The organism is Clostridium muellerianum (genome assembly GCF_012926525.1).
Classification (GTDB): Bacteria; Bacillota; Clostridia; order Clostridiales; family Clostridiaceae; genus Clostridium_AM; species Clostridium_AM muellerianum.
In genome coordinates, this window is the sequence record NZ_JABBNI010000047.1 from 57,672 (window position 1) to 288,357 (window position 230,686).

203 protein-coding genes, 4 tRNA genes, 1 pseudogene, 3 riboswitches and 1 other annotated feature (2 of these 212 only partly in view) are annotated in these 230,686 nt (G+C 29.4%); of the genes and pseudogenes, 158 read left to right on the forward strand and 50 right to left on the reverse strand.

Annotated features, from left to right (window positions below):
• Both HBE96_RS18365 and HBE96_RS18370 read left to right on the forward strand, forming a co-directional pair.
• Positions 1-592: the 3' portion of an MATE family efflux transporter gene (locus HBE96_RS18365; RefSeq protein ID WP_169299169.1), read on the forward strand. It extends 794 nt beyond the left edge of the window; the window shows 592 of its 1,386 coding nt (coding positions 795-1,386); its start codon lies beyond the left edge, outside the window; it ends in the stop codon at positions 590-592.
• Between the two features lie 149 nt (positions 593-741).
• Positions 742-1,695, forward strand: coding sequence for a S8/S53 family peptidase (locus HBE96_RS18370; RefSeq protein ID WP_169299170.1), 954 nt, complete (start codon positions 742-744; stop codon positions 1,693-1,695).
• Between the two features lie 100 nt (positions 1,696-1,795).
• Here the strand turns inward: HBE96_RS18370 and HBE96_RS18375 are convergent, their stop codons facing one another.
• Both HBE96_RS18375 and HBE96_RS18380 read right to left on the reverse strand, forming a co-directional pair.
• Positions 1,796-3,478, reverse strand: coding sequence for an MFS transporter (locus tag HBE96_RS18375; protein WP_169299171.1), 1,683 nt, complete (start codon positions 3,476-3,478; stop codon positions 1,796-1,798).
• 120 nt (positions 3,479-3,598) lie between these two features.
• On the reverse strand, positions 3,599-4,126 hold the full coding sequence (locus tag HBE96_RS18380; protein WP_169299172.1) for a PadR family transcriptional regulator: 528 nt from the start codon (positions 4,124-4,126) through the stop codon (positions 3,599-3,601).
• A 175-nt stretch (positions 4,127-4,301) separates the two neighbouring features.
• Here HBE96_RS18380 and HBE96_RS18385 point away from each other — a divergent pair, with 175 nt between their 5' ends.
• Both HBE96_RS18385 and HBE96_RS18390 read left to right on the forward strand, forming a co-directional pair.
• Entirely contained in the window at positions 4,302-4,769 is a 468-nt protein-coding gene (locus HBE96_RS18385) for a GNAT family N-acetyltransferase (protein ID WP_206154996.1), read from the forward strand.
• 177 nt (positions 4,770-4,946) lie between these two features.
• The gene (locus HBE96_RS18390) at positions 4,947-6,530 is read left to right on the forward strand and encodes an AAA-like domain-containing protein (RefSeq protein WP_169299173.1); all 1,584 of its coding nucleotides are present in this window, start codon (positions 4,947-4,949) and stop codon (positions 6,528-6,530) included.
• A 20-nt stretch (positions 6,531-6,550) separates the two neighbouring features.
• Here HBE96_RS18390 and HBE96_RS18395 read toward each other — a convergent pair whose 3' ends face one another.
• Positions 6,551-7,477, reverse strand: a complete 927-nt coding sequence (locus tag HBE96_RS18395; RefSeq protein ID WP_169299174.1) for a TraB/GumN family protein — start codon at positions 7,475-7,477, stop codon at positions 6,551-6,553.
• A gap of 404 nt (positions 7,478-7,881) precedes the next feature.
• On the opposite strand from HBE96_RS18395, the gene HBE96_RS18400 reads away from it, so the two are divergent.
• Entirely contained in the window at positions 7,882-8,097 is a 216-nt protein-coding gene (locus HBE96_RS18400; protein ID WP_169299175.1) for a hypothetical protein, read from the forward strand.
• Between the two features lie 142 nt (positions 8,098-8,239).
• On the opposite strand, the gene HBE96_RS18405 is transcribed toward HBE96_RS18400, so the two are convergent.
• Positions 8,240-8,575 carry a cupin domain-containing protein gene (locus tag HBE96_RS18405; protein ID WP_169299176.1) on the reverse strand — a complete coding sequence of 112 codons (336 nt, stop codon included), beginning with the start codon at positions 8,573-8,575 and terminating at the stop codon, positions 8,240-8,242.
• Between the two features lie 129 nt (positions 8,576-8,704).
• Complete coding sequence (gene cooS / locus HBE96_RS18410; protein ID WP_169299177.1) at positions 8,705-10,624, reverse strand: anaerobic carbon-monoxide dehydrogenase catalytic subunit; 1,920 nt, start codon at positions 10,622-10,624, stop codon at positions 8,705-8,707.
• Positions 10,625-10,942: 318 nt separating this feature from the next.
• Here cooS and HBE96_RS18415 point away from each other — a divergent pair, with 318 nt between their 5' ends.
• The 3 genes and pseudogenes from HBE96_RS18415 to HBE96_RS18420 all read left to right on the forward strand — a co-directional run.
• Entirely contained in the window at positions 10,943-13,597 is a 2,655-nt protein-coding gene (locus tag HBE96_RS18415) for a winged helix-turn-helix domain-containing protein (RefSeq protein WP_169299178.1), read from the forward strand.
• 99 nt (positions 13,598-13,696) lie between these two features.
• Positions 13,697-13,792 carry an NAD(P)H-dependent oxidoreductase gene (locus HBE96_RS26475; RefSeq protein ID WP_243186993.1) on the forward strand — a complete coding sequence of 32 codons (96 nt, stop codon included), beginning with the start codon at positions 13,697-13,699 and terminating at the stop codon, positions 13,790-13,792.
• A gap of 15 nt (positions 13,793-13,807) precedes the next feature.
• A pseudogene (locus HBE96_RS18420) lies at positions 13,808-14,482 on the forward strand (flavodoxin family protein); the annotation flags it as partial.
• A 171-nt stretch (positions 14,483-14,653) separates the two neighbouring features.
• On the opposite strand, the gene HBE96_RS18425 reads toward HBE96_RS18420, so the two are convergent.
• The gene (locus HBE96_RS18425; protein ID WP_169299179.1) at positions 14,654-15,826 is read right to left on the reverse strand and encodes an SH3 domain-containing protein; all 1,173 of its coding nucleotides are present in this window, start codon (positions 15,824-15,826) and stop codon (positions 14,654-14,656) included.
• Between the two features lie 1,003 nt (positions 15,827-16,829).
• Between HBE96_RS18425 and HBE96_RS18430 the strand changes: the two genes are divergently transcribed.
• Positions 16,830-18,170, forward strand: a complete 1,341-nt coding sequence (locus HBE96_RS18430; protein WP_169299180.1) for an MFS transporter — start codon at positions 16,830-16,832, stop codon at positions 18,168-18,170.
• Between the two features lie 716 nt (positions 18,171-18,886).
• Here HBE96_RS18430 and metA read toward each other — a convergent pair.
• Positions 18,887-19,804, reverse strand: coding sequence for a homoserine O-acetyltransferase MetA (gene metA, locus HBE96_RS18435; protein WP_169299181.1), 918 nt, complete (start codon positions 19,802-19,804; stop codon positions 18,887-18,889).
• A gap of 721 nt (positions 19,805-20,525) precedes the next feature.
• On the opposite strand from metA, the gene HBE96_RS18440 reads away from it, so the two are divergent.
• Positions 20,526-22,148 (forward strand): right-handed parallel beta-helix repeat-containing protein, encoded by a 1,623-nt coding sequence (locus HBE96_RS18440; RefSeq protein WP_169299182.1) that lies wholly within the window; start codon positions 20,526-20,528, stop codon positions 22,146-22,148.
• A gap of 152 nt (positions 22,149-22,300) precedes the next feature.
• The gene (locus HBE96_RS18445; RefSeq protein WP_169299183.1) at positions 22,301-25,567 is read left to right on the forward strand and encodes a hypothetical protein; all 3,267 of its coding nucleotides are present in this window, start codon (positions 22,301-22,303) and stop codon (positions 25,565-25,567) included.
• A gap of 197 nt (positions 25,568-25,764) precedes the next feature.
• Here the strand turns inward: HBE96_RS18445 and HBE96_RS18450 are convergent, their stop codons facing one another.
• Entirely contained in the window at positions 25,765-26,847 is a 1,083-nt protein-coding gene (locus tag HBE96_RS18450) for an acyltransferase family protein (protein WP_169299370.1), read from the reverse strand.
• A gap of 370 nt (positions 26,848-27,217) precedes the next feature.
• Between HBE96_RS18450 and HBE96_RS18455 the strand changes: the two genes are divergently transcribed.
• The gene (locus HBE96_RS18455; RefSeq protein WP_169299184.1) at positions 27,218-28,024 is read left to right on the forward strand and encodes an amino acid ABC transporter substrate-binding protein; all 807 of its coding nucleotides are present in this window, start codon (positions 27,218-27,220) and stop codon (positions 28,022-28,024) included.
• Between the two features lie 17 nt (positions 28,025-28,041).
• Positions 28,042-28,680, forward strand: coding sequence for an amino acid ABC transporter permease (locus tag HBE96_RS18460; RefSeq protein ID WP_169299185.1), 639 nt, complete (start codon positions 28,042-28,044; stop codon positions 28,678-28,680).
• A gap of 35 nt (positions 28,681-28,715) precedes the next feature.
• On the opposite strand, the gene HBE96_RS26780 is transcribed toward HBE96_RS18460, so the two are convergent.
• A complete protein-coding gene (locus HBE96_RS26780; protein WP_281064365.1) occupies positions 28,716-28,838 on the reverse strand; it encodes a hypothetical protein in 123 nt (40 codons plus the stop codon).
• 396 nt (positions 28,839-29,234) lie between these two features.
• Here HBE96_RS26780 and HBE96_RS18465 point away from each other — a divergent pair, with 396 nt between their 5' ends.
• The 25 genes from HBE96_RS18465 to hutG all read left to right on the forward strand — a co-directional run bounded on the left by HBE96_RS18465 (position 29,235) and on the right by hutG (position 55,963).
• Positions 29,235-30,143 (forward strand): D-alanine--D-alanine ligase, encoded by a 909-nt coding sequence (locus HBE96_RS18465; RefSeq protein WP_169299186.1) that lies wholly within the window; start codon positions 29,235-29,237, stop codon positions 30,141-30,143.
• Between the two features lie 217 nt (positions 30,144-30,360).
• Entirely contained in the window at positions 30,361-31,179 is an 819-nt protein-coding gene (locus tag HBE96_RS18470; protein ID WP_169299187.1) for a methyl-accepting chemotaxis protein, read from the forward strand.
• Positions 31,180-31,258: 79 nt separating this feature from the next.
• Complete coding sequence (locus tag HBE96_RS18475; RefSeq protein WP_169299188.1) at positions 31,259-31,906, forward strand: GntR family transcriptional regulator; 648 nt, start codon at positions 31,259-31,261, stop codon at positions 31,904-31,906.
• A 97-nt stretch (positions 31,907-32,003) separates the two neighbouring features.
• Complete coding sequence (locus HBE96_RS18480; protein WP_169299189.1) at positions 32,004-32,885, forward strand: LysR family transcriptional regulator; 882 nt, start codon at positions 32,004-32,006, stop codon at positions 32,883-32,885.
• A 165-nt stretch (positions 32,886-33,050) separates the two neighbouring features.
• Positions 33,051-34,400, forward strand: coding sequence for an LVIVD repeat-containing protein (locus HBE96_RS18485; RefSeq protein WP_169299190.1), 1,350 nt, complete (start codon positions 33,051-33,053; stop codon positions 34,398-34,400).
• Between the two features lie 201 nt (positions 34,401-34,601).
• Positions 34,602-35,462, forward strand: a complete 861-nt coding sequence (locus HBE96_RS18490) for an acetyl-CoA hydrolase (protein ID WP_169299191.1) — start codon at positions 34,602-34,604, stop codon at positions 35,460-35,462.
• A 131-nt stretch (positions 35,463-35,593) separates the two neighbouring features.
• The gene (locus tag HBE96_RS18495) at positions 35,594-36,163 is read left to right on the forward strand and encodes a DUF1097 domain-containing protein (RefSeq protein ID WP_169299192.1); all 570 of its coding nucleotides are present in this window, start codon (positions 35,594-35,596) and stop codon (positions 36,161-36,163) included.
• Positions 36,164-36,256: 93 nt separating this feature from the next.
• A complete protein-coding gene (locus HBE96_RS18500) occupies positions 36,257-37,192 on the forward strand; it encodes an NAD(P)H-dependent oxidoreductase (RefSeq protein ID WP_169299193.1) in 936 nt (311 codons plus the stop codon).
• Positions 37,193-37,316: 124 nt separating this feature from the next.
• Positions 37,317-37,820, forward strand: coding sequence for a DUF1097 domain-containing protein (locus tag HBE96_RS18505; RefSeq protein WP_169299194.1), 504 nt, complete (start codon positions 37,317-37,319; stop codon positions 37,818-37,820).
• A gap of 110 nt (positions 37,821-37,930) precedes the next feature.
• Positions 37,931-39,799, forward strand: coding sequence for a sigma 54-interacting transcriptional regulator (locus HBE96_RS18510; protein ID WP_169299195.1), 1,869 nt, complete (start codon positions 37,931-37,933; stop codon positions 39,797-39,799).
• Positions 39,800-40,175: 376 nt separating this feature from the next.
• Positions 40,176-41,081 carry a bifunctional enoyl-CoA hydratase/phosphate acetyltransferase gene (locus HBE96_RS18515; protein WP_169299196.1) on the forward strand — a complete coding sequence of 302 codons (906 nt, stop codon included), beginning with the start codon at positions 40,176-40,178 and terminating at the stop codon, positions 41,079-41,081.
• A 60-nt stretch (positions 41,082-41,141) separates the two neighbouring features.
• A complete protein-coding gene (locus HBE96_RS18520) occupies positions 41,142-41,834 on the forward strand; it encodes an ATP-binding protein (RefSeq protein ID WP_169299197.1) in 693 nt (230 codons plus the stop codon).
• 102 nt (positions 41,835-41,936) lie between these two features.
• Positions 41,937-42,140 (forward strand): 4Fe-4S binding protein, encoded by a 204-nt coding sequence (locus tag HBE96_RS18525; RefSeq protein WP_206154997.1) that lies wholly within the window; start codon positions 41,937-41,939, stop codon positions 42,138-42,140.
• A 270-nt stretch (positions 42,141-42,410) separates the two neighbouring features.
• Positions 42,411-43,490, forward strand: a complete 1,080-nt coding sequence (vorB, locus tag HBE96_RS18530; RefSeq protein WP_169299198.1) for a 3-methyl-2-oxobutanoate dehydrogenase subunit VorB — start codon at positions 42,411-42,413, stop codon at positions 43,488-43,490.
• 13 nt (positions 43,491-43,503) lie between these two features.
• Positions 43,504-44,241 carry a thiamine pyrophosphate-dependent enzyme gene (locus HBE96_RS18535; RefSeq protein WP_169299199.1) on the forward strand — a complete coding sequence of 246 codons (738 nt, stop codon included), beginning with the start codon at positions 43,504-43,506 and terminating at the stop codon, positions 44,239-44,241.
• Positions 44,242-44,348: 107 nt separating this feature from the next.
• Positions 44,349-44,894 carry a 2-oxoacid:ferredoxin oxidoreductase subunit gamma family protein gene (locus HBE96_RS18540; RefSeq protein WP_169299200.1) on the forward strand — a complete coding sequence of 182 codons (546 nt, stop codon included), beginning with the start codon at positions 44,349-44,351 and terminating at the stop codon, positions 44,892-44,894.
• A gap of 400 nt (positions 44,895-45,294) precedes the next feature.
• A complete protein-coding gene (gene buk / locus HBE96_RS18545; protein WP_169299201.1) occupies positions 45,295-46,362 on the forward strand; it encodes a butyrate kinase in 1,068 nt (355 codons plus the stop codon).
• Positions 46,363-46,480: 118 nt separating this feature from the next.
• Positions 46,481-49,174: a 4-hydroxyphenylacetate decarboxylase large subunit gene (gene hpdB, locus HBE96_RS18550; protein WP_169299202.1), complete on the forward strand. Its 2,694-nt coding sequence runs from the start codon at positions 46,481-46,483 to the stop codon at positions 49,172-49,174.
• 33 nt (positions 49,175-49,207) lie between these two features.
• Positions 49,208-49,468, forward strand: coding sequence for a 4-hydroxyphenylacetate decarboxylase small subunit (gene hpdC, locus HBE96_RS18555; RefSeq protein WP_169299203.1), 261 nt, complete (start codon positions 49,208-49,210; stop codon positions 49,466-49,468).
• Positions 49,469-49,476: 8 nt separating this feature from the next.
• Positions 49,477-50,415, forward strand: coding sequence for a 4-hydroxyphenylacetate decarboxylase activase (gene hpdA / locus HBE96_RS18560; RefSeq protein WP_169299204.1), 939 nt, complete (start codon positions 49,477-49,479; stop codon positions 50,413-50,415).
• Between the two features lie 183 nt (positions 50,416-50,598).
• Positions 50,599-50,707: riboswitch (SAM riboswitch) on the forward strand.
• Between the two features lie 207 nt (positions 50,708-50,914).
• Positions 50,915-51,883, forward strand: a complete 969-nt coding sequence (locus HBE96_RS18565) for a methionine ABC transporter ATP-binding protein (protein ID WP_169299205.1) — start codon at positions 50,915-50,917, stop codon at positions 51,881-51,883.
• A complete protein-coding gene (locus HBE96_RS18570; protein WP_169299372.1) occupies positions 51,876-52,517 on the forward strand; it encodes a methionine ABC transporter permease in 642 nt (213 codons plus the stop codon). The genes HBE96_RS18565 and HBE96_RS18570 overlap by 8 nt, the downstream gene beginning before the upstream one ends.
• A 49-nt stretch (positions 52,518-52,566) precedes the next feature.
• Positions 52,567-53,394, forward strand: a complete 828-nt coding sequence (locus HBE96_RS18575) for a MetQ/NlpA family ABC transporter substrate-binding protein (RefSeq protein WP_169299206.1) — start codon at positions 52,567-52,569, stop codon at positions 53,392-53,394.
• 92 nt (positions 53,395-53,486) lie between these two features.
• Positions 53,487-54,935 carry a MocR-like pyridoxine biosynthesis transcription factor PdxR gene (pdxR, locus tag HBE96_RS18580; protein WP_169299207.1) on the forward strand — a complete coding sequence of 483 codons (1,449 nt, stop codon included), beginning with the start codon at positions 53,487-53,489 and terminating at the stop codon, positions 54,933-54,935.
• Positions 54,936-54,946: 11 nt separating this feature from the next.
• Entirely contained in the window at positions 54,947-55,963 is a 1,017-nt protein-coding gene (gene hutG / locus HBE96_RS18585) for a formimidoylglutamase (protein WP_169299208.1), read from the forward strand.
• Positions 55,964-56,842: 879 nt separating this feature from the next.
• On the opposite strand, the gene HBE96_RS18590 is transcribed toward hutG, so the two are convergent.
• From HBE96_RS18590 to HBE96_RS18620, 7 genes are all read right to left on the reverse strand, one after another.
• Positions 56,843-57,496: a YidC/Oxa1 family membrane protein insertase gene (locus HBE96_RS18590; RefSeq protein ID WP_169299209.1), complete on the reverse strand. Its 654-nt coding sequence runs from the start codon at positions 57,494-57,496 to the stop codon at positions 56,843-56,845.
• A gap of 53 nt (positions 57,497-57,549) precedes the next feature.
• Positions 57,550-57,777, reverse strand: coding sequence for a hypothetical protein (locus HBE96_RS18595; protein WP_169299210.1), 228 nt, complete (start codon positions 57,775-57,777; stop codon positions 57,550-57,552).
• A 97-nt stretch (positions 57,778-57,874) separates the two neighbouring features.
• Complete coding sequence (locus HBE96_RS18600) at positions 57,875-58,783, reverse strand: uroporphyrinogen decarboxylase family protein (protein ID WP_169299211.1); 909 nt, start codon at positions 58,781-58,783, stop codon at positions 57,875-57,877.
• A gap of 108 nt (positions 58,784-58,891) precedes the next feature.
• Positions 58,892-60,715, reverse strand: coding sequence for an ASKHA domain-containing protein (locus tag HBE96_RS18605; RefSeq protein ID WP_169299212.1), 1,824 nt, complete (start codon positions 60,713-60,715; stop codon positions 58,892-58,894).
• A 249-nt stretch (positions 60,716-60,964) separates the two neighbouring features.
• Positions 60,965-61,942, reverse strand: a complete 978-nt coding sequence (locus HBE96_RS18610; RefSeq protein ID WP_169299213.1) for a uroporphyrinogen decarboxylase family protein — start codon at positions 61,940-61,942, stop codon at positions 60,965-60,967.
• 36 nt (positions 61,943-61,978) lie between these two features.
• Complete coding sequence (locus tag HBE96_RS18615; protein ID WP_169299214.1) at positions 61,979-62,611, reverse strand: corrinoid protein; 633 nt, start codon at positions 62,609-62,611, stop codon at positions 61,979-61,981.
• A 29-nt stretch (positions 62,612-62,640) separates the two neighbouring features.
• Positions 62,641-63,444, reverse strand: a complete 804-nt coding sequence (locus HBE96_RS18620; RefSeq protein WP_169299215.1) for a methyltetrahydrofolate cobalamin methyltransferase — start codon at positions 63,442-63,444, stop codon at positions 62,641-62,643.
• A gap of 640 nt (positions 63,445-64,084) precedes the next feature.
• Between HBE96_RS18620 and HBE96_RS18625 the strand changes: the two genes are divergently transcribed.
• Positions 64,085-65,650, forward strand: coding sequence for a PucR family transcriptional regulator (locus HBE96_RS18625; RefSeq protein WP_169299216.1), 1,566 nt, complete (start codon positions 64,085-64,087; stop codon positions 65,648-65,650).
• A gap of 314 nt (positions 65,651-65,964) precedes the next feature.
• Here HBE96_RS18625 and HBE96_RS18630 read toward each other — a convergent pair whose 3' ends face one another.
• Positions 65,965-67,053 (reverse strand): GntR family transcriptional regulator, encoded by a 1,089-nt coding sequence (locus HBE96_RS18630; protein ID WP_169299217.1) that lies wholly within the window; start codon positions 67,051-67,053, stop codon positions 65,965-65,967.
• 505 nt (positions 67,054-67,558) lie between these two features.
• On the opposite strand from HBE96_RS18630, the gene HBE96_RS18635 reads away from it, so the two are divergent.
• The 13 genes from HBE96_RS18635 to HBE96_RS18695 all read left to right on the forward strand — a co-directional run bounded on the left by HBE96_RS18635 (position 67,559) and on the right by HBE96_RS18695 (position 84,691).
• The gene (locus HBE96_RS18635) at positions 67,559-69,163 is read left to right on the forward strand and encodes an FGGY-family carbohydrate kinase (RefSeq protein ID WP_169299218.1); all 1,605 of its coding nucleotides are present in this window, start codon (positions 67,559-67,561) and stop codon (positions 69,161-69,163) included.
• 88 nt (positions 69,164-69,251) lie between these two features.
• A complete protein-coding gene (locus HBE96_RS18640; protein ID WP_169299219.1) occupies positions 69,252-70,607 on the forward strand; it encodes a sugar porter family MFS transporter in 1,356 nt (451 codons plus the stop codon).
• A 166-nt stretch (positions 70,608-70,773) separates the two neighbouring features.
• Positions 70,774-71,472, forward strand: a complete 699-nt coding sequence (locus HBE96_RS18645; protein WP_169299220.1) for an L-ribulose-5-phosphate 4-epimerase — start codon at positions 70,774-70,776, stop codon at positions 71,470-71,472.
• A 19-nt stretch (positions 71,473-71,491) separates the two neighbouring features.
• Positions 71,492-72,958, forward strand: coding sequence for an L-arabinose isomerase (araA, locus tag HBE96_RS18650; protein WP_169299221.1), 1,467 nt, complete (start codon positions 71,492-71,494; stop codon positions 72,956-72,958).
• A gap of 246 nt (positions 72,959-73,204) precedes the next feature.
• Positions 73,205-75,598, forward strand: a complete 2,394-nt coding sequence (locus HBE96_RS18655) for a phosphoketolase family protein (protein ID WP_169299222.1) — start codon at positions 73,205-73,207, stop codon at positions 75,596-75,598.
• 118 nt (positions 75,599-75,716) lie between these two features.
• Entirely contained in the window at positions 75,717-76,754 is a 1,038-nt protein-coding gene (locus HBE96_RS18660; RefSeq protein ID WP_169299223.1) for an aldose epimerase family protein, read from the forward strand.
• 1,326 nt (positions 76,755-78,080) lie between these two features.
• Complete coding sequence (locus tag HBE96_RS18665) at positions 78,081-79,937, forward strand: P-loop ATPase, Sll1717 family (RefSeq protein WP_169299224.1); 1,857 nt, start codon at positions 78,081-78,083, stop codon at positions 79,935-79,937.
• A 256-nt stretch (positions 79,938-80,193) separates the two neighbouring features.
• On the forward strand, positions 80,194-80,460 hold the full coding sequence (locus HBE96_RS18670; RefSeq protein WP_243186994.1) for a DUF3781 domain-containing protein: 267 nt from the start codon (positions 80,194-80,196) through the stop codon (positions 80,458-80,460).
• 182 nt (positions 80,461-80,642) lie between these two features.
• Positions 80,643-81,455, forward strand: coding sequence for an Rpn family recombination-promoting nuclease/putative transposase (locus HBE96_RS18675; RefSeq protein ID WP_169299374.1), 813 nt, complete (start codon positions 80,643-80,645; stop codon positions 81,453-81,455).
• A 610-nt stretch (positions 81,456-82,065) separates the two neighbouring features.
• Positions 82,066-82,470 (forward strand): helix-turn-helix domain-containing protein, encoded by a 405-nt coding sequence (locus HBE96_RS18680; protein WP_169299225.1) that lies wholly within the window; start codon positions 82,066-82,068, stop codon positions 82,468-82,470.
• Positions 82,448-82,588 carry a hypothetical protein gene (locus HBE96_RS18685; RefSeq protein WP_169299226.1) on the forward strand — a complete coding sequence of 47 codons (141 nt, stop codon included), beginning with the start codon at positions 82,448-82,450 and terminating at the stop codon, positions 82,586-82,588. Before HBE96_RS18680 ends, HBE96_RS18685 begins: the two co-directional genes overlap by 23 nt.
• 99 nt (positions 82,589-82,687) lie before the next feature.
• Complete coding sequence (locus HBE96_RS18690; protein WP_169299227.1) at positions 82,688-83,827, forward strand: AAA family ATPase; 1,140 nt, start codon at positions 82,688-82,690, stop codon at positions 83,825-83,827.
• A 312-nt stretch (positions 83,828-84,139) separates the two neighbouring features.
• On the forward strand, positions 84,140-84,691 hold the full coding sequence (locus HBE96_RS18695; protein WP_169299228.1) for an NUDIX domain-containing protein: 552 nt from the start codon (positions 84,140-84,142) through the stop codon (positions 84,689-84,691).
• Between the two features lie 144 nt (positions 84,692-84,835).
• Here the strand turns inward: HBE96_RS18695 and HBE96_RS18700 are convergent, their stop codons facing one another.
• Together HBE96_RS18700 and HBE96_RS18705 are read right to left on the reverse strand one after the other, a co-directional pair.
• The gene (locus HBE96_RS18700) at positions 84,836-85,633 is read right to left on the reverse strand and encodes a sensor histidine kinase (protein WP_169299229.1); all 798 of its coding nucleotides are present in this window, start codon (positions 85,631-85,633) and stop codon (positions 84,836-84,838) included.
• Positions 85,634-85,688: 55 nt separating this feature from the next.
• Positions 85,689-86,177, reverse strand: coding sequence for a PAS domain-containing protein (locus HBE96_RS18705; protein WP_169299230.1), 489 nt, complete (start codon positions 86,175-86,177; stop codon positions 85,689-85,691).
• A 240-nt stretch (positions 86,178-86,417) separates the two neighbouring features.
• Between HBE96_RS18705 and HBE96_RS18710 the strand changes: the two genes are divergently transcribed.
• The 28 genes from HBE96_RS18710 to HBE96_RS18845 all read left to right on the forward strand — a co-directional run bounded on the left by HBE96_RS18710 (position 86,418) and on the right by HBE96_RS18845 (position 115,061).
• Positions 86,418-87,215, forward strand: coding sequence for an energy-coupling factor transporter transmembrane component T family protein (locus tag HBE96_RS18710; protein WP_169299231.1), 798 nt, complete (start codon positions 86,418-86,420; stop codon positions 87,213-87,215).
• A 5-nt stretch (positions 87,216-87,220) separates the two neighbouring features.
• Positions 87,221-87,946: an energy-coupling factor ABC transporter ATP-binding protein gene (locus tag HBE96_RS18715; RefSeq protein ID WP_169299232.1), complete on the forward strand. Its 726-nt coding sequence runs from the start codon at positions 87,221-87,223 to the stop codon at positions 87,944-87,946.
• A 138-nt stretch (positions 87,947-88,084) separates the two neighbouring features.
• Positions 88,085-88,269: riboswitch (cobalamin riboswitch) on the forward strand.
• 181 nt (positions 88,270-88,450) lie between these two features.
• Entirely contained in the window at positions 88,451-89,968 is a 1,518-nt protein-coding gene (locus HBE96_RS18720) for a cobyric acid synthase (protein WP_169299233.1), read from the forward strand.
• Between the two features lie 29 nt (positions 89,969-89,997).
• A complete protein-coding gene (cbiB, locus tag HBE96_RS18725) occupies positions 89,998-90,957 on the forward strand; it encodes an adenosylcobinamide-phosphate synthase CbiB (protein ID WP_169299375.1) in 960 nt (319 codons plus the stop codon).
• A 38-nt stretch (positions 90,958-90,995) separates the two neighbouring features.
• Entirely contained in the window at positions 90,996-92,093 is a 1,098-nt protein-coding gene (locus HBE96_RS18730) for a pyridoxal phosphate-dependent aminotransferase (RefSeq protein ID WP_169299234.1), read from the forward strand.
• A gap of 36 nt (positions 92,094-92,129) precedes the next feature.
• Complete coding sequence (gene hemA, locus HBE96_RS18735; RefSeq protein WP_169299235.1) at positions 92,130-93,326, forward strand: glutamyl-tRNA reductase; 1,197 nt, start codon at positions 92,130-92,132, stop codon at positions 93,324-93,326.
• Entirely contained in the window at positions 93,284-93,934 is a 651-nt protein-coding gene (locus HBE96_RS18740; RefSeq protein WP_169299236.1) for an NAD(P)-dependent oxidoreductase, read from the forward strand. The genes hemA and HBE96_RS18740 overlap by 43 nt, the downstream gene beginning before the upstream one ends.
• 118 nt (positions 93,935-94,052) lie before the next feature.
• Positions 94,053-94,925 (forward strand): hydroxymethylbilane synthase, encoded by an 873-nt coding sequence (gene hemC, locus HBE96_RS18745; RefSeq protein WP_169299237.1) that lies wholly within the window; start codon positions 94,053-94,055, stop codon positions 94,923-94,925.
• A gap of 21 nt (positions 94,926-94,946) precedes the next feature.
• On the forward strand, positions 94,947-96,407 hold the full coding sequence (gene cobA / locus HBE96_RS18750; RefSeq protein WP_169299238.1) for a uroporphyrinogen-III C-methyltransferase: 1,461 nt from the start codon (positions 94,947-94,949) through the stop codon (positions 96,405-96,407).
• Positions 96,408-96,787: 380 nt separating this feature from the next.
• On the forward strand, positions 96,788-97,759 hold the full coding sequence (gene hemB, locus HBE96_RS18755) for a porphobilinogen synthase (protein WP_169299239.1): 972 nt from the start codon (positions 96,788-96,790) through the stop codon (positions 97,757-97,759).
• A 96-nt stretch (positions 97,760-97,855) separates the two neighbouring features.
• A complete protein-coding gene (locus HBE96_RS18760; RefSeq protein ID WP_169299240.1) occupies positions 97,856-98,668 on the forward strand; it encodes an endonuclease/exonuclease/phosphatase family protein in 813 nt (270 codons plus the stop codon).
• A gap of 14 nt (positions 98,669-98,682) precedes the next feature.
• Complete coding sequence (locus HBE96_RS18765; protein ID WP_169299241.1) at positions 98,683-99,105, forward strand: hypothetical protein; 423 nt, start codon at positions 98,683-98,685, stop codon at positions 99,103-99,105.
• Between the two features lie 69 nt (positions 99,106-99,174).
• A complete protein-coding gene (gene hemL / locus HBE96_RS18770; RefSeq protein WP_169299242.1) occupies positions 99,175-100,443 on the forward strand; it encodes a glutamate-1-semialdehyde 2,1-aminomutase in 1,269 nt (422 codons plus the stop codon).
• Positions 100,444-100,932: 489 nt separating this feature from the next.
• Complete coding sequence (locus tag HBE96_RS18775) at positions 100,933-102,255, forward strand: cobyrinic acid a,c-diamide synthase CobB (RefSeq protein WP_169299243.1); 1,323 nt, start codon at positions 100,933-100,935, stop codon at positions 102,253-102,255.
• 55 nt (positions 102,256-102,310) lie between these two features.
• On the forward strand, positions 102,311-103,384 hold the full coding sequence (gene cobT, locus HBE96_RS18780; RefSeq protein ID WP_169299244.1) for a nicotinate-nucleotide--dimethylbenzimidazole phosphoribosyltransferase: 1,074 nt from the start codon (positions 102,311-102,313) through the stop codon (positions 103,382-103,384).
• Positions 103,385-103,413: 29 nt separating this feature from the next.
• On the forward strand, positions 103,414-104,037 hold the full coding sequence (locus HBE96_RS18785) for a precorrin-8X methylmutase (RefSeq protein ID WP_342590202.1): 624 nt from the start codon (positions 103,414-103,416) through the stop codon (positions 104,035-104,037).
• A 402-nt stretch (positions 104,038-104,439) separates the two neighbouring features.
• Entirely contained in the window at positions 104,440-105,528 is a 1,089-nt protein-coding gene (gene cbiD / locus HBE96_RS18790; RefSeq protein ID WP_169299246.1) for a cobalt-precorrin-5B (C(1))-methyltransferase CbiD, read from the forward strand.
• A gap of 270 nt (positions 105,529-105,798) precedes the next feature.
• Complete coding sequence (gene cbiE / locus HBE96_RS18795; RefSeq protein WP_169299247.1) at positions 105,799-106,437, forward strand: precorrin-6y C5,15-methyltransferase (decarboxylating) subunit CbiE; 639 nt, start codon at positions 105,799-105,801, stop codon at positions 106,435-106,437.
• Complete coding sequence (cbiT, locus tag HBE96_RS18800; RefSeq protein ID WP_169299248.1) at positions 106,434-107,000, forward strand: precorrin-6Y C5,15-methyltransferase (decarboxylating) subunit CbiT; 567 nt, start codon at positions 106,434-106,436, stop codon at positions 106,998-107,000. The genes cbiE and cbiT overlap by 4 nt, the downstream gene beginning before the upstream one ends.
• 43 nt (positions 107,001-107,043) lie before the next feature.
• Entirely contained in the window at positions 107,044-107,730 is a 687-nt protein-coding gene (locus tag HBE96_RS18805) for a cobalt-factor II C(20)-methyltransferase (protein ID WP_169299249.1), read from the forward strand.
• A gap of 18 nt (positions 107,731-107,748) precedes the next feature.
• Positions 107,749-108,525 (forward strand): precorrin-4 C(11)-methyltransferase, encoded by a 777-nt coding sequence (gene cobM, locus HBE96_RS18810; RefSeq protein ID WP_169299250.1) that lies wholly within the window; start codon positions 107,749-107,751, stop codon positions 108,523-108,525.
• Positions 108,467-109,489 carry a cobalt-precorrin 5A hydrolase gene (gene cbiG, locus HBE96_RS18815; protein ID WP_243186995.1) on the forward strand — a complete coding sequence of 341 codons (1,023 nt, stop codon included), beginning with the start codon at positions 108,467-108,469 and terminating at the stop codon, positions 109,487-109,489. Before cobM ends, cbiG begins: the two co-directional genes overlap by 59 nt.
• 23 nt (positions 109,490-109,512) lie before the next feature.
• Positions 109,513-110,229: a precorrin-3B C(17)-methyltransferase gene (gene cobJ, locus HBE96_RS18820; RefSeq protein ID WP_169299251.1), complete on the forward strand. Its 717-nt coding sequence runs from the start codon at positions 109,513-109,515 to the stop codon at positions 110,227-110,229.
• 34 nt (positions 110,230-110,263) lie between these two features.
• Positions 110,264-111,058, forward strand: a complete 795-nt coding sequence (locus HBE96_RS18825) for a sirohydrochlorin cobaltochelatase (RefSeq protein WP_169299252.1) — start codon at positions 110,264-110,266, stop codon at positions 111,056-111,058.
• 359 nt (positions 111,059-111,417) lie between these two features.
• Positions 111,418-112,194, forward strand: a complete 777-nt coding sequence (locus tag HBE96_RS18830) for a cobalt-precorrin-6A reductase (RefSeq protein WP_169299253.1) — start codon at positions 111,418-111,420, stop codon at positions 112,192-112,194.
• Between the two features lie 77 nt (positions 112,195-112,271).
• Positions 112,272-113,108: a GHMP family kinase ATP-binding protein gene (locus HBE96_RS18835; protein ID WP_169299254.1), complete on the forward strand. Its 837-nt coding sequence runs from the start codon at positions 112,272-112,274 to the stop codon at positions 113,106-113,108.
• A 115-nt stretch (positions 113,109-113,223) separates the two neighbouring features.
• Positions 113,224-113,739: a cob(I)yrinic acid a,c-diamide adenosyltransferase gene (gene cobO / locus HBE96_RS18840; protein WP_169299255.1), complete on the forward strand. Its 516-nt coding sequence runs from the start codon at positions 113,224-113,226 to the stop codon at positions 113,737-113,739.
• A 473-nt stretch (positions 113,740-114,212) separates the two neighbouring features.
• Entirely contained in the window at positions 114,213-115,061 is an 849-nt protein-coding gene (locus HBE96_RS18845; protein WP_169299256.1) for a YitT family protein, read from the forward strand.
• Between the two features lie 824 nt (positions 115,062-115,885).
• Here the strand turns inward: HBE96_RS18845 and HBE96_RS18850 are convergent.
• Genes HBE96_RS18850 through HBE96_RS18865 form a run of 4 tightly spaced genes read right to left on the reverse strand, consistent with a single transcriptional unit; the run spans position 115,886 to position 118,807 of the window.
• Positions 115,886-116,659 (reverse strand): ABC transporter permease, encoded by a 774-nt coding sequence (locus HBE96_RS18850; protein ID WP_169299257.1) that lies wholly within the window; start codon positions 116,657-116,659, stop codon positions 115,886-115,888.
• Positions 116,656-117,312, reverse strand: a complete 657-nt coding sequence (locus tag HBE96_RS18855) for an ABC transporter ATP-binding protein (protein ID WP_169299258.1) — start codon at positions 117,310-117,312, stop codon at positions 116,656-116,658. The genes HBE96_RS18850 and HBE96_RS18855 overlap by 4 nt, the downstream gene beginning before the upstream one ends.
• A gap of 30 nt (positions 117,313-117,342) precedes the next feature.
• The gene (locus HBE96_RS18860; protein ID WP_169299259.1) at positions 117,343-118,152 is read right to left on the reverse strand and encodes a metal ABC transporter permease; all 810 of its coding nucleotides are present in this window, start codon (positions 118,150-118,152) and stop codon (positions 117,343-117,345) included.
• On the reverse strand, positions 118,139-118,807 hold the full coding sequence (locus HBE96_RS18865; protein ID WP_169299260.1) for a metal ABC transporter ATP-binding protein: 669 nt from the start codon (positions 118,805-118,807) through the stop codon (positions 118,139-118,141). Before HBE96_RS18865 ends, HBE96_RS18860 begins: the two co-directional genes overlap by 14 nt.
• A gap of 685 nt (positions 118,808-119,492) precedes the next feature.
• On the opposite strand from HBE96_RS18865, the gene HBE96_RS18870 reads away from it, so the two are divergent.
• From HBE96_RS18870 to trmB, 15 genes are all read left to right on the forward strand, one after another.
• Entirely contained in the window at positions 119,493-119,810 is a 318-nt protein-coding gene (locus HBE96_RS18870; RefSeq protein ID WP_169299261.1) for a DUF2325 domain-containing protein, read from the forward strand.
• Positions 119,782-120,402, forward strand: coding sequence for an HD-GYP domain-containing protein (locus HBE96_RS18875; protein ID WP_169299262.1), 621 nt, complete (start codon positions 119,782-119,784; stop codon positions 120,400-120,402). Before HBE96_RS18870 ends, HBE96_RS18875 begins: the two co-directional genes overlap by 29 nt.
• Positions 120,403-120,529: 127 nt before the next feature.
• Positions 120,530-120,604: transfer RNA gene (locus tag HBE96_RS18880), tRNA-Glu, on the forward strand.
• Between the two features lie 635 nt (positions 120,605-121,239).
• Positions 121,240-122,160, forward strand: a complete 921-nt coding sequence (locus HBE96_RS18885) for a hypothetical protein (protein ID WP_169299263.1) — start codon at positions 121,240-121,242, stop codon at positions 122,158-122,160.
• Between the two features lie 238 nt (positions 122,161-122,398).
• Entirely contained in the window at positions 122,399-122,728 is a 330-nt protein-coding gene (locus tag HBE96_RS18890; protein WP_169299264.1) for a hypothetical protein, read from the forward strand.
• Between the two features lie 297 nt (positions 122,729-123,025).
• Positions 123,026-123,733 (forward strand): purine-nucleoside phosphorylase, encoded by a 708-nt coding sequence (gene deoD / locus HBE96_RS18895; RefSeq protein ID WP_169299377.1) that lies wholly within the window; start codon positions 123,026-123,028, stop codon positions 123,731-123,733.
• A 258-nt stretch (positions 123,734-123,991) separates the two neighbouring features.
• On the forward strand, positions 123,992-124,165 hold the full coding sequence (locus HBE96_RS18900; RefSeq protein ID WP_169299265.1) for a hypothetical protein: 174 nt from the start codon (positions 123,992-123,994) through the stop codon (positions 124,163-124,165).
• Positions 124,166-125,049: 884 nt separating this feature from the next.
• On the forward strand, positions 125,050-125,523 hold the full coding sequence (locus tag HBE96_RS18905) for a putative ABC transporter permease (protein ID WP_169299266.1): 474 nt from the start codon (positions 125,050-125,052) through the stop codon (positions 125,521-125,523).
• 289 nt (positions 125,524-125,812) lie between these two features.
• Positions 125,813-126,616 (forward strand): lipid II flippase Amj family protein, encoded by an 804-nt coding sequence (locus tag HBE96_RS18910; RefSeq protein ID WP_169299267.1) that lies wholly within the window; start codon positions 125,813-125,815, stop codon positions 126,614-126,616.
• 659 nt (positions 126,617-127,275) lie between these two features.
• Complete coding sequence (locus HBE96_RS18915; RefSeq protein WP_169299268.1) at positions 127,276-127,938, forward strand: Type 1 glutamine amidotransferase-like domain-containing protein; 663 nt, start codon at positions 127,276-127,278, stop codon at positions 127,936-127,938.
• A gap of 419 nt (positions 127,939-128,357) precedes the next feature.
• Complete coding sequence (locus HBE96_RS18920) at positions 128,358-129,734, forward strand: PhoH family protein (protein WP_169299269.1); 1,377 nt, start codon at positions 128,358-128,360, stop codon at positions 129,732-129,734.
• 277 nt (positions 129,735-130,011) lie between these two features.
• Positions 130,012-131,019 (forward strand): phosphodiester glycosidase family protein, encoded by a 1,008-nt coding sequence (locus HBE96_RS18925; protein WP_169299270.1) that lies wholly within the window; start codon positions 130,012-130,014, stop codon positions 131,017-131,019.
• Between the two features lie 34 nt (positions 131,020-131,053).
• Positions 131,054-132,079 carry an NHL repeat-containing protein gene (locus HBE96_RS18930; protein WP_169299271.1) on the forward strand — a complete coding sequence of 342 codons (1,026 nt, stop codon included), beginning with the start codon at positions 131,054-131,056 and terminating at the stop codon, positions 132,077-132,079.
• Positions 132,080-132,144: 65 nt separating this feature from the next.
• Positions 132,145-132,759 (forward strand): site-2 protease family protein, encoded by a 615-nt coding sequence (locus tag HBE96_RS18935; protein WP_169299378.1) that lies wholly within the window; start codon positions 132,145-132,147, stop codon positions 132,757-132,759.
• 250 nt (positions 132,760-133,009) lie between these two features.
• The gene (gene trmB / locus HBE96_RS18940; protein ID WP_169299272.1) at positions 133,010-133,645 is read left to right on the forward strand and encodes a tRNA (guanosine(46)-N7)-methyltransferase TrmB; all 636 of its coding nucleotides are present in this window, start codon (positions 133,010-133,012) and stop codon (positions 133,643-133,645) included.
• A gap of 204 nt (positions 133,646-133,849) precedes the next feature.
• Here trmB and HBE96_RS18945 read toward each other — a convergent pair whose 3' ends face one another.
• The gene (locus tag HBE96_RS18945; protein WP_169299273.1) at positions 133,850-134,026 is read right to left on the reverse strand and encodes a hypothetical protein; all 177 of its coding nucleotides are present in this window, start codon (positions 134,024-134,026) and stop codon (positions 133,850-133,852) included.
• Positions 134,027-134,281: 255 nt separating this feature from the next.
• Here HBE96_RS18945 and HBE96_RS18950 point away from each other — a divergent pair, with 255 nt between their 5' ends.
• Both HBE96_RS18950 and HBE96_RS18955 read left to right on the forward strand, forming a co-directional pair.
• Positions 134,282-135,082, forward strand: a complete 801-nt coding sequence (locus HBE96_RS18950) for a M50 family metallopeptidase (protein WP_169299274.1) — start codon at positions 134,282-134,284, stop codon at positions 135,080-135,082.
• Positions 135,083-135,189: 107 nt separating this feature from the next.
• The gene (locus HBE96_RS18955) at positions 135,190-135,561 is read left to right on the forward strand and encodes a DUF3232 domain-containing protein (protein ID WP_169299275.1); all 372 of its coding nucleotides are present in this window, start codon (positions 135,190-135,192) and stop codon (positions 135,559-135,561) included.
• Between the two features lie 196 nt (positions 135,562-135,757).
• Here HBE96_RS18955 and HBE96_RS18960 read toward each other — a convergent pair whose 3' ends face one another.
• On the reverse strand, positions 135,758-136,642 hold the full coding sequence (locus HBE96_RS18960) for a DUF2156 domain-containing protein (protein WP_169299276.1): 885 nt from the start codon (positions 136,640-136,642) through the stop codon (positions 135,758-135,760).
• Between the two features lie 275 nt (positions 136,643-136,917).
• Here HBE96_RS18960 and HBE96_RS18965 point away from each other — a divergent pair, with 275 nt between their 5' ends.
• The 6 genes from HBE96_RS18965 (at position 136,918) to HBE96_RS18990 (ending at position 143,662) form a co-directional block, all read left to right on the forward strand.
• On the forward strand, positions 136,918-138,993 hold the full coding sequence (locus HBE96_RS18965) for a methyl-accepting chemotaxis protein (RefSeq protein WP_169299277.1): 2,076 nt from the start codon (positions 136,918-136,920) through the stop codon (positions 138,991-138,993).
• A 216-nt stretch (positions 138,994-139,209) separates the two neighbouring features.
• Entirely contained in the window at positions 139,210-139,953 is a 744-nt protein-coding gene (gene ymfI / locus HBE96_RS18970) for an elongation factor P 5-aminopentanone reductase (RefSeq protein WP_169299278.1), read from the forward strand.
• Between the two features lie 257 nt (positions 139,954-140,210).
• On the forward strand, positions 140,211-141,065 hold the full coding sequence (locus tag HBE96_RS18975; protein ID WP_169299279.1) for a response regulator: 855 nt from the start codon (positions 140,211-140,213) through the stop codon (positions 141,063-141,065).
• A 423-nt stretch (positions 141,066-141,488) separates the two neighbouring features.
• Complete coding sequence (locus HBE96_RS18980) at positions 141,489-141,857, forward strand: SdpI family protein (protein WP_169299280.1); 369 nt, start codon at positions 141,489-141,491, stop codon at positions 141,855-141,857.
• A 224-nt stretch (positions 141,858-142,081) separates the two neighbouring features.
• Complete coding sequence (locus HBE96_RS18985) at positions 142,082-142,456, forward strand: GntR family transcriptional regulator (protein WP_169299281.1); 375 nt, start codon at positions 142,082-142,084, stop codon at positions 142,454-142,456.
• 78 nt (positions 142,457-142,534) lie between these two features.
• Positions 142,535-143,662: a DUF1648 domain-containing protein gene (locus HBE96_RS18990; RefSeq protein ID WP_169299282.1), complete on the forward strand. Its 1,128-nt coding sequence runs from the start codon at positions 142,535-142,537 to the stop codon at positions 143,660-143,662.
• Between the two features lie 42 nt (positions 143,663-143,704).
• Here the strand turns inward: HBE96_RS18990 and HBE96_RS18995 are convergent, their stop codons facing one another.
• Positions 143,705-144,997 (reverse strand): SH3 domain-containing protein, encoded by a 1,293-nt coding sequence (locus HBE96_RS18995; protein WP_169299283.1) that lies wholly within the window; start codon positions 144,995-144,997, stop codon positions 143,705-143,707.
• A 402-nt stretch (positions 144,998-145,399) separates the two neighbouring features.
• Here HBE96_RS18995 and HBE96_RS19000 point away from each other — a divergent pair, with 402 nt between their 5' ends.
• The 5 genes from HBE96_RS19000 (at position 145,400) to HBE96_RS19020 (ending at position 152,179) form a co-directional block, all read left to right on the forward strand.
• Positions 145,400-147,766: an ATP-dependent DNA helicase gene (locus HBE96_RS19000; RefSeq protein ID WP_169299284.1), complete on the forward strand. Its 2,367-nt coding sequence runs from the start codon at positions 145,400-145,402 to the stop codon at positions 147,764-147,766.
• 34 nt (positions 147,767-147,800) lie between these two features.
• Entirely contained in the window at positions 147,801-148,445 is a 645-nt protein-coding gene (locus HBE96_RS19005; protein ID WP_169299285.1) for an HDIG domain-containing metalloprotein, read from the forward strand.
• Positions 148,446-148,710: 265 nt separating this feature from the next.
• Entirely contained in the window at positions 148,711-149,139 is a 429-nt protein-coding gene (locus HBE96_RS19010; RefSeq protein WP_169299286.1) for a hypothetical protein, read from the forward strand.
• 149 nt (positions 149,140-149,288) lie between these two features.
• Positions 149,289-149,951: a L,D-transpeptidase family protein gene (locus HBE96_RS19015; protein ID WP_169299287.1), complete on the forward strand. Its 663-nt coding sequence runs from the start codon at positions 149,289-149,291 to the stop codon at positions 149,949-149,951.
• Between the two features lie 200 nt (positions 149,952-150,151).
• Positions 150,152-152,179 (forward strand): methyl-accepting chemotaxis protein, encoded by a 2,028-nt coding sequence (locus HBE96_RS19020; protein ID WP_169299288.1) that lies wholly within the window; start codon positions 150,152-150,154, stop codon positions 152,177-152,179.
• Between the two features lie 416 nt (positions 152,180-152,595).
• Here the strand turns inward: HBE96_RS19020 and HBE96_RS19025 are convergent, their stop codons facing one another.
• Positions 152,596-152,841: an AbrB/MazE/SpoVT family DNA-binding domain-containing protein gene (locus HBE96_RS19025; protein WP_169299289.1), complete on the reverse strand. Its 246-nt coding sequence runs from the start codon at positions 152,839-152,841 to the stop codon at positions 152,596-152,598.
• A 397-nt stretch (positions 152,842-153,238) separates the two neighbouring features.
• On the opposite strand from HBE96_RS19025, the gene HBE96_RS19030 reads away from it, so the two are divergent.
• Entirely contained in the window at positions 153,239-155,239 is a 2,001-nt protein-coding gene (locus HBE96_RS19030) for a fructose-1,6-bisphosphatase (protein ID WP_169299290.1), read from the forward strand.
• A gap of 90 nt (positions 155,240-155,329) precedes the next feature.
• Here HBE96_RS19030 and cls read toward each other — a convergent pair whose 3' ends face one another.
• Positions 155,330-156,754, reverse strand: a complete 1,425-nt coding sequence (cls, locus tag HBE96_RS19035; RefSeq protein ID WP_169299291.1) for a cardiolipin synthase — start codon at positions 156,752-156,754, stop codon at positions 155,330-155,332.
• 710 nt (positions 156,755-157,464) lie between these two features.
• On the opposite strand from cls, the gene HBE96_RS19040 reads away from it, so the two are divergent.
• The 5 genes from HBE96_RS19040 (at position 157,465) to pflA (ending at position 162,342) form a co-directional block, all read left to right on the forward strand.
• Entirely contained in the window at positions 157,465-157,860 is a 396-nt protein-coding gene (locus HBE96_RS19040) for an HNH endonuclease (protein WP_169299292.1), read from the forward strand.
• Between the two features lie 338 nt (positions 157,861-158,198).
• Entirely contained in the window at positions 158,199-158,387 is a 189-nt protein-coding gene (locus HBE96_RS19045; RefSeq protein WP_169299293.1) for a hypothetical protein, read from the forward strand.
• Between the two features lie 135 nt (positions 158,388-158,522).
• Entirely contained in the window at positions 158,523-158,726 is a 204-nt protein-coding gene (locus HBE96_RS19050; protein WP_169299294.1) for a hypothetical protein, read from the forward strand.
• Positions 158,727-159,103: 377 nt separating this feature from the next.
• Entirely contained in the window at positions 159,104-161,350 is a 2,247-nt protein-coding gene (pflB, locus tag HBE96_RS19055; protein ID WP_169299295.1) for a formate C-acetyltransferase, read from the forward strand.
• A 272-nt stretch (positions 161,351-161,622) separates the two neighbouring features.
• Complete coding sequence (gene pflA, locus HBE96_RS19060) at positions 161,623-162,342, forward strand: pyruvate formate-lyase-activating protein (protein WP_169299296.1); 720 nt, start codon at positions 161,623-161,625, stop codon at positions 162,340-162,342.
• Between the two features lie 280 nt (positions 162,343-162,622).
• On the opposite strand, the gene HBE96_RS19065 is transcribed toward pflA, so the two are convergent.
• Together HBE96_RS19065 and HBE96_RS19070 are read right to left on the reverse strand one after the other, a co-directional pair.
• Positions 162,623-162,793 carry a hypothetical protein gene (locus tag HBE96_RS19065; RefSeq protein WP_169299297.1) on the reverse strand — a complete coding sequence of 57 codons (171 nt, stop codon included), beginning with the start codon at positions 162,791-162,793 and terminating at the stop codon, positions 162,623-162,625.
• Positions 162,794-162,804: 11 nt separating this feature from the next.
• A complete protein-coding gene (locus HBE96_RS19070) occupies positions 162,805-162,948 on the reverse strand; it encodes a hypothetical protein (protein ID WP_007064254.1) in 144 nt (47 codons plus the stop codon).
• A 277-nt stretch (positions 162,949-163,225) separates the two neighbouring features.
• On the opposite strand from HBE96_RS19070, the gene HBE96_RS19075 reads away from it, so the two are divergent.
• The 3 genes from HBE96_RS19075 (at position 163,226) to HBE96_RS19085 (ending at position 166,752) form a co-directional block, all read left to right on the forward strand.
• On the forward strand, positions 163,226-163,903 hold the full coding sequence (locus HBE96_RS19075) for a hypothetical protein (protein ID WP_169299298.1): 678 nt from the start codon (positions 163,226-163,228) through the stop codon (positions 163,901-163,903).
• 83 nt (positions 163,904-163,986) lie between these two features.
• Positions 163,987-164,229, forward strand: a binding site (T-box leader).
• Between the two features lie 219 nt (positions 164,230-164,448).
• Positions 164,449-164,958, forward strand: a complete 510-nt coding sequence (locus HBE96_RS19080; RefSeq protein WP_169299299.1) for a tryptophan transporter — start codon at positions 164,449-164,451, stop codon at positions 164,956-164,958.
• A gap of 420 nt (positions 164,959-165,378) precedes the next feature.
• Positions 165,379-166,752, forward strand: coding sequence for a hypothetical protein (locus HBE96_RS19085; protein ID WP_169299300.1), 1,374 nt, complete (start codon positions 165,379-165,381; stop codon positions 166,750-166,752).
• A 172-nt stretch (positions 166,753-166,924) separates the two neighbouring features.
• Here the strand turns inward: HBE96_RS19085 and HBE96_RS19090 are convergent, their stop codons facing one another.
• The 4 genes from HBE96_RS19090 to nadA form a co-directional block, all read right to left on the reverse strand.
• The gene (locus HBE96_RS19090; protein WP_169299301.1) at positions 166,925-167,311 is read right to left on the reverse strand and encodes a hypothetical protein; all 387 of its coding nucleotides are present in this window, start codon (positions 167,309-167,311) and stop codon (positions 166,925-166,927) included.
• Between the two features lie 72 nt (positions 167,312-167,383).
• Positions 167,384-168,217 carry a carboxylating nicotinate-nucleotide diphosphorylase gene (gene nadC, locus HBE96_RS19095; RefSeq protein ID WP_169299302.1) on the reverse strand — a complete coding sequence of 278 codons (834 nt, stop codon included), beginning with the start codon at positions 168,215-168,217 and terminating at the stop codon, positions 167,384-167,386.
• Positions 168,198-169,499 (reverse strand): L-aspartate oxidase, encoded by a 1,302-nt coding sequence (locus HBE96_RS19100; RefSeq protein WP_169299303.1) that lies wholly within the window; start codon positions 169,497-169,499, stop codon positions 168,198-168,200. The genes nadC and HBE96_RS19100 overlap by 20 nt, the downstream gene beginning before the upstream one ends.
• A 1-nt stretch (position 169,500) precedes the next feature.
• Complete coding sequence (nadA, locus tag HBE96_RS19105; RefSeq protein ID WP_169299304.1) at positions 169,501-170,415, reverse strand: quinolinate synthase NadA; 915 nt, start codon at positions 170,413-170,415, stop codon at positions 169,501-169,503.
• A 467-nt stretch (positions 170,416-170,882) separates the two neighbouring features.
• Here nadA and HBE96_RS19110 point away from each other — a divergent pair, with 467 nt between their 5' ends.
• The 3 genes from HBE96_RS19110 to HBE96_RS19120 all read left to right on the forward strand — a co-directional run bounded on the left by HBE96_RS19110 (position 170,883) and on the right by HBE96_RS19120 (position 173,535).
• Positions 170,883-171,665, forward strand: coding sequence for an ABC transporter permease (locus tag HBE96_RS19110; protein ID WP_169299305.1), 783 nt, complete (start codon positions 170,883-170,885; stop codon positions 171,663-171,665).
• On the forward strand, positions 171,634-172,380 hold the full coding sequence (locus tag HBE96_RS19115) for an ABC transporter ATP-binding protein (RefSeq protein WP_169299306.1): 747 nt from the start codon (positions 171,634-171,636) through the stop codon (positions 172,378-172,380). Before HBE96_RS19110 ends, HBE96_RS19115 begins: the two co-directional genes overlap by 32 nt.
• Before the next feature lie 156 nt (positions 172,381-172,536).
• Entirely contained in the window at positions 172,537-173,535 is a 999-nt protein-coding gene (locus HBE96_RS19120; protein WP_169299307.1) for an ABC transporter substrate-binding protein, read from the forward strand.
• Positions 173,536-174,070: 535 nt separating this feature from the next.
• Here the strand turns inward: HBE96_RS19120 and HBE96_RS19125 are convergent.
• Complete coding sequence (locus HBE96_RS19125) at positions 174,071-174,472, reverse strand: hypothetical protein (RefSeq protein ID WP_169299308.1); 402 nt, start codon at positions 174,470-174,472, stop codon at positions 174,071-174,073.
• A gap of 21 nt (positions 174,473-174,493) precedes the next feature.
• A complete protein-coding gene (locus tag HBE96_RS19130; protein WP_169299309.1) occupies positions 174,494-176,398 on the reverse strand; it encodes an LXG domain-containing protein in 1,905 nt (634 codons plus the stop codon).
• A gap of 274 nt (positions 176,399-176,672) precedes the next feature.
• On the opposite strand from HBE96_RS19130, the gene HBE96_RS19135 reads away from it, so the two are divergent.
• From HBE96_RS19135 to HBE96_RS19165, 7 genes are all read left to right on the forward strand, one after another.
• Complete coding sequence (locus tag HBE96_RS19135) at positions 176,673-177,434, forward strand: ABC transporter ATP-binding protein (RefSeq protein WP_169299310.1); 762 nt, start codon at positions 176,673-176,675, stop codon at positions 177,432-177,434.
• Entirely contained in the window at positions 177,431-178,228 is a 798-nt protein-coding gene (locus HBE96_RS19140) for an ABC transporter permease (RefSeq protein WP_169299311.1), read from the forward strand. The genes HBE96_RS19135 and HBE96_RS19140 overlap by 4 nt, the downstream gene beginning before the upstream one ends.
• A gap of 436 nt (positions 178,229-178,664) precedes the next feature.
• Positions 178,665-179,243: an anthranilate synthase component II gene (locus HBE96_RS19145; protein WP_169299312.1), complete on the forward strand. Its 579-nt coding sequence runs from the start codon at positions 178,665-178,667 to the stop codon at positions 179,241-179,243.
• A gap of 38 nt (positions 179,244-179,281) precedes the next feature.
• On the forward strand, positions 179,282-180,634 hold the full coding sequence (gene pabB / locus HBE96_RS19150) for an aminodeoxychorismate synthase component I (RefSeq protein WP_169299313.1): 1,353 nt from the start codon (positions 179,282-179,284) through the stop codon (positions 180,632-180,634).
• Between the two features lie 16 nt (positions 180,635-180,650).
• Positions 180,651-181,409 carry an aminotransferase class IV gene (locus HBE96_RS19155; RefSeq protein ID WP_243186996.1) on the forward strand — a complete coding sequence of 253 codons (759 nt, stop codon included), beginning with the start codon at positions 180,651-180,653 and terminating at the stop codon, positions 181,407-181,409.
• A gap of 62 nt (positions 181,410-181,471) precedes the next feature.
• Positions 181,472-182,281 carry a dihydropteroate synthase gene (folP, locus tag HBE96_RS19160; RefSeq protein WP_169299380.1) on the forward strand — a complete coding sequence of 270 codons (810 nt, stop codon included), beginning with the start codon at positions 181,472-181,474 and terminating at the stop codon, positions 182,279-182,281.
• A 93-nt stretch (positions 182,282-182,374) separates the two neighbouring features.
• Complete coding sequence (locus tag HBE96_RS19165; RefSeq protein ID WP_342590203.1) at positions 182,375-183,310, forward strand: patatin-like phospholipase family protein; 936 nt, start codon at positions 182,375-182,377, stop codon at positions 183,308-183,310.
• Positions 183,311-184,162: 852 nt separating this feature from the next.
• Here the strand turns inward: HBE96_RS19165 and HBE96_RS19170 are convergent.
• Complete coding sequence (locus tag HBE96_RS19170) at positions 184,163-184,666, reverse strand: amidase domain-containing protein (protein ID WP_169299315.1); 504 nt, start codon at positions 184,664-184,666, stop codon at positions 184,163-184,165.
• A 179-nt stretch (positions 184,667-184,845) separates the two neighbouring features.
• Positions 184,846-185,019: riboswitch (cobalamin riboswitch) on the forward strand.
• A 235-nt stretch (positions 185,020-185,254) separates the two neighbouring features.
• Positions 185,255-185,806 carry a serine/threonine-protein kinase gene (locus HBE96_RS19175; protein WP_169299316.1) on the reverse strand — a complete coding sequence of 184 codons (552 nt, stop codon included), beginning with the start codon at positions 185,804-185,806 and terminating at the stop codon, positions 185,255-185,257.
• Positions 185,807-185,966: 160 nt separating this feature from the next.
• On the opposite strand from HBE96_RS19175, the gene HBE96_RS19180 reads away from it, so the two are divergent.
• Positions 185,967-187,463, forward strand: coding sequence for a YjjI family glycine radical enzyme (locus tag HBE96_RS19180; protein ID WP_169299317.1), 1,497 nt, complete (start codon positions 185,967-185,969; stop codon positions 187,461-187,463).
• Positions 187,457-188,293, forward strand: coding sequence for a YjjW family glycine radical enzyme activase (locus HBE96_RS19185; protein ID WP_169299318.1), 837 nt, complete (start codon positions 187,457-187,459; stop codon positions 188,291-188,293). Before HBE96_RS19180 ends, HBE96_RS19185 begins: the two co-directional genes overlap by 7 nt.
• Positions 188,294-188,664: 371 nt before the next feature.
• Here the strand turns inward: HBE96_RS19185 and HBE96_RS19190 are convergent, their stop codons facing one another.
• Complete coding sequence (locus tag HBE96_RS19190) at positions 188,665-188,868, reverse strand: heavy-metal-associated domain-containing protein (protein WP_169299319.1); 204 nt, start codon at positions 188,866-188,868, stop codon at positions 188,665-188,667.
• 147 nt (positions 188,869-189,015) lie between these two features.
• Here HBE96_RS19190 and HBE96_RS19195 point away from each other — a divergent pair, with 147 nt between their 5' ends.
• The 17 genes from HBE96_RS19195 (at position 189,016) to HBE96_RS19275 (ending at position 207,486) form a co-directional block, all read left to right on the forward strand.
• Positions 189,016-190,536, forward strand: coding sequence for a hypothetical protein (locus tag HBE96_RS19195; protein ID WP_169299320.1), 1,521 nt, complete (start codon positions 189,016-189,018; stop codon positions 190,534-190,536).
• Between the two features lie 109 nt (positions 190,537-190,645).
• On the forward strand, positions 190,646-191,104 hold the full coding sequence (locus HBE96_RS19200; protein ID WP_169299321.1) for a YbaK/EbsC family protein: 459 nt from the start codon (positions 190,646-190,648) through the stop codon (positions 191,102-191,104).
• A gap of 203 nt (positions 191,105-191,307) precedes the next feature.
• Complete coding sequence (locus HBE96_RS19205) at positions 191,308-192,402, forward strand: PfkB family carbohydrate kinase (protein WP_169299322.1); 1,095 nt, start codon at positions 191,308-191,310, stop codon at positions 192,400-192,402.
• Positions 192,396-193,307: a pseudouridine-5'-phosphate glycosidase gene (locus tag HBE96_RS19210; protein ID WP_169299323.1), complete on the forward strand. Its 912-nt coding sequence runs from the start codon at positions 192,396-192,398 to the stop codon at positions 193,305-193,307. The genes HBE96_RS19205 and HBE96_RS19210 overlap by 7 nt, the downstream gene beginning before the upstream one ends.
• Before the next feature lie 256 nt (positions 193,308-193,563).
• Positions 193,564-194,154: an ECF transporter S component gene (locus tag HBE96_RS19215; RefSeq protein ID WP_169299324.1), complete on the forward strand. Its 591-nt coding sequence runs from the start codon at positions 193,564-193,566 to the stop codon at positions 194,152-194,154.
• A gap of 243 nt (positions 194,155-194,397) precedes the next feature.
• Complete coding sequence (locus HBE96_RS19220) at positions 194,398-196,407, forward strand: DUF5050 domain-containing protein (protein WP_169299325.1); 2,010 nt, start codon at positions 194,398-194,400, stop codon at positions 196,405-196,407.
• A gap of 193 nt (positions 196,408-196,600) precedes the next feature.
• Complete coding sequence (locus HBE96_RS19225) at positions 196,601-197,257, forward strand: TetR/AcrR family transcriptional regulator (protein ID WP_169299326.1); 657 nt, start codon at positions 196,601-196,603, stop codon at positions 197,255-197,257.
• 2 nt (positions 197,258-197,259) lie between these two features.
• A complete protein-coding gene (locus HBE96_RS19230) occupies positions 197,260-198,012 on the forward strand; it encodes a T9SS type B sorting domain-containing protein (protein WP_169299327.1) in 753 nt (250 codons plus the stop codon).
• A 46-nt stretch (positions 198,013-198,058) separates the two neighbouring features.
• The gene (locus HBE96_RS19235; RefSeq protein WP_169299328.1) at positions 198,059-198,640 is read left to right on the forward strand and encodes a flavodoxin family protein; all 582 of its coding nucleotides are present in this window, start codon (positions 198,059-198,061) and stop codon (positions 198,638-198,640) included.
• A gap of 138 nt (positions 198,641-198,778) precedes the next feature.
• A complete protein-coding gene (locus HBE96_RS19240) occupies positions 198,779-199,747 on the forward strand; it encodes a P1 family peptidase (RefSeq protein WP_169299329.1) in 969 nt (322 codons plus the stop codon).
• A 662-nt stretch (positions 199,748-200,409) separates the two neighbouring features.
• The gene (locus HBE96_RS19245; protein ID WP_169299330.1) at positions 200,410-200,859 is read left to right on the forward strand and encodes a hypothetical protein; all 450 of its coding nucleotides are present in this window, start codon (positions 200,410-200,412) and stop codon (positions 200,857-200,859) included.
• Between the two features lie 260 nt (positions 200,860-201,119).
• The gene (locus tag HBE96_RS19250) at positions 201,120-201,530 is read left to right on the forward strand and encodes a YjdF family protein (protein ID WP_169299331.1); all 411 of its coding nucleotides are present in this window, start codon (positions 201,120-201,122) and stop codon (positions 201,528-201,530) included.
• Positions 201,531-201,782: 252 nt separating this feature from the next.
• The gene (gene rpsA, locus HBE96_RS19255) at positions 201,783-202,949 is read left to right on the forward strand and encodes a 30S ribosomal protein S1 (RefSeq protein ID WP_169299332.1); all 1,167 of its coding nucleotides are present in this window, start codon (positions 201,783-201,785) and stop codon (positions 202,947-202,949) included.
• 316 nt (positions 202,950-203,265) lie between these two features.
• A complete protein-coding gene (locus tag HBE96_RS19260) occupies positions 203,266-204,762 on the forward strand; it encodes a SpoIIE family protein phosphatase (RefSeq protein ID WP_169299333.1) in 1,497 nt (498 codons plus the stop codon).
• A 16-nt stretch (positions 204,763-204,778) separates the two neighbouring features.
• On the forward strand, positions 204,779-205,162 hold the full coding sequence (locus HBE96_RS19265) for an ATP-binding protein (RefSeq protein ID WP_169299334.1): 384 nt from the start codon (positions 204,779-204,781) through the stop codon (positions 205,160-205,162).
• A gap of 37 nt (positions 205,163-205,199) precedes the next feature.
• Positions 205,200-207,194, forward strand: a complete 1,995-nt coding sequence (locus HBE96_RS19270) for a methyl-accepting chemotaxis protein (RefSeq protein ID WP_169299335.1) — start codon at positions 205,200-205,202, stop codon at positions 207,192-207,194.
• Between the two features lie 10 nt (positions 207,195-207,204).
• The gene (locus HBE96_RS19275) at positions 207,205-207,486 is read left to right on the forward strand and encodes an STAS domain-containing protein (RefSeq protein ID WP_169299336.1); all 282 of its coding nucleotides are present in this window, start codon (positions 207,205-207,207) and stop codon (positions 207,484-207,486) included.
• Between the two features lie 46 nt (positions 207,487-207,532).
• Here HBE96_RS19275 and HBE96_RS19280 read toward each other — a convergent pair whose 3' ends face one another.
• Together HBE96_RS19280 and HBE96_RS19285 are read right to left on the reverse strand one after the other, a co-directional pair.
• On the reverse strand, positions 207,533-208,006 hold the full coding sequence (locus HBE96_RS19280) for a QueT transporter family protein (protein WP_425350773.1): 474 nt from the start codon (positions 208,004-208,006) through the stop codon (positions 207,533-207,535).
• Positions 207,990-208,694, reverse strand: a complete 705-nt coding sequence (locus HBE96_RS19285; protein WP_169299338.1) for a radical SAM protein — start codon at positions 208,692-208,694, stop codon at positions 207,990-207,992. The genes HBE96_RS19280 and HBE96_RS19285 overlap by 17 nt, the downstream gene beginning before the upstream one ends.
• 545 nt (positions 208,695-209,239) lie before the next feature.
• Here HBE96_RS19285 and HBE96_RS19290 point away from each other — a divergent pair.
• The 4 genes from HBE96_RS19290 to HBE96_RS19305 all read left to right on the forward strand — a co-directional run bounded on the left by HBE96_RS19290 (position 209,240) and on the right by HBE96_RS19305 (position 210,959).
• Positions 209,240-209,314, forward strand: a tRNA-Gln gene (locus HBE96_RS19290).
• 2 nt (positions 209,315-209,316) lie between these two features.
• Positions 209,317-209,392: transfer RNA gene (locus HBE96_RS19295), tRNA-Lys, on the forward strand.
• Between the two features lie 65 nt (positions 209,393-209,457).
• Positions 209,458-209,541 (forward strand) — tRNA-Leu (locus HBE96_RS19300).
• A gap of 761 nt (positions 209,542-210,302) precedes the next feature.
• Positions 210,303-210,959, forward strand: a complete 657-nt coding sequence (locus tag HBE96_RS19305; RefSeq protein ID WP_169299339.1) for a hypothetical protein — start codon at positions 210,303-210,305, stop codon at positions 210,957-210,959.
• Positions 210,960-211,005: 46 nt separating this feature from the next.
• Here the strand turns inward: HBE96_RS19305 and HBE96_RS19310 are convergent, their stop codons facing one another.
• Together HBE96_RS19310 and lepB are read right to left on the reverse strand one after the other, a co-directional pair.
• Positions 211,006-211,746: a polysaccharide deacetylase family protein gene (locus tag HBE96_RS19310; RefSeq protein ID WP_169299340.1), complete on the reverse strand. Its 741-nt coding sequence runs from the start codon at positions 211,744-211,746 to the stop codon at positions 211,006-211,008.
• Between the two features lie 198 nt (positions 211,747-211,944).
• The gene (gene lepB / locus HBE96_RS19315; RefSeq protein WP_169299341.1) at positions 211,945-212,478 is read right to left on the reverse strand and encodes a signal peptidase I; all 534 of its coding nucleotides are present in this window, start codon (positions 212,476-212,478) and stop codon (positions 211,945-211,947) included.
• A gap of 300 nt (positions 212,479-212,778) precedes the next feature.
• Here lepB and HBE96_RS19320 point away from each other — a divergent pair, with 300 nt between their 5' ends.
• Positions 212,779-214,842: a sensor domain-containing protein gene (locus HBE96_RS19320; RefSeq protein WP_169299342.1), complete on the forward strand. Its 2,064-nt coding sequence runs from the start codon at positions 212,779-212,781 to the stop codon at positions 214,840-214,842.
• A 474-nt stretch (positions 214,843-215,316) separates the two neighbouring features.
• Here HBE96_RS19320 and HBE96_RS19325 read toward each other — a convergent pair whose 3' ends face one another.
• Positions 215,317-215,907, reverse strand: coding sequence for a 3'-5' exonuclease (locus tag HBE96_RS19325; RefSeq protein WP_169299343.1), 591 nt, complete (start codon positions 215,905-215,907; stop codon positions 215,317-215,319).
• 265 nt (positions 215,908-216,172) lie between these two features.
• Between HBE96_RS19325 and HBE96_RS19330 the strand changes: the two genes are divergently transcribed.
• The 3 genes from HBE96_RS19330 to HBE96_RS19340 all read left to right on the forward strand — a co-directional run bounded on the left by HBE96_RS19330 (position 216,173) and on the right by HBE96_RS19340 (position 219,595).
• Positions 216,173-217,696 (forward strand): N-acetylmuramoyl-L-alanine amidase, encoded by a 1,524-nt coding sequence (locus HBE96_RS19330; protein WP_169299344.1) that lies wholly within the window; start codon positions 216,173-216,175, stop codon positions 217,694-217,696.
• A 1,033-nt stretch (positions 217,697-218,729) separates the two neighbouring features.
• The gene (locus HBE96_RS19335; protein WP_169299345.1) at positions 218,730-219,245 is read left to right on the forward strand and encodes a hypothetical protein; all 516 of its coding nucleotides are present in this window, start codon (positions 218,730-218,732) and stop codon (positions 219,243-219,245) included.
• Positions 219,227-219,595, forward strand: coding sequence for a LiaI-LiaF-like domain-containing protein (locus tag HBE96_RS19340; protein WP_169299346.1), 369 nt, complete (start codon positions 219,227-219,229; stop codon positions 219,593-219,595). The genes HBE96_RS19335 and HBE96_RS19340 overlap by 19 nt, the downstream gene beginning before the upstream one ends.
• Positions 219,596-220,218: 623 nt before the next feature.
• On the opposite strand, the gene HBE96_RS19345 is transcribed toward HBE96_RS19340, so the two are convergent.
• From HBE96_RS19345 to pepV, 5 genes are all read right to left on the reverse strand, one after another.
• The gene (locus HBE96_RS19345) at positions 220,219-220,863 is read right to left on the reverse strand and encodes an ABC-2 transporter permease (RefSeq protein WP_169299347.1); all 645 of its coding nucleotides are present in this window, start codon (positions 220,861-220,863) and stop codon (positions 220,219-220,221) included.
• A 139-nt stretch (positions 220,864-221,002) separates the two neighbouring features.
• The gene (locus HBE96_RS19350) at positions 221,003-221,647 is read right to left on the reverse strand and encodes an ABC-2 transporter permease (RefSeq protein ID WP_169299348.1); all 645 of its coding nucleotides are present in this window, start codon (positions 221,645-221,647) and stop codon (positions 221,003-221,005) included.
• A gap of 2 nt (positions 221,648-221,649) precedes the next feature.
• The gene (locus HBE96_RS19355; protein ID WP_169299349.1) at positions 221,650-222,507 is read right to left on the reverse strand and encodes an ABC transporter ATP-binding protein; all 858 of its coding nucleotides are present in this window, start codon (positions 222,505-222,507) and stop codon (positions 221,650-221,652) included.
• A 35-nt stretch (positions 222,508-222,542) separates the two neighbouring features.
• Positions 222,543-222,923: a GntR family transcriptional regulator gene (locus HBE96_RS19360; protein ID WP_169299350.1), complete on the reverse strand. Its 381-nt coding sequence runs from the start codon at positions 222,921-222,923 to the stop codon at positions 222,543-222,545.
• A gap of 181 nt (positions 222,924-223,104) precedes the next feature.
• Entirely contained in the window at positions 223,105-224,496 is a 1,392-nt protein-coding gene (pepV, locus tag HBE96_RS19365) for a dipeptidase PepV (protein WP_169299351.1), read from the reverse strand.
• Positions 224,497-225,050: 554 nt separating this feature from the next.
• On the opposite strand from pepV, the gene HBE96_RS19370 reads away from it, so the two are divergent.
• The 4 genes from HBE96_RS19370 to HBE96_RS19385 all read left to right on the forward strand — a co-directional run bounded on the left by HBE96_RS19370 (position 225,051) and on the right by HBE96_RS19385 (position 229,619).
• Positions 225,051-225,206 (forward strand): hypothetical protein, encoded by a 156-nt coding sequence (locus HBE96_RS19370; RefSeq protein ID WP_007064043.1) that lies wholly within the window; start codon positions 225,051-225,053, stop codon positions 225,204-225,206.
• Positions 225,207-225,219: 13 nt separating this feature from the next.
• The gene (locus tag HBE96_RS19375) at positions 225,220-226,227 is read left to right on the forward strand and encodes a WG repeat-containing protein (RefSeq protein ID WP_206155001.1); all 1,008 of its coding nucleotides are present in this window, start codon (positions 225,220-225,222) and stop codon (positions 226,225-226,227) included.
• Between the two features lie 553 nt (positions 226,228-226,780).
• Positions 226,781-227,473 carry a response regulator transcription factor gene (locus HBE96_RS19380; RefSeq protein ID WP_169299352.1) on the forward strand — a complete coding sequence of 231 codons (693 nt, stop codon included), beginning with the start codon at positions 226,781-226,783 and terminating at the stop codon, positions 227,471-227,473.
• Positions 227,451-229,619, forward strand: a complete 2,169-nt coding sequence (locus tag HBE96_RS19385) for a HAMP domain-containing sensor histidine kinase (RefSeq protein ID WP_169299353.1) — start codon at positions 227,451-227,453, stop codon at positions 229,617-229,619. Before HBE96_RS19380 ends, HBE96_RS19385 begins: the two co-directional genes overlap by 23 nt.
• An 806-nt stretch (positions 229,620-230,425) precedes the next feature.
• Here HBE96_RS19385 and HBE96_RS19390 read toward each other — a convergent pair.
• A protein-coding gene (locus HBE96_RS19390; protein ID WP_169299354.1) for a DUF6483 family protein crosses the window boundary here: on the reverse strand, positions 230,426-230,686 show its 3' portion. Its footprint extends 96 nt past the window's final position; only the last 261 of its 357 coding nucleotides appear in the window; its start codon lies off the right edge, out of view — the gene reads right to left on this strand; its stop codon occupies positions 230,426-230,428.

The following is a 230,686-nucleotide window of genomic DNA, read 5'->3' on the forward strand; positions in this document are numbered from 1 at the left end:
TAATATGCTTAAAACTTATGGAGCACAATCAATTTATGGTAGTGACATTCCTATATCAGCAATAGGTATTGTAATGAAAGTTAATGAACTTTTATTAGGAGTGGTAATAGGTATAGCAATAGGAGGCCAGCCAATACTTGGATACAATTACGGTGCTAAAAACTTTAAACGTGTTAAAGATACCTATTTTATGCTTATAAAAATAGCAACTGTTGTATCAATAATAGGATTCATTATATTTCAGTTTTTTACACAGGGTATAATAAATTTATTTGGCCAAAATAATGCATTGTATAATGAATTTGCATTAAAATCCTTTAAAATATTTTTGATGCTCTGTATGTTTATAGGTTTTGAACTTACAAGTTGTGTTTTCTTTCAGTCTATAGGTAAACCTGGAAAAGCAATGCTTCTTACACTATGTAAGCAGACTTTCTTCATAGTTCCTCTTATGATAATTTTACCTAAATTTCTTGGAGTTTTAGGAGTATTGTATGCAGGACCTTGTGCAGAAATATTATCAGTTATAGTGACTGGTATTCTTATTACTTCGGAACTTAAGAAATATTCAAAGGTTGAGGAAGTTAGCTGACAATTTATGTTGTCACTTAATTTCTAATTAGAATGTAATAAAATAATTAAGAAACAATTAAGATTTTCATCGGCTTTTTTTTAAGAAATTAAGTCCAAAATTGTAAATGTTAGTTATAAGAAAAATATTTATAATGGGGGACTTAAAGTATGAAAAGTAAATTAAAAAAAGTTTTAATAGGTATAAGTATATTTGTTATGATAGTTTCTGTAACGTATAATGTACTTTTAATATTAAAAGTTAACAATCAGCCATGGAATATTGCTTTTGCAAATGCAAATTCAAGAGATACTTATTTTACAATACACAATGTAAAACAAGCTCAAAGTATAAGTAAAGGAAAAGGGATTAAGGTAGGAATTTTAGATCATTGTTTTGGGTATGAATCTCACAAAGATTTGTACAGTGGTGCTGTTGATTTTATAAATAGTCCTTATGCCTTAAACAAATCTAATGAACATGGATACTGGATGGCTAATACTTTAAAAGAAATTGCTCCAGAATGTGAAGTATATGCGTTAAATACTGCAGCTAGCATGGATGAAGATAAAAGAGTTACTGCTATGATAAATGCAATAGATTGGTCAATAAAAAATCACATTGATATTTTAACCTATTCTCAAAGGCCTATATCAGATAAAAATCGTAAAAGGTTTGATGAAGCTGTAAATAAGGCAGTAAAAAATAATATTATAACTACTTTTATTCATTATGATAATCCTAATAATATCTGGCCTGGACAAATGGTTGATCCTAAGTATATGGAAAAAGGAAAGAGAGAACCGGATTTTAGTATTTTACAGTATGACTATAATACTTTGAGAACAGAAACATATGAAAAGTACAAAAAATTAAAAAGCAATATTTCTGACGGTAATGATACTCCATATTACTCAGTCTCTTCCACTTCACCAGTTACAGCAGGATTTATAGCTATATTAAAAAGCATAAATAATAAACTTACACCAGATGAGTATAGACAAATTTTGAAGAAGACAGCTTATAAAACTACATTTACAGATCCATTTACATTAAAAAAAGTGGAATGTTCAAATGTTGTAGATATAGGAAAAGCTGCTGTATATATTAAAGCAAATTATTAAGGTTTTAGGCTATGTTGAAAAACGTACCAATTTTTGCAAGGGAATAGATCCCTTACAAAGGTTGGTACATTTTAGCTTATAATCTTTGTTGCTACTCAATTTAGATTGCTGAAGCATTATCTGTGCTTTCAACAAACTGTTTATCGTTTAATTCAATTTTTCTCTTCTTATCACTGAATAACGCAAAAAGTATACCTGGTAAAAGAATTATAGCGCTCACTTTAAATGTAAAACTAAAAGCTTTAACAGTATAGGTCAAAAATGTATCTTGGATATTAGGTACTATTTTTTTTATTTCTTTCTTTTGAGCCTCAAAACTTTTTTTGATTTTATTTTTATCCTTAGCTGGGGAAGAAGCTAGCACAGCAGTTTCTTTTTTATCAATTATGTTTAATATTTCTGAAAGACTAGCTTTTTTAGTGCTGCCTGCTTTAATAGAAGAAATCATGTTCAGCTTGGTTTTATTATCAAATACAGTATCATTCTGTATTGTTTGTACAGCGGAGTCTTTAGCATAAGACATCTGGGTAGCCATATTTGATGTAAATATAGTTAAAAATAAGGCAACTCCAAGTACAGTTCCAAGCGTTCTTGTCATGTTATTTATTCCAGAAGCTATTCCTATTTTATTTACAGGAACATTAGCCACTATAGAACCTATTAGTGTTGCCATACTTAAACCCGTACCAGAACCAGCAACAATTAATCTTAAAATAATATCTATGTTTGAAGAATTTTGAGTAAGAGAACTATTTAAGTAGCAGGAGGTACAAAGTAAAAGAATACCTAATGCACTAGTAACTTTACTGCCTAATTTTTTTGTCAGAATAGTAGCTAATAATGAAAATAGCATTGAAGTTAAGGACATAGTTGAAATGATAAGTCCTGCTGACAGTTGATTTAATCCTTTAACCTGAATTAGGAAAAAAGATAGCAAATAGGTACCAGACATCATACCAAGTCCCAGTAAGAATAGAGTAATGGAACCATTTGTAAATGGTGCAGATTTAAATAAGCTAAGTGGAACCATGGGTTCCTTAACTTTTAGTTCAATAATAATAAATAGTATAAGGGCTATGACAGAAACTGCAAACAATGAAAGGATAAAGCTTGAAGTCCAGCCTTTTTCATTAGCCTTCATCAATGCGAAAGTTAAACAAAGCATAGAAATTGAGATTGTTATAATTCCACCAAAGTCTATACTTTTACTTGCAGTTGGGTCATAAGATTCCTTTATGAATTTCATAGTTAATAGTATACAAATGCAACCTATAGGTACATTAATAAAGAAAATATATCTCCAATTAAAAAATTGAGTTACTATACCCCCAATGGATGGTCCACTTGCAGCAGCAAGACCAGAAAAAGCTCCCCAAAGTGCCATAATAGTTCTTCTCTTTTTTGGTGGGAATATTTCAAGAGAAAGAGGCGCTGAAATAGTCACAACAAAAGCTGCTGCTAGCCCTTGAATTGTTCTAAATAATATAAGTTCTTGAAGAGAATTTGAAATACCACATAAAAGTGAAGATATAGTAAATAAAAACACTCCTGCAATAAACAGTTTTTTTCTGCCAAATTGATCTGCTAATCTCGAAACAGTTACTAGAATAACTGCAGTAGCTAGATTATAGGCATTTACTACCCAAGAAATATGATCCATAGTAGTATTAAAGTATTCAGCCATTTTAGGCAAAGTGATATTTACTACAGTTGTATCCAACAATGCCATAAAAAAACCTAAAATAATAGATATAAAAGAAATGATTTGATATTTTTTGTTCATAAGACAAACCTCCTAAAAATAATGTAACATATATTGGTGTATAATAAACTACTATAAAATATAGTAGATGGGCGAAAAAAATGTCTCTCAATATAAGGACTTATTAGAGACATTAAATCATTAATTATAATAATCAAAAACTTTTTCAGACCATTTTTCTAAAATTTTATAGAATTCGTTATATAGATCTAATATAAGAAATTCAGAACCAGATTTTTCATTGTGTTGTTTTGTGTAATTATAAATTGGTTCCACAAATGCTCTACGTTCTGCTGCCTTTTCTTTGAAGTTTTTAAGGTATTCTTTTCTTTTTCCTTCTGGTAAATTTTCTATATTCACTAAAAATGCATTAAAATCCAAATAAAGATTTCCTATATGCTTTGAACTTTCTTCCATTAGCTCATTGAAATATGCATTTCCTTTTTCATTCAGTGAATATAATGTTTTTTCAGGCATTTCACCTTCTTTAACAGTTCTTGAATTTAAATATCCATTATCGCATAATTTAATTATGTTTTTATAAATTGACGGGTTACTGATTTTTAGCCACTTAGTTAGATTCCAGATATCAAATTCTTTAACCATTTCGTAGGCACTTTTCTCTTTATTTTTCAAATAGCCAAGTATTATTAAATTTATTGAAGACAATTTAATCACCACCATTTCATTATACTACTATAGAGTATAGTAGTATACAATATATTTGTCAATATGGAATTTAAAAGTAATTTATATCTAATTGTGTTAAATATTTGAATAATGATATTGCTATGCTGTATAATTAAATACAGATACAATAGTAAGTTACTACAAAGTAAAGGGGATGGTCATTATTCTTATCATTGAGCATTTAGCAGATCACAAAGAACACATTGATACAGTGACAAATTGGCTTTGGAAGGAATTTGGAAAGGAAAATAACCGAGAATTTTTTGAAAGTATAATAAAAAACAGTTTAATAAAAGATAAACTACCATTAACATTTATTGCACTTGAAGATAATGAATTAGTAGGAACTATAGGACTTTGGAGAAGTGACTTAGTAAGTAGACAAGACCTTTTTCCTTGGTTGTCAGCATTGTTTGTTAAAGAAGATTGCAGAGGAAAAAGGATTGGACAAAAATTGCAGAACTTTTTAGTTGAGTATTGCAGAGAAGCAGGGTATAAAGAACTATTTCTTTATACTGATCTTTGTAACTATTATGAAAAAACTGGATGGGAATACCTTGATGATGGTGTGGAATATTCAGGGCAGTATTTAAAAATATATAAGAAGGAATTGAACAAGTAATACATAGTATTTTTTTAATATTAATTAAGGGAAGCCATTTTTGGTTTCCCTTAAAAATTGTCATATTATCAATATTGTTTTCCAAATATGATAAAAACACAAAAAAGCTACAAAAACATTTTGGTTTAAACAAAGCTGCATTATGATAAAATAAGGATATAGGATGGTGAGAGGATTGTGAAAAAGAAATTTAATGTAACAGGAACTTGTATTTCAAGTAGGCACTACATGGTGGATACGTCAAATAAGATAGATAAAATAATAGACTTAGTTAAAAATGAAGAGTATTTCATAATAAACAGACCAAGGCAATATGGAAAAACTACTACTTTATTTTTATTAAATAATAGATTGAAAAAGAATGAAGAATACCTACCTATAAAAATAAGTTTTGAGGGCATAGGAGACTTAATCTTTGAGAAGGAAGATATATTTGTAAAGACATTTATAGAAATAATAAGTGATAGTTTACTTTTAGAATATGAAAAATTAGCTGCTTTTTTAGAAGAAATGGGCAAAGAGGTTACAAATTTTAAGGATTTATCAAAAGTTGTAACAAAATTTATTTTAAAATCAGAGAAAAAAGTAGTTTTGATGATAGATGAAGTGGATAAAAGCAGCAATAATCAAATGTTTTTAAGCTTCTTAGGAATGCTTAGAAATAAATATTTACTTAGAAATGAAGGTTTAGACTATACCTTTCATAGTGTAATTTTAGCAGGAGTACACGATATAAAGACGCTAAAAATTAAAATGAGGCCAGAGGAAGAACAGAAATACAATAGTCCCTGGAATATAGCAGCAGATTTTGATGTGGATATGAGCTTTTCAGCAAAGGAAATAAAGACCATGCTTGATGATTATGTGGAAAACAAAGCTGTAAAGCTAGACAAAGAATATTTTTCAGAAAAGCTGTATTATTATACCTCAGGGTATCCTTTTTTAGTAAGCAAACTATGTAAGATAATAGATGAAAAAATAATGCAGGAAGACAGTTTAATATGGCACAAAGAATATATGGATTTAGCAGTTAAAGGAATATTAAGGGAAAGCAATACCAACTTTGATAGTCTTATTAAAAATATTGAAAATAATGAGGAACTAAAAATTTTAGTAAAAAGGATTATCTTGGATAATGATGATATAGCATATGTAGCTGATAACCCGATAATAAATTTGGGAATAATTTATGGAATATTTAAAAATGAAAACAGTAAAGTAAAAATTAATAATAGGATATATGAGCAAAGAATTTATAACTATATGAGTTCACTTGTAGAAACTACAGTTAGTATAGGTTCTTATAATCAGCAAAGTGCTTATATAAAGGAAGATGGTATATTAGATATAAGAAAGATTCTTATAAAATTCTCAGAATTTATGAAGCATGAGTATTCACAAAAAAGAGAAGCTTTTTTAGAAGCGGATGGAAGGCTTTTATTTTTAGCCTTTATAAGTCCTATAATAAACGGAACAGGCTTTGCATTTAAGGAAGTGCAGGGTGGGGACGAGAAGCGTTTTGATATAGTTATAACCTATAATAAAAAAATGTATATACTAGAGCTTAAAAGATGGAGGGGCGAAGAGTACCATAAAAAAGGTTTGATACAATTAGGAGAATACTTAGATCAATACAGCCTCTCCGAAGGGTATCTTTTAGTATTTGATTTTAGAAAAGCAAATAGAGAATCAGGAAAATTAGAGGAGGTTACTGTAAACATAGGTGATAGAGATAAAAAAATAATGGAAGTTTACTGTTAAAGAGTAGGATAAACCTACTCTTATTTTAATCTAGAAATTTTATATCCCTTATCTTTAAATAATTTCAATAATCCACCTTTGCCAATTACATGAGATGCTCCAACTATTACAAAGTAAATTTCCTGTGATTTTATGAGGCTTTCTATTTTATTTGCCATATTTTCATTTCTTTCAAAAAGTAGTGTATTAAGATTGTTCTTATCTGATTCATTTAATGGTTTATATGTTAATATATCATTTACAAGAGTTAAAGCATCACCTTCAAATATGGCATTATGCATTTTTGATAATAGCTTCATGGAAGTTTCTAAGTCTTTTAAATTCTTTATGCTGGTATCACCCAGACATTCTGGTGATAGATTTGCAGCTGCTATTAGTGCATTAACTTGTGTGCATGAAGTTTCAAGAGAAACTACTTCTTTTTTATCATGTTTTGCTCTGTTAATAAACATAAGGTCTATTCCATAAATAGATTTATATCCATACTTTTTCATAAGTCTTTGATGCAATATAGAATAAAAAGTTTTAGGAGGGTATTTGGAGCATTTTTCAAAATTTAAACCTAATTCTTTACATAAGTTTTTATATTTAATGGTATTTTCACTTTGCAAGAAATCAGGTTCAAAGTTCTCATTGTTTGTAGGTATTTTCACAGTAGGGGTGTTAGCTAAACATTTTAAGTAATCTATTTTATTTTTAAATTTAGTGATGTCCAATTCTACAGCAAGCTTTGTACTATTCATATAAGCTTCTTCAACTGCACTATTAAAACATACCTTTTTATTATTTCCAAGATGTATTGAACCACCAAGATAAAAATACCCCTCGTTATTTTCTACTTTATAAAAAATACCATCATAAACCTTTTTATTCTTTAATTTGTTGATTTTATTTAATAAAGGTCTTAATTTTAGTTTTTTTATATTGATAAATGTGTAACTAGACATAAGAACCTCTTTAAAAATTATTCACATAGTAATATATTGTACTAAATCATATATTATTCGCTATTAATGAATATAGATAGATTTTAAGCATAGAATCTATAAGTAGATCAATTTAGAAAGGTAATTTAATGTATGTCATAAAAATATTTTAATTATTTCTTAAACAGAATTAAGGCATCTGAAAGAAAATAATAAGTCCAGATGCGAAGAATATTTTGTGTCAGGCAAGGAGGCAGGTTCCGCAGATAGTTGGACTATCTAAGGGTTCTGCCGACGCCGAATGACTCAAAATAGACTAGTAGATGGACTTATTATTTTTTTGAAGATGCCTAAGGTGATAGCGATATATATGAAGATTATCATGGAGACTTTTAAGAGTAATTTAGAAATTAGGAGGTATTTTTGTGAAAATTTATGTGATGTGTGAACCGTCCAAATTTAGCAAATTGCAAAGAATACAAGAGCTTCATAGTGAGGTTATCCTAAAAGTAGAAAATCAAAATATGATTTATCATTTCTTTAATGTATTGTTGCCTGTATTTCCAGCTGTTTTAGATAATATACCATGTGCTATTAAACGTTTTAAGGATATAACAACCATAATTATTAAATATCTTTAGTGATTTATGGAAGATATAAAATACAAAAAACAACAATTAAGAATTAATAACCCCAATTGTTGTTAAAAAGTTGCCAGTGACAAAGCTGATAATTACAACGTAAAAATATTTCCACCAAGAGTAGCATAAAATACGAAATTATTTAGTGCTTTACAACAGTGAGGAGCATTTTAAATTTTTCGTGAGCTTCAAGTCCATGAGGAACACCAGAGGGCATTACTATGGTTTCATTTTCTTTAACATTAAAAACATTATCACCTATTGTAATTTCAGCGGTACCATCTAATATTTGCACCACAGCATCTCCAGAAGTAACATGAGAACTGATACCTTCTCCTTTATCCAGTGAAAATAAGGTAATATTAGCTGATGGTGTTTGTGCAATAGTTCTACTTATAACTTGATTTTCTTGATATGATATTAAATCTCTTAAATTAAGTACCTTAGAAAATTCTATATTTTTAACTAAGTTATTCATTTTTTATCTCCTTAAACTTCTTGAGTTTTATAAATTAGCTGTGGCATTAAGAAATTTGCATACAATATATAGTATATTGCAGCATCTATTCTTAATGCTACAGCTTTTTATATTATAAATTTTTTAATACTAACTTAATCCCAAACCTTTTCTTTTTTTGATTATATGAGCTTCTATACCATTTGCTACTTCAACAGGATCATCACCTAATGCAATTTTTCCACCAGTTACATCTTCAGCTTTTTTAGTTAAAAGCTCTACCAGCTGTGGAGCACCTGTCATGAAAGGTACAGGTGATAGGTGAGTATAAGTACCATATGCTAATGCAAAAATTCCATCTATAGTTGCTTTTTGTTCCATCCATTCTGGAGCTGTAACAGCTATTGGAAGATCACATACATCAACATCTAAGTGATCTGCAAGAGCAGTAACAAGCATAGATATTCTTCCTGTATCAGTACAAGTTCCAAAGCTTAGTACTGGTGGTATTTTTAACATATTACATACTTCTTTTAGTCCTTCACCAGCCATATTATTAGCTGCTTCTACAGTACAAAGTCCTGCAACCTCAAGAGCATGGTTTCCACATCCTGCACTGACAACTAATATATCTTTCTTTATAAGTTCTTTTGTAAGATTTATTGTCATGGAGTCTTGAGGACCATTTCTTAGAGTGGAGCAGTTTGCAAGAGCAACAACTCCTTTAATCTTTCCAGCAGATATTACATCTACTAATGGATCAAGTTTATTTCCAAGAGCACCTAAAACGGCTTCAGTGGAGAAACCAGCTACAGCTTTTTGAACTTTTTTAGGAACCATTGGTTGAATATTTCTTTGTTTTCTCTTTTTAAAGTTTTCTATGCCTAGTTCGATTAATCTATCTGCCATGGCATTAACTTTTGAAGGACTATAAGGAATCTTTTCATCAAGTCCTGGTAAATCGATGATAGTACTTACAGATACCAAAGTTACCTGATATTTTTCTGCATACATATCTATAGCTGGTGGTGAGCAGTTTTCTTCCATTGCAAAGACATCTACAGTACCAGTAGCGAGTAGCGGTTCTATAGTAAGCCAGTTTCCCATATGGCCTACAAATACATCATCCATTTCAAATCTTTGTAATAATTCTTGACCTGTTTCTATTGAACCTATTATTCTAAGTCCCTTAGCTCCAGCTGCTTTTGCTTTTTCTTGAACTTCCTGTGTTTTTGCTTTTAACATGGAAGCAACACCAGGCCAAGGTTGATGACCATTAAATACTATATTTACATACTCTGGGTCCATAATTCCTAAATCCATATTAACTTCATGAGGTTTTGGAGTTCCGAATAGTATATCCTGAACCATTTCTAGTCCTATCTGACTGTTATATATGGTAGCTATACCAAGTCTAAGAGCTTTCATTGCTAAAGAAACATAACTTCCATCTACATTTGTAAGACAGCTAGCTACACAATTTTGCTCTTCATGTATTGTTCCACCAGGATATATGTCTAACTTTCTCCATACTTCTTTTCTCTTTTTTGGGGCAAAGGCTTCAATCATAATGTTAGTGTCTTCTACACCAATACTTTGTTGATCTTCAAGTAGTACAGCTAATTCTATAGCCATATCATTGATTTCCTGATTAGTGTTTATACCAACCTTTTCACACATCCATTTAAGTTTATTTGTATCTGTAATTTTAAATGGAGTTTTTCCTTCAGCTGTAGCCTTTAAGGTTCTGAAAGCTTCATAGGCATGATGACTATATGTACCTGCTCCCATTATGTTTTTTAGAAGAAAGTTTCTCATTGCCATAGCATCAGGGCCTATTCCACAAACACCTTTAGTTTGACCTGATTTTTCACTTATTCTGCAGGGACCATTTGAACACAGTTGACAGCTTAAACCCTCAAGACAAAACTTACATCTGATTTTTTCCTGCAAAGCGTATCTATCAAATGCATTAGACATTCCATCTTCCCTAATTCTTTTAAGCATTTCTTCTACAGAATCATGGTAGCTAACTCTACCTGCTGATTTTTCTAGTATAGTTTCACTCATAAGATATTCACTCCTTAAGTTTATTGTTATTACTCAACTTTTGGATATACAAAAGTTTGAAATTAAGCATAATGTGAAGCAAGCTTTTTAGAGGACAGAGGACAATTGTCCTCTAAAAAAATGTTTCACATTTTTTTAAAACTGCGAAAGTTGAGTTATTAGTATCATTAATAAATTTTCCAATGATGCGTTTAATTATGTACTTAACTTTTGCAAAAATAATATAATGTATTATTTTTAAGAGGACAGTTGACAGATATTTTTGTCTAAACAAAGCTGCATTATGATAAAATAAGAAAATAGGATGGTGAGAGGATTATGGAAAATAATATAAATCTTCTAGCGACTAAATTCAGTATAAATCATGTATATAGGCTAAAAGCTGTTGCACGTAACAAGCTATTTGAAATTCTTGATGATTCAGTAAATAGTGATTTGACATTTATAAACGCACCAGCGGGATTTGGAAAGACCACCTTATTAAGTTCATGGATTACAATGCATAAGAAAAAATCAATGCGTGCAGCATGGCTTACTCTAGATGAAGAGGATAATGATGAGACAAGATTTTGGATATATGTTGTTTCAGCGATAAAAGCAGTACTTCCTAATATAGGAGGAAAAGCTGCAAAACTTCTTAGCTCTTCTAAAATAGGTGGTATGGAAACTATAATTACTGTATTAATTAATGAAATACAGGAAACTAAAAAAAGTTTTCTTTTTATAATAGAGGATTTGCACCTTATAAAAAATAAGGAAATATTAAATTGTCTAAAGTTTTTTATGAATAATATACCTCAGAATATTCATTTGGTAATAACTAGCCGCAGGGAAATTTCGTCTGTAATATCAGGAATAAAGGTTTATGGAAGAATAATTGAAATTGGTCAGGAAGAGTTAAGATTTACAAAGGAGGAAACTGCTGCTTTTATAAATGAGGTTATGGAATTAAAAGCTTCTGAGAAGGATTTAGTTAAGCTATATGAATTGACTGAAGGTTGGCCAGCAGGACTTCAGATTGTAGCTTTATTTTGTAAACGGAAGGGTATAGATGCAATAAAGAATAAAAAAAGCATGATGATTCAGACACAGTTTGAAAATTACTTTATTGAAGATGTGGTAAACAGCCAACCTGAAGATGTTTATGAGTTCTTGATAAAGACCTCACTTTTAGATACCTTTTCCTATGAGTTATGTGCTTGTGTTACTGGAATACCAAACTGTAGTAATATTCTAAATAAAGTGCTGGAGATGAATCTTTTTATTTCTTGTTTAGAGGATAAAGAAAATTGGTACAAGTATCACAATCTTTTTACCAGCTTTCTAAAAAAGAGAATAGAAAAAGAGCAGCCTGATTTATCAAAAGAGATATACATGAAGGCTGGGCAATGGTATGAAAGCAGGGGGTATAAGCAGGAGGCGTGCTCTTACTATCTAAAAGGAAAAAGTTTTGAAAAAGCAGTAATTTTAATGGAAGAAGTTAGTACAGACCTCATATATCGTGGGCAATTTACACTTCTTGAAAAATGGATACAAGAAATCCCAGTACACTATTTATATAAAAGTTCTAGACTAATGCTTGATTTTGTATGGATTTATTTATCAAAGCATAAGATAGAAGATGCAAAATATTATATAGAAATCATTGAAAATGAGTTCGAAATAATAAAAAAAGATGATAAGTCAACCTTTAAAGGGGAGTTTCTTATTGCAAAAGCTTTTGTTTCAATGGATAATCTTGAACAAAGTATTAATCTGCTAAAAAGAGCTATGGAGCTTACGGAAAGGTTCAATCCCAATTATCCCGCTGCTCTTATGAGTATAGCAACTTCATATATAATTCATGGTGAATTTTTAGAGGCGGAACAATACTATTTTAAAGCGCTAACAGCAAGTAAAAAGATTGAAAACCTGTACTCTGCTGCATACTCATGGGGAAGTCTTGGTATGATGATGACTTGTCAGGGAAGATTTAGTGAAACTGAGGCTTTATACAAGGAGGCAGAAGAATATCTAAAAGAAAGAGGTGGAAGGTCCATACCTTTATTAGGACTTGTGTTTTCAGGACGCTCTGAGATATATTACTTCAAGAATGAGCTTGAAAAGGCATATGATTTTTCAGTAAAAGCAGAAGAGTTGTTTGAAAAAGGAGGCATATTTGATATTAAGAACAACTGTTATGCTATAAAAGCTCGCACATTGCTGGCAAAGGGAGATAAGTTAAGGGCCATAGAAACTATTAATAGAGCTATGATCTTGTCCCAAAAAGATAAAATATATGGCTTTAAAAGACATATTGATTACTGCAAGGCAAGAATGTTTTTGGATATGGATGAATTAGATCAAGCAGCAGATTTTATTGAGGATTATAACCTTTCTTTTGAGGAGAGTATTAAGAAATATAATCTACATGATTATATTTTACTGGCAGAAATTCTTATTAAAAGAAAGAAATTTGAAAGAGGAATTAGCTGCATTGAAAATATAATGAAATTTGAGAGCATTGGCAAGATGTATGAAGTACAGTTAAGGATATTAAAAACAGATGCACTCTTAAGTACTTCAGAACATGAAACTGCATATGATGAATTACATAAAGCATTAATAGATTGTTCAAAAGAAAACTATGTAAGAATATTTATTAACTATGGAAATAGAATTAAAGATATTTTGAAACTTTTTATTGATACTAAAAGTGACAGATATGAGAGTAGAAGTATTGAGTATGCTAAATATATATTGAAATTTTTTGATAATAAACCTATGAAAATAGCCAGGAATACTATACTTACAAAAAGAGAATTAGAAGTATTAAAACTTATAAGCAAAGGTTTAAGTAATGAAGAAATTGCGAAAAATTTGTTTATTTCCATAAGCACAGTTAAAAGCCACACTTTGAATATATTTGGAAAGCTGGAGGTTAATAGTCGTTCCAAGGCTGTTGTTGAAGCAGAGAGAATGGGAGTTATCTAGGCCTAAAGCATAAATTCATACTTTTTACTGATTTATTGTATCTCATAAGGTTATATTATAAGTTTGATGAAAATTTATTTAACCATATGGAGGTATAAAATGAAAATTACTGCTATTTTGGGCAGCCCAAGAAAAAATGGAGACTGCTTTAAAGTTATAGAAATGATTAAAAAAAGTTTTAATAAAGTTAATTAAACTGAGGTTGATTATGTTTTTCTTAGTGATATAGGATTAGGATTCTGTAAAAGCTGTCTTCTATGTTATTCAAAAGGAGAAGAATATTGTCCCAATAATAAGGTTACATCTGTATTACTTGAAAAAATGCTTAAAAGTGATGTTGTTATTTTTGCTAGTCCTGTTTATGAACATCAAGTAACGGCTTTAATGAAAAATTTCTATGATAACTTTTCTTTCATGTTTCACAGGCCTCGTTTTTTTGAAAAGAAAGCTATTGTGGTTTCTTCCACAGGCGGATCAGGACTTAAGGAAACTGTAGAATATATGAAAATGAATGCTGTAGGATGGGGATTTCAGGTTGCTGGTGTTGTAGGAGTTTGTGGACCAGCATTAAATTTAGATAGCAACTACAAGGAAAATGTTCAGGAGAAAATTGATATATTAGTTCACAGGATATGCAAAAATAATGAAGTAGCTAAACCATCTTTATATCAACTTGCAATGTTTAGGGCTATGCAGATTAAAGCGTCAAGGTCTCGTGAGAAAAAGAATGTGGAATATGAATACTGGCAGGAACGAGGCTGGTTTCAAAAAGATTATTATACAAATGGAAAAATCAATCTGCTTAAAAAGATATATTCTAAGATTATCAGCAAGGTGATAAAAAAATCAATGAGCGGCAGAATTATAATGATAAAAGAAAATTAATATATTGATGAATACAAATTAGATAAAATTATAAAAAAGTTATTAAGCGTTATTTCTGAAATAGCGCTTAATAACTTTTGTTATTCTGAGTTTGTTTCTTTTAAACTTGGAACAAACTCAAAACATGCTGTGATTTTATCTATTATTCCGTCATATAAATCTTTAATTATTTTAGTATATATAGCTTAAATAGTTTCTAGAAGCATAACCTTGAACTCCATTTATGCTTATTTTAATCCAATTTCCATCACTTGAATAATCAAGTACTTCTGCATATTGATTTTGGCTTAATACTCCAACTATTGATGCACTTGTTGAAGGATTACTTCTTATATTTAACTGATAAACATTTTTAACAGCAACATATTTACCACTTGGTATTGAAGTTAATAAATCTCCCCATACCCAACCAGATTGTCCATTATATTTTACTGAATACCAACCATTAGAATAGCTATTTAAATATAGTACAGTTCCTTTTGGTATAGTACCAAGTAAAGTTGCACCATCTAAAGGATTTGCGTTAAAATAAGCTGAATTAGTAACCTTTGTTACTTGAGCAAACATACCAGTAGTAACAGAAGTTTGTGTAGGTGCAGGCGTTGTAGCTGGTGATGTAGTATCCGGAGCAATATTAACGTATCTTCCTGGAATATATCCATTATTTATATCATCTAATGTTACAAAGTATCTTTTAGTTCCTTGAATTCCACCAAAAGCTTGGTCCCATGTTGATTCAAAGGTAAAGGCACCATTAACACCATTTAATGTACCCCATTTGTCAAATATAAGAACGTGATCACCAGGTCTATCTAAAATATCCATATGCTTAATATCACTTAAGTTTATCTTAGTAAAGTATTTATCAAACATAGTTCTAGTTGAAAGTTTTCCATCATGTATATCAAAGACAGCTTGTACAAATCCTGAACAATCAATACCTGCGGTAGTAGGAACATAGCTATTTCCTGCTGTAGTATTAACATTTCCAGCAAAAGCACCTTGATTAATAGCATCTAAAAAGTTGTTCCATGGAGTCCCAAGTGAATTTGAATTTAAACCGTCTTGACCGCCCCAATCGTAGGGGATACCGCTAACCTGTGCTGTAGTAAGATTAGAAAATTGATTAGGTTGAGTAACACTATTTGTATAAGATGAATCTAAATTTCCGTTCTTATCTTTTGAATAGGTCCATGTTAAATTGATCATATTTAAAGCTCTTTGTTCAGCTTGACTTGTTGTAATTGGTGTTTGAACAGTAGCAGCACTTACATTTAAAGCAGGTGTAACAATAGCAGTTATTCCAAATAAGATACCAAATAATGCAGTACTAAATTTTTTCATATTTAATTTCTCCTTTTATATTTAATAATATTTTATATGTGATTATGAGAAAATTACTGAATTTCTGTAGAGTTTGAAAACACTTAGATATTGTTAAAATTAATTTAATAGACATCATCATATTAGCTGTATTTGTAAAACTAAAATTAAGATGACTTCGAGTTGATATAAAGATTAATCGGCGACTCTGTAAGGATTATTATAAGGGGGAAAAGATACTCTAACAACAATCAATTTGTGGTAATACATATAAAAATAGCAAGATGAGCTTTTGGGTTTGCCTACTACCCCTGAATTATTGATACTCAGTGGAGGTGTGAAAAATCCTTAGAGCAATACAGTTTTCTTGAAGGGTATCTTTTAGTATTTGATTTTAGGAAAGCAAATGTAGAATCTAGTATTGAAAATTTATTTATATTTATATGTATATTTATTCCAAAAATGGGTAAGGTAATAATATTGAAGTTGATATATATAACAGCACAAAAGAAACAAAAATAAAAAAACGTATAAAATACATTAGTAGAAACCAATGCAGAAATTAGGATTTTGGGTGTATCTGCAAGTGCAAGAAGCGTAAGTGTGTGCAATGACAAGATATATAGAAATGAAAAACATAAAAGATGTTAAGTTATAAATAGAATAATACTATAGTATCATAGTTTAAATAGATGGTATAAAGTAAGTAAAATCAATAACTTAGGCATATGAAAGAAAATAACAAGTCAAAGATGTTAATATATTTTGCGTCAGACAAGGAAACAGGTTCCGCTGATAGTTGTTCTATCAAAGGGTTCTGTTGACGCAGTATGACGCAAAATATACTAACATACTGACTTGTTATTTTTTTGAATATGCCTTAAGAAATATTAAAAAGGTATTCAGTGAATTGGATACCTTTTTAATGTTTTTAGAGAATGTATTGTACAAGGGCATAAAAAGGTTACTATAAGGGAAAAATTAAAAGAATAAATATATTAGCATATAAGGTGGGATAAATTAAATGGTTACTATTTCACAAAGAATTGAAAGATTACCAGTTACACCAATGCTTTGGAAGGTGCTCTTTTTAACAGGTATTGGTTGGCTTTTTGATGCCATGGATCAGGGAATGGTAGCGGGGGTTATGGCTGCTATTGGAAGGGAGTGGAAGCTTACTCCTGCTGATTTAGGTATGCTTGGCAGTGCTTCTGCAGTAGGAATGGCTATTGGAGCAGCTATTGCAGGTATGGCTGCCGATAGATGGGGCAGAAGAACAGTAATTACATTCACTCTTGTGTTGTATGGATTAGCTAGTGCAGCATCTAGTATTGCAGCTAATTTTAGCATACTTTTATTTATGAGATTTTTAACTGGATTGGGGTTAGGAGGAGAATTACCAGCAGCATCTACTTTAGTTAGTGAATTTTCACCTGCTAAATCCCGTGGGCGTATGGTTGTTTTGCTGGAGAGCTTTTGGGCATGGGGCTGGATTGTAGCTTCATTAATTGCATACCTTCTCATTCCAGTTTACGGCTGGCGCATCGGATTCTTATTAGGAGGAATACCAGCGTTATATGCAGCTTATCTTAGAAAGGGTATTCCAGAGTCCCCTAGATATTTGGAACAAAAAGGACATTTTCAAGAAGCTGATGAAATTGTAAGCAAAATGGAGCAGCAGGCAGGCTTAAATAAGCATAAATCTACTGTAAATAATAAGATAAAAAAGAAGAAAAAAAATATAACTCTTGCAGAGTTATGGTCCAAAGATTATATTAGGAGAACTTTGGTTTTATGGATTCTATGGTTAGGTATTAATTTTGGTTATTATGGATTTGTTTTATGGATTCCTACCCTTCTTGTGGGAAAAGGCTTTGCTTTAGTAAAAGGGTTTGAATTTACATTAATTATGAGTATTGCTCAGTTGCCTGGGTATTATACTGCAGCTTATTTAATAGAAAGAATTGGGCGTAAAGTGGTTTTAACGTCATATTTATTAGGTACTGCTGTGTCAGCATATTTGTTTAGCCAGGCAGCATCTGTTACTAATGTACTTGTTTTTGGGTGCTTACTCTACTTTTTCAGTCTTGGAGCATGGGGAGCGGTATATGCATATACACCAGAAGTTTATCCTACACGAGTTAGAGGTAGTGGGGTAGGCTGGGCAGCTGCAGTTGGACGTATTGGTGCTATTGCTGCTCCTTATATAGTAGGAGTAGTGTATCAGAGTAAAGGTAAGCAGGTTGGCTTTACTTATGTGTTTGTTATGATAACTGTAGTATTTGCAGTAGTAGCAGTGGTAATTGCTTTAGCAGGAATTGAAACCAAAGGAAAGGCTCTTCATGAAATAAATGAATATAAATAGATAATAGAAGGCTAGGGTAACTAACAAATTACTCTAGTCTTCTATTATCTATTTTATTATATACATACAAATTAAAAGCAAATATAAGGAGGCATATAGCAAAAATGTTTAAATTGTTGGTAATTACAGCTTTAAAGACTAAAATACAGTTTAAAATATTATTTAGAGTGTAAAGTAGAGTACGATTTTTGTATATAAAGTTTATATTTATCATAATAGTAATCTCCTTCTATATTTAAGATTCCTAAATAATATAATAGCATATTTTGGGTTGATAAAAATGAATAAAGTTTTAATAAAGTTTTATGGTTATGAAAACAATAGTGGGTGACAAAAAATTAGTTAAAATTACAGTTGCTTTCAACTGTAATTAAACTTTTTAAGGAAAATTTTCAATAAATTTGATAATAAAAAGCAAAATTAAAAAAATATTTATAAAATTCTACAAATAATTTGTTGTATATATTCTGAAATGTGAATAAACATGTTATAATAACCTTGAGGTGATAATATTGGAAGTTCGATTAAGTTTAGAACAGTTCAAATTACTTGCACTTCGATATCAAAAAGCTAAGAAAAAAGGAAAGAAAGATTTAGACGGTTATATTGCGGACAGGTCCTTACGTATAAAAAAACGCTGTGGATACTTCAGGTAAATATTAACCAATTTAAGAGTACTAATTTTCATTAGTACTCTCTTTTTGTATATATGAGTTTTACTTTAATTCATCTAAATTATAAGGTGTTTCCTGATAAACATAGTAATTTAACCAGTTTGTGAACAATAAATTAGCATGTCCCCTCCATTTTACTAAAGGTTTTTTAGAAGGATCATCCTGTGGAAAATAATTTCTAGGGACATCTATGTTAAGACCTTTAGAAATATCTCTATCATATTCAGATTTTAATGTTAAAGGATCATATTCTGAATGACCAGTAACAAAGATTTGTCTTCCTTTTTTAGCTGTAACCATATATATACCAGATTCTTCTGATTCAGCTAATATATTTAAATTTGGAACTTTTTCTATATCTTCTCTTCTAACTTCTGTGTGTCTTGAATGAGGTACAAAAAATTGGTCATCAAAACCTCTTAATATTTCTACATTTTGCTTAAGGGTTTTGTGTTCAAATACCCCAAACATCTTCTTTTCTAATGAATGTTTAGGAATATTGTAATGATAATATAAACCTGCCTGGGCACCCCAGCATATATGTAGGGTAGAACACACATTATGCATACTCCAATCCATTATTTCTTTAAGTTCTTCCCAGTAAGTAACTTCTTCAAAATCAATTTGTTCTACAGGTGCACCTGTGATAATTAAGCCATCAAATTTTTCATTTTTAATGTCATCAAAGGTTTTGTAAAAATTCGTAAGATATTCTTCCGAAATATTTTTGCATGTATGTGTTTTAGGGTGTAATAATTCTATTTCTATTTGTAATGAAGTATTACCAATAAGTCTTAATAATTGAACTTCTGTAGTAATTTTAGTAGGCATAAGATTTAAAATAGCAATTTTCAGAGGTCTAATATCTTGGTGGAAAGCTCTATCTTCAGGCATTACAAATATGTTTTCATTATTTAAAATTTCAAATGCTGGTAAATCATCCGTTATTTTTATTGGCACAGTTATCACCTCTTAATTTTATTCTAAATTTATTAATTTTCTGCGTATTAAGATTTATTATAACATAACATTTTATGAAATTATACTATAAGATTTTTTAGAATAATTGATAGCTTGGAAAACTATGATGGCTTTGGTAGTAAATCATAAGGGTAAAAATACATCCATATAGCAAAAAGTTCACTGTACATAAGGGTATTATTAATGTATAATATTAATTCAGAAAATGAATAATAATATATAACTAGGGAAACAATAAGAATAAGTAAATATATAGAAATACACCCTTGAAAGTCCTATGGCAAAAAGTTAAAACCCTATATATAATTAATACTATAATACAAATGTAAGGGGGTATTTTTTTATGGATGAAAAGCATATGGAAGTTATTGAAAAAATTTTAAGGGAGATTCAGGATATTAAAGTGATTCTTCAAGAAAATATGGGTGAGAATGAAAAGGTAGAGGAATAGAAGTTTACATATCCGAAAATAGGAAAAACTTTATTGAAAATATCAATAGTGAAACTTTAATTAGGTGTTTAAATAATTTAAGAATTAGTTAAACGCCTTTTTGTTATATAAAAATAGCACTTATATTAAGTTAAAATTTTATGTGTGGGAAAGTTGAATTATTAAATTTACTGTTGTAAGTTATAGTGTCATTTTATAATTCATATATATAAATTATGAAGTTGTTTTTAAAGTGGGTGAGGATTTAGGTTGGAGAAGAATTTAAAAGATAATGTGGACAACATAGACAATGAATTAATAATATATGATGAGAAAGTTAATTATGAAAATAATATAAGTTTACAGGTTTTGTTAAAGGGGGAAATTTTAAATTTAGATAAAAACAGCATAAAATTTACTATAAATACAGAAAAAAACCTAAGTTGCACAGAGAATAATGATGAAGAGTATAGTTTTAATATAAAGTTTCGGTACATAACAAAAAAAACCAAGGTAGTAAGTAATGCTGAAGAGCTGCAGAAAGCATTAGATGATAAGGAAGTAAAAAACATTTTCTTGCAAAGTGGGGAATATAAATTACAAAATGAGGTTATTACTATAGCTTTAAAAGATAAAGTAATAGTAGGAAATAAAAGTACTGCATTTACAGGTGGAATAAGTATTAAAGCTGATACCTGTCTAAAAGGAATGACATTTATTAGTCAGTCATCTATTATTAAAAATAACTCACATATATATATTTCTAATGGGGCTGATGTAACATTAGAGGATATAAATATACAAGGAAATAATTTTGAAAATGTAAATGGAATAATTTTAGAAAGAAATAGCGAAAGTAGAATTTCCATTATAAATTCTAGTATTAACGATTTAAATGTTGGCATTAAGGTTAATGAAGATAATATTTTAGGTGAAATAAAAAATAATGATTTTCAAAATGTAAGAGTAGGAATAGGAAATCTAAAAAAAGGGGCAGTTGTAGAAGATATAAATAAAATTGTAAATAACAATTTTATTATTAAGGAACAAGGGGAAGGTATAAGCTTTTCCTCTGGAGTGAATATTGGAAAAGTGGACAATGTAAAAATAGTAACTAATGGTGTAAGATTTGCAAGAACTTTAAGCCTAAATAATAATTACGGCCTTGTAAAAGGCAGTGGAATGTTTAGTGATATAGAGACAAAGTTTTTTAAGGTTAATAATAGTGATGAATTATGTGAGATATTAAGATTAAGCAGTAATGGTTATATAATTAAATTGCTAGATGGAGAGTATTATGGAAACATATGTATTGATAAAGAAATTGCTTTAATAGGCGAGAGCAAAGAACGTACTTTTATAATACCAAATGAAAAATATAGTGATAATGTTTTTCAGCATGGAATTAATATAAGCAGCGGAAATATACTTATAAAGAATTTAACTATTGATGGAAAGAAAAATAGCAAGTTAGATAATACAGTTTCCTATTTTAGAGATGGTATTAGATATGAAGATGATGTTCCAAATGGTAATGAATTAAAAGGAATTTGTATAAGAAATATAAACAGAAGGGGAATATCTATTTGGCCTGAAACAGTTGAAAATACCTATATAGAAAATTGCAGTATAGAAAATATAGATTGTAAGCAGGGCATATATATGAATGGTTCTGGAAAAATAAAAAATTGCATAATTAAAAACTCAAAGGTAGGAATAGAAGTAAATAATAAAGTGGAAAATGGAATTATTAATATTGAAGATAACCTTATTTGTAAAAATGAGAGAGGAATATTAATTTGTACTAAAGATAGAAATTTAGAAGGCGCAAAAATCAATTTGAAAAATAACTTTTTTGAAAATAATTTATTTCAAATTGATTATAAATGGTGAAAATCGCACATCTAACCAATGATGTGTGATTTTTTATTTTAAATAGTAACTAAACTAGTATCAGTTGCATAATATAAAACAAATACACATAAAAGTAATCTAATTGTCATTATAAATTAGTTTGCAATTAATTAATGGTTAGGAGTGAAAAAATGGATTTCCATACAATTTCAAATGGTACGGACATTAATTCAAGGATTCCGTTAAACTGTGAAATTGATAATTTTCAGATAACATATTTAGAAGAACAAAGGGAATTAAAATTTTTAGATAAAGGAACCTATGCAATAGAACTAAAACTTATAATTAGTGATACAAATCAAGCAGATAGTATAGGGGTAAAATTTGGAGATGAATTAATTAAGGAATTTAATATTCCAATAAAAAAGAGTGCGGAGGTAATATTTAATTTTACAGTAAATGTTGACGTTGCCGACAAAACTCTTAGTGTTATTAACACTTCTGATGATAATTTAAATTTGGTAGTAGGAGGGGTAAGTATGGACATCTCCAGTGTATCTATTACGTCATTAAATGACCCAATTAGTATAACTAGCATAGATCAAATAAATAATAAAACTATAACGGTTATTCTTAATAAGGATTTTACAGGTAATGAAATTTTTAAAGTTTACAGAACGGGGGATATTCACCAAACTGTAAAGATAATAGCAGTACAGGATTCTATAAATCCTGCAAGTAACAAGAGAGTAATTGTTGCCTATGATCCACAGGAAAGCAATCCATATAATACTAGGTTTGCAACAGGTGTTAAATATACATTAACAATTTCAAATGATACAGAAGAGGCTAGTGAAGAATTTATAGTAAAAGAAGTTACTCCACCACCTATGACTACTGATATAGAGGTTTTTGGAGATAGAATATTAAATATAAAAACAGATGTTCCAGTTCAAAATCTAGATCATTTAAATATTAGTCCTGGGATTCAGGAATTAAGTAATTTTTACGTTTTATTCTATGACAAGGATACTAACGTATCACAAGATCCTTCTCCACAATGGATTGGAACTCTTAATGCTACTACAGATGAAACGGATACTTTTACTAAAACAGTTATAGCTAGAGTAGCTCCAGATTACAGATCTATGGAGATACAATTTAATCATATATCACTACCAGTTGGGACACAACAATTAATAGTAAATTTTAGTAAGGTTCAAGATAATACTTTTGATAAATTAAAGGATTTTTCTGCTGATCAGAGGATAGTTCCTACAATGTCAAAAGAGTTTGATGTAGTAAAAGGAGCCGAGGTAGCAGTACCAATAAGTGTAACAACCTCCAGCAGAACAGAAATAATCGTTAAATTTGATAAACCAGTAATAAATTTATTTGAAGAAAAGGATGCTGTTTCTGTAGAAAATGTGCCAACAAGTGTTTCAAAAGTGGTAAGGTTAGGTAATAAGTTTGACACTTTAAAATATATACTTAGTAATGCAACACCATTACCAATTGGAAAAGTAAATATTACAGTAGGAAGAATAACAGATGCCAATGGATATAAAACCATGCAGACAGTATTTAAAGATGTACCAGTTGTAGATAATCCGCCAAGAATATTAAAGGTAGAACAAATTGAGATACCAGCAGATCCTAATACTACACAGCTATTGGTAACATTTTCAAAAGATATGAAAGACAGTGATAATGATGGCGGAGTAAGAAATGTTAATTATTATGCAATAACTAAAGCGGATACTTCACCTATTGTTATCAATCCTCCAATAACCTATGATGCTAATAAATTTGCAGCTACAATAACAACTGAAAAGTTAGATCCAGGGCTATATAATTTATTCGCACAGGACATTCAGGATGTTTTAGGCTTACCTATGAAAGCACAGAATGTACCTTTCACTATTGTAGACAATACAGAACCTAAGGTAGAAGGAATTACTTTTAGAAATAACACTTTGGTGATTAAATTCAATGAGATGATGCAAACTTCAGGTGAACATTCAATAACAGAAGTGCAAAATTACCTAATGGAAGATAAAAGAGTATTACCTGCAAAGAAGGAAGTTTTGCCACCTGAAACTGTAATGTTTATTATGAAAAATAGCAAATGGATTAGAATAACTTTGCCAGCTACCTCAACAATATTACCTTTAGTAGTAGATCCAAATTATTTAATTCATTTAGGATATGCAAAAACTAAGGAAATTAGATATATAGAAGATGCAGCAGGAAGTATTTATCCATTATGTAATTTACATCAAATTGATAGTAATCCAGAAGAATTTGATATTTCAAATGGAACAGTTATAGTTGCTTCTGACAGCAGATTACAATATAAATATTTAGGACAGAATGAACTTTATTCTATTAATATATCAGATTTTGAAGTAAGAATAGGAAATGCACCAGGAACTATTATAACTCCTTTAACAGCAGTATTAAAAGATGAAAAAACTATAGAATTTAATTTCTTACCAAATACTTTTGATGGAGGAACAGATAGAGTAGTTGTTTCAACTAAAAATGTCGATATGCAGTCAAGAGATATATACGGTTATGCTATTGCTAAAGCTAAAGCTACAAATGGAGCTGTTATAAATGGATTAAGAGCAGAATTACAGGCAGTTAGCTTAGTAACAGATGAGACTGTGGGAGCTGTAGTAATACGTATGACATTTAATAAGTCTATTGATAAATTTGCAGTAGCAGATTTTGGGTGCTTATTAAATAATTCTGAGAGCATATCAATGAAATATGATAATAAGAATTTCAACAACAAGAAGGTATTTGAAGTAACGCTACAAACAACTCAGCCATTGAGTTATACAGATAAGCTTAAGATAAGCTTAGCTGTTCCTGAAGAGTTAATTAGAACATTAGATATAGATGGAAACAAGATTGCTATATTCTCACCAATTGAAGTAACAAGATTTATTGCTCAATCTATTAAGTGGCAGAGAACTTCAGCATCAACATTATCTAAAAATAATGCTACAATCCAATTTAATTATTTAATTGATACTAAGACTGTTATTCCACATTCAACCTTTGTTGCAGCTAATAATCCATGGAGTGGAGCAAGTCCATTAAATATAACTCCTGGTAATTTAGAGTTTACTCATTCAGCAACTGTAGATACTATAACAGTAAAAAATAATCCTCAATTCGGTAAAATAGAAGTTACAAGCAAAGCAGGAATAGGTTTTGTTCCAGCAGACTGTACAAATAATAAGAATGTAATTCTTAGTCTTGTAGATGGAAACAAGTTAGTATTACAATTTGATCAGGCTGAAGATGCAGCTGTTTATCCACAAGAAATTAATTTTGTAACCTATGTACCAAATAGGGATGATGATAATAATACTATAGAAAGTGTATCAAACACTTTATTCTTATATTCTGATTATGAAGCAACTAGTTCTGCAACTGATGTATAAAACATTATATTAAGTAAAATTTTATTAGATATTAAAAAAGATAGACCGAATATGCGGTGCATATTTGGTCTATTTTTTTAGTATGCAAGTTAAGCATAATAAGATACAAGGTACAAGAATAGTTTTAGTTTTATATGGTACTAATATACCTTAAACACAGTGGTAATGTTTAACTTTCATCGTAATTATTGTATAAATTAAGATGCTGACTTAACACTTTTTTCTTGTGGATCAGAATTACGTGGTTTAGTGATAAATGCTATGAACTTATTTAATATATAACTTAAAGTGATAACTGCAAAGAAATATACTATAAGGAATAAAACTACACTCTGTTTTTGAATATGTCGTATAAAAAGATATTTCCACATAAGTGCTGCTTCCAATAAGTAAAGTTCATAGGATATAGAGCCTATAAAGTTTAATGCTTTAGAAAAATAGCCTAGAGTGTTTATAAATAATATTATTATAGTTACTGTAAATGCAAATGCAGAATTTGATATTGCAAAAATGTGAACACCTAAACTAATATAATTTAATGAAATTATACAGGTAATAAGACTTATTAAAAATGCTCCCAAGTATGCAAAATTAATGTGTTTTGAGTTTAATTTTTGGTTAATAGTATCTAGATATAAACCAGCCATTACACCTATTGGAAAAGTAAAGGCGTTTAATCCCCATTGATAGCATACTTCATGAGTGTATCTGTACACAGGATGATATTTAAATAGATAAGATACAAATAAAAGTAATATCAATTTAAATATGTTTTTAATTGGAAGCTTAAATACAATGTTAAAAAATATATACCATAACAGTATAAAAGAAATATACCACATGGAGGCATCAACACTCCTATTAAAATCAAAGCCTATAATTGATAAAAGTATTGTGCTTTTAGAATAAACTTTATGATATACAAAGGTATCAATAATTATCCACAAAGCTGTTATCATGGAATAAGGAATCAAAATTTTTGAAAATCGATTAAATAGAACTTTTTTTGTTATTCCTTTCTTTAAATATGACTTAGCAAGTCCGTATCCAGAAAGAAACAAGAATAAAGTTACTCCCTGTGATCCAGAATGAGCCAAAAATGGTGTTTGAATTATTTTATCCGCAGAAAGATGCCCAAAAATAACTAAAAATATAGCAATAGCTTTTAACTCTTCAGTACAATTTTTATCTAGTTTATATAAAAATGTTTTTTTATATGTTTTTTTAAAAGATAGAATAATAATTAAAATAGCAAGTAAAGATATAAATGTGTAAATTATTTAAAACACCCCCGTAAAGACATTATTAAATGCCTAAATTACTATGCAGTTTTTGTAATAAAAAATTAAAACATGCATGTTATGAAAATTAAGATTTTAAAATTGTACATCTATAGCTAATAAAAAACAAATTATTCACATTATTAATTTTACACGATTATGAAAGGATATTAAATAGGTATTTTAAATTAAATACACATTAGGCATGTTTAAAAAAATACACTAACATCTTTGACTTGCTATTTTTTTCATATGCTTTATTGCTTTTTACAAAATGGGAAAATATTTTACAATTTCCTACTTTACAAATTTAGCACGGTAAAGTATAATAATTATCATATTAAAAAGTATTGTATTAGGAGGGGACAAAATGAAGAAGAAAGTCATATTTTTAGTAATTGCTATATTTGCATTAGGGTTATTAATTTCTGGATGTGGAAAAAAGGAACAAGCTGCTGATAATTCCTGGAAGGATATACAGCAAAAAGGAAAATTCGTATTAGGTTTAGATGACAGTTTTCCACCAATGGGGTTTAAAGATGACAAAGGTCAAATTGTTGGATTTGATATAGACATGGCTCAAGAAGCAGCAAAAAGAATGGGTGTTAAAGTAGAATTAAAACCAGTTCAGTGGGATGGTGTATTACTTAGTCTTAATAACAAGGATATAGATGTTATATGGAATGGACTTACTATTACAGATAAAAGAAAACAGCAGATAGCTTTTTCAAAGGTATATCTTCAAAATAAACAAATTATAGTTACAAAAAATGATTCGAATATTAAAACTAAAAAAGATTTATCAGGAAAAAAGGTAGGACTTCAGTTAGGAAGTAGTAGTGAAACAGCGGTAAATGCAGATACTACCACTTCAAAAGCTATAAAAGAAATAAAGAAATATTCTAATAACACAGAAGCATTAATGGATCTTAAAGAAGGACGTGTAGACGCTGTAGTTGTAGATGAAGTAGTGGGAAGATACTACATATCAAAAAAACCTGGGGAATATAAAGTAGCAGATGAGGATTTTGGTAAGGAAGATTATGGTGTTGGTATAAGAAAATCAGATGTAACTTTTAAAAATGAACTTGATAAAACTTTAGATGCTATGAAAGCAGATGGAACAGCAGATAAAATATCTCAAAAATGGTTCGGCAAAAATATAATTGCAAAATAAAGAGGGAAGTGGTTTAAATGGCTAATCTTATTGATATTACAGGATTTATTTTAAAAGGGAGTTTAATATCCTTAGAATTATTTTTCATAGTTGCAGTTTTTTCTATACCTTTAGGTGGTTTAGTTGCAGTAGGAAAAATATCAGGTGTAAAACTTTTAAGAATTTTATTAAGTTTATATACATGGATTTTTAGAGGAACTCCTTTATTGCTTCAATTATTTTTCACATATTTTGGACTCCCTGTAATTGGTATAAGATTAGAACCATTAACAGCTGCTAGCATAGCATTTACAGTAAACTATGCTGCATATTTAGCAGAAATATTTAGAGCTGGAATAGAGTCTATTGATAGGGGACAATTTGAGGCGGCTAAAGCTTTGGGAATGAGTTATAGTCAAACTATGATTAGAATAATAATTCCACAGGCTGTAAAAAACGTTATTCCTGCAGTTTGTAATGAAAGTATAAATCTTATAAAAGATACAGCATTAGTTGCAGCTATTGGTATTGGTGATTTACTCAGGGCTGCAAAAGAAATTGTAACAAGAGATTTCACCATTACCCCATTTATGATAGCTGCAGTAATGTATTTATTCATTACTTCAATACTTGTGTTAGTATTTAGAAGTATAGAGAAAAAGTATTCTGTGTATTAAATTTAATCTTTTGCTATTATCAAAAAAGATTTTGGTTATCTACTGCTAACCGAAGTCTTTTTTTCTTTATCTTTTTTTGAATTGCGGTCTTCAAAACACTCTTCTAAGCATTCATCAATTACATCAGTAGTTAATTTAAAATTTTTTACTTCTTTCATAATTCAATCTTCTCCTCTTAAAAAGTTTATCCGATCGCTACCAGTGCTAACCCCCATCTTTTTCAAAGTTGTGGATAAGCACTGGTACGCGCCTGGATAAGTTCTTCTAAAACTAAGGTGGGTAAAATGCCTAAATGGCACTTTACGAGCTTTGCTCAGGTAAGCGGTATTCGTCACAGGCAAACTCCACCTGAGTCTAAGAATCACTTGATTATCAAAAATAAGGACATGTAAATTATTATACCATATTTTTCCAAAAAGTAAATATATAACATAACAATTTTTAGTATGAAAACCACAGTAAGGGTAAAATAGCTTATACGTGGTACTTTATTTATTTTGGTGTATGTATAGAATATAAGTAAGAAAGCAAATAAGATTTTTGGAGGAGTAAGAATGAGAGTTGGAGTTATAATGGGAGGAATATCCTCAGAGAGAGAAGTTTCTTTAAATTCAGGAAAAGAAATAGTAAAATATTTTAATAAAGAAAAATATGAGGTAGTTCCTATAGTAATAGATAAAAAAGATGATGTTATTGAGAAAGCAAAGGACATAGATTTCGCATTCATAGCACTTCATGGTAAGTTTGGAGAAGATGGAACAATACAGGCAGTATTTGAAACTATGGACATTCCTTACTCAGGTTGCGGTCCATTAGCTAGTGGAATGTGCATGGATAAAGACATAACTAAAAAGATATTAAGATCAGCTGGAATAAATACAGCAGATTGGTTATCTGTAAAAAGTGTAGAAGATATAGATTATGATTATATAGAAAAAATGGGATATCCAGTTGTAGTAAAGCCTAACTGTGGAGGTTCAAGTGTAGCTACAAATATAATTAAGAAAAAAGAAGATATAGAAAGTGCAGTTACTTTAGCATTAGATTATGACACTGAAGTTATGATAGAAGAATATGTTAAAGGTGATGAAATAACTTGCTGCATGTTAAATGGAAAGGTTCTTCCAACAATAGCTATAAAGCCTAAAGAAGGATTTGAATTCTTTGATTACACAGCAAAATATGCAGATGGTGGATCAGATGAAATTATAGTAAAATTTGAAGAAGGTCTTCAAAATAAAATAGAAGAAATGGCATTAAACTGTTGGAAAGTTTTAAAATGCAGTGTATATGTAAGAGTAGATATGATAATAAAGGACGGAGTACCATATGTGCTTGAATTAAACACACTTCCAGGTATGACTAAAAATAGTTTATTCCCTAAGAGTGCAAAAGCTGTAGATATGTCATACACAGAATTATTAGAAGCAGTAACTAACTATTCATTACTCGAGGTAAGATAAAGCTAGGAAATGACACAATATTATTTTTTAATAAGATTATAAATGTGTGAATAAAATGAAATTCTTCTTTCTATTGATAGAAGAATTTCATTTTTTTATACATAGAAAATATAATAAATGAACTTTTGATTTTAATATTAAGTATATTATATCTTATATGATATAATATACAAGATGACTATTATTATATACATACAGGTTTAAGGGGGAAAAAATAATGGACAAGAAGCTTGGACATCTAATTGAATTTATTCCTATTATTAAAAGTATAATTCATGACGATGTTGCAATTAATATTACTAGTAAAAATGAGTGCATATATGTACTTAATGGTGAAAAAGTAAAATCACCTTTAGAAAAAGGAATTATAAGTAATGATAAAATGGGTGGATTAAGTCAAGTTTTAAAGGAAAAGAAGATAATAAATAAGGTTCTTAATAAAGAAAATGACGGCATGGATGTTTTAATTACTGTTATTCCAATAATAGAAAATAGTAAAGTTATAGGGTCTCTAGGAGTAGTTAAAAATATAGAAAATAAAGTTGAGATTGAAAAAACATCTGAAGAATTAATGCATTCATTAGAAGAAACAAGCAAATTAATTAATGAGCTTTCTAATAATGCAATAGAACTTTCTAATAAGCTAAATATAATTGCAAGTAAAACAGAAGAAACTGAAAAAAATATAGAGGAAAGCAGTGATATTATAAAACTTATAGAAGATATTTCAAGAAAATCTAATATTTTAGGATTAAATGCATCTATAGAATCTGCAAGAGCAGGAGAATATGGCAAAGGATTTTCTGTTGTAGCAAATGAAATGAGAAAGCTAGCGTTAGTTAGTGGACAATCTTCTAAAAAGGTATCAGATTCTCTTAAGCAAATGAATAACGGTATGAATGTTATTGTGGAAGCTATAAATGAATTAGAAAAAGTATCAACTGATCAAGCTAAATCTACAGAAGAAATACTAGATGCTATGAAAAAGATAACTTCAAACTCCAAGGTTTTACTAAATAACGTTAAGAATAATTAATATATCTATAAGTAAATTTAATAGGGAACACAAAATCTATTATAATATAACTTAAGAAAAGAAAAAGGTGGAGAATAAAATGGGAACTTTGGTAAAACAGTCTCTTGTAGATCAAATATATATTCAAATTAGAGAGGATATTATTGAACAGGTAATTCCTTGGGGGAAGAGATTAAATGTTAATGAACTTCAGGAGAGATTTGGAATAAGCAGTACACCAATAAGAGAAGCTCTAAATAGATTGCAAAAAGAAGGTTTGATTGAATATAAGAATAATATAGGAGCTAGTGTAATTAGTATTGGAGAAAAGGATATTATTGAAATTCAAGAAGTTGCTTTAACATTGGATTGTGCTGCTATAAAGTATTCTATGGAAAATGGCAAAATTAATGAGATAGCAGAGGAATTATTACATAATATTGAGTGCTTTCAAGAAACAAATGATGAAATAAAGCGTGCTGAAAGTATAGAAGAATTTGCGAGAGTTTTTTATAAATACGCAGAAAATTCTAGACTTATTGATATGTCAAAATTAATAAAGGGACAGCAAAGTATGCTTAGAAGTGCATACCGTAAAGAGAAAAAGGGTTCAACTAGCATTGAAAATCATATCAACATATATAACGCTATGATTGAAAAAAATCTTGACAGTGCTGTAGCGTTTATGGAAGAAGAATATAAGCAAGCTACTAAAATTTTGTTGAATTGTCTTGTAGATAAAAAATAAAATTACTCGATAGAACTTCAAACAAGTTTTTAGTGCAATTTAAATATACATTTGAATTAAATATAAGAAGATAACTTGGTTAATATGGGGGGATATAATGAATGAAATTCAAATTAAATGTTTTTTGGAAATTGCATATGAAAAAAGTTTTACAAAAGCAGCTAATAAGTTATACATTACACAGCCTGCTATAAGTCGCTATATGGCAGCTTTTGAAAAAGAACTAAAGATATCTTTGTTTGATAGAGCAAATAAACATATTAAATTAACTGAAGAGGGGGAAATATATTACGATTTTTTTCGCAGATTTCAAGTAGAATTTGAAAATGCAACGGAGAAAGCTCACTCTTTAAATGTTAAGAAGCAAGGAGAAATAAGATTAGGTTACATTGTAGGATGGAGTATTTCATCATTTTTACCTAGTGTTTTGAAAATATTTTCAAAGGAATTTCCTGATATTTCAGTTTCAGTAGAATGTTTGGAAATAGATGAGTTGATTCAAGCACTAATTAATAACAAGTTAGATGTGATATTAACAATAGGTAGTTCTTTAGATGGTATTAAGGGGATTAATAGAGAAAAGATTACTGAAATTCAAAAGTTGATTTTGTATTCTAAGTTTCAACAATTGAACAAAGAACAAGATATAACACCATATGATTTTAAAGATGAAACTTTTTATGTTATTGACAATGATGAAACACATAATGCGGAGTTAGAAATTCGTAATTATTGCAAGTCCTATGGTTTTGTGCCGCATTTGAAATTAGCACCTAATATGGAATCTATATTTGCATCTGTAGAAAATGGTTTAGGTGTAACATTTTTTGATACATGGGGTCAGAATATAATAAATACACCTTCTTTCAAATACATTTTATTAGATTCAAATCATGAAGTAAGTATGGCGTGGAATAAAAACAATAAAAGTGAAACTTTGCATGTACTAGTTAATGAATTTATCATGCATTTAAAATAATACATATTAATTAGTGTGATCCATATCAAAATTGATATGGATTTTTTTATATTTTCGGCATTGTACTTAATGGTTTATATTTGATAATATTTTAATAAGGATAAAGTATCTTATAAGATATATTTTATAAGATATTTTAAATTTATATGAAAGTGGTGGCGTTTTATGAGTTTAAGAAGTGAGATGTTATGTAAAAACATTGAATTTATAGGTTATGATGATATGAATGGAAAGCCAGGATTTCAAATGGCTATGCAAAAATCAGGTGATAAATACTATATTTATACAGCATCATTCAGACACAATGGATGGAATATAATTGATGTTACTGATCCAGCACAGCCAAGAAATGTTAAGTGGCTTGAAGGTCCATGGTTATCTGAAGATTTACATGATGGACAGGGTACACCAAAGATTCAGATTGCTGATGGAATTATGGTTACAGCCCATGGTGGAACAATGAAAGAATTACATGGTACAGAAATTGGTTTACCGTTCTGGGGAGGAATAATGATCTGGGATGTAAAAACAGATCCAGAAAATCCAACTTTATTATCCAAGTTTGAATGTAAAGGTGGCGCTGGAGTACATAGATTTTTTTATAATGGAGGAAGATATGTATACGTAACCGGAAATGCAGAAGGATTCAATGGATTCATCTTAAGAATAGTAGATATTGAAAATCCTAAAAATCCTGTAGAAGTTGGAAGATGGTGGGCTGACGAACAATGTATCAATAATAAAGTATCATTAGGTAGTGCACGTTATGGATCAGCAGAAGCATTATCATCACCATTCCTTCATGCATGTGTTGTGAAAGATGATATTGTATATATGGCATATGCAAATAAAGGATTTATTATGTTAGATGTAAAGGATAAAACAAATCCTAAAATGTTAAATTGTCTTCCGCTAAATCCACCATTTGGAGGAGGAGCTGCAGGAGCACCAATTCATTCTGTTTTACCATTAGGGGACAGACCTTATGTAGTGGTTACAACAGAAGGAGAAAGACCAAGATATTTCAGTAATGAAACAACAGAAGGATTATTTAAGAAAATTGTAACTCAGCCTATGAATATGCTTGGTATAGTAGAAGTTACAGATGTAAGTAACCCAAGTCTTATTTCAATATTCCCATATCCTGAAGTACCTGAAGGATACACTCATGGTACAAACTTTAATGTTGTTGATGGTGTACGTGTTCCATTCGGACCTCACAATATATTTGATGCATTTGGTCAAGATGTTTATGAAAAACGTGATGATAGAGTTTACTGCTGTCATTTTGGTGCTGGACTTCGTATTTATGATTTAAGTGATCCTTATGTACCAAAAGAAATAGCATATTTCCTTCCACCAGATCCAAAGAAGGATTTATTCAATAATGCAGAAGGTAACTTAGTACCTGGAGCAAGAGTTGCAATAACAGAAGATGTTTTAGTTGACGACCGTGGTTATATTTATATAGATACATATATGGATGGATTGTATATATTACGTTGTACTGTTTAATTTGCTATTTTATATAATGGCTATTTTCCATAATAATAAGATCATATCATAGTATTTATAGTGATGGGATTAGATGGTTTCTATGTCCTATTGCTATAAATATAAAAATGTTAATTATTTAACATTTTTACAAAGTAAACGTTTTATTCTATTAGATAAATGATTCAAAATAAATCAATAAATTGAAAGAGGGAATTATAAATGTCAATTCAATTTCAACCCATGAGAAGCCTTATTTATGTAGATGTTGTAAAGGAGGATTACAGACACATGTTAAAGCATTGGCTTTACTATCATCATGTACCAGAAAGTATGGCACAGTTTGGTCCATATGTAAGTAAGTATGCGTTTTACCCTGCATTACCAACACCACAAGATGGAGAAAGATTTGGAACTCACAGAATGCAGTTAACAGAGCATTACTGGCTAGTTAATCCACTAACACCTGAATTTAAAAATAAAGCTATGACTGAATATTTTCCAATTGATGTATTAAAATGGCAAGGTAACGTTCCAGATGATAATGAAGTAGCAATTCTTGAAGGTAAGGAAACAGAGAAAATGGAATCAGGTGATGCTGCAAGATCAACGGGTGGTGATAATGGTATGCCTCCATTTATTTGGGCTTTTGTACCTATTTCCTGGGAAGAAGATCTAAAAGGTGAAGGAAGAACTATGGAAGATGGACCTAATTATCGTTGGCAGTTTGTTATGAAATATCCAGATGGTGTATCTATGGAAAAAGGGGACAAGTGGTTCTATGAAGAAGTTGTACCAAAATTTCAGGAATCTCCAGATGTAACAAGAATGTTAACAAGCAAGATTATTCAAAGTATTAATAATTGTCCATATCAAAGAGTGGTTGAAATGTGGTTTAATTGCCCTTCAGGTTGGCATAGAACTGCAATAGAAAAGGCAAAAGAGATTAAAAAGCCATCTTGGGCTAAGTATAATGAATTCCCTTATCTGAAACCTAAATTTGAAATTTCAAGTTTATTCTTAACAGATATTGCTGAAAGTGATAACTATACACAATATCGTGGATTTATTCCTATGCGTTAAAAGTAACTTTATAGTGTGAATTATATATGGAATTGTAGCTTAAAGTTAGAATATTATTTGGGGTATGTTACTGACAATTAGTGTAATAAAAAATTTTCATAAAATATATTATGGATAAAGAGGGGATAATCATGTCAATTAAAAGAAAGGCACTTTTAATTCAAGGCGCTTTTGGTGCAGTTATATTAACTCTTTTAATGCAGCCTATGGGAGCCTTGGGGTTTGCAAATTATAATTGGATGTTATTTGTTGTATTACTTTTATTCTTTGCAATGGGGGCAGATTTTAAGAAGATACCATCTATGATAGTGTGCTACCCTATAGGAATTTTATGGGCAATGCTTAATGGTATATTAATTGGAGCATTAAAAGATTTGCCACCATGGACTAGTGGGGTAGGATTAACCATTGTTGTGATATTCTGCATATTAACTGTTCATGAAAATTTATTGAGAGATACTATATTCGCAAATATACCAGCATTATTTTTAGGACTTGCAGAAACATTTTTTATATTTTCAATTCATCCAGCTAATGCGCCAGCAATAACACCATTTCATTTATTTGGATTCTTTATTTATGGAATGATAATGTCAGTAGTACTAGTAGTTGGTGGCGGTATACTTTGTAATATATTTCTTGGTAAGGAGTGGCCTAAATACGTATTTGGCAGACAAGAGGAAAAACAACAAACTGTATAATTTAAAACTTGCAAAATAATTATACAGATTAAAATAGTTTAAAGGAATTTGTAAAAATCTTTATATTAACTAATTATATTTGGAGGTTAAAAAATGAAAATTTTAGGTATTTCAGGTGGAACAAAGAATGGTCATAATGATGCTATGTGCAAAGAAGCTCTTATAGGTGCAAAAGAAGCAGGTGCAGAAGTTGAATTTATTCGTCTTATGGATTTAGATATAAAACACTGTACTGGATGTACAGCTTGTGTTCAAACACTCATGTCAGGAAAAGGAAATATGTGTGTGTTAAAAGATGATTTTGATTGGTTACTTAATGAAATGTTAGATGCAGATGGAATAGTTGTGGCACTTCCAATCTTTGAAAAAGGTGTGCCTGGAATTTTCCAAACAATTACAGATCGTTTTGGACCAAGAATGGATAGGGGAAACAATGTGATAGCAGCTAAAATTGCTGAAGAAAAAGGTGGAAAAGCTCCAGATTCAAGAATATTAAAGGATAAGGTTATTTCCTACATGGGAATTGGTGGTTCTGATTGGACTACAAAGTTTCAATGTACTGCAGCAATGCAAGCTTTAACTCCTATGTGGAAGGTTATTAATGATGAAGTATTTCCATGGTCTTCTGGTATTATTATAGATGATGAAAGAGTTACAAGAGTTCATGAAATAGGAGTTAATATTGCGAATGCTGCAAAAGATATTGAAAATGCTTCATATAAAGGAGAAGAAGGAGTTTGTCCACATTGTCATTCTAGAAACTTTTTCTTAGATAGAGAATCTACCCATGCCATTTGTGAATTATGTGGCATAGAAGGTGATATTAAAATTATAGATGGTAAAGTAAAATTCGAATTTCCAAAAGAACAGTTAGAACATGCACATGATACTTTATCTGGAAAATTCAAGCATGGAGATGATATCGGAAAGACTATATCTACAATTGCTGATATGAAAAAAACTGATAAGTATAAGCAACGTTTAGAAACATATAAGAACTTTATTACAGCAACAATGCCGGAAAGGTAAAATTTAAATAATAATTACATAAAAATCTTAGTTTTATTAAAAAGTTTTAGTCTATGAGAGGGCTGTTACAATAATTAGTGTAACAGCCTATTAAATTATTAAATTTTAAGAAGAGGTGTGTTTTATGAACGAAAGAAAATTAAATGTTTTAACATTAGCTTTAGGAATAGCGCTGTTGCCACCAATATGGGCAGTAATAAGTCCTTATTTTGGGATTACTACAGGTTCTGTAGCTTTGATTTGTGCTGGGATTTTTGTTGCAAATGGAAATAAAGTAGAAGATGAAGTTAAAATATCTATAGGTTTTTTCTTAGGGGATTTATGGGGGTGTATAGGACTAAAAGCAATGGATATGGTAAAATTAAATGAAAATATTGAGCTATTTTGTGCTTTATTTATTTTAGGAGGATTAGCAGTAATTATTGCAAGTACTAAATTGGAAAAAATAATATTTCTGCCAGCATGGTTAGCTGGATGGGCAATAACTTTATTAATTATGGCACCATTAAATATGAATTGGGGAACATTACCTGTTCAAATACTAATATCAATGCTAATGGGTGTATGGTATGTAGGTGTAGGTGTATTAAAGTTTCAGAATTTCTTAATTGCTTTAATAAAAAAATAATATAAGAAGTTAAGAAGTTTAAATAAACTTGTGTTGCATTTATGTAGTTTGTATTTACAAATAGCTGAATTAGTAATGAGGGATATATAGTAATTTTAAGGAGAATTTATATGACAAAAAAAATAGGATTTATTGCTTCAGATGAAAAATTAAAAGACCTTGTTGTGCATTTGTTTAGAAAAGAAGTGGAACAAGGTGAAATAATTATAGATATATTAGATCAGGATAATATGAAAGCACAAGGAAAGATGTTGGAGGATAAAGGGGCAAGTGCTATTATAGCAAGAAGTGGAGGGTATCGACATACTGTAGGCAGGGTAAAGGTGCCAGTTATAAATTTAAAAATAAGTACATTAGATATTCTGTATGCATTAAAGAAAGCCAGTAAATATAATAAAGATATAGTTATTGTTATATCAGATTTAGAGCATTTTGATTATGGTGATTGGAAAGATGTGATTCGTGAGAAGGTTATAATTGAAAGATTTGAAGATAAAGATAATATAGAAGGTATAATTAATAAATATAAAGCAAGAAGAGATACTGTTGTAATAGTTGGAGGAGGTATTCCTTGTAGGTATGCTGAAAATTTAGGAATAGATAATGTTTCCATAGGTGCAAGTAATGAATCTATTTGTGATGGAATTGAACATGCAAAACAATTAGTGGACAGCTTGTATGAACAAAATTATAGAAATGAAGTATTAAATATGATTTTAGATGGGGTACACGATGCAGTTATTGCTATAGATAAGAATGGGAAAATTATATTATACAATGAAAGGGCACAAGAGTTATTAAAGAAGGCTAGTTATGATGTTATTGATAAAAATATTGAAGAAGTTTGTCCTGAGCTTATTTTTATGAGGGATGTTTTTAAAAGTGGAATTAATCAATATAATGAAATAAAAAACTTACCTGAAATTGTAGTTACAGCTAATACGTCTGTGTTGAACATAGATGGACAAATTCATGGTGTTCTCTGCTCTTTTCAAGATATTACTAAGCTTCAAAATTTAGAAAAAAAGATAAGATATGAATTAAATAAAAAAGGGCTTGTTGCTAAATATACATTTGAAGATATTATTGCTAATGACCCTGTGATGATAAATACAGTATCAAAGGCTGTTAAAATAGGATTAGATGATAGTACTGTTATGATTTATGGTGAAAGTGGTACAGGTAAGGAGATGTTTGCTCAGAGTATTCATAACATAAGCACTAGAAAAAAAGAACCTTTTGTAGCTATTAATTGTGCGGCAATTTCTGAAAGCCTTCTGGAAAGTGAATTATTTGGATATGAAGAAGGAGCATTTACAGGTGCAAGAAAGGGCGGAAAACCAGGTCTATTTGAGCTTGCTCATGGAGGAACTATATTTTTAGATGAAATAAACAGTATGTCTTTGAATCTTCAAGCAAAACTTTTGCGTGTCTTGGAAGAAAAAGAAGTAATGAGGATAGGCTCAGATTACGTTATTCCTTTGGATGTAAGAATTATTGCAGCTGCCAATGAAAGTTTAAAAGGAAAAATTAAAAATGGAACATTTAGGAGCGATTTATTTTATAGATTGAGTATTTTAGAACTACATATACCACCTCTTAGAGAAAGGAAGCAAGACATAATTCCACTATTCATGCATTATCTCACAACATTATCAAAAAAAGTTTGTGATTTTAAACTTGAAAATAAAATTGAAAAAAAGATAATGAATTATTCATGGCCAGGCAATGTCAGGGAATTAAGAAATATTGTTCAGAGATATTTGATTTTTCAAGAAGTAGATTTAGATGAAAATGAAATGTTGGAAGATGACAATGAGGTAGATAGTGATGAGAATTTATTAGATTTAAGGCAAATTAATAAGTTTGTAGAAGAGAAGGTAATACAAATGCTAGAAAGCAATGGAATGTCAAAAACTGAAATTGCAAAAAAACTAGGTATAAGCAGAACAGCGTTATGGAGAAAAGGTAAATCATAATATAGATAATGTAAACAATATGAAACGTAATGTTAACTAATAGTAACAATAAAATAAAAACATTTACACAGAAACAGGCTTTAAGCCTGTTTTTTGTTTTGGCATGAAAGTTGCTAATATAAATAAGTGTAATGAGAAGCATTTTTTAAAGAGGACAGAGGACAATTGACAGAGGACAGTGAAGGAGAATTTTTCTCCGCTACACTACGAAAAATCTTTAATTTATATAAATTAGCGATATTTTGCATTAGCAAAACAAGCTTAAAAAAATAAATTAGTTTTCTGACGTAAGGAAGAAAACTTACCTTCATTGTCCTCTGTCAAATGTCATCTTAAAAATAGTATGTAGTATTAATAGATATATAGGAGGAACAAAATGGTATTTAAAAATTTTGAAGAATTAATTAAAAAAGTTCAAAATTCAGAATCAAAGAAAATAGCAGCAGTAGTAGCAGCACAAGATGAACATACCTTACAAGCTGTATTTAAAGCTAGAAGGGATAATATAGCAGAACCTATATTAATAGGAAATAAATCAAAAATAAAAGAAATATTAAGTAATTTAAAAGAAGATTTAAATGATAGTTCTATTATTGATGTAGAAGATGATGCTTCAGCAGCAGCAAAGGCAGTAGAGCTTGTTAATGGCAATAAAGCAGATTTTATAATGAAAGGAAAAATTCAAACTGCAGATCTTTTAAGGGCAGTAGTAAATAAGGAAAAGGGACTTAGAACAGGAAAGGTTATGTCTCATTTTGTTTTTAATGAAATACCTAGTTACCACAAGTTAATAGTAACTACAGATGGTGGAATGATGATGTACCCAAATGTAGATGAGAAAAAGCAAATTATTGAAAATGCCGTTAGTACACTTATAGATATGGGATATGAAAAACCAAAAGTTGCAGTTTTAGCTGCTGTTGAAAAGGTTAATCCCAAAATGCCTGAATCTGTTGATGCAGGTCTATTAAAAGAAATGAATAAAAAGGGAGAAATTAAAAACTGTATTGTAGAAGGTCCTATATCCTATGACTTAACTATGAGCAAAGAATCAGCAGAAATAAAAGGTTATGAAAGCCCTGTAGTAGGAGATGCAGACATTTTAATCGTTCCTAATATTACTGCAGGAAACATACTAGGAAAATCTTTAGTTTATTCTGCAGGGGCTAAAATGGCAGGTTTTATAGTTGGTGCTAAGGCTCCTATTGTTTTAACTTCAAGAGGATCTTCAGCTGAAGAAAAATATCTATCATTAGTACTATCTGCATCAGCAGCCAAGTAGTAAATTCAGGATAATCAAGTGCAAAGAGAAATAAGGAAAAATGATTAAGGGAGGCCGCTTATGAATATTGATTGTAAAAAGTTCACAATGAATAAATCGAATTTTATTTTTGTTGGTGAAGCTGGAAGTGGCAAAAGTGAAATTGCGATAAATTTTGCAAAATACCTTGTTAATCTTAATGAAAAACCAGTACATTTTTTTGATATGGATATGACAAAACCATTGTTTAGATCCAGAGATGTGAAAACAGAGGTTGAAGCTATGGGTATTACATTTCACCATGAAGAACAGTTTTTTGATGCACCAACAGTTGTAGGCGGCGTTAATCTTTTACTGAAAGATGAGAATTGTTATGTAGTTATGGATGTTGGCGGAAATGATATAGGTGCACGTGCTATAGGAGGATTTGCTCCTAAGGTAAATCAAGATAATACAAATGTGTATTATGTGCTGAATGCATATAGGACTTGGTCAGGTAATTTAAGTAATATTGATGAAACACTTTCATCAATATTAAAAATATCTCATATTAAGCTAGAAAAAGTACATATGATAAGTAATCCTAATAACGGAATTTCTACAACAGTAGAAGAAATATTAGAAGGAAACTTAAAAACACTTGAAATGATAGGATCTTTAATTAATATAGATTTTACTTGTGTCAATGAGAATTTATATGAGGAAGTAAAAGCCAGAATAAATATTCCTTTGATGCCTATTCATTTATATCTAACATATCCGTGGAACCAATGATTTGTAATAACTCTTTGATTAAAAAAATCATTAATTAGTTATAAACATTGATAGAAATGTTTAAATAAATCATATTTATTTTGAGAGGAGAATTTGATCAAAATGGCAAAAGTAGAGATTAGATCAGAAAGCTGTAAAAGCTGTCAATATTGTATTAAGTTTTGTCCTAAAGGTGTACTTGCCGTAGGAGATAAAGTTAATGCAAAGGGCTATGAGTATGTAGTGCCAGTTAATATGGATGCTTGTATAGGATGCTGTATGTGCGCAAGAATGTGTCCGGATGCTGCAATTGAAGTGTATAAATAAGGAGGTTAAAGTCCTAAATGGACTTTAACGAGTAGTTCACGAGCGGAAGTGAGTAGGGTTAACTACTCAGTGTTTCCGACTAAAAGGAGGTTAAAGGTCTAAATGACCTTTAACGAGTAGTTTATGAGCGGGAGCGAGTAGGATTAACTACTCAGTGTTTCCGACTAAAAGGAGGTTAAAGGTCTAAATGACCTTTAACGAGTAGTTTATGAGCGGGAGCGAGTAGGATTAACTACTCAGTGTTTCCGACTAAAAGGAGGAAGAGAAAAAATGTCTAGAGTATTTATGAAAGGCTGTGAAGCTATTGCAGAAGCAGCTGTTAGAGCCGGCTGTAGATTTTTTGCCGGATATCCTATCACACCACAGAATGAAATTCCTGAATATTTCGCAAGAAGATTGCCTGAAGTTGGAGGAAATTTTGTACAAGGAGAAAGCGAAGTTGCTTCTGTAAACATGGTTTATGGTGCTGCGTCAACAGGAACAAGATCAATGACATCATCATCAAGCTGTGGTATTTCACTAAAGAGTGAAGGTATTTCATACTGTGCATCAGCACGTATACCAATGGTATATGCTAACATATCACGTGGAGGTCCTGGTGTAGGTTCTATCCAACCAGCTCAGCAAGATTATCTTCAAGCAACAAAAGCTTCAGGTAATGGTGGATTCGAAATGTTAGTATTTGCCCCATCTACAGTACAGGAAGCTGTTGATATGACATATAAAGCATTTGATTATGCACAAAGAGATAGAAACCCTGTTTTAATTCTTTGCGATGGTGTTATTGGAACAATGATGGAACCAGTTGTGTTACCTGAAATGAAAACGGATGAAGAAGTTGCTGAATTAAAAGCAGCTAACAAAGATTGGGCTTGTATTGGTCATAAATTAGACTACAAAAATAGAGCATGGATTCAACCAGGACAATGGTTAACAAGCAAAATGCAGAGTGTGAATGAAGAAGCTGCTGCTTTATATGCGAGCTGGGAAAAAGATGCACAAGTAGAAGAGTATATGGTGGAAGATGCGGAAATAGTTATTGCAGCTTATGGTATTTCAGCCCGTGTATCAAAATCAGCTGTTGATACTCTTCGTAGGGAAGGTATCAAAGTTGGATTAATCAGACCAATTACAGTACATCCTTTCCCATATAAAGCGTTTGATAATATCAATTATGATTTATGTAAAGCTGTTGTTGATGTTGAAATGTCTATTCCAGCACAGTTTTTACATGATGTGGAAAAAGGCGTAAAGGAACGTTGTTTAATTGATACATGTTTATGCTCAGGTGGTAACATTATGAGCCGAGAAGCTATTATTAAAGCTATTAAAAAAATTAATGAAAATTAGGAGGGGATAGAAAATGGAAAAGATTTATGCAAGAACAAAAACAATTCAAGAAGATAAAGTTTCCGGTTTCTGCCCGGGATGTATGCATAGTACAGTTATTAAATTAATAGGTGAAGTTCTAGAAGAAATGAATCTTGTTGAAAAAACTGCTTGTGTACTTGGTATCGGATGTTGTGGACTTCATATGGACTATATTGCATATGATAATACCACTGCGCCTCATGGACGTGCATGTGCTGTTGCAACAGGTATTAAAAGAGCAAATCCAGATACATTGGTTTATACATATCAAGGAGACGGTGATTTTGCTTCTATCGGACTTGCTGAATCAGTTTCAGCAGCAAATCGAGGTGAAAACATTACTGTTATTTTTATAAATAATGGTATTTATGGTATGACAGGAGGTCAGATGGCTCCTACTACATTAATGGGTATGAAAGCAAGTACAGCGCCTAAAGGACGTATAGCTGAGGAACACGGATATCCAATGCATATGTGTGAGATATTAAATCAGCTTACAGCTCCAGCATATTTAGAGCGTACAAGCTGCAATACTCCACAAAATGTAATTAAAACTAAAAATGCAATAAGAAAAGCATTCGAGAATCAGTTAAATGGTAAAGGATTTTCAATGGTTGAAATAGTAACAAACTGCCCAACAAACTGGGGACTTGAACCACTGGATTCACTTAAATTCATTGAAGAAAAAATGCTTCCAGAATACCCATTGGGTGTAATAAGAGATAAATAATAATAAAAGGAGGTTAAAGGTTTAAATGACCTTTAACGAGTAATTTGTGAGCGGAAGCGAACTGGGTAAATTACCCAGTGTTTCCGACTAAAAGGAGGAAAAAAGATATGGAAACAAACTTGTGTGTTGCTGGATTCGGCGGACAGGGTGTTATGACACTTGGAAAATTTTTAGCATCAGCAACCTGTGATTCTACAGATAAAAACGTTACTTTCTTCCCATCATATGGAGCTGAGCAGCGTGGTGGTACAGCAAACTGTTTCGTTGTTATTTCAGACGAAATGATAGGAGCACCTTTAGGTGATATTATGGATGATTTGATTGTTATGAATGGACCATCATTAGATAAATTTATTGATACATTAAAAGAAGGAGGTAGACTTTTTGTTAACAGCTCAATCGTTAAAAAAGAGATTACAAGAAAAGATATTAAAGTTATTTCCGCTCCTGTAACAGAACTTGCTCTTGAACTTGGAAATGCAAAAGTTCTTAATGTTATTATGCTTGGTGTATATGTAGGGTTTACTGAAGTTATTTCTCCTGAAATTGTTTGGGAAACAATCGAACACAAACTTGGTAAAAAACCAAAGTTACTTCCATTAAACAAACAAGCTTTTGAAAAAGGACTTGAAATTGGAAGGTCTCAGAAATAAAAAGACAGAGGTTTGTAATAATATAAAATTTAATAACTCAAATTTCGCGCATACAATTTTAACTTAATGTAAGCAAATTGTGAAGCATTTTTTAAAGAGGACAGAGGACAATTGACAGAGGACAGTGAAGGAGGATTTTTCTCCGCTACACTACGAAAAATCTTTAATTAAATTTTGGATAGATTGTTTCGCTAAAGCGAAACATTGCTGACTAATATAAATCTAAAGATTATTTTGCTTTAGCAAAACAATCTTCAAAAATAAATAAGTTTTCTGACGTAAGGAGGAAAACTCACCTTCATTGTCCTCTGTCCTTTGTCAATTGTCCTCTAAAAAATGCTTCGCATTTTTTTAAATTGCGAAAGTTGAGTGATTAACTTAAAAACAGGAGGAATAGTAAATGAGTTATAAGATATTAGCAATTAACCCAGGATCTACTTCTACAAAAATAGCTTTATACGAAGATGAAAAAGAAATATTTTGCAAAACGTTAGATCATCCAGTTGAACAAATTGAAAAATATGAGAATGTGGCAGATCAATTTGATATGAGAAAAGAAGTTGTTCTTTCATTTTTAAAGCAAAATGGATATGAAGTTAAAGAATTAGCTGCAGTTGTTGGAAGAGGTGGAATGGTTCCAAAAGTAAAATCTGGAGCTTATAAAGTTAATGAAACAATGGTAGATAGATTAAAAAACAATCCAGTAGTAGAGCATGCTTCAAATTTAGGAGCATTAATTGCTTATGAAATAGCAAATTCTATTGGAGTATCAGCATATATATATGATTCTGTTAGAGTGGATGAATTAGAGGATATTGCTCGTATATCAGGTATGCCAGATATACCAAGAACAAGTACTAGTCATGCATTAAATACAAGAGCAATGGCAATGAAGGTTGCAAAAAAATATGGTAAAAAGTATTCAGATATGAATTTTATTGCAGCTCACTTAGGTGGAGGAATATCAGTAAATGTACATAGAAAAGGACAAATGATAGATATAATGGCAGATGATGAAGGACCATTTTCACCTGAAAGAGCTGGAAAAGTTCCTTGCAATGCACTTATAGATCTTTGCTATTCAGGAAAATTTGATAAAAAAACTATGAAGAAAAAATTAAGAGGAAATGGTGGATTAAAAGGTTATCTTAATACTGTTGATGCTAGAGAAGTTGAAAAGATGATTGAAAATGGAGATGAAAAAGCAAAGCTTGTTTATGAAGCTATGGCTTATCAGGTTGCCAAGGGAATAGGGGAACTTGCAACAGTAGTAGAAGGTAAGGTAGATGCTATTGTTATTACAGGAGGTATAGCATATTCTGATATGATAACTAACTGGATTAAAAAGCGTGTAGAGTTTATTGCACCTGTTGAAATTATGGCTGGTGAAAATGAAATGGAATCTTTGGTTTTAGGAACACTTAGAGTATTAAAGGGTGAAGAAGAAGCGAGAGAATACATTGAATAATATGAAGTATGTTATTAGAAAAATTAAAAATAAGAGAATAATTCTTATAAATTAATACTATTTATAAGAATAATAAATGTTGTATTGAAATAAGTGATGAAAAAGGAGGCATTTAAAAATGAATATTAAAGAAAGTAAGCTAGAAGATGTTTTAAAAAGCCGTGGAATTGACATGAAAAATATTGATAATACTTCAGAAGCAGATATTCCAGAAGCAAAGGAAAGTACTCAAAAGCTTATGGATATTTATTATACTTTAAAAGTTACTGCAGATATGGAAGCTGCATATTGGTATAACAGAACCTGGTGGGAAAATGATGGCGAAATAATTGAGGTAAGAAGAGCTAAAGCTGTGGCTGCTTCTTTATCACACATGACACCTACAATTTTACCTTATGAGAAACTTGTTATGAACAAGACAAAAAATGTTAGGGGAGCATTCCCATTCCCTTGGGTTTGTGCAAGCTTTTTTAATGCTCAAGCAGAAGCTTTAATGAATGAAGTGGATGCTCCAGCAGAAAATGAAGCTGACTCAGTAAGTGTTGTTGGTGCTGGTGGAGGTAACGTTACTGAAAGTTATGGAAATGTTATCTCTATTGCTAAAAAGTTTGGTATGAGAAAGGAAGAAATTCCTGTTCTAGTTAAAACATCAAAGCCTTGGGAAGGAATTTCAGTAGAAGAATTAAGCGATAAGTACTCAAAGATGACACCAGGATATGACCAGTTTAAAAATATAATGGAAGGCGTTATCTGTATGTTTGATTCCTTCGCAATTCCACAGGGACGTGAAGTAATTAACTATTATATGCCTTTGCAGTACGGTTTTGATAGAATAATTGAATTATGTGATGAAAAAATTGCTGAAGTCATGGGTCAAGCAGGTGAAGATGGCGATTTCGGTATGAGCAGAGGTTATTACTATGCAGCAATGAAGGAAATTACAAAGGGTTTAAGTGCGTGGTGTGAAAACTATTCAAAGAGAGCGAAGTATTTAGCTACCATTGAAACAGATCCACAAATTAAAGCTAACTATGAAAAAATTGAAGAGGTTATGGGTAATATTGCTCATAAGAAACCTGCAAACTTCTGGGAAGCAATTCAGATGACCCTTTGTTGTCATTTAGGTGTTGTTAATGAAGACCCTCAATCTGGTCTTTCAATTGGCAGACTCGGACAAGTATTGCAGCCATTCTATGAAAAAGATGTAGAAGATGGTGTTATGACAGATGAAGAAGTAATTGAACTTCTTGAATTATACAGAATTAAAATTACTTGTATTGAATGTTTTGCATCAGCAGGTGTATCTGGTGGCGTTCTTTCTGGTAATACATTTAACAACCTTTCATTAGGTGGACAAAATTACGATGGACTTTCAGCAGTTACTCCACTAGAATATTTAATTGTTGAAGCAGGTATGAGAAATCAAACTCCTCAGCCTACATTAAGTGTATTATATGATGAAAAGACACCAGAAGACTTCCTTATGAAGGCTGCTTCTTGTACAAAACTTGGTCTTGGATATCCTGCATGGATGAACAACCAGACAGGAATGAACTTTATGATGAGAAACTATGGACCAGAAGGAATGGATCTTCATGATGCAAGAGCATGGTGCCTTGGAGGATGCCTAGAATCTGCACCTGGATGCTTCTTGCCACTTGAATATAATGGAAAGGTAACAATGATTCCTGGTGGTGCTTCACCTACATGTGGTACAGGTGTTCACTTTATTGGTATGCCTAAAGTACTTGAGCTTGTTCTAACAAACGGTTTAGATAAAAGAACAGGAAAGCAAGTATATCCACCTCATAATAAGAAGCTAGATTCTTATGAAACAATGGTAGATCAATGGAAAGAGTATATGGAACTTACTACAGATGTTGTAAATAGATGCAATAATATTCAAATGGATATTTGGAGAAAATATAATATGCCAGCTGTTAATTCCTTATTAAAACCTGACTGCTTTACAAAGGGAAAACACATTGGCACTATGGGAGCAAGATATAACTCATGTATTAACTTTGAATCCTGTGGAACTATTACTTTCGTTAATACATTGACTTCAATAAAGAAGAATGTATTTGATGATAAGAAGTTTACAATTGAAGAAATGACAGATGCAATGCTTAATAACTTTGGATTTAAGACTGCATATGAAACAGGGGTGTTCTCACCTGACTTTAGAGAGAGTACAGAAAACAGTCCTAAATATGAGAAAATCTTTGCAGCATGTGTAAATGCACCAAAATACGGTAATGCTGACAAGTATGCAGATGAAATTTTTAAAGCATATCATTATTATATTTATGATATGACACATAAATTCCGTTCATACTATGGCAAGCCTTTATATTTATGCCAGATTTCAGTATCAACACATGGTCCTCAAGGATTTGTAACCTTGGCTACAGCTGATGGAAGACTTGCAGGCACAACTTATTCAGATGGTTCTGTATCTGCAGCAGCAGGAACAGATAAAAATGGTATTTATGCTATATTTGAATCTGCAACAGTTTATGACCACTCAATGCATCAAAATGCACAGATGAATTTAAAATTACATCCAACAGCAGTTAAAGGTATCAGCGGAACAAGAAAACTTCTTGATCTTGTACGTGCTTATATGAGAAAAGGTGGATTTCATGTTCAGTTTAATGTTGTTGATTCTAAAACATTGAGGGATGCCCAGCTTACACCAGAGAAGTATAGAGAACTTATGGTTCGTGTAGCTGGATTTACGCAATACTGGTGTGAAATCGGTAAGCCTATTCAAGATGAAGTTATTTACAGAACTGAATATGATAAATAATAGTATACTAAAAAATGAATGGAGGTAATAGCAATGCGCCACTATGATTGTAAAAATTATATAAATTTAGATTGTGAAAAAGGTCTTTGTGCATTAACAAAGGGAATGGTTCCTATTGATGGCGAAGGAAGTGAGGCTTGCCCTAATTTTAAGGCAGCTGAAAAATGTGGAAACTGCAAAAGCTTTTGTAATCCAGATAAGTATGGATTAGGAACATGTAAAGGTTTGGAAAAAGAAAACTGGGCATATGCTACTTGTGGTGCTTCCACATGTCCCGGATATAAAGCAGAATAGGTAATGTTATGAAAGAAAAAGGTTTAATATTTGATATACAAAGCTTTTCTGTACATGATGGACCAGGCTGTAGAACAAGCATATTTTTTACAGGATGTCCCCTTCAGTGTAAATGGTGTGCTAATCCTGAAAGTTGGATTAAGAAAAAGCATATTATGGTTGCAGAAAATGTATGCAAATGGAAAAATGGCTGTCGAGCATGTATAAACGTATGTCCACATGACTCAATTAAGTTTAATGAGGATGGTAAGTTAGGAATACTGAGGGATACTTGTGAAAAATGCGAGACTTTTGATTGTGTTAATATCTGTCCTAATAATACTTTGAAGCAGTGTGTTAAGGAATATACAGTAGATGAACTTATGACAATTTTGAAACGTGACTTTAATAATTGGGGTTCTGATGGGGGAGTAACCTTCACAGGTGGAGAGCCTTTAATGCACCATGAATTTTTGGTAGAAGTATTGAAAAAGTGTTATGAACACCAGATTCATAAAGCAATTGAAACTAGTGGATATGCAAAACAGGAAGTATTTTTAGAAGTATTAAAGTACATTGATTTTGCATTTATTGATGTAAAAAATATGGATAGAGAAAAACATAAACAAGGAACGGCAGTTTATAATGATTTGATACTTTCAAATATTGAAGCACTTAAAAAATCTGGTTGGAATGGTAGGCTTGTTTTAAGACAACCTACTATAGCAGGATATAATGACAGTGATGAAAATGCATACAAGCTAATTGAATTTATGAATAAAAATTCTCTATATGAGATCAATCTTTTGAAATTCCACAGATTAGGAGAGACAAAGTGGAATCAACTAGGAAAAGAGTACGAATATAGCAAGTGTGGAAATATGACAAATGAAAAAATGAAACATCTTCAACAGTTATATTTAAATAACAATATAGCCTGTTATATAGGTGATGATACGTCTTTTTAATCTTATATTTTAATATAGCTGGAGATGAGGGTGTTGACAATGCTCGTGATGGCATAAATCTAAATTTAGAAAACTCTAATTAATTTTAAAATTTAATAAAAAAACAAAAAATAATAAAAATATAAGTTGACAATTTATATTTGTGTTGCTATAATTTAAAACATAAATTAAATAAATATTTCGCACTTATCAAGAGTGGTGGAGGGACTGGCCCGATGAAACCCAGCAACCAGTATCATATTTATATGATATATTGGTGCTAACTCCTGCGGCGCAAGCTGAGAGATGAGAGGTTAAATTAAGAGTTGTAGCTCGAGGTTTTTCCTCGGGCTTTAATTATTTTTCCGAGGAATACCTGATGTGATACTTCACCTGAATGAAGATTTACTTGATTTCATGAAAATAAGGTGAAATATACAAGTTTTATAACTATTGCGATTTAGCGAATTGCAGTTGTGACGAATTAAAGTGGCAAGTATAAATAGAAAGGAAATGTAAAATGATTAAATTAGAAAATGTAAATAAGAGTTTTTCTCATAATCAAGTACTTAAAAATATAAATTTACGTGTAGAAAAAGGTGACATTATAGGTATAGTAGGACACAGTGGAGCAGGAAAATCTACACTTTTAAGATGCTTGAATGCTTTGGAAACTTATGATAGTGGAAATGTAACTATTATGGGAAAGGAATTAAAAGGATTAAAAGAAAAAGAAATAAAAACTATAAGAAAAAAGTTAGGTATGATATTTCAGAATTTCAATCTTTTAAATAGAAAAGATGTATTTGATAATATAGCGCTTCCTTTACAGGTATGGAATTTTGATAAAGCTTACGTAGAGAAGAAGGTAACTAATCTAGTTAAGTTAGTGGGACTTGAAGATAAAATTCACAGTATGCCTAAAGATTTAAGTGGTGGACAAAAACAGAGGGTTGGAATAGCAAGGGCTTTAGCTTTAGATCCAGAAATATTATTGTGTGATGAAGCTACATCGGCACTAGACCCTAATACTACAAAATCTATATTAGAACTTATAAAGAAAATAAATGAGGAATTAAACATAACAGTAGTTTTAGTTACACATCAAATGGAAGTGGTTAAGGAAATATGCAATAGGGTTGCACTTATGGAAAAAGGAGAAATAAAAGGTCAGGGTACTGTAGAAGAATTATTCTTAAAGCCAGATAAGTCGCTGCAAAAGTTATTAGGAGAAAATGAAATAATTCCTGAAACTGGAGTAAATATAAAGATATTTTTTCCTAAAGAATATAGTCAGCAGTGTATTATAACTTCAATAGCTAGAGAACTTGATATAGATTTCTCTATAGTGTGGGGAAAGCTTGAAAAGTTTAGAGATAATGTTTTAGGATCTCTTGTTATAAATACAAATGAAAAGCATAAAGAGAGCATATGTAAATTTCTAGATTCAAAATCTATAATTTGGGAGGTGATTGAAAGTGATGTTTAATGAAATATTACTTCCAGCATTAGGGGAAACAATACAAATGGTTTTAATATCTACTTTTTTAGCAGTAGTTATAGGATTTATACCAGCAATTATACTTGTGTTAACAGATGAAGATGGCTTGAGACCTAATAAATTTATATATAAAATATTAGATTTTATAATAAATACATTGCGTTCCTTCCCATTCTTGATATTAATGATTTCTATATTCCCACTTACAAAATTGATTGTTGGAACAAGTATAGGAACAAATGCAGCTATAGTACCTTTAACACTAGCAGCAGCACCATTTGCAGCTAGGGTAATAGAATCTTCTATGAAAGAAGTAGACAAGGGTGTAATAGAAGCTGCGAAGTCCTTTGGATCAAGCAACTGGCAAATAATATATAAAGTAATATTAAAGGAAGCATTTCCTTCTATAATATTAGGAATAACTTTAACAGTTATTAGTGTAGTTGGTTACTCTGCTATGGCAGGAGCTATTGGTGGAGGCGGCCTCGGAAATGTAGCCATCAACTATGGATACTATAGATTTAAAACAGATATAATGATCTACACTGTTGTGATCTTAATAGTTCTTGTTCAAGTTTTTCAAAGTTTAGGTACATTTATTTATAGAAAGTTAAGTAAATAATATTATTTTAAATAACAAAATAAAAATATAATTAAGAGGGGTAATAAAAATGAAAAAGAGAAAAATAATATCTTTAATACTATCATCACTTGTTGTTTTATCATTAGCAGGATGTGGAAGTAAAGGTGGAGATGCTTCAAGTTCAAGCAGCACAGGCAAAGATTCAAAGGTAATAAAAGTAGGTGCTACACCAGTACCACATGCAGAAATATTAAAGCAAGTTAAACCAATATTACAGAAAGAGGGATATGATCTTCAAATTGTTGAATTTACAGATTATGTAACACCAAACACTGCTTTAAATGAAGGACAATTAGATGCAAACTTTTATCAACATATACCTTATTTAGAACAGTTTAATAAAGAAAAACATACTGAATTATCTTATACTGTAAAAGTTCATCTTGAACCAATGGGAGTATATTCAAATAAGGCTAAAAAAATATCTGATATAAAAGATGGTGCAGAAATTGCTATACCTAGTGATCCAACAAATGGAGCTAGAGCTTTAAAAGTTCTTCAAAATGCAGGACTTATTAAAGTAAAAGATGGTGAACTTATCTCAAAAGCAGATATAACTGAAAATAAGAAAAATATTAAAATAAAAGAGTTAGAGGCTCCTCAACTTCCAAGAGTTTTAGGAGATGTAGATGCAGCTGTTATAAATTCAAATTACGCTCTTCAAGCAAATTTAAATCCTACAAAAGATGCCATTGCTATAGAGCCAAAGGATTCACCATATGCTAATATACTTGCAGTAAGAACTAAGGATAAAGACAAAGATTCCATAAAGGCTTTATCTAAGGCACTTAATTCACCAGAAATTAAAAAGTTTATAGAAGAGAAATATAAAGGAAGCATAATTGCATCATTTTAATATTTGAGTTTAGGGGTTGATACATTAATTAGTGTATAAGCCCCTTTATTTATCCCTCAATTTATGTAAAAATATATGTTAGAGGTGAAACTATGTTTTCAGATATAAAATTCAATAAAGAAGTACCTGTATATATACAGATTAAAGATTATATTAAGGAAATGATACTTGGAGGAATGCTTCAAAGTGGAGAGAAGCTGCCTTCCACAAGAGAAATGTCGTCCATTATGAAAGTAAGTAGAAATACTATTATATATGCTTATGAATTTTTGCAGGATGAGGGATTTATATTAATAAAAAAAGGAAAAGGAGCTTTTGTATCTCAAATTCATGTAGAAATGCAGGAAAAATGGAATGTAAATTGGAGTACTTTAGTCAATGATTATGCAAAGGATTCAGAAAGACTTGATATTGTAAAGCATGAGGATAAGTGGGAAAAGGGTATGATATCCTTTAAAAGTATAGCACCAGATGAAAATCTTTTTGATGTTGAAGAATTTAAAAAAGCTTTTTTAAATCGTATGTCTATAGAGGGTAAAAAAATATTAAATTATGGATATGCTCAAGGGTATAAACCTTTAATTGAGTATCTTCTTAAATATATGAAAAACAAGGGAGTCAACACAGAGGGGAAGGATATACTTATAACTAATGGCTTTACTGAAGGTTTTGATATAATACTATCATCTCTTACAAAAGCTAAGGACAAAATCCTTTGTGAAAATCCTACTCATAATACAGCAATAAAAATAATGAAGCTTCATGGATTGTGTATTGAAGGAGTGGATATGGATATTGATGGTATAAATATAAAAAAGTTAGAGGAAAAACTTCAAAAAGATAAATTTGCTCTTTCATATTTTATTCCGTCCTATCACAATCCTACAGGAATTGTAATGTCTCCAGAAAAAAGAGTTCAGCTTTATAAATTGCTTAGAAAGTATAATGTTCCTATAATTGAAGATGGATTTAATGAAGAGTTAAGATATACAGGAGCTCATGTTGCACCAATAGCAGCATTGTGTGGTGAAGGAAATGGTTTAATATATATAGGAAGTTTTTCAAAAATACTTTTTCCTGGTATAAGAATCGGATGGATTTTAGGAGATAAAAATATTATAGGATATTTAGAAAGTGTGAAAAGAAGCAGAAATATTCATACTTCATTTTTAGATCAAGCTGTGTTTTATGATTATTTGCAGTGTGGAAATTTTGAAAAGTATATAAAAAAAGCTAGAAAAGTTTATAGAGAAAAATATGAATTTGCAGTCGAATGTGCAAAGAAGTATATTTCAAATGGGCAGGTTATAGGTGAAGGAGGACTTCACATATTTGTAAAACTTAATGGAATAGATGCTAGAAAATTACTGAAAAAGTGTTATGATAAAGGTGTAATATTTACACCAGGAGATATTTTTTATACAGATGACAAAGGCTTTGATACATTAAGGCTGGGATTTTCCAGAGTAACTAAAGAAGAAATAGAAAGAGGCTTTAAAATAATTGGAGATGAAACTAAAAGTTTAATGAAAAAGAACTAGGGGGTAAAAAAATGTTTAATGAGAACTATAGAACTGTAGATGAAATAGAGTGGGAAGGAAGAATTGATAGTGAAACTAATTTTGATGCTTTTAGATGGCATCAATGGATTAAAAGTATTGATTTAAGAGACGAAAAATTAACTCCTTATACAGGAAAGTTAGGCATTGCTTTTATTGGTTTTTGTTGTGATGAGGGCATTAGACGTAATAAAGGTAGGGCTGGAGCTGTCAATGGTCCTAAGAGTATTAGAAAAGAATTAAGTGGTTTACCTTGTGCCTTTAAAAAAGATCTTGAGCTTTTTGATGCAGGAAATGTATTTTGCGAAAATATAAGTTTGGAAGAAAGTCAAAGTTTACTTTCAGAAGCAGTGGACAAAATATTATCCTTAAATCTTTTCCCAATAGTTTTAGGGGGAGGACACGAAGTTGCTTTTGGACATTATAAGGGAATATTAAGCAACCTATTAAAAAGTGAAAGCAAACCTAACATAGGAATAATAAATTTTGACGCTCACTTTGATATTAGACCTTACGAAAATGGTGGAACATCAGGAACTATGTTCAGACAAATATCAGATATTTGTAAAGAAAAAGATCTTAAATATGATTATTTTTGTATGGGGATTCAGAAACACAGCAATACTGTTGAATTATTTAAAACTGCGGATAAACTTAATGTAAAGTATATTTTAGCAAAACATATTTCACAAAACAATATTTTTGATCAATTAGATGAGTTAGATAATTTTATTAAAGATCAGGAACATATTTATATAACTGTATGTTCGGACGTATTTTCTTCTGCTTTTGCACCAGGTGTAAGTGCATCACAGTCTTTAGGGTTAGATCCTGAAATAGTATTAAAGTTCATTAAACATATTTTAAGATCTAATAAAGTAATAAGTTTTGATATAGCTGAAGTATCACCAAGATTTGATCAGGATAATAATACTGCAAATTTAGCAGCAGTTATAATATTTTCAATAGTTACAGCTTTAGCTAAGATTAACAATCTATCATACTATTAATGATGATATAATAATATGATAAAATTTTACTTTGTAATTTAAGCAAAATGTGACTCAAGTAACCGAAGAAACGTTAAGCTGTATTACGGCTGATATATGTTATTCAGGAACACTCACTCCATTAAGAAGTTCTAATTGCTTGAGATATTGAAAAATACCTACCTCTTCAAATGCGACGTCCTGTCGCTTTCAGAGCTTTTGCCGTCCTGGCAAAAATTACGGTATTTTTCAATATCTCAAGCAAAGAACTTCTAAAACTTGTTCGAATGTTCCTGCATAACATATATCAGTCTTCATACAGCTTAACGTTTCTTCTTACTTTAGTTTACATAAATACTATTATCTTAAAAGTGTAGCTTTCATAATAATTATTTTTCATATATATATTTTAAGTTATTTATTTTAATCACAACTTAAAGTGCAACCTATAAGTAGTAGGTTCATTTCTTGTTTTCAATCCTCGTAATCTTATTATACAGAAATGAATATTCTTGCTTTATGTGTCTATTCTGAAGGTTTACACATGAATTTTTAAGAGCTAAATTATAAAATTATAAATATTAATATGTACAACTGAAGTTACTAGTTTTGAGTTTAACTTCTACGTAGGGATATAGGATAAGCGTTTACTCACATTAGCTAAATTGTTTTCTTATTAGTCTTAGCGAGGAGTTAATGAAAGCCTTAGAACTTTAGCCTTGTTTGAGGGAACCGAGTTTGGCAAAGTTCTTAGGTTTTCATTAACTTTGAGCTTTAGACTAATTGAAAACATTTAGCAGTGAGTAAACGCTTATCCTATATCTCGTAGTAAAAGTTAAACTCAAAACTTTCACTGCACTTTGCTTCGTACTATTTTTATTATTTGCTTATTGCATAGATCTAAGAATTACTTGAAAGTACATTAAACTTTTTTATATAAAATCTATATCCTATTTCTTCAAATAAGGTAAATAAACTTGTAGTTATGAAGTATAGCCCAAGTGCTATTGGAGCTTTTATAGTTATTAGTATACTGAATATACTAGTTATAATTAAATTTGTTTTAGAAAGTTTAACTTCTTTTAACACTTTAAAGTAATCTAAGTTTGTAATGAGCTGAGGACATATGGAAACTAAACCGTATATAATGGGAATAATATAGTAACTATCATGCATTTTAATACTTGAAACCCAAGGTAGAATAATTGTACCAACTTGAACTGGCATTTTCATCACTACATTATATAAAGTGAAAAGCACTGGCAGTTGTATAAAGGTCACTAAACACCCCAAAGTACTTTTAGCAAGCTCTTGTTCATATTTAACAGTTTCTTCTTTAACTTTTTTTTCATTATTTTTATATTTAGTCTTTATATCCTGAATTTTTTGGGAAATTCTTTGTTGATTATACATTTCAGATTTTTGCTTTATAGAAAATGGGAAAAGTATTATCCTTACCAATATAGTTAAAAGGATTATGGCAATACCCCAATCTCCAGTTAAGTTAAAAATACTACCTAATATATTATTAAAAAAATTAAAAATAATGTTCATTAAAAACTCTCCTTTGTTTTATAATTAAGAATTAATTTAATAAAACATTATTTTTAAAAATGGACACAAAATCTCCAAATATCATACTTTTCAAAGGATATATAATCTTCTATATGTAGTTTTTCAATATATTTAACAGCTTTTGTATTAATAGCTGTGCAAATATCTATATAAACATGCTTTGTGTATTTTTTATAAGAGTATACTATATATGAAAACATACTTGAAATACAAATAAATAAAAATACAATCTGCACTAAGTTAAAAACACTTGATCTCATTATTTTTATCTCCTTAAGTAGTAATTATAACTACTTAAATTATATCATTGAAATTTCAATAAAGCAAGTGTGTTTGCTAAAATTTTACTTTAACAATTCATTTCAAAGTCCGGTATATTGCTATCAATCCTTCTATATCAATACCTTCATAGAGCCCGCAATTTGTTCCCAGTATGATTCCGTTTCTAGTGGAGAGGCCTTGTATAGAAGCTGAGAAGTTTTTCAGAAAATCTACATCATGTGCACTGTGTGTGTTTTCAGTATCAATATGTCCCCACAGGCACAGCCTATCCCCATATTCCTCCTGTAAAGCAACAATGTCCATACCGCATCGTTGTTCAATGCATTGAAGCCCCTGTATACCCATATCCATCAAATCAGGGATAATTTCACGGTAATTGCCATCCGAGTGGTAAAAGACTGGAAGTCCAAGATGTGTAATTTCTTCAACTTGTTTTGCCAAAGAAGGCAAAAAATATTCTCTCAAAATATTTGGATTTGTCAATAGTCCATTTGCATAAGCGATATCATCTGCCAGTATTATTCCATCTATACCCTGGTCGGCTGATTGTTTCATTGTGGCAATATTCAGTTTTTCAACCTGTCTAATAAAGTTTTTCAGGTCATCAGGAGATTCTTTCGGTAGTGTTAGAAAATCCAAGAGGCCATATGTCCTTAGGCCTGTCTCAAATGCGCCATCAATTAGTGCAAAGGTAAAAACCGAGGTCTGACTAGCCCATTTTTTAATATCGGGCCATTCATATTCATCCGGTTCTGGTAATCTATTCTTGTCATGTGGAAAAATCGGTGAAACAGTAAAAATGTCAAGATCAAGCCTATTGATAAATGCAAGTTTTTCTTCAAATCCAATTTTACTGCAATTTAATTCACGAGAAATAATAGAATCAGTAATACAAAGCTCTCCTTTAGGAATCCTGTCTGTTTTCTCATGCCTGATTGTCCTTAGTACTCTTTCACGTTTGCTATAATGACAATATTTATCCATAAAGTAGTTTGTCGCCCCCCTCTATACTTGTATCTTTTTATTGTTCCAAATGTATGTCTAGTAGACATTTTCTCTGTTTGAGATTTTCTGCATCTATCACTGAAGATATTAATCCAGTATCATAGAATCTATAAAATATTCCTGAAAATCTTCTCTTTTTGATAACTCTATATATGTTGTTTTATTAATAATATCTACTGCATTCTCTCTTATTCGTTTTGATAGCAAATATATTTTAGCTCCACCCCCTGCACAGTTGCCAACAGATTCAATCTTACCCTTGAGCTCTTTGGGTATCATGCCTATGGTAGCAGAACTTTCTATATCCATATAATTACCAAATCCACCGCCAATGTACACTTTTTCTATTTCATTAAAGTTTATGTTCTTTTCTTTTAAAAGTATTTTGATACCAGCACATACAGCAGCCTTTGCTAATTGAACTTCTCGTACATCCTTTTGTGTAAAGGTAATACTTTCCTCATGTATACTATTTTGTGCTAGAATAAACTGTCTCATATTATCTATCTCAACAATCCTATTCTGATAATCCTTGTTTTCAACTTCGTCCGCTCCTGCCATTCTACCTGATTCATCTAATATTCCAAACTTCACAAATTGTGCCACAGCATCCAACACTCCTGAACCGCATATTCCGCAAGGTTTTTCATTGCCTATTGTTTCATATATTTTATCCTTTGATAAATCAACCTTGCTTATAGCTCCTTTTATGGCACCAATTCCATGCTTAATATTTGTGCCTTCAAAAGCTGGTCCAGCAGCTGTAGAGCAAGTTACTACTTCGTTTTTATTACCTAGCGCAATTTCTCCATTAGTTCCAAGGTCTAATAATAATGAATATTTTTCTGAATTTAACATACCACAGGATAATATACCAGCAGTTATATCACTTCCTACAAAAGCTGATATACCAGGAAGTAAGCTTACCATGCCTTTAGCCTTAATTCCAATCTCCTTAGCTTCAAGCTCCAGTGCCTTTGTAACCACTGGAATGTATGGTGACATAGTTATATTTTTACATGGGAGTCCAAGTAGTAGGTGAATCATAATGGTGTTTCCAACAATAGCTATATCATATATGTTATCTTCACTTATGTTATTTTTTTTACATAACAGTTCTATCATATCATTAAGCTGAGTTACAATATTATCCTTCAATATACCTAATCCCTTTGGATTCTCAATAGTAAAATTTATTCTTGAAACCACATCAGCCCCATAACTTCTTTGGTTATTAACTCTTGAATCTATATCTATTACTTTCCCATCATTTAGATTTAATAAATAGATTACTATAGTAGTTGTACCTATATCTACAGCCAGTCCATAGTTTTGCTGTAAACAGTTACCATTTTCTAAATGTAAAAGACGATTCTTATAAAGTGATGCGGTAACATTAAAATCAGCTTCTCTTAACAAATCACTTATTTGAGGTAAATATTGTAATCCAATGAGTAAATCATCACTTTCACAAGCATCACTTAACCTTCTATAATCATCTCGTTGATCATTAATGGAGGGTTTCTCAATTGCTAAATATTTTTTCTTTACTACAGTATCTAAAGTATATTGCTGTTCTGTCCCATTTATTAATACTTCCATATCTTTATTCTTTTCTAAAAGTACTATTTCTGAATCCTCATTTATAGTCAAATTACAGGATAACCTAAATCCACTTTCTAACTCTTCTTTAGTTAAATGTTTTATATCAAGTGGAGTAGGTTCCTTTAATCCTTTTACTACTTTAACTTTACATTTTCCACAAATTCCTTTTCCATTGCAGGGACTATCTATAAATATTCTGTTATCCATTAATACATTAAATAAATTTTCACCTGGTTTAACCTTTATGACTTCTTTACCCTTTTGTGAATTAATAATAATTTGAAATTTTTTATTTAAAATATTCATATAATTCCCCCTATGAAGTATTTTTCTTTAAGTATAATTATATTCTACTTGAATATACATAATTTAGGTTTTGGAATATAGGAGTTCACTATATATTAGACAATAAAGTGAGACTCGTGCTTGACATTGTAAGAAGCGAAGAACTCTCAGTAGGAAAAACACAAAAAACATTTTGGATTAATTTATTTTTAACATTGATCCAAAATGTTTTTTATTTATAACAAAAATGTTTTGACCCAGTTATCTAGCTTAAAACATTTTTTTACTCATTTCATCTATTGCATTACTTACTGTCTCATATACATTTGGAAAATATCCCTTAGGTAAACCCGCAGTGAGGCATGGAATAAAGTATTTCTTTCCATTAGCTTTGCAAGCTTCTTCTACATATTTGGTACAATTTTCAGGTGTCCAATCCGGAAAATCAATCAAACCGCTGTGGAGTCCTCCCATAAAGGATATTTTTCCACCATATTGTTTGATCATTTCAGGAATGTTATTAGTGTTCATAACGCCTTGCCAGATATCAATGCCCATTTCGATCATATATGGAACTAGATTAGCTGCATAAGAATCGCTGTGGTGAATAATCAATTCAACACCATTGGCTTTATAGAAACCGTAGATTTTTTTATAAGCTGGAAGAAAGAACTCTTCAAACATTTTAGGAGCCACAAAAGAGTTTTTTTGGCTACCCCAGTCATCATGATGGAAAATACAATCTGGATGAAGTTTTTCAATTATCACTTTTGCAGTATCTAACTCATACTGCGTAATGGCATCAATTAACTCATGCATAGCTTCAGGCTCTTCATATAAACCCATTAATGCATCTTCCATACCCATAAGATGATGTGTCATTTCAAAGACACCTGGAGCGTAGAAAGGTGCGACAAATTGCTCGTTACGGTCAACAGAATTAGCATGAGCAACAGCTGCAGCCCAAGCTTCATCGGAAGTGTCAATTTCAGGAATTTTAACGTATTTCCTCCATTCAGTAACATCTTTTAAAACTCTATGTTCGTTATCATGCACAGGGAACGCACCAAGTTGACCTTCTGGCCATTGCCATGTTATTCCCCAACCGTCTTTCCAGGTACAACCGTAGTTAGATCCACTTCCCAAAGGCATTCCCAGGATTATGTTCACAAATTCATATTGTTTAACAAAACGATCTGGATTTCCACCTTTAATAGTTTCAAGTAAATTCTGTCTTTTAGTTAACATATATCAATACCTCCCCTTATATTATTTATGATATATCTATGCTGTTGCCAATTCCTTAGCCTTAATGGCAGCACTACCTGCATCAGGCGTATATGCATCTGCCCCTATTGAATCCGCAAATTCAGCTGTTACTGGAGCACCACCAACCATTATATTGAATCCTTTTAATCCACTTTCTCTTAAAGTCTTAACTGTTTTCTTCAAAGCTGGCATTGTTGTAGTAAGAAGTGCTGAACATACTACTATTTTTACATTTTCATTTGACTTAACTGCTTCAACAAATTTAGCATCAGGTACATCTACGCCAAGGTCTACTATTTTAAATCCAGTACTTTCAATCATCATTGAAACTAAATTTTTTCCAATATCATGTAAATCGCCTGCGACTGTTCCAATAATACATGTTCCTAAAGAAGATGAAGAATCACCTGCAAGATGAGGTTTAAGCACTTCTACACCTCTTGACATTGCTTTTGCTGCTATTAACATTTCAGGTACGAATATTTCTCCTGTGGAGAACTTATCACCTACAACACCCATTGAGTCAATCATAGCTTGAAGTATATCTTCTGCTTTGTTTCCCTCATCTAGTGCTTCCTGCACCAATCCTTTAATAAGTTTAGTTTTACCTGCTTCTACATTAGCTTTTACTTCTTCAATTTTAGACATTATCTTTTCCTCCTTATTATTTTATATAATTATTTCTTTTTACCAAATATTCCTTTTCTATATGCTCTAATATATTCCATGCAGTACTCGTCTTCACCTAATAGTGCTTCTGTTGCAAATAACATTCCTATTAAATCCTGATTTAATGGATCAAGAATAAAGCTATCCATTCCTGCATTCATAGCCAATACTGCAAATGCCTGATTGACAATTTTCCTAGCTGGAATATTAAAGGAGATATTACTAACAGCTCCAACGACATGAATTGTAGGATATAATTCTTTGATTTTTTTCATAACTTCAGTTACCATGGTGATCCCATCTTCTGATGTACATAGCATTTCAATCAATGGATCAATATGCATTCTAGATGGATCAATGTTGTATTCTTTTGCCTTTGTCATTAAATCTGCAAATACATCCAAACGGTCTTTAGCAGTTTTAGGGATTCCTTTGTCGCTGTTCAAAAGAGCAATACACTCCCATTTTGTTTCGGCGATTGCAGGAAATGCCACATCAATCTTGTCACCTTCCATTGATACAGAATTGAAAAGGCCCGGTTTATTACAGTATTTCATGGCTTCTACGCATGTGTGAACGTTAGGGCTGTCCACTGCGATCGGAACATCGGTTGCATCCTGTACTATGTCTATAAGCCATTTCATTGTTTCCAGTTCGATCTCATCATCCACTGAAGCACAAACATCAATAAAATCTGCACCTGCTTCTGCTTGTTTTATTGCAAGGTTTCTTATGAATTCTGCATCCTTTTCTGCAATGGCTTTAGCTGTGGAAGGAATCGCTCCGTTAATTTTTTCACCAATTACTATCATAATATACACCCCTTCTTTAAATATTTACTTTAAGTTACAATAATATCAATTAGTACTACAACACTTTAATTTCTTTGATTTGTACCTTATGCTTTTCATCCAAACTTTTTCCACTTTTGATAAATCTAATATACCAATTGCTGTACTCTGCATATTTTCCAGCACTACTTATAATCTCAACGAACGCCTGTAGCAATCAAACTGCATGCCAACATACAGTAAACGTAAACAAGACAAAGCTGATAAAAATAACGCGGCAATATTCAGAAAAATCAGATTAGGCGCTTTTACAATATTTTTGCATATGATATGTTCATCATACTATACCGAAAAAAGTCCTGTTAAACATTTACATTAGGAAAGTGCAACCCCTTAGATGCTCACAACATTTAATTGGCCTTAATTATGATGTGTATCTGCTGCATCAATTGAAAGGATATAACATAATCTCTAATTTTTGTGACTGAATTTATACATTTTTTATTATTGTATAAGTAATAGAAGAACCAGCAGAAAGCGTTGTAATTTATCAACCATTTGATATAATTATATTATAACAAATGGAAATTTTTAAGTCTATTTGCAGAATGTACATTTTTTTAAGAATAATTTATACAAAATGTATAAATTAGAGGTGCTCATGAAATTAAATGCATATATTATCAAAGATTACGTATCATTCCCTATTATCAAAAGTTTTTTGAATTCCAGTCCTCTTGATTGCAATCTGGAACGTGTGACGGTTTACCATCAGGATAAAACGCTGCAATCTTCCGATTTGGTTTTGATTAAATTAGATGAGTTAATCGCACTTTCAAATTCTGAGCAGGATGGGGCATATATTTGTCTTGGATATGATAAAAGTATAGAACTTTACAAGAACATGGATATTATTTTTGTAACCCCAGAATTTAATCCGTTGGAAATAATGGAAAAGTTGCAGGATACGTTCAACCTGTTTTCAAATTGGGAGAAAAATCTGCTAGAGTTGTTAGCCAATAATGCTCCACTGAAAGAGATTGGTGAAGCTGCACTTCCGTTCATAAACAACCCGATTGGAATATATACATCGGGACTTCGAAATGTTTTTTTCTGTGAAAGAAAAAAAGCAAGAAATTTGATGCTGTATTCAGAGGAAGACATCAATAAATATTTAAGTCCTGAAGAAATTGATGAACTAAAGTTTAATTCGGAATTTATCAGTACAATAGATGCTGTGGAACCGACATTGTTTTCTGCAGAAATGTGGGGATTTCGAATTCTGTTTTACAATATTCGTATTTGCGACATTTACGTAGCACGTGTCGTAATCAGTGAAACAGAGCGGCCATTTAGGGTGAGTGACTCACCATTACTGAAATTTTTAAGCAGCATATTAGAAGTTTCCATGGTCAAGCAAGATTTCCCGATGAACGATCATCCTAAGGATTTTGAAACAATGATCAATCAGCTTTTGGATAAACAAAATGTGGATGAATTAAAACTGCAGAGAATTTTACAGTATAAGAACTGGAATATAACGGATTGCTATTTTTGCATTGCAATCGAAGTCAGTACATATGACCAGGTGATTCATACAGTTTCAACTATTGGCTCCATACTTGAGGCAAATATTCCAGGAAGCATAGCCTTAGAGCAGAAAGACTATATTTTGGCGATTGTGAATTTAAATGCAGAATTTAAGACAAGAGATGAGCTGCTATCCGTATTAGTTTATATTTTAAGAGAGGGACTTTTGAAAGCTGGTATAAGTGAAGAATTCCACAATTTTAAAAATCTCAATGAATACTATCTTCAAGCATGTGATGCAATTCGTATTGGAAGTATTTATGATGAAACAATTTGGTGCTATCGTTATGAGCAATACGCTCTAAAGCGATTAATTCTGCGGGCGGCCGCTGAATCAAACATAGAAGCTCTCTGTCCACAGGGATTGAATAGGTTAATGGACTATGATAAAAAGCACAAGCGACAATATACGAAAACTCTGAAAATATACTTGCAGAATAATCTGAGTGTTGCAAAAACTATACGACATCTTTATGTGCAGAGGGCAACATTTTTATATCAATTGAAGCGTATTCTTCAAATATCGGAATTGGATTTAGACGATCCTAAAGTCAAGCTTCATTTGTTAATCGTATTTGAAATAATGGAGGAAAGAAAATTAATTTTGAAGTTCAAAGAACATCCTTTTCAAATCTGATATAAATCCTTTTATTAGAAAGCTGCTGACTACAATATAGCATCCAATCATTTAAAAACTCATCTCTACTTTCTTTAATAAAGTAAGTGTATTTGTCAAAGTTTTACTTTATGATTCAAGTGTTATGTAATATAAAGTAGAGTGTAAAAAGAGAGCCCCAATCTATGATTTTGCTTTTGGACCTAATGAAAGTAAAATCATAGATTGGGGCGTATGTATTAAAAATAAACATTGCAATATATTGTGTTTTTCATTGATTTGCAAAGCAATATATTCTATACAAATTTCTTAATGCCACAGATTATTATAGAAAATTATTCTACTTGCGAAGTTGAGTTTCTTACAATAAGCTGAGGATCATAAAGGATTGAATCACTAGCTTCAAAATGATTATTGTTATTAATTAATTTAATAATCAAATTAGCAGCATCTTTACCCATTTGTTCTTTAGGATGAGTAATGGAAGTTAAAGTTGGCCGCATAATTACTGCAAGCTGTGAGTCGTCAAAGCCTACTATTGATAGTTCTTCAGGAATTTTTATATTTAGTTTGTTAGCAATGGTTAATACTATATAAGCTACTTCATCATTGTAACAAAAGATTCCTGTAGGTTTTTTTTCGGATTTTAGTGCATGTTCAATATTAGAAGGCAGTGATGAAGATATTTCCTCAGACAGATAAGTTAAAATTTGTCCGGAGGATGGGGAAATATTATTTTCCTGACATTCTGCAATGAATCCATTCATTCTATTTATACCCTGTAAATCATCAACTTTAAAAATGCCCATTAGTTTTTTGTGACCTAATGATATAAGGTGATTTGTTGCCAGTTTTCCACCTTTAAAATCATCTGTGCGAAGACTAGGAACATTAATTTCAGGATAAGAAGCGTTTATTGTTACAACAGGGACATTTTTAGATATTATGTTATTCAAGTATCCAATATTAGGGCTTTGATACGCACTTTTAGTTGGTTCTAAAATAAGACCATCTATTTCATATGCCAGCAAGTTTTTTAGGTTAATGTTTTCAAACATAACATTGTTATTAGTGGAAGATAACAAAAGAGAATAAGATTCAGAATAAAGAGTATCTTCCATACCTTTAATTATATTAGGGAAAATGTAGTTAGATATATGAGTTGTTAACACAGCCACATTTTTATAATTTTTAAGATTTTCTCTATTTTCTGTCCAATCAGAAATATATATGCCACTTCCTTGCTTTTTATATAAATATTGCTTAGATACAAGATCACCTATAGCTTTTCTTATGGTGTGTCTACTGACATTAAACATTTCCATAAGCTCTGATTCAGTTGGTATTTTTTCATGAGTTTTATATTTATCTGTATTGATCCAGTCAATAATGCTTTGTTCTACTTCTTCATATTTGTATTTCATTAGTTATTCTCCTGCAAAAAATAAATGTTTTTGTAAATATTATAGTATAAGTATTATACCACAAATATGCGTGTTTATAAACAATAGTATCAAAATTGGTACGTATAAATATAAAAGGTATTTTATAGAGGACAATTTATAGAGAACAGGGAAGGACAATTTTTTTTACTATACTATAAAGAATCTTTAATTAAATTTTTAATGAATTGTTCCACAAAACCAAGTACTGCAGGATTATATGGATCTAGAGATTCATTTGTATTAGCCCCAAATCAACATTCACTATCAGCTGTCTTATATCAATTGTTTTTGCAAAAAAAGTTGAGCTATCAAATAATTTGTAACTATATTTAAGTCGAAATTTGAGGCAATTAAATTAATTTAAAATATAATTAGGGAAATAGGTACGTATCTTTTTAATTTTTATTATTGACATGTACGTACATGCATGATATATTTATTATAAAGAAACCGTTTACTAATATTTTAAGAGGAGGTCATTCTAGTGACTATAAAAGATAAAAGAGTAGAAGAAATTGAAAATGGTAAGACATCACTAGGAATAGAGTTTGGTTCTACTCGTATTAAAGCTGTCCTTATTGGAAACGATTTTTCTCCGCTTGCTAGTGGCAGCTTTGAATGGGAGACAAGCTTAGAAAATGAAATTTGGACCTATTCGCTAGAAGAAATTTGGAAGGGATTACAATATAGTTATCAAAAACTTTTTGCTGAGGTAAAAGAAAAATATGGAGTCACACTTTCAAAAGTTGGTTCAATTGGATTTTCAGCAATGATGCATGGATATATGGCATTCGATAAACAAGGAGAACTACTTGTTCCTTTTAGAACTTGGCGTAATACCATGACAGAAGAAGCAGCGAAAAAGTTAACGGAATTATTCCAATTCAATATTCCTGAGAGATGGAGCATAGCTCATTTATATCAGGCTATTTTACATAAAGAACCTCATATTGAAAAACTTGATTTTTTAACTACCTTAGCTGGTTATATTCATTGGCAATTAACAGGTGAAAAGGTTTTGGGAATTTGTGATGCATCAGGAATGTTTCCAATTGATATGAACACTCATAATTATGATGAACATATGTTAAAAGCCTTTAATCACTTACCAGAAGTTGAAAAATACTCATTAAATGTAGAAAGTCTTCTACCAAAAGTCTTATTAGCAGGAGAAAATGCCGGTGTGTTAACTGCAGAAGGCGCAAAAAAGCTTGATGTCAGCGGAAATCTTCAAAGTGGTATTCCAATATGTCCACCTGAAGGGGATGCAGGTACAGGAATGGTTGCTACAAATTCAGTTGCACCACGTACAGGAAATATCTCTGCAGGTACATCAATTTTTGCTATGGTTGTTCTTGAAAAGCCACTTGAGAAAGTTCATACAGAAATTGATATGGTAACCACACCTACAGGAGACTTAGTGGGAATGGCTCATGCAAATAATGGTTATTCTGATATAGATTCATGGGTAAATATCTTTCACGAATTTGCTGAAGCTATAAATGTGAAGATTCCAAAAGATCTTCTTTATATGGGACTTTATAGTCAAGTGTTTTTAGCTGATCCTGATTGTGGAGGAATTCTTGCATACAATTATTTTGCAGGTGAAAATATCACAGGTGTTTCAGAAGGTAGACCTATGGTTGTAAGAAAACCAAAAAGTAAATTTAATTTACCAAACTTTATGAAAGCGCATCTCTTTACTTCCTTAGGAGCACTTAAAATTGGAATGGACATTCTTTTAAAGGATGAGGGTGTGAAGCTTGATAAATTACTTGGTCATGGTGGATTGTTTAAGACACCTATAGTAGGACAAGAAATAGTTGCTGCTGCAGTAAATACACCAGTATCAGTTATGAAAACTGCAGGTGAAGGCGGTGCATGGGGAATTGCATTATTAGCTAGTTATTTGAAAAACAGAGAAGATGGTTCTACTTTGCCAGAATTTTTATCAAAAAAAGTTTTTGCAGGTTATGTAGCTGAAGAAGTAAAGCCTGAACAAAAAGAAGTTGATGGATTTGAACAATTTATGGATCGCTATAAAAAGGGAATTGCTATTGAAAAGGCAGCAGTGGAACATTTAATTTAAATCAATGATAAATAAATACGGATTGAACTTGTAAAGTAGGAAAAAATAATAAATAGTGTTTAATTAATTAGTAAGGGGGAAGATTACAATGAAGAAAAAAGTATCGCCAGCATTAATTTACTTCTTTGGAGCCTTTGGAGGATTTATGTTTGGGTATGATATCGGAATAATTAACGGTGCTTTACCTGGAATTAAGACAACGTGGCAAATTAATCCATGGCTAGAAGGAGCAATTACTTCTGGACTATTTGTAGGAGCTATGATTGGTGCTTCATTAATGGCTTCATTAGCAGATCGCTTTGGTCGTCGTAAGATGATTATGTGGAGTGCTATTGTATTTGCAATTGGTGCTATAGGATCTGCTATTTCTAAGAGTACAAGCTTTTTAATTTTTGCTCGTATTATTTTAGGGGCAGCTGTAGGTGGTGCTTCAGCATTGGTTCCAATGTACATGGGAGAAATTAGTCCTGCTGAAACACGTGGAAAAATATCAGGACTAAATCAGTTAATGATAACAGTAGGAATGCTTATTGCATATGGTGTAAATTACGGATTCGCAAATGTATTTGAAGGATGGAGATGGATGCTTGGTGGTGCTATGGTACCAGCTATGGTCCTTCTATTTGGAACATTCGTGTTACCAGAATCACCAAGATTCTTAGCCCGAATTGGAAAAAAGGAATTGGCACTAGAGGTGTTACAAACATTACGTTCTCCTGAAGAAGCTAAAACTGAATATCAGGAGATCATTAATTCAAAACATAATGATTCAGGTTCATTTAAAGATTTATTTGGTAAAACAGCTTTACCTGCTGTAGTTGCAGGCTGTGGGTTAACACTATTACAGCAAATTCAAGGTGCAAATACAATCTTTTATTACTCATCACAGATTCTAGAAAAGGTTTTTGGTTCAGCTATTGGTGGAGTTATTAGTACAGTTGGTATTGGTGTGGTTTTTGTATTAGCAACTGTTATAACATTAATGATTGTAGATAAATTTAAACGTCGTAGCCTATTTATGTCAGGATCTATTGGAATGGGAGCATGTCTATTATTGGTAGGATTAATTTATCCTTCTGCTCAAGCTAATCATGCATGGGCAATGTGGACTGTATTCTTCTTTATCTGCTTGTATGTTGTTTTCTATGCATACTCTTGGGCTGCTGTTACATGGATTGTAGTTGGTGAATTGTTCCCAAGCAATGTTAGAGGAATTGCTACTGGTATTGCATCAACAGTAAACTGGTTTGGTAATATTTTAGTTGCTTTATTCTTCCCAATATTACTTCAAACAGTAGGTTTATCTGTAATATTCTTTGGTTTTGCTGCAATTTGTGTTATAGGATTCCTATTTGCAAAATATGTTCTTTATGAAACAAAGGGAAAATCATTAGAAGAAATTGAAACTTATCTTTACAATCGTTCTATTAAAAAGATTTCTTAATTGTAATTACATGTTTATAAGAAATTGAAGAAGCATTTTATGCATGATTACTACATTTAAAATAAAATGTAGTAATCATACAGATATTATAGAAAAAAGAGATTAATGTTACGAAGAGTTCAAAACAAAATAAGTTGAAAAGTTTGTAACTAAGGAGGATTAATTTATGCTAGAGGATTTGAAGAAAAGAGTACTAGAAGCTAATCTAATGCTTCCAAAGTACGGCCTGGTTACATTAACCTGGGGTAATGTAAGTGGAATTGATCGTGAGAAGGGGTTAATAGTAATTAAGCCAAGTGGAGTTGAATATACAAATATGAAGGCTTCAGACATGGTTGTTGTAGATTTAGATGGCAATGTTGTAGAAGGTGATTTAAATCCTTCCAGTGATACGCCAACTCATATAGTTTTATATAAGAAATTTACTGATATAAAAGGTGTTGTTCATACACATTCACCTTGGGCTACTTCATTTGCTCAAGCAGGAATTTGTATTAAAGCAGCAGGAACTACTCATGCAGATTATTTTTATGGTGATATTCCTGTAACACCACAAATGACTGCAGGTGAAATAAATACAGAATATGAAAAACAGACAGGAGACGTCATTGTTAGGACTTTTAAAGATAATGATATTGATCCTAATAATGTACCAGCAGTATTAGTAAATGATCATGGTCCTTTTACTTGGGGAACAGATCCAGAAAATGCAGTACATAATGCACTAGTTTTGGAAGAAGTAGCAAAAATGACATATCATTCATTACAATTAAATCCTCATAATATCAGAATGAAGCAAGTTTTGCTGGACAAGCATTTTAAAAGAAAACATGGAAAAAACGCATATTATGGACAGAAAAAATAAAAGAAGAGGGATGATTAAAATGTTAAAAAATAAAAAATTAGAATTTTGGTTTGTAGTAGGAAGTCAACATTTATATGGAGAAGAAGCATTAGCTCAGGTTAAAAAGAATTCTGAAGAAATTATAAAATGTTTAAATGCAAGTGGAAAATTACCATATCCTATTGTATTTAAAGCTTTAGCAACATCTGCTGATAAAATTACAAGTATTATGAAAGAAGTAAACTACAAAGATGAAGTAGCTGGTGTTATTACATGGATGCATACTTTTTCACCTGCTAAAATGTGGATTGCTGGAACAAAATTATTACAAAAACCTTTATTACATTTAGCAACTCAATTTAATGAAAATATTCCTTGGAAAACAATAGATATGGATTATATGAACTTACATCAAAGTGCTCATGGTGATAGAGAATATGGATTCATCAATGCTAGATTAAATAAACATAATAAAGTAGTTGTAGGTTACTGGAAGAAAGATGACGTTCAAAAGCAAATTGCTGAATGGATGCAGGTAGCTGTAGGTTACATTTTAAGCCAGGATATCAAAGTTGCACGTTTTGGTGATAATATGCGTAATGTTGCTGTTACTGAAGGAGATAAAATAGAAGCTCAAATTCAATTTGGATGGACAGTTGATTACTTTGGTATCGGTGATTTAGTTGCTGAAATGGACAAAGTTTCAGAAAAACAGATTAATGATACTTATGAAGAATTTAAGAAACTTTACATAATGGAACCAGGCGAAAATGATCCTAAATTCTATGAAAAACAAGTAAAAGAACAAATAAAAATGGAAATTGCTTTACGTAACTTCTTAGATGCTGGTGGATATACAGCATTCACTACAAACTTTGAAGATTTATATGGTATGAAACAATTACCTGGACTTGCAGTTCAGCGTTTAAATGCTGAAGGTTACGGTTTTGCAGGTGAAGGAGATTGGAAAACTGCTGCATTAAGCCGTTTAATTAAAATTATGACTAAGAACGAAAAAACTGGATTTATGGAAGACTATACTTATGAATTAAATACTGGTAGTGAAACAATTTTAGGTGCTCATATGTTAGAAGTAGATCCTACTCTTGCAGCAGATAAACCTAGAGTTGTTGTTAAACCATTAGGTATTGGTGGAAAAGAAGATCCTGCACGTTTAATATTTAACGGAACAACTGGAGAAGGTATCACTATATCTATGCTTGATCTTGGAACACACTATCGTATGCTTATTAATGAAGTAACTGCTGTTGAAGCTGCTGAAGATACACCTAATTTACCTGTAGCTAAAATGGTATGGCAGCCACAGCCAAACTTTGCAGATGCTGTTAAAGCTTGGATTTATGCTGGCGGCGGACATCATACTGTTCTTACTTTAGCTTTAACTTGTGAACAAGTTTATGATTGGGCTCGTATGGTTGGATTGGAAACAATTATAATAGATAAAAACACTAACTTAAGAGACCTTATTAAAGAAGTTTCAAGATAATTATTTAAAAGCTAGTATTAATGCTTATTATATTGTAAGAAAAAATGACAACTATGGAATTTGTAATGAATCCATAGTTGTCAAAAAAATATTTTAACTTGTACGTATAAATAATTTAAAAAATGAAATACATACGTATAAAAATAAAACGCTTGTTATACATAATAAAATGATAGATTACAATACAACATATATTATTTGTTAAACATAATAGCAAATGAAAAATTATAAATCAGGAGGATCATTATGAAAATTATAACAACAAAAGAACATACAGATGAAGGAAATATTACACCAGAATATTTAAAAAAAGTAGATGCATATTGGCGTGCTGCTAATTATTTATCTGCAGCACAATTATATTTATTAGACAATCCTTTACTTAAAGAACCTTTAAAGCCTGAACATTTAAAGGGAAAAGTAGTTGGACATTGGGGAACTATTCCTGGACAAAACTTTGTTTATGCTCATTTAAATAGAGTTATAAAGAAGTATGATTTAGACATGATTTATGTTTCTGGACCAGGTCATGGTGGACAAGTTATGGTATCTAATTCTTATTTAGACGGAACTTACAGTGAAGTTTACCCAAATGTTTCTCGTGATATCCCTGGATTAAAGAAACTATGTAAACAATTTTCTTTCCCAGGTGGAATTTCTAGTCACATGGCACCTGAAACTCCTGGTTCTATACATGAAGGTGGAGAATTAGGTTATTCTTTAGCTCACTCATTTGGTGCAGTTTTTGATAATCCTAGTTTAATTACTGCTTGCGTTGTTGGTGATGGTGAATCTGAAACTGGTCCACTTGCTACTTCATGGCAAGCAAATAAATTTTTAAGTCCTATTACAGATGGTGCAGTACTTCCAATATTGCATTTAAATGGTTACAAAATCAGTAATCCTACTATATTATCACGTATTCCTAATGAAGAATTGAAAAAGTTCTTTGAAGGAAATGGATGGAAACCTTATTTTGTAGAAGGTGAAGATCCTAATGTTATGCATAAGTTAATGGCTGATACACTTGATATAGTAACTGAAGAAATTCTTAGAATACAAGAAAATGCTCGTAAAAATAATGACGCTACTCGTCCTAAGTGGCCAATGATTGTTTTACGTACTCCAAAGGGCTGGACAGGTCCTAAGGTGGTTGATGGAGTTCCAAATGAAGGTTCTTTCCGTGCTCACCAGGTACCTCTTCCAGTAGACCGTTATCACACAGAACATTTAGATGATTTAGTAAAATGGTTAAAGAGCTATAAACCAGAAGAGTTATTTGATGAAAATGGTAGATTAGTTCCTGAACTTCAAGAATTAACTCCAAAGGGAAATAAGAGAATGGCATCAAATCCACATACAAACGGTGGTTTATTATTAAAGGAACTTCGTACTCCTGATTTTCGTGATTATGCTGTAGATGTACCTACTCCAGGAGCTACTACTTCACAGGATATGATTGAACTTGCAAAATACCTACGTGATGTAGTTAAATTAAATGAAGAAAATCGTAACTTCCGTATCTTTGGACCAGATGAAACTATGTCCAATCGTTTATGGGCATTATTTGAAGGAACTAAACGTCAATGGTTACCAGAAATAAAGGAACCTAATGATGAATTCTTAGCTCATGATGGAAGAATTGTAGACTCAATGCTTAGCGAACATTTATGTGAAGGTTGGTTAGAAGGATACTTATTAACTGGACGTCATGGTTTCTTTTCAAGCTATGAAGCTTTCCTTCGTATTGTAGATTCTATGATTACTCAACATGGAAAATGGTTAAAAGTAACTTCAGAACTTCCTTGGAGAAAAGATATAGCTTCTTTAAATTTAATAGCTACATCTAATGTATGGCAGCAGGATCACAATGGTTATACTCACCAAGATCCAGGTTTACTTGGTCATATAGTAGACAAGAAACCAGAAATAGTTAGAGCTTATTTACCAGCTGATGCTAATACTCTACTTGCTGTTTTTGATCACTGTCTTCATACTAAACATAAAATCAACGTATTAGTTACATCAAAACATCCAAGACAGCAATGGTTAACTATGGAACAAGCTGTTAAGCATGTAGAACAGGGTGCTAGTATTTGGGACTTTGCAAGCAATGATCAGGGACAAGAACCTGATGTAGTTATAGGTACTTGTGGTGATACACCAACTTTAGAAGGTTTAGCAGCAGTTACAATTTTACGTGAACATTTACCAGAGCTTAAAATTCGTTTTGTAAATGTAGTAGATATGATGAAATTAATGCCTAAAAATGAACACCCACATGGATTAAGTGAAGAAGATTATGATACATTATTTACAAAGGATAAGCCAATTATATTTGCTTTCCATGGTTATGCTCATTTAGTTAATCAGTTAACTTATTATCGTGCTAATCATAACTTACATGTTCATGGTTATCAAGAAGAAGGTACAATTACAACTCCATTTGATATGAGAGTTCAGAATAAATTAGACAGATTTAATCTCGTAAAAGATGTAGTACAAAATTTACCTCAACTTGGAAACCGAGGAGCACATCTTATTCAATTAATGAACGACAAATTAGTTGAACATAACAAATACATTCGTGATTTTGGTGAAGATCTTCCTGAAATCACTAAATGGCAGTGGCATGTATAATTGTTAACAGATTGATATAATGATAAATTAGGGACTATTATACTAAGAGATTAGTATAATAGTTCCATTTTTGCAAAAATAGAATTATTTTCAAATATGATATGAGGAGATGGATAATATGGTTCAAAATGAGCTATTTGGATATGTTGGAAAAAAAGAAATTCAAAAGTATACTATGGTAAATAGTAATGGAATGAAGGTTTCTTGTATTTCATATGGAGCTAAATTAACAGAAATTATTGTACCAGATAAACAGGGAAACTTATCAAATGTTTTATTAGGTTTTGATAATTTAGATAGTTATTTAAAAGATAGAAGTATGTTTTTAGGAGCAGCAATAGGAAGAGTTGGTGGTCGTATAGGTAATGGTAAATTTCAAATTAAAGATAATTTATATAAAGTTCCAACTAATGAAGGAGAAAACACACTACATGGTGGGGAAAACGGTTTCGATACATTAATATGGAATAGTGAAATCGAAGAATCTAAAGACGATACCAGCATAATTTTTTATAGAACAATAAAATCCGAAGAAGATGGTTTTCCAGCAAACTTGCAGGTGAAAATAATATATACACTTAATAATAATGATGAAGTTCTAATTACTTTTAAGGGTATAGCCGATGATTATACACTTTTTAATCCTACAATTCATTCATATTTTAATTTAAATAATGATTTTAGCAAATTGTTATCGGGACATACATTACAAATTAATGCAGATAGTTATACTGAACTTGCTGATGATTTAGTACCAACTGGTAAATTAAATGATGTGTCTGCAACACCATTAGATTTTAGAGCACAGAAAGATCTGTCACAGGCAATTAAAGATGTAAAAAAACATTTTGAAATAAGTGGTATTGATCATCCTTTTAAGGTGGATAACAGTGCAAATATAGCAACTTTAATTAATCATGAGACAGGTAGACGTCTTGATATTGAGTCAAATCGTAACGGATTAGTAGTTTATACTCTTAATGTTGTAGATCAAGTTTGGAATGTTCAAAATAAGAAAGTATTGCCTGAATTTGGAGTAGCTCTAGAAGCGCAGACATTACCTGATTCAATACATCATAAAAACTTTGGAGATATAGTATTGCAGCCAAATAAGGAAGAGGAATATTACATAAAATATAAATTTACTATGGTATAGAAAATTAAATACATTGCGACGTAAAGTTAAGGTGTAGTAGAAGTTTTGATTTTAACTTTTACTACGAGATATAGAATAAGCGTTTACTCACTGCTAAATATTTTTAATTAGTCTAAAGCTCAAAGTTCAGGAAAACCTAAGAACTTTGCCAAACTCGGTTCCCTCAGACAGGGCTAAAGTTCTAAGGCTTTCCTGAACTCCTCGCTAAGACTAATAAAAAAACAATTTAGCTAATGTGAGTAAACGCTTATTCTATATCCCTACGTAAAAGTTAAAATCAAAACTAGTAACTTCAGTTGTATACATTTAGTTGCATTGCTATAGATAATTTTTAAATCAAAATTGTATTTAATTCTAAATTATAACACTTAAAGATTAAGGCGAAGCCTGTTGTTTAATATATTAATTTTATGTAGAAGCTATTTTTTATTTTATAGAAATATCCCGAAAGAGATTAATAGTTTAGACAGTTTTTTATTAAATGATTTGTATGTTCTGATATAAGAAATTGTGTTATTAATGAATTTTGATTTCTTAAATGAAGCAAGTGTTCCTGAACAACATATATATTTTCATTCCTATTATCTTAAAAGCGTAGCTTTTATAATAATTACTTTTTATCTATATATTTTAAGTTATTTATTTTAATCATAATCTAAGGCGTAGACTGCAAATAGTAGCAATTTTATTAATTGTATACTACATAAAAATGCAAACTCTTTTCAAGATGTTTTTATCAAATAGTTCTTAAAGTCCAAATTTCCACTGTATCCTTGCATCGTATTATTTTTATAATCTTATGTAAATGATTACAAAGTAAATGCCAATGATATTATTTGAAAATCAGATAATGTAGTGTTAAAAATTTCTCTGATTTCTATAGGAGGATAAAGAAAGTTTTGGACAAACTTATCCAATGCAATCACGAAGTATTTCTCTAGTTTTTTCTAGGAGATTCATCTCCCGTATTTGTACACTCAGAAAATTTTATTTATATAGGTATTTCAATTCACGCTAGGACATAGGGGTGGACATGCTTCTAACGTTTGACTGTAAGTACAAGCATTAAAAAGACTTGTATTTACAGCTACGTTACAAGGCAAGTCCACCTCTGTTGATATTATTGTTTTATGTAGGTTGTGTAAAATTAACGTATATCATATGTTATTGGGTAATCTTTAATGCAAAGGTAAATTAATTTTGTCTTGTAAATATAAGTATCAATATGGATTAATATGGTATAATTTGATTAGAAATATTATAACGTATGTAATTTTTGATTATAGTAATTATGTCTATAATGTGTAGTTAAATGGGGGATGGAAAATGAAAAGAAGGACAACAGTAAAAGATATTTACATTGGAAAACCTGATGCGCGTGATGAAATAAATTTTGAGGGGTATGAAAATTTTATAAAAAGCTTTGTAATGCCTCCAAACTTTGATTTTAATGGTCTTTTAAAAGGAAATAAGTGCTTTGTAAGAGGTTATAAAGGAACAGGAAAAACGGCACTTCTATATTTTCTAGATACAAAAATTAAGGAGGAAGACCAAGCAGCATGCTCATCATATATTTTCTTTAAGGGTGAGTATGGAAGTGTTCAGAGACAGCAATTAGATAATATATCAAAAAAAATAGTTAGTTCAATGATTATACAAAATGAAGATTTAATAAATGAACAAGATTTTGAGTATATTTGGAGATGGATATTATATAGACGAATTATTGAAGATAATGAAGAAAATAACTGTGGCATTTTTATGGAGGATGATCACTGGAGGAAGTTTAAGCATATTATTAGTTTGATTTTACCAGAAAAGACTGCTAACAAATTATTAAGTATACCAAGAAAAATTAAGATAGGATTAGGCTATTCAGTTGATGCTTTAGGAAAATCTACAATTACTCCAGAAGTATTATTAGACTTCGATGAAAAAAATAATATAAAGGAATATTCTTTATTTATTAAGTTAATTGATGATGCTACTGAGGAATTATTATTACTAAAGCGTAGTGATATACCTTACTATATATTTGTAGATGAATTAGAGGCATTTTACGCAGAAAAAGCAATTTTAAAACGAGATTTAAGAATGCTCCGAGATTTAATAATTACCACAAAATTTATAAATAATATTTTTGTAAATTCAAGTTTTAGCAATACTAAAATAATTTGTTCAATTAGAACAGAAATACTTAATAGTATAAGTAGATTTATACCAGCAAAAGAAATTAATAAGGTTACATCAGGGTTTGAATGTCCTTTAATATGGGATTATAACAATACTAATTCATATAGTCATCCTATATTTGAAATATGGTTAAAAAGAATTGAGATGTCTGAGAAAAAGAATGGAGTGAATTATAAATCAAAAGAAGAGATATATAAAAATTGGTTTGAAGAGGAAATTGATGGAGTTCCTGTTGTAAACTATATACTAAATTATAGCTGGAGTAAACCTAGAGATATTGTTAGATTTTTAGATGCTGCAAAAAATAGCTTACACTCAAACAGCACATCTTACACACAAGCTGTATTTGATGCAAGTTTAAAAGAGTACTCTAGAAAAAGTTTAGAAGAGGTTGAAGAAGAATTAAATGCATTGTATTCACCAGAAGAAAAAGAGATAATACTTAGTTGTTTAAGAGGATTTAAACCAAGGTTTACATATAATGAGTTAAAGGATAGGATTTCTAGGTATTTTGAAAATACAATTTTACAAGTTGAACTTGTAAATATTTTAAAAGATTTATACAGGATAGGAATAATTGGTAATTATTCCGTATCTTCTAAAACTTATAGGTGGCAACATAAAGGAAGTGATGGTATTGTATTAGATGATGATTGGTCAATAGAGGTACATAGAGCATTACAAAAGGAGTTGTCGTTATATTCAAAGTACGGAAAAAGCCAAAAGTATTTTGATAATGTTCAACATTTATTTAAAGAAGGTGATATTGTTAAAGTTGGTGTAGTTAAAATTGTACCAGGATTTCTTATAGTTACATTTGAAGCAGATTCAATCGTATATAGAGGTAGTATTCATATTAGCCAATTGGCAGATTATTATATAGATGATATTTTTCTTTTTGCAGCTATAGGTGATACATTCATAGCAAAAATATTGAATTATGATCCAAATCATGCTAAATGGAATTTAACTTTAAAAGGAATTGATTAGTATAATATAAAATTAAATTAAATATTATACTTTTCAAATCGGTAAAATAAACTTTAAAAGACATAGGTATCCATAGATTGACTATGATAACACAATTATTAGAATATAAATGAATCATTAGGCTAATAATTGGTAGTTCAATGCCTTGCAGGCCCTATTTAATAAAATTTAGCAAGTGACATAATAGTAAGTAACTGCCAAGTAAAGATTATTTATATAATCTACAGACAAATAGCAATTTTGTGAGGAAAAATACATGATGATAAAAATAAATGATAATAAAGGTGAATTGATACAAAACTTAGATAAGTTGCACACAACCGAATTGGGAGTTGGACGAATTAAAAAAAATCTTTTTTTAAATGTGGACAATGTAGTAAAATGGTGTAGCGACAAAATATTAGATTCCAATGCCACAATAGCTAGAAAGGGTAAAAACTGGTATGTAACCATAGATAACTGTGAAATAACAATTAATGCTTATAGTTATACCATTATTACCGCTCATAAAATAAAGAAATAGATTTGGTTTCTCATAGAAGATTAAATAAATTCCACTTTTAGGTTGAGTAATATAAATAATAATTTATTTAAAAATGAATAGAACATAAATTGTGTTTGAGTATATTGAAACATACTGCTTAATTAGATATAATATTGATAATAATAAATAAAAAAGATAAAAATAAGGTAAGGTTAATGGTAATGAATAAAACTTTAAAAGAGCTAAATCTTGAAGATGATTTTTTGTTTGCAAAAGTTATGAGTGATAAACAGATTTGTAAAGAATTGTTGGAAAGGATTTTAGAAATTGATATAGAAAAAGTTGAAATGGTAGAGGAGCAGAAAACCATAGATTTATTGCTTGAAAGTAAAGGCATCAGGCTTGATGTTTATGTTAGAGATGAAAATAATACAATCTATAATGTAGAAATGCAGCGAGGAAAGCATAAAAACTTACCTAAAAGACTAAGATATTATCAAGGAAGTATTGATTTAGATTTAATAAGTAAAGGTGAAGATTATAGAAAACTTACAAAAAGTTATATAATATTCATATGCACATTTGATTTGTTCAATAAAGGACGTCATAAATATACTTTTGAAAACATATGCCTAGAAGATAATAGTATAATATTAAAGGATGAAGCACAAAAAATAATATTAAATACAAAAGGAATCATGAATGATTTGAGTGAAGAATTGTTAGAATTTCTTAAATATGTAGAAAATTCAACAGATGATACAGTAAAGCAGTCTAAAGGAAATCTTGTTAAAAGTATACATAAAAGGGTACAGAAAGTTAAAAATGATATTTCAGTGGAGGTGGAATTCATGACTTTATTGGAAAGAGATAGAGAAAAAATTGAAGAAGGAAGAGAAGAAGCAATAAAACAACTTATATTGAAACAGTACAGTAAAGGACTTTCTATAGAATATATTGCAGAAATAAATGAATTTGATCTTGAGTATGTAAGGGATATAGTAAAAAATAATGCACCTAAAATTAATAATTAAAAAATTTTGCATGATAAAAAATTACTGATGGGATAATTCTCGTCAGTATTATTTTTGCTTATAATCTCTTTTGTTAAATTTGAGTAAAAGGGTGAAAGCTTTTTTTAAAATAGCAAGTGTAATATTTATCCAACACGCTATAATACTAACTGAAAGATAAAATTAAGGCTTAATATTATAAATAGTAAGTTCATTCCATAAGTAACAAAGATAAGTTTATAAATAATGAATACAATTCAAATACTGATTTTAAAGATTTAGCAAGTGAGTCCAGCAAAGCATGCACTCACAAAGGGGTCAGGCACTTGTAAGGAAATGTAAAAGGTTCTATAGAAATTCAAGATATTAGTTAAAGAAAGCTTTTGAATTTCAAGCTATGAGGTATGCTGCAAGTTATTCTGAAATTAAAACTACTGTGGATTTAGTTGATAAAAGGTTTGTTTCTTACATTGAAAAATTAATGGATATTTTAATTGATATGGAACTATAGAATAATTATGTAAATAAGATTATGTGACTGAGTAAAAAGTAGGAAAATAATATATTAGCTATACATATGTATTTTTTTTTACAATATCGGTATGTAATATAATCATAGGGAGGTGTTAATATGGAGTTAACAGGAAAATATAATGAAAATCAAATAAAAGCCTATATTTATGATAACAGATACAAAATAGGATCTAATCTTCTTGATTTTATTAAAGATAATGGATATACAAAATCATCAATTTCAAAACTAACAGGTATTTCAAGGGCAATTATTGATAAATTAATTAAAGGTGAAATAGATAACAATACAACACTTAAAAGTCATATAGATAAGATAGTTACAACTTTTAATATAGATATTGAACAGTTAATAAATTATAAGCACCTAGAATTAGAGAACACTGATAGAATGGTTGCGTTCGATAATTCACTAGATGAATATGAAGTAAGTGACAAAGCTAAAAAAATGTTTAATTTCTTAAATGATATAGTAGACCTTTATGAAGTCTATAGTGATAGGTAAGGTGATAGATATGTCTAAATATATAACCTCTGATAATTTAAATGAAGTAATGGAAGCAATTCAAGCAGCAAAGCGGACATTTATTAAAAGGTTAACTATCTGCTGTAATGCTCAATAAAATTTTGAAGTAAAAAAATTACATTTTAAATAAAATTAAGTGTAAAAAGTATACATTTTATTTGACTTTGGATATAATATATATAGGAAGGTGATTAGAATGTTAACAAAAATAGAAATTGAAAACTTTAAATCCTTCAAAAATAAAACAATAGTGGATTTTAAAAGTACTAATTATAAAATTTTAAAGGAAAGAAATGTATCACAAGATGGCATATTAAAAGGCGGTATATTTGTAGGAGCTAATGCTTCTGGTAAAACCAATATAATATTATCGTTAAGATTATTATTAGAATTACTATTTGGTGAAAAATTAACTAATATTAGTACTTATAAGTGTTTGTTTTCTGAAAATGATAACATAAAGTTTTATTATGAATTTCAATTTGATGAAGATATTATTGAATATAAAATTGAATACGATACAAGGAAAAGGTTTATGCTTGAAACATTATTAGTAAATAATAAAATTGTCCTAGACAGAATGGGAGAAAATGCAAAATCATATATTACAGATAATCAAATTTTTAATGATGTAGATAAGAATTCTCTGCTGTTAAGGTCAATATACTTTAACACGAAGTTTATGAGCAATGATATTTTAAAAAAGTGGTTTAGGTATTTATTAAATTCGGTCTATTTAGATGCTTTTCTTAGAATAGGAGTAAATCCTTCGAATAATAGTTTGGGGTTAAAAGAATATCTAGAAAATAATGGCATAGAAGATATTAATAGCTTTTTTAGAGAATATAATTTTAATCAAATAATAGAATACTCAGAAACAAGTATTGGAAATTTAATTTCTATAGATACTGAAGGTGAAAAAAACATTTTCTTTAAAAGAGAAGAAATTGGTGAGCCTATACCATTTGCAATGGAATCATTGGGAAATAAAAATTTATTGAGTATGCTGCCATCATTTTTTCATGTTATAAAAAATGGAGGTATGCTAATTATAGATGAATTTAGTAGTGCCTTTCACAATAAATTAGAGGAGTTATTGATTAGATATTTTATGGAAAAATCAAAGAAATCTCAAGTATTTATAGTTTCTCATTCAACCAATTTATTATCAAACAGTATTTTTAGACCGGATCAAGAGTATGCTGTGGAATTTAAGGGAAACGATGGGAGTGTAATAAATAGATTTTCCAACGAAAAACCGAGGGAAGCTCAAAACATAGAAAAAATGTATGTTAGTGGTGTTTTTGGCGGAAAGCCGGTGTACGAAGATGAGTAAAATTACTTTTGCTAATAATAGTAGAGGATTAAGTAGGATAAGAAAATACGAACAATTTATTGAAACACTGCATTATTCAATTTTGAATTTTGGAGTGTTTTTAGTTACTTTTTAGAATTATATTTTAATGCTCATATATAAAAATAAATATATAGATTTATAATGCAAACATTATGTAAAGAAACAAATAAATGCTGATTTTAAAGATTTGTTAAAAGTAAATTTAAAAACCATGTAAAATTTAAGTATAATATAGTAGAATATAATTATTGATATTGACTGATATTTTTAAAAGATCGGAGTGAGGTAATTATGAAAAAGGTTGAGGAAAAGATTTTATATAAAGCTAAATGGTTAGCATTAAAGCAAACAACCTATAAAAGTGAAAATGGGGAAACTGTAAATTGGGAAAGCATAGAGAGAACTAATACTAGTAATACTGTAGTTATAATACCTAAGCTTGTTCCATCAAATAGATATTTAATGATAAAACAATATCGTCCAGCTATAAATAATTATGTTTTAGGATTTCCAGCAGGACTTGTGGAAGGTGAAGATTTAGAAAAAGAGGCTTTAAGAGAACTTAAAGAAGAAACAGGATATGTAGGAAAAGTAAAAAGTATAAGTCCTATGCTGTATTCAAATGCGGCATTATTATCTGATACAGTACGTGTAGTTAATGTAGAAATTGATGAAACACTAGAGGAAAATTTAAATCCTAAGCAGCATCTTGAATCAGAAGAAGAGATAGAAGTTATTTTAGTAAATAGAAATAATTTGAAAAGTTTTATACTAGAGGAACAGCAAAGAGGTACAGCAGTAGGCATGGGACCTTGGTATGCATTTTGTGAAGATAATAAATAGTAATCTTTATATAAAAGGTTCAATTATTTAAAAATTAAAAGCATCACTGTTAATTAATGTGTATTATATTATGAGATAATATAAGCATTTGATTTTTTATATGGCATATAATTAAGCACAGGTTATGCTATCTGTGCTTAAAATTTATCTTGGATATATATCAGAAAACTCTATATTTATTTTTTGTATATTATTTTTGCTAAAATCAGTATCTTCTTTAGATACAGTAGAATTTGGATTAATAGTAACAGGAAGGTTTATAATAAATTCTGTTCCTTCTCCATAAGTACTATTAACTGAAATGTTTCCACCGTGTAATTCTACCAGTGACTTAACTAAGGACAAACCTATACCACTGCCTACGTAGTTTCTTTCTGAAGATTTATTTACCTGACGAAATCTCTCAAAAATTATATCTAGATCACTTTTGGGTATACCAATACCAGTATCTTTTACAGAAATAATAACATGATCAGTTTTATCTAATAAACTTATAAATATGTGCCCACCTGGATCCGTAAATTTTATAGCATTAGATATTAAATTCATCATAATCCTTTCTATTTTATCAGCATCACAAGACATAATTCTTTCTTCTGTATTCGTATCAAATGTAAGAGTTAAAGACTTATTTTCTGCATATTCAGCTACAGATAAAGTTATATCTTCAACTATACTAACTATATTATGATTAGTCGGATGTATTTTAAAATAGCCTCCATCTATTTTTGTTAAATCTATTAAATTATTAATAAGTCGTAATAACCTAAAAGAATTTTGTTTTATGCTTTTTAAGTATTTAAATGATCTATCTTTAGTATAGGAGCAGTTGTTAAAAGATTTTATAACTTGAAGTGCACTTATAATTATATTTAATGGAGTTCTAAGTTCATGAGAAATATTGGCAAAAAATTCTGTCCTTAATTTATCAATTTCCTGCATTTTATTTAGAGATATTTTATATTTCTCAAGTTTTTCCGTTAAAGATTTAGAATTACTATATTCTTTTTTTTAATATTTTTGATGTATTTTCTAATTCATATTTAATATTATGCAGCATAGTACAGTCCTCAATAGTTATGATTATGTTATGTACTATTAAAGACTCATTTTCTAAAGGACTAATTTTTATATTATAGTATTTATTCAGAAAAAATCTATTTATACGGAAATTATTCAATACTATAGTTTCTTTGTTTTGTACAACGTTTTTAATTTTAACTTCTATATTTTTACTGAGTATTTTAGGAAAAATATTAAAGACGTTTTCACCAATTGCAGATTTACTGCATACATTTGATATTTTTTCTTGTGCAGGATTCCAGATTACTACGTTAAATTTACTGTCTAAAATTATAATCCCTATGGGAATAGTGTTTATGACTGAATTAATTGTGTTATTATTTTTAGAAAATCTTTTATTTAAAATAGGCTTTATATTAGAGTTATTTGAAAATAAACAAGAACATTTAGAATCTAACACCATGATAACTCTCCCCTTTATTATTAATTAGACAAACAGTATAACGATTACAATAAATATTCTACAAAAGCGTTTTAATTCCTTCTAAAATATATGGAAAATGTAAAATAAATATTAAATACCATAAAGTTTTACAAAAATGTATGAAATGTATGGACAATTTAAATTAATTGCATTAAGTTTTTATATATGATATATTTTGAATATATGCAAAGTAATTTCTAATAAGTGGGTGAAATTATAATGGAAGATTGGCTTTTGAAAAAAGATGATTATACACCTAAAGCAGATAAAGATAGCTTTATAGATAAAACTATATTAGGTTTTTTAAGTATTTTATCGTTAATAAAAAGAAATAATAAAATTAATAGCAGTTTTATGTACAAGCTTAATCCATCTGTAAAGTTGATTTTTACAATTGCAAATATAATATTTCTTTCAATGTCTAAAAATCTTATGTACATATTAATTATAGATGTATATATGTTATTTACATTAAGTTTACTGGATATAGAAGATATTAAAAAAATTTTAGCATTAAGTATAGTGGTTCCAATTTTTACATCTATTATGCTTGTACCTTCTATGTTAATGGGGAATGTAAACAATAGCATGCTTATTATTTTAAAAGTAATAGGTACTATGCTAGGAGTAAATGTCTTATCTTATACAACAAAGTGGCATGATATAACAAAGGCCCTTAAACTTTTCTTTATACCAGATATTTTCATATTAGTATTTGATATAACCTTAAAATATATTTATATTCTTGGAGAATTTTCTTTAGAAATGATTTATGCACTAAAACTGAGGTCTGTAGGTATAAATAGTAATAAATATTCTTCATTATCAAGAATAATGGGAAACCTATTTTTAAAATCAAAGGACCTAGGTGATGAAATGTATTCTGCCATGGAATGTAGAGGATTTACAGGAGAGTATGTGTCTTATTCAAAGTTTAGCTTTTCTTTAAAAGATTTTATGTATGCTATAATAAATGTGGTAATTATAATAATGTACTTTTATTTTGCTAGGATGTGATAATAATGATTGAATTTAAAGATGTATATTTTAAATATAAAAATGCAGATGTATTAAAAAATGTAAGTGTAACTATTAAAGAAGGAGAAGCTGTAGCATTAATAGGACCTAATGGCAGTGGTAAATCTACTTTCTTAAAAATTATAAATGGAATAGTGTTTGCAAAAAAAGGAAAGTACTATTTTAAAGGTGAAGAAATAAACAGCAAAAAGTTAGAGAATAATAGTTTTTCCAAGTTATTTCATAAAAATGTAGGATTTGTATTTCAAAATTCTGATGCTCAGCTTTTTTGTTCTAATGTGTATGATGAAATAGCATTTGGACCAAGGCAGATGGGTTTGAAGGAAGAAGAAGTGATTAAAAGGGTTGAAGATTGTTTAAAACTTTTAGACGTACAAGACCTTAGAGATAGAGAACCCTATAATTTAAGCGGTGGAGAGAAAAAGAGAGTAGCAATAGCCAGCGTTTTAGCTTTAAATCCAGAAATTTTAGTTTTGGATGAACCTATGAATGGAATAGACCCTAAGGGTAAAAAGTTTTTAAAAGAGCTTATGATAAAATTAAATTCCAGCGGTAAAACTATAATCTGTTCTACTCATGATTTTGAATATGTAGAAGATGTGTTTAAAAGAGCTTTAGTTTTTTCAGAGGAACACAGTATTGTAAGGGATGACGATTATAATGCCGTAATTAATGATAACGATTTTTTAGTTAAGTATAATATAAAATAATTCATTAGCTTCTGTTTAAAAGATGGCAGTGTTTTAGGGGAGAGATATTGGATAAAAGATGCAGCAAGTTAAAAATCATGCTGAATAAAGTAGAATCATTGACAGCTGAGAATAATTGTAATAAACTAAATTCATACAATATAATATTAAGCTTCAGGTGCCTTTATAATAAGGTGAAAAGGGAATGCGGTTAAATTCCGCAGCAGCCCCCGCTACTGTAAATGAGGACAAACCTTTACTGGCCACTCGGTATTTATACAAGAGGAAGGCAAAGGGGAGAATGATTCATAAGCCAGGAGACCTGCCTGATTAGAACATATGCTTTCGGAGGGAAAGAACTTTTGATTGTAGAACTTCCGGCGGTTGCCGGTTTTTTTATTTATAGAGATAGTTGTCTTAAAATTCGAAGGCTATGCAGTAACTTGAAAAGTATGAAAATACTGCATAGAAAGTATTTTTTGACAACTTTTTTCATTATATCAATTTAAGAGGGGAATGGTTAGTATGGCTAAAATTATGATTCAAGGCACAGGATCATCTGTAGGTAAAAGTATACTAGTAACAGCACTTTGTAGGATTTTTAAACAGGATGGATATTCGGTATGTCCTTTTAAATCTCAAAATATGTCTCTAAATTCATACATAACTTTAGACGGAAAAGAAATGGGGCGTGCACAGGTACTTCAAGCTTATGCTGCAGGACTTCAGCCAGAAGCTTATATGAACCCTATACTTTTAAAACCAACTTCTGATAAGAAATGTCAAATCATAGTCAATGGAAAAGTTTATGGAAACAGTACTGCTATGGAATATCACAACATGAAATTAGAGTTTAGAGATATGCTAAAAGAACAATTTGAGGATATGGAAAAAAGATTTGATATTATAGTTATGGAAGGTGCAGGAAGTCCAGCAGAAATAAACTTAAGAGATAGAGATATAGTAAATATGGGAATGGCAGAAATTGTTGATGCTCCTGTTTTATTAGCTGGAGATATAGATAAAGGTGGAGTATTTGCATCTTTAGCTGGAACTATGCTTTTATTTAGCGAAGAAGAAAAAAAGAGAGTTAAAGGTACTATAATAAACAAGTTCAGAGGAGATGTGGAAATATTAAAGCCAGGACTAACTATGCTTGAAGATATAATAAAGATTCCATGCCTAGGAGTAATTCCTCATTTTAGATTAGCATTAGAAGATGAAGATGGAGCAGTGGAATTTAATACAAAGGTAACAGCACCTATAGATATAGCTGTAATAAAACTTCCGCATATATCTAACTTTACAGATTTAGATTCATTAAAGAGTGAAGAAGATGTATCCGTAAGATTTGTAAGTTCTGCTGAGGAATTTGGAGATCCTGACCTGCTTATAGTTCCAGGAAGCAAAAATACCATTGAAGATTTACTTCAGCTTAGAAAGTGCGGTTTAGAGGCACGTATAAAAGAATATAGTAAAAAAGGCTTTGTTATAGGAATTTGTGGTGGATATCAGATGCTTGGAAAAGTAATAAAAGATCCATATGGTGTGGAAACAGAAGTTCCAGAAGTTGAAGCAATGGGGCTTTTAGATATAGATACTATATTTGAAAAAGAAAAGGTTACTACAAGAATAAAAGCAGAAAGCTTAGAAGAATTTACTGTATATAAAGATGAAGCTTCAACAGAAAAAAGAAAGATAAATATATATGGTTATGAAATACATATGGGAATATGCACTTATGGTGAAAGTGCAAAGCCTTTATTTGAGATTGTAGATAAGAATGGAAAACAGGTTTCTCTGCAAGATGGAGCTGTAAATAATGAAGGAAACATCATGGGAAGTTATATACATGGAGTTTTTGATGGTGTAGACTTTAGAGAATACGTTTTAAATAAGATAAGAGTAAGAAAAGACATGAAAACTAAAAAGTCTTATGTATATGAAAATTTAAGGGAAAAAGAATTAGATAAATTAGCGGATATTGTTAGAGAAAATTTAGATATAAAAAGTATATACAATATTATAGGAATGAAAAAATAATGGGGTGATTTATTGTGATAGCATCTTTTATGGCAATGAATATTTTAGATATAATTTTAGCTGTAATAATAGATTGGCTAATTGGTGATCCTAACTGGTTACCACATCCTATTATATATATAGGAAAACTCATAGGTTTTCTTGAAAAACAGGGAAGAAAATTATGTAAATCCAATGCAGGTATTAAAGCCTTTGGAGGACTTATTGTAATAATTACAGCAGGTGTAAGCTTTTTTATCACATTTGGAATTTTAAAATTAGTAAGTTCAATACCTTTACTATATCATGTTTTAAATGTAATAATATTATGGACAACATTAGCAGCAAAATGTTTAAGTAAAGAGGCTAAAAAAGTTTATTATGCATTGAAAGATAAAGATATAGAAAAAGCTCGATTAATGCTCTCTTATATAGTTGGAAGGGATACAAAGGAGCTTAGTGATAATGAAATAATAAGAGCCGATGTAGAAACAGTAGCTGAAAATGCTTCTGATGGAGTTATTGCACCTTTATTTTATGCAATAATTGGAGGAGCACCTTTAGCAATGATGTATAAAGCTGTAAATACTATGGATTCAATGCTTGGATATATGAATGAAAAATATAAGTATATAGGATTTTTTCCAGCTAAGGTAGATGACGTTTTCAATTTTATACCTGCAAGAATAACTGGAGTACTTATGTGTTTAACTGCTTTTGTAGTTAAAGGTAATGCCATAGAAAGTTTTAAAATAATGGTTAGAGATAGAAAAAATCATAAAAGTCCAAACTGTGCTTATCCTGAAGCAGCTGCAGCTGGAGCTATGAAAGTACAGCTGGGAGGCACTAATGTATATTTTGGTGAAGTAGTTTATAAGCCTACAATTGGCGATAGGAAAAAGACATTGAGTTTTGAACATATAAATGAATCTGTAAAACTTATGTACGCTTCAGAGGTTTGTATGCTGATTATATACGCTGCGTTTATATTTGCATTTATTAAGAAGTAAGTTATATCTGATAAAAAGTGATTTAGGAAGTGATTTAAATGGAACATGGAGGAGACGTATACACAGAAGGTATTCTAAAGGGAAAAGAAATTTTAGATTTTAGTTCTAATATAAATCCATTAGGCGTTCCAGTAAGTTTTAGAGATCATATAAATGAAGCTTTAGAAGCAGTAAAAAAGTATCCAGATGTTGAGTATAGAAGTTTAAAAAAATATATTAGAGAATATCTAGAGTTCAGTAGAAATTATTTTAAGGACGAGCCTTGTAAAACAAATAAATTTTCTATTTGTGAAAGTGATATAGTTCTTGGAAATGGTGCTGCAGAAATCATAGATTTGTCAATAAGCTGTTTTAAAAAGGTTTGTATAGTAGTTCCCTCCTTTATAGAATATGAAAAAAATGCTTTAAAATGGGGATGTAACGTAATATATTCTACAATGAAAAAAGATATGACCTATGATTATGAAGATATACTGTTTAAAATTCAAAAATCGGATTTACTTATCATAGGCAATCCTAATAATCCTAATGGTGGAATAATAAATAAAGATGAATTTAAAACTATATTGGATTTTTGTGAAGAAAATAATAAAACAATTATAATAGATGAAGCGTTTATAGAATTTACAGGTAAAAATAATTTTAGCTTTTTAGAGGAAATAGAAAGTTATAAGTGTATATTTATAATTAGAGCTTTAACTAAGTTCTTTGCTATGCCTGGTATTAGAATAGGATATGGAATAAGCAAGAATGAGAAACTTATAAGTGAAATTAAAAGCAAACAAAATCCCTGGAATATAAATTGTTTTGCAGAAACTGCAGCAAAATATGTTTTGAAGGATAAAGACTATATAGAAAATTCATTAATATGGATTGATGAAGAGAGAAAGTATATGATTTCAAACTTAAAGAAAATAGGTTTTATAGAAGAAGTGTATAGTACTTATTCTAATTTTGTATTATGTAGGCTTAAAAATTTAGATTGCCAGAAGTTATATAAAACTTGTTTAGAAAAAGGAATTGCAATTAGAAAATGTGATAATTTCAGAACTTTAAACGAAAAATATATTAGGTTAGCCATTAAAAGCAGAGAAGATAATAATAGAGTTATAAAACTTTTAAACTCGTTAGTTTAGATTTTTGATGTTCAATTATTTTGGGAGATGGTAATAATGATACAACTTATAGGTTTAAAAAGTGATGTAAAGTTAGAAATAAGAGAAAAATTTTCTGTAATACAGAAACGCTGTGAAAAGTACACAAAGAGTTTAAAAGAAGTTTGTGATGAAGTTGTAGTAATAAGCACCTGTAATAGAACTGAAATATATTTTAAGGCTGAAAATTGTGATGATGATATGGTAAATAAGGTTTTTGATATATTAGGTTGGGATAAAAACTTAAAAAGTTATACCTTTCATTACAAAAATAATGAAGTAATTAGGCATCTAATGGATGTAGTATGTGGATTTCATTCTTTAATTTTGGGAGAAGATCAAATTTTAGCTCAAATTAAAGAAGCTTATGAAATTGCTTTGAATTCTAAAACTGTACATAAAGATTTACAGAGACTTTTCCAAATTGCAGTAACCTGCGGAAAAGAGTTTAGAACAAGATCAAATCTTTATAAGATACCTGTATCATCATCTTCTATAGCAGTTAATGAAAGTAGAAAGCTTGGAATAAAAAGATTTATGCTATTAGGATTTGGTGAGGTTGGGCAGCTTGCAGCAAAGTATATTTTATCCTCAAGTTTTGAAGTACTTTATATAGCAGTGAGAAATCCTAAAGTTGTAAATATAGATGATCCTAGAGTAAAGACTATAAATTTTGATGAAAGAATAAAAAATTATCAGAATGTAGACTGTATAATATCCTGTACTTCAGCACCTCATTGTGTGGTAAGGAGAGAAAACTTACCGGATAAAAATATGGCTATATTTGATTTAGCTGTACCTAGAGATGTTGAAGAAGATGTTTATAGTATGGAAAATGTAACAGTATACAATATTGATAAAGTAAGTTCCATTGATGATGAAAATAGAAAAAAGAGAAAAGCTATAATGATTAAAAATAGATGTATAATTGATAAACATATTAAAGAGTTTTTGGATTGGCAGAAAATACAGGGCATTTCCGGAGAAATAGTAAATCTTAAAAAGTGTGGAGAAAAAGTATATAAGAAAAGATATAAAACTTTTAAAAATAAGAGACATACTAAGGATAATGAAAAATTAGCTGAAGTACTTTTTAAAAGCACAACAGATGCTTTTATTAATAGGGCTATAGATGTATTGAAGGAGGAACAGCTGAAGGGAAGTGCAGAGGATTGTATGAAAATAATAAAGAAGATATTTTATGTAGCAGAATAGAATATACAATGCTTTCACTTATATCCAGTAAGATAAATGTTCTTGTTGTTGGAGGAGGAAATGCTGCTTTAATAAAAGCTAAAACCTTTGTAAAAAAAGGATGCTTTGTTTCAGTAGTTTCCAAGGAATTTAATGAAGGTTTTAAAGAATTAGAAAACAGCAGTAATTTAAAAGTTATAAAATCGGAATATAAAGAAGAGTATATAAGATGTAATCATATAGTTATAATTGCTACTGATTCTAAAAAAGTAAATGAGAATGTAAGGCAGCATTGCGAAGAAAGCTGTAAACTATACATTGATTGCAGCAGCCCTGAACATGGATTATGTGTTACTCCCTGCCAAAGAAATACAAAGAATATTTTTTTAGGAGTAAATACTTCAAACAAAAACCCTAGAGCGGCTGTATATATAGCAGATAAGATAAAAGATTATATAGGTAAATATGATGAGTTTATTGAATTTACATCAAATGTAAGAAATAGTATTAAGGAAAGCAGTAAAAAAAGAGAAATAATGAAATTCATGTGTTCTGAGGATTTTTACTTTTTTTATGAAAAAGGCAAAGAAAATATAGTGTTAAAAATGTTCTACACAGATGACTGGTAACTCTAATACTTCGGCTTATTTAAAGCAGGATTAAAGAATGTCTGTTTTCTAAGTACTAAAGACATAAGAATATTGCATGACTAAATGATGACATTATAAATTAGGATGGTGATTGATTTTGAAATTAAAAATTGCAACTCGTAGAAGTAAGTTAGCTCAAGTACAAACAGAAACCATAATGAAGCTTGTAAAAGAAAATTGCAATGTGGAATGTGAAAAGCTTTTATTTGAAACTACAGGCGATAAAATATTGGATGTATCATTAAGTAAAATTGGTGGAAAAGGACTTTTTGTAAAAGAAATAGAAACGGCTTTGTATAAGGATGAAGCAGATGCTGCAGTACACAGTATGAAAGATGTACCTTTTGATATTCCAGATATGTTTGATATAGTGGCTATGCCTCCTAGAGAAGATGTGAGAGATGTATTTGTTTCCATGAATGGTGTTCATTTTAAAGAATTAAAAAAGGGAGCAAAAATTGGAACCAGCAGCAATAGAAGAGCTGCACAAATTAAACTTTTGAGACCTGATTTAGAAATAGTACCTATAAGGGGAAATGTTCAAACTAGAATAGCTAAAATAGAAAAAGAAAATTTAGATGGAATAATACTAGCAGCAGCAGGCCTTAAAAGAATGGATATGGAAAACATTATAACAGATTATTTTACTGTAGATGAAATAGTACCAGCAGTAGGTCAGGGAGCTTTAGGAATAGAGACAAAGAAAAACAGCGCAAACGAAGATGTTTTTAAAAAATTAGAAGATGAAAACACAAGAATTTGCGTGGAAGCTGAAAGAAGCTTTATGAGAACTTTAAATGGTGATTGTCATTCAACTATAGGTGCTTATGCTGAAATAAATGGAGAAACAATTGATATTATAGGAATATTCCAGGTTGGAGATAAACTTGTAAAAAGAGGTATATCTGGAAGCAAAGAAGATTATATTGAGTTAGGTTATAAATTGGGTAAAAAAATTATAGAAGCATAATATGAAAGGGATGAGAGCTAAATGGGAATGGTTTATCTTATAGGAGCGGGACCAGGTGATGAAGAACTTATAACTTTAAAGGCTGCAAGAAAGTTAGGAAAGTGTACAGCTGTAATGTATGATAGACTTGCTGGAGTGGGTATTTTAAAATACTTAAATCCAGATTGTAAAATATATTACTGTGGAAAAGAACCAGGATGTCATTATAAAACACAAGATGAAATTAATAATATGCTGGTAGAACTAGCTAAACAGGGACATATTGTTGGAAGAATAAAAGGCGGCGATCCTTACATATTTGGAAGAGGAGGAGAAGAAGCTTTAAGGCTTATAGATGAAGGAATAGATTTTGAAGTTATTCCTGGAATCACATCTCCTATTTCTGTACTTAATTATGGTGGTATACCTGTAACACATAGAAAGATAGCACAGAGTTTTCATGTGTTTACTGGAAAAAGTGCTGAAAAGTTAAATATTAACTGGGATGCTGCAGCCAATGTTGGAGGTACACTTGTATTTTTAATGGGATTTGAAAATTTAGGTGTTATTTCAAAAAAACTTATGGAAAGTGGAATGAATGAAGCTACTCCTTGTGCAGTGGTTATGAGAGGAACTACTGCTAAACAAAAAAAGGTGGTAGGAACTTTAAAAGATATAGAAGAAAAAGCCTTAAAAGCAGAATTACATTCTCCATCTATTATAGTGGTAGGACAAGTCGTACAGTTTAATGATAAATTAAATTGGTATGAAAAAAAGCCGCTGTTTGGGCAAAATGTATGTATAACTAGAACTAAGGAACAATCAAAAGAGATAAGAGAAAAGTTAATAGATTTAGGTGCAGAGGTTACAGAAATAAATTCTATAGAAATAAAACCTAATGGAGAAGCACTTAAACAATATATAGATAAATTAGCTTCTTATGATTACATGGTATTTACCAGTGTAAATGGAGTAAATAACTTCTTTGATTATTTAAATAATAATGATTATGATATAAGAGGAATAAAAGCAGTTTTTGCTGCTATAGGACCTGCTACTGAAAAAGCTATAAAGGAAAGAGGAATTATTCCTAAAATTATTGCAGAAAAGTTTGTAGCAGAAAGTTTATTTGAAAAAATGAAGGACTTTGTAAAACCTGGAGATAAGATATTCTTGCCAAGAGCTAAAAATGCAAGACCTTATTTAGTAGAAGCTTTAAGAGAAAAAGGCTGCACTGTAGATGAATGTTATGTTTATGAAACAGTAGTAGGAACGCTGCCTAATAATAAATGCTTTGATAATGTGGATACAGTAATATTTACAAGTCCAAGTACTGTAAACAATATGATAGAACTAGTTGGAGTAGACAGCATAAAAGAAAAGAGTGTAATTGCCATAGGACCTATTACGGGTAGCACATTAGAAAAACAAGGAATAAAGTATGAAGTTTGTGATGAATATACTACTGAGGGAGTTCTTAAGAAGTTAGTAGATAAGAATTAATAGTTTAACATTGGTAATGTAAAAATAATAAGACATACTATTTTTGAGAGGACAGAGGACAATTGACAGAGGACAGTGAAGGAGGATTTTTCTCCACTGCACTACAAAAAATCTTCAATTAAATTTTTGAAGGCTCGTTTTGCTAAGGCAAAACATTACTGATATCTTATTTATATAAATTTAAAGATTTTTTACGTTAGCAAAGCAAGCTTTAAATTAAATTAGTTTTCTGACGTAAGGAAGAAAACTTACCTTCATTGTCCTATGTCCTCTGTCAATTGTCCTCTCAAAAAAGGTTGCCTATTATGTAAAATAAAATGTAATTATAATTAAACATATTTACTGATATAAAAATAATTAGAAAAAGGGGAAATGACCAAATGTTTAGAAGACATAGAAGACTAAGAGAAAACAAAGTTATAAGGGGAATGGTAAGAGAAACTTACCTTCATACAAGCGATTTTATATATCCATTATTTGTAGTAGAAGGAACAAACATAAAGGAAGAAATATCATCTTTAGAAGGCAATTATCATTTTTCTATAGACAGATTACATGAAATAGTAGATGAAATGAGAGAAGTTGGAGTTAGAAGTGTATTACTATTTGGAATTCCAGATCATAAAGATGAATGTGGTAGCGGAGCTTATGATGATAATGGAATAGTTCAAAAGGCTGTAAGAAAAATAAAAGAATTAGATCCAGAAATGTTTGTTATAACAGATGTTTGTATGTGTGAATATACAAGTCACGGTCACTGTGGAATAGTTCATGATCATCACGTAGACAATGATGAAACTTTAGAGTATATAGCTAAAATAGCAGTATCACACGCAAAAGCTGGAGCAGATATGATAGCACCTTCTGATATGATGGATGGAAGAATATTAGCTATAAGAGATGCACTTGATGAAAATGGTTTTAAAAATGTATCTATAATGTCATATAGTGCTAAATATTGTTCAGCTTTCTACGGACCATTTAGAGAAGCAGCAGATTCAGCACCTCAGTTTGGAGATAGAAAGGGTTATCAAATGGACCCAGCTAATGTAAGAGAAGCTATGCTTGAAATAGAAGACGATATAGATGAAGGTGCAGATATTATAATGGTTAAACCAGGAATGCCTTATCTAGACGTAATAAGATTGGCAAGGGATAGATATGATGTTCCAATAGCAACTTATAATGTAAGTGGAGAATATGCTATGGTTAAAGCTGCAGCTAAAGCAGGACTTATAGATGAAAAGAGAGTAGCGCTTGAAATGTTAACATCATTAAAGAGAGCAGGAGCAAAAATGATTATTACATATTATTCATTGCAGGCAGCTAGATGGATTAGAGAAGAAAGATAGTATACATTTGATATAGATGAACATATTTTCTTGTGTGATAAAAAATATCTGTGGCACCTTTAAAGTAGTAGTTCTTTTTATATGCCTTAAAAGGAGGTGGCTGGTATCAATTTTCTATTTTGGAATTTAAATAAAAAAGTATTAATTAATGAAATTGTAAGTTTATGCAAAGAAAATAAGATTGATGTTTTAATTTTAGCTGAATTTAAAGGAACTGACTTAGAGTATTTGGAAAGAAGATTAAAAGATTATAATAAAGATTTTAAATTAGAATTACATTTACCTAAGAATCGTACAGTTATGTTTCATACATTGAAACATGATGTTGTTAAGTTAAAAGATGGGAAATACTTCTCAGCTTATAAGATCAAAAATAATATAGATGAAATTATGGTGTTTTCGCTACATTTACCTAGTAAAATGTATTTAGAGGAAAGAGAATTATCTTTACATGTGCCTAGAATTGTAAGAGAAATTGAAAAGCTTGAAGAAGAAAATAAAAATGATAAAACTATTGTTATTGGAGATTTTAATATGAATCCATTTTCTGATGGGATGGTTTCATCAGAAGGATTTCATGCAGTAATGAGTGATAAAGTGGCAAAAGAAGTGCAAAGAAAAGTATTGGGCGAATATAGAAAGTATTTTTATAATCCTACTTGGCATCTTTTAGGAAATGCTAAGAATAGTACAATGGGAAGTTATTTTTATCATAAAACGCCTATAAGTTATGCATGGAACGTACTTGACCAAGTAATTTTAAGACCGAGTTTAATTGATAAGTTTTGCATAAATGATTTAAAAATAATTAGTAAAATTAATTTGAATGAATTGCTTACAGAAAGTGGAATTCCGGATTGTAGAAAATATTCAGATCACTTACCAATATTTTTTAAGTTGGATTTATAAGGAGGTAGTGTTAAATGGGAAAAGACTTATGGGGGAATATTGATCTAAAGAAATCAATAGAGAATGCTCCACATAGTATTTTGAAAGAACAAGCAGATATATTTGAAAAGAAGATGAAAGGCACACTTTATATACGATTGGTAAATTTAGGAATTAAGAAAAAAGGTAATTATAAGTTTGCAACTAATTTTGAAATAGCGTCACAAGCTTTAGATAATTATTCATATACTTTATTTACATTATATTCAAATCCGGAAAAGAACTATCCTGTTGCTATTGATTGTACTTACGCTTTGGAAGATGAAGAATATGAAGATGAAATGGATTTTTCGTATATATGTAATAACGATGATGAATTTGAAAATTCATTAGTGAATATATTTCAATCCAAAGAAGTTATGGAAATAATACAAACACTATATGCTAAAAGCGTGTAGCATATAAGTAATATTAAAATAAATAATAGATTTTGAAAAATATTAAACAAATGTTAGGGGAGTTACAATTTGAGAAATTCAGATATATTTAATGAATCAAAAATATATATGCCAGGTGGAGTAAATAGCCCAGTTAGAGCTTATGTAGGTTTAGATATTGATCCTCCAGTTATAAAAAAAGGTTCAAGAGCCTATGTTTATGATGAAGATGGAAAAGAGTATGTAGACTTTGTAGATGCATGGGGACCTATGATACTTGGACACTGTGATGAAGATGTAGTAAAAGCAATAAAAGATACAGCAGAAAATGCAATTGCTTTTGGTACACCAACAGACCTTGAATTAAAGTTAGCAAAACATATATGCACTACTGTAGACAATGTGGATATGATAAGAATGGTTAATTCAGGAACAGAAGCAACTATGAGTGCTATAAAGCTTGCTAGAGGATGTACAAAAAGAGATAAAATAATAAAATTTGCAGGATGTTATCATGGACACTTTGATGGATTCTTAGTTGAAGCAGGTTCAGGTGTTATGACTTCAAATATTCCAGGATCACCTGGAGTTCCTGTAGGAAGTATAGAAAACACTTTAATTGCTCAGTACAATGATTTAGATAGTGTTAAAGAACTTTTTGAAAAACAAGGAGAAGAAATAGCAGCAGTTATTATAGAAGTAGTAGCAGGAAATATGGGAGTTGTATTAGCTAAAAAAGAATTTTTACAGGGTGTAAGAGATATCTGCACAAAGTATGGCGCTATATTAATATTTGATGAAGTTATGACTGGTTTTAGAGTTGCATATAAAGGAGCACAAAGCCTTTATGGAGTAAAACCTGACTTAGTAACTTTTGCAAAGATTATGGGCGGCGGACTTCCATGTGGTGCTTATGGTGGAAGAAGAGATTTAATGGAACAGTTAGCACCAAACGGTCCTGTATATCAAGCAGGAACAATGTCTGGAAATCCAATAGTTATGGCAGCAGGATTAGCAGCCGTTACAAAACTTTATAATAATCTATCATATTATGATCAGATGGATAAAATAGGAGCAGGAATTCAAAAGGCAGCAGAGGAAATAGGAAAAGAAAAAGGTCTTCCAATAGTTGTTAATAGAATGAAAACTATGATGACTATATTCTTTAATGAAGGTGGAAAAGTTGAAAACTATAAAGATGCTAAGAAAAGTGATACCAAACTATATGGAAGATATTTTGAACATATGCTAAAGGGTGGAATAATGATGGCACCATCACAGTTTGAAGCTATGTTTATATGTGTAAAACATACAGAAGAGCATGTAGAAAAATTTGCTGAATTAATGAGGAAATTCTAATAAGGATATAAGTGCAAGTAAGCGAAGCAACTTTCAACTGTATTCCCACTGATATATGTTGTAAAGGAAAACTCACTTCATTTTGAAGTTCTAATGCTTGAGATATTGAAAAATATCTACCTCCTCAAATGCGACGTCCTGTCGCTTTCGGAGCTTTTGCCGTCCTGGCAAAAATTACGATATTTTTCAATATCTCAAGCAAAGGACTTCTAAAATTTGTTCGAATATTCCTTTACAACATATATCAGTTCCCATACAGTTGAAAGTTACTTCTTAGTACATTGCAGTATACTTATTAAAATTATAGTTAATTCTAAGTTATAACGCTTAAAAATTGGGCGCAGCCTGTTGTTTGAATATATTAAAGGTGTTATTAAGTGCAATTTAGTTCATCATTATTTGTTCTTTGATATTTGAATTTTTTAAGGGTTCGCGTTACATTATGTTTAAAGGATGAAGTTAAGAATGTGTAAGTAGGGGGTGTAATGCTTGAAAAGTATAGTAATATCCTCTAACAGTAGTGGTGGAGGAAAAACCACAATAACTTTAGGAATTATGAAAGCTCTTATGAAAAAGGGATTTGATGTACAGGGATATAAGGTAGGTCCGGATTACATAGATCCAGCTTTTCATAGTTACATAACAGGAAAACCTTCTAGAAATTTAGATTTGTTTTTAATGGGCGAGGAAGGTGTAAAGGTGGCTTTTTCTAGGGGAAAAGGTGACATGGGTGTAGTAGAAGGGGTTATGGGTCTTTATGATGGCAAGGGAATAGATTCAAAATATTCTACAGCACATGTGGCTAGAGTTTTAAATCTTCCTATAATACTGGTTATAACACCTAAAGCTCAAAGTGCTACTTTATGTGCAGAAATAAATGGAATAGTTAATTTTGAAAATGCAAATATAGCAGGTATTATATTTAACAGTATAAGTGAAAGCTACTACAGGTTGTTAAAAGCTGCAGTAGAAAAAAATTGTAATGTTAAAGTTTTAGGATATGTACCTAAAGATGAAAAGCTATCATTAAAAAGCAGACATTTAGGACTTGTGCAAAGTAGTGAAATAGAGGATTTAAATGAAAAGATAGATTTGTGCAGTGAACTAATATTAAAATATGTTAATTTTGAAGAGCTTATAACCTTTTTTAAAGAAACAGAAAATTATGAAGATAACTATCATTTAATTAACAAAGGTAAAAAGATATCAATTGCTTATGATAAGGCTTTTAGCTTTTATTATACTGAAAATATAGAACTTTTAAAAGAGCTAGGTGAGGTTACTTTCTTTAGCCCTATAAAAGATAATAAAATGCCAGAGCATACGGATTTATTATATTTAGGTGGTGGATACCCAGAAGTTTTTATTGAAGAGTTAAGTTCAAATAAATCTATGCTTTTAAGTATAAAAGAAGCTCTTGAAAAAGGTACAACTTGTTATGCTGAATGTGGAGGTTTAATGTATCTCACAGAGGGTATAAAGAATATGGACAATGACAGAGTATTTGAAACTGTAGGATTTTTTAAGGGCAAGTCTTATATGACTAAAAGACTTCAAAATTTTGGATATGCAGAACTTGAAGTTATGGAAAAAAATAATCTTATTAATGTAGGTACTAAGGTTAATTGTCATGAATTTCACAAATCCTATGTGGATTTAAAAGAAAATAAAATTTGTAGTTTAACAAAAGAAGTTTATGATGGGACCTTAAAAAAATGGCAGTGTGGTTATTCTAAGGAAAATACAATAGGTGCCTATGGACATGTACACTTTTTTGGAAATTTAGATATGATTAAGCAACTTGTAAAGTAATAATAGTAAAGCTCATTATTAAAATATCACACTAAATAAGAATGGGGGGAAAACAGTGGGATTATTAGAAGAAACATTGAAAGCAATTAATTCATCAAATAAAGAAGCTATAAAGTCAGCTTGGGATAGACTAGACAATCTTACCAAACCTATAGGAAGCTTAGGGGAACTGGAAGAAATAGCTGCAAAAATGGCTGGTATTACAGGAAAAATATATAATAAAATAAATAAAAAAAATATAGTAATAATGTGTGCAGATAATGGTGTTTGTGAAGAAGGAGTAAGCTGTTGTGATCAAAGTGCTACTGCAACTGTTACTAATAATTTTACTAGAGGTATAACAGGGGTATGCGTTTTGGCTAAGTATGCCAAATCAGATATAACTGTTGTAGATGTTGGAGTTAAGGGAGAATTTAACAATCCTAAAATAGTAAACAAGAAAGTAGTATATGGTACTAAAAATATGGCTAAGGAACCTGCAATGACTAGGGAAGAAGCTGTAAAAGCTATAGAAGCAGGAATAGAAGTTGTAGATAAGTTAGTTAAAGAAGGCTATGATTTGTTTGGCACAGGAGAAATGGGGATAGGAAATACTAGTACTAGTGCAGCAGTTTTAAGTGTGTTAACAGATCTTTCAGTAGATGTTGTAGCTGGAAAAGGGTCAGGACTTACTGAAGAACAATTTGAAAATAAAAAAAGAGTTATACAGAAAGCTATAGAAGTAAACAAACCTGATAAAAATGATATTATAGATGTAATTTCTAAAATAGGAGGTTTGGATATAGCAGGAATTTGTGGTTGCTTTTTAGGAGCAGCAAAAAATAGAGTGCCTATAGTAATAGATGGTTTAATATCTTCAGCAGCAGCACTTTGTGCATATAGATTAAATAACAATGTCATAGATTTTATATTTCCTTCGCATCTTTCAGCTGAACCGGGAGCAGTTTATATGATGAAAGAACTTAACTTAAAACCAATGCTTAATTTAGGAATGAGATTAGGAGAAGGTTCAGGTTGTCCTCTTGCATTCAATGTTATAGAAGCAGCACTTGAAGCTATGAATAATATGGCAACTTTTGATGAAGCAGCATTAAATAGCCACTGTTATGTGGATATTAGAGAAAAATAATGTAGCAATAAAAGCAGAATGGAGAATAAATTATGGATTATATAAAAATTCCTATGGACATAGAAGAAAGAAGTTTTGAAATAATTGGAGAAGAAATGGGACCCCACAATTTCACAGAAAGAGAGCTTAAAATAGTAAAAAGAGTTATACATACCACAGCAGATTTTCAGTATAAAGATTTAATTTATATAAGAGAAGGTGCTATAGATAGTGCACTGGAGATTTTAAAAAAGGGAACTACAATATATACAGATACTAATATGGCTGCATCAGGTATAAATAAAGCTGCATTAAAAAAGCTTAACAGCAAAGTGGAATGTTTTGTATCTAGAGAAGATGTAACAGAGATAGCTAAAGAGAGAGGAATAACCCGTTCTATGGCAGCAGTAGAGAAAGCTGCAGCTGAAGGCGTAGAATTCTTTGTTTTTGGGAATGCACCTACAGCATTATTTAAACTTATAGAACTTACAAAGCAGGGAAAGGCAAATCCTAAATTTATAGTAGGAGCTCCAGTAGGATTTGTAGGAGCAGCAGAATCTAAAGAAGAAATAGAAAAGTTAGATGTTCCAATGATAACTATAAGAGGAAGAAAAGGCGGAAGTGGTATAGCAGCCTCCATAGTAAATGCACTTATGTATATGATAGCTAGATAGTATCATAATATAGGAATATAAAATAGAAAATTAACTTATAAAAATGTTTATTAGTAATAGTTAAATATATTTTAGTTGACAGTTGACAATTGACAGAGGACAGTGAAGGAGGATTTTTCTTCGCTGCACTACGAAAAATCTTTAATTAAAAAACTCTTGCTTTTTTATTTTTTAATGGCAGTTTATGAGTAAGCGATGTTTTGCATTAGCAAAACAAGCCTAAAAAAATAAATTAGTTTTCTGACATAAGGAAGAAAACTCACCTTCAATGTCCTCTGTCCTCTGTCAATTGTCCTCTGAAGATATATTTATAGATTTCAAACATTACCAATAATTCTCGTAGTATAAGTTAAATTGAGAGCTAGAAATCCTATAAAAAATGTCCAGATAGAAGGTGAAAATATGCTTGATATGTATGTGAATTGTGATGGAAAAAGATTAAGATGCGGATATACTACAGGTTCTTGTGCAGCAGCGGCAGCAAAAGCGGCAACAAGAATGTTATACTTTAATGAAGAGGTAAAGGAAATAAAAATAGATACACCCTATGGTATAGAGCTTTTAATACCAATAGAAAAGATAAGAAAAGGCAACGATTACATAGAATGTTGTGTGCTAAAGGATGGTGGGGACGATCCTGATATTACACATGGTATAGAAATATGGGCAAGAGCGAAAAAGAAAGAAAGCGGTTATAGCTTAAAGGGTGGAACTGGAGTAGGTACGGTTTGTAGTGAAGGTTTGTATGTAGCAAAGGGGGAGCCGGCTATAAACCCAGTACCAAGGAAAATGATTGAAAAGGAAGTTAAAGAGGTACTTTTTAATAATAAAGGTGTGGAAATAACTATATTTGTACCTAGAGGAGAAGAAATTGCTAAAAAAACCTTTAACCCAAGACTTAACATACAGGGTGGAATATCTATATTAGGAACAACAGGCATAGTAAGACCTATGTCAGAGGAAGCTCTTACAAAATCTATAGAAATTGAAATTAATCAGAAAAGTATAAAAGGATATAAGGATTTGATACTGTTATTTGGAAACATGGGTGAAAACATGGCCAAAGAACAGAAACTGGACTCCGATAAAATGGTTATATTCTCAAATTACCTAGGTTTTGCATTAAATGCCTGTGTGGAAAAAGGTATTGAAAAAGTACTTATAGTTGGACACATAGGCAAGTTGTGTAAAGTTGCTTCAGGTTGTTTTAATACTCACAGTAGAATATGTGATGTAAGATTAGAAACTCTGGCATTAGAACTTGCTTTAATGGGAAAAGATAGAGAACTTGTACAAAAGGTTTATAATCAAAAAACCACAGAAGGTGCTGTGAATTTTCTTGGAGATGGATATGAAGAATTATATAAAAATATTGGTGTAAAAGTGAAAAATAAAATAGAACAGTACACCTACAATAATATAAAGGCAGAGGTTATTATGTATGCTATGGATAGAGGAATACTTTATAGCAGTGTAGAGAAAGGCAATTAAAGTGGAAAGTAATACATTAATTAAAAATATTATGAAGCAATATTTTGAGAGGACAGAGGACAGAGGACAATTGACAGAGGACAGTGAAGGAGGATTTTTCTACGCTGCACTACGAAAAATCTTTAATTAAGCTTTTCAATGCTCGTTTCGCTAAAGCGAAACATTGCTTATTTATATAAATTTAAAGATTCTTTTGCATTAGCAAAAAATCAACCTTCATTGTCCTCTGTCCTCTGTCAAATGTCCTCTGAAAAAAGGTGGTTTTAAGAAATGGAGAATAAAGTTTATATTGTGGGGATAGGCCCTGGAAACAAAGATTACATATTACCAAAGGCTATAGATACTTTAAAAAAGTCTGATTTAATAATTGGATTTGAAAGAGCCATTGAAAGTATTTATTTTGTTAAAGGAAATAAAGTTATAGTAAAGAAGCTTACAGATATAATAGAGTTAATAAATTCTAAAGAAAGCAAAAATGTGTCAGTAGTTGCATCAGGAGATCCTCTTTTCTATGGTATAACAGATTATTTGAAGAAAAATTATAAAGGGAATATAGAAATAATTCCAGGATTAAGTTCTTTTCAATATATGATGAGTAAAATAGGAAAGAGCTGGCAGGGGACTTTTTTAGGAAGTCTCCATGGAAGAGAAGACAAATTTAATGACATAGTAAGAGATAATGCTGTATCTATATGGCTCACAGATAAAAAACATACTCCAGCTTATATATGTAAAGAACTTAATGAAAAAAATGTAAAAGCCAGAGTATATGTGGGAGAAAATTTATCTTATGAAGATGAAAAGATTACTATAGCGGATATAGAAGAAATGGAGAATATGAGCTTCAGTAATTTATGTGTAGCAGTAGTAGAAAACTTGGAATACTGTGTGGAGGAAAACGAGAAATGATTTATATAAGGGATGATGAATTTATAAGAGGGGACTGCCCTATGACTAAGGAAGAAGTTAGAATTTTAAGTACTGCTAAGCTAGAACTTAAAGAGGACTACAGGGTTTTAGATATAGGTGCAGGAACAGGTTCTGTAAGCATACAGATAGCTAAAATTTGTTCAAAAGGTGAAGTAATAGCTATAGAAAAGGACAAAGAAGCTCTTAAGATGATAAAGTTAAATAAAGAAAAGTTCCAAACTGAAAATTTAAATATAGTAGAAGGAGAAGCAATGGAAGTAGAGGAAAGCATAAAAGCAACCTTTGATGCTATATTTATAGGCGGCAGTGGTGGAAACATAGAAAAAATAATTAAAAGTTATGATTTAAAGCTTAAAAAAGGAAGAAATATGGTATTGAATTTTATCACTTTAGATAATTTATATAGAGCTATGAATACCTTAAAAGCTTTAGATTATAATGTTGAATGTGCGCAGATTTCTGTAAATAAAAGTAGAGGAAAAAGCTATATGATGTTTTCAAATAACAGCATATTCATCTTAACAGGAACAAAAACAAAGTAGATCAATTTTTAGTGAAAATTAAAAAGTAGGAGTGTAATCAATTATGGAAAGTAAAGCTACAAAATTAGGAACTTTATATGGTGTAGGAGTAGGTCCAGGAGCAGAAGAACTTTTAACATTAAAAGCTGTAAATGTTATTAAAAAGTGTGATGTTATAATAGCTCCATCTGCTAAAGAAGGTGGAAATAGTATTGCGCTGGAAACTGCTAAAAACTTTATTACTGAAGATAAAGAGGTAATGGTTAAACATTTTCCTATGGGAGGAGCAGAGCAGGAAGAAAAGATACATAAGGCTTTCAAAACCATTGAGGAAAAATTAAAACAAGGAAAGGATATTGCTTTTTTAACTATAGGAGATCCTTTCGTGTATAGTACATACATATACCTATTAAAATATATAAAAGATCATGGATATAATACAGAAACAGTACCTGGTATAACTTCATTTTGTGCTGGAGCAAGCATTGCAGGTGAGCCTATAGTTATAGGTGATGAGAGAGTTTTAATACTTCCAGCAACTCAGGTGGACAAAATTACCGATGAAAAATTTGTGGTAATAATGAAGGTTTATAAAGTTGAAGAAAAGGTACTTGATGTTTTAGATAAAAAAGGATTTAAATATGTTTTTGTAAAAAGAGCATATAGAGAAGGTCAGGAAGTATTTAGAGATAGGGAAGAAATATTAAAAAATAAAGATTATATGTCACTTATTATAGCTCAAAGAGACTAAGAAAAGGGGAGACTAATTATGAAAAACGTAGTGTATTTTATAGGAGCAGGACCAGGAGATCCAGATTTAATAACTGTTAAGGGAAGAAATATATTAATGGAAGCTGATGTAATAATATATGCAGGTTCATTAGTAAGTAAAGAACATTTTAAAAACTGCAAGGAAGGTGTAGAAATACATAATTCAGCATCTATGACATTAAATGAAGTTATAGAAGTTATAGAGAAATCTTATAAAGAAAATAAAAAGGTAGTTAGACTTCATACTGGAGATCCAGCTATATATGGTGCAATAAAAGAACAAATGGATGAGCTTGAAAAATTCAATATACCTTATGAAGTAGTTCCAGGAGTAAGTTCCTTTACAGCAGCTGCATCTGCCATAAAAAGAGAATTTACACTTCCAAATGTAAGCCAAACTGTAATACTCACTAGGGTAGAAGGAAGAACTCCAGTACCAGAAAAAGAAAGCTTAGAAAAGTTAGCATCTATAGGTGCATCTATGGCATTATTCCTTTCTGTAAGTATGATAGATAAAGTAGTTGAAAAGCTTAAAAAGGGATATGGAAGAAATGTGCCTATAGCTGTAATTCAAAGAGCTACTTGGGAAGATCAAAAATGTGTTATAGGAACTTTAGATGATATAGCTGAAAAAGTTAAAAAGGAAAATATAACAAAAACAGCCCAAATACTTGTAGGTGACTTTATAGATTGTGAATATAATAAAAGTCTCTTATATGATGAAGGTTTTTCACATATGTTCAGAAAGGGAAAAGATGAAGATAGCAGTAATTAGTGTAACTGAGCAAGGTGATATTATTGCAGAAAAGCTTAAGGAAAGCTTGGATATAGACCTGTACTCTAGAGAAACTGTAAAAAAAAGTGGTATAAAGGTTTTAACCGAAAAAATCATTAAAGAATATAAAGCAATAATATTCATAAGTTCCACAGGAATAGCAGTAAGAGCTATAGCAAATTATCTAGAAAGTAAGGATAAAGATCCAGCGGTACTAGTTATAGACAGTAGTTCTAAGTTTGTTATAAGCTTACTTAGTGGACACCTGGGAGGAGCTAATGAATTAACCTTAAGGGTAGCAAATATACTAAAAAGTACTCCTGTTATAACAACTGCTACGGATAATATGGGAGTTACTGCACCTGATATAATTGCCAAAGATTATGGACTTGTAATAGATAATCTTAAAGATGCTAAAAATATTGCAGCTTTATTAGTAGATAAAAAACAGGTAGCTTTTTTAGATAATAAAAATATCATAGCTTTACCAAAAGGGTATACAAGCAGCATAGAAGAAGCTGAAGGAATGGTATATGTTACTCATAATTTAAAAGAAACCTTTGATGCATGTAAAGAAAATAGCTTAAAGCTTATAAGAAAAGATATTGTACTTGGAATAGGATGCAGAAAAGATTTTGATACAGATAAAATGAGAGATTCTGTAGAGCGTATTTTAGAAGAATATGATTTAGATAAAAGGGCAGTAAAGTCTATTGCCACAGTGGAAATTAAAAAAGATGAAAAGGCTATATTAAAATTAAGAGAATACTTAGGCTGTGAACTTAAGATATTTTCTTTAGAAGAAATAAAAAAGATACATCATAAGTATGCAGGTAGTGATTTTGTAGAAAAAACTATAGGGGTTAGGGCTGTGTGTGAACCCTGCGTTGAGTTATCAGGAGGAGCACTAATTACAGAAAAAATAAAAGCTCAGGGTATGACTATTTGTATTGGTGAGATTTAAACTTAATAGAAGGAAGTGTTAGTATGGGAAAACTTTATGTTGTAGGAATTGGACCAGGTGGATTAGATTATATGACTGTGAAATCAGTAAAAGCACTAGAAGAAAGTGACATTATAGTAGGATATACTAAATACATAGAATTTATAAAACCTATTATAAAGGATAAAGTTATATTTTCCACAGGTATGCGTGGTGAAGTAGAAAGATGTAAAAAGGCACTAGAATTGTCAAAGGATAAGGTAGTTTCCATAGTAAGTACAGGAGATGCTGGAATTTATGGAATGGCAGGACTTATATTAGAAATGAGAAAAGATGAAGATGTAGAAATAGTACCAGGAGTTACAGCATCTTCAGCAGCAGCTTCAGTAGTAGGAGCACCTCTTATGCATGATAACTGCAATATAAGTTTAAGTGATCTTATGACGCCTTATGAGCTTATAAAAAAGAGAGTTGAACTAGCAGCACAAGGAGATTTTATTATTTCATTGTATAATCCTAAAAGTAATGGAAGACCTCTTTATTTAAAGGAATGTATGGATATAATAAAAAAATATAGAGAAGGAACTACACCAATTGCTGTAGTTAAAAATGCCTTAAGAGATGGTGAAGAAAGAACATTATTTACAATGGATTCTTTTGATGACACTAATGTAGACATGTTTTCAATTGTAATAATAGGAAATAGTAAAAGTTATATAAAGGATAATGAATTTATAACTCCTAGAGGATATAATGTTTAGTTAGTAATTAATATTTAAGAATGGAGAATTTATTATGGGAAAAAAGGGTATATTGGTAGCAAGTTTTGGAACAAGTATTCCACAGGCCTTTGAACTTTGTATTGAGAGTACAGAAAATAAAATAAGAGAATGTTTTCCAGAATATGAGGTAAGAAGAGCATTTACTTCTTATATGATAATTAAAAAATTAAAAGAAGAAAAAAGGCTATTTATAGATACTGTAGAAGAGGCCTTAGAAAAAATGAATGATGATGGTTTTGATGAAGTTTATGTTCAGCCATTACATATCATGCCTGGAGATGAATATGATAAGGTAATAAATGGAGTAAATAAATATAAAGATACCTTTTCTAAATTAGTTTTAGGAAGACCCATTTTATATAGAGAAAATGATTATAAAATAGCAGTAAATGCATTAAAAAAACAGCTTCCTGTTATGGATAAGAATCATGCAGTAGTACTTATGGGGCATGGTTCTGTGCATCCAGCTAATTCTAGTTATGCTTTACTTCAGTACATGTTAAAGGATGGAAACTTGGATACGGTGTATGTAGGAACAGTAGAGGGGTATCCTACCTTAGAAAATGTAATTCCAAAGATGAGACAGGATAATATACAAGAGGTTACATTAATGCCTTTTATGTTGGTAGCAGGTGATCATGCTATAAATGATATGGCAGGGGAAGAAGATTCCTGGAAAACTGAATTAGAAGAAGAAGGATTTAAGGTTAATGTGTATTTACATGGATTAGGTGAAAATAAAGCTTTTCAGGATATATATGTAGAACATATTAAAGATTCCATAAATGGAAACCCATTATTTAAGTAACTGAACTTTTGGATATACGAAAGTTTAACTTAATATAATAAGCAAATTGTGAATCAACTTTTTCAGAGGACAGAGGATTTTTTAGAGGACAAAGGACAATTGACAGAGGACAGTGAAGGAGGAGTTTTCTCCGCTGTGCTCCGAAAAATCTTTAATTAAATTTTCAAATACTTGTTTCACTAAAGTGAAACATTGATGACTAATATAAATTTAAAGCTTATTTTGCATTAGTAAAACAAGCTTTAGAAATAAATTAGTTTTCTGACGTAAGGAAGAAAACTCACCTTCATTGTCCTCTGTCCTCTGTCAAATGTCCTCTGAAAATGTTTTACATTTTTTAAAGATTGGAGATTTTTAACATGATAGGTTTGATTCTTGGAACTTCAGAAGGAAAAAAAATACTATCTCTTTTAAACAAATTTACTGAAGATATATTAATATCCACTGCTACTGAATATGGTGGAGAACTACTACAAAATTATAAGTATGCATGTTTAAATACAAAACCTTTAAATTTGCAAGGATTAAAGGAATTATTTAAAGAAAAGGGTGTGGATATGCTTGTGGATGCATCACATCCTTATGCATTAGAAATTACTGATAATGCTATTAAAGCTTGCAGTGATTTAAATATAGATTATGTAAGATATGAAAGAGCATCCTGTGTAGATAAGTTTAAAAATCATGAAAAAGTTATAGAAGTAGAAAATTATGAAGGACTTTATGATAAACTAAAGTATATAAAGGGAACTATACTTAATACCAGCGGAAGTAGAAATTTAGATAAAATATTATCTTTAAATATAGAAAACCGAATAATTCATAGAGTATTACCTTCTATAAAGGTTATGAATGAATGTTTAAACAAAGGTGTAAAAATTGATGATATAATAGCTATGAAGGGACCTATAAGTTATAATTTAAATTGTGCCTTTATAAAAGAATATGAAGCAAAAGCTATGATATTAAAAGACAGTGGTATTCAAGGTGGAACAGAGGATAAAATAAGGGCATGTGTAGATAATGATATATATGCTTTTATAATAGATAGAAGTAACAGAAAATATAAAACTATTTTCTATGATGAAAAAAACCTAGTGCAATATATTGTGGAAAAACTTAAGTTAGGCATATAAAAGAAAATACACTAAAATACTGACTAGTTATTTTTGAATATGCCTTAATAAAAACTAAAAGGTAAAGGGTGTATTTTATGGAGTTTACAACAAAATACCCAGGGAGTTTTGGAGAAGTGCTTCAAGGCAGGGTGCAGGATAGGGATGTTTTGCTGTCTTGTCCAGTTAATATTTATACTAATGTTAAAGTATTAGAGAGTACAAGCCCTAAGAATAAATTTAAATGGAAAAAAGCAGCTGGATTTTTGGATAATGTTTTAACTAAATGGGATTATAAAAATTACATAGATAATTTAGATATAGAAATATTTTCGCACATACCCTATGGAAAAGGTATGGCAAGCAGTACCGCAGATTTATGTGGAGTTTATGCTTGTTTGTTGAAGCTGTTTAAAAGGGAATTTAATGAGCAGGAACTTATAGAACAGTGCATAAAAATAGAACCTACAGATAGCATAATTTTTAATGAAGCTACTATATTTGATTATAAAAAGGGAATTTATAAAGAAAAAATAGGTTCATATTTTAAATATAATATATTAGCTTTTGAAGGGGAAAATGTAGTAGATACAGTAGAATTTAATAGTAAAAAGTTACCTGAATTAAGTAAAGCAGATGATTTATATGAAGTTTTAAAAGAAGCTATACAGGAAAAAAATTTGAAAAAGCTTTCTTATGTGTCTACGGAAAGCATTATTAGAAATCAAAAAAGGCTTTATTATGATTGGATAAAAGATGTAATAAGTATAAAAAATAAAACTTGCGGCCTTGGAATAATTGGGGCTCACAGTGGAAATGTATTGGGAATAATATATGAAGATGATGAGAAATTTAATTATGCGGTAAAGGTTGCGAGGCAATTAAATGGTTATAAAATATATCCAATACAAAGTTTAGATAAGATTGAGATATAAGTAAAAAGTTAATTATTAATTGAATTTTCACTTAATATAAGCATAATGCAACGCAACTTTTTAGAGGATAGTTGAGTTGTTAATATTTAGTATATAAAGGAAGAGGGTATTTGTCATGGATAAAGGATATATTCAAATGTATACAGGTAATGGTAAAGGAAAAACTACTGCAGCTTTAGGATTATCACTTAGAGCTGTTTGCGCTGGCAAAAATGTTTTTTTTGGACAGTTTACTAAAGGCATGAAATATAGTGAATTAAATGCAGTAAAATATTTACCTACCTTTACATTAGAACAATTTGGAGGAGATCATTTTATATTTAATAAGCCAACTAAGGCAGATATAGCAGAAGCTAGAAAAGGCTTAGAAAGAGCAAAGGAAGTTTTAACTTCTGGAGAATATGATGTAGTTGTTTTAGATGAAATAAACATCGCTGTATTCTATGAGCTTTTCCCTGTAGAAGAAGTTATAGAAATGTTAGATAGTAGAAAAGAAAATGTAGAAGTAATACTTACAGGTAGATATGCAAATGAGAAGCTTATTGAAAAAGCTGATTTAGTAACAGAAATGAAGGAAATAAAGCATTACTATACACAAGGAGTTCAGGCAAGAGTAGGTATAGAAAGCTAAAGTTATGAAATTTTAAAGAATGTAAATTTCATTTTTAATTAAAAAGGCTATGAAATATAAGGTTAATACCTTAAATTTCATAGCTTTTATTTATATACATTATTTTTTAAGTTAATAGTTAGAAATGGTTTTCTTTTGATAATGATTCAGAAAATTAAAAAAACATTAAAATATTTTAGGACAAAATTACCATCAATTATTCATTAAAGTTATATTAATTGGAACTAATGGATTTTTTTATAAATATAAAAAACACAAGATTATTTTTAAATAATTATCTGAATTTTCTCCAATGTGAAATTAAAGCATTCATTAGAAATACAAGGATTAGTACATGAATAAAAACAAATGAACTTGAAAATGGACTCCTAAATGGATTAATCCATTTAGGAGTCCATTGACAGTTAAACAAGGGAATAATACAATTTATATAACAAATAAGATAGTTTTAAAATTTAAGGAGATAAGTATTTATGTTAAAAAAAGAAAACTTGATTAGAATATTGATGATTATAATTGGAAGTCTTATTTATTCTATAGGTGTTAATATATTTATTGTGCCTCATAAACTTTTAAGTGGAGGAGTAGCAGGTATAGCTATTATATGTCAATATTTATTAAAGTTACCTTCAGGTTATTTTGTAATTTTGATAAATATACCTATATTTCTAATAGGGATTAGAAGTGTAGATAAAGAGTTTGGGATTTTCAGTTTTATTGGAATGATTTCTATGTCTTTAGCGCTTATATGTACAAGGAATCTTCACAATTTTTATTATTTATCAGATCCTTTGCTTTCTGCTTTATGTGGAGGGGTTATAACAGGAATTGGTATGGGAATAGTATTCAAAAACAGAGCATCTCAGGGTGGTACAGATATAATAGCTGTAGTTATAAAGAAAAAATATGGTGCTTCCATAGGTAGAATTGCATTTATGATTAATATTATAATAGTTACTATAGGAATGCTTATAGGAAGTTTCCAAATTGCAGTTTACACTTTAATATCAATGTATTTAAATGGACAGGTAATTGATAAAGTTTTACAGGGTATGGATAGAGAAAAAGTAATGTTTATAGTAACTCAAGATAGTGATGTAGTAAAACAACAAATTTTACAAAAGCTTGGTAGGGGTGTAACTTATCTTTATGGTGAAGGAGCTTATACTGGTTCTAAGAAAAATGTTATATATTGCATATTAACTCCAAAAGAAATTGAACAAGCTAAGGATTTAATTCAAGACATAGATTCTTCAGCAGTAATTTCAATTATGGATACCATTGAAGTAAGAGGTAAGGGTTTTAAAGAAATGGCCTTTTAATATATAACTCAATATAATTAAGTATGTTGCGACACAACTTTTTAGGTGTAGTCCGCATTGAATATATGGTGTAAAAAAGCTGACCGTTTATTAAGGAGCTCTAATGCCTAAAATTCAAAAAATCTCTACCCGTTCAAATGTCCCATCCTGGGACTTTCGCGGCTTGAATCGTCCTGATTCAAATTACGAGATTTTTTAAATTTTAGACGTAAGAACTCCTAAATTCACTCAAAAGCTTTTATACACCATATATTCAAAGCTACCTCCACCTAAAAAGTTGTGTAGTAACTATTGTAATTCTAATATTAAAAATTGCTTATAATACTTAAGATATAGATTTTAATAAAAAAGCGCAGCTTTCATAATAATTATTTTTTATCTATATATTTTACTTTCAACCTAAGGCGCAGCCTGTAAGTAGTAGGTTCATTTCCAGTTTTGAATCTTTTCAATCCTCGCAATTCTATTATACCAAAAGGAATATTTTTGTTTTATGTATCTATTCTGAAGGCTTTCAGATGAAATTTTAAGAGCTAAATTATAAAATTATCAATATTAATATGTATAACTGAAGTTACTAGTTTGGATTTTAACTTTTATGTAGGGATATAGAATAAGCGTTTACTCACATTAGCTAAATTATTTTTTTATTAGTCTTAGCGAGGAGTTCAGGAAAGCCTTAGAACTTTAGCTTTGTTTGAGGGAACCGAGTTTGGCAAAGTTCTTAGGTTTTCCTGAACTTTGAGCTTTAGACTAATTAAAAATATTTAGCAGTGAGTAAACGCTTATTCTATATCTCGTAGTAAAAGTTAAAATCCAAACTTCTACTGCACTTTAACTTTAAGTTGTTTTCTATCATTAAAAAACTTTTTATAGGATAAGTAGCAGCAAATAAAAGCAGCAATAGTAGTAGTAGAGGACAACATAAATGTAACCATTATTTGAAATTTTATGGCTTCTATAGGAGAAGTTCCTGCTAGTATTAAACCGGTCATGGTTCCAGGAAGGGATACAATCCCTAGAGTTTTCATTGAATCAATAGTTGGAAGTAAGCTTGTTTTTATAGAATCTCTTATGATTTCTTTAGATGAAAGAAAAACATCTGCACCAAGTGCAAGTTTTGTTTCTACTTCCTGTTTCTTTACTTCGAAATTAGAAATTAGCTGCTTATAACATAGTCCGATAGCAACCATAGCATTGCTTATTACCATACCACCTACAGGTATAATTTGAAAAGGTTCATACTTAATTGCTTTAGCTAAAATTAATACTGAGAGAGTTAAAATTGTTCCACAGGCTATAGAAACAAAGGAAATTAGTAAGGAACCTTTTATGGATTTTCCTCGTTTAGATGCATTAACAGCTGCATTAAAAGTCATAAATATAATTAAAAATGTTGTAAATAAAGGGTTTTTAAGTCCAAATACAAAATTAAGTACATATCCAACAACTGCAAGCTGAATTACAGCACGTAAAACTCCAATTATAATTTCCTTCTCTAATTTTAATTTTTGATAATAACAAAAAAATAATGATATTAAAACTAAAGAAGATGCCATTAAAAGAGAAGATACATTCATTGAATTTGCTGTGTTCATCTTATAACCTCCAATTTCTTTAGTAAACCATTTTCAATAGTTATCAGTTTATTAGCATATTTTTTACTTTGAACATCGCTATGAGTTACCCATAGTATGGTTATACCTTGTTTGTTCATCAATTGTATTACATCTTCTACAATTAAAGTATTATCTTTATCAAGAGCAGAAGTAACCTCATCTAAAAGCAATATATCAGGCTTAAATAAGAGAGTTCTCATAAGAGCAATTCTTTGCTTTTCACCACCAGATAAATTAATTACTTCTTTTTTCATAAAATTAATATCCATATTAAAAATGTTAAAAAGTTCTTTGACTCTATCAATGTTAAAAGGTTTATTACGTACTATATAAGGAAATTTTAGATTATCTTCTACAGTTTGATCAAAAAGATAAGGAGTTTGGAAGCAGTAAGATATGCTTTTTCTTAAATCTACAGTATCGTATTCTTTAAAGTTTTTATTCTTAAAAAATATGTCCCCGTGCTCAGGACTTATGAGACTGGAACATATTTTTAAAAAAGTACTTTTACCACTTCCAGAAGGACCAACAATAGATACAAAATCTCCTGAATTTATACTTAAGGATATATCTTTTAAAATGAACTTATTATCATCTTTAAATGATACATTTGAAAATTTTAATATACACATTAGAAGCCTCCTAAAATATTTTTCTTAAAGTTAAGCATAGTTTAAGTTGCCTTTTGTTAACCTCTTAATAATAAGTATTACAAGCATTAAAGCTACAGAAGTAAGTGCTATAGTACCACCTGGAGCACTATCTATATAATAAGATAATATTAATCCTACTATAATATCTATAAATCCGAATATAATGGAAAATATAAGAGTTGTTTTGAAGCCTTTGTGAAGTTGAAGTGCAGCAGCAACAGGCATAGCTATCATTGATGATATTACAAGTATTCCCATTATTCTTATAGAAACAGAAACAGTGGCGCCAACTAGTAATGCAAAAATGTAGTTTAAAAGCTTAACTTTTACACCTATAATCTTTGCACCATCTTCATCAAAAGTTATATAAAGCAGTTGATTAAAAAATGTACATAATATTATAAAGGATATTAAACTAATTGCAAAAACAGTATAAAGTTCAGTACTGCTTACAGTTAAGATACTTCCAAATAAATAAGAGTTTACATTTGCATTAGTTTTGCCCATACTTATTAAAGTAATAGCAATACCTACGCCTAGAGTCATAACAATTACAAGTATAACTTCAGCATATTTTTTATAATAATCTCTCAAAAACTCTATTATAACACCAAAAAATGACGTAAAAACAAAAGATGATAGTATAGGATTAAATCCAAATACTAATCCAACAGCAACTCCAGCTAGTGAAGCATGAGAAAGGGCATCACCCATCATAGAGTATCTTTTTAAAACTAAAAAAACACCTATTGTTGGACATAATATAGAAATAAATATAGCTGCCATTAAGGCATTTTGCATGAAATTATAATGTAGCATTTGAAACCTCCAAGTCCTGATATTTAAACTGATTTATCGGATATAATTTAGCGAAACCATTTTCCATTTTACATATGTGTGTAGAATTGTCTAAAGCAGCTTTAAGATTATGCTCTACAGATACAACTGTAATATGTGAATGGACATTTAAGTTTTTAATAATTTTATATATTTCGTTTTGACTTGCTATATCAACACCTGTAGAAGGTTCGTCAAATATTAATAATTCTGGATTTCCAAGTAAAGCTCTAGCTATAAATATTTTTTGCTGCTGTCCTCCAGATAAATCTCCAATTAAGTTATTTTTGAAGGTTTCCATACCTACAGATTTAAGAACCCCATTTATAACCTTAGAATCTTTAATTTTTAACAATTTCATATGGCATTTAAGTACTTCATAAACTGTAATAGGAAACTGAGTATTAAGACCATCAACTTTTTGAGGTACATACCCAACTTTAGTTGTTTTTAATGATATATTTCCTTTTATAGGTATTAGAAGATTGAGGATAAGTTTTACTAAAGTACTTTTAGCACTTCCGTTTTCACCTAAAATGGAAACATAACTTCCGTTCTTTATATTTAAGTTTACATTGTTAAGAATATAAGGTTCATTACCTGTGTAAGAAAAAACTAAATTTTTGATTTCTATCATTAAAGAGCTCCTCCACTTATTGATTACATTTTTACTTAATTTAAAGAAATTTTGCATTTAATTATGGTTATAATTATGAATCATTAGAAAAAAAATATAACTATAATTAAATGCAATAATTAAAATTAACAATTACTAATTATGATTGATAGGTATTACGTACCACATTATTATATACCTATATGCAAACTGTTTGCAATAACTATATATAAATTTAGTATATAATGAAATTTTATGTTAAAAAGTAAACATTATTCAATATTTAATAAATAGAATAATAAATTTTTATTTTTTAGAGGGGTTTACAAAGTTAAAATAAAATAGTATTATGTATATGATAATGAAATTCAATATCAATATTGTTTTTTAATATTGATAATAAGTTTTTAAACAGTAACGAGAATTAGAATAAATACATATGAAAGCGTTTTATATTAGATATAATTTACTTAAAAGAACTCTATTAGGTGAAACTTGATTTAGAGGAAGTTAAAATTTGGTTCAATGTATGGATATCCAACTTGAAAATTTTAATTCTGTCATAAAATTAAAATTAAATTTTAGTATTCGTCGAAGTAACGTAGGATTTAATTATGATGTTGTATACATATGTAATTGAATTTTATATTTGATATAGGCAAAGTGTTACATTGAAAAGTAACAATATTTTAGAAAGGGGATTTTTATGAGTGTTTTGGTTATAGGTGGGGATAATATTTGTAATATTAAAGACAAGTTAAAACAGACTGGTTTCGATAGAATTCAACATATAACTGGAAGAAAGAAAAGTGATAGAAAAATAAGAATACCAGAAAAAACAGATTTAGTGTTAGTATTAGTAGATTATGTGGGACACAGCATAACAAGTATTGCAAAAGAAGAATCTAAGCGGTGTGATGTTAAAATTGTGTTTTCAAAACGATCTTGGGTGTATATGGAAAATATCATACAAGATTGTGTTAAGGAGATAACAGATGCTAAAAGAAGATGTAGTTGGATTTAATGAAACAGAAATTTATCATGATATAATAGAAAGCTTGGTAACAGCTCTTGAGGCAAAAGATTGTTATACAAGTGGGCATTCAGAAAGAGTAGCATTTATGACATATGAAGTATCAAAAAAGCTTGGTATAGGCGGAAACGAATTGGAAAATATTCATATGGCAGCTCATCTTCACGATATAGGCAAAATAGGAGTGCCTGACAATATATTGAATAAAACTGGAAAACTCTCAGAAGATGAATGGCAGTGTATAAAAATACATCCCAAAATAGGTTTTGATATTTTAAATAAATCAAATAAATTAAAACATATTACTAAAATTGTACTTCATCATCATGAAAAATGGAATGGAAGTGGTTATCCAAATGGACTAACTAAATTAGACATACCATTAGGATCTAGAATAATTGCAGTATGTGATTCTATCGATGCAATGACTTCAATAAGACCTTATAGAAAAGCTATGGATTTTGAAAAGTGTATGGAGGAAATAGTGGCTAATAAAAATATTATGTATGACCCAACTATTGTTGATTTTATCGAAAATAATATAAACTTTATAAGAAATATATCTAATTTTCAATGTGCCTAATTACGAGAATTACTAATGATTGAAATTACAATAGTTGGGTAAGCTGATAAAGTTTTTAATAAAAAATGTAATTAATTGCTTGACTTAATAAAATATATATAATATAATAATCAAGTAAGTTAAATATGGCCTCTTGGTCAAGCGGTGAAGACGCCACCCTCTCAAGGTGGAATCAGGGGTTCGATTCCCCTAGTGGCTACCATAAAATAAGAATGTCTTAACGATAATGTTTAAGACATTCTTATTTTTTATTTTCAATTATGTTTCTAAAAATTTCACACCATAGTTTTTATATCACCTGATATATAAATTAACTTCGGACTATAGCCAGTCTACTTCTTTTATTGCTATTATGAAAAATTGTAGTGGTTGCTACAGTTATATTAATGTGAATTTCTTTTAATTTATAATCAATGTCACTTTATTTTTGCCCAATAATTTCTCCCCATCTCATTCCAGTTGAAAGGGAAAATAGTGCAATATATTTAATTTTACATTTAGGAACTTATACAATTTCATTTGGTTCTTCATTTGTAAATACAAGCATAGACTTTTTAGTATCACCATATGATTTCTTTTTAGTACAATCAATGCTATTGTAAATATTTATGATTATCATAATGACTTGAAACTAAAGTGCAACGTCTGGAGCATTCTGGACACTAACTGTTACATATTAAAAAGAAAATGTGAGTTTATGGATGTGAATATGACATAATAGTTGCAAATTTACTAGTAGAAGATGGTAAAATAATAATAGAGATTTGAAAATGAATAATTAATATTAGTGATGCAGTAGTTTAGTTCATAATTTCAAAATGTTAAGGGAGGCAAATGATGAAGTGTAAAAAATTATTAATACTATTATTAATAACATTTAGTTTTCTTATTAGTTTTTCATATGTAAATGTACAAGCTAGAGGGCATGGAGGTGGACATTCATCTTCACACTCATCCTCTCATTCTTCACATAGTTCAACGTCTAAGAGTAGTAGTTCGGGAATTAAAAGTGGAAGCTTTTCAAATAGTAACTCAACTACAAAATCCACAACTATACCTAAAAGTAGTACGACTACAAAGTCAACTATACCTAAGAATACTACGGAAATTAAAAGCGGAAGTTTTTCAAATAGTGAAGCAACTACAAAATCCACAGGTACACCCAAAAGTGAAACGGCTACAAAGTCAACTACACCTAAGAATGCCACAGGGATTAAAAGTGGAAGCTTTTCAAATAGTAAAACAACTACAAAATCAACAGATAAACCTAAAAGTAGTACAACTACAAAGTCAACTACACCTAAGAGTGCCACAGGAATTAAAAGTGGAAATTTTTCAACAACTAAAGCACCTCCTACGCCAACTTCAAAAAATACAGTGAATATTAACTCAAAAGCTTTATCAAGGATTCCACCAAGTTATAGCTGTCACTCTATCAGTAATAATTATTATTACAATACTAGCAATGGTGGAAGCAATTTTTGGAGCAATTACTTTCTATATAGAGCATTAACTCCAAATCACAGAACATATGTGACAACTACTGGTTCAAATGCAGTTGCACCAGCATATACGGGAGCTAGATCTATAATGGCAGATGTAATAACATTGATATTTATTGTAGGAGCAATCGTATTAGTAGTTTATATAGTTAAGAAAAAGAATGCTAAGAAAGGGATATGGAATATGGGTAGCCTAAATAAAGAGATAAAAAATAAAATACTTAAATTAGCTGAACATCTTAAAGAAAAGAAATAACAATGTTATTGACACCAAAAGGATTAAAAGTTAAAGAAGCAAAAATAGAGATGATTAAATAAAATACTTAAAGTAAGGACAAAAATATATAGGATATCGATACATTTGTTCCTCCATTAATATAATTATTTATATAATATGAATATATTATTTAAATGTGACAAAATGTTAATATGCATAGCAAGCTAAGCCTAAAATGTGTTATAATGTAAAAAAATAAAATATTTAGGAGCATGTTATGAAACTAGAATATGTATTCTGTATTATTTCTACGTTATTTCTAATTATTATGGCATTTTTTGCTTTTAAACCACCTAAGTATATGAGTAAATTAGAAGTAATTCTTTTATGTTTATTTGGATTTTTGTTATATGGATTTTTGTGTGGAGAATATCAGTTAAATTTATCTGTGCAATGTTCAGTGTTTAGTATTATTTGCATAATGTTCTTTGAAATGTTGATATATTCTGTTATAGGCGAAATAAGATTTTTAGAAAAATGGCAATCAATTAGTTTATGTACAGTTGGATTTTTATTTTATGGCCTTTTATTTGGAGCCTGTTACTGAATTTAAGAGAAAAAGAGGATACATTTTAAAACCACACAAGAGATTCAAACTACAAATTAGAGAGCATCTGAAAGATAGATGCTTTTTTATTATATAGGAATTTTCTGTTTTTGAACAAAAAAGGCATCTCAGAGGACGCTCGTGCTTTAAATAAAATAATTATTTTGTTAATTATACAAATCATACTATACATAACCTTATAAAAAATAAAAAAGGATTTTGATACTTTGTAGCGAATAAATATTTATGTAAAAATTATTATTAAATAAACATGAATGGAGATGACATAAGTTGACTATACAAGCAACACCACACATTAATGTAACAGATGAAAATTTAATTGCAGAGACTATATTACTGCCTGGTGATCCACTTAGAGCAAAGTTTATAGCAGAAAATTTTTTGGAAGATGTAGTCCAATTTAATGCAGTAAGAAATGCTTTTGGGTATACAGGAACATATAAGGGCAAAAAAGTATCTGTAATGGGTACAGGAATGGGTATGCCATCAATGGGCATCTATTCTTATGAACTAATAAACTTTTATGGAGTGAAGAATCTTATAAGAGTAGGTTCTTGCGGTTCAATTCAAGAAAATATAAAAGTAAAAGATATTATAATAGCAATGTCAGCTTCAACAAATTCAAATTATGCTGCACAGTTTAATCTTCCTGGTACATTTGCTCCAACAGCATCCTTTGAGCTTGTTCAAAGGGCTGTTAATATAGCAAATGAAAAAAATTATAAGGTTAGTGTTGGTAATATTCTTTCTTCAGACAGATTCTATGAAGAGGACTCTAACCTATGGAAGCAGTGGGCTAAAATGGGCGTTTTAGGTTTAGAAATGGAAACAGCAGCACTTTACATGAATGCTGCAAGGGCAGGCGTTAATGCGCTAACTATACTTACAGTATCAGATTCACTAGTTACTCATGAAGAGACTACATCTGAAGAAAGAGAAAAGACATTCACAAAAATGATGGAAATTGCTTTAGATTTAGCATAAGGCATCTGAAACAAATTAAATAGGGAAAGAGTTGAGAGTAAAAACTTGGCTCTTTTTTTATGTCTAGAATTATAAGTAATAAAAATATGAATAAGAGGAAATTAAGTAGTTATAAATGCAGATACATGGTATTAGAAGATTTATTTACATTATAGTAATTTATTTGAATTTGTCATCATACTGTAACAATAATTATGTATAATAACAAATGTTTTAGAATATTAAAACTTGGAGAAGAATTCTTTAGGAGGGATTGCTATGGAACAAATAAAAATGGATAAACATTACGAAGAAAAAATAGAACTTAAGATAAGTGAACAGTTAGAGAAATATGAAGAAATTATAAAAAAAATAGAGAAGGCATCATTGCAAACAGGTATAAAATTAGAAGATGGAGTCAAGTTTTTATATTATTTATGTACAGAAGATTAGATATTTTTAAGAGGTGATTTTTAGTGATAATAGTAAGTTTATGTGAATTTAATTTTAAATAATTGAATTAATATGTTTGTAAAAATAAAATTAGTGGCAATGTTTTTTATTTGTATTTGACACAATACTGTCACAATAGTTATTTATAATAATAAATGTCTTAGAATATTAGCACCTAGAAGAAAATTCTTTGGGAGGCATTGGTATGAAAAAAATAGAAATAGAAGAATTCGATGCGCTTATGCATGTTTTTGCAATTTATATGATAATGATTAGCACAAAAAATCTAAAACGATTAATGTAGGGGTACCATAAATACTGAAAGAATTTAACAAAAATCAAGAAAAAGAAGGGATTATAATAGTACCTTTTGCAGTATCAAAGATGAATGAATTTATTCAGGAGGAAAAGGTTATTGAAAAGCTAAAAAGCGAAAACCAATTGTAAGATACTCGAAAGGGTGTTTTTTATATGGGGATTTTTCACATTACATATTGTGCATATCAAATAAAAAGAGTGATTAATTATGGGCGATTTATTCATAGAATGTTAAAAAATATATATTAACAAGTAACAAAGGTTACACATAACTGTAACAAAAACACTGTAATATAATAAGTATTCTAAGAAAATACCTTATAATAATCAATATTTTAAAACTATCCAAGGGATTTAATGGTATAGCATCTAAAGATAGATGCTTTTTTTAATACCTTGAAAATAATAGCAGCAGTTTTATAAGTGTATAGAATAGAAAACTTAAAATATAGAAAATCCAGGATTAGAATCAAAAAGACATATAAAAAATATCAATAATTACTAAGATTTAAAAATATATATGTATATAAGTAGTTTAAGTATAGTGGAGGAGGGAAAAAGGTCGTATGGGACACAGTTATTTCAATAATTTAAAAAATAAAATATATAAAGACCTTATTCTAATATTTGTAATGGGAGCTTTATACATGGTATTAGAAGGATTATGGAGAGGGTGGACACATATAAGCATGCTGGTTGTTGGTGGCTTATGTGCTTTCCTTATAGGAAGGTTAAATGAATATCCTAAATTTTATGATAGAAAAATGTGGCAGCAATGTGTTATAGGGACTTTAATAATTCTCATATTAGAGTTTACATCTGGTATGATACTTAATGTATGGTTAGGGCTTGACATATGGGATTACTCTAATGAGTGGGGTAATGTTTATGGACAAATATGTGTGCCTTATGCACTTATATGGTTTTTATTAGTTCCACCTGCTATATATATAGATGATTATTTGAGATATTGGTTATTTGGAGAAAAAAAGCCACAAGGATTATTAAAGAATTATAAGAATTTAGTTTTGGGTGAATGATAAATATAGTACTGGTGTAAGTGTTATTTGTAAGTGAAAGTATTAACAATGGCAGCAATTAGATAAAATAGAAACAGAACTGTATAACTTATTAAACATAGAATGACAGTAATGTTTTTGACAATTAAATAATACAATGCTAGGATTATAGATATATTTTACAATGATGTAAAATGACGTCTAAATAATATAGATATATGTTATAAGTTTTACATTGGTAACTGAAGTGATAATCTATTGAGATTAATATTGAATATGAAACTAATGAAGTTACAAGGTGGTAATAAAAATGACAGTTCAGATATACTTAGTATTTATTTTAACTTTTATTATTTATGTAATAGGAACGCTGGCATATTCTATGAGAATTGTAGGAATAAGAACTGGGAGAATTGCAGTATCTTTTGCGGTATTTAATGTTTTTACACTGATACAAAGAACAGCGAATACTATTCAAGCACCATTACTAGCAAAAACTATTGAAAATGGTATAAATACAGGGCAGTCTTCTGGTTTGCTTCATATTTTTAGATGGATAATTTTTTCTATTACATTAGCTACAATAACAGGTGCATTTTTAATGCCAACCTTTATAAAAGTATTTAACAAATTAGTTATATCATTTAGCGTTTACCGATCTTTGCCTAAGCTAATGATGCATGCATTTTCAAAATCGGGAATTGAGCAGTTTAAGAAAAGTATTTCAATTCCTAAAAAAGAGAATTTACGCCAATTAACAAGTTTTCGCAAAATTCCTAGAAAAGTAATTTTATTAAATGTGATTGCTTTTTCTGTATCTAGTGTAAGTATTTTATCAGCGTTATATGCTGGGTGTTTAAGTCCAAGTTTAAGAACTACCTGCAGTACTTTATCATCAGTGATAAATAGTATTTCAACAATATTTATGGTTATATTTATTGATCCATATTTATCTATGATGACAGATGATGTAATACGGGGAGAATGTACAGAGTTAGAATTTAATCGCTGCATAATTTTTATTGTTGTAGGAATGATTATAGGAAGTATATTAGCACAATTAGTATTAGTTCCTGCTTCAAACTTAATAGTAATTATTGCAAAACTACTTTAGTTAAAGATGTAACAATTGTCATACATAATAATTCTAAGGATACAAGCCTTTTTAATTTTGAAAATAAAAAGAGTGGATAATGAGAATTGGATGGTTCTCAATTATTTCCACTCTTTTTACATTGTTTTAAGGTATATTGACTGAGGTTGATATAAAAAATATAAGATTAATTTTATTATAAAGAGGATAAACAAAATTGTAAATAGTAAAATTTTGGTAAGAATATAAAACTGATTTAAAAACATTATTATATGCTTGATGTTTAAAGTTTAAATTTAAGAACTATGTTTAGTATTTTATTCATATAAAGTTAAAAAAATATACACCGGCAAGTAACAAATATTACACAAAACTGTAACAATTGCCATATATAATAATAAGTGTCCTAAGGAGATAAAACTTAGAGGAAAAATTAAGAATATAATAAGTTCCCCTTATTATAGATATATTTGTTTTGAATAAGCACTAGTGAGTAGCACTGGTGCTTATTTAAGTTTAAGCAGAATAAATGTGTTTAATAAATTTTGAAGCTATTTTGGGTGTAGTCTTTTCGATGTTTAGAAAAGAAAATTAAAATATTAACAAGTAAAAGTATGATATAATTACCATTAACTGAGGAAAAGAATAGAATATAATCAATTAGATAGGGGGGCACACTAATGGTAAATATGTTATTTAGCTTGTATAATTTTAGTGAAAGTTGGGCAAAGGATGCGGTATCAAAATATATAAATTGTAATAATAAGGTTTTAATAATTCCATTTTCTTTTGATAAATACATAAGTAATGATATGGATTGGCAGAAGGAGTTTAATAAAAACAATGGAAGACATTATAAGCCTATTATAAACCCGTTCCTGAGCTATGGAGTTTGTAAAGAAAATATAGAGTGTATAAATTATTTTAAAGATACAAAAGAAAGTGCAAAAGATAAAATAAAAAACAGTGATGTAATATTTTTCACTGGAGGTTTGCCTGATAAAACTATGTGCCGCTTAGAGGAATTTGATTTAATAGATGACATCGAAAACTTTAATGGCACAATTATGGGAAGTAGTGCAGGTGCAATGATTCAGATAAAAGATTATCATATAACTCCTGATGAAGATTATGATATATTCTCATATAATAAAGGATTAAATTTTATAAAGGATTTTGATATTGAAGTTCATTATAAAGAAACAGAAATTCAGAAAAACTATATAAATAAGGTACTAAATGAAAAAACAGATACAGTATATGCGCTTGAAAACACTGGTGGAATAATTATTGATAATAACTCAATTACACTACTAGGAGATACACATACATTTAATAGGTAGTTTATAATTTAGTGTTGTAACCAAAAAGGAATAATTCACCATAACTGTAGTATTGATTCAGTTTTTTTCATGTTTTTACGTTAAACATGTACTAAAAATAAGCACTTGGTTGATTCTAGGTGCTTTATTCATATAATGTTAATAAAATGTACATTAACAAGTAACGAAGATTACACAAAAACGTAACAATTACCATATATAATAATAAGTGTCCTAAGGAAATAAACCTTAGAGGAAAAATTAAAAGAATATAATAAGTCCCCCTTATTATATATATACATTTTGTTTTGAGTAAGCACTAGTGAATATCACTGGTGCTTATTTAAATTTGTGAAAGAAAATTACATTTAAATAAATTTTGATACATTTATAAAATGTAGTGAATATAATATTAGTAATGGGAGAGAGGAGGAATAATTTTGAAGAGAACCTATATCTTAGACACAAATGTTATTCTATATTCACCAGGAGCTATTTTTACCTTTGGAGATAACGATGTAATTATACCGGAAATTGTATTAGAGGAATTAGATAGTTTTAAAAAACAGAAAAACGATTTAGGTGCTAACGCCAGGCATGCAGCTAGAATTATAGATAAGCTCAGGAGAGATGGAAAGCTTAATGATGGGGTTGATATGCCTGGTGGAGGAAAACTAAGAGTAGAAATGAATCATCATGATACTGAAATTCCTCTAAGCTGGGATAAAAGTAAGGCTGATAATCGCATAATACAGATTTGTAAGGCACTAAAGGAACAAGGGGAAGATGTATGCCTTATTACGAAGGACATCTTTGAGAGAATTAAAGCGGATATTGTTGGTATAGATGTAGAAGATTTTTATGAAAAGGTTGTACCGGAAAATGAAGAACAGTATACAGGAAGGATAGAGGTTTATGCTTCAAATGAAAAAATATCAGAGTTTTATCATAATAAGTTTATAGAGGTTAAAGATGTACTATGCTATTTAGAATCACAAGGTAAGTATGTTGTGCCTGATCTTTATACTAATCAATTTGTTATAATTCGCTGCAGTGAAAATCCAAAACAAACGGCAATAGGAAGGTTTGATGGCAAAAAAATTGTAAACTTGTATTATAAAGATAATGTTTCACTTGGAATTACTGCAAGAAATGTAGGTCAGAAATTTATGATGGAAGCTCTGTTTACAGATGCGGATAAAGCACCTTTAGTAATAGTAAAAGGTCCAGCAGGCACAGCTAAAACATTATTTTCTTTAGCAGTTGGACTTCAAAAGATTATGGAATGTAGTTATGAGCAGTATAGAAGAATTCTTGTGTGTAGACCCAATATTACTATGGATGAAGATATAGGATTTTTACCTGGAACGGAGGAGGAAAAAATAGCACCTTTTATGCGACCTATATTTGATAATCTGGAAATATTAGTTGATTCAGATGCAAAACAAAGATATAAAAATGAAAAAGAGTTAGCAGATAAAATTAGAGAACTGTTTGATAGAAGAATTATAACTACAGAAGCTGTGGCTTATTTAAGAGGAAGATCCATAGTTAAAAACTGGGTGATCATAGATGAAGCTCAAAATTTAACACCAAAACAAGTTAAAGCAATTGTAACAAGAGTTGGTGAAGGAACAAAACTTATATTAATAGGAGATCCAGACCAGATAGATCAGCCGTTTCTTGATTCAAGGTCAAATGGGCTTTGTTATGCTTCAGAAAAAATGAAGGGAAGTGACCTATGTTATCAAGTTACACTGAATTACGACGAATGTGAAAGATCGCCATTAGCACATGAGGCATCAAAAAGATTATAATGATTATAAAAAGGTGGATTTTATCCACTTTTTTATATTGAAATTTTATGCATTAAAAGGTATTGAAATAGAAATAAATGTCAATAATTTTACATATAACTGTAATGAAAAGGTAAATATAGTAATTTATATAAATTAAGAAAATCCCTATCATGCCTAAAGTTTAATCTTTATTAACAACTTTTATAGGGTATTTATAATTATTTCTATTTAAAAAATATAGCATTTATTGTACAATATTGAGAGATGTAATTTTAGAAAGGAAAGGTTTTAACATATGGACAAAAGAAAAACCGATGGTAAGAAAAAGAAATCCATTTGGAAATTAATTGTAGGTTTTTTCATATTTGAACTATTATTTACTGGAGTAACTGCTCCTCTTTTAATATTTTATGGACCATTTGAAAATGTAAAGAAAACTATAGTAGAATCTGCAATGACAACACTTAGTCATCAGTTTATTGCTAAAATGTTTTTATCTGACGAAGAAATTAATAAAATTTTAGGTGAAAACACTATGGAAAATATCCAACAAGACAAGGTTTCACAGGTTAATTTTGCAAATAATCATGATACAAGCATTGAAAGAGAAGACGTTAGTGATGGAAGAAAGTTCAAAGGATATATGCTTATCATTCATGATCCAACGAGGGTAAAAGTGGGTTACAGTAAAAAGTTAGGTGTAGCAGGTGAATTAACAAGTCAAATAGCAAAGGATAATAATGCTGTAGCAGCAATTAACGGTGGTGGATTTACAGATAGCTCATCTGGAGATAGTAAGTGGACAGGAACCGGAGGAAAACCTGTTGGAATATTAATGAGTGATGGCAAAGCAGTTTATAATGATGTAGCGGATGAAGATAAAGAAGTAGAAGTAATGGCAATGACTAAAAAAGGAGAACTTTTAGTAGGAAATCACAGCTTATCAGAAATGAAATCACTTGGCGTTACAGAGGCTATATCTTTTGGACCAGCAATAGTTGTAAATGGAAGAGGAACTATAAAATCTGGTGATGGTGGTTGGGGAGTAGCTCCAAGAACTGCTATAGGTCAGAGACAGGATGGTTCTATATTATTTTTAGTTATAGACGGAAGACAAACAAAAAGCGTAGGTGCAACATTAAAGGATGTACAAAATATAATGATTCAATATGGTGCAGTAAATGCTACAAATCTTGATGGAGGCTCTTCATCAACTATGTATCACGAAGGAGAAGTAATAAACAATCCATGCGATCCTTTAGGAGAAAGATCTGTACCATCTGCGGTTTATGTTAAACCTTAAGTACATTAGATAAGTATTAAAAGGAGAGTGCTCAATGAAGATTTTCGTAAGAATTCTTATATGGATAATGATATCATTATCGGTGCAGCTGGCAGGTCTTTTCTATGTTAATAAGTATTTATTAGCATCGGACACAACTATAAAAGCTAAAAAAGTAGTTAAAAGCGACAATAAAAAACCAGATGTTAAAATTAACATACCAGATACTGCAAAAAATATAAATATATCATTTGATGGTAAGTTTTTAGCTTATTACGATGGAGATATATTGAAAATAGTAAATACAGTAACAGGTGATGAAAAGAAGGTAGAATTTGAAGATGGAGTGAAGGTATCCTTTTACAAATGGCTTTCTGATAGAAATAGAATGCTTATAGCTGAAAAGGAAAGTTCAAGTGATGAATCAAGTTTTAAGTTAGCTTATTATGATGTAGATAAAGATTTAAAAGAAGATATTAAAAATTTAGAATTAGATGATAAAAAATCAGAAGTTGTGGATATACAAGCATCACCTCTTACCAATGTAATATATGTTAAAGTGGCTAGTAGTGGAAAACGCAGCAAAATATATTGGATTAACATAATGAAAGAAATGAAAGATGTTGAAACAAGAAGCTATCAAATAGGTAACATAAAGCTATTACCTCATGAAGATAAATTAGTATATGAGGATTTGACTCACGGCAGAATATATACAACGGATAAGGATGAACCTCTAGAAATAAATGGTGTAAACAGACCAAGTTTAGTAGGTGTGGACGATAATGATAATATATATATAGGTGAAACTAATGAAGATAAAGTAACTAAAATATTTTATGGATCTATAAAAGAAGGTAGAAATAATTTACAAACTGTAGATTTAGGAAGCGCTGTAGATAAAGATAATATACTTATAACAGAACAGGGAAAGATTTATATAAATGATAATCTTAGAGGGCTTGTAAAGGAATTTTCTAGTGGAAGAGAATATAAGTATGAAGGGTCTTTCCTGCAGATGTATAATGGGGGAGTAGTATCTTTAAGTGACGGAAAACTTATAAAGACTTTATTTAATTAAAAATAGCTTGTATTAGGCAGAAAGGATGATTATGTTTGGAAAATTCGCTGATAAATATAATACTCATGATACCAGCCATACTTATAGGCTTTACCTTTCATGAGTATGCACATGCTGTTGTAGCAGATAAGTTAGGAGATAAAACTCCTAAATTCCAAGGCAGGCTTACTTTAAATCCATTTGTTCACATAGATATAATTGGTTTTATAATGATATTAGTTGCTGGTTTTGGATGGGCAAAGCCTGTTCAAATAAATCCATCGGCTTTTAAAAATAGGTATAAGGATGATCTAAAGGTATCTATTGCTGGACCTATAGCAAATCTAATAGTGGCATTTATAGCAGCAATATTTATGGCACTGATATCTAAATATGGATTAACAGCATTAAGTGTAACTTCAGGGCTTTATGGGATAATTTTAAGGATAATGTACCTTACTGTTACTACAAATTGTATGCTTTTTGTTTTTAATCTTATACCAATACCGGGATTAGATGGATTTCATATTTTGAGGGATTTGTTTCCAAGCTATTATTACAAAATATCAGATACAGTATATAAGTATCAAATGATTATACTTTTAGTAATTATAGTAACTCCAATAGCATCATATATAGTTGGAATACCATCAAAACTTTTATATAACGCACTTATTAATATTGCAAGTATTATAATATAATGCAATGCAAAATACCGTAAATAAGGTAATGATGTACTTTATACTGAATTACCTTAGGCATATTCAAAAAAATAACAAGTCAGTATGTTAGTATATTTTGCGTCATACTGCGTCAACAGAACCCTTTGATAAACAACTATCAGCGGAACCTGTTTCTTTGTCTGACATAAAATATACTAACATCTTTGACTTGTTATTTTCTTTCATATGCCTTATTTAAATTTTGTTAATACATCAGGAGGAATTTTTTATGAGACTAAGGAAAAAATGGTGGGCAAGACCAGAGATGGAGCAAAGTCCTTTAACCATAGTAAATCCACAAGAATATAAAGGAAAATGGAGTGAAGAATTTAAAAATCAAAATCCTATATATTTAGAATTAGGATGTGGAAGAGGAACTTTTTTATGTGAGCATACAAGGCAAAATCTTAATGTTAACTATATAGGAATAGATTTAAAGGATGAAGTGTTGATATATGCTTTAAGAAAATTAATACAGGAAGAACTTACAAATGCAAGAATTATTCCTACTAATATAACAAATATTTCAGAAATGTTTGATGAAAATGAAGTAAGTAGAATATATATAAATTTCTGTAATCCATGGCCAAAGGATAGACATAACAAAAGAAGGCTTACACATACAAGATTTTTAAACCAATATAAGCAATTTTTAAAGCCTGAAAGTGAAATATGGTTTAAAACAGATGATAAGGATTTATTTGAGGATTCTCAAGTTTATTTTAAGGAGAATGGTTTTAATATTAAATATTTAACTTATGATCTTCATAATAGCGATTTCCAGGGAAATATAGTTACAGAATATGAGGCAAAGTTCACTTCCTTGGGAATGAAAACTATGTTTTTATTAGCGAAACTTGTGTAATCTACAAATAATAATTTGAAGATCAAAATAAACTCTTGAATCTACAAATAAAGTTTTGAATGAGATATCCCACATTAGAGCTAAAACAAGTACTCTAATGTGGATTTTGTTTGTGATAAAAATAAGAGAGATTAAGGTGTATTCCTGTAATAAAATAAAAACAAAGCTGAGATTAAAATCTTGGCTTTTTTCTAATATTAGGTATTATAAAAAATATAATTTATAATTATATAAATTATATTTATATATATCAATTGGTAATATTGACCCTGTTTTATAAAGAGCAAATTTAGCATCATATGCCTCTGTTTCTCTATATAAGTTTTCTTTTGTAGAACGTATTTTGTTTTTATAGGTCAGTTCATTTTGATTCTTTTTCATCTATAATTCACCTCGTCTTTATAGTATGCACATATTAGAAAAAAGTATCAGATAATTTTTAAAATTTAGTATTATAAATAAAAAAGTTTTTATTTAATATAAAAAAATAATTCACATTAAATTTGTTTTAATAGACACTTAAGATGTGTTAAAATAAATAGCATAATTTATATTGTTTTAGTAAAAATAGTATAATTATGAATTGCTAAGTTAAATTATGAGACATAGTTTTTGTATTGAAGGGCGTGATATATTATGAATTTTGTAATAGAATTGTTATTAAAAACCTGTATAGAAACAGTTTATCTAACAGGTATGGTTATATTAATTGGATTGATCCTTGGTATATTAAGAAATAATTCAATTAAAAACTTTCAAAGGAGTTTTGGTAGTAAAGCTGTAATGATAACAGGATTTATTGGTGTTCCAATTCATGAATTGAGTCATGCTATTTTTGCTGTGTTGTTTGGACATAAAATTACCAGGGTAAAATTACTTCAAAAACCAGATGAAAATGGTGTACTTGGATATGTACAGCATGGATATAATCAAAATAGCATTTACCAGCAGATAGGAAATTTTTTTATAGGTATAGCACCTATATTTGGAGGAGTTTTTTCAATAATTGCTTTAATGAAGATTATAATTCCTAAAGCATACAGTAGTTTTATAAGTATATTATTTGGAAGTTTACATGTTACAGCTTTAAATAAGAGTACAGTTGAAGGAGTAATGAATTCTTATTTAGGCCTGATAAAAGTTATTTTTTCTTTGAAGAATTTTGAAAATCCATACTTTTATATATTTTTATTTGCAGCTATATGTATATCATCTCATATATCTTTAAGTTCTGCGGATATAAAGGGAGCGTCAAAAGGTCTTGGGGTTATATTTATAATATTATTTATACTGAATGCTTTAAATTTATCAAAATATATATTATCTGTTGATTTAATAAAATATAATATTTTGATAACGGGATTTTTAATGATAGCTATAATACTTTCTACAATAACGTTTTTAATAAGTTTATTTTTTGTTAGTATAAAGAATTAATAAAAAAGTTTATGTATATTAATTCATGGAATAATTTGTAAATAAAATATAGTTGTGTTAAAATAGTATTGTTACATATAAGATAGAGAATGGGGAGTTGACATACTATGTTTAGAGAGAAAATTAATGAATTTATTCATGTAGTTTCTAAAAGTGAAGACTGTGAATGCTTAGATATGATGGAAGAGTTAGTAGATTCTGCTTCAGATTATTTAAGAAGAGTTAATGTATTAGAGATAGGAATAATGGTTGGAAAATACAACAAAGAAGGTACTGAATATAGGGAATATATTAAAAAACTTGATAAGCAAAGAAGTAACGCACATAATAATTTAATATCTAATGTTAAAATTATTAACAGGCTCTGCAGAAAAAATGATTTAGTGCCAATATATCAAGGAAATGAGGATGACAGAATAGAAGTAGCTGAGTTTGCTCAAAAGGTGGTAGATGAATTATTTAGTACAAGAAAGTTATGATAGGAAAATTTAAATAAAGTTTAGTATCAAAATATATTGAATAACTAAGAAATCAGTTAGTATATTTTGCACCATACTGTGTCGGCGAAAATTGTTTCTTTGTCTGACACAAAATATACTAACATATTTAACTTATTACTTTCCTCCACATGCATTAATAAAATCAAAATATATTAAACAAAAAATCTTATAGTATTTAATTTACATTGAATTTTTTAGAAAATTTAACTGGAGAATAAGATAATTTTGCTTTTCTTAGGCCTTCAATTCCTAAATCTTGTTCGCGATTTATAAAAGGAATCTCACTAAAATAGCTTTCAATAAATGTTTTATTAACAAAGTTATAAAGACCCCTTATGTCAGAATCTGCTTTTTCAATATGAATTATTCCTAAGTTTTCATTTACCTTCTCACCTATAGTAAAAGCTGATAATTTATCATTAACATGCACAACCATTCCAATAAAGTCTAATTTACTACTATTCTTTAATAATTCTTCTATAGACTTAAGCTCATATAAAAGGTATCCCTTACACATATGTTTGTAGCACCATTCACGAGCGGCTTTTATACAAGTCTGTATTAGTTCAGCAGTTATTTCAGAAACTTTATAATCGTAGTTTTTGACAAAATAATTATAGTGATTTTTTTTCTTATGAAGTATTTTGCCAGACAGATTTATAAGTTTTTCACTTTCGTATATATAATCAAAGTTATCTCTATCTTCTTCTATAACAAAAGTATCACCGAAAACTTCTAAAAGGTCATTTATAAAGGGTTGTTCGGCATCTTTAAAAAGGTAATTTAGATTATATAAAGATTTATTTTTTAATAAATAATTAACTATATCTTTTAGATTTTCTTTTTTATAACCTATAGGTTGCATAAAGTGGTAGTTTCCATCAAAGTCCATTTTTTTAATAATTAGCACATCTTTATAAATAGCGTACTGTATATCACAAGCTTTTCTCCATATAAAAAGATTTGTAAAAGAATATTCACAGGTTTCAAATAAATATGGTTTTAAATATTTATCAAATAGTTTTTTATCTTCTAATGTTAAAATTTTAAAATCAAGCATAGTTACATCCTTTCTGTAAAAAATCAGTATTAGTTAATATTGAATATTGTTTACAGTATATAAATATTATATTATAAAAATGCTATTTGGCAAACAATATTTTTGTATTTACATTATAAAATAGTTATTTTTAGTAAAGTTAAAAGTATGTTAATTTAACATACAGCGATGTTAAAAACAGGTTAAAGTCTTTGTCATTTAATAATATTATTACTTTTTAATAGTAAAATAATTAATGAAAATACTAATTGGTAATAATATCAAGGAGGACAATGATGAAGAACATTATACGTAAGATGCAGATAACAAATACTCTAAGATTTTTAAATTTTAATTTTATGGACAGCGTTGGAATTAAAATAATGTTCCAAATAACTGTGCTACTTACATTTGTATGTGGAATTTTAGGTTATGTTTCATACACTAGTTCCTATAAAACGCTGGAATACACTATCACATCTTCTTTAGAATATAGAGCTTCTGATGGAGCGTTACTAGTAAGCTCAATTATTAATCAAGATATTAAAGCTATGAATGAAATAGCTTCCAGACCGGAAATTCAATCCATGAATATTCAAATACAAAGCCCTGTACTTTTATCAGAAGCTAAGAGTTTAGGATATATAAATTTAAATGTAATTGAACCTGATGGTTTAACACATTTTGCGAATGGAGGTAAAACTCAAATAGATCTTTCCTCCATAAATAACTTATATTTGAAAGAAACTCTAAATGGTAAGACCGCTATATCTGATCCAGTTACCAATGTAGAAGGAGAACAGATTATAGCTATATCAGTACCTATTAAAAATCAAAATGAACAAATAATAGGAGCTTTATTTTGTAATATGAGTACTAAAAAGTTAAACGAAATAGTTCAAAAAACAAAAGTAGGTAAAAGTGGATATAGTTTTATAATAAACAAAGAAGGTACTAAAGTTGCACATAAAGATTTAAAATTGGTTTTAAATAAAGATAACACTATTAAAAATGCAAATAAAGATAAAAGTTTGGAAAGATTAGCTAAGCTAGAAAATAAGATGATAAAGTCGGAAAAAGGATCTGGTTACTACATGGAAGATGGTAAGGAAATGTTTATGTCTTATTCTCCTATTCCAGATACGGAATGGTCTATGGCACTAACGATACCTAAAAAAGAAATATTTAATGAAGCAAATGTATTAAAATACAAATTTATAATTATGACTATATTATTTATACTAATTGGTATGGGAGTGGGTTTTATAATATCAAGGTGGATAAAACGCCCGTTATTAAAAATAAAGAAATATGCAGAAGAATTATCAGATTGTAATTTAAGTCACAGAATAAGTATAAAAAGAAAAGATGAATTTGGACAAACAGCAGATGCATTAAATGCAGCTATAAATAATGTTGAAAAAATTATACATTCAGTAAAAATCAATGGAAAAAGTACTTTAGATTCTACTAAGGACATAAATAATATGTTTGAAAAAGTACATAAAAATGTGGAAAATGTTTCGTTTAAATCTCATGAAATTTCGGCTAATATGCAGCAGGCTTCTGCGTATATTGAAGAACTAGCCTGCAGGTCTTTTAATATAAAAGATGAAATAAATAATACTGTTGAGGAAGCTCAAAATGGTTTAAGGTTGGCTAATAGCATAAGAAATAAAGCAAGCGTTATAAAAAATGAAATAGAAGGCTCTAGAGTTCAAATTTTGGACGTTTATTTTAAATCAAGAGAAAGGTTAAATGAAGCATTACAGGATACAAAGGTTGTTAAAAATGTTTCTGTAATGGCAGAAGTAATAAAAGATATATCCAAGAAGACTAACATGTTAGCTCTAAATGCTGCAATTGAAGCTGCAAGAGCAGGTGATCATGGGAAGGGATTTTCTGTAGTAGCTGATGAAATAAGAAAATTATCAGAACAATCTGGCAGCGTGGTTTGCGATATACAGGAAAATGTAAAAAATGTTTTAAATTCAGTAGAAAAGCTTTCAGATTCTGCAAAGTGTGTTTTAAATGTTATGGATAATGAGGTGTTAAAGGATTATGATAAAATCATAGTTGTAAGTGAGGATTATAAAGAGGATGGAAATAAATTTCAAAATGTAATAGAAAGATTTAATTTGGTATTACAAAATGTTTATGTTTCAATAGAAGAAATGGCAATAAATATGAAAACTTTGACAAAGTCTGTTGGGGAATGTTCAGAAGCATCAACTGATATTGCAGGTAATATTGGAGAGCTTAAAGAAGAAAATGTAAATATATGTGTTAAATCAACTAAAAATGCAAAAGGAGCAGAACAATTATTACAATCCATAAGTGAATTTAAAATTAAATTATGTAAAGAAAGTTAGCAGGTGCTATAATAATATAAGGCATATTCAAAAAAAGTAACTAGTCAATATGTTGGCATATTTTGCATCATGCTGCTTCAGCGGAACCCTTTGATAGAACAACTATCAGCGGAACCTGCTGCTTTGTCTGACGCAAAATATACTAACATATTTGACTTGTTATTTTCTTTCGTATACCTAAGGCTAATTTTATACTAAAGGAGTGGAGTTTTAGAAGTGGAAAATTTAACGGGAAAAGTAGCAGTAGTTACAGGTTCTTCTAGGGGAATAGGAAAAAGTATAGCGCTTGAAATAGCTAAAGCAGGAGCATCTGTAGTAATAAACTATGTAAGTAATGAAAAAGAAGCTGCAAAAACTTTAGATGAAATAAAAGAAATTGGCGGAGTTGCCATTATGGTGAAAGCAGATGTTAGTATATATGATCAGGCAAAAATGCTTATAAATAGTGCAATAGAGCATTTTGGAAAAGTAGATATATTAATTAATAATGCAGGAATTTCATATATAGGTCTTTTTATGGAGATGAATGAAAGACAATGGGAAAGAATTATGAATGTAAATTTGAATGGAGTTATTAACTGTTCTCATAATGTTCTTCCGCACATGGTAAATAGAAAATGTGGGTGTATAGTGAATACGTCTTCTATGTGGGGAAATGTTGGAGCATCTTGTGAGGCAATATATTCTGCATCAAAAGGAGCTGTAAATTTATTTACAAAAGCCCTAGCAAAGGAAATGGCACCTTCAAACATAAGAATAAATGCAGTGGCTCCAGGAGTTATAGATACAGAAATGAATAGCTTTTTAAGTAAAGAAGAAAGGAGAGAATTGGAAGAGGAAATTCCTATAGGTAAGTTTGGTAAGGGTGAGGATATAGGTAAAACTATTGTCTTTTTATGCAGTGATGCTGCTAAATATATTACTGCACAAATAATAACAGTAGATGGAGGAATGAATTAATACAATGTATATGGCAGATGTTAGTATATAATAAACAGGTTATATACAGGTTGTGTACAAGTTATCCACAAATTTGTCCACAACTTGTGCGTTAATATTTGAATAGTGAAAAAATTTAAAAAATACAGTAATTGCTTAAAAAAACTTTATTTTATATAAATATATAAAATTATATAATACATAACCGATAAATAAGTATATTACAGGAAAAGATATTTTACCTAAAATAGTAAGTATGATGTGAAAGATGGGTAGTTATGTATAAAATAATAATATTAGATGATATGCCATATATAAGATATAGGGTGAAAGAATTATTAGCGAAGGAAGATATAGAGATTTATGAGTCCGGTACATCCTTTGATTTTTTTAATAAACTTTATGATAAAAAAAGTGAGATAAACTTAATAATTCTAGAAGTTGGGTTAACCAGCGAGGATGGGTTTGGGGTTTTAAAAAAGATAAATGGATTGAATTTAAAAATTCCTATAATGATATTAACTAAAATGAATACAAGAATTGACTTTATAAGGTGTATCAAAGAAGGGATTTCTGAATACATTTTAAAGCCATTTGATCCTAAAACGTTTATAAGAAAAATAGATAAATTAATCGTTTCACATGAAAAAGGCGAAGAACCTGAAGAAATAGTTTATTTGAATTTTCAGGAATATATGCTAAAACAAATAGATAGGGCTAAGAAAGAAAATTCCAAAGTTTCAATTATGATGGTAAGTTTAGTAAAGCCTAACTCAAATTTAGAGGGAGAAAAAATTGAAGCAAAAGAAAGATACTTGATTTTAATAGATTTGTTATATGAAAAACTTAAGAATTTATTTAAAGTGCCAGATTTGTTTGTAAAACATGGTTTTTCAAGTTTTGCAGGAATTATTCCCTGGGAAGGTAATAGCCCTGTAAATAAAATAGAAAAAAGTATAGAAAGTAGTTATGAAGAAATTAAGAAAAAAGATGGAAGGTATAATGAGTATGAAATAAAATATGTTTTTGCTACTTATCCTGAAGATGGAAAAGAAGGACAATCATTATTAGATCAATTGGATACAAAAATGAAAGATAAAATTGATAATGCTAATTCGGGTAAAAATTCATAATTTGTAGTGATAATGTAATAGAATTTAATTACAATAAAGTGAAATTTTGATTAACATATATAGAGCAAGTATACGATTCATGGAAATGGTTATTTTAAATACTATTAATTACCTTATGTAATTAAAAAAATCTACTAGATTTTTTTTCAGATTTGTTTTATTATAATGACATGAGTAGGGTGTTAAAGTATATAATTAATATGAAGTCTTTATTTATATAGAAATAAGTAAAAGCTTCATAATTATTTTATTAAGCAATTTTTAGGCTGAGATGGAGCTTGATTATGAGTAATATCGCTTTTTATCTGAGTCTTAAAAGAGCTTATCCAGTGGTGCATCAGCTGTTGGTTCTCGTTTAAAAGAAATGGGAGTGTTGCGGATGGTAGCAATGGGATAAATATTTCTGTGGAGGAGATGGCGTATATGGTGTATTCATTAATTTTTGGTTTAGTAACATTAGGATTTGGATTAATACCTAAAATAGTAAGACCAAAGAAAATTAACTCTTGGTATGGTTATCGAACACCTATGTCTATGATGAATCAAGAAACCTGGGATGAAGGAAATAGATATTCATCAACTCAATATATTATAGCAGGAATCATTTTGTTGATTATAGGAAGAGTTGCATATGCTTTCATTGCGACAAAACCATATTTGGTTCCGCTTATAGCATTTGTTCCTGTATTAACAGTAACAGTATTTACCACTGAAAAGCACATGAAGAAAATTTTTGACATAGACGGAATGAGAATAAGTGGTAATGGTAAATTAAAACAAAAAGGTATATAAATAATGAAAGTATAAAGATTGGTAAGAAATTTTACCAATCTTTATTTTTTCTTTTAAGCAGGTATCCAAAATCTATGACTTTGAGATGATCGCTTACTCATCCGACGAATAGGAGGAGGAGTTTCATTTAAGTATTGACAACTTGTTGTATTTGTTATAGTATATGTATAACAAATACAACACGTATGTTTAAAGTACTGTAATTATATAGGGAGGTGAAATTTATGCTAATAAAAATAGAGTTTGAGTCAGATACACCTATATATATTCAATTGAAAAGACAGATTATACAAGGAATAGCAAAGGGTGAGCTGAAAGAAGGGGATAGTCTTCCTTCAGTCAGACAAATGGCAGAAGATATAGGAATAAATATGCATACTGTTAATAAAGCGTACAGTATGCTGAAAATGGATGGTTTTATAACTGTAGATAGAAGAAAGGGTGCTCTAGTAAATAAGATATCAAAAGCATATTCAGAGGAGTATATGGAGAATTTAAAAGAAGAATTAAGCTATTTTATAGCAGAAGCATCTTCTAAAGGTGTAGATGAAAAAGAGTTTTTGAATGTATGTAAGGAAATATTTAATGAGTACAAATAGTAAAGCTATAATTTATTTTTAGTATTGAAATTGCCGAAAAGTTATAAAAACTATTTTTTTAGTATGGAGGAATTAGAGATGGATAATAGAGTTTTATCATCAATATCAATAGTATTTATTGTAATGTTAATATTTTTCATTCAAATTATAACCCCTAAGCTTACTAGAAAAGAAATATACTTTGGTATAAGAATACCTGAAAAGCAGCTTGAAAATGAAAAGTTGAAAGAGATTTATAAGCAATATGTTATAAATAATATAATAGCTTCAGTAGCATTTGTAATTATGGCTTTTCTTTTGTTCTATTACTTAAATGAATATTTTAATATTCTAAATGCTATATTAGTAATAATTTATTTAATAATGAGTTTTTTTGTTTACTTTATAGCTAATAAAAAAGTAAAACAGGTTAAAAGTGAACTTAACTGGAATAAAGCTAAAAAATCAGCGGTAGTAGTGGATACTAATTTCACTAAGGAAAAGAGTAAGGATATGCTAGCATCTCCTTTATGGTTTTTAATACCTTTGGTTATAGTGATCATAAATATATATATAGGATATAAGGTATATAATAAACTTCCTGATGTTGTGGCTACTCATTTTAATTTTGCTGGGAAAGCAAGTGGATGGACTAAAAAATCATATAAATTAATCTGGCAAATGCCTGCAGTCCAAATTTTTATGCTTGTAATCATGTTTTTTTCATATAAAACTATAGGTTGGTCAAAACAGCAAATAAGTGCTTCAAATCCAAAGGAGTCTAAAGAAAGAAATAAGATATTTAGATATAGATGGTCAGCTTATATGATACTTATGAGTATAGTTATAAGTATTTTATTCACTCTAGGAAATTTAAGTATACTTCAAGTTATAAAAATGAGCGGTAAAGTTAGCATGATAGTTATATTTGCTATAACAATGCTTATGATTGTTAGCAGCATGGTTATGTCTATAAAAACTGGCCAGGGAGGAAGCAGAATTAAAATTGAAGATATAAATGAAGAGGATACAAAGCTTCAGGATAGAGATGATGATAGGTATTGGAAATTTGCTAGCAGTATTTATGTAAATAAAGATGATCCAGCTGTTTTTGTGGAAAAAAGATTTGGCATAGGATGGACTATGAATTTTGGAAATATTAAAACCATAATAATTTTTGTTGTATTTTTAATTTTGTGTATTGGATTGCCGGTATTAATTCATTAGTGGGAAGGTAAAAATAATGCGAAGCAAGGCTTCGCATTATTTTTATAATGATATATAGTCAGAATGAACAAATCCTACGCTAGATCCTGCTTGGACTTTATACCAGCGACCATTAGATGCTAATATTTGAACCTTGCTTCCAAAGGAAAGTTCCGAAAGTACTCTTCCTGTCCATGGAGCAGATCTTAAGTTTAATGTAGAATTTTTATTGCTAAGTTTTACTGTACCAACTTTACCATTAGCTTGTACTTGTGGTTGTGCCTTAGCAACGGTATTTGTACTAACGCTTGCATTTGTATTCGCAGAAGAAACAGAAATGTAATCGGAAGATACATAACCGATAGCTCCATTTGAATTTACTTTATACCATTTACCACTGCTTTCTAGTATTTGAACTTTGGCTCCATAAGGTAAAGAACTTATAACATTTCCTGATGGATTACTTCTTAAATTAAGAGAAGAAGATTTATTGCTTAAATTTACAACACCAAATTTATTTGAAGTAGAGGTACTAGTACTAGCATTAGTGCTAGTAGAAGCTGCAACAACAGGTGTAGCTGCATTAAGGCTTATATATTTAGAGCTTACATAACCATAGGATGAATTATATTGTATTTTATACCAATCACCACTAACAGCAACTATGTTTACTGCAGTTCCTTTTTTTAGTGAGCCTATAACTCCTGAAGATGCGTTAGCACCACTTCTTACGTTAAGAGGCGAGCTATAGCTAGAAGTATTAACTAAACCTTTATCAGATTTAGAATCTTCATGTGCTATAGGTTGTCCACTATTTGATGAAGGTGAAGATGGTGTAGATGGTGATGATAAGTATATGTATCCTTTTAAAAATAGATTTCCTCTATTTTTTATTTCCTCTTTAGATAAGGTTTTTAATTGACCGTCGTACGCACCTCTAACACTGAAATTTCCTTCGTTAAAATATACAGTATCACCTTCTACTTTTTCTACAAAAGCAACATGTCCGTAGCCTTTATTTCCGCCACCCCAAACAATTATAGAGTTAGCTTTAGGTTCAGATCCATAGCTATATACTTTATCCTTTGCATTAGCATACCACCAATCTACAGCGTTTCCATAAAACTCCGAAGGTAAATTAATAGAAAGCTTTTCTAAAACTCTTCCGTAAGTAAACCAAGTGCATTGTCCTTTGTATCCGTACTTAGTAAAAATATTTGAATCGCTTACATAAGATGAATCCTGCGGATTTGGCATGATTCCTGCAGCATGTACAGAATTATGAAGCAAACATTTAGCATTCATTAAGGAAGCAGATATAAAAAAAGCAAAAACTAATTTTTTGGATTTATTCATTTATGCAACCTTCCTTTCTTAAGTTTTTAAGTTAATATAATTAAAAATGTTATTTAATTCAATTACAATTCAAAAACATTATCGTTTGAAATTTAGAAAAATTAATAGTTTCTTCACATGTTTATACTATAAATTATAACTCATGTACACAATAATGCAATATAGTAATTATTGACCATCAATTAATTCGGAGATTCAGATGGAGTTTTATACAAATATGGAAGGGTTACAAGTGATGATTATGGGGTGAATTTGATAGTAATTTTTTCTTTGAGATGTCTTATGTATTATGTTGTAATTAAAGAGTTAAATAATAATCGATATGTAAAAAGTGCTATTACTAATTTTAAATTAAAGGTAAAATATATAAAGATATATTTGCATTAGAAAAGAGATGATTTTATGGATGATAAAAAAATAAAAGTATCTATTCGAAATTTAGTAGAGTTTGTTTTAAGAGGTGGGGATTTAGATTCAAAATTTGTAGGAAGCAGTAGAGCATTAGAGGGAACAAGAGCACATCAAAAGCTTCAGAAAAAGTATATAGAAGAGAATAACATAATTAGGGAATATAAAGCGGAAGTAAGTTTAAAATACGATATAGAGTATAAAGAGTTTAGTTTTATTATAGAAGGACGTGCGGACGGGGTAATAATAGAAAAAGAAAAAATAATTATAGATGAAATAAAAACTGTAAATAAGCCGCTGGAATTAATAGATGAAGATTATAATATACTTCACATGGCCCAAGCTAAATGTTATGCATATATTTATGCTGTTCAAAATAACTTAAAGAATATATTTGTGCAGTTAACTTATTACAATATAAGTTCTGATGAAAGTAAGTATTTTATAAAAGAGTTTAGTGACCAGGAATTAAAATTATTCTTTTTAGATTTATTAGATAAATATTTTTGGTGGGCAAATTTTATAGAAGAATGGACTGTTAAAAGAAATGCTTCTATAAATAATATGAAATTTCCATTTGACGATTATAGACCGGGTCAAAGAGAAATGGCTGTAGCAGTATATAATACCATAAAAGAAGGAAGTAAAATATTTATTCAAGCACCTACAGGGGTAGGGAAGACTGTGTCTACTCTGTTCCCGGCAGTTAAGGCCATGGGACAAGGACTTACCTCTAAAATTTTTTATCTTACAGCTAAAACTATAACTGCTAATGTGGCAGAACAGTGCGTAATGAATATGAATGATAAAGGATTAAAAATAAGGAGTTTAGTTATTACTGCAAAGGAAAAAATATGTTTTAAGGATAAACCTTCATGTAATCCAGAGGATTGTGAGTTTGCTAAAGGTCATTATGATAGATTAAATAATGCATTAACTGAAATTTTAAATAAAGAAACTTTGATGACAAGAGAAACAATAATAAAATATGCAGAGGAAAATAGATTATGTCCTTTTGAATTTTCTTTAGAAATAGCATTATGGTCAGATTGCATTATTTGTGATTATAACTATGCTTTTAATCCTCAGGTGTATTTAAAAAACTTTTTTGAAAATGGAAGAGAAGATTATATATTTTTGATTGACGAAGCGCATAATTTGGCAGATAGAGGAAGAGAAATGTTTTCTGCAGAACTTTACAAAAAACCATTTTTGAATTTAAAAAGAATAATGATAAAAAAAGAACCTAAAATAGCTAAAGCTCTAAATAGTATAAATTCATATATGATTAAACTTAGAAAAATTTGTGAGGAGCAAGATGGTGATATTTATACTCAAAAACAGGAAATAAAAGAAATTTATCATTTGTTAAAAAAGTTTACAAAGGAATCAGAAGAGTGGCTTGCTAAAAATAATAAAATAGAAGGTTATGATGAACTTTTAGAATTATATTTTAATGTTTTGTCTTATACAAGAATAAGTGATTTTTACGATGATAAATTTATAACCTATGTAGAAAAACAAAATGATGATGTTAAAATAAAAATTTTTTGCTTAGATCCTTCTTATCTTTTAGGTGAAGCGGTAAAAAGGGGTAAAGCTGCTGTGTTTTTTTCTGCTACGTTATCACCAATAAATTATTTTAAAGAAATATTAGGAGGAAATGAAGAAGATTATACAATGAGAATACCATCTCCTTTTCCTAAAGAAAACATGAAGCTAATTATTGCAAATAGAGTATCTACAAAGTATAAGAATAGAGAAAAAAGTTATAATTTGCTAGCAGAATATATAAATGCTCTTGTACGTGGTAGAAAAGGTAATTATTTAATATTTTTTCCTTCCTACACGTACATGAGAAATGTTTATGATATATTTTCAGAAAGTTATCCGCATATTAATACTGTAATTCAGGAAAGTTCTATGTCAGAGGAATCTAAAAAAAGCTTTTTAGATAGATTTAAAGTGAATTCTGAAACTATGGCAGTATTTGCTGTTTTAGGAGGTATGTTTTCAGAAGGTATAGATTTAAAAGGTGATAAGCTTATAGGTGTAGGAATTGTAGGCGTTGGTTTGCCAAAGCTATGTTTTGAAAGGGATATAATAAAAAATTATTTTAATAATATAAATAATAAAGGTTACGAATATTCTTATATGTATCCAGGTATGAATAAAGTATTGCAGGCAGTTGGAAGGGTAATAAGAACAGAGGATGATAAGGGGGGAGTTATGTTAATAGACGAAAGGTTTTCAAGTAGAAATTATAGAGAACTTTTTCCAAAGCACTGGAATGCAAATATTACTGTAAAAAATGTTATGGAAGTACAAAATATTATAAATGATTTTTGGAAAAATAAATAATATGATTTAAATATTATTATGAGAGGTATGTAATATGAAAAACTTAGAAGAAGCATTTAAAGAATTTGATAAACATCTGCTTGAAGATGAAAAACCATCTGAATATTTTAGTTCTATAGTTGAAACTGAATTATTTAAAAATGTATATCCACTAACTTTGCTTAGTGATCTAATACAAACGCCTCAATCGCCGCTGCATCATTCGGAAGGAAGTGTATGGAATCATACTATGCTTGTCATAGATGAGGCTTCTAAGAGAAAGGATAAGAGCGAAGATACAAGGGTGTTTATGTGGGCAGCATTGCTGCATGATTTAGGAAAAGCGCCTACTACGAAAAGGAGAAAAGGAAAAATAACATCTTATGATCATGATATAGTTGGAGAAAAGCTTTCTATAGATTTTTTACAGGAGTTTGGATGCAGTGAGGATTTTATAAAAAAAGTTTCTTATCTAGTAAGATGGCATATGCAGACTCTTTTTGTAGTTAAAAATATGCCTTTTGCAAATATAAAGGATATGGTAGCTGAGGGGAATTTTAAAGAGGTAGCTCTACTTTCGTTATGTGACAGATTGGGAAGAGGCGGTATGACTGCACAAAAGATTAAAGAAGAAAAGAATAATGTAAGAAATTTCTCTGAAAAGTGTAGGGATTTTGTTAAAAAGTTTTCTGTATACTAATTTAAAAATTTAAGGTAGACAGAGTTCCTTATATTATATAGAATTTTTCTAAACTAACTTAGGTGGCAACTGTTGGATAAAGGTATACTGAGAGGTTACTTTTTAGAAAATATAATATGTCTAAAGTTTTTTTATAGTTACAACCAGTTTAAATTATTAATTTTTATTTTTAGAATAATACATTATCCTAAATCATATGGTAAAATAAGTATAATATTGAATTAATAGTAAAATATTATATTAAGTGATTTAGGGGATGATATTAATGGAAAGGTTAAAGTCACTTATATTTGAAATTATCATTTTGATAACAATTTTATTTTTAGTTTTAGTAGCAGGGCTTATAGATATAAGAAATAGCCAATCCAATGTGAATTCTGAACAAATACAGGAAATGAATGTTTCTATTGAAAAAGATAAAAAAAATATTGAAAATATGAGTGATAGTTTAAAGAAAAAAGATGAAGAACTTGAACAAATTAAAAAAAGTATGACAAAATTAAAATCCGATAATGCAGAGGAATGGAATAATAATATTATTGTTTATAATAAAAAATTGGCAGAGTATAGGAGCATCTTAGCAGAATATAATGCCAGTTTGGATAAGTATAATAAGAAATGTAAACAGGTTAAAGTAATGGGAGAGAAAAATGAAAGTTTGGTAAAGTGGGTTAAATCTATAGTAGGAATTTAAAATAGTAGGAATTAAAAAAAGATATTAAATGTCTTTTGGAATAAATATATATTTTGTATAATTAAATAAAAGTAATGAAAATGAAAAAGGTAACGAAAATCATTATGAGAGTAGGAAAATTGAGCTGTTAAAATAACTGGAGGTATATCATGAAAAATGAATATAAAAAGTTCCCTTTAGTATTTTTAATATTTGGCATTTTTTTAATTGTACTTATTTCTGGAGTGTCTATAAGAAAGTATATAAAAACAAAAGAAGCTGTCAGTAATGATAAGATTTCTGCACAAAAAAGTGGCGATTCTGTAAAGGAAGATAATAAGCTTTTTTTTAACAAACCAGAAAGTACTGCAAGTAAAACTTCTATTAAAGTATATAAAAAGAGAAGAGTATTAGAGCTATATTCTAATGATAAAATAATAGGAAGATTTAAAATTGGACTTGGAAGAGCTCCGGAAGGATATAAGGAAAAAGAGGGGGATAACAAAACTCCAGAAGGAAGTTATTATCTATGCTACAGAAATGGAAATACAAAATATACTTATTTTATTGGTGTAAGTTATCCTAATGTAGAAGATGCTAAAAGAGGACTGAAGGAAGGACTTATTGATGAAGCTACTTATAAAAGAATTGAGAGAGCTATAGAAAATAGAAAACAACCACCATGGAATACACCTCTAGGTGGAGAAGTAGGATTGCATGGTGGTGGAAATAAGTATGATTGGACTTATGGATGTATTGCACTAACTAATGAGGAGATTAATATATTAAAACAGTATGCGCCCAATGGAACAAATATAGAAATTTATAAATAATGAATGATAAGAGTAATGAATGGTAATTAGATTGCCATTCATTATTTGTTTTTTAAATTAATAAGTATTTGTATAAAATGTTTCTTGCAGATAATGAAAATAAATGAAAAATGTGATATTATTATTATAGTTTAAGAATTATAGTTAATTATGTAATTTATAGTAAAAAAATAAGGCATTTATGCGAAAGGAGTAAAGTTATGAATAAAAATTTTGTAACTAAAGGTAAATCTATAAAGTTTAAAATTCTTACTATACCATTAACTATTATATTTTTAGTGATAGTTTTGATATCTGGGTTATCTATAGTCGAGGTAAAATCAAAATTGATGGAACAAATGAAAACAGATGGAACAAATATAGCAAAACAAATATCTGGTGAAATGGGTAAAAATAGTGTCAGTATGGATCTTTTAAATGATTCAATAGAAACTAGGATAAAAACTCTTGGAGTTTTTATAGGAGCAAATTCAGACAAAATCAATAATGATTATTTAATTCAATTGTCCAAGCAGTTCGAAGTGGATGAAATAAATATTATAGATCCTAGTGGTAAAATAATATATTCTAATTTGTCATCTAGTGTAGGTTCTGTATTTGATAGCAAACATGTATCTTATGCTGTACTTACAGGAGAAAAACCGGTATTAATGGAAAACCTAAGAAAGAGTAGAGAGAATAATAATTATTACAAATACGGATATGTTAGAAAACCTGATGGAGGAATGGTCCAAGTAGGAATTCTTGCTAATACAGTTCAAAAATTAAGTACAAATCTGGAAGCTCAAACTTTAATGAAGCAATTAGTATCTGAGAATAAAGGTATAGTTTATTCTCAATTTATAGATAAAAATTTAAAAGTAACAGCTCACAGCGAGAAAGACAAAATAGGAAAAATTGTTGATGATGATGGAAGTAAAGCGGCAGCGGTAAATGGGAAAATTCATACATCTACATATAAATACAAAGGAAAAGCTGAAGTATATGATATAGTTGTTCCTGTTTATAAAAATGGTACCCATATAGGAGCTGTAGATGTGGCACTTTCTACAGAAAATGTACATAAAACTATTAATGGTATAATGGCAATGACAATAATTGTTTCAATAATTGCTTTTGGTATATTATCTATTATTATGCTTGCAGTTGCAAGGAAAATAATTAAGTCTCTTAATAATTTAGTAGAAGTATCTGAAAAAGTTGCAAATGGAGAATTTAATAGTGAAATTGAAATTTTAAGTAGTGATGAAATTGGAGTTTTAGGTAAAAGTTTTAAGTCTATGTCAGATAGTCTGAAAACAACTATAGGAAACTTAAAAGATGAGGCTTCTAGAGTAAGTAGTATGTCACTTAATTTAAACAATAATGCTGATGAAATGTCAAGTTCAGCTAATGAAGTAACCAATGCAGTGCAGGATGTTGCAGAAGGAGCAACACGACAGGCAAATGATTTGATGGATGTGGTTCAGAATTTATCTACATTGTCTGAAGAACTTCAAAATATATATACCAAAATTGACTCTGTTAAAGAAAGTTCAAATGAAACAGAAGAAAAAGCAATGATAGGAAAATCTCAGATAGAAATTCTTTTAAAGTCTATTGAAAATGTAAAAGAGTCTTTTGATATAGTATCTGAGAAAATTAATAATTTAAATTCAAGTGTATCTCAAGTGGGAAATATAACTGATGTGATTAATGAAATATCAGAACAAACTAACCTACTGGCATTAAATGCTGCAATTGAAGCAGCTAGGGCTGGTGAAGCAGGAAAAGGGTTTGCTGTAGTAGCAGAGGAAGTGAGAAGCCTTGCAGAACAATCCCAGGAGTCAACAGGAGAAATACAAAAGTTAATTCAATCTATAAGCAGTGAGACTTCAAATGTAATTAATACATCGGATCAGGTTAAAAATCTTTTAGGAAAGCAAGAGGATACAGTAAATACTGCTGTGTCATCTTTCAAAGACATGCTTAATGCATCAGCTAAAATATCGCCACTGGTACAAGATACTTATAATTCTATTGAGAAAACAATGAAGTCTAAAGAAACTATTATGGATAAAGTAGAATCAGTTACTGCTGTTTCTGAGGAAACTTCAGCATCTTCAGAAGAGATTTCAGCATCTTCAGAAGAGTTGTTAGCGAATATAGAAAGCGTTTCAAAGTTTGTATCAGAATTAAATGAAGTAGCGCAAAAGCTTAATTTTGAAACCAACAAGTTTAAAATTTAATAGAATAAATAAAACAGCTGATTGTATTAAAACATAATCAGCTGTTTTAAATAGTTCTTAATTCAATTGCAGGCATTTTAAATATTCTTGGGATTTTTAAGTCAGTTTTTTGTAATAAAACATTTTGATATCCATAAACAGTATTAAAATTTTGATCTAAATATAAAAGAAGAGAAAATATTATACATCTAAGGGGAAAGGTTTTAAACAATTGTATTAAGAACTATACATAAAGGCTGTTAATAGTTATTATAGCATAATAAAATATAAAATCAATAATTATTTAAGAATTTTTAGAAAATTTCAATAAAAGAAAAAAATTTACACTAATAAATCAATTATAACTTTGAAGTGTACATATATATAAAATAAACTATGCAAGATATGTTTGCGAATTGTATCTTGCATAGTTTATTTTATAGTGAATTCTTTAATTCGTCAAAGCAGTGTTTGCAAATTATTTTACCTTTATAATTTATAACATCTTTAGCATCTCCGCAAAACATGCATGCAGGATTATATTTTTTTAATATAATGTGATTTCCTTCCACATATATTCCTAAAGGATCCTTGATAGCTATATCGAGAGTTCTCCTTAATTCAATAGGTAAAACTATTCTTCCAAGTTCATCAACTTTTCTTACAATGCCAGTAGACTTCATTTTTTTCCCTCCTAGAACAAAATTCGACTTTTATTATTTAAATAATAACATCGATGTTATTATTAGTCAATATGAAATTACATTTTTTTTGACATATATAAAAAAATAAAATAATTTTGGGAAAAAATTTCATGAATGTTAATTAATCTGAAAAAAATGTAGAAAAATAATGTGTAATTTATAAGGGATATATTACATAAAGATAAAAATAGAAAAAGCTTTAAAAACCAAGAAATAAAAGTTTGTTTAAGGTTTATAGCTAAAAATATAAATTGTTTAAATATCAATAAATATGCTATACTAATACTGTGCTTATAGTAGACAATATGCTGTAAGTACAAAATAAAGTATAACATTATTATTGTGCAGAATGAAAAAATGTAAAAGGAGAAGGAACATGATTTTCTACGATGAGGACAATTTGGAAATAATAGAAAAAGATCTTAGATATCTTCAGTTACTTGCTAAACAATATTCTACTATTTCAAGTGCGAGTACAGAAATTATAAATCTGCAAGCTATTTTGAACTTACCAAAGGGAACAGAACATTTTATAAGTGATATACATGGTGAATATGAATCCTTTACTCATATGCTTAAGAATGCTTCAGGAGTTATTAAAAGGAAAATAGATGATGTTTTCGGAAACTCATTAAGAGAAAAAGAAAAAGCTGCGTTAGCTACACTTATTTATTATCCAGAGCAGAAGATGGAAATAATAAAGCAGAGAGAAATTAACGTGGGGGATTGGTATAGAATAACCTTGTATCAACTTATTGAATTATGTAAAAATATATGTTCTAAATACACAAGGTCAAAAGTGAGAAAAGCTTTACCACAGGATTTTGCATATATAATAGAAGAATTACTTCATGAACAAGAAAATGGAGTAGACAAACATGCATATTATAATGGGATTATAAAAACCATAATAGACATAGATAGAGCAGGAGAATTTATCATAGCAATATCTAAAGTTATACAAAACTTAGTAGTAGACAGACTTCATATAATAGGAGATATTTATGATAGAGGCCCTGGTGCAGATATTATTTTAGAAGCTTTAATGAAACATCATTCTGTAGATATTCAGTGGGGAAACCATGACATACTATGGATGGGTGCAGCAGCAGGATGTGAAGCTTGTATTTCAAATGTTCTTAGAATATCTTTAAGATATGCTAATTTAAGAACTGTTGAAGACGGATATGGAATTAATTTATTGCCGCTTGCTACTTTTGCTATGGAGTTTTATGAAAAAGATGAATGCAAAGGTTTTAAACCTAGAACTTTAGATAAAGATATAAGCAATAATGAATTAAATCTTTTAGCAAAAATGCATAAGGCTATTTCCATAATTCAATTTAAGGTAGAAGGCGCTATTATTAAAAAACATCCAGAATTTCAAATGGAAGACAGACTGGTTTTAGATAAGATAAATATTGAAACGGGTGAAATAGAACTGTATGGGAAAACTTATAAATTAAATGATACTACATTTTCAACTATAGATTGGAAAGATCCATATAAGCTAACAGAAGCAGAAAAGGATGTGCTAAATAAATTAACACGTTCTTTTGTAAATAGTGAAAAACTTCAAAGACATATTAAATTTTTATACAGCAAAGGAAGTATGTATTTAGCATATAATTCTAATCTTTTATATCATGGTTGTATTCCTTTAAATGAAGATGGAAGTTTTAAAGAAGTTAAAATAGGTAATATAAAATATAGTGGAAAAGCTTTATTGGACAGGTTTGAGCGTGTAGCAAGAGATTCGTTTTTCTTTAAAAATGATATGGAACTTAAAAATTATGGAATGGATATGATGTGGTATTTATGGTGTGGTACTGATTCACCGGTTTTTGGAAAAAAGAGAATGACCACTTTTGAGAGATATTTTATTGATGATAAAGATACGCATTATGAAGAAAAAAATTATTATTATAAGTATAGGGATAACGAAAAAATATGTAAAAATATTTTGAATGAGTTTAATTTGGATTGTGAAAATTCTCATATTGTTAATGGACATATTCCGGTGAAGACAAAAGAGGGAGAAAGTCCTATAAAAGCTAATGGGAGGTTGCTTGTAATAGATGGAGGCTTTTGTAAAGCATATCAGCCGCAAACAGGAATAGCGGGCTATACGCTGATTTACAATTCCTATGGATTACTTTTAACATCACATGAACCTTTTGCAGCTATAAAAGATGCGTTGAAAAATGATACGGATATTTTGTCGTCCACAATAATTTTAGAGCATGTAGTGAAGAGAAAATTAGTATCGGATACAGATAAAGGATTAGAACTTAAGAGTCAGGTAAAAGATTTAGAAAAACTTCTTATAGCATACAGGAAAGGGTTAATTAAAGAGGGATATGAATCTAAATGGTAGAAAGTTCATATTATTTAAGGACTGTTCAAAGCAATTTTTTAGATTGCTTTGAACAGTCCTATATTTTTGAACAAGTTTTTGTAACTTATACTACATTAAGGCTGAAAAAATTCTGCAAAATGCCTCAAAGGCTTTTGTATAAGGGGAAAGGTTATTAAAATAATCTAAAGTAACTCTTTTGCTTCTCTTTAAATCTTCAAAGAATAAACTTTCTAATTCTTCTGTGGTTTCTTCGTCATAAATTACAGCGTTAATTTCATAATTTAATTCATAGCTCCTAATATCCATATTAGCAGTGCCAATTGTGCATATTTTACCATCAATAGATGTAGTTTTGGCGTGTACAAAATTGTGAGAGTCATAAAAGTATAATCTAACTCCGTTTTTTACCAATTCCTGCAAATAGGTTCTAGAAGCATAGTGAACTAAAATGTGATCATATTTGCCAGGAAAAAGTACATGAACGTGAATTCCGCTTAAAGAAGCAATTTTTAAAGCGTTTAAGATACTTTCACTTGGTATAAAATAAGGAGTGGTAATGTAAACATGATCTTTGGCCATTCCTATCATTTTAATTACTGCCTGCTCAATAGCTGGAAATTCAGAATCAGGTCCGCTTTTTATAAGCTGCATTAACTTTTTATTATTGATTTCTGTAGATGGAAAAAATTCTTCAAAGTTATCATCGTAGTAAAAAAGTTCTTTGTTAGCTGCTTTTATAGTTGCAAAATCATCTAGAAATACTGCTTGAAGCCCTAAAACAAAATCACCATTAATCATTAGGTGAGTATCTCTCCAATATCCATATTTGCTTTTTCCTATATATTCATCGCCTATATTTATTCCTCCTACGAAACCAATCTTACCATCAATTACTACAATTTTTCTGTGATTTCTATAGTTTATTTGTGTGTTAATATGACGTAGAATAGGAGCTAGAAAATAAGAGTATTGAACTACATCTACACCAGCATCTTTAAGATCTTGTATATATTTCCTCTTTATTCCTATACAACCTACTCTGTCTAGGATAAATCGTACTTTAACACCTTCTAAAGCTTTCTCTATAAGGATATCTTTTATTTCATTTCCTATAGTATCACTTTTTACTATATAGTATTCTAAATGAATATGGCTTTTAGCTTTTAGTAATTCTTCTTTTAGCGCTTTGAATTTTTCGCTACCATCTTTAAAAATTTTTATTTTATTGTTTGTAAAAAGTGGAGATTCACTATTTTTAGAAAGAAGTTCTATTAAAGATGAATAGCTGGTATCCTTTATATCTTTTGAAGCTTCATAAATTAGTTCTTCTATATTTATATTTGTTTCGTTGTGCAGTTTATGCTTTTTCCAATTTCTCCCCAAAAATACGTATAGAATTAATCCGCAAGGAGGAAGTGCAATAAAAATTAAAAGCCATGCAATGGTTTTTTCAGGATTTTTTCTTTCGAGAACTATAAGTATTATAGAAACTATAGCATTAATAATAAATAGTTGATATAAAGCTGATTTCAAAGATACCACCTCCTGATTAATAGAATTAATAGCATACAAGATTATGGAATTTATATAATTATAACATATTTTGCCTTATCAATTATAAATATGGACTTTATAAAATAAGTTAAAGAATTCGCTGCGAATAGGTGGAATATTTTCTGTTTATAGAATATACTTAATATAATATTTAATATAACAGTTTGGAAGGGGCGATACAAATGGACTTAGGAAAAATAGCATATTATTCCACAGTGCCTATATTTTTTGTATTATTTGTATTTTTATTAATAGTATTTATTAAGATGTTGAAAAATAGAAAATAGCACAGCGTAGATATTAAGTGCTGTGTTTAAATATTTTTATTATGATGCCCTCTTTAAAAATATAAATTTACAATTTATATAAAGATATTCTAAAAATTAAAACATTATTCCTTCATAATTTTGAAAATTCTATAAATAGCAAAGTGGTATCATGGTGAATGTTAATTAAATACTAAAATTTATTGACTTAATTTTTAGTGTGAAGTTGCACTATTGGAGAATTAAAAACATATATTTTATTATGGAGTTTATAGTAAAGGTATATACCTTAAAATAGAAAAATTCATAATTTTTCAAAGTGTAATACAACTAAAGCTGTGATATAATCAAAATATAGATACCTACATGAGTACTAGAAAATATTTAAAATCATTTTTAATTATTAGGAGGGGGAAACGAAACTTGCTTAAATGTGAAATCTGCGGTAAACAAGCGGATAAGCATCATATAGTTTATAGAAGTCAGGGAGGAATAGACTTTCCGCTAAATTTTAAGTATCTTTGTCATGAACATCATAGAGGAAAAGATGGACCGCATAAAAATAGAAAACTAGATATACAGTATAAACTGGAACTGCAGGATAGTTTGGAAGCATTATTATATAAAGATTTTTATTTCCTGGATGAATTGGTTGAGTTACTTCACATAAATAAAGGTATGCTAAAAAGAATTTTTAAGGAATATAGGTTGTATAAAGAAGGATATAAAAAGTCTGATATAATATATAGGTTTATGGGCAAAAAGGTATATACCCATTATATGATGGAGGAATACTGTGACTTTATAGCAAACTTATAGGATATTAATAAAAGTTAATTTACAAATGAAAAAATGGCAAGTGATATTTAAATTGAATCGCTTGTCATTTTATATAATTTGTAGTATATTTGATTTAAAAAAATAAAGTTATTAATTAATAAAAGACATTAATTAATAAAAGATATTATTAGATAACAAATGTTGCTATAACTTGTTTAAAAAATATTAAATAAATCAATAAGAAATTGATTGGGGTAGATTTTATTTCCGGGCTATTAGAAAAGTTAATCTTATTTAAACATTGGAACTTTACAGATGATAGTTACTGCATAATCTTTATATTATCCTAAAAATATGAGAAATAAGGGGGCTTAAAAATGAAAGAGGATATATTGATGCTTTTAAATTTAAAAGAGATTAGTGATATCATAAAAGGATTGAAAATTGCAGAAAATTATATTAGCTCCAGCAATTTAAAAATTGATGAGGATTTACAAAAAAATATTATTGATATGTTAAAGAAGTTAGAATATGTGGAACATGAATATTCTAATAAATCAGATTAATCAGTATTTAAATTTTATCTTTTGATTTATAAAAAAGTATATATATTATCATACAATAAAAGTTTCAGTATACATTTTTATTATATATTAGGGAATATTAATTAATGAAAAATGTATGTAAGGAGGCTTTAAAGTATGGATGAATTTAAACTAGAAGACATAAAAGATATTCATGTAGGCGATATTCCAGCGGCTAAAAAAGGAATAATAGATAGTCTTAATGGAAAGGATCTTTTAAAGGAAGAAGTGCCAGTAGAGCATATGTCATCATATAAACAAGGACATCAGATAGGAACTGAAATTGAAAACTTGTTAAAGGGTGATCAAAGGGATTATTAAAATTTTACTTTTAATAATGTAGAGAATTAAAAAAGAGGCTATTAAAAAAACTTCATATGAAAAATTAAATACCTAGAAATAAAGGATCTAATACTAAGTTTAAAGTTAGTATTAGATTCTATTTTTATTCTATAATTTTTTAAAAAAGTTTATATTTATTTAAAAAAAGTAAAAAGTATTTTGATAAATAAAGAAAGAAAAAATGATACAGTAACAAGCACTGTACTATTTTTTTATAAAAAATACTTTAAAATCACAAAAAAATATGTTGATACAGATGTAAAAATGATATATAATAACATTATAGAAGATATAATAAATAAAATAATTAATTGAAATAAATGTAATAAAATATCAAATTTAAGGGGATGTGTATAATGATGAAACAATGGAATGGATTTAATTTAGGACAATGGACAGAAGAAATCGACGTAAGAGAATTTATACAAAAGAATTATACAGCATATGAAGGAGACAAAAGCTTTTTAGAAGCCCCAACAGAAAAAACAAATAAGATTTGGAAAGAAGCAGAAGAGTTAATTATAGAAGAAATTAAAAAAGGAATTATAGATGTTGAAACTAATGAAATTTCAGGTATAAATAATTTTAAACCTGGTTATTTGGACAAGGAAAATGAAGTTATAGTAGGATTTCAGACAGATGCACCACTAAAGAGAATAATGAATCCTTTTGGTGGAATGAGAATGGTAGAACAGTCCTTAGAAGAATACGGCTTTAAAATGAATGAAAATATAGAAAATTATTTTAGTAAGTATAGAAAAACTCACAATCAAGGAGTATTTGATGCTTATACAGAAGCTACAAGAAAAGCAAGAACAGTTGGACTTTTAACAGGACTTCCAGATGCTTATGGTAGAGGAAGAATAATAGGCGATTACAGAAGAATAGCTCTTTATGGAATAGACTTTTTAACAGCACAGAAGAAAAAAGATCTAAATGAGCTAGTAGGACCAACTACAGATGAACTTATAAGACTTAGAGAAGAAGTATCAATGCAAATTAGAGCTTTAGGCGAAATAAAAGCTATGGCAGCATCTTATGGCATAGATATATCAAAGCCAGCATGTAATGCTACAGAAGCAGCTCAATTCTTATACTTTGGATATTTAGCAGGAGTAAAAGAAAATAATGGAGCAGCAATGTCTATAGGAAGAAATACTACATTCCTAGATATATATATAGAAAGAGATTTGAAAAATGGAACTCTAACAGAAGCAGGAGCTCAAGAAATAATAGATCAGCTTGTTATAAAATTGAGAATGGTAAGACATTTAAGAACCCCAGAGTATAATGATTTATTTGCAGGAGATCCTAACTGGGTAACAGAATCCATAGGTGGAGTTGGAGTAAACGGAAAATCATTAGTTACAAAGACAGCATACAGATTTTTACACACATTGACTAATTTAGGACCAGCTCCAGAACCAAATATGACAGTTTTATGGTCAGAAAAGTTACCACAAAACTTTAAAAATTATTGTGCTGAAATGTCTATAAAAACAGATTCGTTGCAGTATGAAAATGATGATATAATGAGACCAATATATGGAGATGACTATGGTATAGCTTGCTGTGTATCTGCTATGGAAATAGGAAAGAGAATGCAGTTCTTTGGAGCAAGAGCAAATCTTGCTAAATCATTACTTTACGCTATAAATGGTGGATATGATGAAAAGAAAAAAGCTAAGGATGGAAGCTTAATTAAAGTTGTACCAGGTATAGAAAAAATGGAAGACGAAGTTCTTAACTTTAATAAGGTAGTTAAAAGCTATAATAAAGTTATGGAATATGTAGCTGAACTGTACGTAGATACAATGAATACAATTCATTACATGCATGACAAATATGCATATGAAGCAGGACAGATGGCTCTTCATGATACAGCAGTTAAAAGATTTATGGCTTTTGGAATAGCAGGTTTATCAGTAGCTGCAGATTCATTAAGTGCTATAAGATATGCAAAGGTTAAACCAATAAGAAATGAAGATGGAATAGCTGTGGACTTTGAAATAGAAGGTAACTTCCCTAAGTATGGAAATGATGATGATAGAGTTGATGATTTAGCAGTGCAGTTAGTTAAGAAATTTTCAAATGAACTTAAGAGACATAAAACTTATAGGGATGCAGAACATTCTCTATCAGTATTAACTATAACATCAAATGTAGTTTATGGTAAGAAAACAGGATCAACTCCAGATGGAAGAAAGGTTGGAGAGCCACTAGCACCAGGAGCAAATCCAATGCATGGAAGAGATGAAAATGGCGCATTAGCTTCATTAAATTCAGTGGCAAAAATACCATATAGAACTTATTGTCAGGATGGAGTATCAAATACATTCTCTATAATACCAGATGCACTTGGAAAAGATGGGGAAAGTAGAATAGTAAATCTTGCAAATATGATGGATGGTTATTTTTCACAAGGAGCTTTCCACTTAAACGTAAATGTTCTAAATAGAGAAACATTAATGGATGCTATGGAAAATCCAGAGAAATATCCAACATTAACAATAAGAGTATCAGGTTATGCTGTTCACTTTAATAGATTAACTAAAGAGCAGCAATTAGAAGTTATAAATAGAACTTTCCATGAAAAAATGTAATTTAAGTTGCCAGATAAGATGGTTTAAGAAAAGTTTTTCTTAAAATATCTAAAATATAATAATATCCTTATAATAAAATAGGGGGCTGTTGTAATAGTAATTTTTTAGATTGCTTTAAGCAGCCCCCTATTTATAATTAATTAAACTTTTGTATATATAATTTTGACTTAATATAAAAATATTGTGAAGCAATATTTTTTCAGAGGACAGAGGACAGTGAAGGATGATTTTTCTTCTGTCAACTGTCATCTTAAAAAAGGAGGTAAAAAGTAATGGTAGTAGGTAGAATACATTCCTTTGAAAGCATGGGGTTAGTTGATGGTCCGGGAATAAGATCGGTAGTATTTATGCAGGGTTGTACTTTAAGATGTGCCTATTGTCATAATCCGGATACTTGGAGTCTTAAAGGAGGAACAGAAATTACTCCGGAAGAACTCATTAAGAAGATAATTAGATTTAAGCCTTATTTTAAAAATAATGGTGGAGTTACATTTTCAGGTGGAGATCCTTTAATACAGGCAGATTTTTTAATAGAAGCATTGAAGTTGTGTAAAGAAGAAGGAATTCATACTGCAATAGATACAGCTGGGTATGGCACAGGAAAATATGATGAAATTTTAAAGTATACAGATTTAGTAATACTTGATATAAAACATGTAGATGATGAGGGATACAAGAGTCTAGTGTGTAAGGGAAAAAAAGGCTTTGATGAGTTTTTGGAAGCTGTCCAAAAATCTAATACAAGATTATGGATAAGGCATGTAGTTGTTCCTGGAATAACAGATTCAGAAGAACACATAAAAAAATTAGCTCAAATAATAAAAAACATAAAAAATGTAGAAAAAGTAGAGCTTCTTCCTTATCATACTTTAGGAGTTAAAAAGTATAATGAAATGGGAATAGAATATAAATTATCACATATAAATTCTATGGATAAAAAGGAATTGGATAAGTTATATGAAATACTTGGTAAAGAAATTAAGGTTGAGTAAATTAAATTTTGATTTGGCTAAAGAAAGTGTTGATTTTTAAACTTTTTAAATATTTTTCTTCATAATATTCATATAATTACAATTCATTTAAAATAGCATGCTCTTTACTTAATGTAAAATAATTAAATGTTATATTTATATAATCAAAGCTATGAAATTAAGATATACTTATATTTCATAGCTTTTTAAATATATATTACAAGTTATAGCTTCTTATGTTGTAAGTAAATTCCTTGTATGAAAATCATATTTTAATATATAAAATTCACAAAGTAATTAACTAAACATGAGAGCCATTATCATTATTACGCATAACTCTTCCTTTAGCTGCATAAACAGATGGATTTCCTCTTTCCATATATCCAGTTTGGGATTCGCGGCTATTATCGCTGTGATCTAATGCAGACCTAAGTTTTGCATCTTCACCATGATGCGGCTTTTTTTTAGACATAAATATACCTCCTATCTACCAGAAAATTTTCCTGATACTCCAGGTGTTTCCTTTTGTTGTCGTTTTTCATCTTCGTATTTAGGTTCATTTCTAAATTCTTTGTCTCTTGTGTATAGATCTTCTCTATTATATATATTTGGTTTCTTTTTTGGCATAGTTAAACACTCCTTTCGTATTTATATTTTCCTGTAAAAAAACTTTTATACTTGTACTTGTTATATGTTTAAAAATCAATAGTACGTGTTAAAATAATATTGAGGCATATTCAAAAAATAACTAGGAAGTCAGTTAGTATATTTTGCGTTATATTGCGTCAGCAGAACTCTTTGATAGAACAAGTATCAATGGAACTTACTTCTTTGTCAATGGTAAAATATATTAACATCTTTGACTAGTTATTTTCTTTCATATACCTAAAGTAAGAAAAAGGAGATGATATTTCTGTATTCAGAAATTTTAAAAATTGATAATGCCAGTATATTTGTTACTAACATAAAAGAAAAATCAAATATAGTTATAGGTGTACCTCATCATGCTCCATCTGGTACAATAAGGATGCCGTGTGACTCACATCCTTATAGTGATGAAAATGCAGGATATATAGGAGATTACATTGCTGAAAAGCTTAAATGTTCTTTTTTATGTGCATGTAACTATTTTATAGATGTAAATAAAAATCACAATAATAATTACAGTGATTATTATACAGCACTTGAGAAGTGCAGTCCTAAATATTTAGTAGAAATTCATGGGCACGGTATTGAACATTCAGGAAATGATATAGAAATATCTAGTGGGTGCAAAGAGGATGAAAAATATGCATTAGAATTAAAAGAAAAGTTAGAGAGTATTATTCATAAAAAGTGGAGTGAAAACAAGGAAGATAAGGATTTTTGTAAAATTAAAGATCTTAACATAAATGCCAATTTTAATGATATATATTTTAAGGCTACAAAATCTTCCACTATAGTAGATAAAAGATGGAGAAGTTACCATATCGAGCTTCCTGTAATGCTTAGAATAGTTTTACATGAAAAAAATAAATTACCTTCTTATGGTGAGAAGTTTACCGAAATACTTTATGAAGCTATAAAAAATGTATGTAAGTAATTTGAAAATCAATTTTTAAAAAATAAACTAAAAAAGTAGTTGACAGGTTTAAATTAAAATGCTACTATATAATAAATTTAACAACAAATCCTTTGATAAGGAAGAGTAGCCAGGCTGTTTAGTCATAGAGAGTTGAGGGTGGTGGGATCTCAATACGATAACGAATGGTGAATGGACCTTTTAGGAGTAAATCGAAATTCAAAGTTTTGAAGAGTAGTGGTTACCGTTATCCGTACGTTATAATGGATAGGATATGTTAGTATCCGAAAGAGTGGTGTTTTGTTACACAATTTAGGTGGTACCGCGGAAGTATCTCCGTCCTAATGTTTAGTTTAGGACGGAGTTTTTTTATACAAATTTATAGTAAAGCCGGCTTTTTAATATAAATTTGGTTAATTAATTACAACTGTAATAGTATTACTAAAAAATTTGCTGACAATTGAGTTATAAGGCATTATTTTTTACACAAATATTAATTAACTTTGAAAATTTAACTGTATATTTCAAAATAATAATTGATTTTAAATTAAAAGGAGAGATTTATTATGAATTTAAAGAAATTAATTACGAACTCATTACTTTTAGCTATAGGTGCAGTACTGCATCAAATTACACCACCATTAGTACTTGGTATGAAACCAGATTTTTCACTAGCTATGCTATTTATAATAATGATTTTAAATGAGGACTATAAATCTTGTATAAGTGCAGGACTTATAGCTGGAATATTAGCAGCAGCAACTACAGGCTTTCCGGGTGGACAAGTACCGAATGTAGTAGATAAATTAATAACTGCTAACGTAATGTTCTTATTCTTAAAACCAATTAGAAAAGTTTTAAATAATCAAATAAAGATAATTTTAACTACAGCCATAGGAACGCTTATAAGTGGTACAGCATTCTTATCATTAGCTTCAATTATGGCAGGACTTCCAGCTAGCTTCCGAGTATTATTTTTATCAGTAGTACTTCCAGCTGTACTTATAAACACTGTTGCAGGTTCAGTTTTATTTAATGCTATAAATGTAGCACTTAAAAGAAAAGCAACAATTTAAAAATAATGCGATACAACTGCAAGTAACCGAAGAAACGTTAAGCTGTATTCCGGCTGATATATGTTGCGCAGGAACACTCGCTTCATTTAAGAAGTTCTAATGCTTGATCTATTAAAAAATGCCTACCTCCTCAAATGTGACGTCCTGTCACTTTCGGAGCTTTTGCCGTCCTGGCAAAAATTACGGCATTTTTCAATATCTCAAGCATAAGAACTTCTAAAATTTGCTCGAATGTTCCTGCACAACATATATCAGTCTTCATACAGCTTAACGTTTCTTCTTAGTGCATTGATGTATAGCATTATTTCAAAAGGTTTATAGCTCCACCTTAATTTAAAGTTTCTTATCATTGTAAAATGTTCATATATGGACATAATAATATAATCATATTATTAAATTTGATAAGAAAGTTGGAATGTTATGGTACAGATAGGAATACTTCATTATATGTATGTATCAATTATAATAGTTATTTTAGTTATGATGATTTATAAAAAAGATATAGTTTTGCCTTGTCTTATGGGTATAGGGATTATAGGTTTTATTGCAACAGGTAATATTTTAAATTCAGTACAAATTATATATAAAGCATTAGTGGTATCTGCAAGGGAATTTATTGAAATAATAGTTATAATTTCGCTTATAAGTGCTATGTCTAAGTCATTAAGAGATATTAGAGCAGATGAATTTATGATAAAACCTATGGAGAAGTTTATGGTAAGTCCTACATTATCTTTTTTTATATTAGGATTTGTTATGCTTGCTGCATCCTGGCTTATATGGCCTACTCCAGCAGTAGCTTTTATAGGAACTATAATGGTTCCCTCGGCTTTAAAATCTGGTCTGCCAGCTATTTGGGTAGCAGCAGCTTTAAATTTATTTGGTAATGGAATAGCACTATCCAGTGATTTTTTTATACAAGCAGCTCCATCTATTACATCTAAAGCATTAGGGCTTAATAATCCATTTTACTTAATAAGATCTAGTATATTACTTTGGGCAGTAATGAGTATATCTACAATTATAAGTTCTTTTATTATGATGAAAAGAGATGTGAAAAAAAGTCTTCAAGTAAGTTTAGAAGAGCATAAAGAAGTTAAAACTATCCCAGTAAAAATGCCTGCAAAAATAGCAGCTGTAATTACAACTTTAATGTTCATTATAGATATATTTTTAATATACAAATTTAAATTAAAGGGATCAGAAGCAGCATCACTTATAGGTGGTACTGCCGTAATAATTACAATAATGGTTTCTATAATAAAGTATAATTTTAAAAGTGCATTAGCAGAAGTGGCTGTAAGTATAAAGGATGGATTTATATTTGGGATGAAGGTATTTGCTCCAATTATTATTATAGGAGCTTTCTTTTTTCTTGGAAGCAAGGAAACAGCAGTAGAAATATTGGGTACGGGACCAGGTTCTACGGGAATTCTTTCAGATATAGGATTATACCTATCTAAAAATTTTCCTTTAAACAGAATTTCAGTAATAGCAATGCAATCTTTTATAAGTGTTCTTTTAGGCGTTGGAGGTTCAGGATTTTCAGGATTACCTCTTATAGGAACTTTGGCACAGGTTTTTTCTTCTACTGTTAATATAAATAGAGAAGAGCTTGCAGCTTTAGGGCAGGTTATAACAATATGGGTTGGTGGAGGAACTATAATTCCATGGAGTTTAGTACCTATTGCAGCTGTATGTGATGTTCAGCCCTTTGAACTGGCAAAGAGGAATATAATACCTGTGGTTATAGGAATTACATGTACTATTATAGCAGCTGTAATATTTCTGTAAAATTAAATAAGGAATCTGAAAGAAAATAACAAGTCCAATATGCGATGGATATTTTTTTAAAGATGCTAAAGTCCAGCTGAACTTTTATTAATAAGTTTAGCTGGACTTTTTTCTTTATTCTATAATTTGTTTACTGATCATAGGCAAAATTTGTTTAACGTGAGAAATTTAATTATTTTTGTCTGTCAAGTTCCTCTAATCTATTCTGTTGTTTTTCCTTCATATTATTAAGAGCTTCTTGACTCATTTCTGAACCATAATGATTCATATATTCTTCTGTATCATCATAATTTTCTTTTAAATTATGAAGGTTGTTATTGAAAGTTTCATTACCATATACAATGTTGTCTTTTAAATGTTCAATTTCAGATTTTCTTTGGTTTTGAATATCTGTTGCACGCTCAAGTCTTTTGGGATCTCCTATATCTGAGTGTTGTTCTAAATGCCTTTCAGTTCTTGTGTAATTTTCTACAGTATTAATTAATTGATCTACTCTGTTTTCAGTTTGTTCTTGAACTCTTCTCTTTTGTAGTTCTCTATCAGCTTCTTCTTTTTTCATATATGAATCCTCCTTTAAATTTTAAAGCATACATATTTATTTTTAGTTTTACAAGGAGGTTTAATACATGGTTTAATATGTTAGATTTTTCATACTTAAATCCAAAACTTTAAAAGAATGTGTTAGAGCACCTGTTGATACGTAATCTATATTTAATTTGGATAAATTTTTTATACTTTCTAAATTTACATTGCCAGAAACCTCTATTTCAGCTTTGTTATTTATTATTTTTATAGCAGTCTCCATTGTAGGTATATCCATATTGTCCAACATTATTATGTCAGCTTTAGAATCCAAGGCTTCAGTTAGCTGATCTAAATTTTCAACTTCAACTTCTATTTTTCTAACAAATGGAGCATTAAGTCTTACCATATTAACTGCATTTTTAATATTTCCAGCAGCAGCAATGTGATTATCCTTTATAAGAACACCATCATTAAGTCCAAATCTGTGATTACAGCCTCCGCCAATAGTTACAGCATATTTCTCAAATATTCTTAAATTAGGAGTAGTTTTTCGTGTGTCTAAAAGTTTTATTTTAGTATTTTCAAGTTCGACTACAAATTTTCTTGTGAGGGTTGCAATACCACTCATTCTTTGAAGGAAGTTTAAAGCAACTCTTTCACCAGTAAGAAGAACTCGTACATCTCCAGAAATTTCTCCGATTTTTTTACCTTTAAAAATAGCATCGCCATCTTTTACAAAGAATTCAATTTCAGTATTTTGAAGAATGGTAAAAACTCTTTTAAAAATTTCTAAACCACATATTATTCCATCTTCCTTTGCTATTAAATCTACTTTAGCTTTTTTGTAATTTTTTATAATAGATTCTGTGGTTATATCTCCATATGAAATGTCTTCATTAAGAGCATTTTTTATTATTTTATCAGCAATTAACCAATTCATTTTTTATATCTCCTCTCACCTTAACTAAGGATTCTATAAATATTTTATTATTTAAGTTTTTATAGTATTTTTCATTATAATCCAGTGAAGGTGTATCAAGGTTAATCATAGGAATGGTAGAAATATCATTATTTATTTTTCTTGCACCTCTTTTTGAAAAAACTAATGCTTCTAAAAGAGAATTGCTTGCAAGTCTATTAGCTCCATGAACACCAGTACAGCTGCATTCTCCAAATGCAAAAAGATTTTCCATAGAAGTTTTTCCGAAGGTATCTACTTCTATACCTCCCATAAAATAATGTTGAGCTGGAGAAACGGGGATAGGTTCTTTAGATATATTTATTCCATTTTCTAAACACTTTTCATATATAGTTGGAAATCTGTTTTTTAAAAAATCTTCTTTCATGAAGGTTACATCAAGATATACATTTGAACAATGGGTATTTCTTTCTTCTTCATATATATATTTAGTAACTACATCTCTAGGAAGTAATTCATCTACAAATCTATTTCCGTTGCAATTTATGAGTTTTCCGCCTTCTCCTCTAACAGATTCTGATATTAAAAACTTTCTGTCACTTAAATTATTATTAAAAAAGGCTGTAGGGTGGAATTGAATATAATTTAAATTTTTTACTTTTATATTATTTTTTAAAGCTACAGCAACTCCATCAGCAGTTAATATTTTCTGATTAGTGGAATTTCTAAATAAGCCACCTATACCTCCAGCAGCCATAATTGTAACTTTAGCATGAATACTAACCTGTACACCTTCTCTTGTACACAAGGCACCTGCACAAGCATTGCCTTTTTTTAGAATATCTAGCATAGTACAGTTCTCAAATATAGTTATATTTTTCTTAGAAGAAACCTGTTTTAAAAGAGTTTCTTCTAATTCTTTACCAGTTTTATCTTTATAATGCACTATTCTATTTATACTATGTGCACCTTCTCTGGTATAGGACAGCCCATCATTAGTCCTATCAAAATCAAAACCCATTTTACAAAGTGTATCTATATTTTCTATGGATTCTTCTGCAAGTATTCTTGTTGCAGTAACATCATTTTTATAGGCACCTGCTTTTAAAGTATCTTCTACAAATAAATCCACATCATCTACACCTCTAGCTACAGAAATACCACCTTGTGCTAGAGCGGTATTACATTCATCTATTTTGCCTTTTGAAATCATTATTATATTTAAATTGTCTTTTAAGTTTAGTGCTGAATAAAGTCCTGAAACTCCAGTACCTATAACAAGGACATCAGTATAAACATCCATTTTACTTTCCTCCAAGTTCGTGCATATTAATAAGCGCTCTGTAAGCTTTTTTTCTTATATCTTCATCTATTTCTATAGCATATTCCATGTTTAATAGGCTTTCATAAACACTATTTAGATTAGTTTTTTTCATATTTACACAGACCATGCCGCCGCTTGGAACATAAAATTCCTTGTCCGGATTTTTAAGTTTAATTTGATGAAGAACTCCTTCTTCAGTGGAAATTAAAAACTTTTTATTATCACTATTATTTACAAAATCTATAATTTGGCCTGTACTTCCTAGGAAATCAGCAAGATCTCTTACAGGTTTTTCACATTCAGGATGTACTAATACTTTTATATCAGGATGAAGCTTTTTAGCTTTTATAATTTCTTCTGCAGAGACCTTTTTGTGAGTTATGCAGAAACCACTCCAAAGTATAATTTTTTTATTTTTAACTTGCTGTTGAACATATTCTCCTAAATTTTTATCAGGAAGAAAAATTATTTCATCTGCATCTAAATTATTTATTATATTTACAGCATTAGATGAAGTACAGCATACATCTGATACTGCTTTTACTTCAGTAGAAGAATTTATATAACATACAACTTTAGCATTAGGATGTTTCTTCTTTAATGCTAGTACATCATTAGGATCAGCCATATCTGCCATAGGACAACCAGCATCAAAGGTAGGTAGTAAAACGGTTTTTTCAGGTGATAATATCTTTGCGCTTTCAGCCATAAATTTAACACCACAAAAAACTATTATATTTTCATCGCAATCTTTTGCTACTTTACTAAGGTAATAAGAATCTCCAACAGCATCTGCAATATCCTGTATTTCAGGTCTTTGGTAATAATGAGCCAGTATTAGTGCTTCTTTTTCTTTTTTTAATTTTAATATTTTATTTTTTAAATTATTTTCCATATTTATACCTCCACGTATACATAAAAAGTTTTACATGTGTATATACAGCTGTATAAAATATAACATCAATAAGAAACAATATCAACTGTATAAATAAGTAATTTAAGTGAATTTTCACGGGAAATGCCTAGTGTAAAGTAATTAACTTAGGAATAATTAAGCTTGATGAACTTTAAATGTAGTGTTAAAATATTTTATGTAATTATGACTTTATTAATTCAGATATTTTGGAAGTGTCCGAAATATTTGATTTTAAGTAGAGAGCCAAAATCTATGATTTTGTGCGAATCGCTTACTTTGGTGAGGAAGCGAAGAGGAGTTTCAACTTAAAAAATAATATTACCTAACAGAAAGGAATTGTCTAATCTGAAGGGGAAGTTCAAATACAAAAGCTATTTGTAAGATAGTAACCTTCCCTAAAACTATTGTTTTTTGGGAAGGTTTTTTGCATTAAGGAAAGGAATTGTATGAAAAGATTAAAAGGATTAGTTATACCTTTAGGCATTATACTTGTATGGTGTATTGGTTCTAAATTTCATATGTTTAATGATTATATAATACCAAGTCCAGTAGTGGTATGCAGTACTACTTTGGAGTTGATTAAGAATGGCATACTTCTAAAAAATTTGGAAGTTAGTTTTGCTAGAGTTTTTATAGGGTTTTTTATAACTTTTGCAGTGGCATTTTCTATGGCTATTATTTTAGGAATGAAAAAAGAGCTTTTACCTTATCTAGAGCCTTCTTTAGAGTTTATGAGGCATGTACCTCCTATTGCAGTTATTCCTATATTAATACTGTGGTTTGGAATAGGAGAAACTTCAAAGTTAGCAGTTATATTTTTGGCTACCTTTTTCCCCATATTTTCAAATACACTAAATGGTGTCACCAATTATGATGAAAAACTTTTAGAAGTAGGTGAAATTTTTGGATTTAGTAGTCAAGATAAATTTTTAAAAATAATATTGCCTCAAGCAGTGCCATCTATAATAACAGGGGTTCAGTTAGGATTAGGTTACAGCTGGAGATCTCTTATGGGGGCAGAGCTTATAGCTGCTTCTTCTGGTATAGGATATATGATAATGGATGCAGAGCAGTTATCTAGACCGGATATCATATTAGTTGGTATTTTTTCTATAGGAGTTTTAGGCTATATTGTTGATTATATTTTCATTAAAATAACCAGTAAATTTGTACATTCTTGGGGAAGAGAGGGTGGTTATGGCAGGACTGAAAATAGAAAATCTGTATAAGAGCTTTGATATAAATGGTACTAAAGTTAATGCGTTAACTAATATTAACCTGTCAGTTGAGGACGGCAGCTTTGTAACTGTAATTGGAAAGAGTGGATGTGGTAAAACTACTTTACTTAGAATAATATGCGGGCTGGAAGAGCAAACAGAAGGGAGCGTAAGTTTTATATATAAAGAAGGAATTCCCAGCGAAATGCATTCTAAAAAGAAAGTTGGCATAGTTTTTCAAGAGCCTAGATTGATGCCCTGGCTTACTGTAAAGGAAAACATGGCTTTTCCACTTATTAAAAATAAAGATAGAATTGAGGTTTATGATACAGTTAATAAATATTTAAATATGTTAGGCTTAGAAAAGTTTAAAGAAGCATATCCTTCTCAAATATCGGGAGGTATGGCTCAAAGGGTATCATTAGGTAGAACTCTTTGCTATAATCCAGAAATAATTCTTATGGATGAACCTTTAGGTGCCCTTGATGCATTTAATCGAAGAAAGCTTCAAAGGGAGTTTATAAATATATTTTTAGAAAATAAAAAAACTATAATTTTTGTTACTCATGATGTAGATGAAGCAGTTTATTTAGGACAGAAAATAGTAGTTATGGATAAAGGTTTTATAATAAAGGAACAAAGCGTTGATATGGATTATTATAGAAATAGCTCATGCAGCAAGTTTTTGCAAATAAGAGATAGTATGCTTAAAGAATTTTCAATTTAAGTATTATTAAAATATTAGTATCAATTTTAGCAGTAAACAATATCAAGTGAGTCTTAGAAGAACTTATCCAGGCGCGTAGCAGTGCTTATCCCCCACTTAAAGAAGATGGGAGTATTAGCAATGGTAGCGATCGGATAAAATAAGGAGGACTAATTAATGAAATCATTAAAAAGATTAAGCGCATTACTAACAGCTGCAGTACTTACTACATCGCTTATAGGATGCGGTGCAGCTGAAAAAGGTTCAAACAGTGCAGATTCAAGTCAAAAATCAACAGAGCAGAAGGTGAGTAACGTAAATATTTCTTATGTTAAATCACCTTTAAATGTACCATCTATAGTAGAAAAAAAGAAAAACTTGTTTCAGGATGAATTTTCAAAGGATAATATAAAAGTGACATTTCCTGAGATTACAGAAGGGTCTAAGATGACAGAGGCTGTAGCTTCTGGTTCACTAGATTTTTGTAATGCTATCGGGGCTACTTCAGTTATTTTAGCTGCTTCTAATGGTGTTAATATTAAAATAATAGGAATGTACAGCAGAGCGCCAAAAGCATTTACAATTATGGCTAAAGACCCAAATATAAAATCCATAGAAGATTTAAAGGGCAAAAAGATAGTAGGTCCTAAAGGAACAATACTTCATCAATTACTTTTAGGAGCACTTAAAAATAAGAATATGAAGATTGATGATGTTCAATTTATAAATATGGGAATACCACAGGGTGTTTCAGCATTAATGTCTGGTAGTTCAGATGTAGCATTAGTGGCAGGTCCAGCAGTGTCACAAGCTTTAGAAAAGGGAGCACATATTGTTACTACAGGAGAAGGAATATTAGATGCTACTATAGTAATTGCAGCTAGAAAGGATTTTCTGGATAAACATATGGATATAGCAAAAAGATATATGAATGTTCACAATAAGAGTCTTCAATTTATGAAGGATAATCCAGATGAAACTTATAAATTAGCTTCAGAAGAAACTCAGATATCCGTTGATAAAGTTAAGGAAATGTATAATTGGTATGATTTTAGTCCTAAGATAACAGAAAAGGATATAAAAGAATTAGAAAAAACACAGGATTTTTTAATGGAAAATGGAATGCTTAAAAAGAAGATTGATATAAAATCACTAATACAGGATATTAGTAAATAATTGAAAGATTGATTTATATTACACCTAAACTAGAGAGTGTAAATGGATTTATATAAATTCATTTACACTCTTTTCATATGCTGGGATTTCTCAAATTTACTACCTCTATAGCAATTGTTTTTAGTAGTTTTCAAATATCTTGATGTAATTATTCATTAACTCAATGTTACATTAATATGCCATATCTTGCTAGTATAAATTTATCTATTCATTTTAATATATCAATATTAAAATACAGCTTTAAAAAAATAAATAAAAACACTCCAAAATTCAAAATTGAATAATGCAGTGTTCATAAAAATCATTTGGCTTTCAGAATTAAATACATTTAGTAGTTCTTTTTCCTTATTCATATAATTTTATTTTTCTTTTTACTTTAGGAGGTTTTTTAACAAACCTTTCTACCCATTTATTAGGTTGTTTTTCTGTACTCATATAATCTACCTTCTTTTAATTTTACTTTTTATCTGTATAAAAAAATCTTAAAAATTCGTTAATGACCTGAAGGCTTCGCTGAGCTTACTTATATTTAAAATTAGCTTTTTTTCAAAATACCAAATATACCAAAAAACGGATCAAGATTAGTAATTATATTACATGTCTCTAATATATATATAACTATAATAAATATTAAAACTAATACTGCTGATATAACACCAAAAACAAATCCTCGCCAACGAGGACTTAAAGTATCTTTTATATCTACAGGTGGAGATGTTACTGTTTCTCCTATAAATATAGAAAAACAAAGAGCATCCAGTTTAAAAGGGATTAAATAATCAAGACTTGGGATACCTGTAACACATAATGATATTATATATCCTATGATATATAATATTAAATAAGCAAGCCATTTTCTTTTTATTTTTCTTTTTACTTTAGGAGGTTTTTTAATAAACCTTTCTACCCATTTATTAGGTTGTTTTTCTGTACTCATATAATCTACCTTCTTTTAATTTTACTTTTTATCTGTATCGGGTTTGGGTTGTAATGAATCTATTGTACTATTGGTATTTCTAAAACCTACACCAGTGTAAAAGGTATTTCTTGAAAGTTCCAATTTATTAAGTAAAGGATGCTCTGTAACTTTGTGGTATAAAATCATAGGCGTTGTAGTAGTTAAATCTGCTACTTTTGCAGTGTCTGTTGTTGTAACCACTGTAATTTTAGCACCATTTTTTATTGTTTCTTCAACTGTTTGCTTAGTTATATTTTCTATAGGTAGGTTTAATTTTTCTGCTTTTGATATATTAGTTGGTCTTGGAAATAGTTTAACTTTATCCTCTAAGTTAGTATATCTTGAAAGAGTTTTAAAATCTTCTGTTATACAAATTCCAGCAGTACCTAAACCGACTAAATTATAATATTTTTCTCCGTTTGTATCACCAAATGCTTTTTTATAAGTCAATTCTTTTAGCGGGTTATATACAGGGATTTTGGGATTCTTAAGTTTTGCCAATTTACTTACTCCTTCAATCCAATTACTACCACCTTCTGCCGTTAAATATGTTCCAATAGTTAGTAATCCTCCACCAATAATTGCTCCCAAAGCAGTTTTAGTCTTACGTTCTAATTTATTCTGTGGTATTAAAATTGTTCCATTTGAAAATACAGTTGAAAATGCAGAAGCATAGACCATTTTCTTTCCAGCACTCATAAATGTTTTTCCTAAACCAGCCTCCGTATAACCTCCTATTATTTCGGCAATACCATCCCAGCTTAATGCTATATTATTTTTTATCTTTTTCCAATTAACATTTTTACCACTTGTTATATTGGTTATTTTTTTCGCTAATTCATGCTCAAAATAGTCTCTACGGTGGAGTTTCCAGAACATTATACTATCCTTATCAGTGATTCGACTATTTGGATACTTATCAAACCATTTTAATTCATCTGCTAAATAGTTAATTCGATTTAAGGTGTCTTTATCAATATTTGATATATCAATTGCTTTGCCTGTTTTGGGGTCTATAATATAAGTTACAGATGATGTAGCGTTCATACCTATCAAGTTCATAAATTGAGATAAATTCTGATTTTCTCTTACCACTTGATTTTTTAATTGAGCATATTTCTCTTCACCTAATACTTTTTCTACATATGCTAATATCTCTTTTTCTTCATTAGTCAAGCTGTCGGGATTTTTTAGCATTAACTGCATTACTTTATCCTTATCTACTTGTCCATTTTCTGAAATAATTTGCATACCTCTGATTTGAGATATTCCTTCAGTTATTCCTGATATCTTTGAAAATACGGAACATATATTATATTCCATATCTCTTACGCTATTACAATATGCATTAAATGAATCATTAAATTCTGTTAAGCTTGCTGTCTGGTTTCTAAGTGAATTTTGTAAATTCACAACATCATCTGTAATTGTAAATGTTGTAAATGTCAGGCTGTTTACCAAACTTAGTATTTCTACAAATTTAGAATTCATTTGTTTATAATAATCTATACATTCACTAACATTATTATTTATTGGAAACTGTCCTCCATATTGAAGTGAAATAATTCCTGAATCATCATTTGTAAGAGCTACTCCGCTTGTACTTCTTTTTATGCATGCTTCAAAATTCTCACTTCTTTTCTTTAATTGAATTGCGTTTGGCTTTTCTTCACTTTCTAAAGCATTTTTCTCATATTTCATTTGTTCTATGAAGTTTGTATAAAATTCCTGCTTTTTAATATGATTTTCCATAAATTTATCTTTTGCTTCACCTGACCAACCTTGGTCAGTAAGTTCTTTAATTGCCTTGTTTATGTTTTCTTTTTGGTCTTCTAAATCCTTTATTACATTTTCATATTGACTTATTGCATTAGTTAACTCCCCTATGTCTAAACTAAAATCCATTTATTTACCCCCATATATATGTACCTTTTCATTAATATTCAAATACCACCTTATTTTAATATTTATGTATATATATGTGAATACGCCTTTGTTTTCCTCTGTCCTCTGTCAATTGTCATCTAAAAAAGGTTGCGTCGTATTATTTTTAACATGTGAAAGATAAATTGATTTAACGTTATTTTCTTTAAATTTAATGAGTTTAAATTTTTAACACTATACTATAAAAATTCATATAATACAGAAAGAGTTGTGTTAAATTAAAGGAGATGAGGTTTTGGATAAAGTATGTGTAAAAAATATCTATATGAACTATCATTCGCTGAAGAATTGTACTAAAGCACTGATAAATATAAACTTTACAGTGGAAGAAGGAGAGTTTTTAAGTATAGTTGGACCTTCTGGCTGTGGTAAATCAACACTTTTAAATATAATATCAGGATTATTAAAACCTTCCTTTGGCGAAATTTATATAGATAATGAAAGTTTAGCTGATTTTTCTACTAAAATGGGGTATATGTTTCAGCGTGATCAGTTATTTGAATGGATTACTGTATGGGATAACATACTGTTAGGTATTAAAATACAACATAAAAAAGTAAGTGATTATACTGAAAAAATAAACAAGTTACTTAAAGATTATGGATTATGGGATTTTAGATTCCATTATCCCAAGGAACTTTCAGGTGGAATGAGACAAAAGGTAGCACTTATACGAACCCTTGCTGTAAATCCAGAAGTTTTGCTTCTAGATGAACCTTTTTCAGCTCTAGATTATCAAACCAGACTTAATATAAGTGATGAAATATTTAAGATAATAAAAAAAGAAGGCAAAACGGCAATTATGGTAACCCATGATATAGCTGAAGCTATATCTATGTCCAATAGAATTATTGTGTTATCTAGTAGACCTGCTGAAATAAAAAAAATATTTAATATAGAATTTTCAGTTCCACATGAATCACCACTCAAATCAAGGGAGGAACCAGAATTTAGAATATATTTTAATAATATATGGAAGGAGTTAAATTCACAATGATAGATGAAGTAAAAGAACATTCCTTGTATATTAGTAATGTTGAGAAGAGAAAAAGAAAAATAGTGTTTTCTAGGTTGTTAATTTTGATACTAATTTTTGCTTTGTGGGAAGTATTAGGTGATTTAAAAATAATGGATCCTTTTTTGACAAGTACTCCATCAAGAATGTGGAAGTGTCTATTGAAATTATATTCAGAGGGCAATTTGTTTAATAATATATGGATTACCTGTTTGGAAACTATATATGGATTTTTATTAAGTACTGTTCTCGGCACTATAATTGCTATACTTCTATGGTGGTCAGATTTTGTATGTAAGGTTTTAGATCCGTATATTGTAGTACTTAATGCGCTTCCTAAGGTAGCACTTGCCCCTATTATAATCTTTTGGGCTGGAAATGGAACTACTGCAATAATAGTTGTGGCTTTACTTATATCTATAGTAGTTACAATAATATCTGTGTTAAATGGATTTAAAGAAGTTGATGTTGATAAGATTAAACTTTTAAGAACCTTTGGAGCTTCTAAACTTCAAATATTAATACATCTTATAATTCCAAGCTCAGTACCAACACTAGTTTCTGCTCTTAAAATAAATGTGGGACTTTCCTGGGTAGGTGTTATAATGGGTGAATTTTTAGTTGCGAAGGATGGGCTTGGTTTCTTAATAATATATGGTGGTCAGATTTCTGAGCTGGATACAGTTATGTTAAGTGTTTTGATATTGTCTGTTCTAGCTTATGCAATGTACGAAGGAGTTGAATTTATAGAAAAGAAACTCATAATGAGACGGTAGTACAGGTTAACAAAATAAGCATAATGTGACACAAGGTATAGTGAAAGTTTTGATTTTAACTTTTACTACGAGATATAGGATAAGCGTTTACTCACTGCTAAATATTTTCAATTAGTCTAAGCTCAAAGTTAATGAAAACCTAAGAATTTTGCCAAACTCGGTTCCCTCAAACAAGGCTAAAGTTCTAAGGCTTTCCTTAACTTCTCGCTAAGACTAATAAGAAAACAATTTAGCTAATGTGAATAAACGCTTATTCTATATCCATACGTAAAAGTTAAAATCAAAACTAGTAACTTCACTTGCACAAATTTAGTTACATTGTTATTAAGATTTGATCAATGGTAATTTACAGAATATTTTAAGTTTTATTTCATTATTGTTAATAAAATGCTATAATATACGGGTATTATATAAAAGAATACTAAGGAGCGAAAATATGTTCTTAATGATTGATAACTATGATTCTTTTGTTTACAATTTAGTGCGATATTTAGAAGAATTACAGGAGGAGGTAAAAGTATTTAGAAACGATAAATTAACTTTGAATGATATAGAAAATATGAAACCACAAGGGATTATAATTTCACCGGGACCAAAATCTCCTGAAAATTCAGGAATTTGTGTGGATGTAATAAAGAAATTTGCAGGTAAAATTCCTATTTTAGGTATATGTTTGGGACATCAAAGTATAGGATATGCTTTTGGTGCGAATATAGTAAAAGGTAAGGAACCTGTGCATGGAAAAGTATTCCCAGTACATCACAAAGGTAAAGGAATTTTTAAAGGAATAAAAAGTCCTTTTAAAGTTACTAGATACCATTCTCTTATAATAGAAAAAAAAAGTTTACCTGAATGCTTAGAAATAACCTCAGAAAGCTCAGATGGAGTTATTATGGGTATAAAGCATAAGAAGTTTTTAATAGAAGGAGTGCAGTTTCACCCTGAGGCAGAACTTACAGAGTTTGGACATGAAATTTTAAAGAATTTCTTAGAAAGAGCTAAGGCTATAAAATAATTGAAAAAGCACAATAAAAAAAGCTGGGGGTAGAGCTTATGGAAGCTTTAATTAAAGAAATAAAAATAGATTTAAATGCTTTTGATATATATTCCCTATTTAAAGAAGATAAAACAGTTAGTATACTAGATAGTGGGATGGACGCAGAGAATTTAGGAAGGTATTCTTTTATAGGATTAAATCCTTTTTTAAAATTTAAGTATGAAAATGATATTTGTAGTATAAATGATGAAAAATTTAAAGAAAAAAATCCTTTTAAAGAAATTAAAAAGCTTATAAATAAATATAAAATAGAAAACAATACAAAATTACCTTATGTAGCAGGAGCCATGGGGTATTTTTCTTATGATTTAGGGCGAAGTATAGAAAATCTACCAACTATGTCAGTAGAAGATGTAAAAATCCCAGATTGTTACTTCTATTTTTATGATAATGGAATAATCGTAGACAGTCTAGAAAAGAAAACTTTTATTACGGCGTTAGGAGTATTAGACTCGAAGCAAAATAGTATTGATAATATAAAAAATGTAATATTTAAAGGTAATAAAGTTGAATATCATGAATTGAAAAATAGAAATACTGAATTTACATCTAACTTTAAAAAGGCGAATTATATAGATACTGTAGAAAAAGTTAGGCAGTATATTAGAAATGGTGATATATACATTACTAATCTAACTCAAAGATTTTTTTGTGAGACAAAGAGGAAACCTTATGATGTTTATAAAGATTTAAGGTATATAAATCCAGCACCCTTTGCAGCTTTTATGAATATAGAAGGTTTTAGTATAGTGTGTTCTTCACCAGAAAGATTTTTAAAGATTAGAGATAATATTGTAGAAACAAGACCAATAAAAGGTACAAGACCTAGAGGAAAAAGCAGAGAAGAGGATTTGAAAAATAGACAAGAACTTATAGATAGCGAAAAGGATCATGCAGAACTTCTTATGATTGTGGATTTAGAAAGAAATGATCTGAGCAAAGTTTGCGAGCCTTATTCTGTAAAAGTTAAAGAGTTATTTGAACTAGAAGAATATAGTACTGTATTTCATTTAGTATCTACAGTAATAGGAAAGTTGAAAAATGAATATACTTCAGTTGATTGTGTTGAAGCATGTTTTCCAGGAGGGTCTATAACAGGGGCACCAAAGATTAGATCAATGGAAATTATAGATGAGTTAGAACCTACTAGAAGAAATATATATACTGGAAGTATAGGCTATTTTGGATTTGATGGTAATGTGGATTTTAATATAGTAATAAGAACTATAATTATGAAAGCTGGAAAAGCTTATTTTGGAGTAGGTGGGGGGATTACTTGGGAGTCAGATAAGGAGTCAGAGTATGATGAAACCTTAGATAAGGCAAGAGCATTAATGAGGGTGCTATAAAAGGATGTGGGATAATTTGATAGTTTTAAATGGTACTTTATTAGAAGAAGAAAAAGTTATATTAGATAGTGGTTTTTATTTTGGAAGAGGGCTTTTTGAAACTATGCTAGTAAAAGAAAAGCCTATATTTTTAAATGAACATTTAGATAGAATAAATAAAGGACTTAAACTTATAGGAGTAAACAAAACTATAAGTGATGAAGAAGTAATGAAAGCAGTTTTAAAATTAAAATGTAAAAATAATATTTTAAAGCTAGTAGTTACTGAAAAAAACACTATTTTTACTTCTAGAAAAAATAATTATATAGATAAACATTATAAAAAAGGTTTTAGTATAAAAATAAGTAATGTAAAAAGAAATGAATATTCATCATTAACTTATCTAAAATCTATGAATTATCTTGAAAACATATTAGAGCATGAAAAATGTATAAGTGAAGGATATAATGAAGTATTGTTTTTAAATACTAAAGGTAATTTAGCAGAGGGCAGTATATCTAATGTATTTTTTGTAAAAAATGGGAAAATACATACACCAAAAGTAGAATGTGGATTATTAAGTGGAACTATTAGAAAATGTATTGTTGATAAATATAATGTAGTAGAAGGAGAATTTATAAAAGAAGACTTACTTAATTCAGAAGGCATTTTTTTAACTAATAGTATTATGGGTATTATGAAAGTATCAGAAGCATGTGGAATAAAATTTAAAGATAATAATATTATAGAAAATATATATAAAGACTATAATAATTATATCAATTTATTAGAATAATTTGTAAAGGGGGGAAATCTGGTTAAGCAGTTAGTTTAACTAGAAAAGAGATGACAAAAATAATGAAGATAGGTAAAAAGAATTTTGAAATTGGCAAAAGGACTTATGTAATGGGTATTTTAAATGTTACTCCAGATTCTTTTTCAGATGGAGGCAAATTTAATAACATAGAAAAAGCTGTGCAGCATGCAAAGGAAATGATAGAGCAGGGGGCAGATATAATAGACATAGGTGGAGAATCTACAAGACCTAATCACATATCAGTATCAGAAGAAGAGGAATTAAGTAGGGTAGTTCCTGCAATAAAAGCTTTAGTTAAGGAAATAGATGTTCCAATTTCTGTTGATACATATAAGGGAAAAGTAGCGGAGGAAGCTGTAAAAGCAGGTGCTGCACTTATAAATGATGTTTGGGGATTTAAAAAAGATGCTTATATAGCAGAAGTAGCAGCAAAGTATGAAGTGCCATGTTGTTTAATGCATAATAGAGAAAATAAAGATTATAAAAACTTAATGGAAGATGTATTAAGCGATTTAAAAGAAAGCATAGATATTGCTTTAAAAGCAGGAGTAAAACCTGAAAATATTATTCTAGATCCAGGTATAGGGTTTGCAAAAACTTATGAACAAAATTTAATGGTTATGAATCACCTTGAGGACTTTAAAAAATTTGGGTATCCATTACTTCTAGGAACTTCTAGAAAGTCCATGATAGGTAATGCTTTAAATCTTCCTACAGAAGAAAGAGTAGAGGGTACAGTGGCTACTACGGTTATAGGAATAATGAAGGGTTATGATTTTGTAAGAGTTCATGATATAAAAGAAAACAAAAGAGCGTGCATTATGACAGATGCTATAGTTAGAGTTCATTAGTAGAAATGTAGATATAATATTTCAAAATGAATCACAAAATTAATGCTTTTTTAATAGTATATTATAGTGCATCAATATTTGAAAAGGTGAGGTATTTTGAAAGCTTATGCTGTTTTTCAGGGTGGAGGAGTTAAGGCTATAGGTTTTGTAGGTGCAATTAGCAAGTTCGAACAAATGGGATATCAATGGGAAAAGTTAGCGGGAACTTCTGCAGGAGCAATTATAGCTTCTCTGCTAGCGGTAGGATATACTGGCAGAGAATTGAAAAGTATAATGAGTACATTAGATTATACTAGATTTTTAGATAAAAACAGATTACAGTCTCTTCCGGTTGTAGGAAAGTTACTAGGTATTTTAGCTCAGAAGGGACTTTATCAAGGAGATTATATAGAAATTTGGATAGATGAACTATTAAAAGCTAAAGGTAAAACTAAATTTAAGGATGTAAGTAAAAATGGAGTATCAAATCTTAAAATAATAGCTTCAGATATAACTAAAAAGAGCATTCTTATTCTTCCAGATGATCTTGTAAAATACGGAATTGATCCTATGGAATTTGAAATTGCTAAAGCTGTTAGAATGAGTACAAGTATTCCTTTTTACTTTAAACCAGAAAAGTTAAGATATGAGGATAAATATAGTTTTATAGTAGATGGGGGAATATTAAGTAATTTTCCAGTGTGGATATTTGATGTTACAGGAGTTCCTAGATTACCTACCTTTGGATTTAAATTTGAAAAAGTATCTAAACCATGCAGCCAGAATGAAAAAATTGATTTTTTATGTTTTGTAATGGATTTAGTAGAATCGGTGATTGACAATTATGATGAAACTTATTTAACGGATAAAGATAGAGTAAGAACTATATCTATACCTACTGCTGATGTTAAAACTACAGAATTTGATATAACAAGAGACAAAAGTTTAAGACTATTTGATTTAGGATATGAAAGTGCGGAAAAGTTTCTTAACGAATGGGATTTTAGAGAGTATATTAGATGTTATGTTCAGAAAAATGTATCAGTATAAGCACAATAAAAGCATATTGCGACGCAAAGGTGCAGTGGCAGTTTGGATTTTAACTTTTACTCCATGATATATGGTAAGTGTTTCGTCACTGCTAAATGTTTTAATTATTCTAAAGCTCGAAATTTTTGAAAGCCTAAGAACTTTGTCAAACTCGGTTCCCTCAAACACGACTAAAGTTCTAAGGCTTTCAAAAATTTTGAGCTAAGAATAATACTAAAACAATTTAGCTAATGTGATGAAACACTTACCATATATCATTACATAAAAGTTAAAATCCAAACTAGTAGCTTCAAGCATACGCATATAATTAAATTGTCATAAGTTATTTTAGTAATTCAAAATTATATTTATCAATACCTTATAACGTTTAAAAATTAAGGCGAAGCCTGTAGGTATCTTAATATATTGAGTTTAAAATCAGTTGTTTTTTATTTTATAAAAACATCTCGAAAGAGATTCTCAATTGAATTGTTGAAAACTCTAATACGAAAATACATTAATCTTTCAAATGTAGTTAATAATCAACAAATGTACTTTTTTTAAGGCTACGCCCAAAATTATTCCTTAAAAACAGATAAAAAATAATATAAATCAAATAGTAAGTATTATGAAAGCTACGCTTTTTTATTAAGATCTAAATCATAATGTATTATAAGGAATTTTTAATATTAGAATTACAATATTTACTACACAACTTTTTAGGTGGAGGGAGCATTGAATATATGGTGTATAAAAGCTTTTGAGTGAATTTTAGGCATTAGAGCTCCTTAATAAACGGTCAGCTTTTTTACACCATATATTCAATGCGGACTCCACCTAAAAAGTTGTGTCGCAATATTTTTATAATATTTATTACAGATGTATTTTTAAAAAGTGGTATTTAGGGGCTCTCCAACTTTTTAAATAGGATATGTTTAATGCTTCACGGGAATGTTGAGAGACTAAAGGTTTATTTTGTGAAAACCCTGTTATAATTGCAGAGTGAAAAATAACATTTTTATTATTTTCATAAAATATTAAATCTCCTAATTCTAGAGCATTAATATCAGATATTTCAAGTCCTTTACAACCTTGTAGATTGGATTCCTCGTTTATTTTTAAATACCAGTAAAGAGAATGAGCTAAGGTCCAAGAAAGTGACCAATTGGTATTATTGTACCACCAGGGATTTTTTTTGTTGAAAATCATTGGGGAACCACCAGCATATAAACATTGGGAAACAAAATTTGAGCAATCACCGCTGTTATCTTTTATTAGAGGGAAGTATCTGTATTTAGTATTAGGAGTTAGAGCATACTTAATTGCATATTTTACAGCAGCGCTTCTAGAATATTGTGATGTTCTAAGTATATGCATATTAAACATATCACCTCAAGTTATAGTGTTATAGTTCTATTATATGTGCTCGGTACTTCAAAGTGAATTGATTTTTGTAAATAACAAATCATATATAAATATAATGTTTTGAAAAAACAGAATATAATGTAAATATCATTGACAAAAAAGTTATAAATAGTATATAATTTAATTGAAAAAGAAAATAGTTAAGCAGAGGTTTACTATGTAATTAATAGGGAAAATGGTTAAAATCCATTACAGCCCCCGCTACTGTATACGGAGACGAATTCTATATCCACTGGATTTACTCTGGGAAGGATGAAAGAGGATGACCCGTGAGTCAGGAGACCTGCCTAAGCTTATTGTATTAAAATCTTTCGGAGGGAAAGAAAATACATAAAAGCAAGTTACACTTATAGTGTTTCTTAAACTTTTATAATGTATTTACTTAAGGGCTTCAAAAGGGGTCTTTTTTATTTTGCCAGTATTGTTAATTTAAATATATTTAATCACTTTATACACTTACTTATAAGTAGGTGTATTTTTCTTCAGCAAAAAATATGTAATGCATTTTCTCTTAGTATATTTTAGAGAAAATGCATTAAGTTATTTACGTCTTTTATTCCACTGTTTATACAAATCGGGATAATCTTCTTGTACTATTCTCATGAATTTAGATAACACTGATAGTTTTTTTAAATCTTTAAATATACTGCGGGGATAGCTAAGAGATCTTTCAAAAACCTTTCTAGGATCTATTACTCGAACATCTCCATCAGTTTGTACATAAACATGTGCAAGTCGTATATCTAACTTTTTGAATCCATCAGCCTTAAAACTTTCTACAAGTTTAACAAGATTTATAGCTAATTCTCTAGAAAGTCCATGTTTTCGTATATAATCCTTAATGCATTCTCCAGGAATGTACTCTCGTATCATAGCTTTATTTGTGTAGTCATATATTTTAGCAAAATGGGGATCATTTTGTACCTTTAATAATATTTCTGCTTCTCCCTTGCAGCCTTTTTCTTTATTGTATATTTTAATGATTCTTTTTTTATCTGGAAGAAGATATACAGATCCTTGACGACCCTTGCCAATGAATTTACAATCCTTTAAGTCAATTCCAAAGTATTTTTTATCCATTGAGTTATTCATTTTTTTACCTCCATATTAAGATATTTTGCAGTATTTAATGTCTAGTTAGTATATAATATTAAACAATACATATATTTGACATCAATATAATAAAAAAATAAAATGAATGTATAGGTACTTTATTTAAAACTATACATTTTGAAAGGAGCGTTATATTAATATGGATGATATACTAAAAATAATAAAAAATAATACATTAACCTATCAACAAAAATTAATAGCACTTGCAGGAGGAGCAGAATCCAGTTTAAATGTGCTAAATATAAGTGAGGATGTACAAAAACTTAGAGATGAAGGAGTAATTTGTGATCTTAATGAAGGTAATGCACCATATAGACCAAGATATGTACTTCCTGACTATGAAAAATTCATGGAACAGGGAAGCGAATTCCTAGGGTTGGAACCTCCAAAGGATATATGGGAAGCAGTAAATAACTTACTAATATTATATAAACATGTACCTTCAGTTACAACAATGCCTGTTTATGTAGGAAACTTGGATACTTTGTTAGAACCTTTTGTTGAGGATGAAGAAGAGGCATATAAAGCAATAAAATTATTTTTCATTCATATAGATAGAACTGTAACAGATTCTTTTTGCCATGGTAACATAGGTCCTAAAGGTACAAAAGCAGGAAAAATAATATTGAAAGTTCAGAGAGAAATTAAAACTGCTATACCTAATATAACTTTAAAATATAGTAAGGAAGAAACATCAGATGATTTTGCTGTGGATGCTGTAAGAACAGCATTAGTTACAGCAAAGCCAAGTTTTGCAAATCACGAAATGTTTTTAGAAGAATTTAAGCCTAATAGATATGCCATAGCAAGCTGTTACAACGGACTTTGCATAGGTGGAGGAAGCTACACTTTAGTTAGATTAAACTTAAAAGCCTTATCTGAAAAAGCCAGCAGTGAAGAAGAATTTATAAACAAAGTTCTTCCAGACACTATGGAAAAAATGGCTTCATATATGGATGAAAGAATAAGATTTTTAGTAGAGGAAAGCGGATTCTTTGATTCAAACTTCCTTGTAAAAGAAGGTCTTGTAAGTAGAGATAAATTTACAGCTATGTTTGGTATGTTTGGACTAGCTGAATGTGTAAATACACTTTTAGGTGCAAAAGATTTAGACAAGAGATTTGGGCATAATAAAAAAGCCGATGAATTAGGTTTAAGAATTATAGAAAAAATGTATGAGATAGTAAATAAGAGAAATAATCCATATTGTGAAGCAGCTGAAGGCCACTTTTTACTTCATGCTCAAGTTGGCATAGAAACTGACAAAGGTACAAGTCCAGGATGCAGAATACCTATAGGGGAAGAACCAGAATTATATGAGCATTTAATTCAAAGTGCTAAATTCCATAAATACTTTCCATCTGGAATAGGAGATATATTCCCATTCGAAGTAACTGCGAAAAATAATCCAGAAGCTATTTTGGACATAATAAAAGGTGCATTTAATAAAGGAATGAGGTATTTTTCATTGTATGCATCAGATAGTGAAGTAATAAGAATAACTGGATACCTTGTAAAAAAATCAGATTTGGAAAAACTGGACAAAGGAGAAGCTGTTCTTCAGGATACTGTGGCATTAGGATTAGGTGCAGTTAAAAATTCAAGAGTGCTTGAAAGAAAGGTAAGAAAATGTTAAAGGGAATTGTAAGAAAAATTATTCCATTTAGCTTTGTAGACGGTCCAGGAAATAGGGCGGCTGTATTTTTTCAAGGATGTAATTTTGATTGTCTTTACTGTCATAATCCAGAAACTATAAAAGGCTGCGTTCAGTGTGGAACATGTGTAGATAATTGTCCCTATGGTGCAATATCTTTAAATGAAAAGTCTGTAGTATGGAATCCTGAAAAATGTGAGGATTGTGGACTGTGTGTTAAAGTGTGTAAAAACCACTGTGGACCTAAATTCAGGAATATGACAGCAGATGATATATTAGAACAAATATTAAAAGTTAAGCCTTTTATTTCTGGAATAACTGTATCAGGGGGAGAATGTACCCTTCAGTGGAAATTCCTTGTAGAGTTATTTAAAAAAGTAAAAAAACTAGGGTTAACAATATTTGTAGATAGTAATGGAAGCACAGATTTTAGACAGCATAAAGAACTTACAGATCTTTTAGATATGGTTATGTTAGATATAAAATCTTTTGATAAAGATGAACATAAGATGCTTACGGGAAGAGATAATGATATAGTTATAGGAAATGCAAAATATTTAGGCAGTATAAATAAGTTATATGAAATTAGAACAGTAATAGTACCTGAAGTTTTAGATAACTATAGAAATGTAGATGAAATAAGTAAGATTATAGCTAGCATTAACCCAAAAATAAGATATAAACTTATAAAATACAGAACAATAGGCACTCGTACGGATAAAATTAATACGCAGCAGCCTACAGATGAAATGATGGAACAACTTAAAACTAAAGCTTGCAATAATGGATGTGAGAATATAGTTATAGTGTAAGATTTTATATGAGTTTAATTAAAATATTTCATTAAATCAACTTTTACACTTTAAAAATATTGTGATACAAGTAACCGAAGAAACGCTAAGCTGTATTCCGACTGATATATGTTGTTCAGGAACACTCACTTTATTAAGAAGTTATAATTGCTTGAGATATTGAAAAATACCTACTTCTTCAAATGCGACGTCCTGTCGCTTTCAGAGCTTTTGCCGTCCTGGCAAAAGTTACGGTATTTTTCAATATCTCAAGCAAAGAACTTCTAAAATTTGTTCGAATGTTCCTGCACAACATATATCAATCTTCATACAGCTTAACTTTGTTTCGCAGTATGCTTTTATTAAGTTAAAATTTTATTTTTAAATATATTTTATTGTATAGAGTAGCCTGTATTTACGATGCACTGCTCTATTTTTTTTGCATCTGCAGGAGTATTAAAGTCTACTTCTACAGTTCCACGAGCTATGTCTACTGCAATTTGTTGAACCCCTTCTATTTTATCTAAAGCATTTTTTAGCTTGGTTTTACTCTCAGGATACACCATTCCTGAAACATTGTAATGAACTGATTTCATTTTTTAGCCTCCCTTAATATATGAAAAATATATATATTAGTATTATGAGAAATATAAACTTTTATTCAAAACACATATAATGTAAAAAAAGAAGTATTATAAAAATATATATTTAATAGTTAAAATATGAAAGCAAGGGTGATTTCAATGCCAGAAAAATATTGGCCTGAAACTGTAATATTATGGGGTGCGGGTGCTACTAATTCATTAGGTCTTTATGCTACAAAAGAATTGATTCAAATTGTAATAAAGATAAATAAAAATGATTTTTCATTTTTAAAGGGGAAAGATGAGAAATTAAAATCATCTTTTAAAAAATTGGTAACAGAATATTTAATAGAAGATAAGGAACTTTCAAAAATATATGATTTAAAGGCTCTGCAGACTATTATAAATACTAATACAAAAATAAACATGCATGAGCTTTTTACTATGCTTGATCAACTAATAGATAACAATATTGGATTTAATGCTTTTTGCAATGGAAAGACGGAATTTTTAAGGGTAGATAGAGTAAAGGGAGCTAAAAGATGTTTAATTCTTTTAATTGAAGAACTAGAAAGATTAAGTATACAAAAAAAACCTGGATTTATGGATAGATCAAATTTAGAACCATATTATCAGTTTAGTAAGATATTAACAGATCTTATGAAAGAAGAAGGGGTAATTTTTGATCAAAGGGGATATAAAAGAGATACTAGAAGATTTTATCTTTATTCTTATGCAATAATATCATTTAACTGGGATCCAGTAATTTTATGGAATATCTTTAATGCTCATAAAGAGCAAAATGATAATTCATATTATTTAAAGAATGGTTTAAAGCTTAGACTTTTTGATGACTTTGGCACTCAAATAACTTCTATAAAGATAGACAGTGATGATCCAGAAATATGGTATACTGTGGAAGAATCTCAATGTAAAAGAATAAATGATTATAAATATCCATCTAGAATTGTAAGAATAGGAAAAATTCTTTTTCCTCATGGTATTTTTGGATCAAGAATATGTCCAGAATGCGGAAAATATATAACGACTTTTGGAGGAAGCTGGAATAGGCTATCTACAGAACCTTTTGGACCATCAGTATTAGATGATTTACAAAAATGCTGGAAATATAAAAGTGAAAATGAAAGAAAAAGTAAAAAAGGAGCTATAGAATGTCCTTATTGCGGTCAAATAACATATCCCTTTGACATGCCGCTTATAATGCAAACTTTAGCGAAACAAAAAAGCATACCACCTTTGGAAGAAATAAAAACGGAAATGGGACTTTTAATGAAAAATGCAAAGCATATAATTTTTGCAGGATATAGTTTGCCTCTAGATGATATTATGGTGAAAACATTTTTTATGTCTTCCATTTCAGGAAATGATAAAAATAAACTTAAATGTACAGTTATAAATTATGATGATGATTACAAAGGAGCAAAGGAATGGTTAACCGGCGATGACATAGATAAATATATGAAGAAAAGTAAGAATAGTACTGTAGTGGAATGTATAGAGAATATTTGTGATATATTTAATGTAGAAAATGTAAGGGTGTCCCTTAAAGGAATACCTAATGTATTTATGAAAAATGGAAAGTGTAATAGGCATAAAATTGTAGATTTGCTGTATCCAAAGGAATATTTTTCAGAAGGGTTTCCTATTAGTAGAGAATAGGATAGTATTAACTCGTAATTGCAAATTAAAAGTAAAATTGTAATATGGTGGTTATGAAACAAATTATATGATATAATTGTTGAAATAAAAATTACTAGGGGGCTAAGTAATGAGTGTAGAAAGTGTGAAAAAACAATTTGAAGATGAAAATTTAAATTTGAAAATAGTTGAACTTGATGAAAGTACAGCAACTGTTGAATTGGCAGCTCAAGCTATAGGGGTAGAGCCTGAGCGTATAGCTAAAACTATGGCTTTTAAATTAAAAGATAGAGATATTTTAATAGTTTCAAAAGGAGACGCTAAAATAGATAATAGAAAATTTAAAGATTATTTTAGTACTAAAGCTAAAATGTTAAGTTATGAGGAAGTATTAGAAGTAACTGGTCATCCTGTGGGAGGAGTTTGCCCTTTTGGACTTAAAAATCATATGGATACGTATTTAGATTTAACACTTAAGGAGTTTGATTTTGTGTACCCAGCAGCAGGATCACCACATGCTGCTGTAAAGGTAACTGTTGATGAATTGGAGAAAGTAACTAAAGGTACATGGGCAGATTTGTGTAAGTAAATATCACAATTAGTAATATAAATGTTGAAGGATAAAGTTAACATAACATAGTTAATTTATTCTTCATTTTTTTATCTTGAAAATTTTTAGAAACATATTGCAATTAGAAAAAGAAAGAGTTAAAATTGAATTATAAACAAAAGTTAATTTAGTAAGCAAAAATTAAGAAAAGTTATAGATAGTATATGTCAAGGAGGGGCTATATGACAAATAGAGAAGAAGAAATTTTAAAGCTTATAAAAAGCAATCCTATGATTTCTCAAAAAGAGCTTTCAGAAATTTTAGGTATTACTCGCTCTTCGGCAGCAGTACATATTACAAATTTGATGAAAAAGGGATATATAAAAGGAAAAGGATATGTATTAAACGAAGCCCCTTATGTATGTGTATTAGGTGGTGCTAATGTTGATATTCAAGGATTCCCTAATCAGGTATTAATACAAAAAGATTCTAATCCTGGACAAGTAAAAATATCCTTAGGGGGTGTTGGAAGAAACATAGGAGAAAATCTTAGGAAAATGGATGTAGAGACTAAACTTATTACTGTTATAGGTAATGATGTGTATGGCAATAAAATAATAGAAGAGGGAAGAAATATAGGCTTGGATATGGAGCATTCTCTTGTACTTCAAGAGCAGCCAACTTCTACTTATTTATGTATACTTAATGAAAAAGGAGATATGCAGGTAGCTATTGCATATATGGACATTTTGGAGCAAATGACAGTTGAATTTATACAAAAGAAAAAGCATGTAATAGATAATGCTAGTATTTGTGTCATAGATACAAATATACCAAAGGAAACTATTGAGTATATTGTAACAAGTCATAAGGATACTGAGTTCTTCTTAGATACAGTGTCTACAACTAAGGCAAAAAAGGTAAAGGATATTATAGGATGTTTTCATACTATAAAACCTAATAAAATTGAGGCGGAAATTCTTTCAGGTATAGAAATTAAAAGTAATGATGATTTAAAAAAATGTGGAAGATATTTCTTAGATAAGGGTGTTAAAAGAGTATTCATAAGTCTTGGAGAAGATGGAGTTTATTATAATGATGGATGTGAAGAAAATATTGTAAAAACACCGAAAGTTAATGTGGTAAATGCTACAGGAGCAGGGGATGCCTTCTTGGCAGCACTAGTTTATTCCAGAATGAATAAGTTATCAATGAAAGAGAGCACTAAGGTTGCTATGACAGCATCCATTTTAGCGCTATCTCATGAAAATACTATAAATCCTAATATGTCAATTGAAAATATAAATAAGAAAATGGAGGAATTAAAATTATGTTAGAAAAATATTTAGATATAAACCCAGAGGTTAAAAAGGCATTAGAAGAAGGCAAACCAGTAGTGGCGTTAGAATCCACTATAATATCTCATGGTATGCCATATCCTAAAAATGTTGAGACAGCAAGAAATGTTGAAAAGATTATAAGAGATAAAGGTGCAATTCCTGCAACTATTGCCATTTTAAATGGTAAATTAAAAGTTGGTCTTACTAATGATGAACTTGAATATTTAGGCAATGGTAAAAATGTAATAAAAACAAGCAGAAGAGACATTCCATTTATAATTGCAAAGAAAATGGATGGAGCAACTACTGTAGCATCTACAATGATTATTGCAGAACTTGCTGGAATAAAGGTATTTGCAACAGGAGGAGTTGGAGGAGTGCATAGAGGAGCACAACAAACATTTGATATATCAGCAGATTTAGAAGAATTATCACATACAAATGTAGCTGTAGTGTGTGCAGGTGCAAAATCCATATTAGATATAGGATTAACTTTAGAATACCTAGAAACTAATGGAGTTCCAGTAGTAGGCTTTGGAACAGATGAAATGCCAGCATTCTATACAAGAAAGAGTGGTTTCGGAGTTGATTATAGAATTGACTCAGTTAAAGAACTTTCAGATGCTATAAAAGCTAAGTGGGATTTAGGATTACAAGGTGGACTTATAGTTGCAAATCCAATTCCTGAACAATATCAAATGGATTACGATGTAATAAATAAAGCTATTGAAGATGCTGTGAATGAATCAGAAGAAAAAGGCATAAAGGGAAAAGAAACAACACCATTTTTACTTGCTAAGATAAAAGAAATAACTGGAGGAGACAGTTTAGAATCCAATATAAGACTTGTTTATAATAATGCTGCATTAGGTGCAGATTTAGCAGTGGAATTAAGTAAATAAAACTTTGTACAAAATAAGCATAGGTAGATATCACATTAGTGATAGATATATATGCTTATTTTTTTAATAGGTTTATACAAAATTGTTTAGTATTTAGAAAATATAAAATTATCTTTTTTCTATTTTTAATATTGAATTTTATCTCCAAGATGATAAAATTAAATGGTCGGTATTCTTATTGAAACCGAACGGAAATTTTATAATAAAAAGTTCCGAATTATATCCCAAAATAGGAATAAGAACGGAGGTATATTTAATGGAAAGAGGATTGAAATCTACAACTAAGTTTAGTACAAGGCAGCTTGCAGTTATAGGAATGCTATCATCAATTTCAATTATACTAGGGGTAACGGGTTTAGGATTTATACCTATACCACCAGTAAAAGCAACTATTATGCATGTTCCAGTTATTATTGGAGCTATACTAGAAGGTCCTGTGGTAGGTGCTATGGTAGGATTGATTTTTGGTATATTTAGTATTATACAATCAATAACTACACCAACACCAGTTTCTTTTGTGTTCATGAACCCATTAGTTTCTGTAATACCTAGAGTGCTTATAGGATTAACATCTTATTATGTTTATAGGGTTGTTAAATCAAAATCAAAGTCTTTAGGAATTGGTCTTGGAGCTGCTGTGGGCACACTTACTAATACTGTAGGTGTACTTGGAATGATATATCTTATATATTTAGGACCTTATTCAAAAGCTCTAAATATAAGTTTAAGTACTGCTAAAAAAGGTATAGTAGCAGTTGCTGTAACTAATGGTATTCCTGAAGTAATTTTATCAGTTGTTATCGTAGTTTCAGTAGTTACTGCAGTTAATAAAATAAAACGTAAGTAAAAAGGTTCCTCGAGTTCATAATAAAATTGAACTTGAGGAAATTTTTTTGTTACACTACAAAAAATCAGTATTCATTCTTGATTATCAACTAACAAAGCTTTGAGGCACATTTTGTATATTACGAATTATATATTCATAAAATAATAGCTCATTACGCTAATATTAGTTTAAATATTAGCAAAATATACATATACTATGTTATAATAAATTGGAACTCTATTTTTACCAGGAGGGAAGAAAAAAATGTTAAAAAACAAATTTTGTTTATTAGTTTCAATTGCAGCAATAAGTTTATCAGTATTATATACAACCAAAGCTGAAGCTGCATTCCCTGAAGTTAAAAGAATTTGGGGAGCTGACAGGTATGAGACTTGCAGTAAAATTGTACAAGAAGGATGGAAGAGTACAAGTGAGTATGCAGTAATAGTAAATGGAGAAAATTTTCCAGATGCTTTAAGTGCGTCTGTATTAGCTAAAAAATATAATGCACCTATATTACTAGCTAAAGGCAGTACTTTAGGTGATAAAACTTATAGTGAATTAAAAAGATTAAAAGTAAAAAATGTGTTTATAGTAGGAGGAACAGGTGTTATTACTACTAGTGTAGAGAATACACTAAAAAATATGGGAATAACTACTGAAAGATTAAGTGGACAAGATAGAGATGAAACTTCAGCATTAGTAGCAAATAAAATTGGTACAGAAAATGGAGTTATACTTACTACTGATGATGATTTTACAGATGCATTATCTATTGCTCCTATAGCAGCTAGATATCAGATGCCAATCGTTTTGATGCCTAAAGAAGGAATACCTAGTTCCGTTGAAAAGGTTATGGCTGGTAAAAATGTTCCTAAAACATACATAATAGGAGGAACAAATGTAATATCTGAAGATATAGCGCTCAAGTTTCCGAGTGTTGAGCGAATTGATGGTAAGGATAAGTATGAAAGAAATATAAATATTATCAAAGCTTTTGGTGATAAGATTGATTTTAGCAATATATGTATGGCTTATTCAGAACAATTTGCAGATGCTTTAAGTGGTTCTGTTTTCGCAGCAGAAAGAGCTAATCCTATTATATTAATGGGAGACAAAAGTAGTTTATATACTAAATACTTTTTAACTACTAAGGAAAGCCAAATTAAAAATATTACTGTTTTTGGCGGAACTTCAGGGATTAAGGAGTTACAAGTACAAGATGTGTTTAATGTTAGTAATGATAACAACTCAAGTAATACACCAGATGCAAATGGTGATGTTGAGAATAATGGGTCTAGTGCAGTAAAAAAAGGAGATTGGATTTACTATAGTGTAAATAATGGAACTTCAGCAGTAAGAGGTAAATTGTATAAAGAAAAAAGTGATGGATCTAGTAAGATAAAATTATCTGATGATTTTGCAAAAAAAATCTGGATTAATGGTGATTACATTTATTATTTTAACTATTATGGTGAAGAGCAAAGCAATTCTTTCTATAAAATGAAAATTGATGGTACAGAAAGAAGTGAAGTAACAACTGATGCACCTACTTATGTAAATTTTCAAGGGGATTATATTTACTATGCTAAGTATGATAAGGTATATTCGGACAAGTTTTCAATATATAAAATAAATAAGAACGGAACAGGAAAAGAGTCTATAGGAAATGCCCACGGAATGTATCTGTTTGTAAAAGATAATTGGTTATATTATGCTAATTTAGATGATGGATCTAAAATATATAAAATGGGAACCGATGGGTCAAGTAAACAGCTTTTGTGTGAAGATTCTGCAGAAAACTATATGAATGTTGTAGGTGATTGGATTTACTATTGTGATAATGAGAATAATAATTTATATAGGATTAAATTAGATGGTTCAGAGAAACAAAAGCTTAATAATGCTAAAACTAGAAATATAAGCATTGCAGGGAATTATATATATTACACTGCAATGGACGAAAATGATAATGGTTTATTATATAAAATGAAACTGGATGGATCTGAAAGTAAAATGTTAAGTGATGTAGATTGTTCTACTGCTTTAGAGGTTCATGATGATTATATTTATTGCTGTGGATTTAATTCAAATGGAATATATAGAATAAAGACCGATGGAACTGGATATGAGCAGATAAGTAAAAATAAATCTGTTATTTCATTGTATGTGGCAGGAAATTGGATATATTATGTAGATTTTATGTCTGGTAATAAGAGCACTAAATTGCATAGAATGAAATTAGATGGATCTTTAGATAATACTGTTGAATAAAAATTTTATTAGGTTTAACAGGGAAGTTAAATGAAATTTAGATAGCTATAATTGAAAATTTAAATTTATAAAATTAGTGTAGTTTTTATAGCTACACTAATTTTTATTTGTTGACATTAGTAAAGCTATGTACTAGTATGTAATTAAGTAAACTTATAGTTTATTTAATTACGCATTGGTGAGGGATAACTTTATGGGAACAAAAGAACGAAAAGAAAAAGAAATTTTAATAAGAAAGAACGATATTATAGATGCGGCAGAAAAAGTTTTTTTTCAGAAAGGTATGCAGCAAGCCACTATGGATGAAGTTGCTAAGGAAGCTGAATTTAGTAAAAGAACCGTTTATGTTTATTTTAAAAGCAAGGAGGAAATTTATTATGAAATTATGCTTAGAGCATTCAAAACTTTAAATAGGATGATAAATGTAAATTTAGAAAAGAATAAATCAGTTAATAGTATAGAAAAAATTAAGATGTTAGGAAAGACTTTCGTTAATTTCAGTACTAATTATCATAATTATTTTAGGGTAATAGTAGATTATGAAAATCAACAATCAGATTTTATAAGTGATAATAAAGTAATTATGGAATGCTATAAAGAAGGCGAAAAGGCACTGGAAAATTTGAAAGCGATATTAAGACAGGGAATACATGAAGGACATGTATTGGAAAACATAAATATAGATAATACAGCAATTATTTTATGGTCTAGTATGTCAGGAATTTTTAATAACATTGTTAAAAAACAAGATTATTTAGAGCATTATTACAATATAAAAGCTCCTCAGTTAATAGAAGAAACCTTTGAATTTATGATAAGAGCTATACTTAAACAAAAGGAGAAAAATTAGTAATGAAGAAAAGAATAATGTTTTTAGTTGTGACATTTGTTATTATAGTGTTTGCTGTGTATAAGATTATAGATACAATAAAACTTAGTAGAACTAGTAATATTTCAATAGTAAGTGAAAAACAAGGAAAAAAATTATCTGTTTCAGTTGTAAAAGGAGAAGAATATCTTCATAAATTTCAAGTTAATTCTCTTATTAATATAAAAACTCCTCCACAATTTGCTATTTGGATTGAAGATTTAAATGGAAATTATGTTGATACAATATACGCAACTTCTAAAATTGTTAATCAAAATTGGAGTAAGGATCCTAATAATTCAGCGCAAGGTGGTAAGATTGAACGAAAGGAAGCATTGCCTTATTGGATGTATAAGCGTGGAAATAATAAAATAAATCCAGATATTGTGTCATCAGCTACACCTAAGGGAAGTTCTATAATAAGTAACAAAATTAATGAAAAACAAGGTGGATATATAATTTTTATGGAAGTTAATATGTCAACGGATTTTAATGAATATTACCCTAAAAATGTGGAAAAGGGAAAAGATAATTATTCAGGTGGACCTTGGGGAAGTGGACAACCAGCTTTAATTTATAGTTCAAATATTAATTTAAATTCCACAAATAAAATATATGATTTAAAACTTATTGGACATAGTAGTCCAGATGGATCTGATGGGAATTTATATAAAGATTTATCTAAAGTAACTACAGCAAAAAGTATAATTAATAAAATAACAGTTGAAATAAAATAACATGTAATTTTTACATAATAAAGTGGGAATTAGAGGATGGTGTGTAATGAAAAAAGTACTTATATTAAATGGAAGTCCACGTAAAGATGGTATAGTATACAACTTGCTAAAGGAAATAAGTAATAATTTAAAAGAGAACAGTGAAATAGAATGGATTGATGTATACAATTTGAAAATGAAACCTTGTATAGCATGTATGAAATGCAGAACAGGTGGTAAATGCGTATTGCCTAATGATGATGCACATATTATTGGAGAAAAAATACAGAGTGCAGATGCATTAATTGTTGGAACTCCTACTTACTGGGGGAATATGAGCTCACAATTAAAAGTTTTGTTTGAACGTAATGTTCCAGTTTTTATGGGTGAAAGTTCTAAGGGCATACCTGTACCAAAGCAAAAAGGAAAAATGGCGGCTATTGTGGTATCATGTACTACACCATGGCCATTCAATTTTATAGCATCGGAAAGTAGAGGAGCATTGAATTCTGTAAAAGAAGTTTTGCACTACAGTGGTTATAAGATAGTAGGTAAGCTTGTAAAACCTGGGACTAAAACAAATAGAAGTATTTCTGAAAAAATGTTGAATAAGGCAAGAAGTATAGCAGCTAAAATTTTAAGTATATAAATATGTGAGGTGTACAAGTTTATTAATAATATGAGCAGTTACTATAGTGAAAATTATTTACTTTTAAATAAGATTAGTATTTTAGTATATATATTATGTGTTATAATATGGTATAAATACAAGAAGTGGGGAATAAAAATGAAGGAAATAAGTTTTAGTGATATAGAAGGAATAAAAGTAGGAAATTTTCAAGATTTAAAGGGGCCTACAGGTTGTACAGTAGTAATTTGTGAAGAAGGGGCAGCAGCTGGAGTAGATGTTCGCGGGGGATCACCAGGCACTAGAGAAACAGATTTACTTGATCCTGTAAATTTAGTAGATAAAATTCATGCAGTAACACTAGCTGGAGGAAGTGCATTTGGATTAGATGCGGCTAGTGGAGTAATGGAATATTTAGAAAAAAAAGATGTTGGTTTTGATGTTAGTGTTACAAAAGTACCTATAGTGTGTTCGGCTGTATTATTTGATTTGGTTATTGGAGATTATAGGATAAGACCAGATAAGGTAATGGGCTACAAAGCTTGTGAAAATGCAGAATTAAATGAATGTAGGGAAGGTAATGTAGGGGCTGGAGCAGGTGCTACTGTAGGTAAGATATTAGGTGCTGAACATTCAATGAAAGGTGGATTAGGGTGTTATGCTCTTCAAGTAGGAGAACTTCAAGTTGGTGCTTGTATTGCAGTTAATTGTCTTGGAGATGTAATAGATCCCTTAACAGGGAAAATTATAGCAGGAGCTTTAAAAGAAGATAAAAAAACTTTTGCAAATACAGAAGAAATTATGATATCAAGATATTCAGAAAAGAAAAATTTGTTTAGTGGCAATACAACCATAGGAGTAGTAGCTACTAATGGAAAATTTACAAAATCAGAAATGAATAAAATAGCTTCTATGGCTCATAATGGTTATGGAAGAACTATGAGACCTGCCCATTCCATGTTTGATGGTGATACAATATTTACTATGGCAACAGGAAAGGTAGAAGCGGATATAAGTGTAGTAGGACTTTTAGCTGCCAGGGTAGTTGAACAGGCAGTGGTGAGAGCTGTGAAAAGTGCACAATCCATACTAGGATACAAGGCGTATAAAGATTTGATTAATGAGTAGATAATAATGTTATGCAATTGCAAGTAACCGAAGAAACGTTAAGCTGTATTCCGGCTGATATATGTTGTGTAGGAACACTCACTTCACTAAGAAGTTCTAATTGCTTGAGATATTGAAAAATGCCTACCTCCTCAAATGTGACCTCCTGTCACTTTCGGAGCTTTTGCCGTCCTGGCAAAAATTACGGCATTTTTAGAGTAATGAAACTCCTCTTCCTTTTGTCAGAGGAGTAAGCGATTCGCACAAAATCATAGATTTTGGCTCTCTGCTTAACAACTTCTAAAATTTGTTCGAATGTTCCTGCACAACATATATCAGTCTTCATACAGCTTAACGTTTCTTCTTACTGCAGTGTACATATAATAGTATTATTTATGTATTCTAAGTTATCTATCTTTAATCATAATTTAAGGTACAACCTGTAAAATCAGTAAACAGTATCTGTTAGATAAAATTAAAAAAGCAAGCTATTCTAAATTTAGCATGATAAAACAGAAGAATTCGCCTTAATTTTTAAAAGTTAAATTATAAAATTATCAATAATTATATGTATAACTGTGTATTATCATATATGTTTTATTATAATGTCTAAATTAGATCTACTTCTATTTAATATTGTGGTGAATTATAAAAATATATATAGAATTGGAGGGTGACTTTAATTGATAAGTTTGAAAAAATTATCAAAACAAAGTTTCATTGTTTTAATAATTGTTCTTATAATTTATATGTATCCCAAAGATATTGATAGATCGTATCAAGGGTGTGTATATTTAGGGCCAAATAAAAAAGTAACTACCATTACAATGCATCTAAAAGGCAAATTGTATAAATCACAGTTTTTTAATGGTGAACAAATACGTGGAACAATAGAAATTCAAGGTAATAAATACAATACTGATTTGAGTAAAACCAATTCACCTCGTTTTATTGGATCATCAAGTTTTGAAGATAATGACTTTATTGTGAGACTTTCTGATGATTTGGAGTCAATTGATATGACTAGAATGGGTACAACTTCAATGAAAATATTCGCTCCTGCTAAAAATAAGGAAGATTATCTAATTGTACAAAAAAATTTACATACTAAAAAAATTTCAACTTTAGAATAGTGAAAACAATTTTATCAAGTTAATCATTTCTTTATCATTTAATTTATGAAATTTAGTTTGGAAGTTTCACATAGTTTTTGTTTTGTAAAGAAAGAATATTACTTGCACAACAGCTATGAATATTGTAGAATTTATTTGCAGGAATAAAAACACAGTTCGGTAGGTAGTCCGGACGCATATTAAATATTATTTAATATGTCAGTAGCCTTCCCCCTCGGGATGTCCATTTTCTGTATAAAGTTTAACTTGGAGGGGAAAAAATGAATATTAAACTTACTGTCTATTTTGAAGATCCATTTTGGGTAGGAGTCTTTGAAAAAACTTATAATAACATTTACGAGGTTTCTAAAGTAACATTTGGTTCTGAGCCTAAGGACTATGAGGTATATGAATTTATACTTTGTAATTTTTATAAACTGAAGTTCACTGCACCTATGGAATTAACAGAGTTAAAAATAAAAAGAGTAAATCCCCAAAAACTTAAGAAAAAAATAAAAAAAGAAACTGAAAATAAAGGGATTTCAACTAAGGCTCAAGAAGCAATGAGATTAGAACAGGAAAGCAAAAAATGTGAAAGAAAAGAAATTTCTAAGGTTATGAAAGAGGAAGAGAAGAAAAGGCAGTTTGAATTTAAACAGCAAAAAAAGAAGGAAAAGAAAAAGGGCCATTAGGTGTAAAAAAAGAGTTAGCAATTAAATTGTTAGCTCTTTTTGTTATAAATATTTAAGAGAAAAATTAATGAAAATTTTAAATGTAATTATACTATAAATTGATATAAAAGTTTTTAAATATAACAAATTGTTTTGAGCACAATTTTAAATTTAAGAAATTTTATAGTTAATTTTGTGTACAATATTAATAAAAGTTAGATATAATATTAATTGGATGCTTATACAAAAATTATTAAGTTAGGGGCGATATAAATGACAGAAGAAAATAAAGATGCAAATTCTATGAAGGAATTTATGGAGGATATAGAATCTTCTATGAAATCAATTAGAAGAGGAGAAATTGTAAAAGGGAAAATAATATCTGTAACAGAAAATGATGCAATAGTAAATATAGGGTATATGTCAGATGGAATACTACCTAAAAGTGAAGTGAGTGAAAATGAAGAAGAAAATCTTATGGACACTTTAAAGGAAAATGAAGAAATATATGTGTATATATTAGATATGAATGATGGTGAAGGTAATGTTCTTTTATCTAAAAAAGAAGCTGATAAAATAAAAACTTGGGATGAATTAGAGAAGGCATTTAAAGAAAAAACAGATGTTGAAACAGTAGTTAAAGAAGTTGTAAAAGGTGGAGTTGTAACTTACATAAATGGTATACGAGCATTTATACCTGGATCTCAATTGTCACTATCTTATGTAGAAGAATTAAAATCATTTGTAGGTAAGACTTTAGTTGTAAAAGTAATAGAGTTTGATAGAGAAAAAGAAAAGGTTGTTTTATCTAGAAAAGTAATAGAGAAGGCTGAAGCTGAGAATAAAAAAGAACAGCTTTTAAATACTATTAAAGCAGGAGAAAAGAGAACTGGTGTAGTAAGTAGACTTGCTAAATTTGGAGCTTTTGTTGATTTAGGTGGAGTAGATGGACTTATCCATGTTTCAGAACTATCATGGAAGAGAGTTAACAATCCAGCAGATGTGGTTTCAGTAGGCGATAAAGTTGAAGTTTACGTATTATCTGTAGATAAAGAAAATAATAGGATAGCTTTAGCATTAAAAGATGTAAATGAAGATCCATGGAAAAATGTAAGCAGTAAACTAAAAACTGGAGACGTAGTAGAAGGTGAAATTTCAAAGTTTACAAGCTTTGGAGCTTTTGTAGAAATTCAACCTGGAGTAGAAGGCCTTGTTCATATTTCAGAAATATCAGAGGAAAGAATATTAAAGCCTTCGGACGTATTGAATTTAGGAGATAAGGTTAGAGTAAAGATATTAGATATAGATAACAAGGAAAATAGAATTAGTTTAAGTATTAAGGATGCAATTGAAAGACCAAAAGAGGACTTAGATAAGTTTAACGATAATGAAAGTGCTGGTACTAGTTTAGCGGATTTATTAAAAGATTTTAAATTTTAGATAATTAAAGTAAGCTTCTTGGAGTCATATCCGGGAAGCTTATTTTAAATTTATGAAGTTTGTATAAATATAGTTTTTTTGTACTATTATTTGTTTGTAAACGATGCAAAATTACTTATTATGGATTATAAGCCATGATGTTACTTTAAAAAAGCTCACAAAAAGTATATTATTATAATTAGATTATGTAAATTTGCATTAAATTATGTTTAATAATACAGTTTTAACATAAGTTCACAAGATATTTTAAAATAATAGGTATGTTCCTAATTTACAAGTATGTTTATTATTTATATTGATGCAGAGGTGGTATTCTTTGAACTATGAATTAAAAGAAAGTGAACTGAGTTTGGGGGGATTAATTAATGGTGAAAAATATTTTACTGAATGTGAAGTGAGTAGAAATAAGTACACTTTAGAACTTTTAGAAGGCGTATTAAGAGGAATCCCTGATATTATAAGAGTGTTTAGTTCAGATAACACAATTTTGTTTTTTAATGAAGCTGGATACAAATTTTATAATAAGACTCGGGATGAAGTCAGAGGAAAAAAGTGTTTTGAAACTTTGAATAGAAAAAGAAATTGCGAAAGCTGTGATGTACAAAATACTATCAGAACTAAGCAAATGATAAGGATAGAAAAGTATGTTCCAGAGTTTAACCGATTTATGGAGTGCACTTACAATCCAGTTTTAGATGACTCTGGTGAAATAATATTTGTTGTTGAACAATTAAAAGATATTACTGAAAAAAAGATAATGGCGAATACTGTTAAGGAAAGTGAAGAAAGATATCGTAAAATAGTTAATCTTTCACCTGAGGCTATAGTTATTGTAGTTGATAATAGAATTGTTTTAACAAACCATCAAGCTTGTAAGTTAGTAGGCACAGATTACAGTAAGATTATTGGAGAAAGCATATACAAATATCTAGGAAGTGAAAGCATAAAACCTATTAGAAAAAAAATAAAGCAAATACTGGAGGATAAAAAAACAAAGAGTACATCTGATCATAAAATTATTAGATATGATCAAAGTATAGTTGAAGTAGAAATCTCTGCTAGTTATCTAACGTATAAAGGAAGACCAGCTATTCAAGCGGTAATTAGAAATATTACAGAAACTAAAAGAGCATTAAATCAAGCTGCCAAGTTTCAAAAAAAATACATCGAGAGTATATCGCCTATTCCAGAAAAAATTCAAATGGAAACATTATATATGCCAGCTAGAACTGTAACTGGAGACTTTTTTAAGATATATAAAGTTAATGAAGATTTAGCAATTGGAATAGTTGGGGATGTTAGTGGCAAGGGAATTACGGCAGCTCTTAGTGTTCTGGCATTTTTTGTTCTATTTCGTGAAGCAATTTTAATTAGTTATGATCCAAGTAAGATAGTTAAAATTTTGAACAAAAAAATTGTTAATTATTTAGATAAATACATAGCAGCTTGTTGTTTTAGCTTAGATTTAAAAAGAAATGAAGCAATAATAGCAGGTGCAGGAATAAATCAGTTTATGTTTCAAAAAAGTAATTGCAGTGCGCAGGAGTTTATTGTTAAAGGACCTTTTTTAGGTATGTTTGAAGATGGAGAATTTGATGAAAAAGTAATTTCCTTTGAAAAAGGAGATAGATTCTATTTTCCTACAGATGGTTTGGAATTTATATTTGATGATGATGAAATTAAAGATAATTATCTTAAAAAACATACAATAATTGAATTTATAGACTATGTGAAAAATGTTTTAAATGGTGTAATTAGCGATTTTGGAGCCTTAAAGGATGATAGTACACTCATTGCCTTAGAAATTAAATAGTTTAGGAGGAATGAAAGTGAAAAACAATGAATTTATTTTATATGGCTTATCAGAATATAAACAAATTATTGATAAAGTTATTTCAGATTTGAATGCTTCACAGTATGATTTTGATATAAAACTAATATTAACAGAAGCATTAACGAACGCTTTTAAACATGGCAATAATATGAAGGCTGATAAGCCTATTTACTTGAGATATGCATATGATAATTCAAATGTAAAATTTGAAATTCAGGACTGCGGAAATGGACTTAAAAATGTAATAATTAATGAAAATTTAGATGAAGAAGATATTCTTAATGATCAAGGAAGAGGGTTATTTCTTATTAAAAATCTTTCAGATAATATTGAGTTAAAGCCAAATACTTTAATTATAGAGAAATCATTGGTAATATAAAATGCTACAAGATAATAGTAAAGACGGAGGTATTAAAATGCGGACAAGTTTAAAAAACAAATTAGGATTAATGTTTTTTGTATTTATAGCTATTCCTTTAGTTATTTTGGGGAGTTTTTCATATTTTAAAACTTCAAGTTTAATGCAAAATACAGTTGAACAACAATTAGAAAATACTACAAATCAAACAGCAAAATTAGTGAAAGGAAATATAAATTCAGTAAGTAGCTATATTGACATGTTAAGTTTAGATAAAGAATTAGCTAGCATTGCAAGTGGTGATGAAAAAAATAGTTCAGATATCTTTAATTATTTATCACAATTGCAAAAACAAAATAGTGATCAAATAGAGAAGATATTTGTTACAAATATTTCTAGCAAGGAAGTTGTAAGCAGTGAAGCTGAAAAATCTAATATTGATTTAAGTGATTGTGATTATGTACAAAATGCTTTAAAAGGAAATAAGAATATAAGTGAAGTTGTAAAATCTAAAGTAACAGGAAAGCCTGTAATAGCAATTGCAGCTCCATTAAAGGTTAATGATAAAGTTGTAGGTATGATAGCTGCTACTATCAAATTTGAATATATTTCAAAATATGCATCTAAGGTAAAAATAGGTGATAATGGATATGGTTATATAATAGACAAAAAAGGTTTAATTGATTATCATCCAAGTAGTGAAAAGATACTTAAGGAGAATATTTTAAATGATAATAATGAACAGTTGAAAGCCTTATTTAATAAGGCTAAAGATGGAGAAAATGCACAAGGATACTATACATATGGTGGAGTCCGCAAATTTGTAAAATTTGTCCCTGTTAGTAATTGGGTTATAGCAGTAACTGCTGATTATAATGAGTATATGGCTCCTGCTGCAGCTATTAGAAAATTTACTATTTTAATATCTATACTATCAGTAGTTATTGCAGTATTTTTAGCGTGTATGCTTACTATAAGAAACATAATAAATCCTATTAAAGATTTGGAAGACTTAATGACCAAAGCTGGAGATGGAGACTTAACAGTAAGAGCTCAAATAAATACAAAAGATGAAATTCAAACTCTAGGTGAATATTTTAACAAAATGATTGAACATCAGGATAATACAATACGGCATATTAGAGATGCATCAGAGAATTTAGCTGCATCTTCAGAGGAACTTGCTGCATCCAATGAAGAGATAAGTTCTACTACAGAGCAAATAACAAATACTATTCAGCAGGTTGCAGAAAATTCACAGGAACAAAGTAGTTCAATTGTAGAAGTATCAGAAGTTTTAGTTCAGCTTTCAAGTTTAGTTCAAATATCACAAAGCAGAGGACTTACTGCAAAAAATAGTTCACAGCATACTATGGATACAGCTGAAAAGGGAAGAAATAAAATTGAACAAACAGTTACTGCCATTGAGAATATTAGTGAAGCATCATCTGAAACAGAAAATACGTTGAAAGTTTTACAGGAGCTTTCGAAGAAGGTTAGTGGAATTATTAGTACAATAAATAATATTTCATCACAAACTAACCTACTGGCATTAAATGCAGCTATTGAAGCAGCAAGAGCAGGTGAACATGGAAAAGGATTTGCTGTGGTAGCAGAAGAAGTTCGTAAGCTTTCAGAGGAAACAAATGTTGGTGCAAATGAGGTATCTTCTTTAATAGGGGAGATGGTAGCTGAAGTTGAAAAAGCAGTAGAAAATATGAATTCAAGTAGAAATGCAGTGGAGAATGGAGTTAACATAGCAAAAGATACGGATAAATCTTTTGTTAGCATTATAGATGCTGTAAAACAAATATCAAAGGATGTAGAACAAATAGTAGATGTTACAAAAGATGAAGTTGCTACATCTGATAAGATAATAAATCTTATTAATTCAGTTGCAACTATTACTGAAAACAACGCAGCTAATAGTGAAGAGGTTGCTGCATCTGCTGAAGAACAGAATGCAGCAATTGAAAATGTGGCAGCTACTGCAGAGGAGTCTAGTGCATTAGCGGCATCATTAAACAATCTTGTGGAAAAATTTATAGTTTGAGGTGATTTAAATGAGTGAATTTAAAATTGAAATACCAGAAAATTTCGCAGTAGATGAAGCAGATGAACTTAGGGAAAAATTTAATTATTTAATGAATGAGGGAAAAAAGGATTTTGTAGTAGATTTTAGAAAATGTACTTTTATTGATAGTACAGGACTTGGAGTTTTGGTCTCAGTTTATAAAAAGTGTAAGAGTATAGATGGCAGTCTTAAGCTTTATTCAATCAATGAACAGGTTATGAAAATTTTTAATATGACTAGATTAGATAAGGTGTTTGAAATATATAAGTAAATACTGATAAAAAAATTACTACGAAATTATCGTAGTAATTTTTTTACTAATATTTTAATACATTAAGTACATCTTTTCTTTTTAATAATAATTTAAATAATGGGTATCCTATACATGTTACAACAACAAATTCACCTAAACAAATGTATAATGTAGATATCCAAAATGGCTGATGAAGTACAAAATAAAGTTCGGCACCTACAAATACACAATTTATAGTAGGCCAGAGGGTAGCAATAAGCAAGTTCTTAGTTTTACTTATGGCGTAAACGCTTATAAAAGTGGCTGTAGTTCCAACTAAGACATCAATAAGACCTAAAGGACTATATATGTTTGATAATGCACATCCTAGTACTAAACCAGGAATATAAACAGGGTCTATATATGCTAAAAGAGTCATAACTTCAGAAAATCTAAATTGTACAGCACCGTAGCTTAGTGGTGCTATAGCCATAGTACATGCAGCATAGAGAGCAGCTGTTATGGCAATTTTAATTAATTTTTTAATGTTCATTTTCATTACCTCCAACTCCAAAATCAGTATTGTTCCAAAGAACTTCTATATTACTGTTATCCTCGAGAAAGCTATAGTTATCTTTAAACCAACTAATTAATTCCTCATCTCTTTTAAATGGTGTAGAGTTTTCTATATAAAGATTCACACAACCGTATTTAAAATGTTTTAAAAGATATTCTATATCTTTTTTTACCATGTCCTTTGTTTGTCCCTTAACTCCTACCATAAGACAAATAGAGTTGAAATATTTTGCTACTTCCTCTGGACCAGAAAATACAGCCCCTTTTTTCAAAACTTCACATCTAAAATGATTGTCAAAAGTTTCAATACCACATTTAAAGATGATAGGTACATTGAAGAATTGTTTCATTTCTTCAAGTCTATTTTTGTAAATCCAATGGCTTTCAAAAAATAGTTTTTCAATGCCTTTAGAATCTACTATATTTTTTATATCCTGGAGAGTTTCTTTAGGTAGTTCAAAACAACTTCCTGAATTTATAACTTCCAGTACTTTATGCTTCCCTGTAACCTTTTTAAGAATTTCCTTATTGAAGTTTACATTGAATTGGGTGTCACTATTATTATCTTCTATATAATCACAGAAGGTGCATTTTCCCCATATACAGGGAGAAGCCTTTAATAGGACAATTTCTCTTTGATTTTTATTAGTTATATCACTGTAACGAATCATATATCATTTCCTCCTTGTTTTATTATTTTAAGAAGTGGTTGAGCAAGGTGAACACTTCTTATTGAATTGTATGATTGACATTAAGTGGTTTAAAATTTGTACGTTACTATTATAGTATTTATTTTCAGAAACGTCTATGCTAGAGTTAAAATTATCTTACATTTATTTTGGAATATAGCGGTAAAAGTAATAGAAATTTCACAGCTAGTTCATTAATTTTAAATAATTAAAGTATAATATAATACTAAATGTACAAATGGAAAGAAGGAGATGAATTTGAAAAAAGCAACAATTAAGGTAGTATGGGGTGTTATGGCAACTGCAATGATACTTCCATTTATATTAACAATAATAATAAATTTACCTAAAGTAATACATTGGATAATTAATTGAATAATGTGACTAAAGTTTTCAAATTTAAGCATAAAGTTACTTGATTTCCTATAAAAAAAATATATAAAAAAAATTTGCAAAAAATAGTTGACAAGTTTCATATTTGCTATTATAATTAATAACTGTGCTAAGGAAATAACGCACAAACAAATTGGGGTGTCGCCAAGCGGTAAGGCATAGCACTTTGACTGCTACATGCGTAGGTTCAAATCCTGCCATCCCAGCCATTGGTTTACTAGCTCAGTTGGTAGAGCACATGACTTTTAATCATGTTGTCCGGGGTTCGATTCCCCGGTAAGCCACCAAATAAAAAAATAATAAGTAAATTATTTAATTTACGAATATTAATTTGTAAATTGTAATTTTATATGCAGGTGTGGCGGAATTGGCAGACGCACTAGACTTAGGATCTAGCGCCAACGGCGTGGGGGTTCGACTCCCTTCACCTGCACCAGCTAATGAAAAATAAGTAATTTTAGAATTACTTATTTTTTTGTTTTAAAAATAATTTATGTAAAATTATAATATTGTATATATTTATAGAAGTAAATAGTTAAATTTATAAAGAAAAATATGATTTGCATTTTTCATAATAATATTTTTAAAAGAGTTTTAAATAATAAAATTAAAATTTTATCCATATAATATTCTTTAAAATTATGATATGTAAAAAGAGTTATACATTATAAGTTTCAGTTTTAAATGAAAAGTATTGAAAGTTCTGCAAATCCATATTATAATTTAATTATATAAATTGACGAAATTAAGTGAAAAATCTACAAAATGGTGATAATTACAATATTATTGTAAAATATTTTAATTAAACTATAGTTATGGGGGTGGACTGCTTTGAAAAAATTAGGGATAAAAACAATAATTACTATTGTTGTATCTTCAGTATTTGTAGTTGTTATGGGAGGAATTGCTTTATTTAAGAAAAAACAAATTCGTATTAAATAAGTGATTAAATGAATCTTAATTCAGCTGAATTTTTAATTATTTTTATTATAATTATTTTTAACGAATTTAAGTTAAAGAAGGAAATATTGAGTAAAATAAGGGGATGGAAAAATTTATTTGTTTTTTATTTGTTGTTGAAATAATGCCATTTGAGCCTTATTTTTTTAAATGTTTTTAATATTTCGTATAACAACATAAAGCGACTTATTTCGATTATAATAAAGTATATATTTATTATAATCGAGGAGTTGTTTTATGAAAATTAATAATTTTGTTTTATATGGAAATAGTGAAAAAGACAGCTTTGCATATGGCACAAAATTCATACCCAAAAGGACACTAAATAAATCAACAGATTTTATGATTGCTTCTGTAGAAAAGCATGTTAGTGGTAAAGATACTTATAGCATATTATTCAAAAAACATAGTAATAGTAAAGTTCATACAAATAGTTATAACTTCACTAAAGGTGATTTTAAGAAATATATAGATTTTCTAACTGAATTTACTATTGATATGATAGATAATAAATCAAATTTGGAAAAGAATTTTATTGTAAATGGTCAAGTTCAAATAACGTTAAATTCTCTTAATAAGGAATATGTGAAAATATGCGCTATAAAGCAGAAAGAAAATTATATAAGCAGAATATTTTTTACATTACTAAAAAAAGAATTATTAACCTATATAAATATACTTAAAAATATTTACTTGGGAAAAGAAATTGTAAGTTCATTATGTTATGAAATGGGATTTTTGATTAATCCATTAAGTAAACAAGAAAGAGATGATCTTTATTTAAATACACTTTATATATTAGCAGATAGTGCGTTAGATACAAGAAATGAGATGGTATTTAACAGCATATCAAGAGAAATACAAAAAGTATTAAATTATAAAAATATAAGTTAGCTGTAGCTCTACAGTTAACTTATATTTTTATATACAATATTAATATTTACTTTTTAATTCTAAAATAATATTCAGGTGTGTCAGAAGTAATGGTTTTAAAATGATAGTCTAAATTTTTATAGTATTTTATTATGGATTCTAAAGATTCACAAGTATTTTTATTTTTTGCATCACAATGCATAAGTAAAAATATTTTATTGGGATTAATGCATTTCCTTGTGGCTTCTTTATATAATTTATTTGATTTAGTATTATAATCAATTCCATCTGAAAGACATAAATTCCAATCATATATTTTATAATTATTAGCATGCAGGTTTTCTAAAAGATTTTTAGAAAGATGACTTTTGCTTCCGGAGGGAAATCTTATGATTTTAGGTTCTATTCCAATTACATTTTTTATTTCTCCACAGGTTTTATCCATTTCATTTATGAAATCTGCATCACTGGCATAAACTTTTTTATATACATGAGTATATGTGTGCAGACCTATACTGTGACCTTCGTTATATATTCTCTTTAAAACATCTTCTCTTCCAGGTATTTTATAACCTACAACAAAAAAAGTGGCTTTAACATTTTCTTGTTTTAAAGTATCTAAAATTTTATTTGTCACATTTGTGCTGGGACCATCGTCAAAAGTTAAATATATAATTTTTTCAACATCAGAATTTGATGAAGCTTTAACTGAAGTATAGGAATTTGCTTGCATAATGCAGCTAAACAATATAGAAACGATTAGCAGAAATGAAATCAAAAATAATGACATTTTGTTATTAGTTTTCATAAAGCATTCCTCCATAGTATATTTAGAATTTGAGATTTTAAATACTGTAAAATCCAAGTTCATAATTAGTATATACACTATGAGAAATTTTAATAGTTATTATAATCTGTTAAGTTTTTTAGATATATTAAAAAGGTACTGTTGTACTAATAACTTAGTACGACAGACCTTTTGGGTTTATAAATTGAGTTTATGTAATTAAAAAAAACTTTTTACTGTATTAAATGGAAAAACTCTCACAATGGCATGTCCTTTTATATCATTTAAATTAATAGGACCCAGTATTCGACTGTCAGTACTATTAGTTCTATTATCACCAAGTACAAATACGCAGCCTTTAGGAACTGTAAATTTTGTTTGGGAAGTAAGTGGGTCAGTAGTAGTTGTAGAATCAAGATAAGGTTCATTAAGTTCTTGATTATTTAAATATACTTTACCATTTTTTAATTCTATTTGATCATTTTCTATACCAATAACTCTCTTTATATAATTGGAGTCATTTGCATCTTTTGAATCAAATACAACAATATCTCCTCTTTTAATTTGTTTCATCTCTGTGCTTATTTTTTCGATAAAGAGAACATCTTTATCATGAAGAGTAGATTGCATTGAAGGACCATCTACATCAACTCTTGCAAAAACATAGCTATGAACAAATAGGGATATAACTAGAGCTGTTACGATGACAAATATTAATTCTTTTGTTTCTTTTATAGATATTTTTTTATCCATTTTTTCACTCCTTAATTTCTTAATATATACCTAATTGTATCAAAAATATATGAAGTTTTAGTTGACTATTTATGTAATTTTTGTTAATAAGATTTCTTTAATACTTTAATTAAATATAGTAAAATAGAGTTACAATTAAAAATTTAGTTGAATAATGTTAATAAAAGTATAAAAAATAATTACAAAGGTTATGTAAGAAAACTATAAAAAAGTTAAATTAATACGATTATTAAAATATAAAAACTATTTCAGTAATTGAATAGTATATTTTTGGTCTATTTTAAAATGGAGGATTTACAGTTGAACATAAAAAAGTTTTTGCAAAATGCTGATGTTTTATTTAAAAGTAAAATTCAAAAAAAATTTGTACCTTTAAAAATTACTATGATTTATTTAATGGTGGGATTTTTGTGGGTATTATTATCTGATCAAATTCTATATTTAGTAATACCTGATGCACATATTAGGACTATATTATCAACTTTTAAAGGATGGATATATGTAATTGTAAATTCTTTAATAGTTTATTTTCTTATTAAGGAAATTGTAAGGGAAAGTGAATTTTGGTTCAAAAAGTTGAATGGTAGTTATGAGGAACTTGAAAAAACATATGAAGAACTTAGTGATACAGAAGAAGAGCTTAGGGTACAATATGAAGAATTGCAAAAGAATGAAGAAATTTTAAGAGAAAGTGAAGAAAGATATAAATTAGCTCTTGATGGATCTAATGATGTTATATGGGAATGGAACATGAATACAGATAAATTGCTTTTTTCTGATAAATGGACAAATATTACGGGGTATAATTTAGATGAATATACAAGTTTAAATAGTATAATTGAGGACTTAGTGGAAGAAGATAAATATGATTTAATTTCTAATATAGAAAATTTGAAAAATAATAAAAGTTTATTCTTCAAAAGTAAGTTTAGAATAAAATCTAAATATGAAGGATATAAATGGTTGTACATAAGGGGAAAGGTATTAAAGGGATCTCAAGGGAAAGCTATAAAAGTTGCAGGATCTATAACGGATGTTACTGAAACAAAAAAAATTCAAGATGAAATTAGCTATAGAGCATATCATGATCATTTAACAGGTTTGCCTAATAGAACTTTACTAATGAATAAACTTATAAATGCTTTAGCAAATAGGAAAAGTGAAAAAAATAAAGGTGCTATAATTTTTATTGATTTAGATGACTTTAAAAAAACAAATGATACGCTTGGTCATAACTATGGTGATGAGTTGTTAAAAGAAGTTTCAGAATTACTAAAAAAATCTATTGGTGAGAAAAATATTATAGGAAGAATAGGTGGAGATGAATTTTTAATTCTAATTCCTAATATGAAAGATTCAAGTTATGCAGAGAGTCTAGGCAAGAAAATTATAAGTATTTTTAAAAATCCATTTCAAATAGAAGAGAAACAAATATATACATCTGCCAGTATAGGTATAACTGTTTTTCCAGATGATGGTGAAGATATTAATACACTATTAAAAAATGCGGATACAGCTATGTATAAATCAAAAGAAAATGGAAAAAACAAGTACTGTTTTTTTGATATTAATATGAGCAATGATATTTTCAGGAAGAGTTTAATAGAAAAAAATTTGAGATTTGCATTAAAGAATAAAGAATTTTATATTTATTACCAGCCGCAAATTGATTTAACTAGCGGGAAAATAAGGAGTTTAGAAGCACTTTTAAGATGGAATAATAGTGAATTAGGTGTGGTATCTCCAGGAGAATTTATACCAATTGCAGAAGAAACAGGGATGATATTTGAAATTGGTAAGTGGGTTATTATGGAGGTTTGTGCGCAAAATAAAAAGTGGAAAGATAAAGGCTACGATTATGAAACTATAGCAATCAACATTTCTTCTATTCAATTACAAAATGAAAATTTTCAATCAGTAGTGAAAAATGCAATAGAAGAAACGGGAATAAATCCTGAATTTATAGAATTTGAAATTACAGAAAGCTCTTTAATGGATTGTTTTGATGATAACATCAGGTTACTTAATCATTTTAAAAGTATGGGAATGAAAATAGCTTTAGATGACTTTGGTACGGGATATTCATCATTAAATTACCTTACACTGCTTCCTATAAATACATTAAAAATTGATAAATCATTTATAGATAGAATTACTATGAGCAGTAGAGATAAAGAAATTACTGATGGAATAATAAAACTGGCACATAATATAAATTTAGAGGTAATATCTGAAGGTGTAGAAATAGAAGAGCAGTTAAACTTATTAAAAAATATGAGTTGTGATATAGTACAAGGTTATTATTTTAGTAAACCAGTTTCAACTGATTCCATGGAAAAATTTTTATTGAAAGAAAATAAATAGTTGTTTTGCAATATAAAAATATTGCGACACAACTTTTTAGGTGGAGTCCGCATTGAATATATGGTGTAAAAAAGCTGACCGTTTATTAAGGAGCTCTAATGCCTAAAATTTAAAAAATCTCTACCCGCTCAAATGTCCCGTCCTGAGACTTTCGCGGCTTGAATCGTTCTGATTCAAATTACGAGATTTTTTAAATTTTAGACATAAGAGCTCCTAAATTCACTCAAAAGCTTTTATACACCATATATTCAAAGCTCCCTTCACCTAAAAATTTGTGTAGTAACTATTGTAATTTTAATATTAAAAATTGCTTATAATACATTATGATAAATCTCTTTCGAGATGTTTATACAAAATAGAAAATAACTTATGATAATTTAATTATATGCGTACGCTTCAAGTTACTAGTTTGGATTTTAACTTTTATGTAGTGATATATGGTAAGTGTTTCACCACATTAGCTAAATTTGTGATTTACAAATCGTACCCTGATTTTTTAGCCCTATAATAGCAGGATACAAGACCAGCCACATCATATCTAGCATCGTGAAAATCAACATCATCACAATTAAATAGTCTTTTAGCACCTTCAAGCACCTTGGATTGATTAACTCCGAGAAAAGCCATGGTTTCCTCTAATCTTGGATATTTTGGTCTTCCAGTTTTTGTTCTTGCATTAACTATAGGTTTAAAGTATTCCATAGTGCAGAAGAATTCCCTGGGGTTCCAATTATTATTGTTTAACCTTCCAAATTCTGTGGCGATAAATTTTTGATCGAACTTTACATTATGAGCAATGAAAATTCCATCTCTTAAGTCTGAAGCTACTTCTGAAGCTACATCTTCAAATGTTTGTCCCATTGATAAAATTTTCAATTTTTCTACACTAAATCCATGTGTTGCTTCTGCAGATGGTTCTATATAATCTACATTAAAGAAAAAATTTTTTGAAAGGGAAACTTTTTCTTCTCCTCTAGAATTAGTATCACAAATACAATATGTAAGTTGGATAATTTGCCCTGGTTCAAGACCAGTGGTTTCTGTATCTAAAAAAATTTTTTTCATTTGAACTTATTCTCCTTTAAATATCTAGTATATTATTCTTAATTAATTTAATATGTTATATTGAATTTTATAAGTAAAAGTCTAGTTTTATTTTACATTATTTGTTTATAAATTTAAATACTAATTATAGGCATTTGAAAGAAAATAGTAAGTCCAACATGGGACGGATATTTTTTTCAAGATGCGTTATCCAATATATGCCATAACAATAATGTTAAAACATATGTTAAAATAAAATTTAGAATACTGTAAGGGGTGATCGTAAATGTTAATAAGAAAAAAGTTTTTAATATTTTTAGGATGTTTTTTATTTATATTTTTTAAAGCATCTATAGGAGTATCAGCTGATGCTACAACTCAAAGACTTGGCGGGGCTGATAGATATGAAACATCAGTAAAAATTTCACAAAATAATTGGCAAAAATCAGAGTATGTTATATTGACTTCTGGTGAGGATTTTCCAGATGCTTTAAGTGCAGCGCCATTATCAAAGAAGTATGATGCACCTATTTTATTAACAGGAAGAAACAGTATAAGCAATAGTGTACTACAGGAAATAGGTAGATTAAATGCTAGAAATGCATTTATAATAGGTGGAACTGGAGTAATATCTGAAAATATTAACAAACAATTGAGTAACATTAATGTAAAATATACTCGAATATATGGACAAGACAGGTATGAAACAAGTGTAAAAGTGGCAGAACTTATAGGAACGAATAATGGAATTTTCATTACTTCAGGAGAGAATTTTCCTGATGGAGTATCAGCTGCGCCTATAGCAGCAGCAAAGCAAATGCCAATACTTCTTACTACTCAAAGTACATTACCTGATAGTGTTAAAAATTTCATTGAGAAAAATAATGTGAATATGGCTTATATTGTGGGAGGTAATGGAGCTGTTGGAAATGTTAATACTAATTTAAAAAATAATAAAAGGTTAAGTGGAACTGATAGATATGCTACTAATTCAGCAGTTATTAACGAATTTACAAATACTTTAAGTTTTAACAATGTATATTTAGCTAATGGGGAAAACTTTGCAGATGCATTATCAGGATCAGCGGCTGCTGCAAAAAAGTCATCTCCAGTTGTTCTAGTAAATAATTCATATAATACAAAAAATTCTATAGTTAAAGATAAGTTAAATAGTATAGCTACAATAAGTATACTGGGTGGAACTGGTGTGATTTCAGATTCATTAGTACGAAAAATTATTAGTAGCAGCTCGCCAATAAAAGTAGCTTTAGATCCAGGGCACGGAGGATATGATTCTGGTGCAGTTGGACCTACAGGAGTACTTGAAAAAGATGTAAATTTAGCTATAACCCTAAAGGTTGGCAAGATACTACAGGATAATGGCATTGATGTTGTATATACTAGAACAAGTGATAATGTGTCCTGGCCTTCAGATGTTGGACAGGATCTTCAAAAACGGTCTGATATAGCAAATAATGAAGGTGTTCAATATTTTGTATGTGTCCATGCTAATAGCGCGGATGCTCCAAGTGCTAATGGAACAGAAACATATTATATGGAAGGTAGTACAGTAGGTGAAAAGCTAGCGAAGTCAATACAGCAAGAATTAGCTAATGCTTTAGGTTTGCAAGATCGAGGAATAAAAACAGCAGGTTATTATGTATTAAAAAATACTAATGCTCCAGCCGTATTAACAGAAGTTGCATTTATAAGTAATCCTAATGAAGAGAAACTTTTAAACAGTGATAGTTTTCAAAATAAAGCAGCTAAGGCTATAGCAACAGGAATACTTAAAGTTGTAAATCAATAAATGTAAGTTTAAAAAATAAGCATAATGTGACGTAACTAGATATTAAAGTGCAGTGGAAGTTTGAATTTTAACTTTTACTACGAGATATATAATAAGTGTTTCATCACTGCTAAATGTTTTTAATTATTCTAAGCTCAAAGTTCATGAAAACCTAAGAACTTTGCCAAACTCGGTTCCCTCAAACAAGGCTAAAGTTCTAAGGCTTTCATGAACTTCTTGCTAAGAATAATAAAAAAACAATTTAGCTAATGTGGTGAAACACTTATTATATATCCCTACGTAAAAGTCAAAATTCAAACTAGTTACTTCAGTTATACAAATTTAGGTTCATTGTTATATATAATTTGACTTAATCAAAATTGTATTTAATTAAAAGTTAATATCGCTAAAAAATTGAGGCAGAGCCTGTTGTTTAATATATTAAATAATTTATGTAGAAGTTATTTTCTATTTTATAGAAATATCTCGAAAGAGATTAATAAGTTAGACAGTTTTCTATTAAATGCTTTATATGTCTTGATGTAAGTAATAAATATTATGAAAGCTGCGCTTTTTAAATATGGAGATACAAGCCTTTTGAAATAATGCTATACACAATGCACTAAGAAGAAACGTTAAGCTGTATGAAGACTTATATATGTTGTGCAGGAACATTCGAGCAAATTTTAGGAGTTCTTTGCTTGAGATATTGAAAAATACCGTAATTTTTGCCAGGACGGCAAAAGCTCCGAAAGTGACAGGACGTCACATTTGAGGAGGTAGGGATTTTTCAATATCTCAAGCAATTAGAACTTCTTAATGAAGTGAGTGTTCCTGCATAACATATATCAGCCGTAATACAGCTTAACGTTTCTTCGGTTACTTGAGTCACATTATGCTTATGTTTTGAATCTATTTAAGTATCACAATTTAACTTTAATTATATACATGCCTTTTAATATTAAGAAAATATTAAGAAACTATAGAACTTTATTTTAAGATTTCCAATATACAATGAATACATAATAAAGATTAAATAAGGGGTGTATATATCGTGAAAAATTCAAAAAGAGTGGCAACTTTCTTTGCCATGTTACCAGGAGCAGGTCATATGTATTTAGGACTTACAAGACAAGGAATTGAACTTATGTCATTATTTTTCTTTACACTTTTTCTAAGTTCAACTATTAATTTAGAGTTTTTAACAGTTTTTTTACCTATAATATGGTTTTATAGTGTGTTTGATGTAAGAACAAAGGTTATGAGTGAAGAACCTTTAGTGGATTCAAATTTAAAGATATTTTCTAATATCTCACGTAAAGAAGAGTTTTTAGGAAATAGATCTATGGAAAAATATATTGGATATTTTTTAATTGTTGTAGGTGTATTAGCTTTAATTAATAATATAATATTTCCATTAGCAAGTAATTACATTGATTATTCAACTATAAGATATATAAAATCTATTGGTATATCTATTTTCTTTATTGCCTTAGGATTATTTCTTTTAAGAAAAAAGAAGATATTATATCTAAAGGCAGGTGAAGAAAAATGGAATCAAGGAAAGTAGGGACCTTAACATTAGGTGTGGTATTTATAGTTACTGGGATAATATATTTATTAATAAATATTTTTAATTTATCTATTGATTTTGCTATTATTAGATTTTGGCCTTTAGTATTAATATCTTTAGGTGTTGAGGTATTAATTTATAATCATTATTCCATAAAACATGATTATAAATTAAGGTTTGATATTATAAGTATTTTTTTAATAATGGTGGTATTAGTATTTTCTTTTGGACTTTATGCATTTGGTAAATTTAGTTCTGAGCTATTAGATCCAAGTTCACCACTATTTTATAAAAAGCATGTTAGCTATATACCTTATATGATTACATCATTAAGTTGCATTGTATAAGCTTTTGTAGTTTTCAATATCAATGGATTCTTAGAGTAAGGTGAAGTTTGATTATGAGGAATACTTTATGCCTCAGCAAAGCTTATAAAATGTCATTTAGGCGCAATATAAAGGTGGATTGTTTATGAATATAAGAAAAAGTATTATTACAATGGTTATTACATGTATAGGAGTAGGTATTTTCCTTATGGCAGAATATTTTATTTTCTTGGCAAAGTATCTATAAATAAGGATGTTAAACGTGAATTAGGTAGTGATTTAGAAGTAAAGCCTAGTATAAAATATAATAAACTAGAATTTGCATATTGATCTTTAAAGAAGATAAGTATTTTTATAAGCAAATTAATTTTAACTTAGAGATGTTTCATACAAGAAAGTGTAATACTGAAAGGAAGGTTCAGAATTACACTTTTTACTAATTTAGGCATATGAAAGAAAATAACAAGTCAAAGATGTTAGTATATTTTTGCCATACAAGGAAACAGGTTCCTTTGATAGTTGTTCTATCAAAGGGTTATGTTGGCGCAGTATTACACAAAATATACTAATATACTGACTTGTTATTTTTTTGAATATGCCTTATCATAGTATTTTAAAGAATAGTTATGAAGTTAAAATACTATTTATAGATCTTTATTAATGTAGAATTTTATTGAGAGAAGTAGGGAAATAAGAAATAGTATAGCTACAATTACAGCAATGAAGGTAGCTATTAACCAATCAGGTTGGCTATTTAAAGAAGATATAAGATTTTTAGGAACTTTTATTACATTATTAGCTAAAAAAATTCCACCACTAAAAAACAAACAAAACATACCAATGAGAAAATATCTTGATTTTTGATAGCCAAATTTAAAATAGAATGGGAAATATACACAGCAAATAATTAAGACCCCAACGGTAATACTCAAAATATCCTCTAAATTCATTAGTCTATTCATGTGGATAAAGCCTAAGAAATTTAATAAAGTTGTAAAAACAAATGTCAAAAGTATTCCCATAAATATAAAAAACAGTGAAGATAGATATTTTGCTATAACTAAGGTAGTTCTATCTATAGGCAAGCTATTAAGCATTATTTCAGATTTATTTTTATCATCAAAACCACAGGCTCCTAATATAAGTAGATATGGGATCATGGTTGGAATCATGACAAACATCATAGAAGCATTGGATTGAAAGCAAAATGCAAAGAATAAAGCATATAAAACAGAAATCAGTAAATATTTTTTTTGAATAAGAACATCTTTTAAAATTAGATTTAACATTTTTAGCCCCCCTTTACTGTATAAATCATAATATCTTCTAAAGTAGCTTTTTCAATTAAAAAATTATTTTTAAACAGTTTTTTAATTTTTTCAGTATCATTTGTTAAAGATTCAAAGCCAAAGAAATTTAAAAAGCTATTTATAAATCTTTATTAATGTAAAATTTTATTGAAAGAAGTATGGAAATAAGAAATAGTATAGCTGCAATTATAGCAATGAAGGTAGCTATTAGCCAATCGGGTTGATTATTTAAATAAGCCATAAAACTTATAGGAGCTTTGGCGATTTTATTAGTTAAGAAAATTGAAATAGCAAAAATAAACATGAAAATACCTGCAAGAACGTATCTTGCTTTTTGATTACCAAATTTGAAATAAAGAGGAAAATATAAACAACTCATAATTAAGGTACCAATAGTTGCTCCAAAAACATCCTCTAAATTCATTAGCCTATCCATATGAATAAAACCAGAGAAGTTTAATATAGTTGAAAAAGTAAATGCCAAAGCTATTCCAATAAATATAAAAAGTATTGTAGATAGATATTTTGATATAACTAAGTTAGTTCTATCTATAGGTAGGCTATTAAGCATTATTTCACATTTATTTTTATCATCAAAACCACAAGCTCCAGCTATAAGTATATATGCAATCATCATTGGAATCATGCCGAATGCCATAGAAGGATTAGATTTAAAACAAAGAGTAAAAAACAAAGCATATAAAACAGAAACAAGTAAATATTTTTTTTGAATAAGAACATCTTTTAAAATTAGATTTAACATTTTTAGACCCCCTTTACTGTATAAACCATAATATCTTCTAAAGTAGCTTTTTCAATCAAAGAATTATTTTTAAACAGTCTTTTAATTTTTTCAGTATTATTTGTTAAAGCTTCAAAGCCAAAGGAATTTTCTCTTATGCCAATAAATTCTTTTTTTGTATCACTGTCTAAAAGAGATTTATCGCCTTTTACAATACTGTAGTTTTCAAGAATATCATCCTTTGTATTAGAAAATATTATTTTTCCTTTATTTAAAAAGGTTATATAATCTGCAACTTTTTCTAGGTCTGTAGTAATATGAGTTGAAAAAAGTATTCCCTTATTTTCATCCTGCATTATTGAATAGAGAATGTCCAGTATTTCACTTCTAAAAACAGGATCAAGACCAGAAGTAGGTTCATCCATAATAATAAGTTCTGCTTTATGAGAAAGTGCAATAGCAAGAGAAAACTTCATCTTCATTCCCTTTGATAATTCTTTGATTTTTTTCTTTATTGGTAAATCGAAATCTGATATATATTTATTGAAAGTTTTATTATCCCAACTTTTATAAAAAGTAGCTATTATATTTTTCATTTCTATTAAATTTAATTCTTCATAAAAATAATTTTCATCATAAACGAAACCTATCTTTTGTTTTACTTCTTTTTCATTTTTAATATTATCAAGTCCAAAAACTTTTATTTCACCAGAATTTTTTTTAACAAGATTCATTATAAGTTTTATAGTAGTACTTTTTCCAGCTCCATTTGGGCCTATAAATCCCATAATAAAGCCTTTTGGTAGATTAAAGCCTATGTTGTCTAATGTAAAACCTTTATATTCTTTTCTTAAATTTTTAATTTCTAAAATATTACTCATAGTAATCCTCCATAATCATTATTACTGCAATATATTTAACCTCGAGAACTGTCAAACAATATGTCTAACATTTCTTTTAAGTCATTTAATGACAAACCTACAAGTTTACTTTCTTCAACAGCTTCTAAAAGTTTATCTTCAATAATTTTTAATCTTTTTTCTTTTAAGAGTTCTTTATTCTGACTGGCAACATATGAGCCCTTTCCTGGAATAGTTTCAATAAAGCCATCATGTTCTAGTTCTTCATAGGCTCGCTTTGTGGTAATAACACTTATTTTTAATTCTTGAGCTAAGTTTCTTATAGATGGTAAAGACTCACCTTCACAAAGACTTCCATTAAAAATAAGATTTTTTATTTGTTTTGTAATTTGTTCATATATTGGTTCACCAACTGAGTTTGAAATAATTATGTTCATAGTAAGATTCTCCTTGCAAAAGAGTGTGTATATTTATTATACTGTATATAAACAGTATATACAGATATAACAGTTATGTCAACACACTTATAAAAATAATTTGATAAATTTCACAAAAAAATAGAACGAAACCACTATTTAGTAGTTTCGTTCTGTACTTATGTGAAAGTAAAAATATCAATTACTTTGCAAGTTCATAAATTGCATGACCATAAATTTTAGCATTAAGTATTAAATCATCTATTTCAATATACTCATTTGCTTGATGGTCAAGATCAGGTTTTCCAGGGAATATTGGTCCGAATCCAACTATATTAGGAAGTTCCTTAGCATAAGTTCCTCCACCTATTGCAAGAAGTTTTGCTTCTTGACCAGTTTGCTCTGTATATACTTTTTGTAATGATTTTATAAGTGGATGATCAGCTGGGAAGAATAAAGGTGCTTGATGATCCATGTTTTCAACCCTTATGCCAGTGCCTTCAAGTCTTTTATTAAATGGAGTTATCATATCTTCGTATTTAAATGTTACAGGATATCTTAAATTAAGTTCCATGGAAGCCTTGTCCTCATTTGTAGATATTGTTCCTACAGTAAAGGAAAGCTTACCAGATTCCTTATCTTCAAGGCCAACTCCGAAGGATTTTCCATAGACTTCAAGACCAACATATTTGTTAAAGAAGTTTATATAATCAACTACGTCACATTTATCTATTGGTAGTTCTCCAAGGAATTTAAATAATTGCATTATAGCATTTTTACCTTGTTGAGGTACACTTCCGTGTACACAAAGACCAACAGATTTTATAACAACCATGTTATCTTTAACTTCAGCTTTTATATCATAACCATTCTTATTTTTGAATTCTTCAGCAGCTTTAACAACAGCGTCAGGATTTTTAGCTGAAACTACAGCTTCACAGTAATCAGGAACCATATTAGCTCTTTGACCACCCTTTATAGATTTGATAATAATATCTCCAGTACCTTTTACATTTAAATCCTTAACTACATTAAATTGAGTATAACCTTTTTCACCATATATTATTGGATATTCTGCATCTGGTGTAAATCCAGAAATAGGTGGCTTTTCTTTTTCTAAATAATGAGGCATTTCTAAACTACCGGTTTCTTCATTTGTACCAAATATAATTCTAACTCTTTTTGATAATGGAAGGTTTAAGTCTTTTATGGCCTTAAGTCCATAAAGTGCAGCAACGATAGGTCCTTTATCGTCAAGAGTTCCTCTTCCAAACATTTTACCATCATGAATTTCTGCACTATAAGGTGGATACATCCAGCCTTCTCCCTCTGGAACTACATCTAAATGACCTAGTACTGCAACATAATCATCACCTTGTCCATATTCAGCATATCCAATATATCCATCCAGGTTTTTTGTTTTGAAACCAAGATTTTCACAGATTTCTAAAGCTCTATTTAAGGTCATAGCCACGCCTTCACCATAAGGCATACCTTCTTTTGCTTCTTCTTCAACACTTTTCATTTTTACAAGTTCTTGTGTAGAACTTATTAGATTTTCTTTAAGTTGATCGATTTTTTCATTGATGTTCATAATTTCATCCTCCTACTTATTTAAGTTTTACATTTAGTAATATTGGAATTGTAGATTAATTAATATATTTTTATTTTATTATAAACATAAATTTTAAATTTAAGTGACCTAATTTTACAGAATAAGAATGCACTATTTTTAATAAAAATATAATCAATTTTTAAATTATTCTGTAATGTATATGTTATCATAACCGTAGTTAGTTATTAAGTACCATTTTAAGTTGTAAATTGCTGTTTTGGAAGTTTAATTAGAATATATTCATAATTTTTAGCGTTTAATTTAATTTAATCTAATTTGCTAAAAAAGTTAATATTTATAAATAAAATATTTAAAATCAATAAATAAACTAACGCATTATTACATTTATTTTAAATAATTCAACAATATAATGTAATATTTAAAATAAGTAAAAAATAATTTGGTATAAGTATGAATTTTTTATTTTAAAAAGAAGTGTTTATAGATTCATAAATAGAGTAAAATAAGATTATATAGTATAATATTAACATGAAAAAATAAGCATGCAATTTGTTACATAAGGAGAATAGAAAATGTCAGATAAAAATATTGAAATGATGAAAAAAATAATTGAAGCTAAAAAGAAAAAAAGTGCTCAGCAAGGATCACATTTAAGGGCAGACAAAAACATAGGTGGAACTAGAAAAGCCATCATAAACAAAAAAACAGGTGGATTATTTGATAAGTAGAGGAGAATTTAAAATGAAAATGGAAAAAACACTGTACCCTGTAAAATTGAATGGTAAATATGGGTATATAGATAATATGGGGGAAATTTGTATAGAACCTAACTTTGATTATGTTGAAGAATTCAATGAAGGATTAGCTATGGTAAGTATAGGAGAAAATTTTGGCTTTATAAATAAGGCAGGAGACATAGCAGTTAAAGTAGAATATAATGATGCTTATGACTTTAGAGAAGGATTAGCAGTTGTTGAGATAAACGGAAAATATGGATGTGTAGATAACAAAGGAAATTTAGTTATAAAAGCTGAATTTGATGAAATTAGCGATTTTAGAGAAGGTTTAGCAGCAGTAAAATTAAATTACAAGTGGGGATACATAGATAAACAGGGAAAAATAGTTATACAGCCTGAGTATTTATATGCAGATGATTTTAGAGAAGGTTTAGCGTTAGTTCAATCTGGAGGCAAGTTAGGGTATATAGATAAGCTTGGTAAGGAAGTAATAGAAGCAAAATATGATTATGCTTATGGATTTTCGGAAGGTTTAGCAGTAGTTCAAATAAATAATAAATATGGATATATTAATAAATCCGGTGATACAGTAATTGAGCCTAAGTACAGGGAAGCCAGCAGTTTTTATGAAGGATTATCATTGGTAGAGAGTAATGGCAAATGTGGATTTATAGATACAAAAGGAGAAATGATAATTTCACCTAAATATGATTGGGCAGATAACTTTTATAATGGATTTGCAGCAGTTGCTATTAAAGACAAGTATGGATTTATAGATAGAACTGGAGCAGAAATAATCCCTGTAAAATTTGATAATGTAGATACCATTAGTGAAGATTTAATATCTGTAGAGGCAAATGGCAAATGGGGATACATAGATAAATTAGGAAAGTTTATTATAGAGCCAATTTTTGATGAAGTATCAAGATTTATAGATGGTGCTGCGAAAGTAATTTTTCAAAATAAAACTAGATATATAAACAAAAATGGTGATTACATCTGGAAAATTTAAGGGTATACATAAGTTTTATAAATGTAAAGTGAAATTGCTTTATTAGGTGATTCAGATGGAGTTTTCTTATAAAAATGACTTCACCTAGAGCAAAACTCGTAAAGTGTCATTTAGAAAAAACTTTAGATTAAAAGCAGAAAGCTATGAAATATGAGGCTAATACCTTAATTTCATGGCTTTTATTTTAGTAAGTGCTTTTATATGTCTGATGGATTTAAAGTTATAGATCAATATCATAATTAAATCTTATATTGCTTCTATGAGTACTAAAATTTAATTTTGGTTTTATAGCAAAATTAAGATTTTCAAGTTGAATATGTATAATTGAAATCAAATTTTACTTGATTCTATAATAATTAAAAAAACATTTATTGAAGTTATTTTTTTGAAGATGCATTAAGAGAATATTTTATTTATAGCAAAGAATTTTGTTAAGAAATTTGTAAGAAGTTTGATAAGTTATTTGTAAAAAACCTCCTGTATAATTAAGCTGTAGCTCAGGCAAAGGAGGAATTAAAAATGATATAATTTATGAGGAAGGGTGGAAGATAATATGAATAAATATAATGTTTTAGTAGTAGATGATGAAGAAGAAATAACTGAAGCAATAGAAATCTATTTGAAAAATGAAAATATAAAAGTATTTAAAGCCAAAGATGGTATTGATGCTTTAATGGTTTTAGAGGAGGAAGAAATACATCTTATCATAATGGATATTATGATGCCAAGAATGGATGGAATTAAGGCTACGTTTAAAATAAGAGAGAGTAAAAATATTCCTATAATAATGCTTTCAGCAAAATCTGAGGATATGGACAAGATACTTGGGCTTAATATAGGAGCAGATGATTATATGACAAAACCTTTCAATGCTTTAGAGTTAGTGGCAAGGGTTAAGTCTCAACTTAGAAGATATATAAATTTAGGGAATTATAAAGAGAACAATGACAAAATTACTATCAAAGGTTTAGTTTTAGATAAAAAGACAAAGATGGTAACTGTAGATGAGGAAGAAATAAGGCTCACAGCTATTGAATATAGGATATTAGAGCTGTTAATGGAGAATAAGGGAAGAGTATTTTCTATTGAAGAAATATATGAAAAAGCCTGGAAACAACCTTATTACAACGGAGAAAATACTGTAGCAGTACATATAAGAAGAATAAGGGAAAAAATAGAGATTAATCCGAGAGAACCTAGATATTTGAAGGTGGTGTGGGGAATTGGGTATAAAATTGAAAAATAAGTTTATATATATTTGTTTGTGCGTTTTGAGTATATTTGCAGCTACATTTTTTGTGTTATCTGCCTGTGATATTGTAAAAAATTACAGCTATATTGAACATAAAACTTACTTTAACAGTTATGAGTTTGGACAAGAAATATATAGCTATAGCGAAAATTTAAGTAATTTCTATGTATATTATAAAGATTATAATGATAAATTTGGAGAAAATAAAGCTAGCAAAGAAGATATAAATGGATTAAAGCTGTTTTATGAAGATAAGCTAAAAAATGCACAAGCTGAAATTGAAAATAAGTATAATAATGATATACAAGAAGCACAAAGAATTTCAGATAAAGATAAAGTTAATAAATTAATGGATGAAAAAAATAAAAGGCTTGAAGAAGTAAAAAAAGAAAACACTAAAACCGATGAAGAACTTAAGAAGGAAGTTGCATCAAGGTATGATAAGGATTATGAAGGCATTAAGAAAAGTTTACAAAATAGAAATGATATAAAATATTATATTAAAAATACAAAAACAAATGAAATATATCATAACTTATCAGGTAAAAGTACAGTTCAAGAATATATAAAAAAAGAGTCGTTTTTTACTGTTGAGTTTCCATTAAAACACATTGAAGATAAACAATTTCAAAGTACTAATTCTATGTTTAAAAACTTCTCATGGGAAGGTTATATTATAATTCCTAAACAATCAGCTTCTAATAATTATATAATAGAAAATTATAATTACTACAATTCAGTTAGAAGTAGACTTATTAAGGAGATGCTAATAGGATTTTCCTCATTAATCATAGCACTTTTAATATTAGTAGGAATTAAAAAAGATGAAAGCTTGAAAATAACTTTTTCAGAAAAAATAAAAGATTTATATAAAAAGCTGCCTATGGATGTAAATATACTTATATTTTGCATTTATACAGTTATAATGCTTGGATATATGTTAAAACTTAGTTTCTTCTATAAACCACTAGGAATTAAGCATTTTATTAAGCTTACAATTGTAAGTATATATGTTGGTTATGTTGTATTATATATTAAAACCAATGTAAGATTGATAAAAAGTAAAAAGGAATTTTTAAATAAGTGGAATGAAAGCTTAAGTGCTAGTTTGATCATTGCAGCTAAAAGAAGTTTTATAGCAAGAAATTTGAAGATTCAAATCTTAGTTATTGTAGATATTACAGCTATACTTGCTGCATTTACATTTGTATTAGTAATACAATCACACAATATAATATTAGGTCTTATAATAGGCATAGTATATATAACTTTAATTTTACGTGTTATGTTTAAAAAAGTAGATTATTTAAATGAAATATTAAAAGGAACTGAAGAAATAGCTTCTGGGAATTTAAATTATGTTATAAAAGAAAAAGGGGAAAGTCACCTATCCAAAATAGCTCATAATATTAATAATATAAAATCTGGATATAAAAAATCGCTACAAAGCCAAGTGAAAAGTGAGAGACTTAAATCAGAGCTTATAACAAATGTATCTCACGATTTAAAAACACCACTTACATCTATAATAAATTATGTAAATTTATTAAAAAAAGAGGGCTTATCAGAAGATGAAATTAAAGGATATATAGGGGTTTTAGATAGAAAAGCTGAGAGACTTAAGGTACTTATAGAAGATTTGTTTGAAGCAGCAAAAGTGTCCAGCGGATCAGTAGAGTTAAATATAGAAAAAGTTGATGTAGCAGCTCTATTAGAGCAGTCCATAGCAGAATTAGATGAGAAAATTAAAAAGGCTTCATTAACTCTTAGAGTTAAGTATTCAAATAAGCATATTTATGCTAACTTAGATGGTAAAAAAACCTGGAGAGTATTTGAAAACTTAATAAATAATATTATAAAATATTCAGCGCCTAATACTAGAGTATATATTGATTTAATAGAAGAAGATAATAAAATTTTAATTGTCATGAAAAATATATCTTCTTATGAAATGGATTTTGATGCAGAAGAAATCTTCGAAAGATTTAAAAGAGGGGATAAGTCAAGAAATACAGAAGGATCAGGTTTAGGACTTGCTATTGCCAAAAGTATTGTGGAGCTTCAAGGTGGCAAACTTAATATAGAAATTGATGGAGATCTTTTTAAGGCCATAGTTCAATTTGATCAAGCGAAACTTTAACTTAATCCTTAGTTAAACTTAATATATAATAACTCAACTGTGAGTAACCGAAGCAACTTTTAACTGTATTCCGGCTGATATATGTTGTGCAAGAACACTCGCTTCATTTAAGAAGTTCTAATGCCTGAGATATTGAAAAAGACCTACCTCCTCAAATGTGACCTCCTGTCACTTTCGGAGCTTTTGCCGTCCTGGCAAAAATTACGGTCTTTTTCAATATCTCAAGCATATAACTTCTAAAATTTGCTCGAATGTTCTTGCACAACATATATCAGTCTTCATACAGTTGAAAGTTGCTTCTTAGCGCATTGAGTATATATACTGTTATTTCAAAAGGATTGTAATACACATATTATTTTCATGTAAAAAACAAAATTTTCGGTAAATTAATGTTTAGGGAAATTAATCCATTAAAAAGTGTAGCTTGCATAATAGTTTATTGCTAATGTATTTTCATTTAAATTACTTTTAATAACCAACCATAGCACAGCCTATAAAAAAGTGATAAATTTATTGGTTACTATTTAGATTTTTTAAGTGTTATAACTTATAATGAAATACAATTTTGATTTACTAAAATTGTATATAACAATGCAACTAAATTTGTATAACTGAAGTTACTATTTTAAATTTTGACTTTTACGTAGGGATATACAATAAGTGGTTAATCACTGTTAAATGTTTCTAATTAGTCTAAAGCTCAAAGGCTTTCATAAACATCTCCCTAAGACTAATAGAAAAACAATTTAGCTAATGTGATTAACCACTTATTATATATCCTGTAGTAAAAGTTAAAATTCAAACTTCTACTGCACATTATTTGGTTTGAATTTTTTTATATCTTCTAATCCCTGATAAATTTCTTCTTTTGAAAAGTTATTTTTAAGTAATTCTTCATCACTTTTCTTTAGTAATAGATTATAGAAATCACAGGAGGCTTCGTATATTTCTGGTGAATTATTTTTTTCTAATTCATTAAAAATTAAGTTTTCGGCTTCATTATAATTTCCTTTATTATATAAGCTTTTTAACACTATTTTAAATATGTCAATGAAACCCATTTGATT

What these genes read in the sequence shown, in the direction of transcription:
- buk (WP_169299201.1), top strand. Translation starts at nt 45,295, where the DNA reads ATGAGTTATAAGATATTAGCAATTAACCCAGGATCTACTTCTACAAAA.
- HBE96_RS19130 (WP_169299309.1), bottom strand. Translation starts at nt 176,398, where the DNA reads ATGGATTTTAGTTTAGACATAGGGGAGTTAACTAATGCAATAAGTCAA.
- HBE96_RS18930 (WP_169299271.1), top strand. Translation starts at nt 131,054, where the DNA reads ATGAAGATTTTCGTAAGAATTCTTATATGGATAATGATATCATTATCG.
- HBE96_RS18915 (WP_169299268.1), top strand. Translation starts at nt 127,276, where the DNA reads ATGGTAAATATGTTATTTAGCTTGTATAATTTTAGTGAAAGTTGGGCA.
- HBE96_RS19015 (WP_169299287.1), top strand. Translation starts at nt 149,289, where the DNA reads ATGAAAAATGAATATAAAAAGTTCCCTTTAGTATTTTTAATATTTGGC.
- HBE96_RS18805 (WP_169299249.1), top strand. Translation starts at nt 107,044, where the DNA reads ATGGAAAGTAAAGCTACAAAATTAGGAACTTTATATGGTGTAGGAGTA.
- lepB (WP_169299341.1), bottom strand. Translation starts at nt 212,478, where the DNA reads ATGGATAAAAAAATATCTATAAAAGAAACAAAAGAATTAATATTTGTC.
- HBE96_RS19000 (WP_169299284.1), top strand. Translation starts at nt 145,400, where the DNA reads ATGGATGATAAAAAAATAAAAGTATCTATTCGAAATTTAGTAGAGTTT.
- HBE96_RS19380 (WP_169299352.1), top strand. Translation starts at nt 226,781, where the DNA reads ATGAATAAATATAATGTTTTAGTAGTAGATGATGAAGAAGAAATAACT.
- folP (WP_169299380.1), top strand. Translation starts at nt 181,472, where the DNA reads ATGAAGATAGGTAAAAAGAATTTTGAAATTGGCAAAAGGACTTATGTA.
- HBE96_RS18475 (WP_169299188.1), top strand. Translation starts at nt 31,259, where the DNA reads ATGGGAACTTTGGTAAAACAGTCTCTTGTAGATCAAATATATATTCAA.
- HBE96_RS18505 (WP_169299194.1), top strand. Translation starts at nt 37,317, where the DNA reads ATGAACGAAAGAAAATTAAATGTTTTAACATTAGCTTTAGGAATAGCG.
- HBE96_RS18865 (WP_169299260.1), bottom strand. Translation starts at nt 118,807, where the DNA reads ATGATAGAAATCAAAAATTTAGTTTTTTCTTACACAGGTAATGAACCT.
- HBE96_RS18680 (WP_169299225.1), top strand. Translation starts at nt 82,066, where the DNA reads ATGGAGTTAACAGGAAAATATAATGAAAATCAAATAAAAGCCTATATT.
- HBE96_RS19305 (WP_169299339.1), top strand. Translation starts at nt 210,303, where the DNA reads ATGAAAATTAATAATTTTGTTTTATATGGAAATAGTGAAAAAGACAGC.
- HBE96_RS18485 (WP_169299190.1), top strand. Translation starts at nt 33,051, where the DNA reads ATGAGTTTAAGAAGTGAGATGTTATGTAAAAACATTGAATTTATAGGT.
- HBE96_RS19360 (WP_169299350.1), bottom strand. Translation starts at nt 222,923, where the DNA reads ATGAACATAATTATTTCAAACTCAGTTGGTGAACCAATATATGAACAA.
- HBE96_RS18480 (WP_169299189.1), top strand. Translation starts at nt 32,004, where the DNA reads ATGAATGAAATTCAAATTAAATGTTTTTTGGAAATTGCATATGAAAAA.
- pflA (WP_169299296.1), top strand. Translation starts at nt 161,623, where the DNA reads ATGGTAGTAGGTAGAATACATTCCTTTGAAAGCATGGGGTTAGTTGAT.
- HBE96_RS18705 (WP_169299230.1), bottom strand. Translation starts at nt 86,177, where the DNA reads ATGGTGTTAGATTCTAAATGTTCTTGTTTATTTTCAAATAACTCTAAT.
- HBE96_RS18885 (WP_169299263.1), top strand. Translation starts at nt 121,240, where the DNA reads ATGAAGTGTAAAAAATTATTAATACTATTATTAATAACATTTAGTTTT.
- HBE96_RS19330 (WP_169299344.1), top strand. Translation starts at nt 216,173, where the DNA reads ATGTTAATAAGAAAAAAGTTTTTAATATTTTTAGGATGTTTTTTATTT.
- HBE96_RS18510 (WP_169299195.1), top strand. Translation starts at nt 37,931, where the DNA reads ATGACAAAAAAAATAGGATTTATTGCTTCAGATGAAAAATTAAAAGAC.
- HBE96_RS19280 (WP_425350773.1), bottom strand. Translation starts at nt 208,006, where the DNA reads ATGAAAATGAACATTAAAAAATTAATTAAAATTGCCATAACAGCTGCT.
- HBE96_RS18850 (WP_169299257.1), bottom strand. Translation starts at nt 116,659, where the DNA reads ATGAACACAGCAAATTCAATGAATGTATCTTCTCTTTTAATGGCATCT.
- HBE96_RS18695 (WP_169299228.1), top strand. Translation starts at nt 84,140, where the DNA reads ATGAAAAAGGTTGAGGAAAAGATTTTATATAAAGCTAAATGGTTAGCA.
- HBE96_RS18935 (WP_169299378.1), top strand. Translation starts at nt 132,145, where the DNA reads ATGATACCAGCCATACTTATAGGCTTTACCTTTCATGAGTATGCACAT.
- HBE96_RS18575 (WP_169299206.1), top strand. Translation starts at nt 52,567, where the DNA reads ATGAAAAAGAGAAAAATAATATCTTTAATACTATCATCACTTGTTGTT.
- HBE96_RS18385 (WP_206154996.1), top strand. Translation starts at nt 4,302, where the DNA reads ATGGTCATTATTCTTATCATTGAGCATTTAGCAGATCACAAAGAACAC.
- HBE96_RS18830 (WP_169299253.1), top strand. Translation starts at nt 111,418, where the DNA reads ATGATAGGTTTGATTCTTGGAACTTCAGAAGGAAAAAAAATACTATCT.
- HBE96_RS19325 (WP_169299343.1), bottom strand. Translation starts at nt 215,907, where the DNA reads ATGAAAAAAATTTTTTTAGATACAGAAACCACTGGTCTTGAACCAGGG.
- HBE96_RS19010 (WP_169299286.1), top strand. Translation starts at nt 148,711, where the DNA reads ATGGAAAGGTTAAAGTCACTTATATTTGAAATTATCATTTTGATAACA.
- HBE96_RS19110 (WP_169299305.1), top strand. Translation starts at nt 170,883, where the DNA reads ATGAAAAGATTAAAAGGATTAGTTATACCTTTAGGCATTATACTTGTA.
- HBE96_RS19310 (WP_169299340.1), bottom strand. Translation starts at nt 211,746, where the DNA reads ATGAAAACTAATAACAAAATGTCATTATTTTTGATTTCATTTCTGCTA.
- HBE96_RS18925 (WP_169299270.1), top strand. Translation starts at nt 130,012, where the DNA reads ATGGACAAAAGAAAAACCGATGGTAAGAAAAAGAAATCCATTTGGAAA.
- HBE96_RS19090 (WP_169299301.1), bottom strand. Translation starts at nt 167,311, where the DNA reads ATGAAAAAAGAAGAAGCTGATAGAGAACTACAAAAGAGAAGAGTTCAA.
- HBE96_RS18535 (WP_169299199.1), top strand. Translation starts at nt 43,504, where the DNA reads ATGGAAAAGATTTATGCAAGAACAAAAACAATTCAAGAAGATAAAGTT.
- HBE96_RS19230 (WP_169299327.1), top strand. Translation starts at nt 197,260, where the DNA reads ATGAAGAAAAGAATAATGTTTTTAGTTGTGACATTTGTTATTATAGTG.
- HBE96_RS26475 (WP_243186993.1), top strand. Translation starts at nt 13,697, where the DNA reads ATGAAAATTACTGCTATTTTGGGCAGCCCAAGAAAAAATGGAGACTGC.
- nadC (WP_169299302.1), bottom strand. Translation starts at nt 168,217, where the DNA reads ATGAATTGGTTAATTGCTGATAAAATAATAAAAAATGCTCTTAATGAA.
- HBE96_RS18985 (WP_169299281.1), top strand. Translation starts at nt 142,082, where the DNA reads ATGCTAATAAAAATAGAGTTTGAGTCAGATACACCTATATATATTCAA.
- HBE96_RS18625 (WP_169299216.1), top strand. Translation starts at nt 64,085, where the DNA reads ATGAAATTAAATGCATATATTATCAAAGATTACGTATCATTCCCTATT.
- HBE96_RS19210 (WP_169299323.1), top strand. Translation starts at nt 192,396, where the DNA reads ATGTTAGAAAAATATTTAGATATAAACCCAGAGGTTAAAAAGGCATTA.
- HBE96_RS18860 (WP_169299259.1), bottom strand. Translation starts at nt 118,152, where the DNA reads ATGCTACATTATAATTTCATGCAAAATGCCTTAATGGCAGCTATATTT.
- HBE96_RS19005 (WP_169299285.1), top strand. Translation starts at nt 147,801, where the DNA reads ATGAAAAACTTAGAAGAAGCATTTAAAGAATTTGATAAACATCTGCTT.
- cooS (WP_169299177.1), bottom strand. Translation starts at nt 10,624, where the DNA reads ATGAGTGAAACTATACTAGAAAAATCAGCAGGTAGAGTTAGCTACCAT.
- HBE96_RS18855 (WP_169299258.1), bottom strand. Translation starts at nt 117,312, where the DNA reads ATGTGTATATTAAAATTTTCAAATGTATCATTTAAAGATGATAATAAG.
- HBE96_RS19270 (WP_169299335.1), top strand. Translation starts at nt 205,200, where the DNA reads ATGCGGACAAGTTTAAAAAACAAATTAGGATTAATGTTTTTTGTATTT.
- HBE96_RS18525 (WP_206154997.1), top strand. Translation starts at nt 41,937, where the DNA reads ATGGCAAAAGTAGAGATTAGATCAGAAAGCTGTAAAAGCTGTCAATAT.
- HBE96_RS19050 (WP_169299294.1), top strand. Translation starts at nt 158,523, where the DNA reads ATGGATGAATTTAAACTAGAAGACATAAAAGATATTCATGTAGGCGAT.
- HBE96_RS18990 (WP_169299282.1), top strand. Translation starts at nt 142,535, where the DNA reads ATGGATAATAGAGTTTTATCATCAATATCAATAGTATTTATTGTAATG.
- HBE96_RS19180 (WP_169299317.1), top strand. Translation starts at nt 185,967, where the DNA reads ATGGATGATATACTAAAAATAATAAAAAATAATACATTAACCTATCAA.
- HBE96_RS18905 (WP_169299266.1), top strand. Translation starts at nt 125,050, where the DNA reads ATGGGACACAGTTATTTCAATAATTTAAAAAATAAAATATATAAAGAC.
- pflB (WP_169299295.1), top strand. Translation starts at nt 159,104, where the DNA reads ATGATGAAACAATGGAATGGATTTAATTTAGGACAATGGACAGAAGAA.
- HBE96_RS18845 (WP_169299256.1), top strand. Translation starts at nt 114,213, where the DNA reads ATGTTAAAAAAAGAAAACTTGATTAGAATATTGATGATTATAATTGGA.
- cobM (WP_169299250.1), top strand. Translation starts at nt 107,749, where the DNA reads ATGAAAAACGTAGTGTATTTTATAGGAGCAGGACCAGGAGATCCAGAT.
- HBE96_RS18945 (WP_169299273.1), bottom strand. Translation starts at nt 134,026, where the DNA reads ATGAAAAAGAATCAAAATGAACTGACCTATAAAAACAAAATACGTTCT.
- cbiT (WP_169299248.1), top strand. Translation starts at nt 106,434, where the DNA reads ATGATTTATATAAGGGATGATGAATTTATAAGAGGGGACTGCCCTATG.
- HBE96_RS18870 (WP_169299261.1), top strand. Translation starts at nt 119,493, where the DNA reads ATGAGTGTTTTGGTTATAGGTGGGGATAATATTTGTAATATTAAAGAC.
- HBE96_RS19285 (WP_169299338.1), bottom strand. Translation starts at nt 208,694, where the DNA reads ATGATTCGTTACAGTGATATAACTAATAAAAATCAAAGAGAAATTGTC.
- cobA (WP_169299238.1), top strand. Translation starts at nt 94,947, where the DNA reads ATGGGAATGGTTTATCTTATAGGAGCGGGACCAGGTGATGAAGAACTT.
- trmB (WP_169299272.1), top strand. Translation starts at nt 133,010, where the DNA reads ATGAGACTAAGGAAAAAATGGTGGGCAAGACCAGAGATGGAGCAAAGT.
- HBE96_RS18455 (WP_169299184.1), top strand. Translation starts at nt 27,218, where the DNA reads ATGAAGAAGAAAGTCATATTTTTAGTAATTGCTATATTTGCATTAGGG.
- HBE96_RS18565 (WP_169299205.1), top strand. Translation starts at nt 50,915, where the DNA reads ATGATTAAATTAGAAAATGTAAATAAGAGTTTTTCTCATAATCAAGTA.
- HBE96_RS18375 (WP_169299171.1), bottom strand. Translation starts at nt 3,478, where the DNA reads ATGAACAAAAAATATCAAATCATTTCTTTTATATCTATTATTTTAGGT.
- HBE96_RS18950 (WP_169299274.1), top strand. Translation starts at nt 134,282, where the DNA reads ATGAATTTTGTAATAGAATTGTTATTAAAAACCTGTATAGAAACAGTT.
- HBE96_RS18825 (WP_169299252.1), top strand. Translation starts at nt 110,264, where the DNA reads ATGGGAAAAAAGGGTATATTGGTAGCAAGTTTTGGAACAAGTATTCCA.
- rpsA (WP_169299332.1), top strand. Translation starts at nt 201,783, where the DNA reads ATGACAGAAGAAAATAAAGATGCAAATTCTATGAAGGAATTTATGGAG.
- HBE96_RS18710 (WP_169299231.1), top strand. Translation starts at nt 86,418, where the DNA reads ATGGAAGATTGGCTTTTGAAAAAAGATGATTATACACCTAAAGCAGAT.
- hemA (WP_169299235.1), top strand. Translation starts at nt 92,130, where the DNA reads ATGATACAACTTATAGGTTTAAAAAGTGATGTAAAGTTAGAAATAAGA.
- HBE96_RS18495 (WP_169299192.1), top strand. Translation starts at nt 35,594, where the DNA reads ATGTCAATTAAAAGAAAGGCACTTTTAATTCAAGGCGCTTTTGGTGCA.
- HBE96_RS19115 (WP_169299306.1), top strand. Translation starts at nt 171,634, where the DNA reads ATGGCAGGACTGAAAATAGAAAATCTGTATAAGAGCTTTGATATAAAT.
- HBE96_RS19025 (WP_169299289.1), bottom strand. Translation starts at nt 152,841, where the DNA reads ATGAAGTCTACTGGCATTGTAAGAAAAGTTGATGAACTTGGAAGAATA.
- HBE96_RS19240 (WP_169299329.1), top strand. Translation starts at nt 198,779, where the DNA reads ATGAAGGAAATAAGTTTTAGTGATATAGAAGGAATAAAAGTAGGAAAT.
- HBE96_RS18665 (WP_169299224.1), top strand. Translation starts at nt 78,081, where the DNA reads ATGAAAAGAAGGACAACAGTAAAAGATATTTACATTGGAAAACCTGAT.
- pdxR (WP_169299207.1), top strand. Translation starts at nt 53,487, where the DNA reads ATGTTTTCAGATATAAAATTCAATAAAGAAGTACCTGTATATATACAG.
- HBE96_RS18470 (WP_169299187.1), top strand. Translation starts at nt 30,361, where the DNA reads ATGGACAAGAAGCTTGGACATCTAATTGAATTTATTCCTATTATTAAA.
- HBE96_RS18395 (WP_169299174.1), bottom strand. Translation starts at nt 7,477, where the DNA reads ATGTCTAGTTACACATTTATCAATATAAAAAAACTAAAATTAAGACCT.
- HBE96_RS19235 (WP_169299328.1), top strand. Translation starts at nt 198,059, where the DNA reads ATGAAAAAAGTACTTATATTAAATGGAAGTCCACGTAAAGATGGTATA.
- HBE96_RS18640 (WP_169299219.1), top strand. Translation starts at nt 69,252, where the DNA reads ATGAAGAAAAAAGTATCGCCAGCATTAATTTACTTCTTTGGAGCCTTT.
- pepV (WP_169299351.1), bottom strand. Translation starts at nt 224,496, where the DNA reads ATGAACATCAATGAAAAAATCGATCAACTTAAAGAAAATCTAATAAGT.
- HBE96_RS18715 (WP_169299232.1), top strand. Translation starts at nt 87,221, where the DNA reads ATGATTGAATTTAAAGATGTATATTTTAAATATAAAAATGCAGATGTA.
- pabB (WP_169299313.1), top strand. Translation starts at nt 179,282, where the DNA reads ATGGAAGCTTTAATTAAAGAAATAAAAATAGATTTAAATGCTTTTGAT.
- cbiB (WP_169299375.1), top strand. Translation starts at nt 89,998, where the DNA reads ATGGCAATGAATATTTTAGATATAATTTTAGCTGTAATAATAGATTGG.
- HBE96_RS18445 (WP_169299183.1), top strand. Translation starts at nt 22,301, where the DNA reads ATGGATTTCCATACAATTTCAAATGGTACGGACATTAATTCAAGGATT.
- HBE96_RS18685 (WP_169299226.1), top strand. Translation starts at nt 82,448, where the DNA reads ATGAAGTCTATAGTGATAGGTAAGGTGATAGATATGTCTAAATATATA.
- HBE96_RS18600 (WP_169299211.1), bottom strand. Translation starts at nt 58,783, where the DNA reads ATGGATAAATATTGTCATTATAGCAAACGTGAAAGAGTACTAAGGACA.
- HBE96_RS19215 (WP_169299324.1), top strand. Translation starts at nt 193,564, where the DNA reads ATGGAAAGAGGATTGAAATCTACAACTAAGTTTAGTACAAGGCAGCTT.
- HBE96_RS18875 (WP_169299262.1), top strand. Translation starts at nt 119,782, where the DNA reads ATGCTAAAAGAAGATGTAGTTGGATTTAATGAAACAGAAATTTATCAT.
- HBE96_RS18835 (WP_169299254.1), top strand. Translation starts at nt 112,272, where the DNA reads ATGGAGTTTACAACAAAATACCCAGGGAGTTTTGGAGAAGTGCTTCAA.
- HBE96_RS18670 (WP_243186994.1), top strand. Translation starts at nt 80,194, where the DNA reads ATGATGATAAAAATAAATGATAATAAAGGTGAATTGATACAAAACTTA.
- HBE96_RS18620 (WP_169299215.1), bottom strand. Translation starts at nt 63,444, where the DNA reads ATGATAGTAATTGGTGAAAAAATTAACGGAGCGATTCCTTCCACAGCT.
- HBE96_RS18570 (WP_169299372.1), top strand. Translation starts at nt 51,876, where the DNA reads ATGTTTAATGAAATATTACTTCCAGCATTAGGGGAAACAATACAAATG.
- HBE96_RS19200 (WP_169299321.1), top strand. Translation starts at nt 190,646, where the DNA reads ATGAGTGTAGAAAGTGTGAAAAAACAATTTGAAGATGAAAATTTAAAT.
- HBE96_RS19140 (WP_169299311.1), top strand. Translation starts at nt 177,431, where the DNA reads ATGATAGATGAAGTAAAAGAACATTCCTTGTATATTAGTAATGTTGAG.
- HBE96_RS18465 (WP_169299186.1), top strand. Translation starts at nt 29,235, where the DNA reads ATGAGAGTTGGAGTTATAATGGGAGGAATATCCTCAGAGAGAGAAGTT.
- HBE96_RS18960 (WP_169299276.1), bottom strand. Translation starts at nt 136,642, where the DNA reads ATGCTTGATTTTAAAATTTTAACATTAGAAGATAAAAAACTATTTGAT.
- cbiG (WP_243186995.1), top strand. Translation starts at nt 108,467, where the DNA reads ATGATGAAGGTTTTTCACATATGTTCAGAAAGGGAAAAGATGAAGATA.
- HBE96_RS18730 (WP_169299234.1), top strand. Translation starts at nt 90,996, where the DNA reads ATGGAACATGGAGGAGACGTATACACAGAAGGTATTCTAAAGGGAAAA.
- HBE96_RS18645 (WP_169299220.1), top strand. Translation starts at nt 70,774, where the DNA reads ATGCTAGAGGATTTGAAGAAAAGAGTACTAGAAGCTAATCTAATGCTT.
- HBE96_RS18540 (WP_169299200.1), top strand. Translation starts at nt 44,349, where the DNA reads ATGGAAACAAACTTGTGTGTTGCTGGATTCGGCGGACAGGGTGTTATG.
- HBE96_RS18595 (WP_169299210.1), bottom strand. Translation starts at nt 57,777, where the DNA reads ATGAGATCAAGTGTTTTTAACTTAGTGCAGATTGTATTTTTATTTATT.
- HBE96_RS19275 (WP_169299336.1), top strand. Translation starts at nt 207,205, where the DNA reads ATGAGTGAATTTAAAATTGAAATACCAGAAAATTTCGCAGTAGATGAA.
- HBE96_RS18700 (WP_169299229.1), bottom strand. Translation starts at nt 85,633, where the DNA reads ATGCAGGAAATTGATAAATTAAGGACAGAATTTTTTGCCAATATTTCT.
- HBE96_RS18975 (WP_169299279.1), top strand. Translation starts at nt 140,211, where the DNA reads ATGTATAAAATAATAATATTAGATGATATGCCATATATAAGATATAGG.
- HBE96_RS18655 (WP_169299222.1), top strand. Translation starts at nt 73,205, where the DNA reads ATGAAAATTATAACAACAAAAGAACATACAGATGAAGGAAATATTACA.
- HBE96_RS19075 (WP_169299298.1), top strand. Translation starts at nt 163,226, where the DNA reads ATGATATTTCTGTATTCAGAAATTTTAAAAATTGATAATGCCAGTATA.
- HBE96_RS19370 (WP_007064043.1), top strand. Translation starts at nt 225,051, where the DNA reads ATGTCAGATAAAAATATTGAAATGATGAAAAAAATAATTGAAGCTAAA.
- HBE96_RS18910 (WP_169299267.1), top strand. Translation starts at nt 125,813, where the DNA reads ATGACAGTTCAGATATACTTAGTATTTATTTTAACTTTTATTATTTAT.
- HBE96_RS18890 (WP_169299264.1), top strand. Translation starts at nt 122,399, where the DNA reads ATGAAACTAGAATATGTATTCTGTATTATTTCTACGTTATTTCTAATT.
- HBE96_RS18615 (WP_169299214.1), bottom strand. Translation starts at nt 62,611, where the DNA reads ATGTCTAAAATTGAAGAAGTAAAAGCTAATGTAGAAGCAGGTAAAACT.
- HBE96_RS18980 (WP_169299280.1), top strand. Translation starts at nt 141,489, where the DNA reads ATGGTGTATTCATTAATTTTTGGTTTAGTAACATTAGGATTTGGATTA.
- HBE96_RS18405 (WP_169299176.1), bottom strand. Translation starts at nt 8,575, where the DNA reads ATGAATAACTTAGTTAAAAATATAGAATTTTCTAAGGTACTTAATTTA.
- HBE96_RS19020 (WP_169299288.1), top strand. Translation starts at nt 150,152, where the DNA reads ATGAATAAAAATTTTGTAACTAAAGGTAAATCTATAAAGTTTAAAATT.
- hutG (WP_169299208.1), top strand. Translation starts at nt 54,947, where the DNA reads ATGTTTAATGAGAACTATAGAACTGTAGATGAAATAGAGTGGGAAGGA.
- HBE96_RS19185 (WP_169299318.1), top strand. Translation starts at nt 187,457, where the DNA reads ATGTTAAAGGGAATTGTAAGAAAAATTATTCCATTTAGCTTTGTAGAC.
- HBE96_RS18900 (WP_169299265.1), top strand. Translation starts at nt 123,992, where the DNA reads ATGGAACAAATAAAAATGGATAAACATTACGAAGAAAAAATAGAACTT.
- HBE96_RS18430 (WP_169299180.1), top strand. Translation starts at nt 16,830, where the DNA reads ATGGTTACTATTTCACAAAGAATTGAAAGATTACCAGTTACACCAATG.
- HBE96_RS19250 (WP_169299331.1), top strand. Translation starts at nt 201,120, where the DNA reads ATGAATATTAAACTTACTGTCTATTTTGAAGATCCATTTTGGGTAGGA.
- HBE96_RS19350 (WP_169299348.1), bottom strand. Translation starts at nt 221,647, where the DNA reads ATGTTAAATCTAATTTTAAAAGATGTTCTTATTCAAAAAAAATATTTA.
- HBE96_RS18520 (WP_169299197.1), top strand. Translation starts at nt 41,142, where the DNA reads ATGAATATTGATTGTAAAAAGTTCACAATGAATAAATCGAATTTTATT.
- HBE96_RS18765 (WP_169299241.1), top strand. Translation starts at nt 98,683, where the DNA reads ATGGGAAAAGACTTATGGGGGAATATTGATCTAAAGAAATCAATAGAG.
- HBE96_RS19030 (WP_169299290.1), top strand. Translation starts at nt 153,239, where the DNA reads ATGATTTTCTACGATGAGGACAATTTGGAAATAATAGAAAAAGATCTT.
- HBE96_RS19345 (WP_169299347.1), bottom strand. Translation starts at nt 220,863, where the DNA reads ATGTTAAATCTAATTTTAAAAGATGTTCTTATTCAAAAAAAATATTTA.
- HBE96_RS18720 (WP_169299233.1), top strand. Translation starts at nt 88,451, where the DNA reads ATGGCTAAAATTATGATTCAAGGCACAGGATCATCTGTAGGTAAAAGT.
- HBE96_RS19175 (WP_169299316.1), bottom strand. Translation starts at nt 185,806, where the DNA reads ATGAATAACTCAATGGATAAAAAATACTTTGGAATTGACTTAAAGGAT.
- HBE96_RS18690 (WP_169299227.1), top strand. Translation starts at nt 82,688, where the DNA reads ATGTTAACAAAAATAGAAATTGAAAACTTTAAATCCTTCAAAAATAAA.
- HBE96_RS18995 (WP_169299283.1), bottom strand. Translation starts at nt 144,997, where the DNA reads ATGAATAAATCCAAAAAATTAGTTTTTGCTTTTTTTATATCTGCTTCC.
- hpdC (WP_169299203.1), top strand. Translation starts at nt 49,208, where the DNA reads ATGCGCCACTATGATTGTAAAAATTATATAAATTTAGATTGTGAAAAA.
- HBE96_RS18590 (WP_169299209.1), bottom strand. Translation starts at nt 57,496, where the DNA reads ATGAACATTATTTTTAATTTTTTTAATAATATATTAGGTAGTATTTTT.
- HBE96_RS19080 (WP_169299299.1), top strand. Translation starts at nt 164,449, where the DNA reads ATGAATTTAAAGAAATTAATTACGAACTCATTACTTTTAGCTATAGGT.
- HBE96_RS18515 (WP_169299196.1), top strand. Translation starts at nt 40,176, where the DNA reads ATGGTATTTAAAAATTTTGAAGAATTAATTAAAAAAGTTCAAAATTCA.
- HBE96_RS18370 (WP_169299170.1), top strand. Translation starts at nt 742, where the DNA reads ATGAAAAGTAAATTAAAAAAAGTTTTAATAGGTATAAGTATATTTGTT.
- HBE96_RS19045 (WP_169299293.1), top strand. Translation starts at nt 158,199, where the DNA reads ATGAAAGAGGATATATTGATGCTTTTAAATTTAAAAGAGATTAGTGAT.
- HBE96_RS19220 (WP_169299325.1), top strand. Translation starts at nt 194,398, where the DNA reads ATGTTAAAAAACAAATTTTGTTTATTAGTTTCAATTGCAGCAATAAGT.
- hemB (WP_169299239.1), top strand. Translation starts at nt 96,788, where the DNA reads ATGTTTAGAAGACATAGAAGACTAAGAGAAAACAAAGTTATAAGGGGA.
- HBE96_RS18490 (WP_169299191.1), top strand. Translation starts at nt 34,602, where the DNA reads ATGTCAATTCAATTTCAACCCATGAGAAGCCTTATTTATGTAGATGTT.
- HBE96_RS18425 (WP_169299179.1), bottom strand. Translation starts at nt 15,826, where the DNA reads ATGAAAAAATTTAGTACTGCATTATTTGGTATCTTATTTGGAATAACT.
- hpdA (WP_169299204.1), top strand. Translation starts at nt 49,477, where the DNA reads ATGAAAGAAAAAGGTTTAATATTTGATATACAAAGCTTTTCTGTACAT.
- HBE96_RS18630 (WP_169299217.1), bottom strand. Translation starts at nt 67,053, where the DNA reads ATGAAATACAAATATGAAGAAGTAGAACAAAGCATTATTGACTGGATC.
- HBE96_RS19120 (WP_169299307.1), top strand. Translation starts at nt 172,537, where the DNA reads ATGAAATCATTAAAAAGATTAAGCGCATTACTAACAGCTGCAGTACTT.
- cobO (WP_169299255.1), top strand. Translation starts at nt 113,224, where the DNA reads ATGGATAAAGGATATATTCAAATGTATACAGGTAATGGTAAAGGAAAA.
- araA (WP_169299221.1), top strand. Translation starts at nt 71,492, where the DNA reads ATGTTAAAAAATAAAAAATTAGAATTTTGGTTTGTAGTAGGAAGTCAA.
- vorB (WP_169299198.1), top strand. Translation starts at nt 42,411, where the DNA reads ATGTCTAGAGTATTTATGAAAGGCTGTGAAGCTATTGCAGAAGCAGCT.
- HBE96_RS19190 (WP_169299319.1), bottom strand. Translation starts at nt 188,868, where the DNA reads ATGAAATCAGTTCATTACAATGTTTCAGGAATGGTGTATCCTGAGAGT.
- cbiD (WP_169299246.1), top strand. Translation starts at nt 104,440, where the DNA reads ATGCTTGATATGTATGTGAATTGTGATGGAAAAAGATTAAGATGCGGA.
- HBE96_RS19145 (WP_169299312.1), top strand. Translation starts at nt 178,665, where the DNA reads ATGTTCTTAATGATTGATAACTATGATTCTTTTGTTTACAATTTAGTG.
- HBE96_RS18500 (WP_169299193.1), top strand. Translation starts at nt 36,257, where the DNA reads ATGAAAATTTTAGGTATTTCAGGTGGAACAAAGAATGGTCATAATGAT.
- HBE96_RS18955 (WP_169299275.1), top strand. Translation starts at nt 135,190, where the DNA reads ATGTTTAGAGAGAAAATTAATGAATTTATTCATGTAGTTTCTAAAAGT.
- cbiE (WP_169299247.1), top strand. Translation starts at nt 105,799, where the DNA reads ATGGAGAATAAAGTTTATATTGTGGGGATAGGCCCTGGAAACAAAGAT.
- HBE96_RS19195 (WP_169299320.1), top strand. Translation starts at nt 189,016, where the DNA reads ATGCCAGAAAAATATTGGCCTGAAACTGTAATATTATGGGGTGCGGGT.
- HBE96_RS18415 (WP_169299178.1), top strand. Translation starts at nt 10,943, where the DNA reads ATGGAAAATAATATAAATCTTCTAGCGACTAAATTCAGTATAAATCAT.
- HBE96_RS19065 (WP_169299297.1), bottom strand. Translation starts at nt 162,793, where the DNA reads ATGTCTAAAAAAAAGCCGCATCATGGTGAAGATGCAAAACTTAGGTCT.
- HBE96_RS18605 (WP_169299212.1), bottom strand. Translation starts at nt 60,715, where the DNA reads ATGAATATTTTAAATAAAAAATTTCAAATTATTATTAATTCACAAAAG.
- HBE96_RS18610 (WP_169299213.1), bottom strand. Translation starts at nt 61,942, where the DNA reads ATGTTAACTAAAAGACAGAATTTACTTGAAACTATTAAAGGTGGAAAT.
- HBE96_RS19205 (WP_169299322.1), top strand. Translation starts at nt 191,308, where the DNA reads ATGACAAATAGAGAAGAAGAAATTTTAAAGCTTATAAAAAGCAATCCT.
- cobJ (WP_169299251.1), top strand. Translation starts at nt 109,513, where the DNA reads ATGGGAAAACTTTATGTTGTAGGAATTGGACCAGGTGGATTAGATTAT.
- HBE96_RS19225 (WP_169299326.1), top strand. Translation starts at nt 196,601, where the DNA reads ATGGGAACAAAAGAACGAAAAGAAAAAGAAATTTTAATAAGAAAGAAC.
- HBE96_RS19100 (WP_169299303.1), bottom strand. Translation starts at nt 169,499, where the DNA reads ATGGATGTTTATACTGATGTCCTTGTTATAGGTACTGGAGTTTCAGGA.
- HBE96_RS18660 (WP_169299223.1), top strand. Translation starts at nt 75,717, where the DNA reads ATGGTTCAAAATGAGCTATTTGGATATGTTGGAAAAAAAGAAATTCAA.
- HBE96_RS19375 (WP_206155001.1), top strand. Translation starts at nt 225,220, where the DNA reads ATGAAAATGGAAAAAACACTGTACCCTGTAAAATTGAATGGTAAATAT.
- HBE96_RS19355 (WP_169299349.1), bottom strand. Translation starts at nt 222,507, where the DNA reads ATGAGTAATATTTTAGAAATTAAAAATTTAAGAAAAGAATATAAAGGT.
- nadA (WP_169299304.1), bottom strand. Translation starts at nt 170,415, where the DNA reads ATGGAAAATAATTTAAAAAATAAAATATTAAAATTAAAAAAAGAAAAA.
- HBE96_RS19170 (WP_169299315.1), bottom strand. Translation starts at nt 184,666, where the DNA reads ATGCATATACTTAGAACATCACAATATTCTAGAAGCGCTGCTGTAAAA.
- HBE96_RS19125 (WP_169299308.1), bottom strand. Translation starts at nt 174,472, where the DNA reads ATGAGTACAGAAAAACAACCTAATAAATGGGTAGAAAGGTTTATTAAA.
- HBE96_RS19070 (WP_007064254.1), bottom strand. Translation starts at nt 162,948, where the DNA reads ATGCCAAAAAAGAAACCAAATATATATAATAGAGAAGATCTATACACA.
- HBE96_RS18675 (WP_169299374.1), top strand. Translation starts at nt 80,643, where the DNA reads ATGAATAAAACTTTAAAAGAGCTAAATCTTGAAGATGATTTTTTGTTT.
- HBE96_RS19085 (WP_169299300.1), top strand. Translation starts at nt 165,379, where the DNA reads ATGGTACAGATAGGAATACTTCATTATATGTATGTATCAATTATAATA.
- HBE96_RS19340 (WP_169299346.1), top strand. Translation starts at nt 219,227, where the DNA reads ATGGAATCAAGGAAAGTAGGGACCTTAACATTAGGTGTGGTATTTATA.
- HBE96_RS26780 (WP_281064365.1), bottom strand. Translation starts at nt 28,838, where the DNA reads ATGAAAGAAGTAAAAAATTTTAAATTAACTACTGATGTAATTGATGAA.
- hpdB (WP_169299202.1), top strand. Translation starts at nt 46,481, where the DNA reads ATGAATATTAAAGAAAGTAAGCTAGAAGATGTTTTAAAAAGCCGTGGA.
- HBE96_RS18965 (WP_169299277.1), top strand. Translation starts at nt 136,918, where the DNA reads ATGAAGAACATTATACGTAAGATGCAGATAACAAATACTCTAAGATTT.
- HBE96_RS18460 (WP_169299185.1), top strand. Translation starts at nt 28,042, where the DNA reads ATGGCTAATCTTATTGATATTACAGGATTTATTTTAAAAGGGAGTTTA.